Consider the following 226672-nt stretch of genomic DNA (forward strand, 5'->3'; position numbering starts at 1 on the left):
CGCGTTTCCTTAAGGCGTTGACTGGAACGCCTTGCGGCCTTCTGCGTCCAGCGCCGCGAAGTCTTCATCGGACAGTGTGATGTCGGCAGCCGCGACATTCTGTTCCAGATGGGCGACCTTGGACGTGCCAGGGATCGGAAGCATCGCCTTGCTGCGCATCAGGACCCAGGCAAGAGCAATCTGGCTTGGATGCGAGCCGTATTTCTTCGCCATCGTGTCCAATATGGATCCCGGCCTGGCGAGGTCGCCGGCGGCGAGAGGGAACCACGGGATGAACCCGATGTTCTGCTGCGTGCAGTAGTCGAGTACGTCCTCGCTGGTGCGATCGACGAGATTGTAGCGGTTCTGGACGGTCGCGACCTCGAAGAATTTCGATGCTGTTTTGATGTTGTCGACAGAGACCTCGCTCAGTCCTGCATGACGGATCAGTTTCTGATCAATGAAGGAGCGGACCGCGTCGAACTGTTCGTCTGCCGGGACTCTGGGATCGATCCGGTGGAGTTGCCACAGATCAATCTGCTCGACGCCGAGGTTGCGCAGGCTTTTGTGCACCTGCTGCAATAGATATTCTGGGCGTCCGACCGGTTTCCAGATGTCGGGGCCGGAGCGGGTGAGGCCGCCTTTCGTCGCGATGACCAATCCTTTGGGATAGGGATGCAGAGCTTCCCTGATCAGCCATTCGGAGACGTCCGGACCATAGGAATCCGCCGTGTCGATGAAATTGACGCCGAGTTCTGGGAGGCGCTTCAGTGTGCGGATGGCCTCGTCGTGATCGGCGGGCGGTCCCCATATACCCTGGCCAGTGATGCGCATCGCACCGAAACCAAGCCGGTTGATGCCGAGATCGCCGCCAATCCTGAATGTGCCTGATCGGGAAGCGTTAGAGGGGGACTGGATCATGGGTTTAGGTTCCTTCATGACAATGTCGTCTCTGAGGCCAGTATCTCGGCCAGTCTGTCGAAAGCTGGCTGGTAGATCTGTGTCGGCATCCGGGCCTCCATACTGGCGGCATGTTCGGCTGGGGCCTCGAACTGCCCCCGCCATTGGATGAACGTGTGGTCGCTCTTCGTTATGGGAAGAAGGCTGATGGTAGAGCGATAGTTCCGGACCGGCAGGGCTGATTCAACGATCGAGAACGTGACCGCGTGATCCACGTCGGAGAGTGCCAGAAGCTGTTCGCGGATGAGTCCGACATCCCCCATCTCAACCAAGCGGATTGCGCCGACGCGGTCACCGGACTCATTGCCTTCGATCGCGCAGCTTCTGACGCCCGGCAACCAGCGTCCAAGGGCGCCAAAATTACGGACCAGCCGCCAGACAGAGGGAAGGGATGCAGGAATGATACTACTGGCCATAACGTGGATCATGAGGCTGGCTTCGCTTGGAATTGTGTGGCCCTCATAGCGACTGCCCTCCCGTCACCTCGATGCGTTGGCCATTCATCCAGCGCATGTCGTCCGACAGAAGGGCACGGACCGCAGCTCCGATATCGTCGGGCTGTCCGACACGCCCGAGGGGTGTGATGTCTGCAAGGCTTTTATTGATCGTGGCATCGTCACGGACCAGACCACCACCGAAGTCCGAGGCGATCGCACCAGGGGCGACGGCGTTGACGGTAATGCCTCGCTCTCCCAGTTCTTTTGCCATGTAGAGTGAGATGACTTCGGTAGCGGCTTTCATGGCTGAATAAGGTCCATGATCCGTTAGGTAGAAACGGGTCGCGGCAGAGGTAATGTTGAGAATACGACCGCCGTCCCGAATCAGGGGCAGGAGGGCCACCGTCAGAAGATAGGGGCCTTTGAAATGGATGTTGTACTGGTTATCGAGCTGTTCGGATGTCGCAGCATCGAAGCGAGTGTGAATGATATTGCCTGCGTTCTGAACGACATAACTCAGTGCACTGTGCTCGAACTCATGTGAGAGAAGTGCTCTGACCTGTCCGGAAAAATCCGCGAACGATTCATGGTCCACGATATCCAGCTTCAGCATGCGCAGTTTTGCATTTTGGCCGACGAGGGCTGCTTCGGCAGCGTTCGCCTCGTCTTCGTTGGAGTGATAGGTCCCGATCACGTTGATGCCCGAGGCAATCAGATGTTTCGCGATACTGTATCCGATGCCGCGATTGGCACCCGTGACGAATGCGATGTCCTGTTTGCTCATAACTGGATTCCTTGGCCGAGACACGGCGATTTGTTCCGGAATTTAATTCCGTACTGGATGGTCCATAATATGTGCGTAAAACAGGGTCAAGGAATTATGGAGTGGTTGATATAGAATTAACGGCTTAAGGCTTGGCCTGTTGCAGGCTCATCAATGTCTGGCAGACCGTTTCACGGCGTGGTGAGCAGCGCGTTGGCATCCCATAAGGTCAGAAGCGAGGTGATGGCAGCATCCAGATGTGTTGACGTCATCCCGTCCCGCGCTTCGCATGTCATGCCATGGAAAAATGTCGCGAAAATATCGGGCAGGGCCGCTGTTGTTGCACAATCGCGCAGTTCGCCGCGGGCAAGCGCGCGTTCCACACAGACCCGGATCCCGGCCCGCGTCCGCTGGCGCTCTGCAGCGAGAAGGGCCTGAACGGCTTCGTTTTCGGGCGAACAGTTACTGGCGCCCGATACGACCAGACAACCACAGGGATGCGTCCGGGAAGCCTGCATGCGCGCCGAACCGCGCAAAGCCCGTTCAATCGCATCCCGCGGTGTCAGGTTTTCGTCCCATAAGGGCGCCATCACCTGCCCATAGGTCGCCAGATAATGCTGCACCACTTCGCGAAACAGGGCTTCCTTCGAGCCGAACGCGGCATAGAAACTTGCAGGCGAAATATTGCCCATGCAGGATTTGAGCTGTGTCAGGGAGGTCGGTTCGTAGCCTTGCGCCCAGAAAAGCGTCATGGCGGCATCGAGTGCTTTGTCCCTGTCAAACTCCCGGGGACGCCCTGTTCGCGCCATGGTGCTGCTCCTTTTGAAAGACTTTCATATTAAGTGATCCAGAAGTGATTGCCAAGGTTTTGAGGTCCTCATATATATACCGATCGTTCCATATATGAGAGCCGTATGACCCCCAATACGACATCACCCGCGCAGAGCACTGATGACAGGTTGCCTGTAGCCGGTCTGCTCGCACTGGCCATGACCGGTTTCATCTGCATCATGACCGAAACGCTGCCCGCCGGTCTGCTGCCTCAGATCGGGGTGAGCCTGCACATTTCCCCGGCATTGGCAGGACAGATGGTGACATCTTATGCTCTGGGCTCCCTGAGTGCCGCGATCCCACTGACACTCGCCACACAGCGCTGGCGGCGGAGGCGGGTGCTGCTGCTGGCGATCATCGGTTTTGTGATCTTCAATTCGATCACGGCGGTTTCGACACATTACGGCCTCATCCTTATGGCCCGTTATGGTGCGGGTGCCGCTGCGGGCCTCGCCTGGGCATTGCTGGCGGGTTATGCGCGCAAAATGGTGACACGCTCCCAGCAGGGGCGTGCACTGGCCATTGCCATGGTGGGCACGCCAGTCGCGCTATCGCTGGGTGTTCCGACCGGAACCTGGCTGGGAGCTCTGATGGGCTGGAGGCTGGCCTTCGGAATCATGTCGGCCTCGACCCTGCTGCTGATTGTCTGGGTTCTGAAGAGCGTCCCTGATTTCCCGGGAGTTGCGCAGCATGAGCGTCTGCCGATCGGGCGCGTTCTGCGGACTCCGGGCGTGCGGCCTGTTCTGGGCGTGGTGGTGGTCTGGATGCTCGCCCACAATGTTCTCTACACCTATATCGTGCCCTTTATCTCACCTGCCGGGCTGGCAGGGCAGGCAGACCGGGTCCTTCTGCTTTTTGGTCTCGCGGCTCTTGTTGGTATCTGGCTGACCAGTCGTACGGTCGATCGTGCCCTGCGCCTTTCCGTTCTGGCCAGTCTGGCGACTTTTGCTGTTGTTGCAGGTGTCTTTGTAATTGGGTCTGCGTCGCCAGTGGTGATCGTGATTGGAGTTACGATATGGGGGCTGACTTTTGGAGGAGCCGCGACGTTGCTCCAGACGGCACTTGCCGATGCGGCCGGTGATGGCGTGGACGTCGCGTTGTCAATGAATGTTGTTGTCTGGAACAGCGCCATAGCCGGTGGTGGAGTTCTGGGGGGTGTGCTGCTTCAGACCTGGGGGGCAACGTCGTTTCCCTGGGCTGTGCTGGGGCTTGCCGGTGTTGGCTTTCTGATCACATGGCAGGCCCGGTCCTACGGGTTTCGATCTGGACATCGGCTTGGGCGTCCACATTCGTAGTGTGAAACACACTGACCAAACTCTCAAACCGGTTTCTGTTCTTGCAAATCCGGTGAAGGAGCTTCCTTTGCACACATGCTCCGCAACACACCGTCACGTCGGATGAGGCCATGGAACAGGGCCGCCCCGATATGCGCCAGAACCAGCCCGAAGAGCGCGAATGCCAGAATTGTGTGAGCGGAACGCAGCCAGGACCAGAGGGCAGGATTATGCGGCAGGATAGGGGGGAGAAGGAGGGACTGTCCCCATAATGGAATGGGAAACCCGCCTGCGGATAGCATTCCCCAGCCCACAAACGGCAGAACAATCATCAGCCCGTACAGCAGAATATGTGAAGTCGTAGCGATGCGCCTTAAAAGTCGTGGCAAATCCTCCGGAAGTGTCGGAACGGAGGATCGAAGGCGATTTGCCACGCGCAGGATTGCCAGCATCAGGATCGCGATGCCCAGAGGGCGATGCAGCGTCACCAGTCGATGATAATCGGGGCCGACTGAAGACGCCATAAAAAGGCCGATAAACAGCATAGCCAAAATCATGACGGCCATGAGCCAGTGCAAGACGCGCGACAGAAGCGGGAAGGTAGCCATGCCGTTCATGATTTTTTGCTTTCAGGGGGCTGAATCAGGGTAGGCGTCACAGCGCTTGAACTGCGGTTTTCACCAGCTCGGAGAGAGAAAGACCGCATGTAAGCGGCAGAGCGGACCTGAAGGATCGGGTCATCCGATGGCTGAATGCCTGGCGGCAAAACGAGAGGGTCAAAGGTGATGCCTGTGCAGGGGCCGCCATCCTCACTTTCAATGGAATTGAGGGTCAGGGTTCCGGCGTCAAGCGTCTGGTCATCCTGCGCCCAGATCTGGCTTGGATCGTTGATGGCATCATGTGGACCTGCCACGGTCATCATCAGATGCCAGTGCAGGGCATGGGTATGAATGTCGCTGATCAGTTCGCGGAACAGATACTCACGATCGCCCGCTTTGGCATCACTGGGGGTCACCGGCTGCGTTGGTATCATGGTCCAGCGAACCGCTGTTGTCGTGCCGTCTGCGGCGCTCAGGACGAAGCTATCGAGACTGTGAAACGTATCGTCTGCGAACCCTGATGAAATGAACCGGTGGGCGTTTACATCGGCCGCGGATCTGAGCCAGGGATGGGTTGCGCCGAACGCTTTTACGCGGGCCGGATCAGGCTTTCCGGTTGCCGGATCACTCTGCTGCGCTGTAAAAAAATCCGAAACATCATGCGCATCGCGTAGCGGCAGAACCGGCGGGTCATTCATACCGGTCCGCCATTCAGGGGCATCGGGCGGCATGAAGCGTAGCGCCATACTTCGCACGGTGGCTGCGTTGTCCGACGCATAAGGCTGCCCCACGGCGAGAGCGAACCGCCCGATAACTGGCACATGCTGCTCATGGAAAACTGCTGCGCGTGACAGATGCGAAGCGTCACCACTCGCGTCAAACCATCCGCTGACACAGACCCCCTTGGCGTGAGCTCTTCGAAAACCATGTCCGTAGCTTCCGGCATTGTGCAGTTCGCCCATCAGGCGGTTCTGTGTCACACGGCCGGGAGAAAAACAGCCACCAGCCCAGAGGAAGGCCAGCGCAAGTGCCGCAGGTACGGCGCCAACGCCGAGCCAGCGGAGGGCCAGTATGGGTGGGGGGGCAGGTTTCTGTGCCATGGGTTTTGATCCGATGCGGTTATCGTCCGCAAAGACGTCAGGCAGGCTGGCTTTATTCCCGGGAAAACGCGTTACTGGAAAATATTTTCGCATCCTGCGCTTTGGTGCGGAATAAACTTCCTCCCAGAACGTCTCTGTCTGTGAGAATGACCCTGCGAAAGGCAAAGACGGAGTTGACTGATGATGCGCATATCAGGTTGCAGGCTGCCATTCCGGCGTTGAGACGATACGCTCGTGTCCTGACCCGTGATCCGTCTCAGGCGGACGATCTCGTACAGGATTGTCTGGAACGCGCGCTTACGCGACTGCATCAGGTGCGTGGACAGTCTGATCTGCGTGCGTGGCTGTTCACGATCGCGCATCGTCTCAATGTTAATCACTGGCGGCGTTTCCGGCGGGTCGTGTCATGGGGCGAAACCACGCCGCCTGAACCATTGCAGGAAGCCGGACAGATCCCTCATCTGGAGTGGCAGGAAGTTGTGCATGCGTTTGGACGTCTGTCTGACGATCATCGACAGATCATGATGCTCGTTGGTGTTGAAGGGCTTCAATATGGCGTTGTCGCAGAAATTCTGGATCTGCCGATCGGGACCGTTATGTCGCGTCTGTCCCGGGCGCGTGCGGCCCTCCACAGTCTTGTTGAGCATGAGGAACGCCCTACGCTCCGGAGAGTGAAATGACCCAGCCTGATCGCCCCGTGACCGAAGATGATCTGCAGGCCTGGGTTGATGGATTTCTGTCTCCCGAACGTTTGCGCACAGTGGAAAACTGGCTCGACAGCCATCCCGAAACACTGCGGCGCGTCATGGCGTGGAGAAACGAGCGTGAGGCCCTCCGCACAGGGTTGGAGCCGGAACTCCGGGAGCCTGTGCCAGCGCGCTTCAATATTTCAAACCTGCGGCAACGCAGAGGTATGCATTCCAACATGCCGCGAATGGCGGCCTCTATTGCCCTTGCGCTGTCGGTAGGGTTTGGCAGTGGATGGTTTCTGCGGGATCGACGTGTGCCCGTCGGGTTGGCTGCTGTTGAGCAGGAAGCGACCATCGTGCGTGAGGCCAGCAAAGGGAGCACGATGACGGAAAGCAATGTTGCGCAACTCGCAGCATGGGGCGGCAAAGCACTGGGGCGCCCGGTACAGCCGCCGGATCTGTCCGCAGCGGGCTACCACCTGGTGGGAGGACAACTGGTGACGACGGATCATGGGCCGGCCTGTGTCTTTTTCTATAATGATGACAGCGGTGCCCGGATCTCCCTGTTCGTGCGTCCCATGTACGGCGTGGACGTTACCGCCCCCATGCGCCCGATGCGGCATCTGCCGGGTTATCTCTGGGCCCAGAACGGGCTGGGGGTCAGTATGGTCGCGGATACGTCCATGAGCAGTTTGCACGCTTTGGCCGACCATGCCCGTGATCTGATGGCGAAGGCCAGTTGAGGATCAGGGCGCCCTTGCAGACGGTTCGAGTGTGATGCATGAGCCCGCGAAGGCACTCTGAAAGTCCGGAATTTCGAGCTTGTCGCATCTTCTATGATTGAGCAGCGGAAGATTTAAGAGTGTAAGAGAAAAAGTTGGCTTTTTGTGAGTGGAGACGAAATTTCCGTTTTAAAAGAACCCTCAAGGCGTTTCCTGCCGTTCATTCAACGGCATAGAGGGCCATTCACGATTGCAGAAATAGCCGGTCATCGGAAAGAGATTGTGAGCTGGCCTCTTCCTTATCCGGCCCGCAGATGAAACCGCGTGATTTCGGCTGGCACGCCCAGGCGGAGCGCAAAGCCGGGCCATAGACCAGTCCCATTGCTGACATAGAGCGTCATGCCGCCAACCTGGTAGCGTCCGGAGACAAAGCCGTTATTGCCTCGTGCCACGAGCATGTCGAGGCCGCGGATCATCCCACCATGCGTGTGACCCGAGAGCTGAAGCGCCACACCCCGAGCCGCGGCGGTCCGGGCGTCCCCAGGCTGATGATCGAGCAGAACAACCGGAGCATGAGCCGGACAGTCCGTCAAAGCCGCCTCAAGATCCGGGCCAATCTGGCTGTGCCCGCGCGCCGAACGATCCGTTACGCCCGCGATTACCAGATGGGCCATTCCGCGCGTGATGACCCTGTGCTGGTTTTCCAGCACATCGAAACCCAGTGCCGACAGATGGCGCATCCAGGCGGCATAATCGAAGAAATATTCATGGTTGCCCGGAGCGGCCAGGACGCCATCGGGCGCACGCAGATCTGCGAGCGGTGCGACGTCGGCACGGCGCATATCCACCGATCCGTCGATGAAATCTCCCGTCACGACAATCAGATCAGCAGCGGCTGCATTGGCGCGCGCTACGACACGAGCGGCCCACCTCGCAGAGAAAAGCCGCGTGATGTGCAGATCACTCAGCTGGAGCAGTCGGTACCCATCAAATAGCGGCGATAATCCGCGTATGGTGACGGTGACATCCCTGACAGGGGGCACCCGCAGAGCATTGGCAACGCCGATGGCCGCGAGCAGCCCGGCCAGTCCAGCTACTGCGACGCGGGCTTCGGTACAAATACGAACCGGTTGCCACGTAATCAGTGCAACCAACAGCGCACCGAGATCAACCGCGAGCTGAAACAGTGTGAGAAACAGGATCGTCCCGACCGCCCAGTTGAACAGGATGATAAGCGGTTTCGGGAACTCCGGCGCAAAGATCGATCCGGAGGAGAGCCTGCTCCAGAACTGGTATTGCGATGCCAAGATGACGGAGACGGCCACCAGGAGTTTCACGGCGACCGGAAGAGGAAGTGGCCATAACCAGTTCAGGATCACGATCGATAAAAGCAGGCCGAATACAATAATGCGCACGCGTGTGGACATCCTCATGGATAGGGGAAGCCGACGGCTTGCGATGGCCATCGGCGTCCCGGGCACAGCCGTGAGCTTGTGCCATACCGAAGTATTGTTCGCGCGAAGGCTTTAGGCGAAGCGTTCTCCGACCATCTCTTCGCTCTTTGTCCACAGGGCTTCGGCGCGTGTCGCATCGAGAGCATAGGCGCGGACTCCCGGATTGGCCAGACTGATCGGCTGGTCGTCCGGGATCACATCGCTGACGCGGCAGTCCTCACAGTAATGCGCCCCTACTGCAGCGGCATCCGCCACGCCGCCGGCCCAGACCGAGGTTGCGGCACCCTGCGGGATGGTCTTGAACTGGAACGGCTCATGGCCATCGGCGATGGCCTGTTCGTTGACCTGACTCACCATGGCTTCGATCTCGCCAGGCGCCATATGCCGCACCAGTTCCGTCATGATTGCACCGGGGTGAACAGCTGTTGCCCGCACGCCCCGTGAGCGATGCCGCGCATCAAAGGCGACGGCAAAGAGAATATTGGCGGTCTTGGAGCGTCCATAGGCCACAAACGGCACGTAAGGCGTATGGTCGAAATTCGGGTCGTCCAGATCGACGTCGGCGAAGCGATGTCCGGCCGAGGACACATTGACCACACGTGCACCATCGCGCAGCAGGCCGGCGATCCGGTTGATCAGAACGAAATGTCCTAGATGGTTGGTGCCGAACTGCGTCTCGAACCCGTCTTTCGTATGTCCGAACGGCGTCGCCATGACGCCCGCATTGGCGATGATCAGATCGAACGGCGCGCCTTGTGCGTTCAGACGGTCGGCGCAGGCGCGGACGCTCGCCAGATCCGCAAGGTCCAGCGCGGTAAGTTCGAATGCGCCGCCTCCCTGCGCCGCAGCCTCGCGGACCTGATCGGTTGCGCGCTTCGCTTTTGCAAGATCGCGTACCGCGCCTACGACATGCGCGCCATGAGCCGCCAGCGCCCGGGCTGTTTCGACACCCAGTCCAGCGGAAACGCCGGTCACGAGAACGCGCTTGTTCTTCAGGGACACGCCGGAGAGAACATCATCAGTCGTTGAGGTTGCGCCAAAAACCTGAGTCATGGGTGGAACTCCCTGAAATGGTGCATCCATTCCTTGCCGAAATGGCATGGAATGTCTTATGTGGAGCATCGCTCCGTTTGTATATACGGAGTAATACTCCGTTTAACAAGAGGAGGACAGGTGACCGACGTGAAAAAATCTCGTCGCCGACCGCGCAGCGACGGACAGCGCAACCGGGAACAGCTCCTGGACGTGGCCAAAACTGCGTTTACGATGGGCGAAGTGGACATTCCTCTGGATGAAGTCGCGCGGCGTGCGGGCGTTGGCATCGGCACGCTCTACCGCCACTTTCCTAATCGCGACGCTCTTATCGAGGCGGTTTATCGCGCTGAACTGGATCGCCTCGCTGAAGCGGCCCCCGTGCTGGCCGCGCAGCATCCACCCGTGGAGGCGCTGCGCGCATGGATGCGACTGTTCGTGGATTACATCGCCGCCAAGCAGGTCATCGCTCCCGCGCTCAACGGGTTGGTCGGGGGAACAGGGGCGCTCTATGCGCATTCCGGCGATGTTCTGAAAGCCGCAGTCAACAGCCTTGTCTCCGCTGCCATCGCAGCCGGTGAGTTTCGCGCGGACATCGAGCCTCTGGATCTGCTCCGCGCGCTGGCGGGCGTTTCAAATTTTTCGGCCGGTCCCGGCTGGGAGAGCAGTGCAAAACGCCTCGTCGATATTCTCATCGCGGGTTCGCGGTCTTTGGCATCGTAAAGTCGCATCCTGTCTACCTGCTACACTTTCGGCTGACAGATCGTCCGGGTTGAGGGCGAGGTCCAGCCTCTCATCGCGGCCGGCCATCTTGTTCCTCTGCTGACAGAGTATTGGGTATTCTTGTGAACAATGCCGGCATTATCATCAACAAACTGATGGTGGACATGACGCTTGAGGACTGGGCCGCATCTTCGCCGTCAATATCCAGGGCGTGTTCCTGCACTCGCGTGAGGCGATGCGTGAGGCGATGCGTGCGATGATCCCGAACGGTACCGGCGCTATCGTCAATGCAGGATACTGGCAGTGGAAGCAATCGGTCGTGGGATCCGGGTCAATGCAGTGGGTTCGGGAGATACCGCGACCAATATTCTCAACCATATTGATGCGGACGGCCCATCGGACGTGCGGCTCAGCCAGAGGAGATCGCTAAAGTAATTGCTTTTCTCGCATCAGACGAGGCCAGCTTCATGGTCGGATCGAGCTGAGGACGGGATGAAAGCGACAACTCCCTGCAAGCTTCCTCTTGCCTGTCATAAGAAGCCTACAACTCCGTCTCCCAGCATTGACACCTCATCTCGACGCAAGGTCAGGATCTCCACACCGTTTTTTGTAACAGCGACCGTATGTTCGAACTGGGCGGAAAGCTTTCGGTCCTTGGTTACGACTGTCCATCCGTCGTTTTCAGTCATAACCAGCCGCGTACCCTGATTGACCATGGGTTCTATGGTAAAAACCATCCCTTCTTTTAATTCCAGGCCTGCTCCTCGCTTTCCGAAATTAAGCACCTGAGGTTCTTCGTGCATCTCACGACCGATCCCGTGCCCACAATACTCCCGTACAACGGAACAGCCCTTCCTTTTGGCGTACCGTTCGATTGCAAAACCGATATCTCCCAAATGCGCGCCTGGACGCACCTGCTTTATGCCTTGCCACATCGCCTCTTGGGCGATCCGGACAAGGTGGTGTGCGGCTGGCGGCACACGACCCACAAGATAGGTTTTGCTCGAATCTGCTATGAAACCATTTTTCTCGAGCGTGATGTCGAGATTGATGATGTTACCGTCCCGGATGATTTCGTCCGGAGCAGGCACTCCATGACAGACAACATGATTGATTGAGCAGTTCAGGACATATTTGAAGCCATATTGCCCCTTACTGGCCGGGCGAGCTCTAAGATCAACCGTGATGAAGCGCTCAACCAAATCATTAACGGTCAGCGTTGACATGCCAACGAGGTCTAGTTCGTCCAGCATTTCAAAAACGGATGCCAACAGTCTCCCCGAAACCCTCATATGAGCCAGTTCATCAGAGTTTTTCAGCATGTCATGCGACAGTCAGGTTCGCGACACGGACATCGCCCATGGCAAGCTGCTGTTTCACAATGTCGTTAAAGGAGAGGGTCGGGTTAGCTTCAGCCAACATTCCGATCTTCATCCAGAACTCAGCTTGAGCATTGATGGAGCGGCACATTACGGCGCTGGCCCGACGTGCTTCCTCATGAAGATCTTCGTCGATTTTGACAATACCCATCGCTATTTCTTTCGAAAAATAATATACGCAACATATATGAATCATATGCTTTAATCGTCAATAGCATATCTGAACCGCTCCGGGATTGGCCGAGACCTATGCTCCTGAGAAGAGGGGCTGATGAGGGTTTGAGATTCCAGTCGCGCCCTCTCTGGTTTGAGACGGTTTGCCACTTTCTGCTTGGTACATACCGCAGCACACCCCACCTGTATGGGAAAACGGTGACAGGGCGTTGCACATGATTCCACTTTCAGTTCTCGATCTCGCGTTCATCACCGAAGGCAGTTCGGCCGCCGAGGCGCTTCATCGAAGTGCGGATCTTGCGCAGCATGCGGAAAGTCTCGGCTTCCAGCGCTTCTGGCTGGCCGAACATCATTCGATGCCAGGCATTGCTTCCGCCGCGACTGCGGTCGTGATTGGCTATGTCGCAGGAGCTACGAAAACCATCCGGGTAGGCGCAGGCGGGATCATGCTGCCGAACCATGCCCCGCTTGCTGTTGCCGAAGCGTTCGGAACGCTGGAAAGCCTTTATCCAGGCCGGATCGATCTCGGGCTTGGACGTGCGCCCGGCTCCGATCAGGCGACAATGCGCGCACTGCGCCGTGACCCGACCTCTGCTGACCGCTTCCCACAGGATGTCGTCGAACTGCTGCGTTATTTTGAAAAGCCGCAACCAGGGCAGACAGTCTTTGCTGTTCCAGGCGCGGGGCTGACTTTGCCGGTCTGGCTGCTGGGATCGTCCCTGTTCTCAGCTCATCTGGCCGCTATCATGGGGCTGCCGTTCGCATTCGCCAGTCACTTTGCCCCTGACCTGATGGAAGATGCCTTGGCGCTCTATCGGGAGCGGTTTGAGCCTTCGGAGCGGCTGCAATCACCTTACGCCATGCTGGGCGTCAACGCAGTGATCGGAGAGACGAACGCCAAGGCGCAGCAAGCGGCCACATCCCTGCAACAGCATTTCATTGCTTTGCGTCAGGGACGTCCGACGACTTTTCCTGCACCCCATCCAGTGTCCTGGAATGGCCAGGAGCAACGTCTTCTTGATAGTACACTGCGTCATACTTTTGTGGGAACGGCAGAAACCGTTGCGCAAAACATTTCCGCCTTCGTGGAGCGATACAGGCCTGATGAACTCCTGATCGGTGCACCGTTATTTTCTCAGGAAGAAAGGCGACGCACCCTCAGTGGGATCGCCCATTATCTGATGGGAGCATGACCGAGTACAGGCCGCGGCACAGCATATGCTGCCAGTCATCAGTCAGTCTCAAGTCTATCGGGGTTTGCAGCAGGGCATCCCAGACACCCTTTCAGCCCAGCGCCGGAACCGGACATAGACCGAGTTCCACTGGCCATAACACTCATGCATATCTCGCCGGGGACAACCGACGCGCAGGACATGCAGCATACCATTGAGAAAACGGACGTTTATCTCCGGACGGACGCGAAAGCCTCGAACTGCTGGAGCCGTCAGGCGAGAGAGCTTCAGGTCTGCGATGGGGTCGCGAAGAGGTGCGGGGATATGGCCTGTCCGGTCAGCGTCGCGGTGCGCCATGCATTCGTCACGGTAGCGCTCAATCAGGGTTTGGAGCACGAGGCCGTCCAAGGCCTGGACGTCGATATGACGCTCTTCACGCGTTTTGACCGAGGTTTCCTCGAGTCAGGCGTGGGCAAGACGAGCGATATCAAATGTTCTGATAATCCGCTGGCCTTTGAGCAGCTTGGGGGCCCGGTATTGCTGGCGCCCCGGCAACTTACGCCGTCAGGTTGCCGGTCGTCCTGTCGCAGGATCGTTGGCATTCTTGGCCGATTTTGTGCGGGCCACGCGATAAACTCCGAAATTAGACGGAATCATCATTGGTCCAAAACCGCTACTTAATTTTTTTAATTTTGGCGCCCGATACAGCTCTAATACGCTGATATCATTACCAAAAATTGGTGTCCCGTACGGGATTCGAACCCGTGTTGCCGCCGTGAAAGGGCAGTGTCCTAGGCCTCTAGACGAACGGGACTGGAGGCGTGAGCGGGTGTATAGAAGGGGTTTCGGAGGGCGTCAAGCGGCTGTTGCGTCGGAAATGAAAAAAGATAGATTTTTTCGCTCCTGCCATGTTTCGGCGCGCAATGTGCCTGCGACATGGACCAGCGGCATGGCGCGGTCCTCCAGCAGGGGGGCGAAGGGTTTGTCGCCTGCACGGAAGACCAGACCCCGCAGACGGGTGTTTCCGTCCTCGCCCTGAAGAATGACGCGGAGCGTATTGCCATCCTTGCCGATGCGTTCGCTTTTGACGCAGCGGACATTGCTGATGGCAAGAACGGGCTCTTCATTGCCGGGGCCAAAGGGCTCCAGTCGGGAGAGCTGATCGGCCACGGCAATGGAGGCTCCGGCCAGTGTCATGATGCCGTCGAGTTTCAGTGCGTCCTGTTTGGGGAGCGCGAGTGCTGTGGAGAGCTGTGTGTTCAGGGCGGCGTGGAAGTCTTCCGCGCGGTCTGCGGCAAGGGAGAACCCGGCGGCCATGGCGTGTCCGCCACCCGTGAGGAGGAGGCCGTTCTGGCGGGCGGCGATGATGGCTGTTCCGAGGTCCAGTCCGGGAACTGAGCGGGCTGAGCCCTTGATAATGCCATCAGTCAGTGCGGCGACCAGGGCAGGACGGTTGTAGCGCTCTTTCAGGCGGCCAGCGACAATGCCGACGACGCCCGGATGCCAGTTTTCTCCATGCAGGAAGATGACGGCGTGGCCTGCATCGAGTTGCTGCTGGGCCTGTTCCATTGCGGAATCGAGAATTGTGGATTCGACGGTCTGGCGCTGGCGGTTGACGCGGTCGAGCTGTTCGGCGAGGGCGCGGGCTTCCACGACATCTTCGGAGAGCAGAAGTTTCAGGCCAAGATCGGCCTGTGCGATGCGGCCTCCGGCATTGATACGAGGGCCGAGGGCAAAGCCGCAGGCCATGGCGCTGGCTTCTTCCTTCACGCCCGCAACGGAGGAGAGTGTGGCCAGTCCGAGGCGCTCCCCACGCGACATAACGCGCAGGCCCTGCATGACCAGTGCACGGTTCAGGCCGGTCAGGGGCATGACGTCGCAGATGGTGGCGAGGGCCGTGAGGTCGAGGCGCTGGAGCAGATCGGGGATGGCCTGTCCGCCGTCGAACCAGTTGGTGCGGCGCAGGAGGCGGATCGTGGCGACCATGGTGAGAAAGGCGACGGCGGTGGCACAGATGTTGTTCAGGCCCGATGTGCAGTCCAGCCGGTTCGGGTTGACCACGATTCCCTTGGGCAGGGCTGCGCCATCGGGTTTGTGATGATCGAGGACGATGATGTCGGCACGGTCTGTCAGGCCGTTGAGGATGTCGATCGCAGCGGTGCCGCAGTCGATGCAGACAAGCAGGGTGGCACCTTCCGACAGCAGGTTTTCGAGGGCTGCGGTGTTGGGGCCGTAGCCTTCGGTCAGACGGTCGGGAATATGGGTGCTGACGGTACAGCCGAGTTCGCGCAGCGTGTCACAGACGAGGGCCGTGCCGCAGGCGCCGTCCACGTCATAGTCGCCGAACAGGCCGACATGCTCGTGGTTGCGGACGGCCTGTGCGAGGCGTTCAGCGGCCCGGTCCATATCCTGCAGGCAGGAAGGGTCGGGCATGGCGTCGCGCAGGCGGGGATTCAGGAACGAGGAAGCGTCGTGGGGTGCGACGCCCCGTGCCGAGAGGATACGGGCCAGAAGTTCAGGGATGTTGGCCTGCTGGGCGAGAGCGAGGGCCAGGCGGTTGTCTGCTTCCGCCAGCCTGGGATCGCGCCAGATCCAGCGGCGGTTTCCTGCACTTCGGGTTACGCCGAGGACGGCGCCCGTATCGTCTGCGAGCATGGTTCTCCGTTCAGGACGCGGGTTCTGCCTGTGGTTTGAAGCTGTGATGGCTCTCTATATAGCGCACCGTGCGGGATTTTGAACGCATCACGATGGAATGCGTGCGCGCGCGGGTCGCGCTCGGACGTTCCACGCCCTTCAGGAGCGGGCCGGATGTGACGCCCGTTGCGGAGAACAGAACGTTGCCGGAGGCCATGTCGTGCAGGTAGAGCTTGCGGGCCGGGTCGAGGCCATTCGCCATTTCGCGCGCCCGCTGGCGCTGGGTGTCGTCCTCGAACAGGAGGCGGCCCTGCATCTGGCCTTCCATGCAGCGGATGGCTGCTGCGGCCAGAACGCCCTCGGGCGCACCGCCGGAACCGGCGTACAGATCCACGCCGCCGCCGTCCACGCAGGTTGCGATGGCGGCCGCGACGTCGCCATCGCTGAGAAGCATCACGCGGGCGCCGGCTTCGCGGGCGTAGGCGATCAGCTCTTCATGTCTTTCACGGTCAAGCGCGCACAGGACCATGTCCGACACGTTGCGCTTCTTGGCCTTGGCCAGCGAGCGGAGATTGTTGCCGATCGAAGCGTCCAGATCCACGACGCCTTCGGGAAGATCCGGGCCGACGACGATCTTTTCCATGTAGATGTCGGGGGCGTGGAGGAACTTGCCGCGTTCGGCCAGCGCCACGACCGTCAGGGCGTTGGGCAGGCTCTTGGCGCACAGATTCGTGCCTTCGAGCGGATCGACCGCGATGTCCATCGCCGGTCCGCCGGAGCCGACTTTCTCGCCGATGTAGAGCATCGGGGCTTCGTCCATCTCACCTTCGCCGATGGTGACGATGCCGTCGATGGCGACGGTGTCGAAGGCTGCGCGCATGGCCTGTACGGCTGCGCCGTCGGCCTCGTTCTTCTGGCCGCGACCGGTCCAGTGCGCGGAAGCGATTGCGGCCGCCTCCGTGACGCGGACAAGCTCAAGGGCCAGGTTGCGGTCAGTGACGCGATAGGGGGGGATGTTCTGAGGGTCGATCACGCAAGGGGATCCTCGATTTTGAGCACAAGCGGCTTTCCGGTCACGACAGGAAGGACGGCGAGTGCTGTTGCGGCTGCATGAATGGCTTTTTCAGGAACCTGATGGGTGATGATTGTCAGGTCGGCGCATCCGGTTGCAGCATCATGCTGGGAAACAAAGTGAACGGAGACATCATGGTCCCGGAGAACCGATGTCAGCTCTGCCATTACGCCCGGACGGTCCTGAACGTTCAGACGTAAATAGAAAGCGCTGTTCAAATCAGCGAGACTGGCGCAGTCGGCGGCGGCTGGCACGGTGGTTGTGCCCCACACCGGAATGGCGGTTCCCCGCGCCAGATCTATCAGATCGGCGACGACGGCGCTGGCGGTCGGGCCTTCGCCCGCACCACGACCGGAGATGGTCATCGGACCGCTGAAGACGCCCTGTGTGGTGACGGCGTTGAAGACGCCCTCGACGGCGGCAATGGGGGCTTTGGCGGGGACGAGGCAGGGGCGGACCCAGGCTGCGACGCTGCCGTTTTCAGCCTGGCGGGCCATGCCGAGGAGCTTGATGCGGTATCCGAGTTCGTCGGCGAATTTCAGGTCGGTCGCGGTGATGTCGCGGATGCCCTGAACGGAGAGGGTGCTGAAGGCGATAGGGCGGAAGGCCAGACCGGCCAGAATGGCGAGCTTGTGGGCCGTATCCCAGCCATCCACGTCCGTGGAGGGTTCGGCTTCGGCATAACCCTTGGCCTGCGCTTCGGTCAGAACGTCCGTGAAATCCCGGCCCGTAGCGCGCATTTCGGTCAGGATGTAGTTGCAGGTCCCGTTCAGGATGCCGCCCACGCTGAGAAGACGGTCAGCAGCCAGCCCTTCACGCACAAGCTTGATGGCAGGGATGCCACCCGCAACGGCTGCTTCGAACAGGAGGGGGGCGTTCTTTTCCGAAGACAGGCGGCTGAGCCTGTCTCCATGCAGGGCGACAAGCGCCTTGTTGGCGGTCACGACCGGAAGGCCGCGTTCGAGCGCGGTGCGGACCATGTCATGCGCCGGGCCTTCGGATCCGCCGATGAGTTCGACGGCCACGTCGATCTCCGGGTCCTGTGCCACGGCGATGGCACTGTCGTGCCAGCGCATGGCGGACAGGTCGGCGCCGCGGTCGCGCGTGCGATCACGGGCCGTGATGGCCACGACTTCGATCGGCCGGCCGGCCCGGGCGGTAATCAGGTCAGCATTCTCACGCAGGAGACGAATGACACCGATTCCGACAGTTCCAAGTCCAGCCAGTCCGATCCGCAGTGGTTTCACGATGATGCAGCTCCAAGAAGGTCAGCGGTTCCGGCCCCGGCGCCGTGCCGGGTCATGAAGCTCTTGATGGCCCGCGTCGCCTGACGCAGCCGCTGGGTGTTTTCGACAAGTCCGATCCGGACAAAGCCCTCGCCGTATTCCCCGAATCCGAGGCCGGGTGCAACTGCAACCCCTGCTTCCTTGAGCAGGAGTTTGGAGAAGGCGACGCTGCCCATTTCGGCGAAGGCGGGGGGAATGGGGGCCCAGGCGAACATCGAGCCCGCGGGAACGGGCACGTCCCATCCGGCGGTCTGAAGGCCGCGCAGGAGAACGTCCCGGCGGTCTTTGTACATGGCGCGGATTTCGGACACGTAGTCCTGCGGACCGTTCAGCGCGGCGACCGAAGCGACCTGAATGGGCGTGAAGGCGCCATAGTCCAGATAGGATTTGATGCGTGTGAGGGCCTGGATCAGCTTCGGATTGCCGACCGCAAAGCCCATGCGCCAGCCCGCCATGGAATAGGTCTTGGACATGGACGTGAACTCGACAGCCACGTCCTTGGCACCGGGAACGGCGAGAATGGACGGGGGCGGCTCGTTCTCGTTGAAATAGATTTCCGCGTAAGCCAGATCGGAGAGGATCCAGATGTTTTCCCGTCGCGCGAAGGCCACAAGTTCCTTGTAGAAATCGAGGTTCGCGACAAAAGCCGTCGGGTTGGACGGGAAGTTGACGATCAGAGCCGTCGGCTTGGGCACGGAATGGCGGACGGCACGGTCCAGAGCGCGGAGCATGTCCTCGTCCGGCGTGGCCGGGATCGAGCGGACGGAGGCTCCGGCGATGATGAAGCCGAACTGGTGGATGGGGTAGGACGGGTTCGGGACCAGGATCGTGTCGCCGGGGCTCGTGATGGCGGCGGAGAGGTTCGCCAGCCCTTCTTTGGAGCCCAGTGTTGCGATGACCTCGGTTTCCGGGTCCAGCGAGACGTTGAAGCGGCGCTCGTAATAGTTCGCCATGGCCTTGCGCAGGCCCGGAATGCCGCGGCTGACGGAGTAGCCGTGCGCGCGCGGATTTCCTACCGTCTCGATCAGCTTCTGCACGACATGCGCCGGTGGTGCGCTGTCGGGATTGCCCATGCCCAGGTCGATGATGTCGTCACCGGCGGCTCGCGCGGCGGCCTTGGCCTTGTTCACTTCAGCGAACACGTAGGGCGGCAGGCGGCGGATGCGGTGGAACTCTTCGGTCATGACCAGCTCTGGGGCAGAGGGTGAAAGGGAGACGCGACGATAGACAGGTTTTTCCAGGAGTGGAACAGTCTGACTGTGACAGATCTCACAATGTGTCTTTCGGCCTCTCGGCTAAGCCTTCTGTCAGCCTCCCGTGGTGACGCGCACGCCGTCGCCGATGGCTTCGGCCTTGAGAATGATGGCCGAGGCCGGGACGCCGCGTTCGATCAGGGCGCGGGCAACCACGCGGGCGCGGAGCAGGCCGAGAGCGATTTCCCGGTTCTGGTCCGCAGGGGCAAGAGCGGCGTCCGCGCTCATGAAGGCGCCGAAGCCCCGGATGGTCAGGGGGTGGTTGCCGCGCTGTGAGACGATATGCTGGTAATCGCCCTGCGGGTTGCCCATGACGTGGTCGGTGGCGGGCTGAAAGCGGATCAGGGTGCCTTCGGGTGTTGAGGTGTCGATATCGGGCTGGACAGGATCGCTCAGCATGGCGTCACGCGGGAGGTCGAACCCCGGAAACTGCGGCGGTGGGGGCGGGAGGTCTCCGATTTTCGGAAACTGGCCCGGAGGGGTCGGCGGGATGGATTTGGCCACCACGGGAGGGAGTTCGGCTTCAGGGGCCGGTGACTGTGCCTGAACGGGGGGCTTCTTTGCCGGAGCCTGAGCGGGAGATGCCGTGGCGGGTGTGTCGGGTGCCGGATTGATGGCCGACGGGCTTTCGGGCTCCGGCTGGCCAACGGTTGTCATGGTCATGCCGCTCTGCTCGGCGTTGGCGGTCGTTACGGCGGCCGGTGTGGGTTTGGGCGGCGGCGGGATGGTCGGGAGGGCGCCCTGGGCGGCACTTTCGCGCTGGGCGAGGTTCCGTTGCGCCTCAAGGCGGGTCGTCAGCGACAGGCGGGCTTCCGGGGTCGGGAGGTTCGGTGCCTGCGTGGGCGTGCGGCCGACATGGGGGTAGGGCAGGTTTTCCCCCGGCGGAGGGGCGCGCAGTTTTGCGATTTCGCCGCCTTCGAAGCCATGCCACCAGCCGGTGACGGTATCGGTCATGTCCCGATGCTGGCAGGCCGTCAGAAGTGGCGCGGTCATCAGCAGGAGAAACGGGATTTTTCCCGCAGTTCTGCGTGTTGCCGCTGTCATGGGCTGCCTGCTGATCCCTGGGGCCACTGTGCCGTTCCTGCTGTCTTTGGAATGTCGAAATACGGCGGACACTAGCCGTTCGGGACCGGGATGGCGAGTGTTCCTGTCCCCTTCACATGGAAGGAGGACTTGGCACCGACGAAAACGAAGCGCAGGATAGGGGGTATGAAGATGCATGCTGGATCTGGAAACGATATGGATATCACCAGAATGAACCCGACCCGCCTGGACGACGAGCCGGATGCTCCGGAGCGCGAAACCCGCGAGGAAGACAACAAGACGCTGAACAGCCCGATCAGCGAGCTTGAAGGCCGTCTGTTCGATCAGCGGAAAGTTCTGATTTTCGGCGGTATCAACGACAAGATCGCCCGTGATGTGACGGGGCGCCTGCTGGCACTCGCCGGGACGTCCGACAAGCCGATCGACGTCTATGTGAACTCGCCGGGCGGTCATGTGGAGAGTGGCGACACCATCCATGACATGATCCGCTTTGTGGATTCGATTGCGCCGATCAACATGATCGGGACCGGCTGGGTCGCCTCCGCCGGGGCGTTGATTTATGCGGCTGGCCGTCCCGAGCGGCGCGTCTGTCTGCCGAACACGCGCTTTCTGCTGCACCAGCCGATGGGTGGAGTGCGCGGTCCGGCAACGGATATCGACATCGAGGCCCGCGAGATCATCAAGATGCGCGAGCGTCTGAACCGTCTTTTCGCCAGGGAAACCGGACAGACCTACGAGAAGGTCGCCAAGGATACGGACCGCAACTACTGGATGTCGGCGCAGGAAGCGATCGAATACGGGCTTGTGAACCGCATCATCAATTCTGCGACCGACCTGAAGTAAAACTACAAGCTCCAAGGGGCACGGCGTGTCTTCGGGCACGCCGCGAAGACCATCATGAAAAGTCTGGCCGAAATCTATTCCCATCTTCCCGACGCACCGTCGGAGAAGACGCTAGAGCGCGTTGATTACGAAGCGCGCCACTGGAGCAGCCCGATCCAGGGCCCGCTCAAGCCCGGTACGGAAGAGCACAAACGGGCCGTCGCCGCGATGTTCCGCGATACGTTCAATCCGTACAAGCCCTCCGTGATCGACTGGCCGACGCTGGATCCCGAGACGCTGCATCGCATCACGTCCCTGCCGATCTGGGATATTGCGGTCCAGACCGAGGGCAAGGCGCGTCTGCGCATGGCCGCCTATGCCGACATGATCACCGATCCGGACATGAAGGACGCGCTCTCGCGGAATGCGTGGGAAGAGAACCGGCACAAAGAGGTCCTGTCCAAGCTGGTCGAGGCCTACAAGATTCCGATGGCGCCGGAGCCTCCGTACATCACGCCGAAAGACACGGAATGGGCCTATCTGGTTACGGGTTTTTCGGAATGTGTGGACAGTTTCTTTGCATTCGGTCTGTTTGCGCTGGCCGAGCGGGCGGGTCTGTTTCCGCAGGAACTGATCGAGACGTTCGAGCCGGTGATGCAGGAAGAATGCCGCCATATCCTGCTGTTCGCGAACTGGCTGGCCTGGCATCGCGCAACCATGCCGTTCTGGAAGCGGCCCTGGTTTGAGCTGCGTGTGATCGGCGTGTGGCTGTTCCTCGCCTATGAGCGCATGGGGCTGGCCCGTTCGATTGACGAGAATGGCGAAGAGCACACCCAGGACAACAATTTCACCGTTACGGGCGCCAAGGACATGACGGCCATGGACGTCAAGGTCCCGGACCTCATGCAGCTCTGTCTGGATGAAAACGACCGTCGGTTTGCGGGGTATGATCCGCGGCTGCTGCGGCCCACGACCACACCGGCGATTGCGCGGGCGATGATCAAAGGTGCGAAGCTGTGGGATCGGGTTCGCAATCGGGTTGCGGCCTGAACGGTTCTCTTCCCAGGAGAGACAGGTCATAAAAAAGGGCTCCGTTGCGGGAGCCCTTTTTCGTTTCAGTCTTCCGAAGCGCCGTCTGCGTCGGGTTCGGGGTCCGTCATCAGGGCGTCGGCGAGGACGCCGGCTTCGGCCCGGATGCGTCGTTCGATTTCGGACGCCATGTCCGGATGGTCACGCAGGAACTGCTTGGCGTTCTCACGTCCCTGACCGATCCGCTGGCTGTCGAAAGAGAACCATGCGCCGGATTTCTCGACGATGTTGCCCTTCACGCCCAGATCGAGCAGTTCGCCCATCTTGCTGATGCCTTCGCCATACATGATGTCGAACTCAACCTGGCGGAACGGCGGGGCCATCTTGTTCTTGACGACCTTGACGCGGGTCTGGTTGCCGACGACCTCATCCTTGTCCTTGATGGACCCGATGCGGCGGATGTCGAGGCGGATGGAGGAGTAGAACTTCAGGGCGTTGCCGCCCGTGGTCGTCTCGGGATTGCCAAACATCACGCCGATTTTCATACGGATCTGGTTGAGGAAGATCACGAGCGTGTTGGACCGCGAGACCGTTCCCGTCAGTTTGCGCAGGGCCTGGCTCATGAGGCGGGCATGCAGACCGACATGACTGTCGCCCATGTCGCCCTCAAGCTCGGCGCGCGGGACGAGGGCTGCCACGGAATCCACGACCAGCACGTCAACGGCGCCGGACCGGACGAGCGTATCGGCGATTTCCAGAGCCTGTTCGCCGGCATCTGGCTGGCTCAGAAGAAGATCGTCGATATTGACGCCGAGTTTACGGGCGTAGCCGGGGTCGAGCGCATGTTCGGCGTCGATGAATGCGACGGTGCCGCCCTTCTTCTGGGCTTCGGCCAGAACATGCAGGGCGAGCGTGGTTTTGCCCGAGCTTTCCGGTCCGTAGATTTCAACGATACGGCCGCGCGGCATGCCGCCGATTCCAAGCGCAATGTCCAGTCCGATGGAGCCGGTTGAAATCACATTGGCTTCCACTTTTGGCCGTTGGCCCATGCGCATGATCGAGCCCTTGCCGAAAGCACGCTCAATCTGGCTGAGTGCGCCTTCAAGCGCCTTGGTCTTGTCCATTCAATCCTCGCAATAGGTTTGGGCTGGCGTGTGCAGGGTACGATAGACCGGGCAGCCATTCTCGCAAAGCACTGCATCAGTCACGGTTATCGCCTTCCCGTGTTCGCAAAATGTTCTTCTGAGAGGCATATCATGTTTGCCCCCCGCGACGCCAAGGGGAAGACAGGCTTTGGCGGAAGATTTTTTCCGTGGGCGAGGGGCTGGCTTACCTCAGTGGGGCGGAAAGGCCTGCGGGGCGTTTAAGTTTCCAGACATAGGCGATGATGGCCGCCACAACCTTGAAATGTTCGGCCGGGATCTCGCTTTCCAGCGGGAGGGTGAAGAGGGCGCGGGCCAGAGGCGGGTTGGCAACAATCGGGACACGGTTGTCCTGTGCGATTTCCCTGATTCTGGCGGCCACGTCATCCATGCCTTTGGCAACGATTCTTGGGGCGCCGCCTGTGCCCTTTTCATAGACAAGGGCGACCGCGTAGTGCGTAGGGTTGGTGACGACAACGGTGGCTGTTTTGACGGCTGCCATCATGCGTTGTTTGGCAGCCTTGGCGCGCAGGGCTTTCTGGCGACCTTTCACATGGGGGTCGCCCTCCGCATTCCGATATTCGTCCTTGAGGTCTTCCCGACTCATTTTCAGCTTGGACGTATGGCGGAAGCGCATCCAGAAAATATCGAAGCCCGCGATCACCAGCTGTGCGCCGATCATCGCGGCGGCGGCGCTGAATCCGAGGTCTGTCATCATTTTCAGGAGCGGGCCGGGTTCCAGCCCGACCATCCGGGACGCGGTTGGAATGGCATTTCTGGTGATGTGCCAGAGCACGGCGGCGAAGATGACAAATTTTGCGAGAGCCTTGAACGTGTCCGGCAGGGTTCCGCCGCCCGCAATGCGCTTGAAGCCGGCGAGTGGAGAGACCCGTTCGAACTTTGGCAGCAATGACTCGGGGTGGATGAGGAAGCCCGTTTGCAGAAATCCCGCGCCGAGGCAGAAGGCCGCCACGGTGGCCGCCATGGGAACGGCCAGAGAGAGCCCCGCCTCAATGGCGTGATTGGTACTGCTCAGCAAACCGCCCTGCGCCATCGGGACCGTGCCTGCATTGGCCATGAGGGCCTTCATGCTGTGGACAAAATCTGTCACGAGGTGGGGCAGGATCATGAAAATTCCTGCGAACCCTCCCAGAAGGGCCACAAAGCTCATGGCCTCGCGGGACATGACGATCTGGCCGTCCTCGCGCGCTTTCTGGAGGCGGTGGGCTGATGGGGCTTCTGTTTTGTCGTCGGAGTCAGACATCGTTCAGAGACCCGGAAGTGCTCGGAGGACGTCGAAGGCTTGTCCCTGCCAGATGGCGATCATGGTGCTGAGGGTGAGGCCGAGAAGGGCGATGCCGCCCAGAAGTTGCAGGGGGCTGGCGGCGTTGTAGATCTGTAGCGTCGGAAGCAGGCGTGTCATGATGCCCAGCATGCCCTGCCAGACGAGTGACAGGATCAGAAAGGGTGCGCTGAGTTCCAGTCCCAGAGCGAAGCTGTGTTCCGTAAGCTGGATGACGCCCTGCGCGGAATCGCCCAGCAAATTCCAGTGGGCATGTGTCGTGGCAAGGAGGAGCGCACCGCCTGGGGGGATGATGGTGTAGCTGCCGAGGATCGCGCGGATGGGCAGAATATAGGCACCCGTCACGAGCAGCACGAGCGGCGCCAGCAGATTGAGGAAACGGGCGGGAGCAGAGCTGCCGGAGCCCAGATCCGGATCGGGCTGAAGGACGCTGGAAATTCCCATACAGACTGCGATGATCTGACCGGCAATCGGCAGAGCCATACAGATCAGGCGGGCCATCCAGCCGATCAGAACCCCCGCGAAAAGCTCAACGGCAATCATGCCGCACAGGGCGAGGGGGGCGAGGGCGTCCAGATGCGTCTGCATCAGAAGGGGGGCGACGAGCGGAAGGAGCAGGACCGTCAGCGTGAGGGCGCATCCGGCGCGGACCATCATGGGCATGGACTGTTCGCCGATGCCCGGCATGAGCATGACGACCCCGCCGGTCCGGGAGAGAACCAGAACGAAAGCAAGCGCCCAGACGCTCAGAACCGGGCCGCTGAGGTCAAGCCCCTGGAGCGCTGTGGGGACTGCCGTATTGGTAAGACCCGTGTTCACAGAACGGTTGCTTTGGGCACGCACATGTCAGTCAAATCCGGATCTGAAAGGCAGCAGGCTCAGGTCGTGCCGACGAGAATGAGCTGATCGAAGAGGTGTCGGGCGAAACTGATGAGCGTTGCGGTCATGAAGGACCCTGCCATCACCATGACGGCCCCAATGGCCAGAACCTTCGGGACAAAGGACAGTGTGGCTTCGTTGAGCTGGGTCACGGCCTGTACGAGGGAGACCAGAAGGCCGACCCCGAGTGCGGTCAGCAGGGCTGGGGCGCTCAGTTTGAGAGCAACAATGAATGTCTGCTCCAGAATGGCACCGAGATCGATGGCCTGCATGGTCAGATCGTCATTTTCATCACATCCTGATACGCCTGCACCATTCGGTCGCGGATCACGGTCGTGGTCTGGAGGGCGAGCTGTGCATTGGAAATGGCGGTGACGATCTGGGTCATGTCGCCACCGCCCTTGAGGCCCTGAGCGGCCTTGGCCTCGGCATCATGACCGCTGTCGATGACGCTGCTGACGGACTGGGACAGGATGGAGCCGAAATCCGTTCCGGAACTGCTGCTGCCCGTTGCGGACGAGTTCTGAATGCCGTCCGCGATATCGTCCGTAACGCCCTCCAGGCGGCTCTGGAGGCTCTGGACGGCGTAGGCGTTATGGGCATGGGAGAGGGAGGTGAGCATGTGGGTTACTTCAGCAGGTCGAGCGTGCGGGACAGCATGGTCCGGCTGCTCTGCATGGCGTTCAGGTTGGCTTCATAGGAGCGCTCGGCTTCACGCATATCCATCATTTCAGTCATGGAATCCACGTTGGAAACTTTGACGTAACCGCGCTCGTCGGCGGCGGGATGAGACGGGTCGTAGCGGGTGTCGAAATCCGACATGTCCTGACCAATGTTCTGGACACCGACGGTCGAGGTGCCGCTTTCGTTGTCCACCTGTTCGGCAAAGGTGATGGTCTTGCGGCGATAGGGATCAGCGCCCGGCTGGGAGCCGGTCGTATCCTGATTGGCGAGGTTTTCCGCAACGATGCGCAGGCGCTGGGCCTGTGCGTCCATGCCGCTTGCGGAAATGCCGATGGTGGTGGACAGGTTCATCCGTCAGCGTCCTTTATTTTCCGAGCGCCGTCTGGAACATGCTCAGATATTTGGAATAGACGTTTACAGCGAGGTGCTGCTGGTCGTTGACATCCGCGACCTGTTCCATCTGCTGGTCCAGTGAGATCTGGTTTCCGTCCAGGGACTGTTCCGACGACGTCTCGATGACGTGCGCGCCGGAGGCGGTGTATCCGATATGATCGGGCTGCGTGATGGTCGGGGTGATGTCGAACTCGCCCAGGGCGGCTTCGAACGGGGAGACGTCTCTGGCCTGATAGTCCGGCGTGTCCGAGTTGGCGATATTGCCAGCCAGCACCTGTTGACGGGCCTGAAGCCAGTTCATGCGGTCACGGCCCAGGGAAAAGAGGTCGGTGCCGCCTGTGCTGGTTGAGTCGATATTCCGCATCGCGACAGTCTCCGTCATGCAGGAGCCGGGAAAATGCCGGCGAGGGACATGATGGCGTGAAATCTTTAATAAATGGTTGCCTGAGCCGCAGATTCGGGGGTGGTCGCTCGATATGCACTGCGTGTTTCCAAGGCTGTTGTCAGCCTCTCGCGTGAAATCCGTCATCAATTAAGCGGTCATTAACCGATCTTGGGCATCATGCCGGGGAATGAGGATGACTGACCTATGACCCTGCATGAATGCGTGAATGCGATTGCCGCGCTGATTTTCATTGTCGTACTGATTTTCTGTGCCCGCCCCCTGTTGCGTTTTCTGGAGCAGAAAAAGAGCGGTGCGCGGGGTGGACAGGCGGGGCTGTCGCTTGTGGGGCAGATGGCGCTCGACCGGACGCGGCGTCTTTCGGTTGTGCGGTATGGCGCGCGGGAGGTTCTGGTCCTCACGGGGGGCAATCAGGACATTCTGATGGACTGGACAGAGCGGGAGACTTTTGCCTCGGCGCTGGATGAGTCCGCTGCGGAGGACGTGGCGTGAGGCAGGCTCTGATGCGGCTTGGGGCGCTTTTTCCGCTTATGATCCTGCTGGCGTGTGTGTGTGTGCCGCATCTGGCGCATGCACAGGCCGTGAGCATTGATCTGGGGCAGAACGGGGCTGCGGGCGGGGCTGGGACGACCAGTCGCCTGGTGCAGCTTACGGCGCTGATTACGGTTCTGTCTCTGGCGCCGAGCCTGCTGGTGATGATTACGGCGTTTACGCGGATCGTGATCGTGCTGTCGCTGCTTCGCAGTGCGCTTGGCGCGCAGGGGACGCCTCCCAATACGGTTCTGATCGGGCTGTCGCTGTTTCTGACCCTATTCGTGATGCAGCCGACACTTCAGAAGTCGTGGGATGCGGGGATCGAGCCGATGATGGCGGGGCGTGTCGGGGAAATGGAGGGGCTGACGGCGGCGGCCCAGCCGTTTCACGACTTCATGGCGGTGACGGCGCGGCCTGCGGATGTGGCGACGTTCCTCAATATTGCGCATGAAAAGCCGCCTGCGAAGATCGGCGACACGCCCTGGCGTGTGCTGGTTCCAGCGTTCATGATCGGGGAACTGCGCCGCGGTTTCGAGATGGGATTTCTGCTCTATCTGCCGTTTCTGGTCATCGATCTGGTGGTGTCCAGCGTATTGATGAGCCTTGGCATGATGATGCTGCCGCCAAGTACCGTGTCGCTTCCGTTCAAGCTGATCTTTTTCGTGGTCGTTGACGGATGGTCACTGGTGGCGGGAAGTCTGGTGCGAAGTTTTACCGGATAGGATCCGGATATGAAAAAGCCCCGCCGGTTCAGAAACCGGCGGGGCTTTTTTGTTAGTGGGCGCTGTCGTTTGTGGTGCCGGCCGCGAGGCCTGCGGCGCGGGGGTCCGTCACGCCGTGGCACGAATCGTCGCCGTGGCAGACAATTGCGTTGATGCGACCGGCTCCTTCATGAGGGATCGGGGCGTCATGGGCGGCAGCACGGGCGGCGTCTCCGACGGCATCCGCGGCTTCGTTCTGCCCCGAAGCGGCGATGACGGCACGCAGACTGCGCTGGTCACGCAGGATTGCAGCGGAAAGCAGCGGCTGTGGCGTCCGGGCCGGGGAGGCGCTGAGGACAACACCGGTGCTGCCAGCGATGCGGCCTGTTCCAAACAGGTTGTTTTCGCTCAGGGCGCAGGCGACGGCCATGCCCGAATGGTCGGTCACGACGAAGGATGTCGAAGCCGGAAGGGACGGCAGGCTGCCGCTACCGGAACGGCCGCTGTCGAGGGCTGCCTGAGCGGCGGCGAGGGTCGTGTTGCCGGAGGCGCGCCATGCGGCGACCGCGCCCTGTGCGGAAGCGCCCGTCGTGTATCGGATGGCCGCGCCGAGGCCGCCATCGGCGGGCGGGGCGAGGAACGAGGCGGTCATGCCACCCTGATGGGTCATCAGCGCATCCGTCTGGACGGGAAGGGTCTGTCGCATGTCGTCGTCGTTCAGGCCGCCACCCGCTTTCTGGGCGGCGGTGACGTAAACGTCGGCGAGGGCGCCGTTATAGAGGTCGCCGACGCCTGCGACGCGGATGCGTTCGAGGAAGCCTGCGAGCCGGGGCTGGGCCAGGCTGTCGCCTGCGGCGAGCGTGGAGGCTTCGCCGCGTCCGAAAATGGTGCGCGCACTTTCATCCGCGAGAAGTGCGGTGTGGACGGCGGCCAGATCGGTTGCCAGAGCACGGCTGACGGTGATGCCCGTGCTGGCGAGGTTCAGGGCCGGGGCGATCAGATCGTTGAACTCGACTGTGCCGTAATGGAGTTGCATCAGATACAGACCACGGAAGCTGGCAGGCGTGCCGGCCGGGCGGTCGGCGCCCTTGCTGGTGCCGGGGCGGGGCAGGAAGGAAATGGACTGCGCCGCTTCGCCGGGTCGGCTGATCAGGCACGCGCCGCCGCCGCCATAGGAGGCGCGGGAGGGCAGGGTAACGCCAAGGGCGAGGGCCGTGGCGGTTGCGGCATCGGCAGCGTTGCCGCCGCGGGCCAGCACGTCATGGCCGACCAGCGCGGCCTGGGGCTCGTCGGCAACGACCGTGCCGATGCTGCCGCCTGCGGGCGCGGCTGTTTCGCTGATGCCCACGAGGTGGGAGCCCGGGATCCATGAGCAGGCGCCCAAAAGCAGGCCCGAAGCCACCGAGGCCATTAGTGAGGCCGGGAGACGGGACGCGATGCGACGGGTCTGTGTGGCGTCCGGGGTGGAAATCTGGTGCTGACGATGCGCCACCTGGCGTTTCTCCAATGTCTGGTCACGACTGTCCGGCCTCGTGGCCTTGGCGGAGTACGGGCGCGGGCAGACAGGTCTGCGCCGTGGGTCCGGTTCCGGCTCTTGTTCCCTCATAACGGTAATCTGCTGTTTGTGGGAGGGGCGAGTTGGTGTCTTCTCTTTGCGGTGGACGTTCTTTATGGCGTATGGATCAGACGTTCTGTCTTTCTTTCAGCTGATCCGGAGCTTTCCATTGAAACACCATCTGCTTGCCACGGCGTCTGCTGTTGTTGCCGGAATGGCCTTTCTTGCGGGCAGTCAGGCTCTGGCGGCTCCGGCCACGTCGTTCACGCCAGCCCAGCGCGCCGAGATTGTCGGCATCATGCGCGATGCGTTGCAGAATGACCCGAGCATTCTCACGGATGCCATCCGTTCGATCCGTGAAAAGGCCGAGGAGCAGAAGCAGGATTCGACGCTGGCGGCCGTGAAGGCGCATCAGTCCGAGCTTCAGACCGCGCCTGACTTTGCCATCCGGGGCAATCCGCACGGGAAGATCACGGTTGTGGAATTCTATGATCCGCGCTGTTCGTACTGCCGTTCCATGATGGGGCAGGTGGACAGTTTCCTCAGCCGCCATCCGGATGTGCGGCTTGTCGAGAAGGTTGTGCCGGTTCTGGGGAGTAACAGTGTTCTGGACACGCGGGCCATTTTCGCGGCCAGTGCGCAGGGTAAATATGACGTTATGCGCAAGGCGCTGATGGAAGACACCACCAAGCCCAGCATGGAGCGGATCGTCGCCCTGGCACAGGCCAATGGGCTGGATGCGAAGAAGCTGACGGCGGATATGAGTTCGCCCCAGACGGTGGCGTTGATCACGACCAATCTGGATCAGGGACGTGCTGTTGGTCTGGACGGGACGCCGACGTTCATTTTCGGGACGGCCGCCGTGGCTCCGGGCGCGCTTGAAGCGGATCAGATGGATGCTTTTCTGGAGCGCGCCCGGAAGGCCTGATGGATCGGGCCATGGAGGCCGTTCTGGAAAGTTCAAAACCGGTGGTGTCGCCGGGGTTCGCCGAAGGAAACTTCGTGAACGTTAAAGGAACGCATGAAGAACCGCTTTTCCGGGGTTTGGGGAAGTGCGTTTTTGCCGTTATGGTTTCCCGGTTTTCGTGAAACGGCATTCTTCTGATCCGGGGGGCCGTTTCGGACTTTTGACGTGCTCCACTGGTATGATGGTGTATGACAGACGACAGACGGTCCGGCGCGGGGAGCAGTGCTGGGGGGGAACGGGGATCCGAGGCTTCCGGCGCGGCTGAGTGTCAGGATGGATCCCACGCTGAAGAACCTGACCGGCAGGGTTCCGGGGGAAAGCGCCTGAAAAGGTGGTTCCGGCGATCGCTGTTTGTGCGATGGGCCTTATTTCGGGTTTTCAATCGCATCCGTGCCTCCGGTCTGGGGAAAGACCTGTTCTTCCGGGCGACACAGGTTCCGGCGTATTTTCAGACCGCATTCAACCGGGGCCAGTTGCGGACCCTGAGGCTTCTTCTCCCCCTTCATCTTTTGGCTCAGGCCGTCAGCGCGCCGGTGGTGGCGCTCGGGGTGTGGTCGTCGAGCCCCTGGCTGGCCCTCCTGCTGCTTGCGGGGATCGAAGGTGTTCTGCTGCTCTGGTTTTCCAGGGTTCAGCCAAATGTCAGAACCATGAGGAGCCTTGCGGATTACGCGGCGCTCCGATGGGCGCTCCGGGCACTGAACGGGGTTCTTGGGTCTGTCTGGTTCGTTTTCATCATTCTGGTCTTCCGGCTGCGCTGTGAAGACATCCATCTTCTGACGCTCGGCGTGTGTTTCGGATTTATGGCGCCGCTTCTGCTCTGTGCTCCGGTAAACGGGGCGGTCGAAGCCATGGTGGTGCCGATCATCGCAGGGGCGTATGGTGCTCTGCTGGAGGGCCGTTTTTACCGGTCCGTTCTGTTTACGACGTCGTTTTTTCTGATGACCACGGTCTGCGGGCTTTTTGTCGTTGGGATCAGCCGGCTGGTGGGCGTTCTGCGTAACCCATCGGCGGGACTTTGCCGCCTTCTGGGGCGCGATGAGACGCAGATCGCGGGCAGGACATTGGGAAGTCTGCTGGATATTCCCGTGCCTGGTGCCGAGCTGTCCGGTCCGATCTCTCCGGAACGGCATCTGGCGTATTGTCTGACGAACCGACTGGCATTTCGGGAACTGGTTGTTCGCGCTGTGGCCGTGCCGGAGGCACGCTGGTGGATGCTGACGGGAGAACCTGTCTTCCGGGACGGGGTGTTCCGGGGGTATCTGGGGGTCGGCGCAGATGTGACGGCCCTACAGATGATCAGGGAGCGGCATTTTTATCGCGTGCGGCATGATGTCCTGACCGGGCTGCCGAACCGGCTGGCCTGTCAGGAGCATCTTCAGAAAAGTCTGCTGGAGACAATGCGCGGCGCGCAGGCGTTCGTGGTCATTCTTATTTCGCTGGAGGTCTCCAGCCTCGGGCGTCGGCGTGTGATGACGCCGGATGAGGTGGCGGCGGTTCTGCAGATAAGCCTGTCGCGTCTGAATGCCTGTCTTGCCCGGCATGTGCCTGCAGATCTGAACGGAGCGGGGGGCTGTTTTGTAGCGCGGTATGGCGCGATGGATCTGGCGGTCGTGACGGGGATTCCGGGCGAAGGAAAGCGTCATTTCCTGGAGGCCCTGGCTCTGGAACTCCTGTTGACGCTGAGTGGCCCCGTCAGTGTGGTCGAGGATGGGGCTGCGGAAGTGGCTGGGGACGTGATTGACGTTGAGCCTGCGATTGGCATGGCGGTCTCGACGACCGGAGACGGCGAGGTTCTGGTGGAAGCCGTCGAGACGGCGCTACGCGATGCCCAGGGCGAGCGGGTCGGGCGCTATAGCATTTTCGATCCTTGTGAGGAAATGGCGGGAAGCCGCCAGCAGACCCTGTTTCGTGATGTGCGGCAGGCTCTGCGGCAGAAAGCCTTTGCTCTGGTGTACCAGCCTATCGTGAATGCCCAGACCGGGATGGTGATCGGATTTGAGGCGCTGTCACGGTGGAAAGGGTCGGCGCACAGGCATCTGTCGATCGGGAAGGTCATCGACACGATTGCCGAGACCGGGAGCGGGCTGGAATTCGACTTCTGGGTTCTGGAAAACGCGTGCCGGGTGGCGCGACGCTGGCCTGTTCCCTTATGGGTTTCGGTCAATATGACGGCGACGCATTTTTCCCTCCCTGATATTGCGGTGCGTATTTTTCGGGTTCTGGAGCAGGTTGGGCTGGAGCCGTATCGGTTGCAGATCGAAGTGACGGAAACGCAGGCGCTGGAGGTCGGACCGCTTGTGCACCATGCCTTCCGCGAGCTTGAAAGCAGGGGGGTGGGGATTGCGCTGGACGATTTCGGCAAAGGATTTTCGACGCTGATGTATCTGCGGCAGTTTCCGTTTTCCAAGATCAAGCTGGATGCAGCCTTCATTCAGGACATGTTGCAGGATGCGCGCAGTGCGGCGGTGGTGCGGAACGTGATCGCGCTGGGGCGGGATCTCGGTGTTGCGGTGACGGCGGAGGGCGTGTCGTCGCCGGAGCATTGCCGCCATCTTCAGGAGCAGGGCTGCACGGAAGTGCAGGGGTTCTATCTGGGGCGCCCGGTGCCGGAGGAAGATGTTCCGCTCTTCTGGGGGCGGCGTGTGGCTGATCTGTCCTGAAAAAATGGGGAAACGCGGATGGGGGAAAGCTGGATGAGCCGGTTTGGAAACGGGCCTGTGGCAGTGATGGGGATCGTGAATATCACGCCGGATTCCTTCTCCGACGGCGGGCGTTTTCTGCGGCCTGAGGCTGCTCTGGCGCATGGTCGGACGCTTGTGGCGGACGGGGCGGATCTTTTGGATGTGGGTGCTGAATCCACGCGGCCGGGCTTTATACCGGTTCCGGCAGAAGAGGAATGGGCGCGCCTTGCACCGGTCGTTGGGCAGTTTGTGGGCGACGGAGTGACCGTTTCGGTGGACACGACCAAGGCTTTCGTCGCCAGACGGGCGCTTGAGGCCGGTGTGGCGGTCATCAACGATGTCTGGGGTTTGCAGGCGGACCCGGACATGGCGTCCGTAGTAGCGGATTCGGAGGCGACGGCTATCGTGATGCACAACCGTCATGACGTGGACGAGGCTCTGGATCTGCGGGCGGACTGGCGGCGCTTCTTTGATCGGTCTCTGGAACTGGCGGAACACGCCGGACTTGCGCGTGATCGGATTGTGCTGGATCCGGGTGTCGGGTTCGGCAAGACGCAGGCGCAGAATGTTGAGGCCGTGGCGCGGCTGGGCGATCTGCGGGCCGACTATGGGCTGCCGGTTCTGCTGGGGGTGTCGCGCAAGTCCATGTTCGGGCATTTTCTGGGGCGTGCGGCGTCCGAGCGGCTGGCGGGGACGCTGGCGACCCATCTGTACGGGGTGGAGCAGGGCGCTGCGATGTTGCGGGTGCATGACGTGCGCGAGCATGTGGATGCGTTGAAAATCCGCCAGATTCTGAAGGATGTCCGATGATCGTACCTGCCCTCACTTCCGTTTTCGTGCGGGATCTGTGTCTGTTTGGCTTTCATGGCGTGTTGCCCGAAGAGACGCGGATCGGGCAGCGTTTTGTAGTGGATATCGAGATCCGTGCAGATCTGTCGGGTGCGATTGCGGGCGATGATTACGAACAGGCCGTCTGTTACGGGACCCTGTGCGATATCGCTTCGGACATCGTGACCGGAAAGCCACTTCAGCTCATCGAGACGGTAGCGGGACGGATTGCCGAAGCCATTCTGGCGCGGCTGGAGCGTGTGGAGTGGGTTCGGATTGAAGTGCGCAAACCGTCCGCGCCAGTGCCGTATGTGGTGTCGGGAACGGCGGTGGGTGTGGAACAGGCCCGGGTTCATGACGTGGCGTTCTCGCTGGGCAGCAATCTGGGCGAGCGGGAGGCTGTTCTGGCGGCGGCGGTGGATCGGCTGTCGGGCGTGGACGGGCTGGAGATCGTGCAGGTGTCGTCGCTGTATGACAGTGCGCCCTGGGGCGGGGTGGAGCAGCCGGCATTCGTCAATATTTGTGCGACCGGGCGGACGACGCTGGAGCCTCATACGCTTCTGCGGATGTGCAAGGCGATCGAGGCGGAGCTGGGACGTGTGCCGGGCGTACGCTGGGGCGCGCGGGCCGTCGATATTGATGTTCTTTATTATGGCACGCGGGAGGTTCGGGACCGGGTTCTGACGCTGCCGCATGCCTGTCTGTTCGAGCGGGCTTTCGTGCTGGAGCCGCTGGCGGAAATTGATCCAGATCATGTCATTGGTGGACGTCACGTGCGGGACGCGCTAGCAGTCCTGCCGCGGAGCCCGGGGGATGTGACCCGGCGCGTCCCTGACGGCACGGGTCGTCGGGGCATAGAGGAGCCTGAACCCGCATGACCAACCTGAACGCCACGACCGTAGCCACCGCATCGGCCTATCAGTCGGACAGTCAGGAGAGCCTCTCGTCCGAGGAGCGTCGCCCGATGGGAGCGTTGCCGCTGCCTGCGGATGCGGAAGTGCGGATTGCGGGGGCCGTGCGCCAGATTCTTGAGGCGCTGGGTGAAAACCCGGATCGCGAGGGTCTGCTGGATACGCCGCAGCGTGTTGCGAAGATGTATCTGGAAGTGTTCAGCGGCCTGCATCAGGACCCGCGGGACCATCTGAAGACGCAGTTCTCTGCGGACCGGCATCATGGCGCGGTGATCGTCAAGGATATCCGCTTCCATTCGATGTGCGAGCATCATCTGCTGCCGGTTTATGGCAAGGCGCATGTGGCCTATCTGCCAGCGGGTGGGCGTCTGACGGGATTGAGCAAGATTGCGCGGCTGGTTGAAGGCTTTGCCCGTCGGCCGCAGCTTCAGGAGCGTCTGACGGATCAGATCGCGCAGGGCATGGAAGATGTTCTGGCGCCGGAAGCCGTTCTGGTTGTCATTGAAGCCGAGCACATGTGCATGAGCATGCGCGGCGTGCGCTCGCCTGGTTCCACGACCGTGACGTCCATCGCGCGTGGAAGCTGGCTGCGCGACAGTGCGGCGCGGATGGAGATCATGTCGCTCCTGCGGAGCTAATCCGCAGCGGGCGTCCCGTAAAATTTTGGAAAAACGGATGATGTTTCAGCGCTTCTGACGCTCGCGTTTCTGCGCGTTGATGTCTTGCGAATCAAAACGCGGACTTATATGGTATGCGTATGGCACTTTATGGCGCAAGCACCGAATACGTTCTGCACAGTCTGTTGTGGCTCGTGGATCATCCCGGGCCGGTCAGCAGTCTGGATCTGGCGGAACTTCAGGGTATTCCCGCGGCATTTATGGCCAAGCAGCTTCCGAAACTGGAGAAAGCCGGGATTCTTGCGGCCTCCGAAGGGCTGAGGGGCGGTTACAGGCTGGCCCGCCCTCCGGCGCAGATCAGCGTGCTGGACGTCGTGGACTCGGCGGAAGGCCGCAAAAGCCTTTTTAACTGTCAGGAAATTCGCGGGCGTTGCGTCCTGTTCGACGACACGCCGCCGCAATGGGCCACGAAGGGTGTGTGCAGCATTCATGCGGCCATGCTGCGGGCCGAGCAGACCATGCGCGAGGAACTGGCGCGGACGTCTTTGGCTGATCTGGCGGCATCTGTCCGGGACAAGGCGGCGCCTGCGTTTCTGGGGGAGGCGCAGGGATGGCTTGAGAACCGGGTCCAGACACGCCGGACCAGCAGGGTCAGGCAGCGGCGAAACCCGGACACGGTCTGAATTTTTCTTTCACATCCAATATCAGGAAACAGAATTATGCGCCGTTTTATTGCGCTTGGCGCCTTGGCTTTGTGCGTCTGCACGCCTTCCCTTCATGCCGCGACGAAGGTCACGCCGCTTCTGGCGCACGACCTGCCGGGCATTCCCGGAAAAGAGGGCGCCATGCTGACGGTGGACTATCCCCCCGGCGGTTCCGACCCGATCCATCGGCATAATGCCTCGGTGTTTGTATATGTGCTGAAGGGCAGTGTTGTCATGCAGGTCCGGGGTGGAGAGGCCGTGACCCTGCATCCGGGACAGACCTTCTTTGAAGGGCCGGACGATGTTCATCTGGTCGGGCGCAATGCCAGCCAGACCGAGCCTGCGCAGTTTCTGGCGGTTTTCGTCAAGGACAAGGCTGCGCCGTTTGTCTTCCCTGCAAAGTAATGGCTGAAGGACAGAAGGCATGAAAATTCTGCTGGCCGGGGCAAGTGGCGCTGTCGGGCGTCCGCTGATCGCGCGTTTGCTGAGAGAGGGGCATGAGGTCTGGGGCATGGTGCGGCGTGCCGAAAATCTGCCCGTCATTCAGGCGCTGGGCGCGTCTCCGGTTGAGGGCGATGCGCTGGACCGGGCCGGGATGTTCGCTCTGCTGGATCGGGTGCGGCCGGATGTCGTGATTGATCAGCTGACGTCCCTCCCGTCCAGTCCGTTCGATCTGGCGCAGAGGCTGCCTGCGGATCGGGTGCTGCGTCTGGAGGGCGGGGGTAATCTCCATGATGCCGCCCGGGCTGTGGGGGTGCGGCGTTATATCCAGCAGTCCTGCGGGTTTTACCTGAATGGTGAGGGAGGACTTGCGACCGAGGAGTCCCCGTTGAGAACGGATGCTCCCGGCGGGATCGGGGAGAGCGCGCGGATGTATGAAGCGCTGGAAAAGCGCGTTCTGAGCGACGGCGTCATGGAAGGCGTGGCGCTGCGGTATGGGTTTTTCTACGGTCCGCGTACCTGGTACTGGCCGGATGGTGCGTTCAGCCTGCATGTCCGTAAAGGTGAGGTCCCCGTCATTGGCGCAGGGCGGGGCATGTTTTCGTTCATTCATGTGGATGATGCGGCGCAGGCAACGGTTGCAGCGCTGCTGGCGCCTGCGGGGAGCTACACTGTGGTCGATGATGAGCCGACGGAATTCTCCCGATGGCTGCCCGCCTATGCAAGGTGGGTCGGGGCGGCGCCTCCAGGGCATCTTGCAGAAGACGACGCGGTCCTGCGTCTGGGCGAAGAGGCTGTCTATTATCAGAATGATCTGAGCGGGGCGTCCAATCAGCGGGCCAGAAGTTTTCTGGGTCTTGAGCCTAAAAACACACCCTGGCTGGAAGAAATATGAAACGGGGATGTAATGTTATGAATTATTAAATAATTATTGCATGTTACAAATCTTAAATTCTTATCTCATTGATAATATTTCGCTCCTGTATTATTGAGATAGATAAAATAATTTATGGAATATCATGACAGGTTTCGGGGAAAATAAACTGGAAACGTCAGGATGTTCCGACGAGACAGCGCGATCGGTCCGGACATATCAGGGCTCGCATTTCTGGACCAGCCTGTTTCAGGTCCTGTCAACCATCAGTCTGCTTCTGCTGTGTTATGTGCTGATCTATGCGGGGTTGATGCGGGGCTGGTGGTGGTCTCTGGTACTCACACCACTGGCATCGGGCCTGTCCATCCGGACGTTTGTCCTTCAGCATGACTGCGGGCACGGATCGCTGTTCAAAAAGCGCTGGACCAATGACGTGACGGGCTGGCTTTGCTCCCTGTTGACCTTGACGCCCTATGACCACTGGAAAAAGCATCACGGGCTGCATCACGGGTCCTGGAACAACATGGATACGCGCGGGCGGCTGTCTGATCTGTATTCCGACTGTATTACCGTTGCCGAATACCGGAAAATGACGCGCCTGAAGAAGTTTCTGTACCGGATGAGCAAGAACCCGCTCCTGACGGTCTTTCTGATGCCACCGGTGATTTTCTTTATTGTCTACCGGTTTGCTTTCGATACGCCCCGACACTGGATCCGCGAGCGGGCTGGCGTGTACGCAACCAATCTGTGTCTGGTGGCGATGTTCGGCGGGCTGTCCTGGCTGGTTGGATGGAAGCTCGTTCTGCTGGTCAGCTTCATGGTGATCTATCCGGCCGCCGTGACGGGCGTGTGGCTCTTTCTTGTCCAGCACAAGTTTGAGGGTGTGCAGTGGGCCGAGCATCCGCAATGGAACAATTATGATGCCGTGGTAACGGGGTGTTCGTTCCTGCGCTTCTCGCGGATCATGCGCTGGTTCACGGGGGATATCGGAACGCATCATGTCCATCACATGGCGCCGGGAATACCGAACTACAGGCTGCTGGCATGTCATGACGCCCATCCGGCCTTTCAGAACGTGAAGATCCTGACCTGGCGCGATGGAATTCGTGAAGCCCGGAGCAACGTCCTTTGGGATGAGGACATGCAGGCTATGGTGGATCTCCGCTCGGTGACATGATGCCGGGGGGCGGACTCGGGTTCGTCCAGTCTGGCAGCAGAAGCTGGGAGTATTCCGCATGGCATTCGGAAATCGCGCATTTCAGGCCCTGACGCAGTATGCGCTTGCGTATCAGATTGATGAATGGGGCTGGCGGATCGGTCCTCATACCTATGGCGCCCCTGCTGTTCTTGAAGTAGGCGAGGCGGGGTTGATCATCGGCGATTACTGTTCGATCGGGCCAAATGTCACGATCATCCTTGGCAATCACCGCGCCGATCTGGTGAGCACCTATCCCTTCAAAACGCTATCGCATTTCTGGCCATCCGCGGAAGAGGGGCAGGCCGATCATTCCAGCAAGGGGGACGTCGTGATTGGCAATGACGTCTGGATCGGGGCGCATGCGACCCTGATGTCCGGAGTGACGATTGGCGATGGCGCCGTGATCGCAGCGCAGGCGCTTGTTACGAAATCGGTGCCTCCATATGCGATTGTGGGAGGTAATCCGGCAAAAGTGATCCGCTACCGTTTTCCCGAAAGCATCATTGCGCGACTGCTGGCGCTGGCCTGGTGGGAATGGCCGGAAACGCTTGTGAAAGAGCGCTGCGGAGCGCTGATGAGCGACGATATCGAGGCGTTTCTTGAGCTTTATGAAAATGCCCCGAACGGCTCTGAAGACGGCTGATCCTGATTTGGTGAGCGGGGAGCCGCTTCATCGGGTGTCGGGGCTGCGCTATGGTTTTCCGAACTGGTCGGGCAGGAACCATTCCGGGCATCGGCGCGATTGGACTGTGTCGGGAAACGTACTGCGAGGGGGTGATCCGTGAGGTCCTTCGAAAGCGGTGACGGTTCTTCCTGTATCGAAGGGAATCTTGATGAGCACCGCAGATAAGATGATGTCACAGATGGCGGATAAGGGCGGGTTTATTGCTGCCCTGGACCAGAGTGGCGGCTCCACGCCAGGCGCGCTGAAGCAGTACGGTATTGCCGAGAGCGAATATTCTGATGAAAGCCAGATGTTTGCGCTGATGCACGACATGCGGGTTCGGATCATCACGGCGCCTTCCTTTACCGGCGATAAGGTGATCGGGGCCATTCTGTTCGAGCGCACGATGGATGGGGATGTGAACGGTGAGCCCGTTCCGGCCTATCTGTGGCGCGAACGGGGCGTTGTGCCGTTTGTGAAGATCGACAAGGGTCTGGAGGCGGAAGCGGACGGCGTTCAGCTCATGAAGCCGATGCCCGATCTGGATGCCCTGCTGGCGCGGGCGGCCAAGCTGGGCGTTTACGGGACGAAAGAACGTTCCACGATCCGTCTGCCATCCGAAAGCGGCATCCGGGCCATTGTCCGGCAGCAGTTCGCAGTGGCCGAACAGGTCCGCAAACATGGGCTGGTGCCCATTCTGGAGCCGGAAGTGCTCATCAAGAGCCCGGACAAGGCAGCGTGTGAGCAGCTTCTGCATGATTATGTTCTCGAAGAGCTGCAAAAGCTGCCCGAAGACGCACGGATCATGCTGAAGGTGACGATCCCGGACGTTGCGGACCTGTATGACGATATCGCGCGTGATCCGCGGATGGTGCGGGTCGTGGCGCTGTCAGGGGGTTATCCGCTGGCTCAGGCCTGCGAAAAGCTGCGGCACAATCAGCGGATGATTGCGAGTTTCTCCCGCGCGCTGATCGGGGATCTGCGTCATCAGATGGATGATGCGCAGTTCGATGCAGCGCTGGGAGAGGTGATTGAAGAAATCTACGACGCTTCGGTCCACAAGGTCTGAGGCGTCGTCCGGACGTCAGGAAATACTGGCGTCCGCTTTATTCCACCAGCACTGTTCCGGGGGCCTTGAAACGGCGGGCAGGTAACGCTGCGGATTGCCGCCGAGGCGCACGGTGTTGGTGGGTGTTTCTTCCAGTTCGATCTCGTGAACGCGCAGGATGTCGCCCTGATCCGCGAGGATGGCGGTCAGTTTGGCGAGCATGAGGGCCGCCATCAGCTCCGTTGTCGGATCGCCGGGCGTCACAACAATCCGGCTGGCGCGGTCGGGTTCGTTGGCGCGGAACCACGCAAGTAGCGGGTCCGTTTCCGAAAGCTGGAGCGCGTGATCAAGGCTGTTGTCCACGAAATGGTGCCAGCGCGTCTTGGCTTCGGCGAAAGGCAGGATCATGTTCGCGTGCCCGTCCAGCCGGGTCTGTTTGGCCGGGCGCAGCTTCACGCGGACATATTCGTTATGACCATGCGGGATAGCGCAGCGTTCGCTGGCGCCCGTAATGAGCCTATGACCCATGCAGAAACGCCGGGTGAAGACGAGTTCGGCGGTCATGCGGCGCCTCCGTGGTGGCGGTTTTGCTGGTAGCGGCGCCATCCATCGGCACGCAGGTTGCAGGCCGGGCAGGTGCCGCAGCCATAGCCCCAGTCATGCTGATGGGTGCGGTCGCCCATATAGCACGAATGGCTGTCCCGGTTGATGACGTCCACGAGCGTCTGGCCGCCGAGCTGCTCGGTCAGGTCCCATGTTTGGGCTTTGTCGATCCACATCAGGGGCGTGTGGAGGACGAAGCGCTGGTCCATGCCGAGGTTCAGCGCGACCTGAAGAGCTTTGATCGTGTCATCGCGGCAGTCGGGATAGCCGGAATAGTCGGTTTCGCAGACGCCGGTGACGATGTGGCGTGCATTGCGGCGGACGGCGAGAGCGGCTGCGAAGGTCAGGAAGATGATGTTGCGGCCCGGCACGAACGTGTTGGGCAGGCCGTTTTCGCTCAGCCCGATCTCGGCTTCGCGGGTCAGCGCCGTTTCGGACAGGGCACCAAGGGAGGCGAGGTCGATCGTGTGATCGTCGCCAAGGCGTGCTTTGCAGTCTGGCGAAAACGCGGCCATCTGTTCGCGTAGCGTGTCGCGGCATTCGAGCTCGATGGCGTGGCGCTGTCCGTAAGCATAACCGACCGTCTCGACGCGATCAAAGCGGGAGAGGGCCCAGGCGAGGCAGGTTGCGGAATCCTGGCCACCGGAGAACAGGACAAGAGCGGTGTTGCTGCTGATGGTCGTGCTCATGGTCAGGGGATTCCGATCAGCTTGTGTGTCTGAAGCGACAGGCGCCAGCGCGGGTGGCGCAGGCAGTAGGCAACGGCGGCCTGTGTGTTGGCGATGCGGTCGGGACCGTCCATTGGCTGGAGCCAGAAATGACGGAAGGACAGTTTCTCGAACAGTTCGGGCGGCAGGTCGGGCTGGGGGTAGATCAGCTTGAGTTCCGCGCCGTCGGTCTGGACGAGCGTGCTGCTGGGTTTGGGGCTGACGCAGACCCAGTCGATTCCCGCAGGGGCTGCGATCGTACCGTTGGTTTCCACGGCAATCTCGAAGCCCTGCGCCTTTACGGCGGCAATCAGGGCATCATCAAGCTGAAGTAGAGGTTCGCCGCCCGTGAAGACGACGTAGCGGCGGCCGCTCTCATCGGCGATGCCGGTCCAGCAGGCCGCGATGGTGGCAGCAAGTGCCTCGGCGGTCTCAAAGCGGCCGCCGCCTTCACCGTTCGTGCCGATGAAATCGGTGTCGCAGAACGTACAGGCGGCCATGGCGCGATCCTGTTCGCGGCCCGACCACAGGTTGCAGCCCGCGAACCGGCAGAACACCGAGGCACGGCCTGTCTGTGCACCCTCGCCCTGGAGGGTCACGAACATTTCCTTCACAGCATATGACATGATCGCAGCATGTCGGCGAGGTTGGCGCAGGATGCAAGGGAAATCATCATCCCGGCCTGATGGTGTCATGCGAAGAGGGATGTTTCGCAGGCAAGGGGGATGGGCAGGGCCTGCTTTCATGGTAGGGAAGGCGCATGGAAGACATGAATGCCCGTTCTCCTGTTCTGACCCTTCAGCCCCTGCGGGGATGGGGGCTTGTCCGCGCCGCCTGGAGCGATCTGCGGGCGGGTCTGCGGCTGTTGCCGCTGGCGGTGACGCTCGGCTGGCTGGATATCAAGATGCGGTATCGCGGCTCCATTCTGGGGCCGCTGTGGCTGACGCTCTCCACGGCTGTCATGATCGGCGCGATGGGCGTTGTGTATGGCTTTCTCTTTCATATGGACCTGAAAGCCTATCTGCCGTTCCTGTCACTTTCGATCGTGTTGTGGGGATATGGCGGTACCGTCATCAACGACGCGGGAACGGTCTTTACGCAGAGCACGTCGCTGTTTCATGCGATGCGGATTCCGGTCAGCTTGCCAGTGGTGCAGGTGATCGTCAGGAATCTGCTGATCCTGCTTCATAATATGGTGGTGGTCGTTGCCGTGTTTGCGGTCTTCCATGTCTGGCCACAGCAGGTCTGGAGCCTGTTGTTCAGCCTGCCGCTGTGGATTATGGACAGCTTCTGCATCATTCTGCTGATCGGGATGCTGGGCGCGCGGTTTCGGGACATTGCGCCCATCGTGGCGTCGCTGATGCAGATCTTCTTTTTCGTGACGCCGGTGATCTGGAAACCGGAACTGATTACGACCGGACGGCAGTATCTGCTGCTGGATCCGTTTTATCCGCTGCTTGAAATCGTACGTGCGCCCCTTCTGGGGCAGACGGTGGCTCCCGTCGTATGGGAAGCGGCCATCGCGCACAGTGTACTTCTGTGGCTTCTGGCGGCCGTCCTGTTCTGCCGGATGCGGTCGCGCATTCCTTACTGGATCTGATCTGATGCCCGGGATTGTTGTTGATCGCCTCTGTATTGATTTTCCGCTGTATCATGGGCAGAGCCGCTCCCTGAAGCGCCAGGTCGGCAAGACGCTGGCCCGGTTTGCGCCGTCGTCGCCCTCGGCCCATCTGATGCAGGATCTGCGGGAGCGCACGATCGTGAGCGTGCTGCGGGAGATCAGCTTTACGCTGAATTCCGGCGAGCGGCTGGGGTTGATCGGTAGTAATGGCGCTGGCAAGACCACGCTTCTGCGTGCACTGGCAGGCATTTACGAACCTGTTTCGGGGCGCGTGCGGCTCGAGGGAACGATGCGGACGCTGCTGGACAGCGGTCTGGGAATGAATCCCGATCTGACGGGGCGTGAGAATATTCGCCTCAAGGGGCGATATGAGGGGCTTTCACGTCAGCAGATCGCTCGGATCGAGCAAGACGTACAGGATTTCGCTGAGCTCGGTCCTTATATGGACATGCCCATGAAGGCCTATAGTGCGGGCATGAGTGTTCGTCTGGCGTTTGGCCTGGCGACGGCGTCTGCTCCGGAAATCCTGCTGATGGATGAGTGGTTTCTAGCGGGGGACGGGGTTTTCATGAACAAGGCCAAGGCGCGCCTCGAAGAACTCGTCCGACAAGCGGAAATCCTCGTGCTGTCCACCCATCAGCCCAAGGTCATGCGACAGTGGTGTACGCGCGTCATCTGGCTTGAGAACGGGCATATCCGAATGGACGGAACACCGGACGAGGTTCTGGACGTTTATCTGCAAGAGGCTGGCTAAGAGGTCAGTCTCAGCCGCCTGTACCGAAACGGGCGAGCGCCCATGTCGTGCAGAGATACAGAACAATCGTAAGGGCGCATCCTGCCGACAGGGCGAGCCAGAACGGCACGCCTGCCCGAAGCAGTCGCGGGATCAGCAGAAACATGGGCAGCGAAGGAAGCACATACCAGAATGTCGCTTCCGCATGACGGCTCATGACAACGCGGTCAGGCTTTTCCAGCCAAAGCCAGATCATGCCCAGCACCGACACGAGGGGCAGGGAGGCAATCAGCGCGCCAAAGCCCGGATAGCGGCGTGCAATGCCTGAGGCTGCGGCGATCAGGAGTCCTGAAATCAGGCATTTCAGAATAAAGAAAATCATACTCTTCCCTGAAGCCGGGGAGCATTTTCTTCAAGAATTTTTTTGGAAAGAATGTGGCCAACTCCATGAGAGGAGTGGCGCGAGTGACGGGGCTCGAACCCGCGACCTCCGGCGTGACAGGCCGGCGCTCTAACCAACTGAGCTACACCCGCAGAGGCACTTTTCAGTACCTTGGGACCTTCCGTCTGGAAGCTGTTTGGCTTCCTCTTGGTCGGTGGCGGTGATTTAACAGTCTGCCCTTGGGGTGACAAGAGGGTTTTTTCAAAAAAAAAGCCTTTTGGATCAAAAAACTGCCTTGCCCGGCAGGAAGGGGGCGTGTCCTGTGTAACGGAACGATACAGGCGGGAGGGCCTCATGAGGTTGGGACGACTGGCTGCACTGCTGTTGCTGGGGGCGGGTCTTGCCGGATGCGAGACGGGTCCGCATCAGTGCAAGCTGATCACGAGCGGGAACATGCTGGTGCTGAATGACTGGGGCAGCCCGATCGTGCGGGCCGCGATCAACGGACATCCTGTTGCGCTTATTGTCGATACGGGCGCTTTCTCCACGACGGTTGGACAGAGTTTTGTCGAGCCTCTCGGCCTGAATGATACCGGGGCAACGGTGCTGATCCATGGTGTCGGAGGGCAGGACTATGGACGTGTCGTGACGATCGACACTCTGGACATGGGCAGCTCCAAAGCGACCAACATCGCCGTTGCCGGGGCGGGCAAGTTTGTTGGAAAAATTGCAGGTCTTCCAATTGTGGGGCTGTTCGGGCGCGATTTTCTCGGACGGTACGATACGGTCGTGGACATGCCTTCACATCGTGTCAGGCTGGTCGAGACGGAAGACTGTGAAACTCCCACTCCGGGATGGGAGGGGCCTGTCCATACGGTGCGGATCAGTCATATCTACAACGAAGGGCACAAGACCACTCTGGAAATACGCCTCAACGGCCATCCGACGGATGCGACGCTGGATACGGGGGCGGGAACGACCATGATCAGTCTGGACGCGGCGCGGGCGGCGGGTGTCACGCGTGTCATGCTGGAAAAAGACCCTGTTTCAATCGGATATGGTCTCACAAGGGACCCGGTAAAAAATTATCTTCATCACTTTGATACTCTTCAGGTGGGTGACATCGTTTTCCGCGATGTTTCTCTGAGGGTGGGGGAAGGGCTGTCCGATACGGATGCGCTTCTGGGTGCGGATGTTCTGAAGCATTACCGGATCTGGATCCCCCGCTACGGCAACCGGATGTTCGTGCAGCATGATGTCGATATTCCAGCGTCTCCTCGCTGAGCCAGCCTTCTTCCCCTGCGATTGTCTGAAGAGGCATTAACGGAGTTTCAATCAACTGTTCTCTAGGAAGGAAAGCATCTGGCCGGCTGCCTGTGGCCGGCGTGGTGTGATCTGTGTTTCTGGAGACGGCCTGGCATGTCCGACATACACTTTGTTCCCATGCAAGGGAGTGTCCTGCTTCGTCGGCGGCTGCTCCTGGCATTTGCCGTTCCTGTGGTCGTCGGGATCAGTGGACTGGTCTGGGAACTGCAGGGGACCGGGGGCGCTGCCTTTCTCAGGCAGTCGCTTTTTCTTGAGATCACGCTGCTTGGACTGTTTGCAGTTTCTGGAATTTTTGCATTTGTTCAGGTGGCGGCTCGCGGAGATGCGTTGACGGATGCGGTCAGGCAGTTGGCCGCACAGGGCACCCTGCCAAAAGATACGCAGGAAGGCAGTCTGGTCCGCTTACAGGTCATGCTGGGTGAGGCGCGTACGAATTCCGAGAGAAGCGAAGTTCTGGCATCGCAGGCACAGTCCGCGCTTGCCGCTGTTCGGATCGAAGCTGAAGACGCGCGTCAGTCGGCCAAGGAAGAAGCTGCCGAGCATGAGCGGGTGATTGAGGTTCTGGGGAATGCCATGGCGAATCTGCGCGATGGCGAACTGGGATTCCGTCTCGAAGAGGCTTTGCCTGCCCGCTATGAGCGGCTGCGACAGGATTTCAACGAAACGGCAGTAACCCTTCAGAAAGTAATGGTTTCGCTGAACGACAGTATTTCGACCATTTCATCGGGGTCTGCTGAAATTGCTTCAGCGGCTGATGATCTGGCCCGTCGCACAGAGCTTCAGGTCGCACGTCTTGAAGAGACGACGATTTCCGTCGGGAATGTGACAGAAACCGTCCGCAAGACGGCTGCGGCATCGGTTCATGCGAGCGAAGTCGCCAGCCAGACGCGTGATCGCGCCGAAAGGTCAGGAGAAGTGATGACGGCTGCCACGGCGGCCATGCAGGACATCCAGAAGTCTTCCATCCACATCGCACAGATTCTCGGACTGATCGACGATATCGCTTTTCAGACCAATCTGCTGGCGCTGAATGCGGGCGTTGAGGCCGCCAGAGCCGGGGATGCGGGCAAGGGATTTGCGGTCGTCGCGGCTGAGGTGCGTGCGCTGGCCCAGCGGTCAGCGGATGCAGCCAAGGAAATCAAAGGACTGATTACCTCCAGCGCACAACAGGTCAGTCGCGGCAGTTCTCTGGTTGAAGAGACGGGTGTTGCGATGAAATCCATCGTGGAAAACGTCAGTGAGATCAGTGTCCTGATCGGTGAAATCGCTACGGCGGCACGGAGTCAGGCGAATGACCTGTCGGAAATCAGTGTCGCCGTCAGCCAGATGGATCAGAACACCCAGCAGAACGCCGCCATGGTCGAAGAAGCGACGGCAGCCAGTCATAATCTGAGTGCTGAAGCCCGAGAGCTCGTTGGAAGTCTTCAGCGGTTCCATTTGCAGGATCATGGAGATGACGATCTCGGTTTCGAGAAAAAGGACACCATTCTGGCGCCGTCATCCTCGCAGTGGGGAGAGAATTCTTTTCAGACGTCGGATGAAGGCTGGGAGGAGTTCCGGTAATGGAGGCGCTCATTCTTCCTGAATTACTGGACACCAGATATTCGGTGGCGTTTTCGGACCTCCTGAAAAAGCAGGAAGACGGTTTTCTTCTGGATGGGGGGAGCGTGGCGCGTGTGGGAGGGCTCTGCTTTCAGCTGCTCGTTTCAGCATTTACGACCGCGCAGGCGTTGAACGTCCCTTTTGAAATCAGAAATGTTTCCGAGGGAATGAAAGAAAACCTTTTGCTTCTGGGTGGGGATTTTCTTCTGCAAGGGGCAGGTGAGGCATGAATATTCTGGTTGTTGATGATTCCAGAACCATGCGGGACCTTGTCAGCCGGGAACTTCGCAACGGCGGATATGAGGTCGAAACGGCCGAAGACGGCATAGACGCACTAGGAAAAATAAAAGGTTTTTCCCCCGCCGTTATCATAACGGATCTCAACATGCCGCGCATGAACGGGCTGGAGCTGACCCAGGCTCTGCGCGCCCAGGCCGAGACGAAGTTTGTCCCCATCATCTTTCTGACGACGGAATCCGGAGACGAACTGCGCCGCGCAGCACGTGAAGCCGGGGCGACAGGATGGATCGTCAAGCCGTTTGACGGCCCTAAACTGCTCGCTGCAGTAAGGCGGGTCAGCTCATGAGTACTGAAGAATTTACGGATGACATGGATGCGATCCGGCAGATTTTCTTTGATGAGTGTGACGAACAACTTGCGCTTCTTGAAGAAGAACTGACGACGCTCGGTGAAGAGTTAGAGAACGGAGAAAAGATCAATACGATCTTTCGGTGCGTTCATTCCATCAAAGGCGGAGCAGCGGCCTTTGGAATGGAGGAACTGGTCAAGTTCTCCCATCTTTTTGAGAGCGTGCTTGACCTGTTTCGGTCGGGAATTCACTCCGTCACAAACGATAGTGTTTCCACATTTCTGAAATGTAAGGATGCGCTGTTCGACATTGTTGCGGCTTTTAAAAATGGCGGCGGAGACTGTGAGGTCGCTCCTGATACTATTTCTGAACTTGAGAGTTATCTTCACTCCGAAACATCTGAGCCAGAACAGGCGCCTGAAGATGCCGAGATGGATGATATTTTCGGGATGGCCTTTGCGCCGGTTAAAATTGAAATCGATGCTCCGATGGAGCAGAATTTTTCAATTACCCTGACAGTAACTCCGGAATTTTACGAACGCGGCGATGATGTCCGGAATATTCTGATCGCGCTGGAGGAACTGGGACAGCTTCAGGTTAAGGTTGATACTGACCGCGTTCCATTGATTGGCGATATCTTCCCTGAACAGAGTTATCTGACGTGGAAACTCCTGCTGGTAACTCAGAAGTCACAAGTCGATATCGAGGAAATTTTCGAATGGTCCGGGGACGATCTGCAGGCGACGATTACGCTTGCCTCTGAAAATGTTGATGATGCCCCTGCACCTCTGCCCGTGGCAGTTGAAGAAAAAACAGATCCTCAGGTCAGAAAATCCGTTGACCGCAAGGATTCTGCGACTGTTCGTGTCGACATCCAGAGGATCGACAAACTCGTCGACCTGATTGGGGAACTGGTGATCAATCAGGGCGCCATCCAGTCACAGATGCGGCGTAACAAGGTTCATGGAGATTCTGTTCTGGGGAATGTCGTGACGGCGCAGGAGCAGCTTATTCACGAGCTTCAGGAAAACGTCATCACCATGCGGGCCTATCCTATCAAAACCGTTTTCCAGAAGCTGGGCCGGGTCGTGCGTGAAACGGCAAGACTAACGGAAAAGCAGGTTCGGCTTGTGCTGGAGGGAGAAGACACGGAGGTGGACCGGTCCATCCTCGAAAAGCTGTCTGATCCTCTGACGCATATGGTCCGTAATGCAATCGATCATGGCATCGAAAGTCCGCAGGTGAGGGCACAGGCTGGCAAGGATCCGGAAGGTCTGCTCAGGCTCAGGGCTTTTCAGCGTTCGGGACGGATCATCGTGGAAATTCAGGATGACGGTGCTGGTCTGGACCCTGACAGGATTTACGAGAAAGCCATTGAAAAGAAAATTATTGAAAGAGGGCAGAGGCTTGATCGGGACGAAATCTATTCCCTGATTTTTGAGCCGGGGTTTTCGACCGTTGCCGAGGTCACGGATGTGTCAGGGCGCGGTGTGGGAATGGACGTGGTCAAACAGAGCCTTCAGCAGATTAACGGCAGGATTTTCATCAGCTCTGCAAAAGGAAAGGGAACGACCTTTTCGATATCGCTGCCATTTACGCTGTCGGTTATTGAAGGAATTATTTTCAAGGCGGAAGGTCAGGATTTTGTTATTCCGGTAAATAACGTTCTTGAAACAATAATATTCGATTCCAGAAAATCTTTTCATATAGGAGAAGGAAAATACGGATATCCTTATCGGGATGGTTATTTATCTGTAATTTACGCTTCTGATATTATCGGAGCTTCATCTGATGGGTTAAATCAGAAAATTTGTTTTGTTATCGAAAATGAAAATGAAGAAAAATTGGCATTTATTGTTGATAAAATCATTGATCATTCAAGGTTTGTAGTAAAAAACCTTGAGGACAACTATAGAAAAATCGCCTGTTTTTCGACTGCAACCATTCTTGGGGACGGGAATGTGGCATTTATTCTGGATGTTGAATTTCTGTTTGGTGAGCTTCTGAAAAAAAGAGAAAGTTCGTTGGAGGAAAGAGTATGATCATGGAAAAAGCTCTGGTCTTTTCTCTGGGAAACCAGGAATTTTCTGTTCAGATTTCTGCCGTGAAGGAAATCAAGGGATGGGCGAAGGCCACCCCGTTTCCCGCGGCTCCGGCTTTTGTGGAAGGGGTGGTCAATGTTCGCGGCTCGGTGATCCCGCTCGTGAACATGGCGCAGATGATGGGAGTTTCTGACAATAATGACGAGAAAAAAGCCATTATTTTTTTGAAAGACGACAAAAAGATCATTGGTTTTTCGGTTTCGAATGTCACTGACATCTCGGATATTGATGAGGAAGACTTCAGACCTCTTCCAGAGCTCTCCAGTGATAATCTCAAATATTATTCAAACGGGATTTTGTCTTTGGGAGGGCGTCTGGTTTTTTCTGTGAATGTTTCGTCGCTGTTTGAAGGAAGTCTGCAATGACAGTGATGGAACTACCGGACGCGCAGGAAATATCAGATGAAAATTTTCGGATTATTGCGGGGATCGCAAAAAAATCTGCTGGGATTTCCCTGTCCGAAAAGAAAAAAAGTCTTGTCTATTCGCGGATTTCACGTCGCGTCAGACAGGAAGGATTTGGGTCCTTTGACGATTATTGCAATTTTCTCGTAAGCGGTGCGGGAGTTGATGAAAGAAATCATCTTGTTTCGGCACTGACGACGAACGTCACAAGCTTCTATCGTGAAAAGCATCATTTTGCGTATCTGGAGCAGTTATTGCGCCAGAAATTATACTCTCGCGTTGAACGTGGTGAAGAACTCAGGATCTGGTCGGCCGCATGTTCGAGCGGCGAAGAAGCGTATTCGATCGCCATGACGGTCATGAAGTGTCTGTCGGCAGTTCCGGGGCTGAAGGCGAAAATTCTGGCGACAGATATTGATTCCGACATCCTCAGCCAGGCCAAACTGGGCAGTTATGATTCCGTGGAAGCTGAAGCTCTGTTTGAAGCTGGTGTTTTGTCATTCTGCCGACTTGAAAGAAACCGGGTCGTCATGTCTGAGAAAATTCGGGACATGATCCGGTTCCGGCGCCTCAATCTGGTGGAGCCCTGGCCGTTTTCATCGCGGTTTCACGCCATTTTCTGCCGGAATGTCGCGATTTATTTCGATCGGGAAACTCAGGATAGGCTCTGGGGCAACCTTTCGGCGCGAATTTTTCCGGGGGGCGAGCTTTATCTGGGACACTCGGAGCGTATCGCCCATCCTGAGCGTTTCGGAATGGAAAGCATCGGATATAATGCCTATCGCAGGGTCTCGTCCGCGGAGGTGTCTTCGTGAGTGGCTCAAAACCTTTGACGGTTGTTGTTGTCGATGATTCCCTGACGACACGCGCACTGATTGCAGCAGCGCTCAAGCGTGATCTCCGCGTTAAGGTTGTTGGAACGGCTGGAACGCCTTTTGAGGCACGCGACCTGATCGTGCGGCTGAATCCCGATGTGCTGACGCTTGATTACGAAATGCCGTCCATGAATGGATTGCAGTTTCTTGAAAAGATCATGCGCCTGCGTCCGATGCCTGTGGTGATGGTGTCGGGGCGTCTTTCCAGTCATCAGGGGCTGGTGGAGCAGGCGCTCCGGATGGGCGCTGCCGAATGGTATTCGAAAATGGCGCTCGGAAGCGGAGAGGAGCCCTTTGCCGGTCTGGGAGACGCGATTGTTCGGGCCGCCACCACAAAAGAGCAACCTGCCGTATCGGCAGGGGGCAGTCTGGGGGCCAGAGTTCTGGCGGCCACGAAAACCGGAGTTGTTGTTGGCATCGGTGCCTCGACCGGCGGTGTAGAGGCGCTGACGGATGTGCTCGAGCATTTTCCAAAGGATTGCCCCGCGACAGTCATCGTGCAGCACATGCCAAAGCAGTTTTCCGAAAGCTTCGCGCGCCGTCTGGACAGGATTGTGAAGCCTGACGTCAGACTGGCGGAAGAGGGCGACGTGCTGAGGCCGGGTCTCGTTTATGTCGCGTCCGGTGGAGAGCGTCATCTGCGTATTAGAGGTGGTGCACGGCCCGGGGAGTATGTCTGTCAGCTGGTGACGGCGCCACCCGTTAATGGGCATCGACCGTCTGTGGATGAGTTGTTTTATTCTCTTGCCGCCACAGTGGGAAAAAACGCTGTGGGCGTCATCCTGACCGGGATGGAATGCGATGGCGCGCAGGGTTTGCTGGCCATGCGCAATGCCGGCGCCTGTACGATCGGGCAGGACCGGGCAAGTTCTGTCATCTATGGCATGCCACGTGCTGCCTTTGAACTGGGCGCGGTGGACACCCAGCTTCCGCTGTCCGCCATTGGCCCTGCTATTCTCAACCTTTGTGAACGCCGTTCTCTGGAGACGTATCCATGATTTCCGCATCTTCCATGTCCGTGCTCCTCGTGGACGACCAGACTTCCATCCGCTCGATCCTGCGCAATACGCTTGCCCAGATCGGTTTTGTTCAGATTGCTGGTGTCCGGAATGGAGTGGAGGCTCTGGAGCATCTGAAGGGCAATTCGGTTCATCTGATCATTTCGGACTTCAACATGCCTGACATGGACGGGCTTGAATTGCTGAAGGCTGTCAGAAGCAATGCCCGCACTGCGAAAACGGGTTTCATCATGTTGACCGGGCAGGCGAGCAAGGAACTGGTGCAGCAGGCCATTGCGGAGGGCGTGAACAATTTTCTGGCCAAACCGTTCACGGCCAGCTCTCTCAAATCCCGTATCGAAGCCGTGTTCGGGCCAATCTGCGGTGCTTGAGGATTCAAAAAAGCTTCCGTTGCCGCAGGTTCTTGAAGGGCTTGGGGTACAGCTTGCCGTCAGTCTTCAGGAACTGCGGAGACTGGAGGCCGTCTGTCTGAAGGCTCTTCTGGGAGAAAATCCTTTGGAGTTGCAGGATTTCGACAGGATCGCCCAGGTTCTGGATCAGTTGGCGACGTGCTGTGACGGGCTTAGCCGGGAGCCGGGCGTAGAAGCTGTGCAGGTCCAGCGGTCGGTTGTGGATCGTTTGACGATGGGAGAGATCCGTCAGCGTCTGCTGGCGGAAGCCCCTCAGCCGTCAGTAGGTTCAGGAGAGGTTGAGCTGTTCTGAGGGATCAGCTTGGTGTGCTGGCATCCTGGGGGTTGGAGCGGATCATGGTGCGCTGTTTTTGCAGGCCGCGAATGATCTGTTCGACGTCCTGGGGGCCAAAGACAACGCCGACCGGACCGTAGGCCGGATGCTGGAATGCCAGCATTGATCCTTCGGTCAGGGCGTCGATCTGCAGGGCCCAGTTCGTGGTGTAGACGGGGGTAAAGCGCGCGCCTGCAATCGGTGCCGGCGGGCGTTTTTCAATCAGGGCGGCATGGGCCAGACCCAGGCTTGTGATCAGTTGGGACAACTGGGCTTCGTCAAGGGAAAGACTGCCTGAAACGCCGCTGCCTTCAAGAAAGGACAGGATGGCCGTCTTGCCGTCTTCGGAACGTGTGACCTGCATGCGTGGGGCTGTCATGATGTTCGGCTCCCTGCCCGGTTGTAATGTGATCAGGTTGAAGACCCAGTGTGGTGGAAGCCTCCCGCCCATGTCCACCAATTCAGGCGTGCACTTTGTTCGTTCAGGACACGGGCGGCGTTCATGGCGCTGTCGGGACTGGGGAAAATGCCGAAGCAGGTAGCGCCTGAACCGCTCATGCGCGCGAGGAGGCACTCGGGAAGGCTGGCGATGGACGCCAGAACCGTGCCGATCACCGGACACTGAGACAGGGCCGGGGCCTGAAGGTCATTGGCTGTGGCGTTCAGGTCGGCAACCATGGCTGCTGCGCTGTCCCAGCGGGTTGGAAGGAGCGCTTCAGGCCGTTCCGTGATCCCGCCGCCTGCGGCAAAGGCCCGGAAGACCTCGGGTGTCGAAACGCCGACGCCGGGATTGACGAGCAGAAGACCCGCATCAGGCAGGATCGGGGCCGGGGCGAGGATTTCTCCGATCCCCTGCATCCGGGCCGGACGCTGCGCGATGCAGACGGGAACGTCCGCTCCCAGTGTCTCCGCAATCGGAAAAAGTGTGGCCTGTTCCACGTCCCATTCCTGGGCCAGCAGGCGCAGCGTTGCTGCGGCGTCGGCAGAGCCTCCGCCGATCCCCGAAGAGACCGGCAGGTTCTTTTCCAGTTTCAGACGAAAGGATTCGGTCAGGCCGTTGGCTGTCGTGCCGGCCTTGGCCTGGAGGGCGCGGGCGGCGCGCAGGACGAGATTCTGGCTGTCAGCTTCCAGCCCCTGACCGAACGGGCCGTCGATTGTAAGCGACATCGCATCGGCGGGGCCTTCAAGCGTGATGCGGTCTGCGGCGCCTGCGAAAACCGCGAGGCTGTCGAGCAGGTGGTATCCGTCTTCGCGTCGGCCGGTGATGTGCAGGAACAGGTTGATTTTGGCGTGTGCCGTGCTCTGGGGTGCGTCTGGGAAGGTCATGGTTTCTGTTCGAAAGCTGCGAGATGGGGGCCGCCGTTCTGGAGCGCCTGAATCAGAAGGGCGCGATCCTGCGGCTGGGGGTTATCGTCGAGGGACTGGTTCCACTGGTCCTGCGCCTCGGTGTGCCGTCCGAGATACCAGTAGGCGACGCCGAGATGATAGCCGATTTCGGCATCCCCGGGTGCGTGTTCGGCGGCCTGCACCAGTATGGGAAGCGCGGTTTTGAGGTCCGCGCGGTATTTGAGAAGGGCCCAGGCGTAGCTGTCCTGAATGGAAGCGTCCGCGGGCTGGAGATCGACGGCTTTTTTCAGCATGGCGAGAGACTGCGCCTGATCGGCATCATGCTCGATATTGGCATAGCCGACGAAGTTCAGGACTTCGGGCTGGTCGGGGGCGAGTTCCAGCGCATGTTTCATGTCATCCTGCACTATGGGCCAGTTCCCGCTTTCCTGAGCGGCCATCGCGCGGCCCAGCAGGATGGGCCAGAGGATTTCCTTGCGGGGCGGCGAGGCCTTGAGGGCGCGGGTGTAGAGTGCGACGGCGTCTGTATGATGACCCCGCTGGTCTTCAACTTCAGCAAGCTGGATCAGGAATTCCGGGTTTTCGGGGCGCAGGGCCAGCGCGCGGTGCAGGGCGTCAGCTTCCTGTTCGAGGTCTCCCGAACGCAGGGCAAGGTTGATGCGCTCCTGTGCAGCTAGGGCGGCAAGGGGATCGGAGGGTGAAATACTGTTCAGTTCGGCCAAGCCGCTGGTGATCTGGTTGGCCTCTCGGAAAGTATCGGCCAGAAAGATGCGCGCGATTGTCAGGCCGGGATCAAGGAAAATGGCCTGTTGCAGGGCGATGATGGCCGGATCGCGCGGAATACCGTCCTGCTGGATGGCATCCGTGATCATGAGGGCCATCTGAAGGTTGAGCACCGCTCCGCCAAGGGCCGGGGTCGGGCTTTTCAGGCTCGGGAGGCTCTGCTGGAGCGGGCCGATGACGAGGGCGGCCAGCGGCGAGGTCACGCCCAGAGCGGCGATGGCGTCACTGGCCTCCTTGTGACGGCCGTGTCGTTCGAGCCAGCCGCCATAGAGCCGCGCATAAAGGATCTGGAGCGTCAGTGGGTCTCCGGATGCGCTTCCTGTGCGGTGATAGAGCTGTCCGGCGAGCAGAGGAGTGGGCAGGTGTTCCGCAACCATGGCCGCATGCAGGAGATAGAGCCTGCGGGTCGCGGGCTGACCTGCGGCTTCCGCCAGCAGGTTCAGGGCCTTGTCGGGGTGGCCTTCGGCAGCGAGGCTCCAGCCCATGAGGACGGGTGCTGCGATCGTGACGAGTGGACCGTGATGGGGGCTGCGGGTGAGGATGCGGCGCATCGCGGCCCAGTCCTGACGGCCAAAGGCGTCCTGCGCGAGAATGAGTGTGCCGATATCGCTGCCGGCGCCCTGATCTGGAAGGGCATTGGCCAGTTTGACGGCTTCGGTCTGATGACCCGCCATGGCCGCATAGCGCAGCGCATCGTGTTGTAGCTGAAGGTTATGTGGTGCGAGCGGCAGGGCGTGGGAGAGGGCAAGATTGGCGGCGGGAACGTCTCCACGTTCCATCATGACCGTTGCCGCCAGCATCCAGCCGGTCAGGGAATTCTCCGGATTAACGGTGGGTTTTACGGCCGGAGGAAGGGCGGCTTGCGCGCTCCCTGTCAGGCAGCCGCCCAGCGCCAGGGCGGGAAGCACCAGACGGAGCTGGCGGGAAAATTCCTCGAATGATCTGGGCCAGCCGCGTGTGATCTGCATAATGGAAGAAACTCTAGCCCTCTTGAGGCTCCACGCCAACCGGCATCCCTTCGGGGGCTGTTTGGCGTGGAGTGGGAGGCCATCAGGACGGATCAATCATGACGCCCCCAGTCAGTAGTGTATCGGCCGTGCCGAGCCGTGCCGATCTGCTGGCCGCGCTTCAACTCCAGTATGACTGGAGTGTGGACGAGGCCTTGTGCGAAATGCCGGTGGATCGCCTGTCCGAGGCGACGCCACAGTTGCCGCCGCGTGTGAGTGCGGAGCGGCAGGACGCTGAACAACGTTTGCCAGATGCTTTTCCGGGAGGCGATGGAGCGCGCCTGAGGCCTGCGAAGGCGGTCGGAGCGTCGGCGAACGGGCTTTCCGGGCGGGCGGTGGAAGAAGCGCCGGATCTGCCGACGCTGATGCGTCTGACCGAAGCGCCGGACGACCTGTTTCTGGCCCGGACCGCCACGCATCGGCTGGAGCCGGTGTTCGTGGAAGGGGCGCCGTTCATGCTGATCGGCGAGGCGCCTGATGCGGATGAGGACCGTTCCGGAACGCTGTTTGCAGGTGAGGGCGGGGCATTGCTGGAGAAAATGCTGCGGTCTGCGGGGTTGGAGCGCGGACGGATTTCGATGGCGCCCGCCCTGCCGTGGCGTCCGCCTGGCGGGCGAACGCCGAGCGATGCGGAAATGCAGGCCTGTCTTCCGCTTCTGTTGCGGACAATCGCTCTGTGTCGGCCAGGGTTTCTGGTGACGATGGGTGTGACGCCGCTGCGGATGCTGGTGGGGCCGGATGCTGCTGTCGGACGGATGCGGGGTCGGTGGACAGACGTATCGGTTCCGGGGCTTGCGACTCCGTTGCCCCTTCTGCCGATGCGACACCCCCTGCAACTGCGGGCAAGTGCGGCTGCACGGCGGAATGCCTGGCAGGATCTGCTGATTCTGATGGAGAAACTCTCTCCGGAAGAATGAGGACTAATTGGGTACAAATACTACCGTTAAAAAACTTCGGAAAAACATAAAAAAACGCGCGATGACAGGTGTTTGCCACTGGATTGTTTTAGGGTTGGGTTATATCATTGCCCAGTCCAAGGATGTGTAGAACTTAACAAGTTCTTGCCAAGGACCTGCAAAGCAGGTAGCAACCCGCTGCTATGCGAAGGACACCCCCTTTCATTTCAGGCAGTAGCGCCCGGGCTTTGCTCGTCAGCGTACTGATTCTGGCCGGCGGCTCACTGTCTCCGGCGCGTGCGGACAGCACACGCAACCTCCCTCCCCAGCCGGAACCGGTCGGGGATGAGACTGCGTTTGCCGAAGCCCGGCCGTCTTTGGGCGGGGATGGTGTTGTCTCGCTGCCTCATCCCCTGACGGCGGCCATGGCCAGCCGCTACCGGCTGATCTTTCAGGCCCAGCGCGAAGGCAATGCCCGGATCGTTCAGGAGCAGATGCGTCTGCTGACGGATCAGGTGCTGTTGCCGGATGTTCTGGCCGAACGCTATCTGGCGCCGGGGGCGCATCCTGCGGCCGAGCAGCTTCGCGAATGGCTTCATGACTATGGCTCCCAGCCCGATGCGTCGAACATTCAGGCGCTCCTTCTGAAAATTGCGCTGCCCGGAACGGTTCAGGTGCAGTCTTTCCTTCGTCCGCTGGCGGCGGATGCGCGGTCTGACGATGCGAAGGGCACGATTACCCCTGTCGATCCGCTGATGCATGCGTTCGCCCGGAATCCGCTGCTGGATCGCACGGTGCAGGAGCGGGCGCTGACGGGGCTGCGTGGTGCGGAAAGCGCGCTGCATCTGGTGGATATCACGCCGGGGATGACAGCGCCCTATGCCGCCCAGCTTTACGGTGAGGTTGCGCTTGGTCTGCTGTCCCAGGGGGAAACTCTTGCGGCGTTGCGGAATGCAAGTGCGGGGTTTGGGCGTGGAAACAGTCAGGTCGGACTGCCCGCCTATGTTGCCGGGCTTGCTGCCTGGCGCGAAGGGCATGTCGAGGCGGCCTATGACCTGTTCCAGTCTGCGGCCAATGCGCCCGTTACGGCGCTGGAAATCCGTGCAGCTGCGGCGTTCTGGGCGGCGCGGGCCGAGGGGCGGCGTCACGACATGGCGGGCTATGTGAAGTGGCTGCATCGTGCGGCCACCCATCACGAAACCTTCTATGGCATGCTGGCCTCCCAGACGCTGGAGCTTGGGCGCCATGGTCATGCGCGTCTGCCCGGCGGCCGGATCGAGGTCACGCTGCATGATCCGGTGCCTGTGCTTGCCGAAATCGACGTCGAGGCTGTAGGCGCCCTGTCGCAGGGGCGCCAGCTTTTTGCGCTCCTTCAGGTTGGTGAGCGCACACGGGCAGAGAACCTGATCCGACGGATGTGGGTGGATGTCGCCTCGGACAGCGCGCGCTCGCGCTCGCTTCAGCTTGTGGCTCAGGCCGCGGGTTACGAGGACCTGTCCGAGCAGCTTGCATCTCTTATCATGCATCGGGAATCGCAGGTGACGCCGCCGACGCCGCTGCCTCTGCCCGCCCTGAAGCCAAGCCATGGTTTCCGGATGAATCCGGCGCTGGTCTATGCGCTGACGCGGGTTGAATCCAACTTCGATCCATCGGCGACGTCAGGGGCAGGGGCGCACGGGCTGATGCAGATCCGCCCGGTGACGGCGAGTTTCGTGACCGCGTCGCACATGACGTATGACTCGCATGGCGTGGCGGTGATACCGGTGGCGCCCGATATGGTCAGCCGCCTGCACAATCCGTCTTCCAATCTGGAGATCGGACAGCTTTACGTGCTGTATCTGGCGAATCAGTCGAACCGGGTTGCAACGGTGACTCCGCCTGAGGGCGGCGATCTGGTCCGGGTTCTGGCGTCCTATAACGCCGGGCCGGGGGCGATTGCCCGCTGGGAAGGCGCGCAGAAGGCGGATATGCATGATCCGCTGTTCTTCATGGAAACGTTGCCCAGTGGTGAGACGCGCGATTATGTCCATCGCGCCCTGACCTATACCTGGCTGTATGCGCACCGCATGGGTCTGCCGTCTCCGTCGCTGAAGGCGCTGACGCGGTCTGAATGGCCGTCTTTTGGGGAAGAGCAGGCCATGGCGCATGAGCGCATGGCCCTCAACTGAGGTCCTGAACTAAGGCCTGGAACTAGGATTCGAGTGCCTTAAAGAAATTCGACTAGGGCGATGCCGCCTGCGATCAGGATCAGGGCCCCGAACAGGACGAGCGCCAGACGCTTTTCGATGAAATCGCGAATGGGCTCTCCAAAAGCGCGGAGCAGGGCGGCTTCGAGAAAGAAGCGTGCGCCCCGGGTGACGACGCTGGCGGCAATGAAGGGCAGGAGCGGGAAATGCGCCGCACCCGCCGCCAGTGTGACGAATTTGTAGGGCAGCGGGGTCAGGCCTTTGGCGAGGATGATCCAGACGCCGTAGCGGCGGAACATGGCTTCCAGATTCAGGATGCGCTGGTCGGCATGATAGAAATGCGCGATCGGCATGCCGACATGTTCCATCAGGAACGCCCCCAGCACCCAGCCGATCAGTCCGCCCACGACGCTGGCTGCCGTGCAGACGGAGGCCAGGAACCACGCCCGTTCGCGATTGGCGAGCAGCATGGGTACGAGCATCAGGTCCACCGGAAGTGGGAATACGGAAGATTCTGCCACGGCGACGACGATCAGCCACCAGACAGCGCGCGGAGAGGCGGCCAGTTCGGTGATGCGGGTGTAGAGCAGTGTCAGCATGGTGGTCTGATCTTCCAGTAAAAACGTCCGTACTGTCCTACCCGGCCTGCGGGAGCTTGCAAATCCGTAACTCTGTGCAACATGTGTTTCGGTAAGCGAACGGCTATAGCAAGCGAAATCGTTCTTCCGGAGTGCTGCCGTTTCATGGACAAGACCCTCGCGCCGTTTCAGCGTTATTCCCCTGTGGCCAGACTGCTACACTGGGGTATGGCGGCGATCATCATTCCGCTGTGGCTGCTGGGGTTTTATGTGGGGCGGATCATGCCGCATGCGGCAACCCCGCAGAAGGCGCTTCTGCTGCTGATCCACAAGGAAATCGGACCGTTCATCATTATCCTGACGGTTTTGCGGCTTGTATGGCGGGCGACGCATCGGCCGCCAGCGGTGTCATCGGATATTCCCGAAGAAGAGCGTCTGGCGGTACAGGTCGGGCATTTCGGGCTGTATGCGATGATGCTGGTCGTGCCGTTGACGGGGTGGGTGCGGAGCTCGGTGCATGGACTGCCGATCCCCATGATGTGGGTCGTCGATCTGCCACCACTGGCCCACAAGGCGCCTGTGTTCGTGCCACTGGTGAATGTGCTGCACCAGTTTTCGTCATGGATTCTGGGTGTGCTGATTGCGGGGCATGGCATTGCGGCGCTGCTGCATCGTTATGGTCGCAGGGATACGGTCATGGATCGGATGCTCTGAAAACCGGCAACTCATGAAAAAGCCCTCTGTCCGAGTCATCGGGCAGGGGGCTTTTTTGTGGAGAGACGCTCCGGTTTACTTCGGGGCAGCGGGTTGCTGGACCGGGAAGGGAGCTGGTTTCAGGGCCGGACGCGGATGGTCGGCCATGTCCTTGCCCAGCCATGTGAGGGCGGCGTCAAGCTGCTGGTCCTGTCCATTGAAGGTGGCGACCGGCATGTTTTCGACCTCGATGTCCGGAGCGACGCCCCTGTTCTCGACCAGCCACTGTCCGTTCAGGTCGAAATAGGGATTTTCGGCCGTCCGGGCATTGCCGTTGTCGATCAGGCGGTCTCCGTCCGAGAGCCAGACGCCCGCGCCTGCGGTACGCTCGCCCAGCAGCGGGGCGATATGCAGGGACTTGATACCCTGCGAAAAAGTCTCGCCGTCCGAGTAGGTCATTTCATCGGACAGGACGATCAGGCGACCCTGAAAGGACTGCTGCATATCCACCGAAGGGGCATTGCCGTAGCGGCCCCAGAACATCCACGGGCGACGCATGAGCTGTGTGAGGACCCAGCTGTCGATATTGCCGCCCGTGTTGCCGCGGACGTCGACGATCAGGCCGTCCTTGTCGATATTGGCATAGAATTCGCGGGCGAAGGCTTCCATGTCGTCGCCGACCATGGATTGCAGATGCAGGTAGCCGATGCGGCCATGGCTGGCGCGGTCGACGATATCCGCGCGACTGACTTCCCAGTCCCGCGCGCGCAGGTCACGCTCCTTCATATAAGACACGGGCGTCACGATGATCTTGTGGTCTTTCCCGCTGCGCGCGAGTGTCAGGAGAACCTGCTTTCCGGCCTGATCGGCAAGAAGCGAGCCGAGATCGGGCTGGCCTGCGGTCGGCTGGCCGTTGATTGCGGTGATGAGATCGCCGTTCCGGGCGTCCACGCCGGGAGCGGCCAGCGGGGACTGTTGATCGGGGAGGTCGCGGTCGCCCTGATAGATGTGGTCTATCCGGAAGCCTTTGTCCTCATGCGTTAGATGCGCGCCGAGGCCTGCAATGAGGCTGGAAGCGGGCTGGTCGAATGTCGTGGGCGCATGGAGCTGCGAGTGCATCGCGCCGATTTCCGCAACCATCTGGCCGAGCAGATCGTCGAGATCTGCACGGTCTCCAAGACGGTCCACGAATGGTGCGAAATGGGCGCGTACGGCTTTCCAGTCCACGCCGTGCAGGTCGCGGTCATAGTAGTGGTCGCGGTGCAGGCGCCAGGCGTCCACGAATTCGTCCGACCATTCCTGTCCGGGGTCGATCCGCAGGCGCAGATGGTCGAGTTCGATCTTCTTGCCGGCCAGTTCCTTGGGCTGCTTCTCGCCAGAGGGCGTCAGGAGCAGTTCGGGGGCGTTTTTGCCGCGGCGGCTGAGGGTCAGAAGGGTCTTACCGTCCGGGGTGATGTCGAAGCCCGAGATCCTTGCCGCGTAGGTTTCGATCTTGTGTTCGTTATTGTCGATATGGATCGACTTCAGATCGCCCGGACCGTCGCCTGAGCCGGAATTGTCGATCGTGAAGAGATAGTCGTCAGAGACGCCAAGGCCTTCATAGTCGCCGGCCGGGATGGGCGCCTGATAAAGGCGTGTGGTGATCCCGGCCCATTCGATGGCGGGAAGGGATTTTTTCTTGTCGCCGTCTTTCTTCTTGTCGTCCTTTTTATCGGCGTCGGGCTTCTTGTCTGTCGGGTCCAGTTCGGTCGCGGGCTGGAACGGGAAGCGTTCGCCGGACTGAAGGGCAAGGGCGTAGAGTCCGGTGCGCTTGGGGAAGGCCGGTCCGATATTGCGGTCTCCCCAGGGCGAGCCATTGGCGAGCGAGAACGTGCGGTCCGACAGGAACCACAGCCATTTGCCATCCGGGGAGAAGCTGGGCGTATAGGATTCATAGCGCCCGTCCGTTACCCAGTTCGACTGGCCGGTGGCGGGGACGTAAAGGGCAATCTGGCGACGCAGGTTCGTGCCGCGTGTGCGGACGTAGGCCAGAACATGTCCATCCGGGGACCATGATACTGAGTCAAAGACGTTGGTGCCGTCCAGCGTGGCGTTATCGACCAGTTTATCGGCTTTTGTGGACAGGTCCGTCAGCCAGAGGCGGCCCAGAAGGTCGGTATGGGCGGCGTATTTGCCATCCGGGGAAAGAGACAGCGCCACGGGTTCGGTGGAGGAGGGCTGGGTGATGGCCTCGCCCTTGCCGCTGCCGTCGGCTGCAAAGCGCCACAGGGCGGAATCGCCGCCTGCATCGCTGAAGGCAATGACGGATTTGCCGTCCGGCGTGATCTGGGCGAGACGCAGGCGGACGTTATCGGGGGTGGCGAGCACGACGACCCGGCGTGGTGAAGCGCCGGCAACCACAACATGACCGCGCATGGTGAAGGCGGCGGCGTCCCCTTTAGGAGAAATGGTCGAGGACGTCAGGAAGCGCGTCGGCTTTTCCAGCCAGTACGGGCTGCGGGGCAGGTTGTCGGAGGTCAGATCGACTTTGACGGGCGTGGTCTCACCGCTGGCCAGATTGAAATCGAATAGGTCCGCGCCTTTGCGCAGGACGATGTGATCGCCGGAGATGGAGGCTTCGAGAACGCTGTAATCCGTAAAATGGGTGAACTGTTTTGCGTCCGAGCCGTCGGTGGCGAGGCTCCACAGATTATAACGTCCATCTTCGTCGGAAATGACGATCAGGCGGTCGCGCCAGGGCATCGGGCGGATCAGGTTGGCGTCATGCGTGCCGATGCGCTCGGCTTCCTTGCCGTTCTGAAGATCGAAGCGCCAGAGCTGGGACAGCGCGCCGCCGCGATAGGCGCGCATGTGATCGCCGGTCGTGGCGAGGCCAAAGCGGACCGCATAAAGCCAGTGTCCGTCCGGGCTGAGGGCGGCATCGTTCACGCCGGAAAGCGGGAAGATGCGTGTTACGCCGTTTCTCGGATCAATGGCGGAGACGGTCTGGGTGTAATAGGGGCCGGTTGCGGCGGGGCTGGCATAGAGCACCCCGGCATGCGCGTCCCAGCCAATGATCTTCAGACGCGCGACGTTCTCGAACGTCAGGCGGTGCGGCGTGCCACCGCTGCGGGGCATGACGTAGATTTCGGTCGGGCCGTCGAAATTGGCGGCGAATGCGATCTGGGTGCCGTCCGGAGAAATGACGGGATGCGGGTCGATGGCGTTGGCGCCCTGCGGCACGGTCGTCAGGCGCTGGGCCTGACCGCCTGCGAGGGGAACGCTCCAGACGGACTGTTCGGCGTTGAACAGGACGGTCTGGCCGGAAATCGAGGGCTCACGCAGATAGCCCGGCTCGGCCTGGGCAACGCCGAGACTGAAGCCCATCAGGGCTGCGCAGGACAGGAGGGAGTTTCTGAGCGAGGAGCGTTGGAGCATGGCGATGATCTCGATATGAAACGAATATGGTCCAGTCGTTTCATAAAGGTGTCATCGCGTCAAAGGCCCCCGGATGACATCCTGTTAAGATATAACACTTCGTTCAGCCCACGGCGGCCTTGAGGCCCTGTCCGGCGGCGAGGGGGCATAGCGGCAGGCAGGCGAAAAGGCATGCTCCCAGCAGATCAAGGCTTGCGGCAGGAGAAGTTGCGAGCTGCCCGGCATAGGACGAGGCCGCGCCAAAAATCAGGACGGGTGTTGCCAGTGGCAGAACGAGCAGCGGGAGCAGCACGCCGCCACGCCGAGCGCCAAGCACGATCGAGGCTGCCATGCCGCCCAGAAGTGAGAGGGACATCGTGCCCATCGCAAGACCGGCCAGCAGGAGGGGAAGTTCGGAGCCCTTGACGCCCAGCATGATGCCGAGCGGGATGCTGGCAATCAATAGTGGAAGGCCGGTTGTCAGCCAGTGCGCAGCTATTTTGGCGAAGGCCACGGCGGCGGGGGCCGGACCGGTCAGCATCAGCAGATCGAGAGAGCCGTCTTCGAGTTCGGCTCCGAACAGACGGTCCAGCGGCAGGAGACAGGCCAGCAGCGCGCAGACCCAGATGATGCCCGGCCCCATATGTCGCAGAAGGTCGGGCGAGGGGCCGAGGGCGAGCGGGAACAGGCTGCCACACAGTATAAAGAAGAGCAGCGAGGCGAGCGTGTCGGCGCCGAAGCGGAACGCCAGACGGAGGTCACGGTCGATCAGGGCGAGAAAAGCGGTCATGACAGCCAGAAGGATTCCACATGCGCGAGCGAGGGCAGTTCGTGCGAGCGGGTGTTGTCGAGGGGAAGCGGCACATGTGTTGTGACGATCATCGCACCGCCCTTTGCGCGATGGGCGGCCATGACGGCCCCGAGGCGCTCTATGCTGGCGACGTCCAGCCCGACCGTGGGTTCATCGAGCAGCCAGAGCGGCGCGCCGGACAGCATGACGCGGGCGAAAGCGGCGCGGCGCTTCTGCCCCGAGGACAGCAGGCGCGCGGGAAGATCGGTCAGATGTGTGAGATCAAGGGCGTCAAGCGCGTCGGGCAGGCTGGTTGTCCCGAGTTTTTCGGCCAGAGCGAGGTTCTGCGCCAGCGTCAGGCCTGGCTTGAGGGCATCCTGATGGCCGAGCCAGGCGAGGGCGCCATAACGCACGACGTCGCCTGAATCGGGGCGCCGCAGGCCGGAGATCGTGCGGAGGAGGGTGGATTTCCCGGCCCCGTTCGGACCCGTGAGGATCATGGCGTCCCCGGCGTCCAGCGCCAGGGACACCCCGTCGAGCACCAGCCGGTCTCCACGGAACACCGTGACGTCCTCGACATCAAGGAGGCGTCCGGGCGTGGGAGGTGGTGGAAAATCAGACGGGGTGGTCATCGGAAGGTCTCATGCGCGGGGTTCGGTTCTGTCCCGGTGTGTGTCTTTCTGTTTTAGAGACCCTGCAGGCGTCCTTCGCAAGGGCTGGCGTGGCGCAGGTGGCCGGGAGGGGCGAAAGAAATATGATGATCGTATGAATCGTGACATGAGCTGCATTAAGGTCTCGATACCCGTGCTCAGGTCCGTTATGAGGGCTGCACGGTCGTGTGATCGTGCGTCTTTTTTCAAGGGTTTCCGGAACTGGCTGATCTGGTGCTGCAGGCGAGTGGTATCGCCAAATCTTTTGGTGGGAACGAGGTTCTGAAGGGCCTGTCGCTCGATGTGGAGCGTGGCGAACTGATCTCGATGATCGGGCCTTCGGGATGTGGAAAATCCACGTTCCTGCGTTGCCTCAACTTTCTGGAGCATCCGGATGCGGGGTCTGTCCGGATCGAGGATGTGACGGTTGCGTGTACGGGCAAGCACTGGAGCCGCGCCAACGAGGCCGAGGCCCATAAACTGCGTGCGCATGTCGGGATGGTGTTTCAGGCCTTCAATCTGTTTCCCCATCGTACGGTGCTCGATAACGTCATGATGGCGCCGATCCAGGTCAAGAAGATGTCCCGTGACGAGGCGCAGTCCATTGCCTGCGAGCTGCTGGAAAAGGTCGGCCTTGCCGCGACCAAGGACCGCTATCCGGACAGTCTTTCGGGCGGGCAGAAACAGCGCGCCGCCATTGCGCGGGCGCTCGCGATGAAGCCGTCTGTCATGCTGTATGACGAGCCGACGTCCGCGCTGGACCCCGAGCTTTCCGAAGAAGTCCTGTCCGTGATGCGGGCGCTGGATGATGATGGCATGACACAGCTTGTGGTGACGCATGACATGCGTTTTGCGCGTGCGGCTTCGGACCGTGTTCTGTTTGTCGAAGGCGGGGAAATCGTTGAGAGCGGTGATCCGGACCTGATGTTCGCCAACCCCAGGGAGGGACGGACACGCCAGTTCCTGCGGACGCTTCTGTGATGAAGAAAATTCTTGCGCTTGTGCTGGCTCTTGCGGCCAGCCCCGTGTCTGTCGCGCTGGCCGATACACCGGCTGCTGCCCCTCAGGAACTGCTCTGGGCGTCGGACGGTGAGGCGAATGTGCCTTACGTCTTTCATGATCCGGCCCATGAATCGCGAATGACCGGCTTCGAATACGAACTGGCGGACGCGATTGCCGAGCGGCTGCATCGTAAGGCGACCTTTATCCAGAACGACTGGGACGGTCTGATTCCCGGCCTGTCACGCGGGCTGTACGGGATGGTGCTGGACGGCATCGAGATGACGCCGGAGCATAAAGCGGCCGTCCTGTTTTCGCGTCCGTATTATGTGACGAGTGAGCGGATCATTGTCCGGCATGACCAGACTGGACTGGACACGATGGAAGCCCTCAAGGGCCATACCGTCGGGACGATCAAGGACACGACGGCGGAGCGGATGCTGCGTCGGCAAGGTGGCTCGAACGTGCGGTCCTATGAAGAAGAGACGAATGCGTTCTCGGATCTGCGGAACGGGCGGCTGGATGCGATCCTACTCGATGCGCCGATCGCACTTTATTATGGCAGCATCTCGCCGGATATGAAGCTCGTTGGCGACCCGATCGGGAGCATGGAATACGGGATTGCGTTCTCGCCCGAAAACCGGGAGTTGCGCGATCAGGTGGATGCGGCGCTCGGCGAAATCATCAAGGATGGAACGCTGCATCGCATTCTGGCGCGCTGGAACCTGTGGACGCCACTGATGGCTAACTACACGGGCGACAACAGCCAGCCGGATATCGCGCCGACGGAATGGAACCGTTATCAGGAGGCCATGGCAAACACGACCGGCAGCGGCTGGCGTGTTCTGATGCGGCGTTATGTCAGTTTCCTGCCGCTGATCGGGCAGGCGGCGCTGATGACGCTGGCAGTTTCGGCGCTGGCCATGGTTCTGGCTGTGGCGCTCGGCCTTCTGCTCGCGCTCGCGCGGCATTATGGCGCGGCTCCGCTGCGTTTTGTTGCGGGGATCTATGTCGAGGTCGTCCGCGGAACGCCGCTTCTGATTCAGGTGCTGTTCATTTTCTATGGGCTGCCGGCATTCGGGATCCGGCTGTCGCCTTTCGTGGCGGGTGTGATTTCGCTGGGTCTGAACTATGCAGCCTATGAAGCGGAAAACTATCGCGCTGGGCTTCTGTCCGTCCCGCGTGGGCAGATGGAAGCGGCGATTGCGCTGAACATGACGCACTGGCAGGCGCTGCGGCTCGTGATCGTGCCGCAGGCGTTCCGCACTGTCGTGCCGGTCATGACCAACGACTTCATTTCACTGCTCAAGGACAGTTCGCTCGTCTCCGTTATTACGTTAACGGAACTGAGCCAGACCTATGTGCGGCTGTCGTCCACCTATTACGATTATTTCGGAACGGGGATCATGGTGGGCATGGCGTATCTGCTGCTCGGACTGCCGTTCGTGCGGCTGGCGCGCATGGCCGAGCGACGGCTGGGACGCGGTTTCTCGGGAGCCGGGCACCACTAAAACCGGGTGTCCGGTCCCTGTTCAGGACGGCTGAGGGGCGGATGGATCGTTGATGAGCGGGGAAACAAGAGTCGCCGTATTCAGCGTTCCGTCAAAGCCCTGACGCAGAACACGCGACCACCCGATCATCCATCGGTCCAGAGCGTCAATGAACTGGGAGGCCTCCGGGTTTTTGTGAACCGAGGCCTTGTTCCAGTATTGCGGCGGCGCCAGAAGCTGGCGCGATCCGCGCTCGATGGGGGCGACGAGCGTCTCGACCGTTTCGATATGAGCGGTGCCCTTGCCAGCCGCTGCGGCATAATACCAGCCGACATTGATCATCAGGCTCGGGATTGGAAAGCCCAGGGTGCGCATTCGTGAAAACGCTGCCGTGATGAACGGGTCCGTGCTGACGCTCTGGTTTTCGAGCACAGCGTTGCTGGTATAGCTGCATTCCTGCGAGATGCCGGGCCTGTCTGAAATATGCGCGGCGTAATCGCGGTCGTCATGACAGGGGGTTTCGAGCTGTTCGGCCAGATCGGCCGGGACGGGCTGCTGCGTGGCGCGCACGACGATGACCCCGGAGACGACGCCGCGATCGGTCCGGGCCAGAACCTGCTGGGAGAGTTCTCCATGCGCCCCGCTGCGGGCGGTCAGGATCGGATGCCAGTCTCCGGCCGGAAGCGGGAGGATGCGTCCGGCAATGGTCAGGCTGCCGTGTTCGGTGATGCCAGGATCGGGAACGCCGATCTGGTCACCGAGGCCGGGCGCACCATTGGGCTGTGCCCCCTGCGCGTCCGGCTGTGAAGCGCCGGAACCGGCATTACCCGGTGGTGCCGCGCCCGGCAGATGCCCCGGAAGCCAGGGCATGGCCTTCTTGAGCGCGGGGGTGGGATAGAAGGCGGCCATGCCGAGCGCGCCGACTGTTACAATCACGCTCGTGCGCCACAGGGGCGCGCGTCGCCAGAGCCGTCCGAATGCCGTCATGGATCAGTGACTCACCCGACCGAGCTGGGCTTCGGAATCGCTGGCGATTTCCGTGATGACGGTGCCGTCGTCCTGCGTGACGAGGCGCACGCGCTTGGCGCCCTGCTGACGCGCAACGATCAGGCTTTCGCTGACCATGTCCTCGATGGAGCGGACGAGATCGCGCGCGCTGGCGCCGGTGCCAAGGTTCTTCTGCTTGACCATGACCTGGAACAGGACACCGGCGTCGATGCCGCCGGTTTCGACATGCAGGCCATAACCTTCGATCATGGCTTCGATTTCAAGTGCCGCGACGCGGGCAAGGTCCAGCCCACGCAGGGCGCGGAAAATGAAAATCCGGTCCAGACGGTTGAGGACTTCCGGAGCAAAGCCGGATTTGCGCAGGGCTTCGACCGACTCGGCACGCATCTTTTCGGGTTCGTTGGCGAGACGATCGGCGATTTCGGTCAGGGCTTCGGTGGCGATGTTGGACGTCAGCATGAAAATCGCGCGCGTGGTCGAGACCTGCTCGCCGGTGGAGGCTTCCGTGACGTGGCCATCGTTCCAGGCGGTGAGGAACTTCTTGAAGACGTCCGGGTGGGCCTTTTCGATTTCGTCGAGCAGGACCACGGCGTCCGGATGATCCTTGAGGCCTCCTGTGAGCTTGCCGAACGTGTCGGAGCCGACATAGCCTTTGGGCGAGCCGAAGAGCTGTGTTGCGGCATGGGCGCTGGACATCTGCGTCATGTCGAAATGCAGCAGGGGGCGTTCCATCTGCTTGGCCATCTGTTTGGCGAGGTAGGTCTTGCCGGTGCCCGGAGGGCCTGCGAGCAGGAAAATGCCCACAGGCTTGCCGCGGACCTGAAGGGCTAAGCGGCGGCGCATCTGCTGGGCGATATCCTCGCAGACCTGATCCTGTCCGATGACGCGGGCGCGGAGGGACGCGGCCAGTTCGTCGGCGTCGAGAACGGTTTCGCGCTGTTCGCGGGCCATGAGCTCTTCAAGGGCTCCGCGGTTCGTCAGACGGCTGAGAACATCCATGATGAGACCTTTCCTGCGGCGCAGTCCGCGACGCGCCAGTTTTTCGGCTGACGTTTCATACGCCAGCCCCGTGACTGCCAGAAGGGCGCTGATGCCTGCCAGCGGAAGATAGAAACGCCGTCCCCATTCGATGGCGGCCCACAGCCCGTTCAGCGACAGGTGTAGCATGACCGCGACCTGAATGACCGCCAGAATGAGAAAGGCGGCCATCATCAGCGGCATGGCCCGGTTGAGCATGGGCACGAGAGACTTGAACACCGGGCGGTTCCTTACTGGACGATCACATTGAGCAGGACGCGCTGGTCGAGCGTCGTCAGGGCAGGCAGGGCTTCGGGGCCGAGGGCCGTGAGGGCGCCGACGATGAGGGCAGGTGCATGCGGGATGCTGATAGGAGCAATGAGAATCTGTCCGGCTTCGACAATGGGGATGACGAGATGCTGGAACTTGCCCGTCAGGACAATACGCTGTGTCAGGCCGGAGACCGTGACGTCAATGCTCTGGCCGACGGCGCCCGACGCATCCAGCACAGGCATTTCCACGAGGCGCATCTTGCCGTCCTTCACAGCGGCTAGAATGCGGGCGCGGTCCGCCGGACTGAAGCCGCTTCTGGCAAGGGCGGCCGGAGCCTTGGCAGGTGGCAGCATCGAAAGCTGAACCGCGGCTGTCTGGGCAGCGGGAATGGCCGGAACGTTCTGGGATGGCGGCGCCATCGCAGGCGCGGGGGGTGTGGCCGTGTTGTGGGTGTAGAAAAAAGCACCCGCACCGACGGTCAGGGCCGCGATCAGGCCACCTCCACCCCACAGAGCCCGGCTCCGGGAAGCGGGATCGGCGGGCAGAGGTTGCGGGCGCGGTTCGGGGCGCAGTTCCGGTCGGGGCTCGGGCTGGACAGTCATTTCAGAACCATCTCACTCCCGACAGCGTCCGAAGACAAGGGCTTTCGGGGCATCGGAATGTAAACAAATCTTTCGACTCGCCCAATGGACAAGGCCTTCAGGAATAAAGGGATTTGCGTTCCTCTTGCGTCTTGAGAGGAGGTGACTTACATAAGGCACATTCCATTCATCTTCCGCTCATTTGGGGGGTGGCCCTGACGGGCCGCCTTTTTTGTCTTGTCTCAGCAGCACGCCTCTTCCGACATCGAACTGCCTCACCTTACGGGGCTGGAAGCCCGTATCGCGGAACGGATCGCGCCGACCTTGGCCGATCTGGGCTACGAACTCGTGCGTCTTTCGGTGCTGGGGCGCGATACCCCGACGATCCAGATCATGGCAGACCGTGCGAACGGTTCCCTGATTTCAGTGGAAGACTGCGAACAGATCAGTCACGCCGTGGGCGCCATTCTGGACGTTGACGATCCTATCCCCGGTGCATGGATGCTGGAAGTGTCGTCCTCCGGGATCGACCGCCCGCTGACGCGCGCCAAGGACTGGGAACGATTCGCAGGCCATCTGGCGAAGGCGGAACTGGACGTGCCGCTCAATGGCCGTCGCCGTTTTTCGGGGACCGTCATGGGCGCGCGGGACGGCAATGCCCTCATCCGCCTGGATGACGGAACCGAGGCGGTGCTGCCGTTGGTAGATATCCGCAAGGCCCGTCTGGTCCTGACCGATGCGCTGATCGAGGCGAGCGCTGCTCTTGCAGGGCTCGATCCTGAAGGGGAAGATGGCGGCGAAGCGCGCCAGGCGCCCAAACTGAATCCGAAAAAGCCGGGAAAGAAGTGATGACCCGTCTCATGCTGGCTGGAGGTCCGATCTGATGGACACGTCTGTTACACGTCCCGAACTGCTGCTGGTTGCCGATGCAGTCTCCCGCGAGAAGAATATTGACCGCGAGGAAGTGCTCGAAGCGATGGAGCAGGCCATCCAGAAGGCTGGCCGCGCAAAGTACGGGCATGAAAAGGACATCCGCGCGACGATTGATCGCAAGAGCGGTGAAGTCCGTCTGAGCCGCTGGACCGAGGCGGTCGAGCAGGTCGAGAACGAAGACACGCAGATCCCGCTGCATATCGCCCGGAAGTTCCAGCCGGAAATCAAGGCTGGCGAGCATCTGGTCGATCCGCTGCCTCCGATTGATTTCGGCCGTATCGCCGCGCAGACCGCCAAGCAGGTCATCGTGCAGCGCGTGCGCGAATATGAGCGCAAGCGCCAGTACAACGAGTTCAAGGACCGCGTGGGCGAGATCGTCAACGGGACCGTTAAGCGGACTGAGTACGGCAACCTTATGGTGGAGATCGGCCATACCGAAGCTCTGCTGCGTCGTGATGAGCTGATCCCCCGCGAATCCTTCCGCAATTCCGATCGTATCCGCGCCTATATCTATGATGTGCGTGATGAGCCGCGCGGTCCGCAGATTTTTCTGTCCCGCACGCATCCGGCCTTCCTCGCCAAGTTGTTTGCGCAGGAAGTTCCGGAAATCTACGACGGAATCATTGAAATCAAGGCTGTGTCCCGTGATCCGGGATCGCGCGCCAAAATGGCCGTGATTTCGCGCGATGCCGCGATTGATCCGGTCGGTGCGTGCGTTGGTATGCGTGGCTCCCGCGTTCAGGCTGTCGTGGCCGAACTGCAGGGCGAAAAGATCGACATCATTCCCTGGAGCCCGCAGGCCGCGACGTTTGTCGTCAATGCTCTGGCTCCTGCTGAAGTCAGCAAGGTCGTGATGGATGAAGAAGCAGGGCGTGTCGAAGTCGTGGTTCCAGATGAGCAGCTTTCGCTCGCCATCGGTCGCCGTGGACAGAACGTGCGTCTCGCCAGCCAGCTGACCCGCTGGGACATCGACATCCTCACGGAAGCCGAGGAATCGGAGCGCCGTCAGGAAGAGTTCCGCAAGCGCTCCTCGCAGTTTGTCGAAGCGCTGGACGTCGATGACGTGATCGCGGGCCTGCTGGTGACGGAAGGCTTCCACACCATCGAGGAACTGGCCTACACCGAGCCGGGCGAGCTGAACGATATCGAAGGCTTTGACGAGAGCGTGGCTGAAGAGCTCATGCATCGTGCCAATGATTATCTGGCCAGCAAGGAGCAGGCTCTGGACGACCAGCGCAAGGCGCTGGGTGTTACGGACGATGTGGCCGAGCTGGGAACCTTTACGAACCAGATGCTGGTCACGCTGGGTGAGAAGGGCGTGAAGACGCTCGATGATCTGGCCGATCTCGCAGGTGACGAACTGGTGGAGATCCTCGGTGACGAGGCCATCGACGAGGATGCCGCCAATGAGATTATCATGGCAGCCCGTGCACACTGGTTCGATGGTGAAGAAGCCGACTCGGTAAAAACGGAAAACGATGACGGGGAGTCGACCGACGTCTGATCTTTCTGATACTGATAATGGTCCCGTTCGTGGTGCTCTAGGGCGTCGCGGCTCGGAGCGGCGATGCATCGTAACGCGAGAGCAGAAGCCGCCCGAACGCATGATCCGCTTCGTGGTCAGCCCCGATAACCGGGTTGTCCCCGACCTCGCCGGAAAACTTCCGGGTCGGGGAATGTGGTTGAGTGCCAGCCGGGATGTGTTAGATAGCGCCCGAACACGACAGGCTTTCGCTAGAGCGGCAAAAGCCCAGGTGACCGTACCGGAAAACCTTGCCGATCTTGTCGGTGGGGCTCTGGTGCAGCGGATGCTGGATGCAGTCAGTCTGGCCCGGAGAGCCGGTCAGACGGTCTGCGGGTTTCAGAAATGCCGGGAGTGGCTTACCTCCGGCAGGGTAGGGGTGGTGATCCGTTCGGAAAGTGCAAGTCCGGACGAATTTTCCAGACTGGTGTCGGGCCGGCGTTCTCTGCCGGTTGTGACAGTTCCCGATCGGGTCCTGGAATCGGCGTTCAGCCGGGACCGGGCGGTCTATGCGGTGATGGCGCCTGGTGCGCTGGCACAGCGCCTGATCGCCGAACATGAGAGATTTTCGGGAGTGGCAGGACGTCCGCTCCCAGACCCCGAAGGGGTCAGTAAGGAACAGGCGGAACTATGAGCGACGGCAACGAGCGCAACCAGGACGGAAACAACACCCCATCGCAGGGCGGCGAACAGACCAGAAGCAGCCGCCTGTCGCTTCGCCCCGCTGGACGGCCGGAGGTCGGGCGTACTGTGGATGCTGGCTCCGTGCGTCAGAGCTTCAGTCACGGCCGTTCCAAGGTCGTGCAGGTTGAAGTGCGCAAACCCAAACGCAATGCCACTGGCCCGGGCGCCGGTGCGGCGGCACGCGGTGGCCGGCCGGGTGGGCGTGCCCTGACGGCAGCCGAGCTGGCAGCCCGTCAGCGCGCTCTGGAAGGGCAGCGTCAGGCTGCGGCTGAAGAAGCGGCGCGGCGCGAAGAAGAAAAGATCCAGATCATGTCTGCTGCCGAGGCCGCGCGTCGCGCCGCCGAGGAAGAGCGTCTGATCGCCGAACAGAAGGCAGCGGAAATCGCTGCGTTGAAGGAAAGCGAGCAGCAGGCTGCACGGGAACAGGCTGCGGCCGAAGCCGCAGCACGTGCTGCGGAACAGGCGGCTGTTGAAGCTGCTGCCCGTGAAGCCGAGGAAGCTGCGCGTTCGGCTCCTCTGGACCCGCGCACGCATTCGACCGGTGGTGTGCAGCTTGCTGCCCCGGTTCAGCGTCTGCGTCCGCTCGCCGAGCGTGCCATCATGCCGCCGCGTCCGGTTCAGCCGTCGCGTCCGGCGCCTTCTGCCGCTCCTGCCCGTAATAACGAGACCCTGCATCTGCGCTCGGGTGCAGCGGCTGCTGGTGAAGAGGAGCGTCGTCCCGCGCCGCGCCGCAGTGGCCCGGGGGCGCCTCCGGCACCGCCGCGTCGTCCGTCGGCACCGTCCCGCAAGGCCGGTGGCAGCGACCGCCGCTCGGGACGTATCGACGTCCGTGCTGCGATCGAAGGGGATGACGACAAGACCCGTTCGCTGGCCTCGGTTCGCCGCCAGCGCGACCGTGAGCGTCGTCAGGCCGAGCTGGAGCGTCTGCGTTCCGATCAGGTCCGCGTCGTGCGTGATGTCATCGTGCCGGAAACCATCACGGTTGCCGAGCTGGCCAACCGTATGGCGTCCCGTCAGGGTGAAGTCATCAAGGCGCTCATGAAGATGGGTGTCATGGCAACGGCTGCCCAGAGCATCGACGGCGATACCGCCGAGCTGGTGGTCGAGGAATTCGGTCATCGCATCAAGCGTGTGTCCGAAAGCGACGTTGAAATCGGCATTGAAGGCGTTGAAGACAGCGCCGAGGAACTGCTGCCGCGTGCTCCGGTCGTGACGGTTATGGGGCATGTCGATCACGGCAAGACCTCCCTGCTCGACGCCCTGCGCACCACGGATGTGGCGGCAAGCGAAGCCGGTGGCATTACGCAGCATATCGGCGCGTATCAGATCACGGCCCCGTCGGGGAAGAAGATCACCTTCATCGACACGCCGGGTCATGAGGCCTTCACCTCCATGCGTGCCCGCGGTGCGTCCGTCACCGATATCGTGGTGCTGGTCGTGGCAGCCGATGACGGTGTGATGCCGCAGACGATCGAAGCCATCAAGCATGCCAAGGCTGCCAATGCTCCGATCATCGTGGCGATCAACAAGATCGACAAGCCGGGTGCCAATCCGAACCGTGTCCGCCAGGAACTCCTGAGCCACGAGATCGTGGTCGAGGAAATGGGTGGCGACACCCAGGACGTCGAGGTTTCCGCTCTCAAGCGGACCGGGCTGGATAAGCTGGAAGAGTGCATCCTGCTTCAGTCCGAAATGCTGGACCTGCGCGCCAATCCGGACCGTGTTGCCGAAGGTGTGGTGATCGAAAGCCGTCTGGATCGTGGACGTGGCCCTGTTGCCGCTGTTCTCGTCCAGAAGGGAACGCTGCGTCGCGGCGATATCCTGGTTGCCGGTTCCGAATGGGGCCGTGTCCGCGCCGTGCTCGACGATCGTGGTCGCCAGCTCAAGGATGCCGGTCCGTCCATGCCGGTCGAGGTTCTCGGCCTGACGGGTGTGCCGGGTGCGGGTGAGCCGTTCGTCGTTGTTGAAAATGATGCCCGGGCCCGTGAGATCAGCGAGTTCCGTCAGCGGAAGATCAAGGACAAGGAAGCGGCTTCGCAGGTTGCGGCCCGCGGAACCCTCGATCAGATGCTGGCCCGGATCCAGGCTGGTGTGCAGAAGGAAGTTGCCCTTCTCATCAAGGCGGACGTTCAGGGTTCGGCGGAAGCAATCTCCGCTACCGTGCAGAAGCTGGCCCATGAAGAAGTTGCGGTTCGCGTTCTGAACGCCAGTGTCGGTCAGATCACGGAAAGCGACATCCAGCTTGCCAAGGCTTCGAATGCCATCATCGTGGCGTTCAATGTCCGTGCAACCACGCAGGCCCGTGAACTGGCCCAGCGTGAGGGTGTGGATATCCGCTATTATTCGATCATCTATCAGGTGGCGGATGATGTGGAGCAGCTGGTCAAGGGCAAGGTCGCGCCGAAGCATCGTGAGAAGTTCCTGGGCTATGCCGAGATCCGTCAGGTCTTCAACATCACCAAGACCGGCAAGGTCGCGGGTTGCTATGTCACCGAAGGTCTCGTCAAGCGCGGCTGTGGCGTGCGTCTGCTGCGTGACAACGTGGTCATTCATGAGGGCGAGCTGAGCCAGCTCAAGCGCTTCAAGGATGACGTCAAGGAAGTGGCCCGCGGCTATGAGTGTGGTCTGTCGTTTGCGGGTTATAACGACCTGCGCGAAGGCGACATGGTCGAGTGCTATGAAATGGAAGTGATCCCGGCTTGAGTTCGCGTTCGAGACATGACCTGAAGGGCCCTGCCGGCGTCACCGCCCAGGGGCCAAGCACCCGCCAGCTCCGGGTGGCTGAAGAGGTCCGCCGTGTTCTGGCGGAGCTGTTCGCCCGGACGGAGTTCCGTGACCCGGAACTTCTGGATGTGCGGATCACGGTAACGGAAGTCCGCATCTCGCCGGATTTCAGGCATGCCACGGCTTTCGTGACGCGTCTGGGACGGAGCGACGTGGAGGTTCTTCTGCCCGCCCTCAAGCGGGTGGCACCGTTCCTGAGAACGGGACTTTCCAAGTCCCTTAATCTCCGGACGGTTCCGGAGATCCACTTCCAGCCCGATACGGCTCTGGATAACGCCATGGAACTCGACGAGATCATGCGGTCTCCGGAAGTCCGGCGGGATCTGGAAAAAGATCCGGAATAATTTTCAGAAACGCCCCTCCCGTTCGGTGAGGGGCGTTTTTTTTGCATTCCGTCCCTGTGCTGGTCTATCAGCGGCCTTCACAAGCAAGGACGGGATGTATGGGCAGGAAACGTGGACGCGATATCGACGGGTGGCTGATTCTGGACAAGCCGCTGGGTCCGACCTCCACGGATATGGTCAACAAGCTGCGATGGGCATTTGACGCGAAGAAGGCCGGGCATGGTGGAACGCTTGATCCACTGGCGTCCGGTGTGCTGCCGATTGCGTTTGGCAAGGCGACGCGGACCATTCCCTACATCATGGATGCGACAAAACGTTATCGCTTCACTCTGACCTTCGGGGAAAGCCGTACGACGGATGACCTTGAAGGCGAGGTTCTGGCGACATCGCCGAACCGTCCGACCGATGACCAGATCCTGGCCGTCCTGCCTGCGCTGACGGGCAATGTCATGCAGGTGCCTCCCGTGTTTTCGGCACTTCGGGTCGGGGGAGAGCGGGCTTATGACATGGCGCGCGCGGGTCGTCCGCCCGAGCTTCCGCCCCGTCCGGCACGGATCGATTCGATAACGCTTGTGGAACGTCCGGATGTGGATACGGCCGTTTTTGACGTGCAGTCGGGTAAGGGGGTCTATATGCGCTCGCTGGCGCGGGACATTGCGCTGGCCTGTGGAACGGTCGGGCATATTTCGGTGCTGCGGCGAACGAAGTGTGGGCCGTTCGATCTGGGTCACGCCCTGACGATCGATCAGATATCACTGGACAAATCGACTCAAACTGTGGACAACGCCGATGCTCTTCCGGCTCCTCTGCTGGATGCGGCGACCGCGCTGGTCGACATCCCGGCGCTGGCCGTCACCGATGCGGAGGGAAGGATGCTTGTCTGGGGGCAGTCGATAGACCCTTCGGACCTCGTGCATCCTCTGCCGGCATCGTCGCAGGGGGAGGACCACCTGTGGCGCGCGATGATCGGAGAGCACGTGCTGGGTCTGTGTCATGTCCGTCATGGGCGGCTCAGGGCAGCGCGTATGCTGGAAAACCACGAGTTTTTTGGAGAACACGATGTCGATTACCGCAGAACGCCGCACGGCACTGATTTCTGAGTACAAGCAGAGCGAGACGGATACGGGTTCGCCGGAAGTACAGGTTGCAATCCTGTCCGAGCGTATCGTCAACCTGACCGAGCACCTCAAGACCCACAAGAAGGACTTCCACTCCCGCCGTGGTCTTCTGATGATGGTCGGTCAGCGTCGTAGCCTGCTGGACTATCTGAAGCGCAAGGACCAGGCTCGTTACCAGAGCCTGATCGAGCGTCTCGGCCTGCGTCGCTGAGCTGATCTGTCCGGGAGCACGCTCCCGGACACCCCCGCCATCGCCTGTCCGGCGGTGCGGGTGCGCGACCGGCGTTTCAGGCCACATGGTGTCATGCCGGGGACTTCCCGCCATCACCGCCATGCCGTCCGAAACGCTGCTCCGCCACCTGCCGGACGCCCGGAGATGGTTTGCCCGGGGGATGGTTCCATCCTTAATTTGGGAAAACATGCATGTTTGATTATTTCCGCAAGGAAATCGAATGGGCCGGACGCCCTCTGATCCTGGAGACCGGCAAGGTCGCACGCCAGGCAGACGGCGCCGTCATGATCACATACGGCGACACGGTTGTGCTTTGCACCGCCGTTGGCGCCAAGAACGTCAAGCCGGGACAGGACTTTTTCCCGCTGACGGTCAACTACCAGGAAAAGGCTTACGCCGCCGGCAAGATCCCGGGTGGGTTCTTCAAGCGTGAAGGCCGTCCGTCCGAAGCCGAAGTCCTGAACGCCCGTCTGATCGATCGTCCGATCCGTCCGCTGTTCCCGGAGAACTTCCGCAACGAAGTCCAAATCACCGCAACGGTTCTGAGCTACGACAACGAGAACGATCCGGCACTTGTGTCGCTGATCGGCTGCTCGGCTGCGCTGACGCTCTCCGGCATTCCGTTCTTCGGCCCCGTTGCCTGCGCCCGTATCGGCCGCATCGACGGCAAGCTGGTCGTGAACCCTGTTCATGACGAACTCAAGGACAGCACGCTCGACCTGATGGTCGCCGGTACGGCCGAAGGCGTGCTGATGGTCGAATCCGAAGCCAGCGAGCTTTCGGAAGAGACGATGCTTGAAGCTGTCACGCTGGGTCACACCTCCTTCCAGCCCGTTATCGACGCCATTATCGCACTGGCCGAGCACGCTGCGAAGGCTCCGTGGGATCTGCCGTCGCTGACGAAGGAAGAAATCGCCCTTCGCAAGCGCGTCGAGAAGGTCGGCAACAAGCTGATGGCGGACGCCTACAAGGAACGTCAGAAGCAGGCCCGTTACAAGAAGGTTGCCGAAGCCAAGGACCGGATCAACGAGATTCTGGCCGAGGAAGGTCTGGACCTTGAACTTGCCAAGCCGATGCTCAAGGAGCTTGAGGCACAGGTCGTTCGTGGTTCCATCCTCAAGACGGGTATCCGGATTGATGGCCGTGATCTGAAGACGGTCCGCCCGATCCTGGCTGAAGTCGGCATCCTGCCGCGCGCTCATGGGTCGTCCCTGTTCACGCGTGGCGAGACGCAGGCCCTCGTGGTTGCAACGCTCGGCACAGGTCAGGACGAACAGATCATCGACGCGCTGGAAGGGGAATACCGTTCCAACTTCCTGCTGCACTACAATTTCCCGCCGTATTCGGTTGGCGAGTGTGGTCGCATGGGATCCCCGGGCCGTCGCGAGATCGGTCATGGCAAGCTGGCATGGCGCGCGATCCATCCGCTGCTGCCGACCAAGGAAGCCTTCCCGTACACGATGCGTGTGGTTTCCGAGATCACGGAAAGCAATGGCTCGTCTTCCATGGCGACCGTCTGCGGCTCGTCGCTCGCGCTGATGGATGCCGGCGTTCCGCTTCCGCGTCCGGTGGCTGGCATTGCCATGGGCCTGATCAAGGAAGATCGTGGCTACGCTGTGCTGTCCGACATCCTCGGTGATGAAGATCACCTCGGCGACATGGACTTCAAGGTGGCTGGTACGGCTGACGGCGTGACCGCGCTTCAGATGGACATCAAGATCACGTCCATCACGCCGGAAATCATGAAGATCGCGCTGGAACAGGCCCGCGAAGGCCGGATCCACATCCTTGGCGAAATGTCCAAGGCGCTGACGGAAGGCCGTTCTGACGTTTCGGGCAATGCTCCGAAGATCACGACGATTTCCGTGCCGAAGGAAAAGATCCGCGACGTGATCGGCTCCGGTGGCAAGGTGATCCGCGAGATCGTCGAATATTCGGGCGCGAAGGTCGATATCGGCGATGATGGCACCGTGACCATTGCTGCTGCGAACGACGAACAGGCCCAGAAGGCCATCTCCCGGATCGAAGGCATTGTCGCCGAGCCGGAAATCGGCCGCATCTATGACGGCAAGGTCGTCAAGACCGCCGATTTCGGCGCGTTCGTGAACTTCCTTGGTCCGCGTGACGGCCTCGTTCACATTTCCGAACTGGCTGAAGGCCGCGTTGCAAAGACGTCCGATGTCGTCAAGCAGGGTGATGCCGTGAAGGTCAAGGTCATCGGGTTTGATGATCGCGGCAAGGTCAAGCTCTCCATGAGGGTTGTCGATCAGGCTACGGGTGCCGATATTACGGAAAGCGTGGGGGCCAGACCTGGCCGTCCGCCCCGTCGCGACGCCGAGTGAGTGTTGGGGCGGGGCTCACAAGGCCCCGCCCTTTTTTTTCTGAGTTTCGGAGACAGCCAGTCCCCATGAAATCTATTGATACCCTCCGTTTTGGTGGTCAGGATGTGCTGCCTCTGATCGAAGGGGGCAAAGGTGTCTCCGTCTCTACGGGCGTCTCGGCCGGACACTGGGCCGCTGCGGGCGGGATCGGGACCATTTCTGCCGTCAATGCGGACAGCTACGATCAGGATGGTCATCCGGTTCCGCAGGTCTACCATGGCCGTACGCGCCGTGAGCGCCAGCAGGAACTGATCCGTTATGCGATTGACGGCGGTATTGCGCAGGCGAAGATCGCCCATGATATTTCAGGCGGCAAAGGCCGGATTAACGTAAATATCCTGTGGGAAATGGGTGGGGCCGAAGAGGTCATCATCGGGATTCTCGAAGGTGCTCCGGGGCTGGTGCATGGCGTGACGTGCGGTGCGGGGATGCCGTATCGCCTGTCCGACATCGCGGTTCGTTTCGGGCTTCCCTACTATCCGATCGTGTCTTCGGGACGCGCATTCAACGCCCTGTGGCGCCGTGCGTACGGCAAGGCGCCGGAACTGCTGGGTGGCGTGGTTTATGAGGATCCGTGGCGTGCGGGTGGTCATAATGGCCTGTCCAACACGGAAAATCCGCTCTCTCCGGAAGATCCCTATCCGCGCGTTCTCGAACTGCGCCGCGTCATGCGGAACTACGGTCTGGACGAGACCCCGATCATCATGGCGGGTGGCGTCTGGCATCTTGAGGACTGGCAGGACTGGATTGGCAACCCGGAACTCGGGCCGATTGCGTTCCAGTTCGGGACCCGTCCGCTTCTGACGCAGGAAAGCCCGATCCCCGATGCGTGGAAGCGCCGCCTTCTGACGCTGAAGAAGGGGGATGTGTATCTCAACCGCTTCTCCCCGACCGGGTTCTATTCCTCGGCCGTCCGCAACAGCTTCCTGCAGGATCTGTGCGACCGCTCCGAGCGTCAGGTGCCGTACAGCCAGGAAACCGGTGATGGCTACGAGGCGTCCTATGGCGTCGGTGCCCGCAAGCGCGAAGTGTTCGTGCCGGCGGCCGATCGTCCCCGGATTGCCGAATGGGAAGCCGCAGGCTTTACGGAAGCTCTGCGGACGCCGGATGATACGCTGGTATTCGTGACGCCGGAAAGTGCCCGCGAGATCCTTGCCGACCAGACGGCCTGCATGGGATGTCTCTCGCAATGCCGGTTCTCCAACTGGATGCAGCGCGAGCCCTATACCAACGGCCAGAAGGCTGATCCGCGCTCTTTCTGCATCCAGAAGACGCTCCAGACCATTTCCCATATTCCGACTGGTGCGGATGAGGATGATGTGGTGGATCACAATCTCATGTTCGGCGGCACGAATGCGTGGCGTTTCGGAACGGACCCGTTCTACGCGAATGGCTTTGTCCCGACGGTCGGCCAGCTCGTGGAGCGTATCCTGACCGGTCGCTGATGGCCTCCGACCCGCCGCTTTCCCGCCAGACGTCAGCATCCCGGGCTCCTCAGGGCCGGGAGAGACCGCTTGAGTTCCTGAAGCAGTTTCTGGCGCGTCATTCGGTTCCTGTTAGTCCGGAGCAGATTGCTCCGGCGGAAGGGAGCCGGGCGGCGGTGGCGACGGTCGTGGCGCTTCTCCCCGCGATTTATGAACATCAGGCCGTTCTGGCCTGGGCTGGCTTTGCCGCCTTCTGGAGCTGCCTGATCGAGCCGGGCGGGACAGCGCGCGAACAGTTTCGCATTCTTGGACTTTTTACAGTCTGCGGCGCGATCCTCGGGGGCGTGACCTCCCTGATTGCGGTGTACCCGCTCTGGGGGGTGCTGCCCTGGCTGGTTGTAACCGGCCTGATGGTGGGAATGTCCCGGGCGCTGACACCGTCCCTGGCGCTGCTCTGTGCGTTGCTGGGCTGTGTCATGCTTGCGGGCACGGGCTTTCCGGCACAGACCCTTCAGGACGCTGGCGTGATCGCCTTGGCGTTTGGAGGAGGCGGCCTCTGGGCTGCATTCCTGTGTCTCGTTGTCTGGCCGCAGCATCCCTATGCTCCCGCACGTCGGGCCGTAGGAGCCTGTTACCGGCTGCTTTCGGTCATGGCAGGGGAAATTGCGGCCGGACGGCTTCAGGAAACCGTTCATCGGCAGAATGTGCGTGCGGCGATTGAGCGTGCCCGTGGGATGGCGCTTCAGATTGATGCCGGGCATGCGAGTTATGGCATGCGCGGGCGCCTGATTGCCTCGCTCGCCGGGGCTGAACGCCTGTTTACGGCGATGCTGGCCGTGGAGCACCTTGTCGAGACACGGGGGCTGGATTTCGAGGCGCGGGGTACGCTGGCCGCCTTTTCCTCTCTCTGCCAGCACGCGAGCGATGCGGCCCTTGAGCCCATGCCGGATCTTGAACATCTCGCCGCAGAAGGGCTGGCACTTGCGGGGAGTATTCCTGCAACGGCCGGGCCGGTTGGCGAGCTCGTGGCGACCAGTGCCCGGACGCTGGGAACGCTGGCCGAGGGGCTGGCTCAGAAGGCGCGTCTGCCGTTCGATGGAGATCTGCCACGTCATGTGGCGCGCCTGACACCGACGATCTGGCAACATGCGCTGCGCCTCGTGGTCGGGCTTTTGGCCACCTATATGACGAGCTGGTGGCTGGAGCTGGATTTCGGCTTCTGGGCGCTGGTGGCGCTGTTGCTGGTGGTCCAGCCTTCCGGGCAGACGACGCTGGTGCGGGCCCTTGAGCGTGTGCTCGGGACGCTCGGTGGTGGTGTCCTTGCACTGTTGTTGACGCCGTTCCTGCCGGGATCGGCGCAAATGCTGGTTGCCGTGGCGGCCTTCGTGATTGGCGCGATTGCCATGCGTGCGGTCAATTACACGATGCTGGTGGTGTTCATCAGCGCTCAGTTCATCGTTGTGACCGAAATGCTCATGCCCTCGCAGGGCGTGGCCTGGATGCGGATGCTCGACAATACGCTCGGTAGTGTCATCGGGCTCCTGTGTGCTTTCACGGTCTGTCCGCAGCGGCGGGGGCAGGACATGGACGACCTGTTGCAGACGGCCGTGGTCGGCAATCTGCGCTATGTGGCGGCTGTGCTCAAACGGGAAGATCCCGTTATGACTGATCGCGTCCAGCGTCAGGCCGGAATTGATACGACACGGGCGGAATTCGCCAGAGGCTCATTGCCTGTTCTGGGTGGAGTTTCGGCTGTGGGGGAACGCGCGACGCAGGCTCATGCGCTGCTGCGGGCGCTGCGCCGTCTGAGCGGAGAGGCAACACTGCTGCGGTTTGATATTTCAGCAGGGCTATGCGAAGGCGATGTGCAGGCCGGGGAGCGCTGGAGCGCTACGGCGAAGGCTCTGGAGGCAGGCGCTCCCTTCGACGATATTGCCCGGAAGGTCGAAAACGGCGATGTCATGGCCGAGATCGCAGCTCTGGAGCGTGCAGGCCGCAAAGCTGACTGATGCCGGAGGCGGTTGTACGCCTCCGGTTTTTTGTGCCCGTGAAGGGAGACGCTCAGCGACGTCCACCGGGGCCATGACCGTGACCGCCCGGACCGCCGCCATGGTTGCCGCCGCCCATGCCTCCGCCTCCCGGCCCTCCGCCTCCCGGCCCTCCGCCTCCCGGCCTTCCTGGTCCCGAACCGCCCCCGGGCCTTCCGCCGCCGGGTCCATTTCCGGGTCTACCCTGTCCGCCCGGACCATGACCGGGGCCTCCAGGTCCGGGACGGAAACCGGGAGGCCGCCGCCCTGGTCCACGTCCGGGATAGGGGCCGACGCCATAACCCGGTCCCCATCCCCATCCGGGGCCCCACGTGCTGCCCCAGCCGCGGTTATAGGTGCTGCTGTAATAGCCCCCGCCGCCATAGTAGCTGCCGTATTGGCCGGGGCCGCCGTATTCATAGTCACTGCAGCCCGACAGAACTCCCAGAAGGCAGAGCGCTCCACCGAGGCGGAGGAGGGATTTTGTTGTCCAACGGGTCATTTCGCATCTCCTGCCGCGCTGGGATCATGCCATTCCATAACGCCGAAGACGGCGCCGCTCGGGTCGGCGAGGACGGCGATCATGCTGTTCTGATGATCGGGATGGGGCTGCACGAGAACACGTCCTCCGAGCTGCACGGCTTTTTCGGCGGTACTCCCGACGCTGTCTACCTGTACGAAGCCGATCCAGCGCGCGCTGGCATCCGGCGGCAGGCGGGCTGGCAGGGGGTTGACGGTCGCACGGGCGATGGACTGTGAATCCAGAATGTAGCGCTGGTGTGTGTCGGGAGGGGGCGCGTCTTCAACCTGATAACCGAAGAGCTTCTGGTAAAATCCGGCGCTGGTTGCGGGGGCGGGAGTCAGGATTGCATTCCAGATCCAGTCCCCCTGAACCGTGGCGTCCGTATCGTCACGGTCACCATGAGGGGCATGCAGAGCGGCAAAAAGTCCGCCCTGCGGGTCGGCAATGATGGCCTGTTCGCCGCGGCCCGGAACGATGGTCGGACGATATAGCACTTTGCCTCCCCACTGTAGCGAGGCTTTGGCCACTGTTGGAACGTCGAGTGCCGAAATGAACGGAAGCCAGAGTGGCTGGGGCGGGTTTTCCGTGTCGGGCAGGGGGCGCTCGACCAGTCCGGCTACGACATGGCCGTTGACCAGCGCCTCGGCGTAATGGCCGCGCGAGACGGGGCGGTCCTGAAAGGTCCAGCCCAGCAGTGCGCCATAAAAAGCCTTGGCTTTGGCCAGGTCGGGCGTTGTGAGCTGTGTGTAGACGATCTTGCCGGGCAAGGTTTTTGAAATGGCTGCTGGCGTCTCAGCGGTGTCTGCCGTCTGGGCAAGCGCATCGGAAGCGAAGACTGTCAGGCCTAAGCCAAGGGTGAGGGCTGCCGACAGCGTGACGGCGGCCGTGCCGGCTCGGAAAGGGTGGGAAAAGGGCGGCAAAGGCGGCACTCCTTCTGTTCGGATCTGCACGGAGCGCCTTCGGGACGATCGGCAGGTCGGAAGGGGAACGTCCTGTGGCTCCCCGTAATAAGGGCATGACGTTTCATGTCCCATTCCGTTCCCGGAATGCAGCAAAAATGTGGCGCGGCCCTGGGGGGCAGATCCTGAGGGGTCAGATCAGGGCGAGTTCGGCCAGCTCCTTGCGGAGCCGGGGTGGGAGACCGGCAATGCCGTCCTGACCGAGGCTGCTGCCAAGATCGGGCGGGGCGTCCTTGGGTTCCAGATAGCGCCAGCCCTGAAAGGGGCGCATTGGCCGCGGCTGCACAGGGATGATCTCGTCGGACACGACGATCAGCGTGCCCGTGCTGCCATCCGCGCGCTGGGCACTCTCCAGCCCGATGATGGGCTGGCGGCACAGGACCATGCCGTCCATCACGCGATACAGTGAACCGCCGTCCAGAACCTCCTCGGCCCGTTTGGGCATGGTGCGGGTCTGGACGGTGGCGTGGCCGTTGATGCGGTAGTGGTTCAGCCGTTCGCGCAGGACTTCGATGCTCGGGCAGCCGACGGCCAGTTTGATGATGTTCAGCATAGGTGTCGGATGCCCTCCTGCAAGCTCTTAGTGCGTGCCCATGGCGTTCTGGGACTGCGAGACGAACTCGTTGATGAAGCGCGCCTTGTCGATGGACTGCACGATCTTCACCTTCCGCAGGCCCATGCCCTTCGGCGCCGTGGAATCCGGCCAGATATGGGCGTGACCGTAATCCATCCCGTGGTCGATATTGACGTCCATGATGGCCGTGACGGATGTCGTGATCAGTGTCGGATCAACGGCGATGGCCGACGTCAGTTCATCCCACAGCGGCAGGGGCGCCTGATACTTTTTCAGATAGTCCGTGACGGTGGTGTGCTTCGCGTCGATCCGGTCTGCGAGTTCGGGCGTCATCATGATGTCGTTCGAGACGTTGCCGACGCAGGTGATGGCGGCCCATGGTGCGGTCAGGGCAATGCGGGCAGCTTCGGGGTCCATGATCAGGTTGAAATCGGATGCAAAGTCGGCGTTGCCGGTGACGGACATCATGCTGGCATCGAGCAGGCCGCCCATGAAGACGAGCTGTTTGGCTGTCTCGGCGAAGGTCGGGTCAATCCGGATGGCGAGGGCGAGATTCGTCAGCGGGCCTGCTGCAATGACCGTGACCTGATGCGGATGGGCGTGGACCTCGCGGATCAGGAACATGGCGGCCGGCAACGCATCGGCGGCGGTATGGGGCGCGCCTTCGGGCAGTTTGCCGACGGGAGGCTGTGTGGCCGGGACGTGTTCGATGGAGCCGAGGCCACCCCATGCACCCTTCCAGGGAATGATTCCGAACTGCTGTTCGCGCAGTTTCGTCTCCGCGACCGTGTTGACCAGCGGCGTGGTGGCGCCATCGGCGACCGGGATCTGTGTCTGGCGGGCGATTTCCAGAAAGCGCAGGGCATGCGCCGTGCCCGCGTTCTCCCAGTCATCGCCGACGACGGAGGTCAGGCCGAGCAGCGTCACGCCCGGGCGGTTGAGCAGGGGAATGATGGACTGGATGTTGGAGCCGCCCGGACCGAGGAAGTCGTTGTCGAGCACGACGTAATTCGGAGCAGGAGCAGCCGTCGCAACGGAAAGCGGGGCGAGTACGGTGCAGGCAGCCAGAAGGGCAGAGAGAATGGATCGGCGCATGGTCTCTTCCAGATGGATTAAGACCGGATCATGCCCTCAAGTGACGAGGCGCGCCAGTATCGCTTCAAGACGAAGCCGTCCTTCGCCGGTTGCGCGCAGGATACCGCTGTCCCGTTCGAGGTAGTTTTCCTCGATGCAGGCTTCAAGCAGGGCAGGGTCCACACAATCCATAAGTGCGCGGCCCGTGCGGGCGGCGAAGGCCGCTTCGTCGATGCCTTCAGACAGGCGCAGGCCCATCAGCAGGGCTTCGCGGCCTTTTTCTTCCGGCGTGAGCAGGGTTTCCTCGGTACTGCCGGAGCCGGTCTTTTCAACCCGGTCGGCCCAGGGTTCGGGCGCACGGTGACGGCGGGTGGCGTACAGTTCGCCGTCCAGAGTCAGGCGTCCATGAGCGCCGGGGCCGATGCCGATATAATCCGCATAGCGCCAGTAGGTCAGGTTATGGCGGCTTTCGGCGCCGGGGCGGGCGTAGTTCGAGACTTCATAGGGCAGCAGGCCGTGACGGGCGGCGATGTCGCCGGTCAGGTCATAGAGGCGGGCGGCGGTGTCTTCGTCGGGCAGGGTCAGTTCGCCGCGACGGTGCATGGCTTCGAACTTCGTGCCGGGCTCGATGGTGAGCTGGTACAGCGACAGGTGGTCGGCCACGAGCTCAAGCGCCGTATTGAGCTCGTCCGTCCAGTCGGCATCGCTCTGGCCCGGGCGAGCGTAGATCAGGTCGAAGGAAATGCGCGGGAACAGGGTGCGGGCGGTTTCGAGCGCTCGAATGGCCTGAGTGGCGGAGTGTTCGCGGCCGAGCTTGTGCAGCGCATCGTCCCGCAGGCTCTGCACGCCGAGTGAGACGCGGTTGACCCCGGCCTGACGGAACGCCGCGAATTTTTCGGCCTCGACGCTGGTCGGATTGGCTTCGAGCGTGATTTCCAGATCGTCCTGTGCGTCGAACAGGCGGTGTGCGTCTTCGATCAGGGCCGCGACGGTTTCGGGAGCCATGAGCGAGGGGGTGCCACCGCCGAAAAAGATCGAACGCAGGGGGCGTCTGACGCCATCGCGGGTCAGGCGGGCGGCGTCATGGGCTAGTTCACGACGCAGGGCTGCGGCGAAGCGCTGCTGCGGGATCACGTCCCGGACATGGGAGTTGAAATCGCAGTAGGGGCACTTCGCCAGACAGAACGGCCAGTGAATGTAGAGGGAAAGCGGCTCGGCCAAAGGACGGGAGGTCAAATGGCGATCCGGACGCCGAATTCCACCACGCGGTCAGGCGGGATGCGCAGGAACTCGGTCGTGGAGGCCGCATTGCGCTGGAGCAGGAGGAAGATCCACATGCGCCAGAGCTGCATCTTCGGCACGCGGGAGCGGACGACGAGTTCATGGGACGTGAAATAGGAGGCCTGAATGGCGTCGAACGCCACGCCGAGCGCGTTCAGTTCCAGCAGGGCGCGGGGCAGGTTGGGCATCTCCATGAAGCCGTAGCGGACGATGACGCGGTGAATGTTGGGGGCCAGTTCCTGAACGATGGCGCGGTGGCCGCGCTCGGCTTCCGGCTGGTCGAGGTTCTGGACCGTCACGAACAGGATGTGATCGTGCAGGACCTTGTTGTGTTTGAGGTTATGCAGCAGCGAATTCGGCACGATGTCAGGGTTGGCGGTCAGGAAGACGGCCAGACCGGGAACACGGATCGTGCGGGACTGCGGCAGGCGCGCAAGGAAGGAGCCCATCGGCATGGAATCCGCCTGCTGGCGGGCGGCGATGAGGCTGCGGCCGCGCTTCCAGGTGGTCATGATGATGGTGCTGATGATGCCGATCGCGAGTGGGACCCAGCCGCCATCGGGGATCTTGAGCACGTTCGCAGAGAAGAAAATGCTGTCCACGATGAAGAAGAAGCCAAAGACGATCGCGACCGTGGCGGTCTTCCATTTGAAGACGCGGCGGAATACCACCATGGCCAGCACGCAGGTGCACAGGAATGTTCCCGTTACGGCGATGCCATAGGCTGCGGCGAGGGCCGACGACGTACGGAACGACAGCACCAGAACCAGCGCGCCGAAGGCCAGGATCCAGTTCAGAGAGGGCAGATAGATCTGCGCTTCTTCCGATGCGTTGGTGTGCATGATGCGGGTGCGGGGCAGGTAGCCGAGCTGGATGAGCTGGCGGCACAGCGAGAAGCTGCCCGAGATGCCGGCCTGCGAGGCAATCACGGTTGCGAAGGTCGCAAGGATCAGCATCGGGATCTGTGCCCAGTGCGGCACCAGCAGATAGAACGGGTTGGACAGGGCATGCGGATTATGGATCAGCAGGGCGGCCTGTCCAAAATAGTTCAGTGTCAGCGACGGCAGGACGAAGAACAGCCAGGCCTTGCGGATCGGGGCGCGCCCGAAATGACCCATATCGGCATAAAGCGCTTCCGCACCTGTGACGGACAGGACGACCGAACCGAGTGCGATGAACGACAGGTAGCCGTGCATGATGATGAATTCGAGCGCGAAGGTCGGCGACAGGGCGAGCAGGATATGGGGGTAGAGCAAGATCCCCTTGACGCCGAGAATGGCGAGAACCGCAAACCATGCGACCATGATCGGCCCAAAAGCCTTGCCGATCTTGCCGGTTCCTAGCACCTGAACCGAGAACAGGCCCACCAGCACGATCATCGCCAGCGGGATGATGATGTGGCTTGCCGAGGGCACGGCGGTTTCAATGCCTTCCACGGCCGAGAGCACCGAAATGGCCGGGGTGATGATGCTGTCGCCGAAGAACAGGCAGGTGCCCGCGATGCCCACGAGGCCGAACAGCCATCGGAAATGCTGCGACTTGCAGACGCGCTGGGCGAGGGACATGAGGGCGATGATGCCGCCTTCGCCATCATGATCGGCCCGCATGATGAGGATGACATATTTGATGGTGACGATGAGCATCAGCGCCCAGAACGTCAGGCTGGCAAGGCCCATGATCTCCCAGGGCTGTGCGGGTGCCTTGGGGGAGCTGACAATGCTGACGGAGGATTGCAGCGCATAGAGCGGGCTTGTGCCGATATCGCCGTAAACCACGCCCAGAACCGTGAGCAGCGCGCCCATGCCTGCGGGGCGCTTGTGGCTGGAGCCGTCGTTTTCGCCGCCGATTTCGTGGGTATGGCCGTCCGAACGGGCCTGCTCGATCGTCTGGACGATGTCGCCGGAGTCGTTGGGAATCCCTACGCCATGAGGAGAATTGGAGGCGCGGTCACCGTCATGTTCAGGCATTGCTGGTTCCATTTACGGGCGTCAGTAGAGTGCCGTCATCTCCTGTCGCAGCACTCGTCAAGCGCGCTCCACATCACGGCAACTTCCCCTCATGACAAGATTTCTGCGACGGACGCAAGCCGTGCGTCAGGATTGTGGCACGGGACGGCTCCCGAAAATGGCGCTTCCCACCCGGACGAGCGTCGCGTTTTCGGCAATGGCGGTTTCAAAATCGGCGGACATGCCCATCGAGAGCACCGGAAGTCCGTGGCGTTCGCCCGTTCTGCGCAGGAAGCGGAAATGGGGTGCGGGATCTTCGTCCTCGGGGGGGATGCACATCAGGCCACGGATTTTCGGGCCGAATTTTTTAAGACAGGCTTCGATGAATGCATCGGCTTCTTCGCGGGGAATACCGGATTTCTGCGGTTCGTCGCCGGTGTTGACCTGAATGAGAAGCTCGGGGAGGCGCCCGGCTTTCTGCGCGGCTTTTTCAATGGCGTCTGACAGGGACGGGCGGTCGAGGCTCTCGATCATGTCGGCGATCTGGCAGGCTTCGAGTGCCTTGTTGGTCTGAAGGCCGCCGATGATGTGCAGGCGCAGGTCCGGAAAATGGTCGCGGAGCTGCGGAAACTTGGAGGCGGCTTCCTGCACGCGGTTTTCGCCGAAAAGGCGCTGACCGGCTTTCAGTGCCGCTTCGACGCTCTCGATCGGGTGGAATTTGCTGACGGCCACGAGAGAAACGTCCGCCTCCGGGCGCCCGGCTTTTTCGCAGGCCTGAGCAATACGATGACGGATGGCGGCGAGGTTTTGGGCAATAAGATCGGACATGCCTGAACAAGACGCCATTGCGTCCGTGGCCGCAAGATGCGATTTCGGCAGGATGCGAGAGATCGATAGCCTGTCATGACCCAGCCCCCATCCAACAAGCCTCCCCGTAATCCGGCCTCCGGAACCCGGAACGGTGCGCCACGCCGTCCCCAGGGCCCGTCACAGGGGAGCAGGACGCCGCAGCGCCGTCCTGCGCCGGACCCGACGCGCGACCTTGCGTTCGATATCGTGTGCGGCGTGGTCGAACATCGCCGGATGCTGGAGACGACGCTGGATCGCGCGGGGCAGGGACTGGACCCGCGGGATCGCGCGTCAGCCCATCGTCTGGCGGCGACAACCCTGCGTCATCTCGGCAGCATGACCGAACTGCTGCAGCCGCTGCTGCGTCGCGAGCCGCCCGAGCCTGTGCGGTGCGCGCTGCTGATGGGCGTGGCGCAGTTGCTGCATCTTGAAACGCCGCCTCATGCAGCAGTCGGCACGATTGTGGATCTGCTGCGCCGTCGCGGGCTGGCACCTTTCGCGGGGCTGGCCAATGCCGTGCTGCGACGTGTTTCGCGGGAAGGGCAGGAGCTTCTGGATGGTCTGGACGTGGACCGGCTGGATGTGCCGCCCTGGCTGTGGAGTGCCTGGGGCAAGCGGGCACGGGCGATTTCGCGCGGCCTGCATCGTGAGGCCCCGCTGGATCTGACGCTGCGTCCGGGAGCAGTCGCACCGGAGGGGGGCGAATTGTTGCCGACAGGGTCCGTCCGCTATCCGGCCGGGACGCGGATCATGGCGCTGGAAGGGTTCGAGGACGGCGCGTTCTGGGCGCAGGACGTCGCGGCGACGATGCCGGTGAAGCTGATGGGAGACGTGGCAGGCAAAACCGTTGTGGATCTCTGCGCGGCTCCGGGCGGCAAGGCGGCGCAGCTTGCGACGGCGGGTGCGCAGGTTGTGGCGGTTGAGCGTGAGGAAGCGCGGGCGAAGCGGCTTGAGGAAAATATCGCGCGGCTGAAGCTCTCGGCGAAGACGGTTATTGCGGATGCCGCGACATGGCGCCCGGACGCTCCGGTGGACATGGTTCTTCTGGATGCGCCCTGTTCCGCGACGGGCACGCTGCGTCGTCATCCTGATGTGTTGTGGATTAAACGCCCGCGGGACGTGACGGCGCTGGCGGAAGGTCAGGATGCGCTGATCGACGCCGCGCATCAGATGCTCAAACCGGGTGGCGTGCTGCTTTATGCCGTCTGCTCGCTTCAGGACGAAGAAGGTCCGGAGCGGATCAAGGCGGCGATTGCGCGCGGTGGCTGGAAGTTCGATCCGTTCTCGGAAGCGGAACTGGCCGATATGGCCGTTGCCCGGACATGGGACGGGATGTTCCGCACCCATCCGGGCCTTTGGAGCGAACTTGGCGGCATGGACGGTTTCTTTGCCGCGCGTCTGATCAAGGTCTGAGTCCGGTCGGCATCGGGAATGTTTCCCGATGCCTGATCTGCTGCCTTCAGGGGGCAGGGTTGGAATGGACCTGATGGATGGCGTTGATCTTTTCTTCCAGCTCGGGCGTGATGATGACATCCGTCGCGCCGAGAAGGGTGCGGAGCTGATCGATGCTGGTGGCGCCAATGATGTTGGACGTCACGAACGGGCGTGAGGTCACGAACGCAATCGCGAGCTGAACAGGGTCGATCCCTTCCTCGCGGGCCAGGGCGTGATAGGCCGTGATGGCATCGTCAACGCCGGGCTTCTGGTAGCGCTGGCCACGGTCAAACAGCGTGGTGCGGGCCCCGGCGGGGCGGGCGCCGTTCAGATACTTCCCCGTCAGGTAGCCCTGTGCGAGCGGGGAATACGCCAGCAGTCCGACCTTCTCGTGCAGTGCCATTTCGGCAAGACCGATTTCGAAGGTCCGGTTAATCAGGTTATAGGCGTTCTGGATGGAGGCGACGCGCGGCAGGCCCGTACGGGAGGCTTCCAGGAATTTCGAAACGCCCCATGCGGTCTCGTTGGAGAGGCCGACGTGGCGGATCTTGCCTTCGTTTACAAGATCGCCGAGCACGCCGAGTGTATCTTCGAATGGAACGGCAGAGTCTTCTGGCAGGTCGCGGAAGGTCGTGCCACCTTCGCCGAACAGACCCACCTTCCGGTCGGGCCAGTGGAGCTGGTAAAGGTCGATGTAATCGGTGCCGAGGCGGCGCAGGGAGCCTTCGAGCGCATAGCGGATCTGGCGCGGGGTGAGGCGTGCTTCTTCGCCATCGGGGCGGAACCACGGCATGGCCGTCCGTCCGACGACCTTGCTGGCGATGACGAGGCGGTCACGGCCGCCGCGTGCCTTCAGCCAGCTTCCGATAATGGTTTCGGTTGATCCCTGCGTCTCTGCGCGCGGCGGGATGGAATAAAGTTCGGCGGTGTCGATGAAATTGATGCCGTGGTCCAGCGCCATATCGAGCTGGGCGTGGCCCTCGGTTTCGGTGTTCTGCTGACCGAAGGTCATGGTGCCGAGGCAGATTTCGCTGACGGCAATGCCGGTGCGGCCAAGTTCACGCTGTTTCATGGAAAAGACCTGATCAGAAAAATGGGGAAGCCCCTAGCATGGACAGAGCCGGGCCATTGATCAAGGCGGGGCCGTCTCCACCCCCCGCTTATGGGGCCAGCGTGACGATGACGCGCAAGCCACCGGCGGTCCGGTTTTCAAGGCGGACATCCCCACCCTGACCGTGCAGGATGGTGCGGGCAATGGCGAGACCAAGGCCGGTTCCGCCCGTCTCCCGGTTGCGGCTGCTCTCGATGCGGACAAAGGGTTCGAACACGCGGTCCAGCTCGTTTTCAGGCAGACCAGGACCATTGTCCTCGATCAGGATGCGGACCGCATTGCCTTTCTCGCCGGGGCGGGTGGCCGGAATGAGCGTGACATGCGCGTTCCCGCCATATTTCATGGCATTGAGGATCAGATTGTTCAGGGCGCGTTTCAGCGCGACCGAACGGGCCTTGATGCGGACGGGTACGTTAGGCGGTTCGTAAAACAGGTCGTCCGCCTTGTCCGGCAGGCTTTCGGCAGCTTCGTCCATGATGGTCTGGAGCAGGGCGCGCAGGTCCAGTGTGACGATGGGCTCGGCAGAGGCGCTGTCGCGTCCGAAGGCCAGCGTGGCGGAGACCATGGCTTCCATCTCGTCCAGATCGGCGAGCACCTTGTTGCGCAGTTCGTCGTCGTCGATGAATTCGGCGCGCAGCTTCAGGCGCGTGATGGGGGTACGCAGATCATGGCCGATGGCGGTCAGCATGAGTGTGCGGTCCGTCACGAAACGGCGGATGCGCGTGGCCATCGTGTTGAAGGCAATGGCCGCGCGCCGGATTTCGGAGGGACCGTTTTCGGGCAAGGCCGCTGTGTTGACGTCCCGGCCCAGTGCTTCGGCGGCATTGGCGAGTGTGGTGACGGGTGCGATCAGGCGCCGTGTGGCCCAGACGATCATCGCACTGCCGGCAATGGACATGACGAGGAACGCGATCAGAAAGGTCGGCGATCCGAACGGGTTGGGTAGAGGGGTGACGAACCGGACGACGATCCAGCAGTCCCGGTCCGGCAGGAGGATCGAAGTGGAGTGGGTTCGCAGTTTCTGGCCGATCAGGACCTTGCGCGGATAAAGCGATGACGGCAGCAGCGCCCACCGTACGAAGGGCGGCATGTCGCGATGGTGCACGCTCCCTGGGAAGCGGGGGCCTCCTTCCATCGGGGGAGGCATATGGCTGTCCATCGGGCTCCCCATTGGACCTGCCATGGGGCCACCCGGAGGCGTACCGAGAGAGCCGGGGGGCATGTGGAAATCCGGCCCGTTCATGCCGGGTTCGGGAAAACCCGGTGGTCCCATGTGTGGGGGCATGCCCGCACCGGGATGGGGGCCGTTTTCGTCCATCATGCCGGGCTGGGGAAAGCCGTCGCGCGGATGGTGCAGGAAAGGGGAGGATACTTTCGGCGGGAGGGGAATTTCATGCCCCTCAATCAACGGGTCCGGCTGCTTGAGAAGCAGGACCGTGACGTTGGAGGGGATGTGCAGGTCTTCGATCGCATCGTGACGGTCAGCGGGGCTGGCTTCCGCGACCGTGCGGTAGATCGAAAAGACCTGCACCTGTTCTTCATGGACCTGGCTGCGCTCTTCCAGATCGAAGCGGTCCAGCGCGTGGATGGCCAGTCCGGCGGCTTCCACGATGGCAAGCCCCACGATCAGCAGAAGGCTGGTGCGGGTGACGAGAGATCGCGGAAGGATGTGCATTACGGTCAGAGACGCTCGACTTCCGCGGCGAGGACATAGCCCCCGCCGCGCACCGTCTTGATGACCTGAGCGTTGCGGCCGTCATCTTCGAGCTTGCGACGCAGGCGGCTGACCGCGACGTCGATGGCGCGGTCAAACGGTCCGGCCTGACGGCCCCGCAGGAGTTCCAGCAGCATGTCGCGCGTTAGAACGCGGTTGGCGCGCTCAAGCAGGGCCATCAGCAGGTCGTACTCGCCACCCGTGAGGGAGACTTCCGCGCCGTCCGGGTTCAGCAGGCGACGGCGGACGGGATCGAGGCACCAGCCTGCGAAATGGATCTTGCGGGTATCGGCAACCTGCCGCTTGTCTTCGACATCGCTCGTCCGGCGCAGGACCGCGCGGATCCGGGCCAGAAGTTCGCGCGGGTTGAAGGGCTTGGCGACGTAATCATCCGCGCCGAATTCGAGGCCGATGATCCGGTCGGTCTCGTCGCTCATGGCGGTGAGCATGATGATGGGGACATTGTCCTGCGTGCGCAGCCAGCGCGCGACTTCAAGGCCGCTTTCGCCGGGCAGCATCAGGTCCAGCACCACGAGCTGGTAATGGCCGTTCGCCCAGGCCTTGCGGGCTTCGCGGGCGTCACGGGCAGCCGTCACGCGGAAATGATTGCGCTCGAGGAACTGGCTCAGCAGTTCGCGGATTTCGCGGTCATCATCCACGACCAGAAGATGGGGCAGTGTTTCCGTGCTCATGACCAGAGGCCTTTCAGGAATGCTGTGACCGCGTTCGGACTGCTGGTGTCGCCCCGGACGAGGGGCGACACGGAGGCGAGGTCAGGCCAGCCAGGGCGGGACAGGCAGGTTTTTCGCACGCAGGAACTCCGGGTTGAACAGCTTGGACTGATATCGGGCACCACCGTCGCACAGAATTGTAACAATCGTATGTCCGGGTCCAAGGCGACGTGCGGTCCGGATTGCGGCAGCAACATTGATGCCGGACGAGCCGCCAACCGAGAGACCTTCGTTCGATGTCAGCGAGAAAATCTGCTCCAGTGCCTCGGCGTCAGGAATGCGTTCTGCGTCATCGGGGGCCGAGCCTTCCAGATTGGCGGTCACACGGCCCTGACCGATTCCTTCGGTGATCGAATTTCCGGTGGCGGTAAGGTCGTTGGACTTCACCCAGCCGTAAAGGGCCGAGCCTTCCGGATCGGCGAGAACGACGCGCGGTGCGGCCTTTCCGGCTGCTGCAGCCTGATCGCGCAGGCCCAGCGCGATTCCGGCCAGCGTGCCACCCGTGCCGCAGGCACAGGTGAAGGCGTCAATTTTTCCGTCCGTCTGTTCCCAGATTTCGCGGGCCGTGGTGGCGCGGTGGCCTTCACGGTTGGCGGTGTTGTCAAACTGGTTGGCCCAGAACCCGCCGATTTCTTCAGCGAGACGGCGCGAAACATGGACGTAATTGCCCGGATCGCGATAAGGCTTGGCGGGCACGAGCCGCAGATCCGCGCCGATCATGCGCAGGAAGTCCAGCTTCTCACGGCTCTGTGTTTCCGGCACGACGATCACGGCCTTGCAGCCCACCGCATGGGCGACCAGCGTCAGGCCGATTCCCGTATTGCCGGCCGTTCCCTCAACGACCGTGCCGCCGGGTTTCAGGGCGCCGCTTTTCAGGGCATCATTGATGATCGCAAGAGCGGCGCGGTCCTTCACGGAGCCGCCGGGGTTCATGAACTCGGCCTTGCCGTAGATATTGCAGCCGGTTTCCTGGGAAGCGCGTTCAAGGCGGATGAGGGGCGTGCCCCCGATCGCGGCGGTCATACCCGGGGAGACAGTCTGCCATCCGATCGTGGCAGCCTGGCGGTTCGGAGAGAGGTCGGTCATACGGTAACTCCTGTGCTGGCCCGTGCTGGATGAATTATAGAACGCGTTTTGGAAGGATGAGAAAGAGCATGAAGGTTCTGACAGCAAGGCAGGCGTGGGACATGCTTGAAAAAAAGCATGGAACGGCCTCTGAAAATGATGCGCAGCCTGTTCTGGTAGATGTGCGTACCCCGCCGGAGTGGATGCATGTGGGACTGCCCGATGCGGATGCGATGACCGCGCCGCTTGTGTGTGTGACCTGGCAGCCGGACCTTCAGCGTGAATTCCTTGAGGCTCTGGTCGAAGCTGTTCCCGACCAGCAGACGCCGCTTTTGTTCCTGTGCCGGTCGGGCGTACGCTCCCATCATGCCGCACTGCTGGCGGAAAATGCCGGTTATGCGGATGTCAGCAATATCGTGGACGGATTCGAAGACCAGCACGGACCCGGCAAGGGCTGGCGTTCCAGCGGCCTGCCGTCGGCTTACATGCCGCTGTCGGGTTCCTGATCCGCGTCGTAATGCACTTCCAGCACGGCGCACCAGGGATAGCGGCTGTCGTAGCTGTGCCCTGAACTGTCGGCGATCATGCCGTTGGCGTCCGTGGGAACATGGGTAAGGGCCACAGCATCATCCACGTTGCCACCGACAATGCTCAGCTCGTGTCCGAAAGGCTGAGCATTCTGGTTGGTGGTCGACACGATGCCGCAATGGGCTGGAAAGCCGTAGCTGGTCGGCAGCATGGAAAAGGTGACGGTCTTGCTCTTGCCGCGCCCGACGCAGATCAGATCGCCGAGTCTGGGGGCATAGGTTCCGGGATCATGGGCCGTCACGCCGCTGGACTGCCCGCTGGCGGCGGCGTTGATATAGGTCGAGTGATTGGGAGAGTATGGAAAACGCCCATTGGCGCCCGCGATGCGCATCACATATGAGATGAATGCAGCGGACCAGGCATAATGGCCGTCATGCTCGATTTCGAAGCGGGTCCCTTGGGAATCCGTCTTACCCGTCCAGCCGACTTCCGTCTCATACGGGTCCTGTCCGATCCACCAGTACTCGCCGATCCGCTGCCAAAGGCCGGGGAGCCGTTCGGGCTTCAGCGCCGCATCTGTGGGTTCGGGACGATCTTCGGGGTTGTCGTCCGAGACAGGGGAGCCGAACATCCGCCATTCGCGCAGAGCGATGGCTGCAACGTCCTGCCGGTTGAACGGCTCGAAATTGCGGGTGGCGAAGTCCGGAACATGGACGTCGTAACCTGCCGGACCAGTGGTTCCGTTCGCATACTGGGCGTTCGGCGTGCGGGCCGGATACGGGCTGACACTCTGCTGGCTGGAACATGCAGCCAGTGCGAGCAGGGCGGCCGTAGCGGCTGCTCGCCTGAAAAGATGCGAATCTGGCACTGTTATCCTCGTGTACCCATCATGACTTCAACTTGAACGGCATGTGACACAGAGCGTCAAGGACGGGTGCTGGCTGATGGAGAGGCCACGGCCTGCAAGGAACGCCCGAACGATCCGAAACCATAGCGGAGCGCAGGCCTTGCAGGGGTGTGCAGACTTCACGGACTGTCTGGAAATAGCGACCGCAGTCCGATTTCGCTGGCCTCACAGCGGCCGCGCTCTGTGATGAGACCTGTCACGAGGCGGGCTGGCGTGACGTCGAAGGCCGGGTTTGCGGCCGGACTGCCGAGGGGCGCGATGCGGACGCGGCTGGCGTCTCCCCGGCTGTCGAGGCCTGTCATGAACAGTACTTCGTCGGCGCTACGCTCTTCGATCGGGATTTCCTTCACGCCGTCACGCACGCGCCAGTCGATCGTCGAGGACGGCAGCGCCACCCAGAACGGCACGTTGTTGTCATGCGCGGCAAGGGCCTTGAGATAGGTGCCGATCTTGTTGGCCACGTCGCCCTGCGCCGTGACGCGGTCCGTGCCGACGATGACCATATCTACCCGTCCGGCCTGCATGTAATGGCCGCCGGCGTTGTCTGCGATGACGGTATGCGGCACGCCGTGGCTGCCAAGTTCCCATGCCGTCAGGAGGCTGCCCTGATTGCGGGGGCGCGTTTCGTCCACCCACACATGGACCGGAATACCTTCGTCATGCGCCATATAGATCGGGGCGAGGGCCGTGCCCCAGTCCACGGTGGCGATCCATCCGGCATTGCAGTGCGTCAGAAGATTGACCTGTCCCTGACGGCCCTTGCGCTCCCAGATCTCGCGGATCAGCTCCAGTCCGTGACGGCCGATGGATTCATTGACCTGCACGTCTTCGTTGCAGATTGCATCGGCTTCGGCATAGCCCGCGGTGACACGCGCGGCTTCCGGAACAGCCTTGAGGTGCTTGACCATACGCTCGATGGCCCAGCGCAGGTTGATGGCGGTCGGGCGTGTAGCGACGAGGAAAGCTGCGGCCTTGTCCAGAGCATCGTCGGAAGCATCATCCTGAAGGGCGAACACCAGACCATAGGCTGCAACAGCCCCGATCAGCGGCGCTCCGCGGACCTGCATGGTGGTGATGGCTTCAGCCACGCCGCCGACGTCCCGGAGTTCCAGAAGCTCTACGTTCCAGGGAAAGCGGGTCTGATCGAAGATCCGGATGCTGCTGGCATCATCGGAAGGGCGCCAGAGGCTGCGATAGGAAATGCCGTTGATTTTCAAGGGAGCGCTCCTCGGAATGCCGGAAAGACGGGGCTGCAGCCGGGGTGCGGGACGCCCCCATGCTGATGGAACCTGTGGTTCCTGCATGTGCGTGATCTGCGGGTCTGACTCAAGCCCCTGCGCGTGAAACTTTCATGCACAGGGGGCGGGAGGGCTGAAGACGCAGGATTTTCAACGCTGGACGGCGTCGAGAATGACTTTTGCGCCAGTGGTCCACGGAACAGGTTTGAACTCGCTCCGCACCTTCTGGGTCCACGCAGCCAGATCTTCCGGATTGTCGATAACCTGACGGATCAGGGCATAGGCCTCGCTGAGGTTTCGGGGATTGAAGTAGCGCCCCAGTGCTCCGCCTGCTTCAGGGATGGAGGTCGTGTTGGAGGCGATGCAGGGGCGGCCCATGGCCAGACCTTCCGTCACCGGAAGGCCCCAGCCCTCGAAGAAGGACGGGAAGACCGAGAAGCTGCAATCGGAATAGAGGCGTCGCAGTTCGGCATCGGACGGATTCTGGATGAAGCGGATTTTGCCATCCAGCCATTTCGTATTCTCAAGCTGCTGCATGAGATCGGAAACCAGCCAGCCCGGACGTCCGGCGAACACGAGGGTCGGCACCTGCTCGGTGGGCATGTCTTCCAGCATCTGCCGCCAGATGCGGAAGAGAAGCATGTGGTTCTTGCGCGCCTCGATCGTGGAGACGAACAGGACATAGGGCTCACTCACCAGGCGTTCGACAGGCATGGCGGTTTCCGCCAGTCCGAACTCAGTTCCCATGGGAACGTGCTGGACCGTGATGCCCGTTCCGATGCCTTCTTCCGCGAGATAGGACTGGACGTCCTGAGCCGTAGCGCGGCTGTTGGCGAAGATCATGTCCGCCAGAGGCAGCACGGCATGATGCCAGGCCCGGAATGTCGTGATGACGCCAAGGTCGCACCACTCCGGACAACGTATGGGAACAAGATCGTGCATCAGGAGCCCGAAAGACACGCGCAGTTCATCGCGCAGCCACCGGACCGTCTGTACATAATTCCCGTGATGCCACGGAGAACCCAGCGTTAGGAAAACGTCACCGGCCGCGATGGCTTCCCCCAGAGGCGTTCCTTCGGCGTGCTGTGCGATGTTGGTGCTCGACTGCCGACGTCGCCGGTGCAGAGCCGTCCGGCCTTCGTTGACTGCCAATCTTCCCAGCCCGGCCCACAGGCTGGCCAGGCCTCCAAGGACCTGCCCTTCCGTTTGCAGGATACGGATCAATGTCTGGCGTGGCGTTTCATTTTCGGCATGCTGCATGGCAGATAGCAGCGGAGCCGATGTTTTCGCGGCTTTGGCGCCGCTGTCTTTCATGACCTGCCGCAACAGCGTGTCGACCACAGCCCAGTCAATGGTTCGGAAATCCCGTGGATCGTGCTTGTTCGCTCCACGACGGACAAACTGTACGTCATGTCCATGCAATGTTCGCAGGGCCGCGCAGAGTTCGAACACGACACGCTGGATGCCGCTCGGTCGTCCATGATGGACGAGATGGAACAGCAGATCGTCAACGTCGATCCAGAGGGTCATGACGTCCTCCCATCCACGTGAGCCGCATGACAGGCGTCCAGGATGGCATCAGCCGTATCCTCCCAGGGCGTGGGTTTGAACTGTGTCCGGACCTGTTCCTGCCATTTCGTCAGGTCTTCGCGGTCTTCGATCGTCTCGCGAACGACGCGATAGGCATCGTCGATGTTCTCCGGATCGAAATAGCGCGACAGCGGGCCGCCCGCTTCTGGAATGGAGGTTGCGTTTGACGCCACGCAGGGGCGCCCGTTGATCAGGCTTTCCGTAACCGGAAGGCCCCAACCTTCAAACAGGGACGGGAACAGCGTGAACATGCAGCCATCATACAGATGCGCCAGTTCATCATCTGATGGATCCCGAAGGAGGCGGATCTTGCCGCGCAGCCAGTCGGTGTTTTCAAGCTGCTGCATGAGGTCGGAGACGAGCCAGCCGACCCGCCCCGCGAAAACGAGCGTCGGCACCTGTTCGGGGGGCAGGTCAGCGACCAGACGACGCCAGACGCGGAATGCCAGCATGTGGTTCTTGCGCGCCTCGATTGTGGAGACGAACAGGACATAGCTTTCCGGCGCAGGCAGCCCTTTTGGCCGCTCCCCTGTTACCTTGCGAGGTGGCCCGAAGCCGCTGCCGATTGGAACGGTCTGTACGGGCGCCAGCAGCTTCAGGCGGTGCTTACGGGTGTAGTCATCAATGGTTTTCGCTGTGGCGTGGCTGATAGCAAGAAGGCGTCCGCACTGTGGCAGAGTCGTATCCAGCCAGTGTCGGAAATCACGGATCAGGGACAGTGCGCACCATTCCGGCCGGATGGCGGGAATGAGATCGGACAACAGCAGGACAGGCTGGATGCCGTAAGCCTTGCGCATCCGGGCCAGCCGCTCGCCGAAGTCGGGTTCCGACCATGCCGCGCCGAGGATCAGGAAGATATCGCCGGGCTTTGGCTGGTGGGCCGTAGAGGATACTGCCTGAGGCTGCACCACAGTTGACGTTCGCGCCGTTGCTGTTTCCGAACTGCGGTTCAGCTGCTTTTGTACGAAACGGCGCAGCAGACGCAGGACGCGCAACTGGTTGACAGCTATCGTCAGCAGTGGGCGTGCCAGCTCGGGTGGCAGGCTCTCGATGCGCCTGATGACGGTATGACGCAGTTTCCGAACAAAGGCCCGGGGTGTCGTCCGTGATTGGGGTGTCGGGCGGCTGATCTGTTCGACTTTTTCATCGGCGCGGACGGCAAAAAGGTTTTCCAGATCATCAAAAGAGACCGTGGAGAAAAGCTGCGTTTTATCCTGCCCGCGTCGGATCAGTGAAATGTTGCCGATGCCTGGTTTGGTCGCGGCCTGTTTGCGGATGACATGCAGGATTTCGTAGACAAGCCGCTGAATTCCGCTGGGGCGCGAGTTGTTTTCGAAATACTGGAAAATGTCTTCGACGTCGATCCAGATGGTATAATCTGCTTGCATATGTCCGGACTAGCTTTGTGGCGGCCGACAAGGACGCCGGTCTGTCAAACGATATTCGTGTTAAAGTTTAGGTAAGCCCCGGTGGATGGGCAAGGGCATTGGGAAAAGGCAGAGGCTTTGTCCCGCAGGATTGATTGGGTCATGGGAGAGTTCTGCTGTGCACAGCGTTACGGTTCATCAGTGCGTCATTCTGCTTGAAGACCCTGTATCAGGTGCGCTGCCCCTTTCGCTCACTCTCTGTGGAGACAGGCCGTTTCTCGCCTGGGTCATGCGGGAAATGCAGCGCTTCGGTGTCGAGGAGTTTGTGGTCCTGACCGCGCATGGATCTGTGGACATTCTGACCTCCATTGAGAATCTCGGATCTTTTCTCCCCAAACCTGCAACAACGGTCACAAGCGTTATACCGCCCGGAATGGGAACCGGAGGGGCTCTCCGTCATGTCCGGTCATGTCTGCATGAGAGGTTTTTTCTCTGCCCTGCGAACACGCTGTTCTCCTGCAATCTGGCACACTTTCTGAGAGTCGCCCGGAATGGACACTGGATGCTGTTGCGTTCTGCTGCTTTGCGGGATCAACAGACAGAAATCCTTTTGGGCGAAGAAGGATCTGTGTCGTTTCGCCAGAGCCCTGAAGCTGCGGGCCAGTCTGTACAGTTCAGCACTGGACTGTGTCTTTTCGATGCCGCGATTTGTGAAATCCTGACGGAAACCTGCTCTCTTGAGCGGGATGTGCTTCCGAAACTGGCGAAAAACGGGACTCTCCGGGGGGTGTCACTGGCAGGAGATTTCTATAGCTCTGCCAGTGACAGCGGATTGGAAAAAATCCTGGAGGAGATGTCGCTGCGGTTGCGTCGTGCTGCTGTTTTCCTTGATCGCGACGGTGTCATTAACCAGGACTTCGGGTGGGTAGGAACGCGAGAGCGCTTCGAATGGGAACCGGGTGCCCGCGAAGCCGTGGCCCGGATGACTGATAACGGTCATCACGTTTTTATCGTGACCAATCAATCCGGGATTGCGCGCGGATTTTATTCCGAAAGCGACCTGGAGACACTTATGGACTGGGTCATCGATAGTATTCGCGAATACGGCGGTACCGTGGATGACTGGCGGTACTGTCCCATGCATCCTGATGCCCGGATCGCGCGATATCGCGGACACAGCGCCGACCGTAAACCGGGGGCCGGCATGCTTCTCGACCTGTTACAACGATGGGAACTGGATCCTGCGCGCTGCGTCCTGTTTGGAGACCAGCCGACTGACATGCAGGCTGCACAAGCAGCAGGAGTGCGGGGGATCATGGTTGGCCCTGACAGTCTGGCCGTTCTTGTCCCGGAAGAGGGCGTGTCATTGTATGAAAGCGGGGGTCTGGAAAGCGCTCGACAGGCTGCGATATGATAGTTACAATTTGTATCAAATAGTCTGAATGGAAAGATGATGGCGTCTTACAGGAACACGGAGACATCCCTGCCTCGCATTTCCTCTAAGCTTCAGCAGTCCGGAGGATGCGATCTTGCGGAAAAAAGTTCTCTGAGCGCAGTTGAGAAATATCGTCTGTTACGTGAGACACGTCGTATCGTCAGACGGGAGCGTCTGGCTGAGACACGCAAACCTGAAAGAGGTCAGGACAGATGATCTCTGGAAATTCTGGCGCTTTGCCGGGGTAGGGCCGTCGTATCGGTCATGCCCGGACAGGCTGATAGATCTGCCAGAGGGGCAGGGCGCCCCATCAGGAAGCCCTGTGCCGTCGTGCAGGACGTATGGCGCAGCATGTCGAGTTGTGCAGCCGTTTCCACGCCTTCGGCGATCACTTCCATCGACATGGCATGTCCCAGTGTCATGATGGCGCTGACGATGCTCTGGGCCTGTGGATCGTTCAACATGTCCCGGATAAAGGAGCGGTCAATCTTGATCCGGTCAAAGGGAAAGCTGCGCAAATAGTTGAGGCTTGAGAACCCGATACCGAAGTCGTCCATGACGATCTTGACGCCCAGAGCGCGGATCTTGCCCATGGTTTCCAGATTACGCTGTACGGCGTCCAGAAATATGCTCTCCGTCAGTTCGAGTTCGAGCCTTTCAGCAGCGAGCCCTGTCTGAAAAAGGGTCTGGATGACCGCGGCATACATGTCGTCATGCGCGAACTGGACGGCAGAAATGTTGACTGCGATCCTGATATGCGGCGGCAGTCTGCTCGCCTGGGCACAGGCTTCCAAAAGCACCCAGCGGCCGATCGGGACAATCAGATTGCAGTCTTCAGCAACCGGGATGAACTCGTTCGGCGCGATCACGCCTCTTACGGGATGCTGCCAGCGCAACAGGGCTTCAACACATTCGACCCTGTTCGTCTTCAGGCAGATCAGGGGCTGGAATTCTAGAAAAAATTCGTTTGATTCAAGAGCCCGGTGCAGGTCGTGTTCCATCTCGCAGCGATGCTGGACATCGGCCTGCATAACCGGATTGAAGCTGATCCAGTCCGGAGACTGAAGGCGCCGGGCTTCACTCAGGGCGAGTTCGGCATAATGACACGCTGTCTCGAAGCGGTAGGTATCGAACGGCAGAAGGCAGCAGCCGATACTGGCTGTTATGTGAATTCTGTGTCCATCCACCGGAAGGGTGGTGTGAAAGACATCCCGCATAATCTGTGCCCAGCGTGTGGCCTGAGCCGGATGTTCGTAGGGAAAAGGGCAGAAAATCCCGAACTCGTCTCCGCCGAACCGGGAGACGATGCAGTCCTCGGTCAGAAATGTCTGAAGCCGTTGCCCGATCGCGCTGAGAAGGTCATTGGCAATTCTGGTGCCGTAACGCTCGTTGATAGTGCGGAAGCGGTTGATGTTGACGTGCAGAAGAATGCCTGCAGGTTGCGGCACCGTATTGTTGGTGAAGAAGCCTTCCAGCTGCTTTTCAAATTCCTGCTTGCTGCACAGATCCGTAGCGGATTCAGGAGGCGGAAAGGCGGTGGCAGCGGAGATGGGCGTGAGGAATGTGACGGCCAGCGCCAGGCAGTCCTTGTCGTTCCGGCGAAGGGGAGCCAGTCGGAACTGGACGGGAACGGCTCCGTCCTGCAGGGTCATGAGTTGTCCGGAATGATACTGATTGTCCGGCGCGACTTTCAGGGCTGCGGGAAGAAGATTTTCGAGTAAGAGGGAATTCTGGAGATCGGTCCCGAGGCAGGAAAGGAGAGGCCTGTTGGCCTCAATGATCCGGTCCTGATACAGAATGGCCAGTCCTTCGCTGGAGGCGTCGGCGAGATGGTGAATGGGAAAGAGTGTCGCGATGTTTTCCCGGGACGCAGTCTTCGAAAGGCATATGTCCGCGCACGGGCGTTCTCCTTCCTGACCTGTTCTCTGGGAAATACGCACAATCATTTCCATCCTTTAATCTCGAGGTAAGATGCCTCGGCTTCTGTTAAGAAACTGGAAATGTCGAACAGTCAGGAATCGCTCAAACTGCAACAAAATGTTGCTGAGAACGAATATGACACGATTCATGCGCGGATTCTGACCATCCTGCCGCCCCGCGAGCGTTACGAAGCGGGCCATGCGGGGGCAATCTCCCTGTTGGTCAGCCGGCTCGCCAGCGCCGGGGACCATGTGGCGGGCAACGGAGCGGTAGGCGTGCCTCTGTCTGGCGGGCAATATCGGCCGTTAGTCCTGCCGCGGGTTCCTCTGCCGCACGCCTGGCGTCTGCGGCTGGCGTGCGTGGCCATGATGCGGTCGTACCAGCCGGCTTTGACGGAAATTCATAATCGGCCCGATCTGGCACGTTTTCTGGCACGGTTCGGGCCGGTCCGTCTGGTTCTGCATAATGATCCCTGCGGGATGCGAGGTGCACGGTCGGTCCGACAGCGTGAGGCTCTGGCGCGGCATGTACTGGTTTGTGGCGTTTCGGACTGGGTCATCCAGCGTTTCAGGGAAGGCTGCGGTCCGATCCGGATTGAAGTGCAGCCTAACTGCCTTGATCTGTCCGCACTCCCGGTTTCGCGAGACCGGGAGAAGACAGTCCTGTTTGCCGGGCGGGTTGTGGCGGACAAGGGCGTGGATGCGTTCGTGCGCGCCTGGGGGCATATCCGGGCGTCTCATCCGGAATGGCAGGCTGTTATCATGGGGGCGGATCGGTTCGGGCCAGACTCTCCGGAAACGCCTTATCTGAAGCAGCTTCGGCCGCTGGCGGCAGCTGCCGGGGTCATGATGACAGGATACCGGCCCCATGACGTGGTTTTGGACGCAATGGCGGAGGCCGCGATTGTTGTGGTGCCGAGCCGCTGGCAGGAGCCTTTCGGCATGACCGCGCTGGAAGCCATGGGGTGTGGCGCCGCGGTTGTGGCGTCGCCTGTGGGCGCGTTGTCTGATCTGGTCGGGGACGCGGCGCTTCTGGCGGCACCGGATGATCCAGGGGCGCTGGAGCAGGCCCTGAGCCGTCTGATGGACGATGACGGTCTAAGGGTAAGGCTGGGCGCAAAAGGGCGTGAGCGGGCTACCCTGTTTGACGTCGGGGCGGCCCGTCTTCGCGTGGAAGAACTGCGGCAGGCGGCGATTGTATTTGCCGGGCGCCTGCCGCGATCCTAAGAGCCTCAGTCCCGCTGGGGCGGAGCCATGAAGGTCGGGTCGATGGCTTTCGGCACGTGGCGTGCCAGAATGTCGTCCACGGCTTTCTTATCCTCGTCCGTCAGGGTCCAGCCGAAGACATCCTTCACCCCTGAGACCTGTTCGGGCTTGCGGGCACCCCACAGGGCGATGACCGGACCCTGATCGAGAACCCAGCGGACGGCGAAGGCCATGGTGGATTTGCCACGCTTCTCGGCGAGCTTTTTGAACTCTTCGACGGCTGCGAGATAGCTCTCGAAGTTCGGCTTCTGGAACTTCGGATCGTTCGAGCGCAGATCGTCCTTGGGGAAGGTCGTGTCCTGGCTCATCTTGCCGGTCAGCAGGCCGCGACACAGGGCGCCGTAGGCCAGAATGACGGCGTTATTCTTTTCGGCGTAGGGCAGGATGTCCTTTTCGATCGTACGTTCGAACAGATTCAGCGGCGGCTGGATCGTGGCGATCGGGGCGACTTCGCGGAAAATGTCCATCTGTTCGGGCGAGAAATTACTGACGCCGAGGGCGCGGATCTTGCCTTCCTGATGGAGCTTCTGGAGTTCGCGGGCGCTCTCGTCGATGGGGGTCTTGTCATCGGGCCAGTGGATCTGTTCGAGGTCGATCGTTTCCACACGCAGGCGACGCAGCGAGTCTTCGACTTCCTTGCGGATACGGGCCGGGCGGGAGTCCCGGAAAACCTTCATGTTCTTTTCGTCTTCGCCGACCCAGTGCAGTCCGAGTTTGGTGGCGACATGGGCTTTGTTGGGCTTCTCAGCCAGCGCGCGACCTACGACTTCCTCGGAATGCCCGAAGCCATAAACCGGGGCCGTGTCGATCAGGTTGATGCCTTCGTCGAGGGCCGCGTGAATGGTGCGGACGCCATTGTCATCGTCGGGGCCGCCCCACATCCAGCCGCCGATGGCCCAGGTGCCAAGGGCCACGCGGGAAAGGGGCGTGTCGATGCCGGGGATGAGGATGGTGTCGGATGCCATGATTGTCTCCACTGGAAATAGACAGTAACGAAAAAGCGCTTCGGACTGTAAGTGGTTGCATGCGAAGCGGAAACCTTCCATCCACTGGAGATGTGCTTCTCTCCTTCCGCCGTGACCCGGATTGGCCGATGGGCCGCCCTGGTCCTGCCTCTGGCCCTGACGCATGTGCGCGTGGCAGGTGAGGCCGATCTTGATCTTCTGGCAGTTCTTCTGCTGCTCCATTCGTCCCTGACCGGGCGGCGGCAGGGCGGATGGGACTGGTTCCGCGAGCCCTGGGTTGTCGCGACGTTCTGCTGGTGGGGCTGGCAGGTTCTGTGCACGCTGTGGGTGTCGCCGGGACATGGGGCGCTGGTTCAGGCGCTGCTGGCGATCCGTTTTCCACTTGCGGCGGCCGCACTGGGTTGTTGGCTGCTCCGGGATGTGGTCTGGCGCAGGCGTGTGCTGTGGCTGACCTGTGCCTGTGGCGTTTATATTGCGGTGCAGATGCTGGTTCAGGCCGTGTTTGGGCGCAATCTGTTCGGGATTCCGCGCTTTCATGATGGAACGCTGACGGGCCCTTACGCACATCCCCGAGCTGCGGCGCCGCTGTCCCGGCTGGTTCTGCCGCTGCTGATGGTGGGCTGTGCGGTGGCGGAGGGGGCGCGGAGTCGTCTGAGGCGGACGCTCGGGCTGTGTGCCGCCACAATTCTGGCTGTCGGGATCATGGTACTGGCGGGGCAGCGGATGCCGCTTGTGCTCTCGCTTCTGGGGATCGGCGTGTGTGCGGTGCTGTACCGACCCATGCGTCCTGCGGCGCTGGCGGCGGCGGCGATGTTGCCGGTCCTGGTACTGCTGGCGCGGCTGTTTTCGCCGGGCAGCTTCTTTCATCTCGTGACACTGGCGCACGAGCAACTCACGCATTTCGGCCAGTCGCCTTATGGGGAAATTTATACCCATGCGGTTGTCATGGCACAGGCGCATCCCTGGATCGGTCAGGGTTATGATGCGTATCGACATTTCTGCGCGGATCCAGCCACGTTCCACGGACTGTTCTGGCTTTCCAATGCCGTACCGGCGAGGGGCTGGATGGTTTTGTGTGTGCAGCACCCTCACAACCATTATCTTCAGGCTCTGGTCAATGCCGGCGTGCCGGGACTTCTGTTGTTCGTGCTGATGATCGCGACATGGCTGAAGGCGATCTGGCCGGGTAGGGACGGGCACGCGATCGCAATCGGTCTGTTTGCGGCGGTGCTGATTCAGGAATGGCCGATCGCCTCCACGTCGGATTTCCTGAACCTGCCGCTGAGTGGCTGGGGGTTCCTGCTTCTGGGGCTGGCCCTGGCCTATCGGCCGTCCCCGATACGGAACGGGTTTCAAGCGGGCGGGGTCCGGCCTATATCGTAAGGCAGATTACGGAGGCCTTATGTCCAGCACCCCTGATACTACCCGCGAGACTGCAGCGTCTGACCGGAGTGGCACCGTTCCCGTAACGGTCCTGACCGGCTTTCTTGGCGCCGGCAAGACGACGCTTCTCAATCATATCCTGACGGCCGAGCATGGCCGCAAATATGCGGTTGTCGTGAATGAGTTCGGTGAACTCGGGATTGATAACGACCTCGTCGTGGATGCTGACGAGGAAGTGTTTGAAATGAACAACGGCTGTATCTGCTGCACGGTGCGCGGGGATCTGATCCGCATTCTGGGCAGTCTGCTGCGGCGTCGGAACCGGTTTGACGGCATCATCGTCGAGACGACCGGACTGGCCGATCCGGCCCCGGTCGCGCAGACCTTCTTCGTGGACGAGAACCTTCGCGAAAAGGCGCGTCTGGACGCGGTTGTGACGGTTGTGGACGCGTTCAATGTCATGGAGACGCTGGACGAAAGCCCTGAGTCCGTAAACCAGATCGCGTTTGCCGATGTGATTGTGCTGAACAAGGTCGATCTGGCAGACGAGGAACGTCGCCGCGACATCGTGGCGCGTCTGCGCAAGATCAATGCCGTGGCGCAGATCCACGAGGCGCAGCATGGCGGCGTGAAGCTGACGGATATCCTTGATCGTGGCGGCTTCGACCTGGCGCGCGCGCTCAAGACGATGCCCGACTTTCTGGAAAACGAGCATCACTCCCACGAGGAAGGCATTACCAGCATTTCCCTGAGCATCAGGGAACCGATCGACCAGCCGCGTTTTCAGGCCTGGATTGGCGCGATTCTCCAGGAGCAGGGGGCGGACATTCTGCGGGCCAAGGGCATCCTGCACTTCAAGGGCGAGCAGAACCGCTTCGCGTTCCAAGCCGTGCATATGATGGCGGACGGAGACTTCATCGGTCCGTTCCGTGAGGGCGAGAGCCGGGATTCCCGTCTGGTGTTTATCGGGCGCAATCTGAACCGTCCGCAGCTTCGGCGCGGCTTTGAAAGCTGCATTGCAGGATGATGAGTGATCTTCTGGCGGACCGGGGTGCGGAGCGCCGGTTCGAGAGCCCGATTGTGCATGTGGTGTCCTCGCGCGATGGGCACAGCTTTGCGGCGCTGACGGTGGATGGAGAGCTTGTTCTCATTCCGCGGGGCCGTCTGCGGGATGCGGAAAGCTGGACGGTCGTGACCGTGCATGATGGCGGGCTGTGTCTGGCGCAGGACTGTGCGCCGGATGCGTTTCTGACGGGCGGGGAGGACGGGAAACTCGTCCGGACCTTTGCCGATGGACGAAGCGAAATTCTGCATGAGGGCCGTCGCTGGATCGACTGCGTGGCCAGCACGACGGACCATCTGGCGTTCTCGTCCGGCAAGCAGATCGAGGTCCGTGCGGCGGAAGGGCGGCAGACGCTCAAGGTTCTGGAACATCCCTCGACCGTGACCGGCATCGTGTTCGATACGAAGGGCAAGCGGATTGCGGCGTCACATTATAATGGTGTGTCGATGTGGTTCGTGCAGGCCAGGGTCGACAGCGTGCGGCCGTTTGAGTGGAAGGGCAGCCATATCGCGATTGCCATCCATCCGGGCGGGGAGGCGCTTGTGACGTCCATGCAGGAAAACGACCTGCATGGCTGGCGCCTGTCGGACGGGCACAACATGCGCATGAGCGGCTATCCGAAGCAGGTGAAGTCCATGGGCTTCACGCGTAACGGGCGCTGGCTGGCAACGGCCGGGGCGGATGCGATCGTATTGTGGCCGTTCACGGGCGGTGGCCCGATGGGCAAAGCGCCGGCTGAACTGGCGCGACTGCCAGGGCTTTTCGTCAGTGCGGTCTGTCCGAACCCGAAGGAAGATATCATCGCGGCGGGTTATGAGGACGGCACGGTCGTTCTGGCGGAAATCGGCGGCGGCGATCAACGCGTATTGCCGCTGTGTTCGGGACAGGACACCAAGCGCGGCAAGGTGACATCGCTGGGCTTTACGCCTCAGGGGGGCGCGCTGGCTTTCGGGACCGAAGACGGGGTTCTGGCTGCGATCGACCTCTCCAGCGGTAATTGAGCCACAGCTTGCTCCAGATGCAGGCCGATGCGGCGGGTCAATTGTTGCAGCGGCGAAAACACGCTATATCTGTCTGATGCAGGACAGGGATCCTGTTCAGGAGGCGTATCTGGAGACTGTGTCATCGTCTGCTGCGCCGCCGGGCAGAGCTGCCGGACCGGGCGCTTATGGAGATCTGGAAGCCTTTTCGGATCTCGATCTGGACGATCTTGCCATTGCTGCGGCGGCCTTGTGCCGCACCCCCATTGCGCTGGTCAGCATTCTGGACGGAGATCAGCTCTGGTTTTCCGCACGTGTCGGAACGGACCAGACGTATGGAGCGCTGGCGAATTCCGGATGTGCGGCCGTCATCGCACGAGGGGCTCCGGTGGTGATCCCCGATATGATGGCCGATCCCGAAACGCGAAAGAACAGTCTTGTCTGCGGAGGGCCGGGGCTCCGGTTCTATGCCGGGTATCCGCTGTTTACAGCCGAAAACGAGACTTTTGGAACACTATGTGTCGTGGATCTGTACAGCCGTCCGCAGGGGTTGTCTGAGCGGGAAAATGACGGTCTGGCCGCTCTGGCCCGCCAGGCCATGCGCCTGATGGAACTGCGTCGGGAGACGATCGCCCAGGAGCGGCGTCTGGCCGCACAGCAGCTCCGCCGCAAGCGTGTCGCCCGAGAGGCCCGGCAGGCGGATGCGGAACGGCGGCACGCCCGCGAAAAATATGCTCTCCAGCAGGCTGCGGGTGCGGCAGGTGGCGTGGGTATTTATGAATACGATCTGGTCAGCGGGGATATCACGGTCTCTCCGGAAGTCTGTCGCATTATCGGCATGCCCGTCACCGAGATTGTGACGGCGCCGCAATGGGCCCAGCGTGTGCATCAGGACGACAGGGTACATATTCCCCTTCTGTCAGAACTTCTGGACGGTTCGGCGCCGCTGAAACTCGACTACCGCATCATCCGGGATGATAACCGGCAGGAACGCTGGGTCCGGCGACAGGGCGTTCTGGACAGGGACGGGGCCGGACGTCCGATCCGGCTGATTGGAACGCTTCAGGATATCACCCCCGAAAAAAACGCGACCAGTCGTCTGACCACCCTGCTGGCGGTTGAGGACGCCCTGCGTGCCGCCACGACGCGCAGGCAGGCGCTGGCAGAGGCATGCGGCCTTCTGGGGCGCAGGCTTGAAGTCCAGCGTGTCGGGTTTGCGACCATTACGGTGCGTGATGAACTTTTCACCATTGATCATGGCTGGTGCAGCCCGGATGTGTCGCCGATTTCGGGTGATTTTCTGTTCCAGACGTTTCGCCGCACGTCCGATTTCCTGCGCAGTGGAGCCGTTCTCATCCTGGACGATCTCTCCAGCCCGTCCTGGATGCAGGAAGAGCAGGATGCCTGCCGTGCGTTGGAAGTGGAGGCACAGATCGTCGTGCCGAAAATGGATCATGGCGAGCTGACGGGATGTCTGTTCGTCCACAGTGCCACGCCGCGCGGCTGGACGCTGGATGAAGCGTCTTTCATCCGCACGACTGCCGACCGGATTTTTACGGCGCTGGACGAATGGGATACCGAAGCGCAGCAGGAAATCGTCAATCACGAGATCCTGCATCGCCTCAAGAACACGCTCAGCATCGTCCAGAGCCTTGCACATCAGGGGTTTCGGAACGTGGACGATCAGGGGCCGCTCAGGACGTTTACGTCCCGTCTGGTGGCCCTCAGCGCCGCGCATGATCTGCTGATGCGCCGGAACTGGCAGTCTACTGATCTGGCCAGTCTGGTGTGTGGTGTGCTGACGCCGCTGGGCGTTGAAGACCGGGTCGAGGTATCGGGACCGTTTCTCAAACTTGGTCCCGATACGGCGACATCTTTTTCAATGGTGCTGCACGAACTGGCGACAAACGCCATGAAATATGGTGCGCTCAGCGTTCCGCAGGGGAAGGTGTCCCTGAACTGGACGATTACGGGCGCCGAGGCCGTTATGACGCTCACGTGGCGGGAGGCTGGCGGGCCGTCGGTTACACCGCCGGAGCGGACCGGATTTGGTGTGCGTCTTCTCAAGGCCGGACTGGGTCGGCACGGAAAAACGGAACTTCATTATGCGTCAACGGGTTTATGTGCGGACCTGACCGCCCCGACGCTGTCGCTCGCAACACTCTGAGACTGACCGGAGACCCGTGATTTTCATGCCCCAGGACCCTGACCCACGGCCCACGATCCTGATTGTCGAAGATATCGTCTTCATTCGCATGATGACGGAAGACTACTTCGAGACGGCCGGTTTCAGGACCCTGAGCGCGCGCTCGACGTCGGAGGCCATTGCGTTTCTGGAGACGGATCCGACGATCGGTTACCTGTTTGCCGACATTCATCTGCCTGATGGTGAGGACGGTCAGATACTGGCGGAAATCGCACGCAGGCGCTGGCCGCCCGTGAAAATCATCCTCACCTCCGCGGATATTCCCGCCGATCAGGTTCGGTTGCCGGTGCGCGGTCTGTTTGTTCCCAAACCCTACAGTCTCGACAAGGTGCGGAAGGCTTTCGAGAAGATGGCCTGATCAGGACTGCTGGCCGGAGGGGCGGTCCGTGTGCCCGAGGTCGCGTTCAGGGGCAATGATGTCCCGCACGCGCTGTTTCAGTTCCTTGGGACCGGGAAAGCCTCCGTCGCGCTTGCGCTCCCAGACCAGCGTTTCGTTGACATGAATTTCAAAGCGGCCACCGCTGTCCGGGATCAATGCGACTTCTCCCAGATCCTGACCGAATGTCGAAAGCAGTTCCTGGGCCATCCAGCCGGAACGGAGCAGCCAGTTGCACTGTGTGCAGTAGCGGATGGAGACGCGGGGAGCAGTGGACGTCATGAGGCGATCCTGTCGGGCTCTGGGATTTCAGGCAGTGACACTGTCATGAAGGCGTCACGCGGAAAAGTCTTCGCGTCAGGGTCGCCCGACGTTAAGGGTACGGAGTGTTATTCTGTTCCAATGCTCTGACGGGATTTTCCGGCCCATGCGTTCTGCCCCTCGTTTGCCTGTTGCCCTGCTTGTATGTGCGACTGTCCTTTCGGCCTGTGCGCCCTCAGCGCGGCACAACGGAGCGTTGCCTGAAAGCGCAGCACCGGACGAGCGGCTCGTTCTGGCACCTCCGCCCGTGGCAGGGAGCGCAGCGCAGCTTGACGATGACCGGGTCTTTCGTGCCACGCGCGCCCTGAAGGATACAGCGCGCTGGCAATTGGCCCAGAGCGATGCGGATCTGGACCCGACGCATCTGGTCCGGGATTTCTCCTGTGCCGCAGGTTTTGATCTCGACCTTGCCCGGGCACCGCATCTCAGGCGCGTTCTGGAGCGCATCCGCCATGCTGTTGGACACCGGACATCCGAAGCCAAGACATACTGGCATCGCACGCGCCCCTTCGTGGGCACGAATCTGCCGATCTGCACGTCCCCTGATGGGCTCGGGCTGCATTCGTCCTATCCCTCAGGGCATACGACGGCGGGATATGGTATGGCGCTGCTTCTGGCGCATCTGATGCCGGAGCATGCTACGGCGCTTCTCCAGCGCGGCCGCGTCTTCGGGGAGAGCCGGATTGTCTGTGGCGCACATTGGAAATCTGACGTTCAGGCGGGCTATCTGAATGCGTCGTCCCTGATGGATGCGCTTCTGGCGAACCCGGAGCTTCAGGATGATCTGGCAGCGGCGCGTCGTGAACTGCTGGCGATGCAGGCGCATCCTGTGGCGCCCGATGCGGCGCGCTGCGCCATGGAACAAGAGGCTGCGACGCACTCCCTTTTGAGCGAGCCGTAAGAGAGGAAAAATTGGCGCTTCTGAAAAATCAGGGCGCCGGTTTTTCCTTGTCAGAGGTGGGCTGCCTATGATGGGCACCGCGATCATTGGCCTCCATGAAGCGGTCGGCGAGGCAACTGTAGAGCGAATGCGGGCAGATCATTTTTGATACGCCGAAGGCCAGAAAGGACGTGGCCAGCAGCGCAAGTGTAACCTGCTGGTTGTCGCACATTTCCATGACGATGATGGTTGCGGTCAGGGGAGACTGCGACATGCCGCAGAAATAGGCCACCGTGCCAAGCAGGACGACCGCGCCGGGCGTGGTATGCGGCAGGAACTGCTCCACCCAGCCGCCAATTCCCGCGCCGATGGCAAGAGAGGGGGCGAACATGCCGCCCGGTATGCCGGAGCAGTATGAGACGATCATCGCCAGATATTTGAGGATGAAGAACGAAGCGGGATAATGCTCGGTGCCGTTGAAAATGGCGCGGGCCTGATCGTAGCCTGTGCCATAGGTCGCGCCTTTGGAGAGAAGGCCGATCAGGGCCAGTACGAAGCCGCAGGATGCCGCAAAGGCGATGGGGCGCGTGGCGGCGAAGTGGCCCACGCGGCCGGGAATGCCGCGTGAGGCTTTAATGAGGATGGCCGAGAAGCTGCCTCCCGCAAGGCCACCCAGAATGCCGCAGGTCAGAACCGCGATCCAGGCAGTGCCAACCGGAACGTCCACATCCGCATGACCGAAATACGTGTAGTTCCCGATCAGCGCGATGGCGGTGACGCCGGACAGGACGACAACCGTGAGTGTGCGGCCTGATGTCTTCTGTTCGAAAGAGTGCGAAAGTTCCTCGATGGCGAACATGATTCCGGCGAGGGGCGTGTTGAAGGCGGCAGCCATGCCTGCTGCGCCGCCCGCAAGAATCATGCTGCGCCGCGCCGCAATGTTCGACTGTCCCAGCAGCCGCGAGAAGGCGTGCATGATGGACGCCCCGACCTGTACGCTCGGGCCTTCGCGGCCGATGGACGCGCCGCAGATCAGGCCAAAGGACGTCAGCAGGATCTTGCCAAGGGAGGTCTTGAGAGACAGCACGCGATCCACGACCGCGACATTCTCGATATGCAGGGTTGCGATCGTCTGGGGGATGCCCGAACCCTGCGCGCCCTTGAAGACGGTCCGTGTGGCCCAGGTGATGAGTGCCAGTCCGACGGGAGCGACGATCAGCATGGCCGCGGGATGCCAGGCGATGATCTGGTGACGGATGCCTGCCGCCCAGTCGCCCAGTCGTGCGAAAAGCACGGCCACGGTACCGACCAGAACCGCACCCAGCCAGTAGACCGCCGTACGGCGCCACTGGTTCGTTGTTACTTTCGCTGAACGCCTCAGATGCAGGATGCGGTCCTTGCGGCGCATGGCGTGTGGCGAGGAGCGCACGTCCGGGGCCGGAGGCTCTGAGGAAACAGCAGCAACGGGAGAAGGAGGCGGTGTATCGGCCAATATTCGGACGTCCGGGAAGGAGGGTCAGGCTGTGGAGGATACGCCCGGTTTTAAGGCCCGTGCGCTGATGATGTGCACCTGCCACCAACGCGGGAGGAGGGTCAAGGGTTCTCATCTGATGGCGTGCGGGGGGCTGAATCCGTTCCGGGCTGTGTCATAAACCGCACAGTAGCGGCCGCTTTCCCCATGAAGTGAGTATGTGGCTTCAGCTCAGGACAAGGGCGCCGGAATGTTTGGCCTTGTCTTCAGGCTCGACATGGATGTGGATGGAGGCACGGCCCAGTTCGGATCGGATGGCGGCCTCGATCTGGTCGCAGATTTCATGGGCGTCATGGACGGTCAGGGCGCTCGGCACCACGAGATGGAATTCCACGAAGGACAGGGCGCCGACCTTGCGGATGCGGAGGTCGTGGGCCTCCAGCGCACCAGTGGCGCTGGCGGAAATCACGGCCTTGACCGCCTCCATCTGCTCGGGCGACGGCGCTTCGTCCATCAGGCCGGACAGGGAATGCTTCATCATGGAAAAACCGGCGCGCATGACGTTCAGCGCAACCAGTCCGGACAGAACGGCGTCGAGGCGGTCCCATTTGAGCAGCGGGATCAGGGAGACGCCGATCACGAGTGCCACGGTCGCCCACACATCCGAAACGACGTGTTCGCCCGCCGCCTGAAGGGCCTGTGAGGACTGTTTGCGGCCGACCGCGATCAGGATGCGGCCCCAGACGAGATTGACCAGCCCGGCCAGTGCGTTGAGGGCCACGCCGGAGAAGGGCGCGCGGATGGGTTCGGGATGGCGCCAGTCATGAACGGCGATGACCAGAATTCCGATGGCCGTCAGGACGACCAGAACGCCTTCGAGGACGGCGGACAGATATTCCGCCTTGCCGTGGCCGTAGGGGTGGTTGTCGTCGGCTGGAAGGGCCGCGACGGACATGGCCCAGAGCGTTCCGACAGCCGCCACCACGTTCAGGATGGTCTCGATCGCGTCCGAAAGCAGGGCGCTGGAGCCCGAGACCGCATAGGCCGCGTATTTGATGGCAAGGACCACCACGCTCAGTGCGATGGAGGCCCGGGCGACCTTGATGCGGGTTGATGTCATGACGCGTCCTCAGCAGCAGGGCTGGTGCGTGTCGCAGACAGAGGGCTGTGTTTCAAGCTGGAAAGTGGGGTGGGCGATGTCAAACTGCGTCCGCAGCAGCGCGGCGGCGCTCGCGATGATCCGGTCCGGAGAGACGGGATGTGCAGGATCGCAGAGGAGATGAACGGTCAGGGCAGTCTCGGTCGTGCTCATGGCCCAGATATGCAGATGATGCAGACCGGACACGCCTTCGACGGACAGGAGGGCTGTCTGAACCGCCCCGGGGTCGATCCCCGCCGGGACCGCATCCAGCGCCAGATCCAGCGAATGGCGCAGCAGGGACCATGTGCCGGCGACGATGGACGCAGAGACGATCAGGCTCATGATCGGGTCGATGATCGTATAACCCGTAAACGAAATGAGCAGTCCGGCGATGACGACCGAAAACGCCATGACGGCATCCGCTGCCATGTGCAGGAAGGCGCCACGGATGTTGAGATCGTTCGAGGCGCCTTTCATGAACAGCATGGCCGTGACGGTGTTGACGGCGATCCCGACCAGCGCGACCCAGCTGATGATCTCGCCCTGCACCATCTCGTGGGAGAACAGGCGCAGGACGGATTCCCAGACGATTCCGCCGGTCACCAGCAGCAGGATCGTGGCGTTTGCAAGGGCCGAGAGGATCGTGGAGCGGCGCAGTCCATAGGTGAAGCGTGCGCTGGAGGGACGGGTCGCCAGAACCTGCGCCAGCCATGCCCCCGCGAGACCCAATACGTCGGACAGGTTGTGTCCCGCATCGGCCAGCAGGGACATCGAATGGGCCCAGACGCCCCAGAGCGCTTCGCCTGTGACATAGGCCGCGTTCAGGGCGATGCCAATGGCGAAGGCCGCACCGAAACTTGCCGGAGCATGGACGTGCTGGTGGCCGAATCCGAAGCCATGACTGTGCCCGTCGCAATCCCCGTGGTCATGATCGTGGGGGCCATGGTCCGCGTGGTCGTGTCCTGCATGGTCATGCGGGGCGGCGTCATGATGGGCGTGATCGCAGGCGTGGTGGGGATCTGAAGTCATGGAGGCCAGTGCTGCAAGAATGAAGGCATGACCTTACCGCATGTGACGCGACCGTCCCATCTCTATATCCCCATGCGTGACGATATTGCCGAACGGCATGGGGCGTGGTGTCGTTACAGGGTGAAGACTGGCCGCAGCCCCTGGGACTGCGCCTATGAAGAAGGACAGGAAACGATGGCCGAAAAACGTATTCTCATCATCGCAGGTGATTTCGTTGAGGATTACGAAATCATGGTGCCGTTCCAGATGCTGCTTCTGGTCGGGCACAAGGTCGATGTGGTCTCGCCGGGCAAAAAGGCCGGGGAGCAGATCGCCACGGCGATCCATGACTTCGAAGGCCATCAGACCTACACCGAAAAGCGCGGCCATAATTTCACGCTGAACGCGACCTATGCCGGCGTGACGGCAGATTCTTACGACGCGCTGGTCATTCCGGGTGGACGTGCGCCGGAGCAGCTCGGCACCGATGAGAGTGTGCTGGATCTGATCCGGGCGTTCGTCGAGAGCGGCAAGCCGGTGGCGGCCGTGTGTCACGGTCCGCAGCTTCTGGCGGCGGCAGGCGTCATCAAAGGCAAAAAGATTTCGGCCTATCCGGCCTGTCGTGCGGAAGTGCTGCTCGCCGGGGCCGAATATCAGGCCCTTCCAATGGATGGCGCCGTGACGGACGGGCAGTTTGTCACCGGTCCGGCATGGCCCGCGCATCCGGCCTGGATCGGGCAGTTACTCAAGGTTCTGGGCACGCAGATCACACCGTAAGGAATGGGCAGCGGATCGCTCACGCCCCCATGCTCACAACATGGTGGCGAAACGTCCCCTGAAATCGTAGAGAGGAAGCATGACGACTTCCTCTCCTTCTCCCGATCCGCAGTCCACCCGACGTACCGGCAGTTTCGGCCGTGCCGAGGGCATGATGGAGCGCGCCTTCTTCGCGACCCGCTGGATCGCCGCACCGCTTTATTTCGGCCTGACGATCGGGCTGCTGCTGGTGGCGTTCAAGTTCTTCCAGCAGCTGATTGGACTGGTGCTGAAGGCAACGGGGCTGGATTTCGACGATGTGTTCGTCGGTGTGCTGGATCTGATTGATCTGGTCCTGCTGGCCAATCTTCTGCTGATCGTGATGTTCTCGGGCTACGAGAACTTCGTCTCGCGGCTCGATATCCGCAGTCATGAGGATTATCCGAGCTGGATCGGGCATGTCACGTTCGGGGACATCAAGATCAAGCTGATGGCGTCGATCGTGGCGATGTCCGCGATCCATGTGCTGGCGGATTTCATCCGCGTGGACGAGACCTCGACACGCGCTCTGGAATGGAGCGTCGGCATACATCTGGCCTTCGTCGTCTCCGGTGTGCTGATGGCCATCATGGACCGCATCATGGAGGGCTCACCGGATACGCATCATGCCGATCCCGCGCCGCCGGTTGCGGGAAAGGCCGGGAATGATTCGGGGAACGGGCACCACTGATGATCCGCATAACCGAACTGCGCCTCCCGCTCGATCATGCGGCGGAGGCGCTGCGCGAAGCCGTGCTTGCGCGTCTGAACATTGCTTCTGAAGATCTGAACAGCCTGACCGTGGCGCGCCGCGGATATGATGCCCGCAAGCGTGGCCATATCGTGCTGGTCTATAATGTGGACTGTGATGTTGCGAACGAGGCCGCAGTTCTGGCCGCGCATGCAAACGATCAGCATATCCGCCCCACACCAGACACGACCTATCATTTGCCCAAAGCGACGTTGCTGGAAGGGATGCCGCGCCCTGTCGTGATCGGGGCGGGGCCGTGCGGAATCATGGCGGCGCTGACACTGGCGCAGGCCGGTCTGAAGCCCATCATTATCGAGCGCGGCAAGGACGTGAAGGCGCGGACGGTCGATACGTTCGCCCTGTGGCGCAAATCCGTCCTGACGCCTGAGAGCAACGTTCAATTTGGCGAAGGTGGAGCCGGGACGTTCTCGGACGGCAAGCTCTATTCCGGCGTGTCAGACGCGCGGCATCTGGGGCGGCATGTTCTGGAAGAATTCGTCCGTGCGGGGGCCCCGGAAGAAATCCTGACCATTTCCAAGCCCCATATCGGTACGTTCCGTCTGGTCACAATGGTCATGTTCATCCGCACTGAAATCGAGCGTCTGGGCGGCGAATACCGTTTCGAGACCCGCGTTGAGGGGTTTGAGATGGACGGCGAAGGTGCGGAGCGTCGTCTGCGCGGCTTGCATCTTTCGAATGGTGAAAACCTTCCGGCGGAGCGGGTCATTCTGGCGGTCGGGCATTCGGCGCGCGATACGTTTGAAATGCTGCGTCAGGCCCATGTGGAGATGGACCCCAAGCCGTTCTCCATCGGCGTACGGATCGAACACCCCCAGTCCGTGATTGATGTCGCCCGTTTCGGCGCCAGTGCCGGACACGACATGCTAGGGGCTGCGGATTACAAGCTCGTCCATCATGCGTCGAATGGCCGTGCGGTCTATTCGTTCTGCATGTGCCCGGGCGGGCAGGTTGTGGCAGCGACCTCCGAGGAAGGGCAGGTCGTCACCAACGGGATGAGCCAGTATTCCCGGGCCGAGCGCAATGCCAATAGCGGTATCGTCGTTGAGGTGAAGCCCGAGCTGGATTTCCCGGACGACGTTCTGGGCGGCATGGCGTTTCAGCGCCAGTGGGAAAAGGCGGCGTTCATCGCTGGGGGGAGCAACTACAATGCCCCCGCCCAGCGGGTTGGAGATTTTCTGGCCGGGTGTCCGTCCACGTCACTGGGGGATGTCGTGCCGTCCTATCAGCCCGGTGTAACGCCGACGGATCTGACGCTGTGCCTGCCGGCTTTCGTGACGGACGCCATCCGTGAAGCCCTGCCGCAGTTCGAGCGCAAGCTGCGCGGCTTTTCCATGGATGATGCCGTCATGACAGGCGTGGAGACGCGGACATCATCGCCGATCCGCCTGCGGCGTGACCGTGACGGTCAAAGCCCGACCCTGCGCGGGCTGTTTCCGGCGGGCGAGGGGGCGGGCTATGCCGGTGGCATCCTTTCCGCCGGGATTGATGGCATCCGGGCGGCGGAGTGGCTTGCGGCCTCTCTTTAAGAGGCCACTGCACACCCTTCACATATGCTTGCCGGGAAGTTCCTTCGGACGGATCAGGGCGATGGCGCCTGTCACGACACTGGTGCCCAGTACGAAAAGCTCGGCTGAGAGCGGCAGGGTCAGGATGGTCGGGCCGAACATGGGCACCAGTTTCTGGGCCATGCCCTGTCCGATGGAGCCGAGCGCATAGCCCAGCCCCATGCCGAAGCTGCGGGTATCGGACGGGAAACGCTGCGCCAGATAATGCGGGACAAGGGCGAAAATCCCCGAAGCCGCAGCTCCCATGACGAAGGCCGCAACCAGCAGCATGTTCCAGGTTGGGGCGCTCAGGAACGGCCAGATCGCGAGCATCACGACGACAAGCGCGCTGATCATGACGCGGACCTCGCCGAACAGTTCAGCAAGCCAGCCGCACAGGACCTTTCCGCCAAACGATCCAAGACAATAGAGTGTCACAGGCCAGAAAACCGCCTGTTGCGTGAGATGGTGGCTGCCACGCAGGATGGTCGGGTAATAGGTGTAGATCGCGGCCTTCTGGAATTCGAGAAAGCTCATGAAAGCGATGGCTTGAAGGGCCGCGCCCGTCAGGCGGAATTTGGGGCGCGGTGGCGGGGCTGCATGGTGCTGCTTGCCAGCCAGACGTTCTTCGCGATTGCGCAGCCAGACCGGGCTTTCCGGTACGCCGATCCGGATAAACAGTGCCAGCGCGGCAGGGGCGAGGCCGATGAAGAACAGTACGCGCCATCCATAATGCGGCAGGATCAGGGCCTGTACGCCAGCCGCGACGAAATAGCCGACTTCATAGCCGGACATCATGAGTGCGGAGGCCATGGGGCGCGTCCAGGCTGGGACACTTTCCATCAGGAGGGCGGCAGAGGCCGTCCATTCGCCGCCAAAGCCGATTCCGAACATGAACTGCACGGCCATCAGCACATAAAAGTGATGCGAGAGGCCGGTCATGGCCGAAAAGACCGCAAACCAGACCACGCCGAGCATGAAAGCCGGCTTGCGACCGTAGCGGTCAGCCAGCCATCCCCAGCCGGTATTGCCGACGGCCCGACCGATGGACTGCCCCATCAGCACAGCTCCCAGATCAGCGATCGTGCATCCGAAATCATGGGCGATGTCGGGGAGCGTGAACATGAGCGTCGTCTGGTCGAAGGCATCCAGAAACCAGCCCAGAAACGAGGCAAAAGTGACCTGCCAGTAGGGCAGGAGCGCAACAAGGGAGCCTTGGGAAGATGAAGATACGGCGGAGCGGGTTGTGGCATCCGTCATGCAGAATGGTCCTGTCTCGGAGGGGAAAAGACCCCACGCCCAAGGGTGTCACAGGCCCGGAAGAAGGTCCGGGCACGAAACCGTAGCAGCTTTGTCCGGATTGATCGAACGAAGAGTTTCGGCATGCCGGGGGCGATAGGCCGGGCGGGTATAGGCCGGTAATCCGGGTTCAAACGACATCAGAAAAGCCTGCACCATTAAGGAAAAATTAGGGTGTTGAGCGGCAATGTCCCGACATGAAGAACGGAGGTGTCCGCATTGGATGATCTAGGACGGGGAGCGACTTCGGTGGCGGCAACTCCTCAGGACCTGTATGTCGGTCAGACAGGCAGGGTGGATGGGCTGTCCGAACCGCCCGAAGGTAAACCGGACTATGCAGCCTCCATGGCTGAGTCCAGTGCGGGAATGTTTGCCACGACGCTGCGGAGTCGCAGGGCCCGGCAGAAAAGTGCCCTGCCTCCCCTGCGATGGCTGCCACGCTTCGTGCTGGGACGCAGCGGAACAGACAAGGTGCTCGGGGCGCAGGTAGACATGAGCCAGCTCTGGCTCTCGGTCCCACGTCGGACCCTTCGCAAGAGCAGGCGCAAGAGTCTGGGCCAGCAGCAGAGGGAGTTTGACTCGGATCTGCTGGGGAATGCGTGTTCACAGGCCGCGACATGGCCGGATGGGATGCGTCTGATGGTCTCTCTGGAGGACGATCAGGCTCCTGACGGAGACTTTAACGGTCGCCTGAATGCGGTTCTTCAGAGTAGCGACTTTCCTGTCAGCCGTCTGGATCTGGTTTTTCAGGAGAGCGGTCTGGCACAGGAGGACAAGGAGACCTGTTACACGCTCTCCGCCCTGCGCGATCAGGGATGCCAGATTTTTCTTGGTGGGTTTGGAAGTGCCCCCTCCAGCCTGAGCCTTTTGCGTGAGCGTGCTGTCGGGGGGTTGTTGGACGGCGTTCAGTTCGACGCGTCTCTGCTGGCACCCTCGGACATGACATGGCGGCAGTCGGGGCAGGCTCCGCTGTTGGATGAAAGCGCTATGCTTTTCTACCGGGCGGCCCTTGAAGCCGTGAAAGCGCTCGGCCTGAAGGTGCGGGGTGTGGGAGTGGACTTTCCGGATCTTCTTGCATTCGTACAGAAAGTCGGATGTGTCGAAGCATCCGGGGCTGTTCTGGCTGCGCCGGAAACGACCGCCCAGATCAGTGAACGATTTGAAGAAAACGCAGGGCGGCCGCGTCGTCGACGTATGGCGAGAACGGCGGAAGGTCTCTGACGAGACCTCCGCCGTTCAAAAACCTGCAATTCCCGGTCTCTGCAATTTCTGATCAGTGACCGAAGGAAGGATTCAGTTGATCTTGCATTGGTAACTGAAGAGGCGTTCCGGGTTTTCCCGAAGCATGGACGCCAGCATGGGAAGCACTTCGGTGAGGGCTGTCTCAACAGCTTCCGGCGACTGGCCTGTCTGCTCGCAGATGTGGTTTATCCTTTTTTCCCCCATGAGATCCTCGACCTGCTCCGGTGAAAGCGGGGTCGAGGGGGGAACGCGGACTTCACTGATCGTCGTGGCAAACTGACAGTCTTCCTTCATCATCCTGATCGTGACTTCAGTCAGACCCGAGCGATCGGTACTGGCTCCACTCAGCCAGTCACCAAAACGGGTAAAAACGGATGTTGAGGCCTGGGCTTCGGTCTGGCCCTTGCCGGACTTCGTTGTGTATGTGCTCTGGATGGTCATTGTCAGGCTCCTTCTGTCAGAAGAAAACGGGCCTTTTCCGGGCTGGTGGCCCTCTCACAACAACGTCTGTTCCCTGATCGGGATGCGAGGAGGAAGAAACACCTTTCTGTGTTGTTTGTCACAGAAATTCCTCCTCTTGTCACAAAGCCTGACTGTCCTTCCTGTCAGCGCAAGCCCGCGCTTTCCACGAGGACGATTTCCGCATCTTCCCGCGCGGTGATCGTGATGCTTTCCACATCATGAAGGGCTGCACCGTCCCGGTGTCCAACGATCTGTCCGTCGATTTCAACGCTGCCTGTAGCCGGAACGAGGTAGGTAAACATGGTGCGGTCCGTCTGGAAGGTCAGGGTTTCTCCTGCCATGAGTGTGGCGCCGCAGACCCGCCCGCGTGTGCGGATGGGGAGGGCGTTATCTTCCGGAAAACCCGAAGCGAGGGGGACGAGGCGCCCGTTGCGCTCATGACGTGGAAACGGACGGGTGCCCCATGATGGTTTGCCACCCGTCCCATCCGGGATCAGCCAGATCTGAAAGAGCGTTGTGGCTTCGTCTTCTCGGTTGAACTCGGAATGCGTGATCCCGCTTCCTGCCGACATGACCTGCACATCCCCCGCTTCGGTCCGGCCGCGATTGCCGAGGCTGTCTTCATGTGTGATCGCGCCTGTGCGGACATAAGTAATGATTTCCATGTCGCGGTGCGGGTGTGCGCCGAAGCCGTTATGGGGCGCGATGCGATCGTCGTTCCATACGCGCAGCCGCCCCCAGTGCATCCGGTTACGATCCTGATAGTCGGAAAAGGAAAAATGATAATGGGCGTCGAGCCAGCCGTGATCGGCATGACCAAGAGTGGCGAAGGGTCTGATGTCCAGCATGGCGTCATGCTCCTGATTGATGTCTTGCTGAAGATAATGGGGTGGGGTGGTCATGGAGAAAATGGAAAGTATGGAAATGCACAGTTTCCAGGAACGACATGGTAGATCCGTCACGTCATGCAGGTCGGTTGACTTCCAGGGTTGGGAAATAAACGGCTGCGGTTACGGTCTTATCCGGTGGGAGATCTTGGCGAGACCGTGTCACAGGATTACAGTGCCGGGCAGGAGAAAACGCGATGAACTATGATGCGATGTTTCAGTCCGCTCTCGACGGTCTGCATGCGGATGGCAGTTACCGTTACTTTGCGGATCTGGAACGCCGGGCAGGTCATTTTCCCAAGGCTTTCCATCATGGCCTGGGCCGTGATGTAACGGTCTGGTGCTCGAACGACTATCTCGGCATGGGCCAGCACCCCGAAGTCCTGACGGCCATGCACGACGCACTGGACGAAACGGGCGCCGGAGCTGGTGGAACCCGCAATATTTCGGGAACCAACCACTATCATGTGGAGCTGGAAAAAGAGCTCGCTTCCCTGCATGGCAAGGAAAGCGCACTGCTTTTCAACTCCGGTTATCTGTCAAACTGGGTGACGCTCGGGACCATTGCAGGACGTCTTCGCAACTGTGTCGTGTTGTCCGACGAGCTCAATCATGCCTCCATGATCGAAGGCATCCGTCACTCGCGGGCCGAGAAACAGATCTTCCGTCATAATGATGTTGCGGATCTGGAGCGTCGGCTGAAGGAACTTCCTGCGGACGTTCCCAAGATCATCGCGTTCGAGTCCGTCTATTCGATGGACGGCGATATCGCTCCGATCGAGGCATTCTGTGATCTGGCCGACAAATATGGCGCCATGACCTATCTCGACGAAGTTCATGCGGTTGGCATGTATGGCGACCATGGTGCGGGTGTGGCCGAGAAGCTGGGCCTGTCCCACCGTCTGACGGTGATCGAGGGAACGCTGGGTAAGGGCTATGGCGTCGTGGGCGGCTATATTGCTGCCTCTGCTGCGCTTTGCGACTTTGTCCGCTCGTTCGGGTCCGGGTTCATTTTTTCCACGGCCCTTCCGCCGATGATCGCGGCTGGCGCTCTGGCCAGCGTGCGGTATCTGCGCAACAGCAGTGCCGAGCGTGAAGGCCAGCAGCGGGCCGTGGCCTATCTGCGTCAGGCTCTGGACAAGGCGGGCCTGCCCCATGTCATGAACCCGAGCCATATCGTGCCGGTCATGGTAGGTGAAGCCGAACTGTGCCGCAGCCTGTCGGATGAGTTGCTGAACCGTTTCGGCAACTACATCCAACCCATCAATTTCCCGACTGTCCCGCGTGGCACGGAACGTCTGCGGATTACGCCGACGCCGCTTCATACGAACGAGATGATCGACGAACTGGTGGAGGCGCTGGCCACGCTGTGGCAGGAGCGCCAGCTCAAGACGTCCAAATCCGCAGCAGCCTGAATGAGGAAAGGGCGGATTTTTCTGCTCTCTTTTCTCAGGTCCTAGAAAAGGCAGACCCTTTGTAAAGGGTCTGCCTTTTTTGTTTCGTTCAGGCTTGGGAGGATTTCAGGCCGCAGCGGCTGTCTGAGCTCCATGCGACAGAATATGGAGGCTCAGGATTCCTCCCGACGTCTTCAGCACGTTCCCAAGATCCAGTCGTGCATTGCCTGCGGTCCAGCGAACGTGGCTGCTTTCGACGCCCCACCAGCCGTCAGCATAAGGGTCTGACAGATGGCGGGATAGATGCTGTGTCTGTTCATCGCTCCAGACGGTCACGTCTCCCACCAAAACGCCCAGCATCCGGCGATCGTCCACGAAAGGTCCGATCCGGTCAGCCGGACGGGCTGCGGCGCTCAGGATGCGGACACTCTGGCAGCCTTCGGGCAGCATGAAAACGAACTGTTCGCCGTTAGTGCGAATGGGATATAGAACCGTTCCGTCTTCCAGAACGAGACGGGTTTCATCCGCGCTTTCCGTCAATGGAAGAGTTTGAGGGTCGGTGTAGCCAAGAGCCTGCGCACGCAGTGCGAGTGCTGCGAAAATCGGTTCGACATGCGAGCGGTCGGTGACCAGCGGTGCGGCTGCGTCTTTTTCCCAGCTCAGGGCATGCAAACGCTCGATCTGATATCCCTGCATGAGGGCATCTGGACGATGGCCGACATCCATGAAGCTTTCTGACAGCGCGCCGTTTGCCGTTAGGATGGCGTGCTTTTCGGTTTCGAGGTGATAATAGTCATATTCGGTGATGGAGTAATCATAGGCGATGGTCATGCCGTTGACGAGCATCCGCACGGGAATGAAGGTGCCTTCGAGCATCATGCAGTGCTCCGGCGTCACCAGAAGATCGCGGCTCGGAATGCCGTCGGCCAGAGCGTCCGCGCGGATGCGGACGGGCACAGCGTCCATGTCTGCCAGACCGGTGGTGCCGACTGTCGTATGGGCATGCCCGACGCGCAGTATCGTCTGGCTGTGAAGCGCTCCGTTTTCGCAAACCGTAACCTGATCTCCGGCCTGCAGGGTCTCGATTGCGCGTTCGCCGTCGGGGGTGAGAATCATGGATCCAGCCAGATAGCAGATCTGTCCATTATACCCGGTCGCCCCACCGACGACGCTCCAGCTTCCGTTCGTGTTCTGAACGATTTTCGGTGTGCCGGGGGTGGAGTTGGGGCCGAAAGAGACGTTCGAGAGCGTGATGCCGTTATTGTATTGGTCGAAGGCAATTTTCAGCGTGTAGGTGCCGTTGCTGTTGGCAACGAATGTCGCGCTGATGGGAGGCGATCCGCCGTGGCCGACAGTGATGACCGAAGCGGCATCGTAGCCCGTGATCGGGGTCGAGACTGTCTGGTTGTAGTCCGCCAGAAGCAGCTGGTTCGGAGAACCGTCCACGGCGTCGCGGCCAAACACGATCCTTCCGCCAGCCGTGGCGTTGTTGACGTACAGGGACGCGCCATTCTGAAGAACCGTTGTCAGGGAGGACCCCATCTGGAACTGGGCATTGGTGCTGCCCAGAGTTGTATGATCCAGAATCAGCATTCCGGTGCCGCCGACACTGTTGCTGCTGATTGAAATGGACGGGTTGCCCGAAATCTGGAGGGTGCCATTGATGGTCGGATTGCTACCGAGATTGACGGCACTTGGGGTGTCAACAATCATCGTTCCGTCCTGCGCAACGGTCAGGCTGTTGGCATAAAATGCCGTAGCGCTGGGCGTGGCGGACGTTGCGGTGACGTTGAGTGTGGCATTGCTGCCGACCTTTAAGGTGGTGATCTGTGTTGCGTTGGCCTGCGCGACATTGATTGTCACCGCGCTTCCGTCGGGCTTTCCGGCCAGGACGTCCACCCATCCTTTATTGGGAGGAGCCACACCTTCGCTCCAGTTTGCCGCTGCGAACCAGTCGCCGTTTACACCGCCAATCCAGTAGTTCGTCATCTCATGATGTCCTGATGGTGTCAGGAGCGAGAGGAAGGAGTTCCACACCTGACCTGTTGAGCGTTTTCTCATGAAAAGAGTTAATTATTGGATGATGCGGGTTCAAGATCACGCATATTTCAAAAAAGAAAACATCAATGACAAATCATCACGGCAATATTTGTTCTGAAATGTGTTCCTGTGCCGGAATAAATATTTTTTCAGGAAAACCGTCCGCAGTATGCCCCGGAAAAGCGCAGCGACGGCTTGCCTGACATCGGTCTTCCGCTCATCATGTCGTGATGACACCACAGGAAAAATCAGTTCCATTCCGTAAGAATCGAAAAGTAACGAAGCTTTCGCAGCGTCTGGGAGTTTCGAGTGCGGCCTGTGTTCTTGATGTCATGATCAACGACCGGCCCGCTCTGGTACGCGACAGCGCAGCGTTTATTGTGTTGCTGGAGAAAATCTGGAAAGCGCGGGACGTCGAGGCCGGATTGGTCTGGGCGGAGATCGAGGAGCGCATCCGCCTGGCGGACGAGTTGCGCGTTGGTGGAATACGTCCCTACAAGGGGGGCCGTTTTCGTTCGACGAAGCTGCCGTGACATGCCGCCCCTGCCAGACCTTTCCCATATCACGCCTGCCGATCTGACCCGTCTCGATCTCGTCGCTCTGGGCATCATGGCGCTTTCGGCCCTCTGGGGGCTGACGCGTGGTTTTGCAACCGAACTGGCCGGACTGCTGGCATGGGTCGGGGCGATCGTTCTGACCTACCGGTTTCATGGACTGCTTGAACCCTATCTGGTGCCCTACCTCCATCAGGCTACGCTGGCCGGAAGTGCGAGTACAGCAATTCTGTTCGTTGTCGTGCTGCTGGTTTTCACCATGATCGGTGCCAGGGTGGGGGCTGCAGCGCGGGGTGTTCTGTTCGGGGGCGTGGACCGCATTCTGGGGGCCGTGTTCGGTGTGGCGCGGGGTTATGTGGCCCTGATCGTCCTTTATCTGCTGGCAGGCTCTTTTTTTGGCTCGTGGATGTCCTATGTGATGCAGGGAAGCCTCATCGGCCCTTACATTGCCGCCGGGGCGACCCATCTGACAGGTTATCTGCCTCATTTCCTGCAACCGCATCTTGCGTCTGAGGTCACAAGCGGCCATGAGGCGTCCTTGTGAAACCAGTCCGGAAAGGCCGCGCCGCATGACCCAGTCCGACAGTCTCAACCGCCCCTATGAAGAATGCGGGGTTTTTGGCGTCTGGGGTGTGCCTGATGCATCGGCCCTGACAGCCCTGGGCCTGCACGCCCTCCAGCATCGTGGACAGGAAGCTGCGGGTATCGTCAGTTTCGATGGCGAACGATTCCACCAGCACAAGGGTCTGGGTCTGGTGGGCGATGTGTTCGGAGACAGCCGCGTCATGGCGACGTTGCCCGGCACGGTCGCCATCGGCCACAACCGTTACGCCACGACGGGCGGAACGCATGTTCGCAACGTTCAGCCGCTTTATGCCGATTATGAGTTCGGTGGTCTGGCGGTTGCGCATAATGGCAATCTGACGAATTCTGCGACGCTCAAGCAGGCGCTGGTCAAGCGGGGATGCATTTTCCATTCCTCGACGGATACGGAAGTCTTCATCCATCTGATCGCCATTTCGCTCTATACGACCGTGCTCGACCGCTTCATTGATGCGGTCAAACAGGTCAAGGGCGCCTATTCGCTGATTACGCTGACCCCCGATGACGGTCTGATTGGCATGCGCGATCCGCTCGGCGTGCGTCCGCTCGTTCTGGGCCGGATGCCGGGTCATGAGCAGGGCAATGGCGGCTGGGTTCTGGCCAGCGAGACCTGTGCGCTGGACATCATCGGGGCGGATTATGTCCGCGACATCGAACCGGGCGAGATTGTCGTCATCAACAATGACGGTCTGCGCTCGCTGCGTCCTTTCGGGGATCAGGGCGGCCGGTTCTGTGTGTTCGAATACATCTACTTTGCGCGGCCTGATTCCGTGCTTGAAGGCCAGCCGGTCTATGAAGCACGTCGCCAGATCGGTTGCGAACTGGCACGGGAAAGCGCAGTCGAGGCCGATGTCGTGGTGCCAGTGCCGGATTCCGGTGTGCCGTCCGCGATTGGCTATGCAGCGGAAAGTGGTATTCCGTTCGAGCTCGGTATCATCCGAAACCACTATGTGGGTCGGACCTTCATTGAACCGACTGACCAGATCCGCAATCTCGGCGTGAAGATGAAGCACTCGGCCAACCGGCCGGTTCTGGCCGGCAAGCGCGTCATTCTGGTGGATGACTCGATCGTCCGTGGCACGACGTCGCGCAAGATTGTGGACATGGTCCGTGCCGCGGGGGCGACGGAAGTGCATATGCGTATCACATCTCCGCCGACGAAACATGCCTGCTTCTATGGCATTGATACGCCTGAAGAGAGCAAGCTGATGGCTGCGACCCATACGCTTGAGGAAATGGCGCGGGCGATCGGTGTGGATAGTCTGGCGTTTGTCAGCTTCGACGGGCTCTACCGTGCGCTGGGCCATGCGAACCGCGCCGAGGGTGCGCGCCGTTATTGCGACGCCTGCTTCACCGGGGATTATCCGATCCAGCTGGTGGACAAGGAAGGCAATCTCGTCGCGTAACCCGCTGACGGCGACGTGTTGTGAGAAAGGCGCCCGACCTGCTGGTCTGGCGCCTTTTTTGTTGGGTGGTGTTCAGGGATATGGATAGGGCGTCTGTGAGGACGTGTCCCTGGGACGGGGCTGCGTTTCCGTAGGGAGCAGGGAGTCCAGAGGCAGGGTCATGACGGCTTCCAGCCCTGGATTCAGCGTCGTGTAGGTCAGGGTGCCGGCAAGGCTGCTGACGACGGCATTCATCATGCGTGTCCCGAACCCCGTTCCCTTGAGCTGGGGGGTGCATTCACCCTGATCCGAGACCGTCAGAACCAGTCGGGTGCCCGCCTGGGCCAGTCCGACATACAGCGGCCCGGCATGGCCGCTATAGGCGTATTTGCTGGTGTTGATGATCAGTTCCGTCAGGATCAGGCCGATATTGATGGCGCGGTCTGCGGCAATCATGATCGGGAAGAGAGAGAGATGCATCTGGTCGTGCCAGCCCTCACCCAGTGACGTGCACAGTTCCTCCATTAACTCTTCGATATACCGGCCCAGATCCACGACGCCGACATGTTCGTCACGATACAGGCGACGGTGCACGAGCCCGATGGCGGCGATCCGGTGCTGGGCTTCCTTCAGGGCGGTGGTGGTGTCGTCATTTGATGCGCTGCGGGCCTGAAGTTTGAGGAAGGATGCGACCATCTGAAGCGAGTTCTGGACGCGGTGATTGACCTCACGGATCAGGAAGTCCTTCTGGCGCAGCAGGTCTTCGCGTTCCTCCAGCGTGGCGGCGAGGGTCGCGTTGAGTTCGCGGAGCTGCTGGGTCTGGTCGTCCGCAATCAGGACGCGACGCAGGCGGCGGGCGGCCTGTTTCTGCTCGCCGGTCCAGCGGGTGCTGTGCCCGCGGATGGTCTGCTCCCATGTTCTGAAAGACGTGCGCGGGCGCAGGATGCCGTCGCTGTCTGCATCGTCTTTGTGGGGATTTCCGACCCATTCGATCGTCTGGATGATTTCGACCCGGCTCCAGAGGAGACAGATGGGCGTGCGGAGCGGGAGTGTGATGGCCAGGAGCCCGGCGCAGCGTTCAGGCCAGTCGGCTGCCGGGGGATAATCCCGGCCCAGCAGGGCGCTGCTGAAGATGCCGCCATGGTTGCCCGCTCTCAGCCAGTCATGCAGTTGGTGGAGGCTTTTCGTGTCGGGAAGTATGCCGGTTGCACTGATGGTTTCGTCACTGATGACCGCAAAGCCGTTGCAGGGAAAGAGGGCCTGCAACTCGTTGATGCAACTGCGAAGATTGTTTTCTAGCGGACGGCGCACGTCGAAATGGGACGTGACGGATTCCATCGCGTTGCGCAGGCGCAGACGCTCCTGATAGGTGACCAGCTCTTCCTTGTTCCGCAACTGGCGGGACATGACGCCGGCCAGCGTCCGGCAGGCGGCTCGGATGTCTTCGGGCAGAGGTTTCGGAGACGAATTATGGCAGGCGATCAGCCCCCACAGCACGCCATCGACGACCAGCGAGACGGAGGCCGAGGCCCGGACGCCCATATTGGCCATGTACTGAAGGTGGATCGGCGAGACGCTGCGGAGCTGGACGTCGCTGAGATTGAGGCCCGCAAGTCCGGCGTCAGATGGACGGATGGGGGCGGCTTCGTAGGTGATGTCCGGGATAACGCGGATGCGGTTGCGGACATAGAGAGCCCGGGCCTGCGTGGGGATATCGCTGGCCGGGAAATGGTGGTTCATCAGGGACGGGAAGGTGTCGTTACGACTTTCGCCTACAACGCGGCCCGTGCCGTCTTCCATGAAGCGATAGACCAGAACGCGGTCAAAGCCGGTGACGCGCTGAAAGATCGTCGCACCATGACGACAGACGGACGCGATATCCGGGCAGCGTTCAAAACGGTCTGCCGTCCTGTCGATCTCGCCGAAAATATCCCAGGTGAGCAGAGTGTGGGACTCGATGGGTTCAAGTTCGACGAGAAAATGGGTGTCCTGAGCGTGACAGATGACGCTGAAGGTCTCGCCTGCGAGCCCTGAAATCCGAAGATCGGACAGGGAGACATGTCTTGCGTCTTCAAAGCGCCCGGTCGGGACGTCCAGGATGCTCGCGAGATTACGTCCAAGCCAGTCGGGGGTCAGGCGGCCTTCGATGTCTCCCGCGCCGCCAAGCACGGTGAGGCTCGCGATGTCGGCAATCAGCAGAAGGCCATGCGGCTGAATGGCATCCGGCCGCTGAATGGGCTCCCGGTCACAGGAGGTTGTGACGGCATGTTCCAGCGAATAGCCCGGCTCCGAGCCCGCCTGACGCTGAACCGTCAAGCGGCGGTCCGCCTGAGGGAGGAAGAGACTGCCTGCCGGGCAGACGGTCTCCAGTGCGCCGAGGCAGTTTGAAAAGCGTCTGACATGAAAGGCTCCCTGTTAGAGGCGGCCTTCTCAGTAGGGAGAGGCCCGGTCAGGTGAGGTCCAGAAGTTACTCTGTGCATTATCTGTTCCTCACCGTCGGCTGTCAATTTATGACATTGTATTTCAGTTCTGGCGACTGTCAGCCTGGATCCAGGATGCCACATCGGCCGAGAGGGCATGGCGGCTGGCCGGGCGCGTGTAGAGCATATGACCACCCTGATAGAGATGCAGCGACACGCGGTCGGCGCCGACCGTCAGGTGATCCTTCATCCAGCGCGCGGTCGCGAACGGGCAGGCGACGTCATAATAGCCATTCGCCACGAAGACGCGCAGTCCCGGATCGAGGGCCAGAAGGCGGTTCAGAACCGGGATCTGGTGGATCGGCGACGGGCCGCCTGCGCTCCACTTCCAGCTTCCGTTCACCTTGAAAGACAGCAGATCGTAGGTCAGGGGTGTCTTGAATCCCAAATCGTTCGCGGCATAGCCCGAGAAGGCGTTGCCATAGGCGCGGCCAAAGCCGAACAGCGTCGGATCGGGGCTTTCGTCGAGACCATCGGCCGAGGGGTCGGCGATGGACTGCGTGAAGTCATACAGTCCGTACAGGCGGCCATTGCGGGACATGATATCATGCGAGCCAATGGCCGGGATGCCGTGCTGACGGGCTATCACGTCCTGCGGGAGGCCGGTGCGCTGGGCGATCTCGGTATAAAGGGCCTGACCTTCGCTTCCGGAGGGCAGTTTGCCGGCGATCTTCGGCAGGTAGGTGCTCAGGGACCACTGATAGGCGTCTTCAGCCGTTTTTTCCGTCACGTTCGGGCTCTGATGCGCGGCGATGAGGCTCGGCATCATGAGAGCGGCGGAAAGCGGATTTTCGTCCGAATCCAGCAGGGGCATCTCGATGGCCGGGGAGATCATCACGATGCCGTTGAGCAGGATGCCCTGTTCCATCTGAAGCGCATTCGCGACCTGGATGGAGCGGATGCCGCCATAGCTTTCGCCTACGAGATAATGCGGCGAGGCTTCACGACCATTCGCTGCCGTCCACAGGCCGATGGCCTTGGCAAAGGTGCTGGCATCCTGTTTGACGCCATAGAACTGGTCTCCGGCCTTGGCCGTATCGGTGGGGCGGGAATAGCCCGTGCCCACGGCGTCGATGAAGACCATGTCGGTGACGGGGAGCCAGCTGTCGGGGTTGTCACCGAGCTGGGCGTGGGTGCCGTCCGTCGGGTCCTTGGCGGGCATGGTCAGGGCCTTGGGGCCAGCCGCGCCGAGGTTCAGATAGGCCGTGGCCGCGCCCGGTCCGCCGTTGAAGAAATACGAGACCGGACGGGTGCCAGCCGGGACGCCATCCTTCGTGTAGGACACGTAGAACATGCGGGCCGTGGGTTTGCCGTCAGGGCCGCGCAGGATGAGCGTGCCGGCATGGGCAGTGTAGGCGATGCCGTTCAGATGATGCTGCGTGACGGAATCCGCCGGGAGCAGGGCGGGTTCGCCCGTGAAGGCGTCGGTTGCCTTGCCGGCTTCGAGCTTGCTGGCGTCGGTCTTGGGGGCATCGGCCGCCGCAGCCGTACAGACGGGAGAGAGGAGCGTTAAAGCGAGCAGGGCTGCGCGGCGGGTCATCATCTGACGGGCATCTCCGGGAAAAAAGCAGAAGAGTCCGCCGTATCAGTCCTGAGACGTAACGGCCATCGCTTCCGCATGAAGTTTTCGTCATGCGGAAGCAGTTTGAAGCTGGCGTTCAATCAGGTTCCGGGGGGCGTGATGTTGGGGCGCAGCATCAGGCGCGGATCGGCGACGCGGTCATACTCTTCGGATGTCATGAAACCCAGTTCCAGTGCGGCTTCACGCGGGCTCAGATCCTTTTCCATGGCGTGATGGGCGACTTGTGCGGCGCGGTCGTAACCGATGGCTGGCGAAAGGGCCGTGACGAGGACCAGAGAGCGTTCCAGATCCTGTTTCAGCTTGTCCGTATTGGCTTTCGTGCCTTCGACGAGGAAGCGGCGGAAGTTTTCCGAGCCGTCATGCAGAAGGGTGATGCCCTGCATGATGTTATGGATCATGAGCGGCTTGTAGACATTCATGTCCAGCATGCCCGCAGCCCCGCCCAGGCCCACCGCAACATCATTGCTCATGACCTGAAGGGCGAGCATGGCCAGCGCCTCGGCCTGCGTCGGGTTGATCTTGCCCGGCATGATCGACGATCCCGGCTCATTCTCCGGCAGGTGCAGTTCGCCCAGACCGGCGCGTGGTCCGCAGGCGAGCAGGCGGACGTCATTGGCGATTTTGAAGAGGCTGCCCGCCGTCGTGCGCAGCGCACCCGACAGATGCACCAGCGCGTCATGCGCGCCCTGAAGTGCGAACTTGTTCTCGCCAGCCGTGAAGCCGAGGCCCGTCAGGCGAGCGATTTCAGCACAGGCGCGGCGGTCGAAGCCTTCATCCGTGCTCACACCCGTGCCGAGTGCCGTGCCGCCGAGGGCGAGGGGGAACAGACCGTCGCGGGCCTGTTCCAGACGGGCGATATTGTCCGTCAGCATCCCAGCATAGCCGTGCCATTCCTGACCCAGTGTGATGGGCACGGCATCCTGAAGATGCGTGCGGCCGACCTTGACCAGATCGCGCCACTCCTCTGCCTTGGCGGCCATGGCGTCACGCAGGCGCGTCAGGGCCGGGATCAGGCGGCGATGCGTGCCGAGGACGGCCGCGATATGCATGGCGGTCGGGAAGTTGCAGTTGGTGGACTGCGACATGTTGACGTGATCGTTGGGGTGCAGCGGCGTCTTGCTGCCGAGCGGATTGCCGGTGATCTGGCAGCCGCGGTTTGCGATGACCTCGTTGACGTTCATGTTGAACTGCGTGCCCGAACCCGTCATCCAGACACGGAGCGGGAACATCCGGTCATGTTCGCCCTTGATGATCTCGTCGCAGACGGTCCGGATTAGATCCGCGCGGTCCTGCGACAGACGACCGCTGGCGGCGTTGGCCGTGGCGCAGGCGCGTTTCATGATCGCATAGGCTTCGATCATTTCATGCGGCATCAGTTCGCGGCCGATACTGAAATATTTCAGGGAGCGCTGGGTCTGGGCCCCCCACAGCACATCGTCAGCGACTTCGATCGGGCCCATGCCATCGGTTTCGGTACGGCTCATTGTCTGTTTTCGGCTTTCCTGCGGGTGATCCGGCTCATTTCACGGGGGAAATTATCGCACAATCGCCGCAGGACAAAGGAACCCAGCCATAGAAAATCCGGATGCCGTCACAGCGAGGAAACGGCTTCAGGATTCCACGATCTGGGCGACCGGGTGGCGGCCATAGGTATTGGTCAGGATCACGCCGGCCATGACGATCGCGCCGCCGATCAGGGTGCGCAGGGACGGGATTTCGCCAGTGAGGAAATAGGCCAGAACCATCGTCACGGGTGGCAGCAGGTAAAGCAGGGCTGCACCGCGTGAGGCGCCGAGATGCCCGATGACGAAACCCCAGGCGGCATAGCCGAACGCCGCTGGGAAAATCCCGAGTTCCAGCACTGCCGCCTGTCCCTGCCATGAGGCATGGGAAAAATTCGTGAGGCCCTGCGGCAGCCAGGGAGTAAGGAAAATCGCACCGGAAATCAGGACATAGGCGATGGTCGGGAGTGCGCCGTAGCGGCGGATCAGGCCCTTCTGGAGGATCGTGTAAAACGCCGCGCAGACTGCCGCGCCAAACACCAGTGTGGCGCCGGAGCCAAAGGAAAGACCGCCGCTCTGTCCTTTGGCGATCATGGCGACGCCACTGAAGCTCAGGATCGACCCGGCCCAGCCCCAGCGGGACATGCGCTCGCCAAGGAATGCCATGGCCAGAAGCCCGGCCATCAGGGGCGCTGCGCTGATGAGAAGGCTGGCCGCTCCGGACGAGACGGTCACTTCCCCGCAGTTGAACAGGATGTTGTAGAGCATGATCCCGATCATGCCGCAGGCGAGGATCTGCGGGATATCGGATGTCAGGGGGCGGGCGGGGCGTTTCCAGAAAAGCCAGAGAGCCGCCATGACAGCCGCGACGGCGTAGCGTAATGCGGCCAGAGGTACGGGCGCGAAATCATGCAGGGCAATCCGGACGACGGGATAGGCGCTCGCCCAGGACAGGATGGCCACGGCGACGAAAAAGGGCAGGGAACGTCCGGAAGATTGGGTCATTCCTGCCCATTAGCAGGAATGTTCCGGATCCGGGAAGAGTGTCGGAAGCGGGATGGCCGGATCGTACCGCGCCGGGCATCCCGAGCCCTTATTTCAGCCAGCGATCGCCGCTGAAACGGTTGTGGGAAAAGAGAAAACCAGCAACCAGCCCGATGGCGGCGAACATGATGGTCCAGAGCGAAATCGGCAGGAGCAGGGTGGAAACCGCCGAAAGCAGGACCATTCCGGCAAAGGCGCAGACGGCGGATTCGAGGAGCCGTGGGCCGTAATGACGTTCAGCACCGCAATGTGGGCATTTCTCCGATGTCGGACGCATGGGTTTGCGACAGACGGGGCACAGCGCGATGGCGTTGGCTTCGGGTTTTCTCACTGACCGTTATTCTCCTGATGTTCGCCAACCGCGATACGGGCTTCCACGGCCATACGCCAGGGCGCATCGGCTGGTGCCGCGGCCAGGGCGCGGCGATAGAGGTCGAGGCTTTCGGCAGAAATATGGCTGCCGTTACGACTTTCAAGCTCGGCGAGACGAATGGCAAGCTCGGGCTCGAAATGGGCGTCGAGGGCAGCTTTCCAGTCCCGGATCGCATCTTCCGTCAGACCGGACTTGGCCTCGACCTCTCCTAACATGAAGTGTCCGGTCGCATAAGTCGATGACGTGGCAGGAATCATAGCGACTTCGGTCTGAAGTTTATGGATTGTTTCCAGACCCTTCGCGTCTGGTCCCGTCTGACGCCCGCTCAGCGGCTGGGGCGGGAGGGACGGGTGTCCATTAACGATATAGAGCGCAAAAGCCAGTACCGGGATACCAAGTCCGACCGCCAGAACAGGAAGAATCCGGCTGCGCTTTGCGGGTTCAGCCGAAAGATCCTCAACCGCGGCTTCTCCGTCAGTGGCCAGAAGGCGTCGCTGAACTTCAAGGCGGGCGGCCTGGTATTCTTCATTATTGATGAGTGCGAGGGCGTGATCGCGCTCCAGATCACCAAGCTGTCCACGATACAGCGTCAGGGCAGAGTCGCGGGCGTTCACGCGGCGACGCAGGGTCCGCAGGCCCAGAAATGCGGGGCACAGGGCCACCGCGGCGATAATCAGGATTCCCAACCAGAACAACAAGACTACTCCCGGCCCGAAAGGGCATCCAGACGCGCGCGCTCGTCATCCGTGAGCGGCGCAGGCGTGGCGATGACGCGGCGTCTGGCCGTACGCCATGCAATGACAAGTCCGGCCACCAGCGCGAGCGCCGGCATCAGCCAGAGCAGGGCGGTGGACCATGAAAACTGTGGGGCCAGACGGATGAATTCGCCGTAGCGTTCGGTCATCCAGTCCATGATCTGCTGATCGCTTTTGCCTGCCGCGACCTGTTCGCGGACAACCTTGCGCAGATCGCGGGCGAGGGGAGCGCTGCTGTCCTCGATGCTCTCGTTCTGACAGACCAGACAGCGCAGATGGGCGCCGATGGCTTCGGCGCGTTTTTCCTGCGCCGGGTTGGACAGCATTTCGGCGGGATCGTCCACGGCAAGGGCTACGCCGCCGCCGATCAGGCCAACCGCAAGCAGCAGGGCCGGAAAACGTCTGGAGGCCTTCATAATCCGGCCAGCCTTGGGCGGATTTCCGCCTCGTAGATCTGCGGGTCGAGGGCAGCGCTGCCGTGCCAGATGATGCGGCCGCCTGGGGCAACCAGAAAGCTCTCGGGCACGCCGGTTACGCCCCAGTCGATGGCCACGCGGCCATGCCGGTCTGAGGCGACGCGGGCGTAAGGCGAGCCGTCGCGCTGGATGAAGGCACTGGCGTTTTCGGGCTTGTCCTCATAGGCGATGCCCCAGATCGGCATGTTGCGCGAAATGGCGCGCAGGCCGGGCATTTCCGCCACGCAGGGAATGCACCATGAGGCGAAGAAATTGACCAGAACCGGGCGGTGCTGGGCTTTGAGTTCGGCATCCGTGAAGCCGTCCCCAAGGCCGGGGAGGCCCGGCATGGCGAAGCTCGGGATTGGTTTGCCAACATTGGGGTTCTTGATCGCGCGCGGGTCGAAGGCGCCGCTGCGCATGTCGCTCAGCATCCGCCAGAACCCGACGCCCAGAACGCCTGCGCCGATAATGGGCACGGCCGTGAGGATGCCCCGTCGTGTTACGCTCATGTCCGTTTCTCCTCAGGCGCGGGCCATGTTGCGGGCAGCGGCACGCTTGGGGGCGCCGATCCGCATCCGGCGGTCGGAGAGCGAGAATGCGCCGCCGATGGCCATGACCAGTCCGCCCAGCCACATCCAGGGCGCGAGCGGATTGCGGTGCAGGCGCAGGACATAGGTCGTGTCCTTGCCCGTACCGTGCCGGTCACCGACCACGCCGTACAGGTCGGTGATGAAATTGGTGTGGATGGCGACTTCGGTCGTGGTCTGGCTCTGCGTCGTGAAGTCGCGTTTTTCAGGATGCAGGATGGTCACGAGTTTGCCGTTGTGACGGATGGCGATGTCGGCCTGCATGGCCTTGTAGTTCGGGCCGATATAGTCGTGCACGTCGAGAAGCGTCCAGTCGTCCCCGGCCAGAGAGCGCGTTTCGCCGATATGGACTTCGACAATGGCGTGCTCGGCCTGAGACATGCCGCACAGCCCAAGGATGGTGATGCCTGCGCCGATATGGGCGAGTGCTGCCCCCCAGCTTGAACGCGGCAGGTTTTTCATGCGCTCCCACACGCCCTGGGCGGACGTATGGCCGATGCCAATCCGGCGCAGCACGTCCGACACGGAAGCCGCGATGACCCAGACGGCCAGCGCCCCGCAGGCGATGGGCAGGATGCCGGAAAGCTTCCAGAAGCACAGGGCCAGCCCGATCGCCGCGATGCCAGCCGCGGAATAGAGATGCGAAAACGTCCGGGCGAGTTGCGCGCGTTTCCAGGGCAGGGCGGTGCCGATGCCCATGGCAAGCAGAAGCGGCAGGGTCAGCGGGATCGTGGCGGCGTCAAAGAACGGCTTGCCGACGGAAATGGTGCGCCCGGCCAGAAGCTGCATGAAGGGCGGGTACATCGTGCCCGTCACGACGACGGCGCAGATCGAGCACAGCAGGATGTTGTTCAGGACCAGCGAGCCTTCACGCGAGACCGGCGAGAACAGGCCGGTCGAGGTGAGGGAGGGCGCGCGCCACGCAAACAGAGCGAGCGAGCCGCCGATGACGATGGCGAGCAGGGCGAGGATGAACACGCCGCGGGCGGGATCGTTGGCAAAGGCATGGACCGAGTTCAGGATGCCAGAGCGGACAAGGAACGTGCCGGACAGGGAGAACGAGAAGGTCGCGATGGCGAGCAGGACTGTCCAGATTTTCAGGCCTTCGCGCTTCTCCACGACGATGGCGGAATGCACGAGGGCCGTGCCTGTCAGCCAGGGAATGAGGGAGGCGTTTTCCACCGGGTCCCAGAACCAGTAGCCGCCCCAGCCCAGCACATAATAGGACCACCACGAACCGAGTGCGATGCCACAGGTCAGGAAGCACCAGGCGGCCACGGCCCAGGGACGGACCCAGCGGCCCCATGCGGCATCGACACGGCCTTCGATCAGGGCGGCGACGGCGAAGGCGAAGGGAACGGCGAAACCGACATAGCCGGTGTAGAGAATGGGTGGATGGAAGGCGAGGCCCGGGTCCTGAAGGAGCGGGTTCATGCCCTGACCGTCCATCGGAGCGGGGAAGACGCGCTCAAATGGATCTGACGTCAGGAGGCAGAACATCTGGAATCCGGCGGAGACGCCTCCGAGAATGGCCAGAACGCGCCCGCGCAGAATGTCCGGCAGGTTGCGGCCGAACAGGGACACCGCACCGCCGCAGACGGCGAGGATCAACGTCCAGAGCAGCACGGAGCCTTCATGGTTTCCCCAGACGCCCGTGATTTTATACAGCAGTGGCTTGGAGACGGCGGAGTTTGCCGCGACGTTCTGGACCGAGAAATCGTCACTGACGGCGCACATCACGAGGCACAGGAACGAATAGCCCAGCGCAATCAACTGCGAGACCGCGAGATAAGGTGCGAGCCCCACGAGACGGGCATCACGGCGGCTGGCGCCCCAGAGCGGGACAGCGAACTGCACAAGAGCGAGCACGCAGGCGAGGGCAAGGGCGAAATGGCCCTGTTCAGGTCCGAACATCAGGCGATCAGCCCCCTGCTTTCTTTGCGGTCATGGTGTCCCAGCTCGACGCGTCCGGCGCTTTGCCGAAGCGCGGGTCCCATTTGCCGGTACGCTTGAGTTCGTCCGCGACTTCCTTGGGCATGTAGGTCTCGTCATGCTTGGCGAGGACTTCGCTGGCGGTGAAACCACCGTCTTTCTGGACGGTGCCGAGGGCGACAACGCTCTGTCCTTCGCGGAACAGGTCGGGGAGAATTCCGGTGTAATGAACCTCGACCGCGGCCTGTCCGTCCGTCACCTGAAAGGCGTTCACGGGGGTGCCGTTTTCGTTGATGCGATGCAGGCTGCCGGCCATGACCATGCCGCCGAGGCGGATGGTGCGATCGGGTGAGGGCGGACTGGCCTTCACCTGCGACGGCGCCATGAAAAAGACGATGTTGGACGAAAAGGCCCGCAGCGTCAGGGCGGCGGCGGAGCCGACACAGGCCAGACAGGCAATGACGATCCAGAGACGACGGGTCTTGCGGGTCATGAGGCTGACCTTTCACGGCGGCGGGCATGGCCTTCGACGGCGGCCAGACGGGCCTTGGACTTCCGAAGGCGCAGGGCGGCACCAACACCGAGGACAAGGGAGCAGCCCAGCGTCAGGGCATAGGAGGCCGCGATATACGGCCAGTGGTTCGGGAGATGCATCATGCTGCTTGACTGTCCCTGCGGTCGAGACGCGAACGGGCCATCATCTGGCGTGCGCGGCTTTCATGGATGGCGGCGCTGAGCCGGGTGAAAATGACGGCCGCAACACCGAGTGTGAAGCCGATCGTGCAGATCAGCAGCGGCCAGAGCATCATCATGGACATGGTGGGTGCGCCGGTCAGGGTGATGCTGTCGGGCTGGTGCAGGGTGTTCCACCACTGGACGCTGAACTTGATGATCGGAAGGTCGATGACGCCCGCCAGAGCGAGGATCGCGGCGGCGCGCTGGCCGCGGGCAGGCTCATCGAAGGCGCGGATCAGGGCGATATGGCCGAGATACAGGAAGAACAGCACCAGCATAGATGTCAGGCGCGCGTCCCAGACCCACCAGGTACCCCACATCGGCTCACCCCACAGCGAGCCCGTAATCAGGCACAAAGCGGCGGCGCAGGCGCCGACGGGTCCGATTTCAATGGCGGCCAGATCGGCCAGCGGGTGTCGCCAGACCAGCGAAAGCACGCCGCAGGCTGCAAGCCCGAGGTAGCAGGACGATGCCAGCCAGGCCATTGGGACATGTACATACATGATGCGCACGGTGTCGCCCTGCTGCCAGTCGGCCGGGGCGATGAACAGCCCCCAGATGACGCCGACCACGAGAAACACGATCGCGCCCCCCGTCAGCCAGGGCAGCAGCGTGCGCGCCAGACGCAGGAACTGCCCCGGATTGGCATAGCGATGGAGCAGGTTGGGGGTAGGGCGCACTGGGACACGGACCTCGGCAGAGTGGCAACGCGGCGATGGGTTTCCCGCGACAGGTTCCCCATTGAAATAGTCCGAAGCAATCATATTCGGAAGAGGCGCGTTGTCCCATTGTTCCGATCACTGTTATCACGTTTCACGGAATTGAGCGCTAAATGCCCCAGGGCGGCCCCGAGGTGGCTCTTGGGATGGCCTTTGTGGCGGGAGTGAGAGATGGCTTTCTGGCTGGTGAAATCGGAACCCGAGGCGTTCTCGTGGGCGCAGCAGGTCCAGAACGGCGTCGAGCCGTGGACGGGGGTGCGCAACTATCAGGCGCGCAACAACCTCTCGGCCATGAAAAACGGCGATCTGGCGTTTTTCTATCATTCCGTCAGCGAAAAACGGATTGTGGGCGTGGTGGAAGTCGTGCGGGAGGCCTATCCGGACCCGACTGCGGATGATCCGCGCTGGGTCTGTGTGGATGTGAAGGCAATGGGGGCTTTAACCCGTCCCGTGAGCCTCGCCGAAATCAAGGCTGACCCGGCTCTGGCGGACATGGCGCTGCTCAAACAGTCCCGACTGTCCGTAGCACCGGTGACGGAGGAGGAGTTCCGTCACCTGACGCAGATCGGGGGATGGGTGCGTCTTTCTTAATGAATGGGAGAGGCGTCGCCGTTCACGAGGATATTCGTCTGGCCATTGACCGGATGACCGGCATAGCTCGTCGGTGAATCTTCATCTTCATAGGGGGACTGCACGGGCGCGTTGAACTTCACCGGCATGCCGAACAGGGAAAAATGGGACGGCAGGTTGTTGGGGCCGTTGGTCTTCTGCTGCGCGTTCGGGCCTGGCATGCCAACCGGAAGATGCGTCCGCACCCGGTCGCTGTAGCTGGCGAGGGCGGTTTCCGAGTCTTCCACTTCCGTATAGCCATGCGGGGGAGGCGGGGCGCCTTCATCGGGGAGCGCAGCCTGCTGGGCCGGGGTCAGCGGCTTTGCCGGTGCGCCGACGATCTGTCCGGCAGTCGGCCCCATCTGCGGCAGGTTGGCGGTCCCGTGAGAGGCGTGATGGCGGGGGTGGGCCTGGGCGGCAAAAGCCGTGGAACCGGCCGGAACGAGGAGGCTGACGGCCAGCGGAGCAGACAGGATCCAGCGCGATAATGCGGTCATTGGTATAATTCTCCTCACCCCGACGGTGCTCGTCCGGATAGTTGGCCCGGGTAGTCTTATGGCGCCAATATCCCCATGATGGTGCCATGTTAGGATATGAAACCTGCTATCCGGTAAACGGTTTCGGGTCTTACGAACAGGAGTTTTGATCGTCATGACCTCAGTGAATGACACGCAGCTTCCGACCAGCAAATTCGCCTCGGCGGCGCTGGACGGGGATTCCCTGGCACAGCTTCAGTCGGTCCTTGAAAAGGTGGAGCAGGGCCGTGGGGTTCTCGTGCGGCTGGCCGACCTGATGGGCGGCGCGGTCGGACAGGCCACGCGACTCGGCATGCAGGGACTCGGACTGGCCCCGGCGGTGCAGGAAAAATTCCACAAGACGGCGGAAATGGCCATTGAACGTGCGTTCCGCGTGGCTGTTCTGGGTATCGACAACGATGCGCCCGCCCCGCGTGATCCCATGCGTGAGAACCTGGGGCAGGCCGCGGTTGCCGTCTCAGGTGCGCTGGGCGGTTTCGGGGGGATTTTTGGTCTTGCGCCGGATGTCGGCTTCACGACGCTGGCCATCATGCGCGAAATCGCCCGCATCGCCCGCGAGGAAGGCGAGGATCTGCGCAACGAGGATACGCGCCGGGCGTGTCTGGAAGTCTTTGCGCTGCGTAGTTTCCCGGCGCGTCAGAGCGACGAGGAAGGTGAACTGGGTTTCTTCTCGTCGCGTGCGCTGCTGAGGGGACGCCCCATCGTGATGCTGATGGCGGAAGTGGCGTCGCATTACGGAATCGGCCTGTCGCGCAAGTTCGCGTTGCAGATGGTGCCGGTGGCGGGGGCTTTGTGCGGGGCGTCGCTCAACACGGCATTTCTGGCGCATTACCGGGCGCTGGCGCGCGCCCATTTCACGATCCGTCGTCTGGAACGCACCCATGGGCTGGCCGTTAAGGAAGCTGCTGCCGACCTGCGTGCAGGGGGAATGGGCACATCTGAAACATTTTCCTGATTTTCAGGATTTCCCGGAGAAACGCCCATGCCGATCGGTCTTGTCTGGCTTGGATGGACACTGGTGCTGGCGTTCGTTCAGCTCTTCCTGACCGCTGCCGCCTGCCGCCAGCAGGACGGGCTGCAATGGGCGAGCAGCAACCGCGACGGGGAACCTCCCCGTTACACCGGGATGGCGGCTCGGCTGAAACGTGCGCAGGCCAATCTGGCGGAGACGCTACCGATTTTCATCGGCGCTGTCCTGCTGTCCTGGGTCTCGGGCCGTTACAGCCCGCTGACGGGCTGGGGAGCCGGGATCTATTTTCTGATGCGGGCGATCTATATCCCGGCCTATGCCTTGGGATGGGGTGCGATCCGTAGTCTGATCTGGGGCATTTCAATGGCTGGTTTGATGCTTGTGCTGATCAGTCTGCTGTGAAGGAGGCCTCGGTCAGGGACGGGGGAGGCTTGCCCTCACGCATCATCCACAGGTCTATGAGGGCCGAGATGACCAGACAGGTCGCGCTGACTTTGGCCAGAACCATCATCAGGCCGTGTGTTTCGGGCATCAGCAGGCGCAGGACGCCGAGTATGACGAGAATGATGGCGTAAATGAAGGCAAGCGGCACTGGCGGTCTCCCTATGGCATGCCACCCTTATCATGGTCGCTGGCCGTACGGCCATGATTTCGCGCGGCAGGCTCCAAGGCGGCGGGCTTCACGCACGTGGTCTGCGACGCCGCGGTTCAGGAAACGGGTAAAGACTGTGTCATCATGGACGAGATAACGCCGGACCTGCTGCTTCAGGCCTATGCCTCGGGAATTTTTCCCATGGCCCCGGACGCGGAAAGCGCGGAACTGACATGGTATCTGCCTGAAGAACGCGGGATCATGCCGCTGGACGGGATGCATGTTCCGAAAAAGCTCATGCGTCTCGTGATGTCGGGCAGGATGACGGTGACGGCGGACCGGGCGTTCGATGACGTCATGCTCGCCTGTGCCGAAGCTGCTCCGGGGCGCGAGACGACATGGATCAGCGCGCGCATCCGACATCTTTATGGTGTCCTGCACCGTCAGGGAAACGCCCATTCCATTGAAGTCTGGGACGGTGAGGCGCTGGTGGGTGGCCTGTATGGTGTGTCGCTGCGGGGGGCTTTTTTCGGCGAGAGCATGTTTTCGCGGGAACGTGATGCTTCTAAGGTGGCGCTGGTCCATCTTGTCGCAGGGCTGCGACAGGGGCGATACACGCTGCTGGATACGCAATACACCACGCCCCATCTGACGGGGCTGGGTGGGATCGGGATTCCTGCGGAGGATTATCAGTCCCTGCTTCATCAGGCGCTGACCGTGCGTGCGGTCTGGCCTGACGATTTCAGCCTTCAGGCCCTGCGTGAATCCATCGCGTCCCTGCGTTCGCTTCCCGGGCGCGCGCCTGCCGGAGATCCGCCATGACTGTTTTCACGCGCTCCCTCCTCATGTCTGTCGCGCCGCTCGGGCTGCTGGCGGCCGGGTTGTCTCTGGCGGGCCCGGCCCGTGCAGACGACCATCCGCGTCTGACGCCGACGCGGGATGTCACGGTCGTGTATGAGCTTTCCACGCCCTCGAGCACGGCGAAAGGCCATCCCGATACCGTCCGGGTGGCGTTCTCGGGCGCGGGAGACCTGTTGCGGATCGATTCGCAGGATGGCAACGGGGTGACGATTCTTGATCGTCCGGCGCAGCAGGTCACGCTCGTAATGATGAAGCAGCAGGTCTATACGCGCCTTTATCCGAGCCACGGTCTGCACAATCCGTTCATGCTCGACCTGGACATGCAGTATAAGGCCGCCGGTCATGACACCGTGGCGGGCGTGGCGTGCGACCGCTGGACCATCCAGAGCAGCCACGGCAAGGCCAGCGCCTGCGTGACGCAGGATGGCGTCATCCTGGCGGAAAACGGCGTGGATGCGGACGGGGTGGAAGGCTCCATAAAGGCGCTTTCGGTGTCCTATCAGGACATTCCGTCCTCCACGTTCGAGCCTCCGGCAGGGTTTCATGTACTGGAGCCGAAAATGCGTCCGGCCCATCAGAGCCAGGCGGGCAGTGCGACGCCGTCTCCGGTGCCTGAGGCCTCGGGCGCTGATGCCGGCTCGGAGATGAAGACGACCACGCATGAGACCGCGGCCCCCGATGTGTCGGATTCCGATACCCCCGTGATCGGAGACAGGGATACGCCCGCCCCGGCCACGACAACACCGGGTGCGCATACGACATTGCTGCCGGGGCAGAGTGCTCAGCCCGATACGACGCAGCCGTCCGTTTCCAATGATTCTTCAGGGGATGGTTCCGTGTCCGCGCCGGATCAACCGCCGAGTGGCCCGGCCAATGGAAATCGCAAATGAGACTGACGGTGTTGCGTGCAGCGGGAACGGCGGTCTGTGTGCTGATGGGGGCTGTGGTCGGATTTTCAGCAAAGGCGGACGTTTCAGGCTCCGCTCCGCTTCAGGCGCAGGCCCCGCTCGTGACGCCGCTGCATGATGCCGATATCGACTATGTTCTGACGGGTCCTGCCGGACAGCATCTGCATCAACGGATGCGCTGGACGTCCACGTCGTGGCGGCAGCGGATCGAGCCCGAAGGGTCGGCCACGGTCATGCTGACGGATTATCACACCCATATTCTGATGGTGCTGGATGGGACGAAGCGCACGGCCACGGTCATGCCCGCGCCGGGCGGGAGCTTTGCGGTCCCCGGAACCCCTGCCGCCGGATCATGGCGCAGAATGGGGCAGGGCCGGATCGCCGGGGAAGCCTGCACGATCTGGGAAAGTACGGACACCGACCGCCATCCGACCACCTTCTGTTACACGGAGGACGGGTTGATGCTGGGGGCGGTTCATGACGGAAAGCCGGTCGTGGAAGCGGTTTCGGTCAGTCGTTCTCCGCAGCCGCTGGAGGTTTTCGACCCGCCGCCGGGTTATCGCCGGGTCGAGTCGCCGCGCTGAGCCGGAGGCTCCGGGATGGGGCCGGTGTCTGTTACAATTTGTCCGGCTCCTGCCATGATTGGCGCCTCTTGCTGCCATTTTCAGCGGGCATGATCTTTCTCATGGACGGAAAAGCCTGTTTTTGACCGGCTCTTCCGGACCACGTGTTTCGAGGAGAAAGATGCCATGCGTCGCATCACACGTGCAGTTCTTATGGCCGCTCCGCTGCTGATCGGTTCCGCAATCGTCCCGAATGCTGTCGTGCCGCAGGCACAGGCTCACTGGCATGGGGGCGGGCCGGGATATGGTCCGGGCTACGGTCGCGGTTATGGATATGGTGGCCCTCCCGGCGGTGGGCGCGGTGGCTGGCATGGCGGGTATCACAACCATTCCGGCGCCATTGTTGGCGGCATTCTGGGTGGTCTGGCTCTGGGCGCTGTAGGCGGTGCCCTTCTGGCCCAGCCCTATGCTCCGCCGCCTCCGCCGCCACAGGTGGTCTATGCTCCGCCGCCGGTCGTCTATGCGCCTCCGCCACGGGTGGTTTACGGGCCGCCCCCTGTTGTGATGTATCCGGGATACTGATCCCGGAATACTGAACGGTTTTCGTCCGGTTTGCCTTGATCGGATCGGACGGGTCGGGCAATCATGCCGCTTATGACCGTTTCTTCACAGAATACAGACCTGCAACCGGGCGACCGGGCGCCAGATTTTACGCTTCCCGCTTCCGCCGGGCGGACTGTCAGCAGTGCCGCACTGAGCGGGAAGCCTTATCTGCTGTATTTCTATCCGAAAGCCGACACCCCCGGCTGTACGACACAGGCCTGTGGCCTTCAGGACGTTCTGCCCGAATTTGATGCCGAGGGTCTGACGATCATCGGTGTGAGCCCGGACCCTGTGGCGAAAATTGAGAAATTCGCCACGAAATATGGTCTGAAGTTCCCGCTGGCCTCGGACGAGGACCATGCTGTCGCAGAGGCTTACGGAACCTGGGTTGAGAAATCCATGTATGGCCGGACCTATATGGGGATGGAGCGCAGTTCCTTTCTGGTGGATGGCCAGGGCGTCATCCGTAACGTGTGGCGGAAGGTGAAACCTGCTGCACATGCCACTCTGGTGGCGGAGGCTTTCCGGAACCTTCCGGAAGCCTGAGGGCTTATACCCCCAACTCTCACGAGGGAGACAGGCCGGAAACGCGCCGATGACCGTCTATGGCCGTCCACGACTTCCCGCGTCCTCCTCGCAGGCGTCTGCACCCGTTCTGCCCGGGGCCGCATATGCCGCGACACTGGCATGTTGCGCGCTGGGCCGCGCTGATCTGCGTGACGCCGGTCGCGCTCGCGGCTGCGGCAGGCAGTGTGTTCCTGTGGAAACTGGCCCATGGCCCCGTGGATATCACGCGCGTCTCTCATCTCGTGGAGCCGGTCTCGATTGCGGCGGGCAAACGTCCCGGACATCCGGCTGGCCGCCTGAGCTGGGACAGGCTCTGGATCCAGTGGCAGCCGAGCGCGGGCGGTGTTCCGGCCGGGCTGGTGCTGATGGCGCGTGGACTGAAAGTCACCCGGTTTGACAATCTGGTGGCAGAACGCGCGACTGAGGCCGATGCTGTTCTCTCGCTGAGTGCGCTTTTTGAAGGCGTGATTGCGCCTCGGACCCTGCGTCTTGAAGGCGCCACTCTGGCCCTGCGCCGTTTGCCGGACGGCGATGTGGACATGGATCTGCCGGAGCAGAAACGGGGTGGCCGGGGCGTGCCGACACGGCTCGACCGTCTGCGGGCCGTAGATGTCCATAATGTCTCCATCACCTTAGCCGGGCTTCCAAAGGACCGGACCGCTGTGATCGGAGACGTGGACATGAAAGCGCGCCGGATCCGGGTGGCGCCGCACTCACGGGATTTCGTCTGGGTCGGGTCCGGGCATACCACGATTGCGCTCGACGGTTTCCGCACCACCCTGACGGCGCAGGCGCGCCAGGTCGGGCATAACGGTGTGCTGCATCTGGAGGCGACGCCATTTGAGCCGGCACAGCTCGGGATTTTCAACCCCGTGGCTGCGGACTGGCACGTTCCCGTGTCCATCGGGGCGGATGCGGTCTTTGTGCCGCAGGGCATGGATGCGTTGCCGTCGGAACTGACGCTGAACCTGTCTCTCGGGGAGGGGAAGGTTTTTCAGAAAACCGCCGATCCGCTCCACCTTCATGCGGGACTGGCGCGTGTGCATCTGCAGATGGACCGTCCGGGGCTGAAGGGTGGCGCGCGGCTCGACGTGCCGTCAGCAACGCTGGACGTGGCGGATACCAACGGTGAGCTGACCCATCTGCAGGCTTCAGCCGGTGTCAGGCTGGACAATCTACTCAGGCCGAACGTTCTGGATGGCGACGCGGAGGCCGGGCTGGATACGATCCGTTTTGCAACGCTGGGGTCCATCTGGCCCGCAACGATCGTCAAGGGTGGCCGCCGCTGGGTTTCAAAGAACATTACGGATGGGAACGGGCGGGATCTTCACGTCAAAGCCCATCTGCACAGCGATCATGGCCTGGACAGGATCCTGCCGACTTCCGTCGAGGGAAAGCTGACGGGACATGGCCTGACAGTCCACTGGCTGCGTCCTGTTCCTCCGGCCACAGGGCTTGATGCGTCCCTGCATTTTGATGGTCCGGAAACGCTCGTTATTGATCTGAGCCATGGTGTCCAGCCCACAGATGTGAAGCAGAACGTGCTGCTGCCCGAGGGGGAAATTCGGATTGGCAAGCTCTACGCCAAGGACCAGACGGGCGATATTTCCACGCATCTGACGGGGTCTCTGGCGGCGTTCATGTCCGCTCTGGCGCATCCGAGGCTGCATCTGCTGTCGCGGCATCCGCTGCCGTTCACACAGCCCGCGGGCATGGTGGACGCGCATGTCCGCATGACGCTGCCGCTTGTGGCGCATATTCCGGACGGAGCGCTGCATGTCTGGACGCAGGCTGCGTTCTCGGGCGTGCATCTGGGTAATGTCCTGATGGGGCGTGCGGTGGATGGCGCTGCGGGCAGGATGTCCGCCACCGAGGACGCGCTGGACCTCACGGGAGATGGCCAGCTTGCGGGGATTCCCACGCATGTGGTCCTGCACGAGAATTTCCGGGGCGGGGCGCCGTCGCGCGTGTTGCAGACGATTGATGCGCGCTCGGTTCTGGACCCACAGTCTGTGGCCAAGGCGCGGATCGCGCCGGTGGGGCTGTTTGATGGCCATGCAGTCCTGAATGCGCATTTCGTGCAGCAGGCCAACGAGGCGTCCGATCTGAAACTGTCGCTGGACATGGCCCAGGCCGCTCTGAGCGTGCCGATCTGGGCCAAGCCCTTCGGTGAGCCTGCGACGGCCATGGTGCATATCGCGTTTCAGAACGGGAAAATGTCGGCTCTGGACGGCTTGCAGGCGCACGGGACTGATCTTTCCGTGGCGGGCAGGGGCGTCACACGTGCAGGCAAGCTGACCGGGATCGTGCTGGAAGGTTTCCGTATCGGGCGGACGCAGGGAGATGCACGCATTGCCCTGCCGCAGAGCGCGGAACAGCCGGTCGGCGTGACGGTCGATGCCGATCCGCTGGATCTGGCGCCGATGTTCGCGCCGCATCCAGCGGTGGCGGATACCGGATCGCAGGGCGGACCGGGCGGGAAAAGCGCGTCCATGGGCGACAGCTGGTCCATCGCGCTGAACGCGCCGCATGTCTATTATGGTCCGAAGGCGCAGGTGGGGGGTGTCGTCTCGCAGATCGAACTGCGCAACGGACATCTGACATCGGGGCGGTTTGCGCTGGATGCGCCGACCCGGGTGCGGGCGGTTCTGGACGATACGGGGCGTGAGCATCCGTTCGTGCTGGATATCGACAATCTGGGCCTGCTGCTGAAAAATCTGGGGCTGTATGATCGTATCCAGGGCGGAAAGACGCATCTGGAAGGGGTCTTTACGCCGGACGAAACCAGCGTGCGGAAGGTTCCGGAAGGGCGGAGTGCGAAGTCGGCGGGGCTGTGGGGAGGCCTGCCGCCGTTCCGGGGGCATGTGGACATGGGACCGTCGGAGTTCCTGCGGCCGCCGCTGACGCTGACGGCAGTCTCCGATCTCTCGCCGCTGCACTGGCTGACCAACCATCTGGACCGTTTCGAGATCCGCCATCTCTCCACGCGGCTCAGTCTGGCGGGGAACATGCTGGTGCTGCATGACGGGGTGATCGGCAATCAGGCGCTGGGCGCCACGATGGAAGGGCCGATTGATCTGAAGACGTCCGGACTGAACCTCAACGGGACGATCGTGCCGGTTTTCGGGCTGAATGCGCTTCCGGGAAAGCTGCCGGTTCTGGGGCATCTGATGGCCCCCGAAAAGGGCGGCGGACTGCTTGCGGCGACGTTCGAGCTGCACGGAACGGTTGAAAAGCCCGATCTGTCGGTCAATCCGCTGTCGATGCTGTTGCCGGGCGTTCTGCGGCGTATTCTGCATTAAGAGGGCGGTCAGGGATTATCCTGACGGGCCGGACGTCCCATATCTGGGGAAGAATTCGAAGGACATTCGCGGAGCGGGGGACGCCAGTGACGGACATGACAGATCTTTTCGGCGGCGCTCCCGGGGGGAAGCGTCCGTCCAGCCATGCTCCGGAGCCTGCGCGGCGAGAGCGTTCGGTCGAAGCGCCGCAGGTGCAGCGCCGCCCGCCCTCGCGCACGCAGCCTCTGGCGGACCGTTTGCGACCCCGGCGGTTGGAAGACGTGCGGGGGCAGGATCATCTGCTCGGGCCTGAAGGGACACTGACGCGGATGCTGGCGCGCGGGACGCTGTCCAGTCTGATCCTGTGGGGCGGTCCGGGATGTGGCAAGACGACGATTGCGCGGCTGCTCGCAGGACGGGCCGGGCTGTTTTATTCCCAGATTTCGGCAGTCTTTTCGGGCGTGGCGGATCTGCGTCGGGCGTTCGAGGAAGCGGATCAGAAACAGGCGGCGACCGGCAAGGGTACGCTGCTGTTCGTGGACGAGATCCATCGCTTCAACCGCGCGCAGCAGGACGGGTTTCTGCCTTATGTGGAGCGCGGAACGGTGGTTCTGGTGGGAGCGACCACCGAGAATCCGTCCTTTGCGCTGAATGCGGCGCTGCTGTCCCGGTGTCAGGTTCTGGTGCTGAACCGGCTGGATGATGCGAGCCTTGAGAGCCTGCTGGAACATGCGGAAGAGGAAGTCGGCCGTCCTCTCCCGCTCGATCCGGAAGCACGGGCCAGTTTGCGGGCCATGGCGGACGGGGATGGGCGGTATCTGCTGAACATGGTCGAGCAGCTTGTGGCGCTTGATCCCTCGAAAGTGCTGACGCCGCGCGATCTGGCGGCGATCCTCTCCCGCCGGGCGATCCTGTATGACCGGGACCGCGAAGAGCATTACAACCTTATTTCCGCCCTGCACAAATCGCTGCGGGGCAGCGATCCGGATGCGGCTTTGTACTGGTTCGCGCGGATGCTGGAGGGCGGGGAGGACCCGCGCTACATCGCCCGGCGTCTGACGCGGTTTGCGGCCGAGGATGTGGGGCAGGCCGATCCCTCCGCGCTGCCGATGGCCGTGGCGGGATGGCAGACCTATGAGCGGCTGGGCTCTCCGGAAGGGGAACTGGCGCTGGCGCAGGTCGTGGTGCATCTGGCGACTGCGCCGAAATCCAATGCGGTTTATGCGGCCTATAAGGCGGCCCGGGCTCTGGCGCGGGATACCGGCAGCCTGATGCCTCCGTCGCATATTCTGAATGCGCCGACGTCCCTGATGAAGGATATCGGGTACGGCAAGGGCTATGAATACGACCACGACAGCGAAGACGCATTTTCGGGTCAGAACTACTTTCCGGAAGGGATGCCCAGAGCGTCCCTTTATCATCCCACGGACCGCGGACATGAGGGGCGTATCAGAAAACTTCTGGACATGCGGGCCGCCAAGAGGGCATCCCGCGAACCATGACAGTTACCAACCGCATCGTGACCGAGGATGAGGCCGATATTCGCCTCGACCGCTGGTTCAGACGTCACTACCCCAATCTGACGCAGGGCGCGCTCCAGAAGCTGTGCCGCAAGGGACAGATCCGCGTGGAGGGAGGCCGTGTGCAGACCAATACACGTCTGATCCCCGGACAGAGCGTTCGCATCCCGCCGCTGCCGGATGTGGACAAGCCCGCTCCGCTGCCCCCACCGGACCCGATGCTGGAGCGCGAGATCCGCAAGATGGTGATTTACGAGGACGAGCATCTGCTGGTTCTCGACAAGCCGTCCGGTCTTGCGACGCAGGGCGGTCCGGGCATTACGAAGCACGTGGACATGATGCTGGACGGCCTGCGGCCCGAGGGCGGGGATCGTCCGCGTCTGGTGCACCGCATCGACCGTGATACGTCCGGCATCCTGCTGATTGCGCGCACGCCAGGTGTGGCGGCGAAGCTTGCGGCGGCGTTCCGCGGTCGCGATGTGGAGAAGACGTACTGGGCTGTGGTTGTCGGGCGGCCTTCGCCGGAATCCGGCATCATCGACCAGCCTCTGGCCAAGATCGGTGCGGGTGGCGCGGCTCTGGTGATCGCGGCCTCACGCGATGAGGAAGACGCGGCGTCGGCCAAGACGGACTATGCGACGCTGGACGCGGCCGGAAAGAAGCTGAGCTGGCTGAAGCTGTCTCCGCTGACCGGGCGGACGCATCAGCTTCGTGTGCATACCGAATCCATCGGCACACCGATCCTTGGCGATCCGCGCTATGGCGGGAAGGCCGCGCATCCGGAAGGGTTCATCGACCGGCTGCATCTGCATGCGCGCCAGCTTGATATTCCCCATCCTGCCGGTGGGCGCCTGATCGTGACGGCCCCTCTGCCGCCGCATATGCGCGAGACGTTCCGGACGCTGGGCTTCGTGCCGGGTGAAACGCCCGCGCCCAAGCGCGTTCGGGGCAGCGGGAGCAGCAGCAAGGGCCGGGGGCCTGCGAAATGAAGAAGCTCACCGGCGGTCTGATTGCCGTCATCGTTGCTTTTGTCGGTGTGAGCGTGGCCACCCATGTCCTGATTGATCAGGATGCGCTCCGCGAGCGTGTGGCCGTGGCGCTTAGGCACCAGACCGGGCTTTCGATGCAGGTCCGTCATTCGTCGGTGCAGCTTCTGCCCTGGCCAGCCTTCGAGGCCTCCGATGTCGTTCTGACGCGCGATGGACAGACGCCGGTTCTCAAGGCCCATACGATCCATGCGGGGATTGCCATTTTCGCCCTGCTGCACCGTGAGGTGCGGTTTCAGGACGTTGTGATCGAGAAGGCGACGGTCAATCTGGTGCGCGGTTCGGATGGACAGGCCAACTGGTCCCTGACGCCGGATCGTGAGGACGAGGATGCCTCCCTGCCGGTGAAGACACGGAGCGGCCAGCGGATTCATGCGCATTGGGACCTGTCGCTGGATGGGCTGCATGTCACGCAGACCGCTGTTCTCTGGAATGACCGTCTGACCCGCACCAGCGGATCGTTCGGTCTGGATGTGCTGGATCTGGCGGGGCTGCGCAGTCCCAGTCCGTGGATCAGCCTTCAGGGAAATCATGCCGGGACGTCCTTTACGCTGCAGGGGCATATCGGCAATTTGTCGCAAATTCAGGGAACTCAACCCTGGGCGTTCAGCATCGGCACGACGCTGGGTGAGGGCGACAGGCGGGACTGGCTCAATCTGGACGGGCGGATCGGCAATCCCTCCCGGATGGAAAACGTGCTGCTGACGGCTCAGGGCGAGTGGCCCAACCTTCAGGATGCGCATCGTCTGTTCCCGCATGCCAATCTGCCGGATGTTCCGTCTCTGGGCGGAGATGTCGCGCTTAAGGGCAGCCCCGGTTCGCTGGCCGGTCTGGACGGGAGCGCGCTGCTGCACCGGCTTGTGGAGACGATGACGCCCACGCGCGTTCATCTGCATGCCGGTTCTGTCGGGCTGAGACAGGGTGCGGTCCAGAATCTCCATCTTGATGCTGCGGCTCCGGATGCGGCGCTGACGGTCACGGCGGATACGCAGTGGCGCGATACGGCGTGGCATGTGGAAGCCGGTGCCGGAACGATGCAGCAGGCGCTTACGGCCTGGCGGAATGGCCTGCAGACTGCGGTGACGCTGACGGCGGAACTGCGCAGTCAGACCACGCTCCTCTCCGGTGCGCCATCCCTCAATGCGCAGGACAAGGCCCGTGTCGCCGTTTCGGGAACGGTTGGTGCGGAGAGTGGGCATCTGGTGGCGGAAGGGAGCGGCAAAACACTCCATTTGCCGGGTGCGCTTCTGCATGATGTGAGCCTGCATGGCACGCTGGAGACACATGACCGCGAAAGCCTTTCGCTTGATGGCCTGACATTCGGCAGTCAGGAACTGTCTGTGGATGGGGCTCTGAAGGTGGTTCTGGGGCAGGGCGTGCCGCCGGTTGTGAGCGGAAACATTCATGCCGCGAACATGGATCTGGACGTGCTCAAGGGGCTCTGGCTTGAGCCGGCCCCCAAAGCTGCTGCTGCGCCGGTTGCGGCCGCTCCGAATGCGACGGAAAGCCCGTCGCAGGACGTGAAGAGCGTTCCGGCCCAGGCGGAGGAACATCCGTCCGCCGGGATCCAGAGCGCTCCGGATCCCACGCCAGTCTGGGTCAGGCGTCTGCGGGCGCAGGATCTGAACCTGCGTCTGGCGGCTGATCACGTCGTGTTTGCGGGGCGGGAGTATACCGGTCTGGCGACGCGCCTGACGCTTTCGGGCGGCCATCTGCGTCTGGACCCGATTTCCGGGCAGGCGCAGGGGCTGACGCTTTCAGGGATGGCGGAGCTGGATGCCGGTGCGCTTCCGGTTACGGGGAACGTGACGTTCCAGCCGCTTATTCTGCCGGCCGGTCTGCTGGAGACGCGGCTTGGAATGCCCCTTCTGCTTCAGGGGCCTGTGCAGGTTGTGGGGTATCTCTCGGCTCGGGGCAACAGCACTGACGAAATGCGGCAGTCGCTGGAGGGACATCTGGGCCTCTCGATGGTGGACGGCCAGGTGCAGAGCGCGCTGCTCGGGCAGATGGCAGGGTCTGCGGCCAGTGTGGTCATTGGGAAAGGGGACCGGTCGCTGCGTTGTCTGGGGCTGCATATGAGCATCGCAAACGATATGGCGCATATCGACACGCTGGGGCTCCAGTCCGGGCGCTTTTCCGTCTCCGGGAGTGGGACGGTCGGTCTTGGGACGCAGGTTCTGGATCTGCGCCTTCTGCCGGTGGTGGATTTTGAAGGCGCGGGGGCGTCCACACCCGTGGTTCTGACGGGCACGCTGGATGCGCCGCATGTCGCGCAGGACCGGGATGCGGGCGGCAATTTCCATGTAACGATCGGCGGGGATGGCAATGCTGCCGATCCATGCACGGCCGCCCTCGCTGCGTCGCGCGAGGGACAGCCGGGCCCGGCCCCCGAGGCGATCAAGGTCCATCATTCGAAAGCCGGGGACATCCTGCGGGCTCTGGGAGTTCTGCATTGAGCGGGCACAAGCGTTTCTGGAAAGTGGTTTCGGTAGTATCCGAGAACGGCCTGTTCGAACCGCGTCTGGATGGACGGCCGATCCGTCTGCCGCAGGGACGGGTTCTGGCCGTCCGGTCGTCTGCTCTGGCCGAGGCTATTGCCGGGGAGTGGGGAGGGATTGCGGAAAATGCGTCCTTCACGCCTGATGCGCTGCCCCTGACCCGGATCGCCGGGACGATGATCGAGAGGATCGTGCCGGATCCGCGGGCAGCACGGGACATGCTCCTCGGACTCGCGGTGGATGACGGACTCTGTTATTGCGAAGACGGGATCGGGCCGGTTGCGAAGCAGGTTTTTGCCTGGCTTTCGGGTTACGGGATCCACCCGAGTGTAACCGATGGTCTCATGCCGGTCGTACAGCAGGAGGGATATCTGGACGCTTTGGCCCAGTTGCTGGCAGGGCGGGACGATCTGGAGCTTGCGGTTCTGGGCGTTCTGGCACAGGCGACGGGCAGCCTGCTTCTGGCGCTTGGGGTCGTGGGAGGGGCTGTCAGCCTCGTGGATACGGTTCTCTGGGCCAATCACGACGAAAAGTCCCAGCTTGCGACATGGGGGCAAGATGAGGAACTCGTCCGCACGATGGAAAATCGCGAGAAGGATATTCTCGATGCGGGACTGTTCCTGACACTGGGGCGCAAGGTTTCGATCTGAGAGGAAAATGCCCTGAATGGGGCATGATCTTGCCATATTCGGGGATCATTGAAGGCCCTGTCATGTGACAGAACGAGATGATTGGTGACTCGCCCCCGCCGGGGCCCGGGCGCTATTTCCGGTTCTGTCGAATACTGTCAGAGTCGAGGAAATTATGTCTGTATCCGTTCGTAAGCCCCTGCTGCGTCACATGGGTACCCGTATCGTGAAAACCTGCTCCATAGGAGCTTGGCTTTTTCTGGCTGCGACACCGCTGATCGTAGTGGTGTGCGCCATTCACGGCTGATTTTCCGGTTATTAAGGCAATAAAAAAGCCCGGTTTCCGTGAGGAAAGCCGGGCTTTTTCGTAACCGGAACTGCCGGTCAGGCTTCTCCGTTATCCGGGACCATGATGCTGACGGTCGCGGTGGCGGCAATCCCCTCTTCACGGCCCGTAAAGCCCAGGCGCTCGGAGGTCGTGGCTTTGACCGAGATGCGGCTGATGCTAACTTTCAGCAGATCGGCAAGACGCTGACGCATGGTTTCGGCATGGGGGCCGATCTTGGGGCGTTCGCAGATCAGCGTGACGTCGGCGTTCACGAGAAATCCGCCGCGCTCGCGGATGCGTTCGCCAGCGTGGATCAGGAAGCGTGCCGAGTCCATGTCCTTCCATTCATTGTCGGAAGGCGGGAAATGGCGGCCGATATCGCCTTCAGCCAGTGCACCGTAAATGGCATCGCACAGCGTGTGGATGCCGACATCGGCGTCGGAATGCCCGGCGAGGCCCTTCGTATGGGGCACCTCGATACCACACAGGATCAGCTTGCGGCCTTCCTCGAAGGCATGGACGTCATAGCCCAGTCCGACGCGGGGCAGCAGGTTCCGGTCAATCACACCTTCAAGACGCATCAGGTCCTCCGCAACAGTCAGTTTGATATTGTCTTCCGACCCCTGAACGATCGCCACCGGATGGCCTGCCTGTTCGAGCAGGGCGGCGTCGTCGGTGCGGGCATCGCGCAGGGTACGGTGAAGTTCGAGCAGGGTGCCGAAGCGGAAGCCCTGCGGGGTCTGGGCACGCCACAGTCCGTCCCGCGGGACGGTGTCGACGATGATGCCGTCGGTGGCCTTCTTGATCGTGTCGATGACGGCGACGGCCGGGATCACGCCCTCATGGGTTTTCAGCGCGTTGATGACGTTTTGTACGACGTCTGCCGGGACGCAGGGGCGGGCGCCGTCATGAACCAGCACCAGATCGGGCGGCTCGGGGAGGGCAGCAAGGGCTTCGAGGCCGTTGCGCACGCTGTCATGGCGTTCCGTACCGCCGCTGACGGGCGGCAAAACGTCCAGCCCTTTCAGGCTGTCGGCCAGCAGGGGATCGTCCCCAACCGGCAGCAGCACGTCCACATGCGGCAGGAGGGCTTCGGCGGCTCTGCGGATGACGGGTTTGCCCCGCAGCATCCGGAACTGCTTGGAAGAAGTGTCCCCGTTCGGCGAGGACGCATCGAAGCGCCGGCCACGACCGGCAGCGAGAAGAAGGGCAGCGATACGCATGGGGGAGGAATGGGCCGGGACGGCAGGGACGTCAAGGTCGCGCTGCTGTCCGCGCCGTTCTGCGCAGGTTCCCGGCACGGCCTGTCAGTGGATCAGCGTGCTGTCGTGGGGGCTGTCGAGGCTGAACACGGGGATGCTGACGTCGAAGCGATGGCCCGAACGCGGCTCCAGCATATGATAGGTGCCGTGCATGAATCCCGAGGGCGTGGTCAGCATTGCGCCGGATGTGTAGTCGAACTGTTCCTGCGGGGCGATCACCGGCTGTTCGCCGACGACGCCATCGCCATGGACATGCTCCTTGCGGCCCAGTCCATCCACGATTTCCCAACTCCGGGACAGGAGCTGGAAGGTGTCTTTCCGCTCGTTCTCGATGCTGATGTGATAGGCCCAGGCGTACTGGTGGTCTTCAGGATGGGACTGGTCGTCCAGCCAGAAGGTCCGGACCGTGACTGTCACGTCGTCCGTTGTTTTGCTGAAGCATGGTGCAGTTTCCATGGCTTCGGCGAGTGCCGTTTCGGGGTCGGCATGGAGAAGGGGGTGGGATGACTTGTCAGGCATAATGCCATTGTAAAGCCATCCCGCCCTTTTGTCAGGAAAACTTATGCAAGGGCCGCAACTGCTGCGGCACCGCGCTTCAGATCGTCGATCAGGTCTGCAGGATCTTCGAGGCCGACGGAGAGGCGAATGGCTCCGTCTGTGATGCCCAGACGCGCGCGTTCATCTTCGCTGACGCGCATATGGGTCGTCGTGGCGGGATGCGTTGCAAGGCTGCGGGCGTCGCCGAGATTGTTGGAAATCGCGATGACCTTGAAGGCATTCATGAAGGCGAATGCGCCTTCACGGCCCTTGTCCACCACGAACGCCACCATGGAGCCGCCATTGCTCATCTGTGCTTTGGCAAGTTCATACTGCGGATGGTCGGCGCGGCCCGGATAGCGGACCTGAACGACGCCCGGTAGTTCGGCCAGCGCATCGGCGACGGCAGCGGCATTGCGGGCCATGGCGTCCGTCCGGAGCTGGAGCGTTTCCAGACCCTTGAGCAGAACCCAGGCGTTGAACGGCGAGAGGGCATTGCCGGTATTGCGGGTGTAGGGCTGAAGCGTCTCGTTGATCCATGCGCTGGACCCGAGCACTGCGCCGCCAAGAACACGGCCCTGACCGTCGATATGTTTCGTACAGGAATAGACGATCACATCGGCGCCCAGCTTGAGCGGGGATTGTCCAAGCGGTGTTGCGAACACGTTATCCACGATCAGCAGGCCGCCAGCCTTGTGCGTCAGTTCGGCCACGCGCGCGATGTCGAGGACGTCGAGCATCGGGTTGGACGGGCTTTCGATCAGAACCGCAGCCGTCGGCTTGGAAAGAGCGCGCTCCCAGGCGTCGTAATCCGTGCCGTCCACCAGTTCGGTCTCGATGCCGTAGCGGGGCAGGAGGTTGGTGACGATCCAGTAGCAGGAGCCGAAAATGGCGCGGGAGGCCACGACGCGGTCTCCGGCTTTTACATGCGACAGGATAGCCGAGGAGACGGCGCCCATGCCGGTTGCGGTGGCAACGCAGGCTTCAGCACCCTCGAGGAGTGCGAGGCGCTCCTGAAGTGTATCGACGGTTGGGTTGCCGAAGCGGGAATACTGGAAATGCTGGACGTCGCCCGTGAAGGTTGCGGCGGCCTGTTCAGCACTGTCATAGACGAAGCCGGAGGTCAGGAAGAGGGCTTCCGAGGTCTCGCCGAATTCTGTGCGGTTCGGGGCTTCGTGCAGGAGGCGCGTGGCGGTGCGCCAGTTTTCTGTAGACATGATGTGTCCCTCCATAAAACGCCCTGCTGAACAGGACGCATGTGGCGGGCCGTGGAAGTCCTGGGAATCGTTCGATAACGACGCAGGGCCTCTTTAGCGCAATTCTTTAACCTCGCCGCAAGCCGGCCGCTCAAATCACGAGGGTCAGTTACGTCGGAGCGTTTCTGACAGCCGGACTATGGGCTGTATTTCGGTTTTGCGTCAACACCCTGAAGTTCGGGTAGGGTGGATTGCGGAAGAAAGGCAGAGCAGCTATGCTCGACGCCGAGTGCGGGCGTAGTTCAATGGTAGAACGGCAGCTTCCCAAGCTGCATACGGGGGTTCGATTCCCCTCGCCCGCTCCAGACCTTCCAGAAAAAACAGCAGTTATTTGGGCATCGGCGGGGCGCTGAGCGTGTCCTGATATTCCTTGCCGTTCCAGATCCAGCGGTCGTTCGGGCTGACCAGAAGGTCGTGCATGCCTTTATGGCGTGTGGGCAGGACGGAAATATCGCCGTTCACCGAGTCCAGAACCGTGTTCCAGGTATCGTTGTGCTTCAGATAGACCGAGGTGGTACAGCCTGCGGAGCCGCAGAGGCGGGCAGATTGGAGCTGTACGAACAGGGCTTCGTCATTCTTGCCGGACGAGAGCGATGCGGAACCGACGAGCACAACCGGCTGATCGTGATGCTTGGCCGCGTCCTGCAGGTCGTCTTCGTTCAGTTTGCGGGCATCTTCATCCAACTTCGTTCCCGGATGCGCCGTGAGAATGACGGGGGCTGCACCGGCATTGGCAGGCTGCGCGGCGTGACGCGTATGGTGATGGTTTTTGCCGGTGGCGGCATCCGCACAGGACAACGCTGCGGGGAGCATGACGGACAGGGCCAGAACTGCCACTCGGCGGGAAAGAATCTGCTGGATCGACATAAGACCTATCATAACACGAAATTGAAGACGGGCATCTGTGAAGGTTCTGATGTCATTCATGACGCAGCGTGACCACGAGCACGTCCCGATAAGCCGGCTGAGATGGATCGACAGGCTGCACCGCTGTAACGCCGTGATAGACGCGGTGATCGTCCACGATGGCGGCATCGAGCGGATTGATGAGGGTAAAGGACCCCAGCGGTTCCTTTCGCATGTCGTGGATGGTGGTGACGCCCTGTTCCACGTTGTGACGGGCAACCATGAGGACCAGAACCCAGTCCACACCGTCGCGGTGCAGGCCCTCAGGTGTGGGGCGTCCTTCATTGCCGGGACGGGCCTCAATGCGGAACTGATGCACCTCGACATGCCAGGACGGGGGCTTTTCCGTCGGTGGCGTCAGGGCATCCGCGATCGTGCTGATGGTGCGGATTGCGGCTGTCATGGCGGGATGGGATGCTGTCGAATCCGCCACGGCCGGAAACCAGCGCTCAACGCCGCCATTGAGCAGGTTGTAGTCCCGGCTCTGGTAATGGGGCTGATGTTTTTTGCGTGTGATGGTCTCGCCCGAGACGGCAAAGGTCGCATAGCGGCGACGGCGGTAACGGCCGCCATCCGCCATGTAACGGTCAAGGCCCAGATGGTTCCAGCTCTCGGCGAAGCCCTGCCAGTCGGTCAGGCCTTCATGTTCGAGCAGCGGGCGTGTGGTCTGGGCCTGAAGGAAGGCGAACCCTTTTTCCAGCAGGGTGTCTTCGATGCCGGTCAGAACCCTGTCAAAGGGCGGGGAGAGATCGGTGGGGCTCATGAATCCTCGGAACAGGGGACGCAGGGTCTGGGGACACTACGTTCCACATTCCCCCTTTGACAGGGTTCTGAAAAGGGTTTTCAGCCCCCCAGATCAGGTTTGACCGGAGAAAGATGCTCGCGGAGCGTGCTGCAGGCCGTCGGTGTGACGCCCAGAATGCCCGCGAGATGCTGACGGTACAGGCCTTCGTGGATCAGGCGCGCGGCCAGACCCGAGAGCAGACCGCCCCCGAAACTGCGCTTGGCGTCCAGCATACCCCAGCCGTTATAGTCCCCGAGGGCCACGACAGCGCCACGATCGTTATAAGCGAACGGGGCAGGGGTCTTGCCGGCGATGATGTCCGGCAGGGCGCGTCCGATATACTGACCCTGCTGGCGTGCGGCCTGTGCCGTGGGTGCAATCGGCGCGGCGTCGATGCGGGAGCAGTCACCGATCGCGAAGACGGACGGGTCCTGCGTGGTCTGAAGCGTCGTGGTGACGCCAAGCTGGCCTGAGCGACCGCGTTCCAGACCTTCGAGAAGGTTCGTGGCATCCGAAGCGCGCACGCCAGCTGCCCAGACGCGGAGGCTGGCGGGGATATGTTCGCCGGATTTGAGGCTGAAACCCGTTTCGTCCGCACCGACGACCATGGCTTCGGTTCGCACGGAAATCCCGAGCTTTTCGAGCTGGCGTGCGGCGGCCGAGGAGACGGCTTCAGGGAAGGCCGGAAGGATGCGTGGTCCGGTTTCGATCAGCACGGCGTTCAGCAGGGATTTGCGAACGGCAGGACCCAGACCGCGGGCGTCGTCAATGGACTTGCACAGCTCGGCAATGAGCTGGACGCCCGTTGCACCGCCGCCGACGATGCCGACGGAGAGCTTTTCGCCAGCCGTCCGGGCCTTCTGGACCGCTTCGCGGAAGGTTGCGAACAGGGCATCGGCATCGTTCAGGCTGTCAATGAACATGCAGTGATCGACAATGCCGGGAATGCCGAAATCATTCGCGCGCGAGCCGAGGGCCACCACCAGATAGTCGTAGGGCAGCGTGGCGCCGGTATCGAGCGAGACTGTCTTGCTGTCGCGGTTGACCGTCGTGGGGCTGCCCTGGACGAAGGTGAAGCCGAATTTGGCTGCTGTTTCAGTAAAGGGGATGCAGTTGCCCTGATGCTGCATGGTACCTGCAGCGAATTCGTGAAGGGCCGGTTTCCAGTAATGGACGGGGCTGCGATCAACGAGTGTCAGGGAAATATTCTGGTGACGGCCCAGAGCCGCAGCGGCTTCAAGCCCACCGACGCCACCGCCAAGAACAAGCACGCGAGCTGCAGCAGACATGGACATTTTCCTTATATCAGGTGCGAAACGGCACCCGGTTTTGCGAGCGCCTGAAGTGTATCAACAACAGATTTTGCTATCGACAGAGGCGGGGACGCACAAGCCCCGCTCTCGCTGACGTGTTGGATGCGTTTAGCTGCGGTAGGAGCCATTGATGTCGATGTAGCCATGCGTCAGATCGCAGGTCCAGACACGGGCCTCGCCGTCACCGAGGCCGAGATCGACGACGATTTCGATTTCCTGACCCTTCATGTGGGCAACCACCGGGGCTTCGTCATAATTCTCGACGACGCCACCTTCTCTGGCGATCCACGTGCCACCGATGGCGACGGAAAGCCGGTCGCGATCTGCTGGTTCGCCGCTTTTTCCAACGGCCATGACCACACGGCCCCAGTTGGCGTCCTCGCCCGCGATGGCGGTTTTTACGAGGGGGGAATTGGCGATGCAGAGCGCGATACGGTGGGCGGAAAGGTTGCTTTCAGCGCCCGTGACGCCGATGCGGACGAGCTTTGTTGCCCCTTCGCCGTCGCGGACCACCATGAGCGCGAGCTCCAGCAGGAGGTCGTTCAGCGCAAGGGTAAACTCGGCGAGAGCGGGGTCGTTGATGTCGTCGATCTCGGGATTGTCAGCCAGTCCGGTGGCGAACAGCATCAGCATGTCCGATGTGGACGTGTCCGAATCGACGGTGATGGCGTTGAAACTCTGGGAACAGCCCGAGGCCAGCAGGGACTGAAGGATGTTCTGCGGCAGTTTCGCGTCGGTTGCGACATAGGCCAGCATCGTGGCCATGTCGGGAGCGACCATCCCCGAACCCTTGGCGATGCCCTGAATGCGGACGGGCGTTCCGGCAATCGTCACGTCACGGCGTGCGGCCTTGGGGAAGGTGTCCGTCGTCATGATGGCGCGGGCGGCATCGGCCCAGCCGTTTTCGTCCAGCCCGGCCTTGGCGGCGGGGAGGGCCCCGATGATGCGGTCCTGGGGGAGTTTTTCGCCGATCACGCCCGTGGACGCGAGAAAGACGTCCTGCGGGGGGCAGTCCAGAAGCCGTGCGGTGGCGTCAGCGCAATCTGCGCAGGCCTGAATTCCGGCGCGACCGGTAAAGACGTTCGCGTTGCCTGCATTGACGAGCAGGGCGCGGGCATAGGGGGTTGTCAGCGCGGTCCGGCACCAGAGCACCGGGGCGCCGGGGCAGGCGTTTTTGGTGTAGACGCCTGCCGCGACCGTGCCGGGGACGAATTCCGCCAGCATCAGGTCCGTACGACCCTGATAGCGGATGCCCGCGGCGACGGCGGAAAGCCGCACGCCCGCAATCGTTGCAAGGTCCGGCAGCGGACGAGCGAGCGGAGAGACGGGGAGCGGCTTTGCCATGGTCTTACTTCTTTGCAGGTGCGGCAGCCGGCGCTGCGTCCGGAATGACCTTGCCCTGTGCGTCGTAGTGAACGACCTTCACTTGGGATTCGGCGTTCTGTACGATGTCACGCACCTTGTCGCGGATCAGTTCCTGACGGACCTGGTCGTGGACCTGATCGAATGTCGGAATCGGGGCCGTGCGGGTCGCGAGAACCTGGATCACGTGCCAGCCGTACTGGGTGTGAACAGGGGTCTGGGAGATCGTGTTCGGCTTCATGGCGAAGGCGGCAGCAGAGAAAGCAGGCAGCATGTCGGCCTTCTTGAACCAGCCGAGATCGCCACCATTTGCGCCAGCCGAACCCTTGTCCTTGGAAAGCTGTGCGGCGAGCTTGCCGAAATCAGCACCCTTGTTGAGCTGGGCGATGATGTCCTTGGCCTGCGCTTCGCTGTCCACGAGGATGTGGCGGGCGTGGATCTCTTCTTCCGGCTTCTTGTTCGCATAATGCGTCTGGTAGAAGTCGTGCAGTGTGGAATCGGTGACCAGCGGGCCGACCTTTTCTTCGAGATAGGCGTTCTGCAGGGCGTTCGCGGCAGCGGCGTCCATGGCAGCCTTCACGTCCGGCTTGCGGCTCAGGCCTTCCTTGTCGGCGGCGATCTGAACGGCCTTCTGGTCAACGAGCTGGTTGACGATCAGCGGGATCAGAACGGACGGCTGGATCTGCCGGGCCTGGGGCGGGAGGTTGCCGGCAGCGCGCTGCACGTCACCGAGTGTGATCTTCGAGCCGTTGACGGTCGCGATCAGCATGTCCGGGTTGGCTGCAGGAGCAGGAGCTGCCGCAGGAGCCGTTGCGACCGGAGCGGGAGCAGGGGCGGCGAAAGCCGTCGATGCAGCAACCGATGTGCCGGCCAGGAGGGCTGCGAGAGCGAAAGTGGAGCGGGAAAGCCGCATGTGGGACTACCTCGGATATGACCTGAGAATAAGGATGGCCTGCACCATGACAAAGGCTGGTCCGCCCTGCAAGGGTGCGGTCCGTTACCATTCCTTCACGAGGGTGTCGTATGGGGCACGGGCTGCGGGCTGGATGTGACACTGCGATGACAATGCGGACATTTCCTCAAGGTTCTCTGCGGCCTCTCCATTGACCCTACGCGGCCCCGGTCCTATTTCCAGCAGACGTGAAAATCCTGACGGCACGGTGTGCGGGTCTTTCCGCTTCTGGAAAGATCTGGCGTTCCGGGCCATCGGCATCTCAAGGTTCAGCATGTTCGCACGCCTCGCCCGCGCCCTTTTCGGTTCTGCCAACGATCGCACGCTCAAGGCGTATCAGCGCCGTGTGCCCGAGATCAATGCACTGGAGCCTGCGGTCCAGGCTCTCTCTGACGAGCAGCTCCGACAGAAAACGGTCGAGTTCAGGGAGCGGCTTGAGAAAGGCGAAACCCTTGATGGCCTGCTGGCGGAAGCCTTTGCGGTCTGCCGTGAGGCGTCGCGCCGGGTTCTGGGCAAGCGTCATTTTGATGTGCAGCTCATTGGCGGCATGGTCCTGCATGGCGGTCGGATCGCGGAAATGCGGACGGGCGAGGGCAAGACCCTTGTGGCAACGCTTGCGGTCTATCTGAACGCGCTGAGCGGCAAGGGTGTGCATGTCGTTACGGTCAATGATTATCTTGCACGCCGTGACGCCGAGGAAATGTCTGTTCTGTACAGCTTCCTCGGGCTGACGACGGGTGTGATCATCCCAAACCTGTCCGACGGTGAGCGTCGCGAGGCCTATGCGGCGGACATCACCTACGGCACGAACAACGAGTTCGGCTTCGACTATCTGCGCGACAATATGAAATATTCGCTCGCGGATATGGTGCAGCGTCCGTTCAACCACGCGATCGTGGACGAGGTGGACAGCATCCTGATCGACGAGGCGCGGACCCCGCTCATCATTTCCGGTCCGGCGGATGACAGCTCCGACCTGTATCGCTCTGTCGATGATGTGGTCGTGAAGCTCGTTGAAGAGCCTGACGTCTACGACAAGGACGAGAAGCTGCGTTCGGTCACGCTGACCGAAGAAGGGTCGCACCGTGTCGAAGAGCTTCTGGCGCAGGCCGGGGTGCTTCAGGAAGGCGGCCTTTACGACATTCACAACGTGGCGGTGGTTCATCACGTCCAGCAGTCCCTGCGGGCGCATACGCTGTTCACGCGGGATGTGGATTACATCGTCCGTGAGGGCAAGGTCGTCATCATCGACGAGTTCACCGGTCGTATGATGGACGGGCGCCGCTATTCGGATGGTCTGCATCAGGCGCTGGAAGCCAAGGAGCATGTGGAGATCCAGCAGGAGAACCAGACGCTCGCCTCCATCACGTTCCAGAACTATTTCCGCCTCTATCCGAAGCTGTCGGGCATGACCGGTACGGCCATGACCGAGGCTGACGAGTTCGCGGAAATCTATCATCTCGACGTGGTGGAAATCCCGACGAACCTGCCGGTGCAGCGGATCGACACGGATGACGAGGTCTATCTGACGGCAGCGGAAAAATTCAATGCCGTGGCCGATCTGATCCGCGATATCCACAAGACGGGCCAGCCCATTCTCGTGGGCACGACGTCCATCGAGAAGAGCGAATACCTCTCCCATATCCTCACGCAGCGCGGCATTCCGCATAACGTGCTCAATGCCCGGCAGCATGAGAAGGAAGCCATCATCGTTGCCCAGGCGGGTGCGCCGGGTGCGATCACGATTGCGACCAACATGGCCGGTCGCGGAACCGACATCAAACTGGGTGGCAATATCGAGATGCTGGTGAAGGCCAGTATCGAGCATGTTGAAGACGAAGCACAGCGTACGGCTGTCGAGCAGGATATCCGGGAGAGCATCGAGGAGCATCACGAAGAGGTTCACAAGGCGGGTGGTCTGTATGTGATCGGCACCGAACGCCATGAGAGCCGCCGTGTGGACAACCAGCTTCGAGGCCGTTCGGGCCGTCAGGGCGATCCGGGCAACTCGCGCTTCTTCCTGTCGCTTGAAGATGACCTGATCCGCATTTTCGCCAGCGACCGGATGGGCGCGATGATGCAGAAGATGGGCCTCAAGGAAGGCGAGGCGATTGTTCATCCCTGGCTGAACAAGGCTCTGGAAAAGGCGCAGAAGCGGGTTGAAGCGCGCAATTTCGACATGCGCAAGAACACGCTCAAATATGATGACGTCATGAATGACCAGCGCAAGGAGGTTTATGCCCAGCGCCGCGAATACATGGCGACGGAAGATCTGTCGGGTGTGATCGCCGAACTGCGCGAGCACACGATCGAGGATCTGGTCCACGCCCATATTCCCGAAAAATCTTTTGCCGAGGCCTGGGATACGGAAGGGCTGGCGAAAGACGTCTCCCGCATTCTGAACCTGGATCTGCCGATCGCGGACTGGGCGAAGGAAGACGGTATGGATTCCGAAGGCGTGATCGAGCGCATTCAGGCCGAAGCCGCGAAGGCGCAGGCAGCGCGGACGGCTAATATGGGCCCCGAGCTAATGCGCCTGATCGAAAAACAGGTCGTGCTCACGACATTCGATGCGGTCTGGAAAGAGCATCTGCATGGGCTGGACCAGCTCCGTCAGGGCATTGGTCTGCGGGCTTACGGGCAGCGTGATCCGCTGAACGAGTACAAGCAGGAAGCCTTCCAGATGTTCACGGCGATGCTTGACGACATGCGGGTCCGCGTAACGGAGACGATGTGCCGCATTCAGGCCGTATCCGAGCCGCCGCCGTTCCCGGTCATCAACACCGAGACGTCCGGCCCGTCCGAAGAACCTGCTGGTCTGTTCGCGCAGGGCACTACGGGTTCGGAAATTCCGGCATCCCTGCCTGTCCGGGAGCCGATGACGGTCTTTCCGTCCGCGGCGCCGATGTCACGTCCGCAGCCCGTGCCGGTTGGGGAAGAGCCTGATGCGGCGACGCTTCAGCGCTGGTATGCGGAGACGCCGCGAAACGCCCTTTGCCCGTGTGGATCGGGTCTGAAGTTCAAACACTGTCATGGCAGGCTCGCCTGAGCCTCTGACGCGACGATAGAGGAAGGAGCGACCGATGGCCGGTCATTCACAGTTCAAGAACATCATGCACCGCAAGGGTGCGCAGGATGCCAAGCGGGCCAAGCAGTTCGCCAAGGTGCTGCGTGAAATTACGGTTGCGGTGCGCTCGGGTCTGCCCGAAGCCGCCTCCAACCCCCGTCTGCGTGCGGCGCTGTCCATGGCGCGTGAAGTCAACATGCCCAAGGACAATGTCGAGCGCGCCATCAAGAAGGCGTCTGGCACCGCAGGTGGCGATGATTACGTCGAAGTCCGTTACGAGGGCTACGGCCCCGCGGGTGTTGCGATCATCGTTGAAGGGCTGACGGACAACCGCAACCGGACGGCGGGCGAAGTGCGTGCGGCGTTTTCCAAGCATGGCGGTTCGATGGGTGAGACGAACTCGGTGTCGTTCATGTTCCAGCGCCTGGGCGTCATCAGCTATCCGCTGGATGTGGCCTCGGAAGACGAAATGCTGGAAGCTGCGATCGAAGCCGGTGCGGATAATGCCGTCACCACGGAAGACGGTCATGAAGTCACCTGCGAGATGGAAAATTTCTTCGCTGTCCGCGATGCGCTTGAAAGCCGCTTTGGTGAACCGAAGTCTTCCAAGCTCGACTGGCGTCCGGAAAACAGCGTGACGCTGGATGAGGACAAGGCGCGTTCGGTCATGAAGCTGATCGACGTGCTGGAAGACAATGACGACGTTCAGGCCGTCTACGCCAATTTCGACATTCCTGACGACGTGGCCGAGGCGCTGGCTGCTTGATCCGCCTGATGGGCATTGACCCCGGCCTGCGCTTCATGGGCTGGGGCATCATCGACGTGGACGGCAATCACCTGAAGCATGTGGCATCCGGGGTGATCGGGACCGATGGGTCCGAATCCGTGCCGCTGCGTCTGTGCGAGCTGCATGGCGCGCTTAAAAAGCTGATCCGCGAATACGCACCCGCCGAGGCGGCTGTTGAGGAGACCTATGTGAACCGTAACGGCTCCTCAACGCTCAAGCTCGGCTACGCGCGTGGGGTAGCTCTGCTGACGCCAGCCTATGAAGGGCTTCCGGTTGCGGAATACGGGGCGATGACGGTCAAGAAGTCCGTGGTCGGAACCGGGTCTGCAACCAAGGAGCAGGTGACGATGATGGTGAAGCGGCTTCTGCCGGGTGCCGAGATCCGCAAGGCCGATGCGTCCGATGCGCTGGCCGTTGCGATCTGTCATGCGCATCACCGGGCCAGCGCGGCGCATGTGGTGGCAGGGAAGCGCATGGCATGATCGGGCAACTGACCGGACTTGTCGGACAGATCGAGGGCGAGCGCTGCATCGTTGACGTCAATGGCGTGGGATATGTGGTTTCGGCCTCGACCCGCACACTGGCGGCACTGCCTCAGCCACCTTCCGTGGCACGCGTGCTGATCGAGACGATCGTGCGCGAGGATGCCATCCAGCTTTTTGGCTTTGCGACCACGGATGAGCGGGACTGGTTCCGTCTGCTGACGACCGTGCAGGGCGTGGGCGCGAAAGTGGCGCTGGCGATCCTCTCGGCGAACAGTCCGGGCGAATTGTTGCTGGCGATCAATGCTGGAGACAAAGGCTCACTGACGCGGGCTGCGGGCGTGGGGCCGCGTCTGGCGGATCGTATTCTGAGCGAATTGCGCAACAAGGTTGCGAAAATGCCGGGCGGGGGCGGGACCGTATCCGCACCCGGGATTGTCTCTGGGCCGAGTGTCGAGAACGATGCGCTGCTGGCGCTGGCGGGGCTCGGGTTCCGCCGGGCCGAGGCGTGGCCTGTTCTGAGCAAGGTACTGGCCGAGAACGAGAATGCGACGCTTGATCTGGCAATCCGTCTGAGCCTGAAGGATCTCGCGCGATGAGTGACACCTACCGCGAAACCGATCCGGCCCGTCAGCCTGAGGATACGGGCGAGGGCAGTCTGCGGCCTGAAACGCTTGCGGACTTTACGGGCCAGAAAGCCAGCCGCGAAAATCTTGCCATCTTCATCGAGGCCGCACGGGCACGTGGAGAGGCGCTGGATCATGTATTGCTGCACGGACCGCCGGGCCTGGGCAAGACGACGCTGGCGCAGATCGTTGCGCGGGAACTGGGTGTGGGATTCCGGGCAACATCCGGGCCGGTCATCCAGCGGGCGGGCGATCTGGCGGCGATCCTGACGAATCTCCAGCCACGTGACGTGCTGTTCATTGACGAAATCCATCGTCTTCAGCCGGCGATCGAGGAAGTCCTCTATCCGGCGATGGAAGATTTCCAGCTCGATCTGATTATCGGCGAAGGCCCGGCTGCGCGGTCCGTACGGATTGATCTGGCGCCGTTCACGCTTGTGGCCGCGACCACACGGGCGGGATTGCTGGCGACACCTCTGCGGGACCGGTTCGGGATTCCTCTGAGGCTGGTATTCTATACGCCGGAAGAACTGCGGGCGATCGTCTCGCGCGGGGCTCTGAAGCTCGGGATGCGTCTGACGGACGATGGGGCGGAAGAAATCGCCCGTCGTTCGCGCGGCACGCCTCGGATTGCGGGGCGTCTGCTGCGCCGCGTGCGGGATTTTGCGCTGGTCTCGAAGCATGCGGTCGTGGACCGTGCGCTGGCCGATGCGGCTCTGGGGCGGCTTGAAGTTGACGAGCGAGGCCTGGATGCAATGGACCGGCGCTATCTGAAGCGGATTGCCGAACATCATCATGGCGGCCCGGTGGGGGTGGAAACGCTGGCGGCAGGGCTTGCCGAAGCGCGCGATACGCTGGAAGACGTGATCGAGCCTTACCTGATCCAGGAAGGGCTTGTTCTCAGAACGGCGCGTGGGCGGATGCTGGGTGAGGCCGGATGGCGTCATCTGGGTCTGAACCCGCCCGCGAGCCAGGTGGACCTGCTTTCCACGCTGGAGCAGGACGATTCCGCGCCCTGAAAGTCCCTGAACACGGTTCGCGGGATGGGCGCACCATGACTGGAGAGACAGTATGGCCACGCACAAGATCAGGTTCCGGGTTTACTACGAAGACACCGATGCGGGGGGTATCGTTTATCACGCACGCTATCTGGGCTTTGCCGAGCGTGCGCGGAGCGAGGCGATGCGGGATGCGGACGCGTCCGTGACGGAGCTTCTGAACGATTTCGGCTTGGTCTTCGTCGTGCGTCAGGCGGCGATCCGGTATCGCTCGCCACTCCGACTCGATGACGAGATGGAAATCGAGACGGCCTTGGACGCCATGACGCCGACGCGGCTGAAACTTTGTCAGACTGTCCGGAATTATTCCGGAGGTGGCGAAACGGCTACGGTTATCGACGTGGAACTGGCCTGTCTGAGTGCCGTTGACATGAAACCTGCCAAAATTCCGCCTCGCTGGCGTGATGCAGTGAGAAAACTGGAGGCAGGAGAGGTCTGACCCACTTTCCTGTTTCCGCGTGAAGTGCAATGGAGAGTCCTGACCCGCAAGGGACAGGATCTGTACAGGAGAGAACAGTGGATCATGAGGTAAGTTCGAGTGCGCTTGGGGCGGTCGGTGCGACCGGTCTTTCGCCTCTGGACCTGTTCCTGCACGCCTCCATCGTTGTAAAGCTGGTGATGCTGGGTCTGCTGCTGTGCAGCGCCGGCGTATGGGCGATCATTGCGGAAAAAATCATTCTCATCCGTCGCGTCAACCGCGAGGCGACGGAATTCGAGGACCGTTTCTGGTCGGGCGGATCGCTCGACGATCTCTACGAATCCGACGGTGCGCGCCCGACACATCCGATGGCGGCCGTATTCGGCGCAGCCATGGGCGAATGGCGCCGTTCCGCCCGGATCGGCGGCATCGACCTGTCGCGGGGCGGCGTGCGCGAGCGCGTGGACCGCGCCATCGACATCACCGTCATGCGTGAGAACGACCGCCTGACGCGCCGCCTGATCTTCCTGGCGACGATCGGCCCGGTGGCACCGTTTGTCGGCCTTTTCGGAACGGTCTGGGGCATCATGCATTCCTTCGCGTCCATCGCGCAGATGCACAACACGAACCTTTCCGTCGTGGCGCCGGGTATTTCCGAAGCCCTGTTCGCAACGGCCATTGGTCTCGTGACCGCCATTCCGGCCTATATCGCCTATAACGGCCTGAGCAACTCGTTCGAGAAGTTCACGGACCGCATGGAAGCCTTCGGCACCGAGTTCGCGGCCATCCTGTCGCGTCAGTCCGAGGAACGTGCGGACGATACGACCGGCGGGAAGGCCTGAACCATGGGGATGTCTGCGGGAGGACGGGCTGGAGGAGGCGGACGCCGCAAGCGTCGGCCCGCCTCGGAAATCAACGTCACGCCACTGGTGGACGTCATGCTGGTGCTGCTCATCATTTTCATGGTGACGGCGCCGATGCTGACCAGTGGCGTCAATGTGGATCTGCCGAAAACGGATGCCAGCCCGGTCAATTCGGATTCCAAGCCGATTACCGTGTCTCTACGGACGGATGGCTCGCTTTATCTGGGCGACCAGCAGGTCACGTCCGATCAATTGATTGACCAGCTCAAGGCGCAGTCGCAGAACGATCCGACCCACCGCATCTTTGTTCGCGCCGATGCCCATATCGACTATGGACAGGTGATGCAGGTCATGGGGCAGATCACGTCGGGCGGCTTCACGCATGTTGCGCTTCTCGCGCAGCAGCCCCAGAGCGGCCAGTAAGAGGCGCCTGCCGTGGTCCGTCCACGCCGCTCTGACAACAGGCGCTTTCGTCATGCGCTTTACGGATCAGCCGCCATTCATCTGGGGCTGATCGCGTATCTGATTGTTCAAATTCCGCCGCCGCCCCCCCCCGAACCGCCTGAGCCACCGACGGTGCAGATGGAATTCGAGCAGGCTGGTCCGCCGACTCACCCGGTCAAGGCCGATCATCCGGCCCCTGCGCCCGCTCCGGCCCCTGCACCCGTGAAGAACGAGGCCCCTCCGTCTCCGACGCCGCCTCTGAAGGCGCCGACGGAAGAGCCGCCTCCGCCGCCTCCGCCACCCCAGCCTGTGCCGCCTCCGCCGGAGACGCCGCCCCAGAAGCTGCCGGACATCAAGCTTCCGCCGAAAATGACGGATGAGTCCCCGCAGCCTGTGCCGGCATCACCGCCCACGCCGTCACCGCCGTCGAAATCGACGATGGTCGCGCCGCCGAGTCCGCAGACCCAGAAGGCCGACAAGCTGCCCGATATGCCGAAGTTCTCGCATATGACGCAGCCGAACGCGGCAAAGAAGACGGAAGCGGACAGTCATTCGCTGCTGGCGACGCTGGATAATTTCCGCGCCGACCAGAAGCAGACCCATGCGCCGACCGCAAAGGCCAATCCGCCCCAGGGTGGTGCGCCGAACGGGGGTGGTGTGCCGAATGGTGACATCACCAAGTCGCTGTCCATGGCGGATCAGAAAGCCATCGGCGGTTCTGTGCGCCGTTGCTACACCGAAGATACCGAGGCACGGAACTATGCGAGCTTTGTTGCGCATATGGTCGTGACCGTCGATGCGACCGGTGAGGCGCGGATTGTCAAATTTGCGCCTGATACGGCTGCGAAAATGGCTTCCGACCCGTCTTACCGCGTTCTGGCGGAGCGGGCGCGGGATGCGGTGCTGAGCCCCACCTGTGCCCATCTGCCCATTCCCTCCAAGATGCTTGGTCAGACGCATGAGTTGCGTTTTGTCTTCAGGCCGTAATCCACGAGGAAGTCTCATGTCCTTCATTCCCGATACCGACGCCGAGGCCCTGAGCGCGCTGTTTTCGCGCCGCTCCGTTCTGGGAGCCACTGCTGCTGGTGGTCTCCTGGCAACGCCTCTGGCGGCTTTTGCGCAGTCTGCTGGGGCTTCTGGCCCAGGCGAAGCTGAAATTACCGTCGATCAGGCCCGTCAGGAGCCGATCCCCATCGTCATCCCGAATTTCGGGGCGGGTCTGGGTGAGCAGATTTCCGGTGTCATCACGTCCGATCTGAACGGCACCGGCCTGTTCAAGGTCATGAGCGGCAACGTGCCGCCGGGCTCTACACCGGATTTCAGCGCGCTCAAGGCACAGGGTGCCCGTGCGGCCGTGGCCGGTCAGGCGATCGGTTCAGGCAGCGTGCGCGTTGAGATGCGTCTGTGGGATGTGCTTTCCGGCCAGCAGCTTCAGGGCACGGCCTATACGGCTTCGACGTCCAACTGGCGCCGCATCGCGCACATCATTGCTGATGTGATCTATGAGCGGATGCTGGGCGAGAAGGGCTATTTCGATACTCGCATCGCCTATATCGCCCGCACCGGCCCGCGCCATCACCAGATCACGCGTCTGGCCCTGATGGATCAGGATGGCGCCAACGAGCGGATGCTGACGAATGGTGAGTGGCTGACGCTGACGCCGCGCTTCAACCCGGTGCGCGACCAGATTGCGTTCATGTCCTACGCCAACAACCGTCCGCGCGTGTATCTGTTCGATCTGGCGTCCGGTCGTCAGCAGATTCTGGGTGAGTTCGCGGGCATTTCTTTTGCGCCGCGCTTTTCGCCGACCGGTGGCTCTGTCGTGCTGTCCGCCACGCGTGGCAGCGGCTCGGACATTTTCGTGGTCGATCTGGCCTCGCGTGCGAAGCGGCAGATCACCAATTCCAATGGCGCAATCGACACCAGCCCGTGCTTCAGCCCGGATGGTAGCCAGATCGTGTTCAACTCGGACCGGGGTGGCAGCCCGCAGCTCTACATCATGAGTGCGTCGGGTGGTCCGGCGAAGCGGATTTCCTATGGCACCGGCCAGTATGGTTCGCCGGTCTGGTCCCCGCGTGGAGATCTGATCGCCTTTACCCGTATCGGCGGCGGAGGCTTTTCGCTCGGTGTGATGAACCCGGATGGTAGCGGTGAACGCATCCTGACGCAGGGCTTTACGGTTGATAGCGCGACGTTCTGCCCCAATGGCCGCGTGCTGGCGTTCTGCCGTCAGAGTGCGGCAGGTGCGGGTGGCGCGGGCTTTGCATCGGGGATCGGGACGATCGACATTACGGGCTTTAACGAGCGTCCGATCCGGACCTCGACGGGTGCGTCTGATCCGGCCTGGTCGCCGCGCAACGGCTAAGGTTACTGTTCCGTGCTTCCGGTCCGGGAGCACGGATTTGCAAAAGGGCGGGGAACCCTTTTTCCTGTGAGGCGTCGCAAGGACTGCTTGAACAGGAGAATTCCCCATGTCCCTTCAGGAGACACGGCAGTGGCGTCCGCTGCTGCATTATGCCCCGGCCCGGAACTGGATGAATGATCCGAACGGGCCGATCCTGATTGATGGTGTGTATCACCTCTTTTACCAGCACAATCCGGTCGAGCCCGTTATGGGCTATATTTCCTGGGGCCATGCCACCAGCCGTGATCTGCTGCACTGGCAGGAAGAACCAATTGCGCTGCCGTCCACACCGCAGGAGCAGATATATTCCGGCACGGTCATTTATGACCGGGACAATCGGAGCGGGCTTGGGACGGCCGAAAATCCTCCGTTTCTGGCACTTTACACCAGCGTGTTCCGCGACATGCCGGGCGAGCAGGAAGACGGCACCCAGGCGGTTTCGGTTGCGGTCAGTCTGGATCGGGGAGCGAACTGGACCCGCTACGCTCACAATCCGGTTCTGACGCTCGATCCGGTGTCCCGGAATTTCCGGGACCCGGCACTGTGCTGGTATGAAGAGGGCGGATACTGGGTGTTGACGGCGGTCGAGGCCGAACAGCAGGTGGTCAAGCTCTTCCGCTCCACCGATTTTCTGCACTGGGAATTCCTCAGTGACTTTCGCCCGCCCGGCTATCATACGCCGGAAATGCTGTGGGAAGTGCCGGTTCTGGCGCGGCTCCCGATTGAGGGCGAGGCAGGGCGCTCTGGATGGGTGATGATCGTCAGCGTCAATCCTGGTGGTCTGACTGGCGGATCGGGGACGTTCTATTACGTGGGAGATTTCGACGGCACCGTCTTTACGCCCGAAGAGCATCCGGCCGCCACAGATGATCCGTGGCAGTATCGCTGGATGGATTATGGACCGGACAATTATGCGATTGTCTGCTTCGCCGGAACCGCCACGCCCGTCAGCATCGGTTGGATGGGCAACTGGAACTACGCCAACCAGACTCCGACGGCTCCCTGGCGCGGGCAGATGACGCTTCCGGCGCATCTGTCTCTTGCGCGGCAGGGGGATGGCTCGCTTTTGATGAAGCAGAAGCCCGTCAGTCTTGGCGCTCCGATCGAAGTCTTTGCTGCCAGTGAAATCCGTCCGGAAGTGGGAACGCCCTGGAGGCTTCCGGACAGCGTTGCGGACTGTACGGATTTCGCGGATGCGGTTCTTGATCTCCAACTGGCTATTGATCCTGCAGGGGACGTGGTGGTGCTGACCGTGGCGGCGACGGAGGATGGCAGGTTCGGAACCGAGATCCTCTACGATCCTGCGCGGCAGGAACTGGTCGTGGATCGCAGTCGGTCAGGCGTTGCCGTGCCGAATGCGGCCTTCACGACACGGCATGTGGCGCCTCTCTCCCCGCAGGACGGATCTGTTTGTCTGCGGGTCATTGTGGACCGGAGTTCGGTCGAGATTTTCGCTGCTGACGGACTCGTCAGGATGACGGAGGTGGTCTTTCCCCTTCCATATGCCACGACTGTAACGCTGGGCAGCTACGCAGGCAGCGCATGTTTCAGGAGCGTGAAAGCCCGCTGGTTTCGATGATGTGGCAGAATTCTGCCACATTTCTCAGAATAGCTGTGACATTTATGCCGAAATTTCTGGTTCCGAATATGAATCGAACTTTTCACATTTAACCGGCGTTAACACGACACTTGACCGGTGATTCGAGTCATGAGTATGGGCGCTTATGGCCACTGATTTTCAGGGTCGGCATGCAGGGATCGGAACCGATTCCTGTCTGTTCCGAACAGGAAAGAGGTGGTCCGGAATAACGCGGCATTTTCCGCATTCGGTTCCCGCTGTGGGGCCGTTCTCAGGATTGAGACACATGAAGTTCAAGGTATTTGGCGCGCTTGGTCTGGCGCTTGTTCTCGCAGCCTGTTCCAACGGCAACACCAACAAGGGTGACAGCAACGGCGCAGGCGCCGTCGCTCAGGAAGCTGGCCCGACGCCCGGCAGCGAAGCCGATCTGGTTGCCAATGTCGGCGACCGCGTCTTCTACGAGTTGAACCAGTCTCAGCTCTCTGAAGAAGCCCGCGCTACGCTGGACAAGCAGGCTGCATGGCTCGCCAAGTATCCGCAGGTCAGCATCCAGGTTGCTGGCAACTGCGATGACCGCGGCACGGAAGAGTACAACATTGCTCTCGGCCAGCGTCGTGCAAACGCAGCCCGTGACTATCTGGTCGCCAAGGGCGTGAGCGCTTCGCGCATCACCACGATCTCCTACGGCAAGGACCGTCCGACCGCCGATGGCGACGACGAGCAGGCCTGGGCACAGAACCGTAACGCCATCACGTCTGTTCGCTGAACCGACGTTTCAGGCCTGACGGACTGGGATGATGAGCGGCCGGGGGATTATCCCCCGGCCGTTTCTGTTTTATGACTGGGCCATGTTGCGCGCATGACCCGCCTGCGTGCCCGTGAGTGCGAGTTTGTCTCAGGAGATCCGTTATGGTGCTGTCCCGTTCCCTGCGTGCCGTCTTTCTGGGCACGGCTTTTTCCGTCCTGTCGCCCGTCCTTCCGGCTGTGGCGCAGGATGCGCCGGATAGCGGAGAAATTTCTTCACGCGAGGCGATTGCTTTGCAGGATCAGATTGCCTCCCTGCGCCAGCAACTCTCACAGGTTCAGAATGGCGGCGGCCTGAGTGCCCCCAGTGCGACGGCCGCGGCTCCGGTTTCGGTGGGTGACGGCAACCTGACGGCGCAGCTTCTGGAACGCGTTTCGGCTCTGGAAGAGCAGAACCGCCAGATGCGTGGCGAACTGGATCAGCTAAGCAACTCCGTCCGCGACAATCAGGCCAATGTGTCCAAGCAGATTTCGGATATGCAGTTTGCCTCCCAGAGCGGTGGGGCGGCGGCCTCTGCCCCTGCATCTGCAAAGGCTCCGGCCGCTGCCGAGGATAAGGCTTCTGCAGCTACTCCGGACGCTGCCGAGCAGCCAAAGACCGCTCTGGATGCGCTGAAGGTCGGCAATGCGTCCCTCAGATCCGGGAACTACACGGATGCGGAGAGCAATGCGCGTTTTGCTGTGAAAACTGCCCATAGCGTATCCGGCAAAGTGGATGCCCAGTTTCTTCTGGCGCAGTCTCTGGCAGGGCAGAAGCAGTATCGTCAGTCTGCGGTCGCGTATTATGACGCCTATACGAAGGCTCCGAAGTCCCAGAAAGCTCAGGATTCTCTTCTGGGCGTTGCGGCTTCGATGCTGGCGCTGGGTGACAAGAGTTCGGCGTGTCAGGCTCTGGACAAGCTGAAATCGGAATTCCCAACCCCTGCGCCGCGGGTAAAGACCGCCGAGACCACGTTCCGGAGCCGTGCGGCCTGTCACTGAACGTCGCGCCGCAGAAAATCGGGGTCGCCCATCCTGTTGGGGAATGTGAATTCCGTGACCTGATGTCTGGCCTCGGCTCCTGGCCTCCGGACACCGCAGACGCGCCGGTTGCTCTCGCCGTTTCGGGAGGCGCTGACTCCATGGCGCTCGCGTTTCTGGCGCGGCGCTGGCGACGTAATGTCGTGGCATTCGTGGTGGATCACGCCCTGCGGCCTGAGTCGGCTGACGAAGCCCGGCTGACGGTTGAACGGCTTGCCGTCATGAATGTGACAGCCCGCCTCCTGACGCTTGCACCCTTCCCGAAAGGCCGATTGCAGGAACGGGCGCGACACGCCCGGTTCGAGGCGCTGGAAGCCGCCTGCGTGGCAGCAGGGTGTCTGGATCTGCTTGTTGCGCATCATGCAGGCGATCAGGACGAAACCATCTGGATGCGAAGTCTGCGTGCGAGTGGACCTCTGGGGCTGGGTGGTATTCAGCCCAGTGCCGTGCGGGGGCGCATCAGGCTGCTGCGTCCGCTCCTGACCCTCGATCCCGCGCGTCTGAGGCTGACTTTGAAAGTCGCCGGTCTGCCATGGATCGAAGATCCATCGAACGCCAACCGGCGGTTCGAGCGGGTACGCTGGCGTCAGGACCTGACGCCTGAGCAGAGACTGGATGCCCACGCCCTGCATCTCACGGCCCGGCAGGCGCGCCAGAATCTGGAAGCAGAACTGGCCGAAAATCTTGCATCCCATGCAGTCTGGCATCCTGAGGGATGGGTTTTCCTGAAGAAGGCCGGGATGAACGAAGAGACCCTGTCGGTTCTGATCCGGCTGGTTTCGGGAAATGCCTACCGTCCGGCGAGGGAGGCTGTGCGCCTCTTGCTGAAAAATGGATGTGGCACTCTGTCCGGAGTGCATGTTCAGCCGGCTGGCCGGTTTGGCGAGGGGGTGATCCTGGTGCGGGAAGAGAGAGCTCTTGGTGCGCCGGTTGCGGCACGAAAGGGGTGTGTCTGGGACGGGCGTTGGCGTTTTCTGACGCAGGAGGTTCAGGAAGGCAGTGTAATCGGGCCACTTCAGGATGCCGTTCATGGACTGGATCTGCGGAGGCTGGGTCTTCCCTATGCCGCCGCCCGCTGTCTTCCGGGCGTGTGGTATGAAGGGCGGCTGATTTTGTCGCCGCAGATAGGGCAAATGCCGGGCACAGCCGATTTTGTCTGGGCCGCCACAGTCCCTGCGACGGGAGAAAATCATCTCATGACGTAAAAAGCGCCTCAAAAACGCAAGAAATGCGTTTTCCTGCCCTTGATGGGGTAGGATCGTGGACGCGGAGGCTTATGTTATGGAGTCAACGCAGAATGTGACCGGTCGGCCAGTTGTGACGGGTGATCCCCTACTGCATCTGACGGAACAGTCTGAAGGACGACAGAGAGCGAGATGAACAATTTAGGCCGTAACGTCGCGATCTGGGCGGTCATCATCGTGGTCGGAATGGCAGTGCTGACAGCCTTCCAGCCCGGTGGCGGACAGCATGCAGCCCAGCAGATCGCCTATTCCGATTTCATTCATGACGTGGACCAGCATCAGGTCCGTTCCGTTGTGATCCAGGAGCAGAATGTCTCCGGGACCCTGACGAACGGGACGTCTTTCGAGACCTATGCGCCACTTGATCCGAGCCTTCCGGGCCGCCTGACCTCTGCCGGCGTCGAAGTGACTGCCAAGCCGATGGACAGCGGAGAAAGCCCGATTCTGCGTTATGCGAGCGCCTATCTTCCGGTTCTGCTTCTGGTCGGACTTTGCTTCATGGTCTTCCGTCAGATGCAGGGCGGTGGTGGCCGGGCCATGGGTTTTGGCAAATCCCGCGCCAAGCTGCTGACCGAAAAGACTGGTCGTGTGACGTTTGAAGACGTTGCCGGCATCGACGAAGCGAAATCCGAGCTTCAGGAAATCGTCGAATTCCTTCGCGATCCGCAAAAATTCACCCGCCTGGGCGGCAAGATCCCCAAGGGTGCTCTTCTGGTCGGACCTCCGGGTACGGGTAAGACGCTTCTGGCGCGCGCTATTGCGGGCGAAGCCAACGTTCCGTTCTTCACGATTTCCGGTTCGGACTTTGTGGAAATGTTTGTCGGCGTCGGTGCGTCCCGTGTGCGTGACATGTTCGAACAGGGTAAGAAGTCTGCACCTTGCATCATCTTCATCGACGAAATCGACGCTGTGGGCCGCCATCGTGGTGCGGGCCTCGGGGGCGGTAACGACGAGCGTGAGCAGACCCTCAACCAGATGCTGGTCGAGATGGACGGTTTCGAGAGCAATGAAGGCGTGATCCTGATTGCAGCGACCAACCGTCCGGACGTTCTGGATCCGGCTCTGCTGCGTCCGGGTCGCTTCGACCGTCAGGTCGTGGTGCCGAACCCCGATGTGGCCGGTCGTGAAAAGATCCTGCGTGTTCACATGAAGAAAGTGCCCCTGTCTTCAGATGTGGACCCGAAGGTCATTGCGCGTGGAACACCGGGCTTTTCGGGTGCGGATCTGTCCAATCTCGTGAACGAAGGTGCGCTGATGGCGGCGCGTCAGGGTCGCCGAACAGTTGGTATGGCGCAGTTCGAGGAAGCTAAGGACAAGGTCATGATGGGGGCGGAGCGCCGTTCCATGGTTATGACCGAAGACGAAAAGCGCTCAACCGCCTATCACGAATCCGGACATGCCATCTGCGCGATCTTCACCCCTGGTAGTGATCCGATCCACAAGGCAACCATTGTGCCGCGTGGTCGGGCCCTGGGTCTGGTCATGACCCTGCCGGAGAAGGACAATATCTCTTACAGTCGCAAGTGGTGCCTGGCCCGTCTGGTTATCGCCATGGGTGGCCGTGTTGCTGAAGAAATCATTTTCGGACGTGAGGAAGTCAGCGCAGGCGCATCGGGCGACATCAAGAGTGCGACGGATCTCGCGCGCCGCATGGTCACCGAATGGGGCATGAGCGACACGCTTGGTATGATCGCCTATGGGGATAACGGACAGGAAGTGTTCCTGGGTCACTCCGTGACGCAGAACAAGAACATTTCTGAAGAAACCGCCCGTGAGATCGACAAGGAAGTCAAGGCTCTGATCGATACGGCCTATAAGCAGGCCCATGATCTGCTGACGACGCGCCTTGATGATCTGCATCGCCTGACCGCAGCTCTTCTGGAATATGAGACGCTGACGGGTGACGATGTCGGTCGCATCATGCGCGGTGAAGCCATCGAGCGGACGGCGGATGACGAACAGATGCCTGACAACCGTCGTGCTTCTGTTCCGACCACACGTCCCGGCGCGTTTGATCCGGCGCCTCAGGCGGGCTAATCAGGCAGCCAATCGCACCAACGGGCGCGTCATCGAGGAGATTATCCCCGGTGCCGCGCCTTTTTTATTTCTGGCAGACAGGCAGGATTTTTCATTATGGCCACCAAGAGGTCTCTGTTCGGTACTGACGGCATCCGTGGAACGGCCAATACCGCGCCCATGACGGTTGAGATCGCGCAGAGACTGGGGCAGGCGGCCGGCCTGTATTTCATGCGCAGCCAGAATCGCCGGCACAGCGTTGTTTTGGGCAAGGACACGCGTCTTTCCGGCTATATGCTGGAATGTGCTCTGGTTGCCGGTTTTCTCTCGGCCGGGATGGACGTCATTCTGGTCGGTCCGCTGCCCACTCCTGCCATTGCCATGCTGACACGTTCTCTCCGGGCCGATCTTGGGGTCATGGTCTCAGCGTCCCATAATCCCTTCACCGACAATGGCATCAAGCTGTTTGGGCCGGACGGTTTCAAGCTGTCGGACGAGGTTGAAGGCGAAATCGAGGACCTGATGGCTCAGGATCTTTCGGCCCGGTTGGCTTCGCCCGAACGGATTGGGCGCGCTTCACGTCTGACGGATGCGGCTGGTCGTTATATCGAGAATGCAAAGGCGTCTTTCCCGCGTGGATTGCGTCTGGACGGCCTGAAGATTGTCATTGATTGCGCCAACGGTTCAGCATATCGGGTAGCGCCCAAGGCGTTGTGGGAACTGGGTGCGGAAGTCATCAAGATCGGCTGTGAGCCGGACGGCCTGAATATTAATGATGGCGTGGGGTCCACCCATCCGGAAACGCTTTGTGCGGCGGTTCGGGAGCATGGTGCGGATTTCGGCATTGCTCTGGATGGCGATGCGGATCGCGTCCTGATTGCAGATGAAAACGGCGATCTTGTTGATGGTGACCAGATTATTGGTCTGATCGCTTCCTTCTGGAAGCAGCATGACCGGTTGCGTGGCAACACGGTGGTCACGACTGTCATGTCCAATATGGGGCTGGAGAAAGCTCTGGCAGAAAAGGGTCTTGAGCTTCAGCGGACATCGGTTGGTGACCGGTATGTTGTGGAGCGGATGCGCGAGATTGGGGCCAATCTTGGGGGGGAGCAGTCCGGACATATGGTGCTGTCGGATTATGCCACGACGGGAGATGGCCTGATCGCTGCGCTGCAGGTTCTAGCCGTATCTGTGGAAACCAAGCGATCGGCCAGTGCAATCTGCCGTTTTTTCACGCCGTATCCCCAGCTCCTGAAAAACGTCCGTTATTCAGGAGCCAGCCCGATGGGCAGCCCGGACCTTGCTGCGGCAAAGGCCTGGGCGGATGAACGCCTGGCCGGGAGTGGCCGTCTTGTTCTGCGGGCCAGCGGAACGGAACCGCTGATCCGCGTCATGGTCGAAGCGGAAGATGAAGCGCTCGTCCATGAAGTGGTGGATCATGTCTGCGATGTCATTCGCGCCATTGCCCATGCATGACTGTGCCTGACGCCGTCCTTCATATGCGTCAGGGGCTGACGTCCTGACCCTGGAGGGTCAGACGGCGGCTTCCACGATGGGGGCGGCGACCTGGGAGGGCAGGCTTGCGAGGGAAACCGTTTCGACAACATCGTCTTCCCGCAGGATGTAACCACGACCCCAGACCGTGGCAATCAGGTTGCCTGCGCCAACATTCTGCAGCTTCCGGCGCAGTTTGCAGATGAAGACGTCAATGATCTTCATTTCCGGCTCGTCGATGCCGCCATAAAGGTGATTGAGGAACGCGTCCTTGGTCAGGACGGACCCTTTACGGATCACCAGCAGTTCCAGAATGGCATATTCCTTGCCCGTCAGGTGCAGTGCGCCCCCATCGACAGTGACATTTTTGCCGTTCAGATCCAGCTCCAGATTACCTACCCGCAGCTTCGGTTCGGCAAAGCCCCGGGAGCGCCGCATGACGGCCTGAAGACGTGCGACCAGTTCGCCTGCGTCATAGGGTTTCGTCATGTAATCGTCGGCGCCCATGGAGAAGGCCCGGATCTTGGCCTGAGAGCGGAGCAGGGCCGACAGAACAAGGATCGGCGTCGTGATACGCGCAGCCCGGACACGCCGGATTACTTCATATCCTTCCAGATCGTTCAGCATCAGTTCGAGCACAACCACGTCATAGTCGTAGTGACGCAGCATCTCGATGGCCTCTTCGCCAGAGGGCGTATGATCAACGGTAAAGGACGCGTTACGCAGGGTCTGGGATAACGTGGCGGCGGCGGACTGATCGCTATCGACAAGAAGGATACGCATGTTTCAACTCCCGGCTTGGTGAACCAATGGTTACTACCCAAGGTTGTGCCTGTCGATAGATATGGATCAAAAATCGTAAAAATGTCATTATTATTCTCGTTAAAGGGGAACATTAAGCTCATCTTAACGATGGGGTTGTAGGGTTGGGAGATCGGAATAATCCGCAGAAAACGGTCAGAAACTGCCACTATGAGCGATTACGCCAAACTGCTTGAAAAGCTCACGAACTTCACGTGTGACTGGGTTGTAGGAAGCGTGAAGGACGTTGTGGGTCTCTGCATGACCGTTATTGGACTCGATGGATTCATCACGATCGGAGATCGAGTCGCGGTTAAGGCGCGTGATGGCCGCCTAGTACAATCAGAGGTTGTTGGATTTCAGGGGGATGTTGCGCGGCTGATGTCTTTTGGTGCGCTGGATGGAATTGGGCCGGGTTGCGAGGCCAGAATTCCTCTCAGTCGTCAAAGCGGCGGCCTGGGTATCAATTCGAGCTGGCTGGGACGCGTGGTGGATCCGCTGGGGCAGCCGATTGATGAAAAAGGGCCTCTGTGGCCGGCGAGCAAACGTCAGGCGATCCAGTGTCCGCCGCCCAACGCGGCAAGCCGGGCGCGGCTGGGAGAGAGAATTGATCTTGGGGTGCGGGCTCTTGATGCGTTTGCGACGTGTCGTCGTGGCCAGAGGCTTGGACTTTTCGCCGGGTCGGGTGTTGGAAAATCAACCCTGCTTTCCATGCTCGCACGCGGGGCGGAGTGTGACGTTGCCGTGATTTCTCTGGTGGGCGAGCGGGGACGTGAAGTCCGTGAATTCATTGAGGACGATCTGGGCCCTGAAGGATTGGCACGAAGTGTCCTGGTGATCGCAACATCGGACTCACCGCCGTTGATGCGTCGTGAAGCGGCCCTGTCTGCCATGGCGATTGCGGAATATTTCCGGGACCAGGGTAAGTCGGTTCTGCTTCTGATGGACAGCGTGACCCGGTTTTGTATGGCTCTGCGTGAAATCGGTCTGTCTGCGGGCGAACCTCCTGCAACCCGTGGTTATCCACCTTCCGTGTTTGCCGAACTACCTCGGCTTCTGGAACGGGCAGGGCCGGGATATCCCGATCAGGGGATGATTACGGCGCTCTTTACTGTTCTGGTGGAGGGTGACGATCAGAATGAGCCGGTTGCGGATGCGGTGCGCGGCATTCTGGATGGTCATATCATTCTGGACCGCAAGATCGGTGAGCAGGGACGTTATCCCGCGATTGACGTCCTTCGTTCACTGTCCCGTACGGTTCCGGGATGCAATTCCCCTGAGGAAAATGCCATGACGCAACGCGCGCGTGCGGCGATGGCGACCTATCAGCGTATGGCGGACATGATCCGGCTGGGGGCTTACAAGCCAGGCACGGATCGCGAGGTTGACGAGGCCATCGCATTGATGCCCAGACTGAACCAGTTCCTGTCTCAGGGGCGGAACGAGCGTTCTACGCGTGCGGAGGCTTTTGAACAGCTCGCACAGATCATGCAGACGGTTCCGCAAACTACTCCATTGAATGCGGCATGAAGGATCCATCAGAATGGAACAGTCACCCCTTGACACCCTCATTACCCTGCGTGAGCAGGAGCTTGATCTTGTCGAAAGACGCTTCGCGGAGGCCGTCGCACGTGAGACGGCTGCGGAAGAAAAGCTGTCAGCTGCTCAGGAAGAGATCCTGAACGAGCAGCGGATCGCATCCAGCCCCACCGCAGGAGATGGCGCCGTAGAAGCCTTTAGTCGCTGGCTTCCTGTTGGGCGACAGGCTGTTGCGCAGGCGCAGGAACGTTGCCGGGAGGCCGCGCTGGATCGGGAAACCGTGCGTTCCGCACTGATCATTGCCAGAGCTGCCATGGAAGCCGTCAAAACCCTTCGCGAAGAACAGAAGGAAGAAGAGCGGCTGGCGGAACTCAGAAAAGAGCAGAACACACTGGACGAACTTGCCGTTCGCCAGTTCAGTCAGTCCTGAGCGTCGTCCTGTCTGAGGAGTGCGGTCTCGATCTGAGGGGCTGTGCCGATCAGGGCGCAGGCCACGGGATGGGTGCTATCGCGGACAAAGGCCAGAACAAGGTCGGGATCGCTGGGAAAGAGGTCGCTTTGAAGCGTGGTAACAGGCGTCATTTCGCCTGTGTGTGACGCGTTGTGGGCTGCGTGGGCGAGAATACGGGACACGGCTTTTTCAAGAGCCGGAAGAAGCACTGTGTGAGGGGCATCATGGTTTGCGGCATGTGTCGCAGCGAGTTCATCCCAGCCTGCTCTGGTGACGAAGGCGGGAATACCATCGGATGGCGTCTCCCGCTCGGCACGCAGAAGGGTGCCGGACTGGGCCATGCCGAGGATATCCAGAGCAGGGAGTAGTGCGGGGTCGAGTTTAATGGGCATTCGGATCTTTTTCGGAGACTGAAGCGGCCATGTGATCCTGCGGAACACATGGCCGCTGTTTCGTATTAGTGTGGTGGATTGCCCATGGCCTGCATCAGGGCCGTAACCTGTTCGGGCTGGGCCTTGAAGAGCGCGACATTGGCGGGATTGGGGCTTGGCATTCCGGCAGGAAGCTGGCCATTGCTGGCGGCAAGAGTCATGCCGAAGGCTGTCATGCCCATCACAAAGCTTTCCGGCGTAAACCCATGGCTTTGCAGGACGGGCGCAAGCCCGGGGATCTGACTGATGCGGCTGATTGTGTCGGCCAGCCCTGTGCCGTGCGAATTGGGGGGCTGAATGTTTCGGGCCTGAAGTTCGGCGATCGTTGCTGCGGCACGGGTCATGAAGTCGGGCGGCAGAGGGTATTGCATGGCGCGCTCCGTATCGGCGCGGACCTGCGGTGGAATCTGTGGAGTCTGCTGCGGTGTTCCCTGAAGCGGTACGCTGCCGTCGATCTGGGTCTGGCTCGTGGTGCCACCCTGAACCGGATAGCCGGGTTGAGCGTAGGTCTGCGCCTGTGCGGCCAGAGGCAGCATTGCGACGGAGACGAAAAGGCCCGCAAGCCCTGTCATGCGGAAAAATGTCATGCCTGCACCCATTCTCCAGCGCGCATCAGCGGCACGCGATTGCCGTTCTTGAGCCCATCAAGATCGATTTTGTCCGAACCGATCATCCAGTCAATGTGGATGAGGGAATCGTTCACGCCCCGCTCCAGAAGTTCTTCCGGCGTCAGACCTTCGATATCGACCATGCACTTCGTGTAGGCTTGGCCGAGTGCGATATGGCTGGATGCATTCTCATCGAACAATGTATTGCGATACAGGATCTTGCTGGCCGAAATGGGCGATGAATGCGGCACGAGGGCAACTTCGCCAATCCGGGCAGCGCCTTCATCGGTATCGAGGATCCGCTTGAGCACGTCCTCACCCTGACTGGCTTTTGCTTCGACAATGCGGCCGTTTTCGAAACGCACCGAGATATCATCTATCAGAGTGCCCTGATGGAACAGCGGCTTGGTGCTGCTGACCTGGCCGTTGACCTTGCTGCGATGCGGGGTCGTGAAGATTTCCTCGGTCGGGATATTCGGGTTGCAGACGATGCCATTTCCGGATTTTTCCGAGCCACCCGCCCAAAGATGTCCGTCCGCGAGGCCGACGGTCAGATCCGTGCCTGGGCCGCTGAAATGCAGGGCATCGAAGCGGCTCTCGTTCATGAATTTCGCCCGGGCATGCAGCGCGGCGTTATGGACGTTCCATTCGGCGACAGGATCGGCCATGTCCACGCGAGACGCCTTGAAAATGCCGTCCCACAGAGCCGCGAGCGCCTCTTCAGGGGGCAGATCCGGGAAGACCTGTTCGGCCCAGGCCGGTGTGGCACAGGCAATAATGTTCCAGTTCACGGCGAACTGGGTAATGATTTCCATCGCCGGACGGTTGGCTTTGGAGCTGGCACGATTGGCGCGTGCGATGCGTTCGGGGTCCTGTCCTTTGAGTAGCGTCGGGTTGGCGCCGGTAATGGCCATGCGGGCGGCGCCTTCACGGAACGCACGCGCCATGCCATCGGCCAGCCATGTGGGGGCAACGTCGAAGGCGTCGTCCGGGGCGTGGATGAAACGTGCGAGTGTGGTTTCATCATCCGCGTACAGGGTCGTCACCAGTGAGGCACCGGCCTTGTAAGCATGTTCCGTGACGCGTCGGACCAGTGCAACGGCGGTAAGGGGCGCGGTGATGAGGAGCTGCTGGCCCGGTTTGATGTTCAGGCCAACGCGGACGGCGACCTCGCCCAGACGGTCGAGCAGTTGTTCGTGCGAAAAGGTGGAGGGAGCGGACACGTTGGACTCTTTCGCAGTGATCATTCTGACTTTCATGGTGTGCCCTGTCGCGTGGAAGTGCAAGAGAGCAGCGCGTGAGGTGACAGGGCTTTGAGGGCGCAGTATCGTGCCGGACATGAAACCCGGACTTCACATTTTCGCTGATCCTGGCATGCCTGACCAGCGGCCTTTCGATGTAGCCGTTGTCATGCCCAGCCTGCTGCGGCCTACTATTGTCCGGGCGGTCCAGTCCATTTTCCGACAGAGGGGGGATCTGCGGGTGCAGATCATGATCGGTCTGGACCGGGCACCGGAAGAGGGTGCGGACGATCTGTTTCAGCGCGCGATCGAAGGGCGGCCACCGGGCTGGGCCGTCGAAGTGCTCTGGCCCGGCTATTCGACGTCGCAACGGCATGACGGGTTTGGGCGCGCGAAGGACGGTGGCGTGTTGCGCAGCGTGCTCAGCCAGCTTTCGAATGCACCGCGTATTGCCTATCTCGACGACGACAACTGGTGGGCGCCCGATCATCTGTCCTCCCTCCTGTCGGCCATCGACGGTCATGACTGGGCGTGGGCGGGCCGTTGGTTTGTGCATCCGCAGACACAAAAACCCATTTGTGAGGATCAGTGGGAGTCGGTCGGGATCGGGGGCGGGATCTTCCGCGAACGTTATGGCGGGTTCGTGGATCCGAACTGCCTGATGCTCGACCGGACACGGGTGCCGAACGTCCTGGACGTTTGGAATCAGCCTCTGGCCGGGGATGAAACTCAGATGACGGCGGACCGCAGTGTTTTCAATGCGTTGATGGACCGACCGGGGAAGCCGACCAGGCAATATACCGCATATTACGTTCTGACCGAGACAGATGGCCTGCATCCGACGCGCTTACGCTTGATGGGGTCGACCTGGGACAAGGCTTCTGCTGAGGAAGATTACGGGGAAGCCGTTCAGGCTTCCTGATGCAGAAAAGCCGATGCGGGGACGAACCCTGCACCGGCTTTTCTGCGGCGTTCGTTACATGGAACGGATCGTATTGCGGCGCGGCGGACGGCGCTGGCGGTCGGACTGGGCGTCCGGATTGGCAGCTTTGGCGGCTTTTTCGCGCGCGATGGTACGCAGTTCGGTTTCCAGCTCGCGAATGCGGCGCTGAATGCTTTCCTTCAGCGTCGGAGACGTGTGGGACTTCATGGAAGCGATCGTTTCCTTGAGGTCCCGAAGCTGCTTTTCCTTTTCGGCCTGATTGCGGCGAATAGGCTGGTTGTCGGACATCTGTCCTTGAAATGCACGCATGTATTCGGTCTTTCCGCATGAAACATCCACAGGCCTCCCGTTCACCCGGAGGGTGGTGGGATGGAGCGCGCAGAAACGCGCCCGTCTGGCCCTGTCTGGCTCATGATTATGGGGGACGGAATATTACCGTCCGGTTAATTCAGGACCGGGGAGAGAGAATGTCCCGCAAAACGTCTGTCAGGCGGGTGCAGGCTTCGTCCGTTCCGATCGAGATACGCAGCCAGTCCTGGATGCGCGGGGTTGAGAGATGCCGGACAAGGATCGCACGCTCGCGCAGTGCTGCGGCGATGGCTCCGGCCTTGTGCTCCGGGTGGTGCACAAGAATGAAATTGGCACAGGACGGCAGGACTTGGAAGCCAAGATTTTGCAGGTCCGGGACCAGACGGTCACGGCTGGCAACTGTGCGCGTCGTGATGTCCGTAAGCCAGTCGGTATCCTGGATCGCGGCGATGGCCCCGGCCTGGGCCGGGCGGGAGAGGGGGTAGGAATTGAAACTGTCCTTGACGCGGATGAGACCCTCGATCAGTTCCGGGGAGCCAATCGCAAAACCCACACGCAGTCCTGCCAGAGCATAGGACTTTGACAGCGTCTGGACCACCAGAAGATTGTCATGACGATGTGTCAGTTCAATGGCAGATCGGGCACCGAAATCAACATAGGCTTCGTCAATGATGACGGTCCGGTCCGGAAAGCGGTTCAGGAGGGTTTCGATCTGCTCCAGCGGCAGGGCGATTCCCGTATTGGCATTCGGATTGGCAACGGCAATGCCGCCGCATTCGCCGGTATAGGCGTCGATGTCGATCGTGAAATCGTCATTGAGCGGGATGTGGCGGAACGGCTGTTCGAACAGGCCGCAATAAACCGGATAAAAGCCGTAGGTCACGTCCGAGAACAGGACCGGCGCGTCGTCATGGAACAGCGCGCGGAAAGCATGGGCCAGCACTTCGTCGGAACCGTTGCCGACGAAAACGCGGTCGGTGGTGGTTCCGAACCGGGTGGCGATGGTGTCCCGCAGGTCTGCTGCTGTCGGGTCCGGATAAAGGCGCAGGTCGTCAGAGGCCACGTCACGGATGGCATCGAGCACTTTCGGGCTCGGACCGTAGGGAGACTCGTTCGTGTTGAGCTTCAGCAGGTCCGCGAGTCTGGGCTGTTCGCCCGGCACATAGGGGTGCAGGCCCTGAACGCGGCGATTCCAGAAACGGCTCATGCGGACACTCCGGCGAACAGGCCGGTCATAAGCTGACGTTCGGCCAGATCGCGGGCGGAGACGCCATCCGCGTCCTTCAGGTCCGGGTTTGCGCCGGCGGCAAGAAGCTTTTTTGCCATGTCTTCGCGGTTGAACATGATGGAAAACATCAGCGGCGTGCGGCCGGCATGATTGGCATGATCCACCTCGGCGCCATGATCGAGCAGAAGTGTCGCGATGTCGCTCAGGCCCTTGAAGGCCACGCCCGAGAGCGCAGTAGCCCCTTTGAGATCGGTGGCTTCCGTGTCGGCGCTCCGGTCCAGCAGCAGGCGCGCGGCATCCGTGTGGCCGTTATAGGTGGCGACGATCAGGGCGGTGTAGCCACGGCTGTCGGGCGTATCAATGGCCATGCCGGCATCCAGAAACTGGGTCAGGAGGTCGGTATCGCCTTCACGGGCCGCGTCGATGAACAGGGCAGTGATCTGGTCTGACGTGAAAGTGACGTTCTGGGCGTTCATGACGGTTTCCACATGGCGGTGTCTCTCGACAGGAGGTGTCAGAGGAGAGTTTAGCTTTTTGTGTCAGTTGGCGGAAGAGTGAGGCTGTCACCGTTTTCGAGGGCTCGGAATGGGCGGCCTGCGGGACGGCAGGCGAACTCCAGACGGGTGGGCGGCTCCAGAATGGCCTCGTCCGTGAGCTGGAACGTCCCGAAATGGATGGGGAGGCCCTGTTTTGCTCCGAGCGTATCAAAAGCCATGAGCGCTTCTTCAGGAGACATGTGAACGCGGCGCATCAGGTTTCGCGGGTCGTAAGCTCCGATGGGGAGGATCGCGAGGTCGATGGTGGGCCAGCGGCGGTGGATCGCGTCGAAATGCTTGCCCCAAGCCGTGTCCCCCGCGAAAAACACGGTGTGGCCGTCCGCTTCGATCGTAAACCCGCCCCAGAGCGCACGGTTGGAATCGAACGGCGTGCGCGCGCTTCCGTGCAGGGCCGGCGTCGCCGTGATGTGGGCGCCGTCATCGGCCATGCCTTCCCACCAGTCCAGCTCGACGATGCGGGGAAGATCGGCCTTTTTCAGATGGCGGCGGTTGCCCGGGAGGGAAATGCAGAGCGGGTCGTCACGTTCGGCCAGCGCCCGCAGGCTCGGCAGGTCCATGTGGTCGTAATGGCAGTGCGAGACGAGGATGATGTCGATGCGCGGAAGGGCGTCCAGCGCGATGCCGGGAGGGCAGACGCGGCGGGGTCCGAAACTGCGGAAGGGGGAGCAGCGTTCGGAAAAAACCGGATCAGTGATGATCCGCAGAGGCGCGCGTCCTGTACGGCCGAACTGGAGCAGAACGGTCGCATGACCGACAAACGTGACACAGCATTCCCCCGCAGCAGGCGTGACCTGAGGGTAGGTTTTCTGCGGGGGAAGGGCGTCTGGCCAGCGTGGTCTGAGCCCCATCTGCCAGCGGAAGATGTTCCTGATCCGCTGCGAAGGGCTGCGGGCCGTCCGGGCCTCGTCCGGGCGCCAGTTTTCGGGGTTTCGGTAATGACGCCCGTCGAAATGCGGCAGGTTGTCATCAAGCACAAGAGCGTGTTTCACAATATGGTTTACCGATCAGCCATTGCGTCCGGCGCGACTTCGCGTCATGCCGTGGCAGCAGAAGGTATGGAAGATATCGTTGCGTTTCTTCCTGTCAGTCACAAGCCGGAGATCCCATTCCGATGAGTACGCTTCCTCAGCTCACCATCAATACGATCCGTACCCTTTCGATGGAAGGTGTCGAGCGCGCCAATTCCGGCCATCCCGGCACGGCCATGGCCCTCGCCCCCGCGATGTATGCGGTCTGGCAGCATGATCTGAAATATGATCCGGCCGATCCGTGCTGGCCCGCCCGTGACCGTTTCGTCCTTTCGGTCGGTCATGCGTCGATGCTGCTGTACTCCACCCTGTTCCTCACAGGCGTGAAGGATATCCAGGATGGCAAGGTCGTTGACGCGCCGTCCCTCACCGTCGAAGACCTGTCGCAGTTCCGTCAGCTGAACTCCAAGACGCCGGGTCACCCGGAATACCGCTTTACCGCTGGTGTGGAGACCACGACCGGCCCGCTCGGACAGGGTTGTGGCAATTCCGTCGGTATGGCGATCGCCCAAAAATGGATGTCCGCGCGTTATGACCGTCCGGGCTTCAAGCTGTTCGACTATCACGTGACGGTGTTTTGTGGCGATGGCGACATGATGGAAGGCGTGGCCTCTGAAGCCGCTTCCACCGCTGGCCATCTCGCACTTGGCAACCTGACTTGGATCTATGATTCGAACCAGATTTCCATCGAGGGGTCGACGGACCTGGCCTTCACGGAAAACGTGGGCAAGCGTTTCGAAGCCTATGGCTGGCATGTCCAGATCCTGACGGACGGCAACGACGTCGAGGCCATTCTCGCTGCTCTGAAGGCCGCCCGTGCCGTGACGGATCGTCCGAGCATGATCGTTCTCAAAACGGTCATCGGCTATGGCGCTCCCAAGAAGGCCGGTACGGCTTCGGCTCATGGCGAGCCGCTGGGTGCGGACGAAATCAAAGGCGCGAAGGCTGCCTATGGCTGGCCGGAAGATGCTCCGGACTTCTATGTCCCGGACGGCGTGAAGGAGCATTTCGCAGAAGGTCTCGGCAAGCGTGGCGCTGAAGCCCATGCGGAATGGCGCGAGCTGTTCTCGGCCTATCGCGAAGCGCATCCTGAACTCGCTGCTGAAATCGACTGCATCATCGAGCATCGTCTGCCCGAAGGCTGGGACAAGGACATCCCCACCTTCGAAGCCGATGCGAAGGGCGTTGCCTCGCGTGCCAGCTCGGGTCAGGTGCTGAATGCGGTTGCGAAGAACCTGCCCTGGATGATCGGCGGGTCCGCAGACCTCACGCCGTCCACCAAGACGGACATCAAGGGCGGCGGGTCTTTCCAGCCGGAAAAATGGAACGGCACCTATGGTGGCCGGAACCTGCATTTCGGTGTGCGCGAACATGCGATGGGCTCCATCTGTAACGGTATCGCACTGTCGGGTATCCGCTCCTACGGTTCGGGCTTCCTGATCTTCTCCGATTACATGAAAGCGCCGATCCGTCTGTCGGCCATCATGGAACTGCCGGTTCTGTATATCTTCACGCATGACTCCATCGGTGTGGGCGAAGACGGACCGACGCATCAGCCGATCGAGCAGCTTGCACAGCTTCGCGCCACGCCGGGCATCATGACGATCCGCCCGTCTGACGCCAACGAAGTGTCCGAAGCCTGGCGCACGCTGATCCCGATGACGCACAAGCCGGCCGTGCTCGCACTCAGCCGTCAGAACCTGCCGACGATCGACCGCACGAAATATGCCTCCGCCGCCGGTCTGGCGAAGGGTGGCTATGTACTGGCGAGCTGTGACGGCAAGCCTGACGTCATTCTGATCGCTTCGGGTTCGGAAGTCAGCCTCGTGGTCGGGGCTTACGAGAAGCTCACGGCGGAAGGCATCAACGCCCGGGTCGTCTCCATGCCGAGCTTTGACCTCTTCGAAGAGCAGAGCCAGGAATACCGCGATTCCGTTCTGCCGCCGGATGTCATCGGCCGCGTCGCGGTCGAGCAGGCCGCAGCGTTCGGATGGGACCGGTATGTCGGCATCGGCGGTGCGATTATTGCAATGAACACGTTCGGTGCGTCGGCCCCGGCCTCCGCACTTCTCACGAAATTCGGTTTCACGCCGGAAGCGGTTCTTGACGCGGCAAAGCGTCAGGCCCTGCGCGGCAAGTAAGGGAGAGATCCTGTGGCAGACACAATCTCCAATACCGGTCTGAACGAAGTCGGCAGCGTGCTGCGCGAGCTTGAGAAATACGGCCAGTCTCCCTGGCTGGATTTCATCCAGCGCAGCTTCACGGAGAATGGAAGTCTCCGCAAGCTGGTGGACGAAGACGGCCTGCGGGGCGTCACGTCCAACCCGGCCATCTTCGAGAAGGCCATCGGTCACGGCACCGAATACGATCCGCAAATCCGCAAGCTGCTGGAAGGCGAGGGCCTTCCCCCCGGTGATCTGTACGAGCATCTGGCGATTGACGACATCCGTTCCGCCTGCGCGGTTCTGTATCCGGTGTTCGAGAAGACCAAGGGGCTGGACGGCTATGTCAGTCTCGAAGTTTCGCCCTATCTGGCATTCGATGCGCACGGGACGATCACGGAAGCCCGCCGTCTGTGGAAAACCGTCGCGCGCGACAATCTGATGATCAAGATCCCCGGCACGTCAGAAGGCACGGGCGCCATCCGCGAAGCCATTGCGGACGGCATCAATGTCAACGTGACGCTGCTGTTCTCGCTGGAAGCCTACAAGGCGGTTCTGGAAGCCTATATTTCCGGACTTGAGGCCCGTGCCGCCCGCGGCGAAGACATTTCGCGCATTTCCAGCGTGGCTTCGTTCTTTGTCAGCCGTATCGACGCCAAGATTGATGGCGAAATCGACCGTCGCATCGCCGCTGGAGATGCAGACGCCGAAGCGCTGAAGGCCGTTCGCGGCAAGGTTGCGATCGCCAACGCCAAGATGGCGTATCAGTATTATCTGGATGTCCGTAACAGCCCGCGCTGGAAAGCACTCGCCGAGAAGGGCGCCAACCCGCAGCGCCTGCTCTGGGCCAGCACCGGCACCAAGGACAAGGCCTATTCCGATGTCCTGTATGTCGAGGAGCTGATTGGCCCCGAGACGGTCAACACCATCCCTCCCGCAACGTTTGATGCGTTCCGTGATCACGGCAAGGCCCGCGCCAGTCTAACGGAAAACGTCGAGGAGGCGCGGCATGTTCTGGCCGAGGCCGAACGCCTTGGTCTGGATCTGGATGGTGTGACGACAAAGCTCGTCAAGGAAGGCTGTGCGTCCTTCAGCGTGTCGTTCGACACGCTGCTGACGGCCGTGGCAACCAAGCGTGAAGCCGTCATTGGTAAACGCCTGCTGCGTGTCAGCGCGGACCTGCCGCCGGAACTGCGTGATGATGTCGCGGGGGCTGAAAAGGACTGGAGCCTGAGCGGCGGTCTTCGCCGGATCTGGCAGAAAGACCCGTCGGTCTGGACGAACGGCCCGGAAGCTGGCTGGCTGAACTGGCTGACGATCGTGCAGGATCGCCTCTGGAACGTTGAGGAGCTGGAAGTTCTGGCCCGCGATGTCCGTAGTCGCGGCTTCAAGGACATCCTGCTTCTGGGCATGGGTGGTTCGAGCCTCGGTCCTGAGGTTCTGGCCGAGACGTTCGGACAGCGCGAAGGTTGGCCGAAACTGCACGTCCTCGACAGCACGGACCCCCAGCAGGTCACGGCGTTCGAGAAAGCCATCGACCCCAAGAACACGCTGTTCATCGTGGCCAGCAAATCCGGCGGAACGCTGGAGCCGAACATCCTGTTCGCGCATTTCTGGCAGGTGGCCGGTCAGGCTCTGGGCAAGAAACCTGGTGACAGCTTCATCGCCATCACCGATCCCGGCTCGCACATGCAGAAAGTGGCCGAGGAAAACGGCTTCTGGCGCGTGTTCTACGGCGATCCAAAAATCGGCGGGCGTTATTCGGTCTTGTCCAACTTCGGTCTCGTTCCGGCGGCAGCAAGCGGCATTGACGTCCGCAAGCTGCTGACGGTCACGCGGCTGATGGTGGAATCCTGTGACGGAAGCGCGCCTCCTGCAGCCAATCCGGGCGCGGTGCTGGGCCTGATCCTGGGTCATGCTGCGCACTGCTTCGGCCGCGACAAGGTGACGATCCTCGCCTCTGACGGCATTGCCTCGCTGGGTGCATGGCTGGAACAGCTCATTGCAGAAAGCACCGGAAAGAAGGGCCTCGGCCTTATTCCCATTGACGAGGAAGAACTCGGCGCGCCGGATGTCTATGGGACGGACCGCATTTTCGTTGACCTTCTGCTGGGCGATGACGTTCCCGACAGCCGTCTTGGCGCTCTGCGCGAAGCTGGTGCGCCGGTCGTCACCATCCGTCTGGCCGATGCGTCCCAGATCGGACAGGCATTCTTCCTGTTCGAATTCGCGACGGCCGTGGCCGGCGCGGTGCTCGGCATCGACCCGTTCGATCAGCCGGATGTGGAATTCAGCAAGCTCGAGACGCGCAAGCTGACCTCCGCCTATGCCGAAACGGGATCACTGCCGCCGGAAACACCGTTCGCCAAGGACGGCCCGCTGTCCTTCTACGCGGATGCGAAGAACACGGAAGCCGCTGGAAGCAAAAGCGATGCGGTCTCCATTCTCAGGACGCTTTTCGATCGTGTGAAGCCCGGCGACTATGTTGGTCTTCTGGCCTATATCCGCCGCGACCAGCAGACGCGGGACTGGGCACAGTCCGTTCGTATGGAGCTCCGGGACACGCTGAAGGTGGCGACAGCCGCCGAATTCGGCCCCCGGTTCCTGCATTCGACAGGCCAGGCCTACAAGGGCGGCCCCGACAGCGGCGTGTTCCTTCAGGTCACGGCAACGGATGCGGCGGATGTGCCGGTTCCGGGTCATGGCTTCAGCTTCAGTGTCGTCAAGGCGGCGCAGGCAAGAGGCGATTTCGAGGTGCTGGCGGCCCGCGGCCGTCGTGCCCTTCGCGTTCATATTGATGGACCGCTGGAAGAGGGGCTGAAGGCTCTGGAAACGGCAATCCACGAAGCACTGGCAGGAGCATAAGTCATGCGGATCGGAATCATCGGACTGGGACGGATGGGCGGCAATATTGCCGTCCGTCTGACGCGCCACGGACATGATGTCGTCGTGCACGACCGTACGCCGGAAGTGACGGCCTCGGTCGTCGGCCGCTGCGAAGCGGGGCGCGCGACGCCCGCCAGTTCCGTGGCCGAGATGGCGAAGCTGCTCGAAGGTGACGAACACCGCGTGGTGTGGGTCATGCTTCCGGCGGGGGCCATCACCGAAGCCTGTGTTCAGGAACTCGGTGGCCTTCTGGGGCGCGGGGATGTCATCATCGACGGTGGTAACACCTATTACAAGGATGACGTCCGCCGTTCGGCCGAACTGGCCGAAAAGGGCATCTCCTACGTAGATGTTGGCACCTCGGGCGGCGTCTGGGGTCTGGAGCGTGGTTACTGCATGATGTTCGGCGGCACGAAAGATACCGCCGAATATATTGATCCGATCCTCAGCGCGCTGGCGCCGGGCATCGGGGACGTGCCGCGCACGCCTGGCCGTGACGCTGCGGGTCACGATCCGCGGGCCGAGCAGGGCTATCTGCACTGTGGTCCCGCTGGTTCGGGGCACTTCGTGAAGATGGTCCATAACGGCATCGAATACGGCATGATGCAGGCCTTCGCCGAAGGTTTCGACATCATGAAAAGCAAGAACTCCCCGGTTCTTGCGGAAAAAGACCGGTTCGAGCTCAACATGGGCGATATCGCCGAAGTCTGGCGCCGCGGCAGTGTCGTATCGTCCTGGCTGCTGGACCTGACGGCCGAGGCCCTGACCCGTTCGGAAACCCTCAACGAGTTCTCCGGCGAAGTCGCGGATTCTGGTGAAGGCCGCTGGACGATCGAGGCCGCCATCGAGGAAGACGTACCGGCTCCGGTCATGACGGCCGCGCTGTTTACGCGTTTCCGCTCTCGGTCCGGCAACAACTTTGCCGAGAAAGTGCTCTCGGCCCAGCGTTTCGGTTTCGGCGGCCACGTCGAAAAGAAATAAGACTGCGCCCCTCATGGGCAATGACTGGCTGGCAGGGTATGGTTTTTGCCATTGCTGACCAGCCAGCCCCCGCAAAGACTCTGACGGGGGTTTTTACAGGGGCTTTTATGTCCGTTGACCTCGACGCCATCCACGCGGACCTGCCGCCGCTGCCAAAGACCATCCGGATGGTCGTGTCCGACATGGATGGCACACTCCTGACGCCAGACAAGACCATCGCGCCATCTACCCTGGCGATGGTGAAAGCGCTTCAGGAACGGGGAATTCCCCTCTGTCTCGCCAGTGCGCGGCCTCCAGCCGCCATGGTACCCTATATCGAGCAGCTCGGTCTGACCGGTCAGAACGCCGGATTTAACGGCGGCATCATCTTCAAACCTGACGGCAGCACGACCGTCAGCCGCGTCCTTGCGCCGGATGTGCTGTCGATCGTGTATGACATGCTGCATCTGCACGGGATTGAAACATGGTTTCTGCGGCAGTCCTACTGGATGGTGCAGGATGCACATACGCCGTTCGTCCAGCATGAGCGGGGCATTACCGGCCTGACGCCAAATCAGGTTCCCGACCTGCGCAGGGAATTTGAGGGCATCGGCAAGGTGATGGGCGTGAGCAGCAATACCAGCCTGTTGCAGGACGTCGAGACCGAACTCGGCGCGATGCTTCAGGGGGATGCAAGCGTGCGCCGCTCTTCCGATATTCTTCTTGATGTGACGCCAGCGCTTGCCAACAAGGGCGAGGCGATCCGCGAACTGGCGCTTGCCCACGGCATTGCGCCGCATGAGGTGGCCTGCCTTGGCGATGCCCATAACGACCTGCCGATGTTTTCTGTCGCAGGGCTGGGAATTGCCATGGGACAGGCTGAAGAGGACGTGAAAGCCGCCGCGCAGGTTTTCACGGACACCAACGAGCGCGATGGCTGGGCCAAGGCTGTCGAGCGCTACATTCTGCCGAGGGTTCCCCATTCATGACGACCGACATTCGTACCGCCACTCTGGAAACCCTCCCTGATTCGGAAGCCGTAGCCCTGCGGATGGCCGATCTCTTCATCGAAGGCGTTCTCGCCAAAACGGATGGCCTGTTCCGGGTGGCGCTTTCTGGTGGCTCCACGCCCAAGCGCCTGTTCGAGATCCTCGCAACGCCTTCGCGGGCAAAGCTGGTTCCGTGGGAGCGGGTCGAGATTTTCTATGGTGACGAGCGCCATGTGCCGGAAGGCCATGCGGACAGCAACCACACGGTCGGCCAGTCCGTCCTGTTGTCGCATGTTCCAGTGCCCGCCAAGAACGTCCATGCCATCCCGACCGGGGATACGGTGGAGGCGGACGCACAGGCTTACGAGAAAACCCTTCAGACCTCTTATGGTGCTACGGAACTCGATCCGAAGCGCCCGCTGTTCGATCTGGTCATGCTGGGCCTCGGCACGGATGGTCATACGGCCTCGCTGTTTCCGGGACAGCCGGTCCTGAAGGAACGCAAAGCCTGGGTCGGAACAGCCGCACCGTCCACCGCGCCTTATGAACGCATCACGCTGACCTATCCCGCTATTCAGTCCAGCGCGCTGGTGGTGTTTCTCGTGACGGGAGCGTCCAAGGTCGAGATGCTGGAGCGTCTGGTCGAAGGCGACAGTTCCATCCCCTCCGCCCGCGTGACGAGCGAAGGCCGGATCGTCGTTCTTGCAGATCGCGCAGCGGTCGGAGAAGGGGCATGACAGTGTCCGATATGAGCGTTCACAAGCGCACCGCGGCGCGTGAAGCGGCTGATATGGTTAAGAGCGGCATGGTCGTGGGGCTCGGAACGGGCAGCACAGCCGCTTATATGATTGAGCGCCTGGGTGAGCGTGTTGCGGAAGGTCTGGAAATTTTTGGCATTCCGACCTCCGATGACAGCGAAGACAAGGCGATCAAGGCCGGAATTCCGCTGACGGATTTCAGCGCGCATCGCCGGATCGACATTGCGATTGACGGGGCGGACGAGGTCCAGCGCGGTTCGCTCAACCTGATCAAGGGTCTGGGCGGCGCGCTCCTTCGCGAAAAAATCGTGGCACAGGCTGCAAAGCGTTTCGTGGTGATCGTTGATGGCACCAAGCCTGTCGATCTGCTGGGAGAGCGCGCGCCTGTTCCCGTGGAAGTCATTTCCTTCGGCTGGGAATGCACGGCCGAACGTCTGGCGGCCTGTGGCGCTCGCGGTGTAAAGCCGAGAGCGGACCGTGCCGGATCGCTGTTCGTGACGGATACGGGCAACATGATTCTGGACTGCCATTTCGGACCGATCGAAAATCCCGAAGATCTGGCGGAGAAAATCGACCGGATCGTTGGTGTGGTGGAGCATGGCATGTTCCTCAACATGGCTTCGGACGTTCTGGTCGCCACCACAGAAGGTGTGGAGCGGTGGGAGCCATGACGGCTTCGGCAGCACGGGTGAAGATGGGTCTGGAGCCGCGTTTTCTCGTTGTCATGGGCGTCTCCGGGACAGGAAAAACGACGATCGCCACCGGACTGGCGACCCGGCTTGGCTGGCATTTTCAGGAAGGCGATGCCCTGCACCCTCCTGCGAATGTTGAAAAGATGAGCACCGGTCGTCCGTTGACTGATGCGGATCGCGCCCCCTGGCTCGCATTGTGCCATGACTGGCTGCGGGCACAGGTCGAGGCTGGCCATGGTGCGGTTCTGACCTGTTCCGCGCTCAAACGCGCCTATCGTGAACAGCTTCGCGCCAACGGGCTACCGATTGAATTCGTGCATATTGACACGTCTGCCACTGAACTTGCGGCGCGTCTGGAGCGACGGGAAGGGCACTTCATGCCCGCCAGCCTGCTGCCAAGCCAGCTCGCCACGCTTGAAGTGCCGGGTGACGATGAGCCGGTGATCCGCGTTTCAGGCGAAAAGCACCCCGACGTGGTGCTGGAGGATCTGATCCGTCATTTCCAGACGGAGGGCTGATCCATGGCAAATACCACCCGGATTCTGGTGGATGCCGATGCGTGCCCGGTCAAGGATGAAATCTATCGGGTCGGGGCGCGCTACGGCCTGAAAACGGTTATCGTCGCCAATAGCTGGATGAATATCCCGCAGTCTCCGCTCATCGAACGTGTTGTGGTCCCTGAAGGGCCAGACGTGGCGGATGACTGGATTGCGGAGCAGGTGACGGCTTCCGATATCGTCATTACCAGCGACATTCCGCTGGCCGTGCGCTGTCTTGCCAGGAAAGGCGCGGTCCTGCGTCCAAACGGCGAGGAAATCGACGAGCGCTCTGTCGGCATGGTATCGGCGATGCGGGATCTGATGCAGGGTCTGCGCGAGACGGGAGCGGTTACGACCTATAATCCGTCTTTCGGCAAAAACGACCGAAGCCGGTTTTTATCCGCACTCGATACACTCATCGTGCGACTCCGCAGGAAAGCTGCTCTGGCGCAATCGCTCCCCACTTCTTCAGAAACAATCCACAGGCCCTTCCCCGGAGATGTTCCCTGATTCTGGGGATATCTTCTCGCGCGGGATAAGCCGCTTCCGATGAAATATTTTCCCCATAAATTTCCTGAACTCTGTTTGCTAAGCAGTATCCTCTGAGGGATCGAAAGTCAGCGTCGGGACGGGGACGAATTTCCATCCTGGAGGCCATCGACGGGAGCATCTTCTACTTCATCTGGCGTGTTCGGAGACTGAATGTCCCGGATCAGAGATTTTCGCTTCATTCGTCGCCTGATGACAATTCAGGCGCAAAATAAACCGAAGACTCACAAGTTGCCGCTTTTGATTATGAAAGAATGTCGCTCTTTTGCAGTTGTTGAGTGAACTGCCGGCGTCCTGATGCGTCTGTTTCGTGACAGGCGCAAGTCGTCACACAGGAATGCAGGAAACTCCATGACTGAGAAAAGCACTCTTTTCATTAACGGCAGCTGGGTCTCACCGAAGGGTGGCGAATGGATCACGGTTGAAAATCCGGCCACGAAAGCGGTGATTGGCGAAGTTGCCAAAGGCGGACAGGCGGATGTGGATGCGGCTGTCGCGGCTGCGAAAGCAGCCTTTGCCGGCTGGAGCCACCGTACGGCGACTGAACGGGCCGATTACATTCACGCGCTGAAGAATCTGGTAAAGCGGGATCGGGAAAAACTGGCCGCTCTCATCACTTCTGAAATGGGCAAACCGCTGAAGGAAGCCCGGGTCGAGGTTGATTTTGCAATTGGCCTGCTGCGGTTTGCTGCGGAAAACGTTTTGCGCCTTCAGGGCGAGATCATTCCGGGAAGCTCGCCGAACGAGAAAATCCTGATCGACCGCGTGCCGCTGGGCGTTATTGGTGCCATCACGGCCTGGAACTTCCCGCTGGCGTTGTGTGCCAGAAAGATCGGGCCGGCCGTGGCGGCAGGAAATACCATCGTTCTCAAGCCGCATGAACTGACGCCACTGACCTGTCTGCATCTGGCAAAGCTGGTTGGCGAAGCGCGAATTCCACATGGCGTCATCAATATCGTGACGGGAGATGGCCAGGATGTCGGTGTGCCACTGGTGGCGCATAAAGATGTCCGGCTCATTACGATGACGGGCTCGACCCCGGCAGGCAAGAAGATTATGGCAGCCGCCTCCGAAACGTTGAAGGAAGTCCGGCTGGAACTGGGCGGCAAGGCGCCATTCATGGTCATGGAAGATGCCGATCTGGACAAGGCCGCCGATGCAGCGGTGGCTGCGCGTTTTGGCAATGGCGGGCAGGTCTGCACGTCCAACGAACGCACCTATATCCATGAGGCTATTTACGACCGCTTCGTCCAGAAAATCCGCGAGAAGATCGAGGCGCTGAAGGTCGGACTGCCGACGGACGACAGTACGGATATGGGGCCAAAGGTCAGTGAAGACGAGCTGAACAAGGTTCATGGCATGGTCGAAAACGCTATCAGGCAGGGCGCGCGTCTCGCCATCGGTGGCAAGCGGCTGAGGGGTGGCGTGTATGACAAGGGCTATTTCTATGCCCCGACGCTTTTGACCGATGTCACCCAGGACATGGACGTCGTTCATAACGAAGTGTTTGGCCCGGTCATGTCGCTGATCCGGGTGAAGGACTTCGATCAGGCCATCGCGTGGGCCAATGACTGCCGTTACGGCCTGTCAGCCTATCTCTTCACGAATGATCTGGGCCGGGTCCTGCGTATGACCCGCGAACTTGAATTCGGTGAAGTCTATGTGAACCGGCCAGGCGGAGAGGCCCCGCAGGGCTTCCATCATGGTTACAAAGAGAGTGGTCTGGGAGGCGAGGACGGGCAGCACGGTATGGAAGCCTACGTTCAGACCAAAACCATTTACCTCAACGCGTAACGGCCTGACGGACGGCTCTTGGCGGTCGCCCGTTTTTTCTGGAGGGGATCGGGATTATGGTAAAAGTTGCTGTCCTGGCTACGGATGGCCTTGAGGAAATAGAACTGGTCGCGCCTCGCTCTGCGCTTGAAAAAGCCGGTGCGACCGTTACGGTTATTTCCCTCCGGGCCGGTGAGTTTCAGGCCGTGAGCAAGGATATCTATCCCTCCCATAAAATCCGGGCCGATCTGGCGATCGCCGATGCAAATCCAAACGACTATCATGCCCTGCTGCTTCCCGGCGGGGTGGCGTCTCCAGATGCGTTGCGCATGAACCGGGACGTGGTGGCGTTTGCGAGAGCGTTCGTGAAGGCAAACAAGCCCATCGCGGCCATCTGTCATGGTGTGCAGACGCTGATTGAGGTCAATGAACTCAAGGGGCGGACCGTTACGTCCTGGCCAGCCATCCGCCGCGATCTGGAAAATGCCGGTGCGATCTGGGTGGACAACGCCGTTGTGGTTGACGGCCCTTATGTTTTTTCCCGTTGTCCGGCCGATATTCCAGCTTTCAACAAGGCCATGCTCAGGCATTTCAGGCTTGCCTGAAGTCCCTGACGGTCCCACAAAAAAGGAGGCGCCCCTTTTGGGAGAGCCTCCTTTTTTGTGGGGATCTGGCTGGCGTCAGATCGTTCCATCGACGGCTTTACGCCCCAGAGCGGGATCGTCGGTGAAGAAGCCGTCGATGCCCATGTCCAGATAGCGGCGCAGTTCCGCGATCATGCCCTCGGGATTGCGGGCCGCATCGCCTGCGGTGCTGCGAAGCTGTGCGGGGAGGAAATGGTTTTCCGGCCGTGCCGTATAGGAATGCACCAGAAGCCCGGCACGATGGGCATCCGTGACGAGGCTGGATGGCTCCATCCACGCGCCCTTGCTGTCACGCGGGATCAGGTCCGTGTTGGACGGTCCGATCACGTCGGCATAGCGCCGGACTTCCTTGAGGCCTTCCGGCGTCATGAGATCGCCAAAAGTCGTGGTCTTGCCGTCTGCCAGAAGATCGGGCGGGATGTCCTTGCGCTCACCCATCAGCAGCATGAGACGCGCCTGCGGATTTATGGAGAGGACATCAGCCCGGATGCGTCCCAGATTTCCGGTTTCGAAGGACTGGAGTTCCAGCGGTGCCTGCCGGGTGTAGTCGTGTGCCGCGATGGTCTGGAGAAACGCGGCTTCGGGATTGAGGCCAAGGCTGTTGAAATAGGTGGAGTGCTTGATTTCCGGCACCAGACCGAAAACCTTGCCCGTCGCCGCCGACTGGGCCGCGACCTGTTCGATGACCTCCTCGAAGGTCGGGATTTCGAAGTGGTCGTCATAGCGCGTGTTGTGGACGCGGATCGTGGACAGGCGCTCACGGGCACGGAGGGTTTTGAGTTCGGCCAGCGTGAAGTCCGTGGTGAACCAGCCGGTTTCGACCCGTCCGTCGATCTTGAGAGACCGGTGACGGGAGGCGAATTCCGGACGTTCCGAAACATCCGTGGTCTCGACAATGTTGCTTTCGTGGCGGACGACCAGATGGCCGTCACGCGTCATGACGAGATCCGGCTCGATGAAATCCGCGCCATCCATCATGGCGCGGGCATAGGAGGCCAGCGTGTGTTCGGGGCGCAGGGCCGAAGCCCCGCGATGGGCGAATACGAGTGGCTTCGGCGCCAGTGAGGGCGCGGCTTTCGCCCGCAGATGCAGGGCGGGAAGCCCTGCTGCGAGCAGGCCGAGGCTCTGGCGACGTGTCAGCATGGAGCAGTGTTCCTTACAGGGCGGCGCTCAGGCTCAGGAAGAACATGCGCGGCGCGATGGGAAAGGCCGAGAACTGACCCGCAGTCTGGGTGGCGTTGATCGTGGACCATCCCTTCGTGTTTGTCAGGTTGGTAATATTGCCCTGAACCTTCAGCGACGCCAGATGCGGAATATTGTGGAACGTATAACCTGCGTTCAAGTTGAACTGGGCGTAGGGTGCAGCCCACATGTCGTTGGTGTAGGTCGCATAACGCTTGCCGATGACATCACCGGTGAACTGGCCGTAGGCATTGCCCCAGTTGGTGGTGAAGACGAACTTCTCCGACCAGTCCGGCATGCCCACAACGTCCTTGCCTGCCGTGTGGATGATGCTCGAACCCGTGCTGTAGTTATCGTTGTAGGTGGACTTGTTGTAGGACAGCGCGTTGTACAGCGAGAAATGCGGACCGAAATGGGTGGTGAAGGAGAAATCCATACCATCCGTCGTAACCGAACCCACGTTCGCAAGCGTGGTGGCCGAGCCGATGATGGACGACAGGGTCTGCGTCGTTGCGACGGCCAGCAGGCGGTTTGAGAAGTGAACGTGATAGTATTCGACCTGACCTTCGATCGCCGTCAGCGGGCCGAGATGGATCTGGCGGTGCTCACGCAGACCGGTTTCGTAGGTCCATGAGGTTTCGGGCTTGCCGTTCTTCTTGAACTCTTCGAAAGCGGCCTGGCTGGTCGCGCCCCACGGGGTGGCGTTGCCATAGCCCGCATCCTGGAAGGAGCGCATATTCTCCTGGATGTTGGCAAACCACTGCTCGTGCTTCGTGATATCCCAGACTGCGCCAAAAGCGGGCAGGAACGGCTTGGCGGCGTCGATTTCGCCACCCGGTGCCGTCACGGCATAGGACGGGGAAAGCGAACCCGGCTTTGCGGCCACCGGAAGCGTGCCGTTGGTATAGACCAGTTCGGACTTGAAGCCCGCCATCAGCGAGAAATTCTTGGAGATCTGCCAGTTGTCCTGCAGATGCGTGACGAACGTGTTGGTGTAGAAATTGTTGGTGTACTGGTCGATCAGGGCGTTCTGCTGGCGCTCGTAAGGCGTGGTCGGGTTGTTGGCGTTCAGTGGATACCAGCGACGGGCCTGGGTGTTGTTGTTGCGCTCATACCAGCCGCCAAGCTCGATCGAGTGCTTGCCGAGATGGTAGCGCAGCGTGGACATCAGGCCACCGCGGTTGTCCCAGTATTCGGTCGTGCGGGTTGCATAGCCCGAACCGCCGAAGACGGTGTTCAGATCCTGACCCGGGAAATAGGCGGCGAACAGCGTCGGCAGACCGGCGGCCGAAATCGGACCGGCTACAACACCTTCACCCAGATCATGGTGATAATAGATGCTATTGTCCCAGTGCAGGTTTTCGCTGAAATCATGCGTCCACTTGGAATAGGCGAGGAAGTCCTCGCGCTGGGCCGCAGAGTAATAATTGCGATAGTTCAGGCCGACCGCATTGGCGTTGGCCTTGGCGTAATTGAAATTGGGATAGGTGAACGGGCGAACATAAATGCCATAACCCTGCGGCAGCGTAACGCTGTCTTCGTTGGGCTCGACCTTCTGGGACCAGTCGAAGAACGTCGAGAAATGGTCATGTTCGCTGTTGTGGACGAACTTCGCGTTGACCTGATAGCCGCCCTGATGGCCGGCGAAGTCCCAGGCGCGTGCGTCCTGACGTGCGAAAGAAACATAGGCTGAGTTGCCATTGCCGAACTCACCCGTATCGAGGCGGGCGAAGGTGCGGAACGTAGACCAGCTTCCGAAAACCTGCTCGATCTGCGCGCCGCGCTTCTTCAGCGGGTCCTGCGTGGTGAACTGGAGCGTTCCGCCAAGGTTGGACGTGGAGGCTGTGCCAAGCGCACCTGCACCGGACGAAACCGAAGCCGATCCGATGTTCTCGCTGATGGCTGCGCGCTGCGGAGAGAGACCGTTGTAGTTGCCGTAAGCCTGATCGCCGAGCGGAATGCCGTCGAGCGTGTAGCCGAGCTGGTTCTGGTTGAACCCGTGAACATAAAGCGAGGAGTTCTGCTCGTTGTTACCCCAGGGATCGGCGTTGTTGAACACGACGCCCGGCAGCATTTCCAGCGCCTTGACCGGGTTCACGCCCGGAAGGATCCGCTGGATCTGCACATGGCTCAGCCCCTGTTCGGAACGTGTGCGCCGTGCCGTGATGACAAGCTGTTCCGTCCCCCCGGCCACGGCATCCACCCTGGCCTTGTGTTTGGCGTCGTTTTTGGCAGCATGTTTGGCCGGTGTGGCTTTTTTCGTTCCAGTCGCAGCGGCACTGGCGGGGTGGGGAAGAGCGGCAGCCAACGCAAATGGCGAGCAGAAAACAGTCAGGAGCAGGCGGGAACGCAGCAGGTTGCGCGGCATCGAAGATCTTTCCGGAGCAAGAAGGGATCGGACGCGGCGGACCCTAATCTTTCCTTAAAGAACTGCGTGTGAAGCTCCTGTGAACGTGCAGTGACAGAATTATGACAGTCAGGCCGTTTGCCAGCCCAGCCCGACGATCGCGACCCGGCGCCCCAGAGGCGTATCCTGAAGAACGATGACCTCCCGCTCTTCCAGATAGTTGAGCTGACGGCGCGCACGGCCCAGAGAATGCGTTCCATAGGCGCGGGCCAGCGCATCATCGTCCGGGCAGATTTCCGCATCCAGCGCCGTGCGGGCGAGCAGCAGGAAAACGCCCTGCACGTCCTCCGGCAGGGTCGCGGCGACTGTCTGGGCCTGCTTCCACTCTTCGCTTTCGGAGCGTTCCCGGTCCATCCCGGCGCGGATCGTGGCCAGCATCCGGTTGAAAGACCCCAGTTCCAGCACATTGCGCGGCAGGCCCTGAATACGGGCCCTGAGCTGGAAGTCCTGATACAGGGTCGCCAGCGGTTTGTAGTCCGACCCGTCTCCGGCCACGACTTCGGTAACCAGCGACCACAGCTGGTCGGGGTCGGCCTCGACGCTGATGGCGGCGGGGGCGGGTTCCTCGGCCTCACGCTCGGCCCCGTAGGCATCGAGCTGGGCGAGAAGGTCCGGCGGAGGGGGGCGGGATTCCCGACGCGCGCGGGGCGTGAACTCATGGACCGGCTCGAGAATGATGTCCCGCAGGTCTTCGGCTGAAACCGGCTCAAGCGGCACGAGAACCGGACCGGTGGCATGGCTTGCGGTTGTGACAGGGCCGATGGCCACGAGTTTCGGACGTCGGCTCAGCGCCGGGCCAAGCGCCATGAACTGACCGCGCGCCAGATCGCGGAAGGATTCCGCCGCCCGTCGCTCCATGCCCAGAAGATCGGCCGCGCGCGCCATGTCGATATCGAGGAACGTCCGGCCCATCAGGAAGTTGGACGCTTCTGCCGCAACGTTCTTAGCCAGCTTCGCCAGACGCTGGGTGGCGATCACGCCTGCCAGACCGCGTTTTCGGCCACGGCACATCAGGTTCGTCATGGCGCCAAGCGACAGGCGGCGCGCTTCGTCCGATGTGTCGCCGCTGGTCACGGGGGCGAAAAGCTGCGCTTCGTCCACCACCACGAGGGCAGGATACCAGTGCGCACGTGGGGCTTCGAACATGCCGTTGAGGAACGCGCCGGCCGCCCGAAGCTGCATTTCGGCTTCAACCTGTTCGAGGTTCAGCACCACGGAGGCCCGATGCGCCCGCACGCGCTCACCTGCGGCGCGAAGGCTGGCTTCGGACTGGTCTTCGACGTCGATTACCAGATGGCCGTAATGGTCGGCGAGAGTGACGAAATCGCCTTCCGGATCAATCATCACCTGCTGGACGAGGGTTGCCGTCTGCTCCAGCAGGCGTCGCAGGAGATGCGATTTCCCAGAGCCGGAATTGCCCTGGACCAGCAGGCGCGTGGCCAGGAGTTCCGGCAGATCAATGCAGGTGTCGGAGCCGTCGCGGCCCTGTCCGAGAACGATGGATGTCATGGTGTCAGGCGATAGCCGAGTTGCGCGATTCTAGCCACCCAAGGACACCATTTGCCGCCGCATAAGCGGTGGAAAAACACCCCTGAAGCAGATAGCCGCCCGTCGGCGCTTCCCAGTCCAGCATTTCTCCGGCCACAAACACGCCGGGGCGGGACGTCAGCATGAAGCGTGCATCCATGGCGTCCCGCCGCACACCGCCTGCGGTCGAGATAGCGCGATCGAGCGTGTCCATGCCGATCAGCTGCAGGGGGAGGGCCTTGAGGGTGTGGGCAAGCTGAAGGGGCGTGGCGTCTTTGGGAGTAGCGAACTTCAGAAGCTCGCGGGACGGCGCATCCAGCGCGAGTGCTTTCCGCAGACGATTGCTCTGACTTTCACGTTCGCGCTGGGCCAGCAGGCGTTTTAGAACGTCCCCGGCCGACAGTGTGGGGCGGAGATCGAGCGTGAGAACTGCGCGCCCGTCGCGCCGGATTGCGTCCCGCAATGCAGCCGAGAGCGCATAAAGCGCCGATCCTTCAAGCCCGCGGGCCGTGATGGTCAGGTCGCCCCGGCTGTGTTGTTCGTTAAAAGACAGCCCTACCGAATGCAGGACGCTACCGTCGTGCCTTGCTGCGAAATCGGCTGGCCAGTCGGGCAGGAAGCCGCAGTTTGTAGGGGCGAAAGACGAAGTTTCATCCGGTAAAAGGTCTGCCCAGAGACCGTCCGATCCCAGACGGGACCAGCTTGCGCCTCCCATTGTCAGGAGGGTCGCGTCGGCCTGAACGGAAGTCCGGCCGTCAGGAGTATCGAAAACAGGGTCCGAACCCTCCCAACTGACAAAACGATGCCGGGTCCGGATCGTCACGCCCTTCTGCGCGAGACGCTCAAGCCATGCCCGCAGGAGCGGAGAGGCTTTCATGGCTTTGGGAAACACCCGCCCTGAAGAGCCGGAAAAACATGGCTGTCCGAGGCCTTCCGCCCATTGCCTCAGCGCCTCTGGCGGAAAGGCGCGAATAGTGGGTTCGAGCCAATCCTGCGCGTTGCCATAACGCTTCAGAAACCTGTCCAGCGGTTCCGAATGCGTCAGGTTCAGCCCGCTGCGTCCGGCCATGAGCAGCTTTCGCCCCACGCTTGGCATCCGGTCGAAGACCTGCACTCTGCATCCCCGTGCAGCCAGGATTTCGGCTGCGAACAGCCCTGCCGGACCGGCTCCTATAATGGCGATGGATGGGCCGATGGACGGGGAAGGGGACGCAGTAGTCATAGGCGTCTGATTGCCATGTGCGGCAGGGTTTGTCAGGTTCTGCGCGGCGGGTTCTGGCCGGAAAGGAAACACAGATGCAGGTTTTTGAGACAATCGCGGCGTTGCGGAGCGCCCGGAAAGGCTATGCGACGCTCGGCTTCGTTCCGACGATGGGGTTCCTGCATGAAGGCCATCTGGGCCTCGTCCGCAGAGCCAGGGCCGAAAATGGTGCGGTGGCCGTCAGCATTTTCGTGAACCCGACGCAGTTCGGCCCGAACGAAGACTATGCTTCCTATCCCCGCGATCCGGACCGTGATCTGGCGCTTCTGAAAGACGCCGGAGCCGATCTGGTCTTCCTGCCAACGCAGGACGTGCTTTATCCGCCGGGTTTCGCAACCCGCATTGAAGTCGGCGGCGTTGCGGACGAACTCGAAGGCCAGTCCCGCCCCGGACATTTCTCCGGTGTGGCAACGGTGGTGACGAAGCTGTTCAACATCGTCCAGCCGCAGCGGGTCTATTTCGGACAGAAGGATGCCCAGCAATGCGCGGTCGTCCGCCGTTTTGTGGCGGATCTGGATATCCCCGTCGAAATCGTGGTCTGTGATATCGCACGGGAAACAGACGGCCTCGCGCGGTCCAGCCGCAATGTGCGCCTGACGCCAGAAAACCGTCAGAAAGCCCCGGGGCTGTATGAGGCTTTGCAGGAAGCATCGCGACTGTTCCGCAGCGGTGAACGTAACGCGGACGTTCTGGAGGGAGCTCTGCGCGTCAGCCTGATAAAGGCCGGCGTGCCGGACATCGATTATGCCACGGTCGTAAATGCAGACACATTCCGCCGCGAAGACCCCTGTTCCGAAAACGCGCTGGCGCTTCTGGCTGTGCAGGCAGGGGCGGTCCGGCTGATCGACAACATGCCGCTTTGAGATCTGTCTCCTTCGTGCGGTATAAGCATGAACTGCTGACGGACGGAGGATTTCAGACATGCAGAAAACCATCATGCGCCGGGTGGCTCAGGGGCAGGGACGCGAACCCGCCGATCTGGTCATCCGCAATGTCCGGCTGTTCGATCTGGTTACGGGTGACCTTGTTCCCACCGATATCGCCATCTGTGACGACCGGATCGTCGGGACTTATGGTGACTATGACGGTGTGCAGACGATTGACGGTGCAGGCCGGATCGCCGTGCCGGGCTTCATCGACACGCATCTGCATGTTGAATCATCACTCGTCACGCCGTTTGAATTCGACCGTTGCGTCCTGCCGCATGGCGTAACGACCGCCATCTGTGATCCGCACGAAATGGCCAATGTGCTGGGCCGCGCCGCATTCGATTATTTTCTGGCCGCGGCCGAGCGGACCATCATGGATTTGCGGGTCAATCTCTCAAGCTGCGTACCGGCAACGGCTATGGAGACGTCGGGAGCGGTTCTGAATGTCGATGATCTGCTGCCCTATCGAAATCATCCCAAAGTGATCGGTCTGGCCGAATTCATGAATATTCCGGGCGTTCTGAACGGCGATCCGGGCTGCTTGGACAAACTCGCGGCCTTTGCGGACGGCCATATCGACGGCCATGCGCCTCTCATGCGCGGCAAGGCCCTCAACGGCTATCTGGCAGCCGGAATTTCGACCGATCACGAGGCGACAGCAGCCGAAGAAGCGCTGGAGAAAGTCCGGAAAGGCATGACAGTCCTGATCCGCGAAGGCTCTGTCTGCAAGGATCTTGAAGCCCTGGTCCCGCTGCTGAACGTCGCCACATCGCCGTTCTTTGCCTTCTGCACCGATGACCGCAATCCGCTCGAAATTGCTCATGAAGGCCATCTGGATTTCCTGATCCGCCGGGCGATCGAACTCGGTGTGGAGCCTCTGGCTGCATACCGGGCGGCTTCGCTCTCGGCCGCAACCGCCTTTGGCCTGAAAGATCGCGGACAGATCGCGCCCGGCAAACGCGCGGATATCGTCCTGCTCGACGATCTGGAGCGCTGTCAGGTGTCGGATGTCATTTCCGCCGGGCGTCTGGTGAACGATGCACTGTTTGCAGGGCGCGAGATCGTGGCGCCCGTCGGGCTGGACAGCGTGCAGCTGCCAAACCCGGTGAGCGCGCGGGATATGCGGATTGAAGGCAGCGGCACAGATCGTCCGGTCATGGGGATCATTCCGGGACAGATCATTACCGAATTCCTGCGTCTGGATCTTCCGGAAGACGATGGTGCCGTTCTGCCTGACCCCGCGCAGGATATCGCAAAGGTCTGCGTCGTGGCGCGGCACGGGCATAACGACAATATCGGGCGCGGTTTTGTTCGTGGCTTCGGCCTCGGACGTGGAGCACTGGCATCCTCAGTCGGACACGACAGCCATAATATCTGTGTCGTCGGAACCAGTGACGCCGATATGGCCTGCGCGGTGAACCATCTGGAAAAGACCGGCGGCGGTTTCGTGGCCGTCCGTGATGGACAGGTGCTGGCGGAACTGCGTCTTCCCGTCGCAGGGCTGATGAGCGATGCCCCCTATGAACAGGTGCGCGATGATCTGATCGTGTTGCGACAGGCCGCGAAAGAGATGGGCGTGGTTTTAGAGGAGCCGTTCCTGCAACTGGCGTTCCTGCCCCTCCCGGTCATCCCCCATCTCAAGATTACGGATTTCGGAATGATCGACGTCCGCAACATGAGTCTGGTGTGACATCAGTGCTGCTCCGCAGGGCAGCCATTGATATGATTACCTCTAATGCCAGATGGATGCAGGCAATGAATACTATGTCTGCAATCCGTTATTGTGAGATTATTTTTCCGTTATCCTGCAGAGCGATCGACAGGACAATGCCGAGAAAAATATTAACTAAACAGTTATAAAATAGTATGGCATCTTCAAAAGAAAATCTGACGGCGTTGTAACGAGAAGGGATCCTGTTTTGGGACATAAAACTGCAATTATCTTTGTCGCGGATAGGAATTTCCTGGTACCAAGCATCCTCGCGATGCTGCAGATCAGCCGACAGAAAGATACGATGAGTGTCGCGGATCTCTTCTTGTTCACAACGGATCTGAATGATGAAGATTTCCGTACGATCACGGATCTCGTCACAGATCACGGCATTACGACCATCAAGCTTGATCTTGATAAAGTATTGAGCGAACAGGAATCTCTTTCGTTCAGAGAAACACATATTTCGATTTCAACTTTGGGACGTTTTTTCACAGGTCCGTGTATAGATCCGAAATATGAGAACATCCTGTATATTGACGGGGACGTTCAGGTCGTCGGGTCAATTTTCGATCTGGCGAATGCCGACATTCCGGATGGCAAAATGTTGGGTGCTATTGATCGACATTTTCTTAAAGCAAAAGAACATGACAAATCCGGAGAAAAAACGCGCGAATACCTCAAAAAACTCGGGGTTTCGCATGAGTCGGATTATTTCAATGCAGGAGTTCTGGCTGCAAAGCGTGAGACATGGATCAATCTCTGCAAAGAAGCATTTGATTATTTCGTCAATCACTCCAAAGACTGCATGTTCCACGATCAGAGCGCTCTAAACGCCGTGTGTGTCGGCAGAAGACTGCCTATGTCACCCAAATACAATTTCACGACCATGTTCGCCGAAAATAATTTCGTGAACACTGTGCGGCCTTCAATCATTCATTTCACGGGCGCTGAAAAGCCATGGTTCTCAAAAGCACGTCCGTGGCAGGGGCGCTTCATTGCGTCCTATGTTGAGCTTCTGAAGCAGTTCCCACAGCTTGAGGCTTTTTATTCGCTCAAACAGTATTTCCATTCATCAGGACAAGCCGGTCTGAGCAGGATAGACCGCCATGCGAACAGAATGTGGCTCCTGACCCGTATTCTGACGCCCTGGCGCGTTATCCTGCGACGTCGGAGGCTCATGAACTACCTGAAAACAACACGATTTTTTATCTAAATGTCGTCCTGATGTAGCTCACGCTCTGGGTCTGGATACCAGAGCGGATTACACCGTTGTCACGAACAGAATGTTCTGACTCCCGCAGGCAATGAGATCAGCCAAAAGCATCTGAATTTCTTGAAGTCTGAGGAATTTGGTGGACCTGACGCGATTCGAACGCGTGACCTTTGCCTTCGGAGGGCAACGCTCTATCCAGCTGAGCTACAGGTCCATAGGGGTTCAGATAACTGCTTCGGCGAAAGATTGCCAGCCCTCTTTTTGAAAGTTTTGCTGTTCATTTGCGTGATCGGAAGGTGGTCATGGAAAACTTTCTGTCTGAGCCGTGGCCTGCCATGCGGCCGCGGCGATATCGCCGCCTGAGGGCAGCAGACGATCTGGTTGTGTCAACCATGAGACGGCATCCTGTGCGGCGCCTCTGCGATCGCGGCTGAGGAGATGGTGGGCGCCCGGCAGTTCGTCGGTCCGGGTGCCGGTGGGCAATCTGCGGAGCAGACGGGCCGTGAAGGGGGGCAGGACGAACTGGTCCCGGCCTCCGAAGATGATGAGCAGGGGTGTGCGTACTTTTGGAGCGGCCTCGTAGGCACTCCGCATCAGTAATGTCAGGCCGTAGAGCGGATGGATTGTCGAGCTGTGCAAGGTGAGGGGATCGAAATACATCCGGCGCAGGGCCTGAATATTGTCGCTCGCGACGCGGCGACCCGGCACCGCCGACCCATCCAGTTTCCAGTGCGGCGCCAAAACATCCATTCCCCCCAGAAGAATTTCCCACGGCTGGCCGATGTCCAGTGCGGCCGGGGCGAGCAGGATTGTGCTGCTGATCTGCGGCGTGTCGGTGGTCGCCAGTAGCAGGGCGATGGCGCCTCCCATGCTTTCTCCCATGACGTGAATGGGGACGTGCGGATACTGGGCGTGCAACCAGAGCACCTGTTCGCGGGCGTCCTGCACCAGCCTTGCCGTGCTGCTCCATCCGCCCCGGTTCGGAGCCTGTCCGAAGCCGCGGATGTCGGGGGCGGCAAGGGTAAAGCCTGCGGAGGTGAAGGTTGGAGCCGCGAATTCCCAGGCGTCCCGGCTGTCACCATATCCATGCAGTGCCAGAATAATGCCGCGTGGTTCCGGTGTGGCAGCGGGGTAGAGGCGCAGCGGGATCGAGGCGCCGTCCGACATGTCGAGCGTCACATCCGGAGGAATGAGGGCTGTCTCCTGTGCCGTTGGATGCAGGTCGGGCATAGGCGGTGCTGTGCACGCCTGTAACGCCAGCAGGCCAAGCAGCCCGCAGGAAAGACGTCTGAGGCGGTTTGAAACGGAAGGGAATGGGCCTATCATCGCACAGATTTTAGAACGTCCGCTCCTTCGGGGCGAGAAGGGAGACATTCGTGCCGCCAGAAAAGCCTGATTCGGGAAAGCCCCATCTGGTCCTGATCGACGGATCTGGTTTCATCTTCCGTGCGTTCCATGCCCTGCCGCCGATGAGCAGCCCGCAGGGTGTTCCGGTCAATGCGGTCTATGGCTTTACGAACATGCTGTCGCGTCTGCTGCGGGACCATGTGGGCACGCATTTGGCGGTGATTTTCGATGCTGGCCGCGTGACGTTCCGCAACGAGATTTACCCGCAGTACAAGGCGCACCGTCCGGAAGCCCCGGAAGACCTGCGCCCGCAGTTCGGTCTGATCCGTGATGCCACGGCCGCCTTCAATGTGCCGTCGATCGAGCTTGAAGGCTGGGAGGCGGATGACCTGCTCGCCGCCTATGCCAAGGCGGTCGTGGAGGAGGGCGGGTGCTGCACCATCATCTCATCCGACAAGGACCTGATGCAGCTTGTGCGTCCCGGTGTCGAACTGATGGACCCGATGAAGCAGAAGCCGATCCGCGAAGCCGAGGTCGAAGCCAAGTTCGGCGTACGCCCCGATCAGGTCGTAGATGTTCAGGCGCTGATGGGAGATTCGACGGATAATGTGCCGGGCGTTCCGGGTATTGGTCCGAAAGGAGCCGCGCAGCTCGTGAACGAATACGGCACGCTGGAGCAGATCCTCGCCGCAGCCCCCGGCATGAAGGCGTCCAAGCGGCGCGACAATCTGATCGAACATGCCGAGGCCGCGCGCATGTCCCGCAAGCTGGTCCTGCTGGACGACAATGCCCCGATGCCGCAGCCGATCAGCGAGCTGGGATGTCGCGAGCCGGTTCGCGAGACCTTGCGGGACTGGCTGGAGGACATGGGGTTCCATTCCACCATCCAGCGCATGGGGCTGGGTCTGGCCGCCAAGCCGCGTCCGTTCACGCGTCAGATTGTCCGGCCCGAAGACAAGGTTGCTGCACGGGACGAAGCTTCGGCTGTCACGGTCCCCGATGCGCCTTATGGCCCCTACGAAACCATCACGGATCTGGAGACGCTGGACCGCTGGATCGCAGAGGCCCGGACGGCGGGTGTGGTGGCCGTCGATACCGAGACGAACAGTCTCAATGCGCGTCAGGCCAATATGGTCGGGCTGTCGCTGTCGGTTGCGCCAGGGAAGGCCTGTTATGTGCCATTCCTGCATGAAACCGTACGAGATCTTCTGGAAGAAGATTCGACCGGTGAAGCTGCCGTCCGTCAGCTGGACCGTACCGAGGCACTGGAGCGTCTGAAGCCCCTGTTGCAGGATGCGTCCGTTCTCAAGGTATTTCAGAACGCGAAATATGATCTGACTGTCTTTCGGGGCGCTGGCATTCCCGAGATCACGCCCATCGACGATACGATGCTGATTTCCTACGCCCAGTCCGCCGGTGAGCACGGGCAGGGGATGGACGAGCTTTCCGAACTGCATCTGGGGCACACGCCTGTCCCCTATGATTCCGTGACGGGAACAGGCCGAAAGCGCATTCCGTTCGCACAGGTCGCGATTGACGCGGCGACCGCCTATGCCGCCGAAGACGCGGATGTCACGCTGCGTCTGTGGCAGGTGCTGCGTCCGCAGTTGCGGACCCGTCAGGCGCTGTCGCTGTATGAGGAAATCGAGCGTCCTCTCATCCAGATCCTGACGGATATGGAAGACGTAGGCATCAAGGTAGACGCCACCGAACTGCGTCGCATGTCCGTTGATTTTGCCGAACGCATGGGAATGATCGAGCAGGACATCCATGAGCAGGTGGGGCGGAGTTTCAATGTCGGCTCCCCCAAGCAGCTTGGCGAGATCCTGTTTGATGAAATGGGCCTGCCCGGCGGAAAACGGACGAAAAGTGGAAGCTGGGGTACCGATTCCGGGGTACTGGAATCGCTGGCCGAGCAGGGGCATGACCTGCCGCGCAAGATTTTGGACTGGCGGCAACTGGCCAAGCTGAAATCGACCTATGCCGATGCGCTGGTCCAGCAGATGGATCAGGACACGCAGCGGGTTCATACATCTTTTCAGATGGCCATCACCACGACGGGGCGCCTGTCATCGAACGAGCCGAACCTTCAGAATATCCCCATCCGCACCGAAGAAGGCGCACGCATCCGCAAGGCATTCGTCGCCGCTCCCGGCTGTGTTCTGCTGTCGGCGGATTACAGCCAGATCGAACTGCGCCTTCTGGCCCATGTTGCGAAGATCGAGCCGCTGCTTGAGGCGTTCCGTCTGGGGCAGGACATTCATGCCCGCACGGCGTCCGAAGTGTTCGGTATTCCGCTTGAGGGCATGGACCCGCTGACCCGTCGCCGGGCCAAGGCCATCAATTTCGGCATTATTTACGGCATTTCGGCTTTCGGTCTGGCGCAGCAGCTCCAGATTTCGCCGGGCGAGGCACGCTCCTATATCGACGCCTATTTCGCCCGCTATCCCGGCATCCGCGCCTATATGGAGCGGACCAAGGAAGAGGCGAAAAAGCACGGCTATGTCACGACGCCGTTCGGACGTCGCTGCTATGTGCCAGGCATCGCGGAGAAAAACGGTGCCCGTCGCGCCTATGCGGAGCGTCAGGCCATCAACGCCCCGCTTCAGGGCGGTGCTGCGGACATCATCAAACGCGCCATGGTCCATCTGGCACAACGCCTCCCCCAAACGGGGTTGAAGGCGAAAATGGTTCTTCAGGTACACGATGAACTGCTCTTCGAGGTCGAGGAGCAGGACGCGAAGGCTCTGGCGGAGTTCGTCCGCACGGAAATGGAAGGGGCCGCCAAACTTGACGTGGCCCTTGAAGTAGAAACCGGTATCGGCCCAAGCTGGGCTGACGCACATTAAAGACAGGAAGGTCATGCAGACCAATCACGAACGCCGCAAGCGGGTCGGCAATCGCATCATCTGGGGCGTTCTCGCCGTGGCGGCCGTTCTGGGGTATGTCGGCTTCCATCTGGCGTCCAATGGCGGGCCCGGCCTTCTGGTCCAGTCCAACGGCAACGAAATCGGTGGCAGCTTCCGTCTGGACTCGCTGGGCGAAAGCACGGTTACCGAAGGCGATTTTCACAATACCTGGATGCTGGTCTGGTTTTTTGATGCGAACTGTCCCGAGGACAAGTGCCAGCCCGTATTAAAAAGCATGGATCAGGCACTGGTGACGCTCCGGGCGCAAGGCATCCGCGTCTCGCCGCTCGCAGTGTCGCTCAATCCGTTTGATGAGGCGGACCCGCTTCGGGAATACGTTCTGCCCGTCGCCCCCCATGTCATGCCATTCACCGGGACCCCGAACATGATCAAGGCTATGACGGCCGAATATCATGCGCCGCTCCAGAAGGAGGGGGATCATTTTGTTCCTGCGCCGCAGATCGTCATCATGGACCCGAATGCGCGCTATGCCGGTACCGTCCCGGCTGACGGCAATGCAGATGCCCTGATTGCGCGTCTGCGCGAACTTGCGAAGCGCTGAATGAGGCGCGGGGCAGCGCTTCTCGCGGCAAGTCTGCTTCTGGGGCCTGGATTTTTTCAGGCCCACGCACAGGAGCAGACCCCGCCGGAGTGGAACGGCATTACGCTCGGCAGCCCCCATCGTGGCGGGACCCTGCATCTGACGGCGGACGGCCCCGGCGGTACGCTGGACCCGCAGATCAATTACGGCACGCAGTACATGCAGGTGTTCGTCAATATGTACGACCCCCTGCTGACGTTTCGTCTGGCGCGCGGAGCCGCCGGACTGGACGTGGTACCGGACCTCGCCGATGCCATGCCGGTCATCAGCCCCGATGGCCTCACGTGGCGGCTGCATTTACGCTCCGGTCTGCATTTTTCCAATGGTTCCCCCGTGCGTGTGGAAGATGTTGTGGCATCTTTCCGCCGGATCTACCGCGCCGGAAGCCCGACTGCGGGATCTTTCTATGGCGGTATCGAGGGGGCTGCGGACTGTCTGGCCAAGCCTGACCGCTGCACGCTTCCCGGCGTCGAAGGGCACCCGGAGACGGGCGAGATCGTCTTTCATCTGACGAAACCCGACGGCGAATTTCTCTACAAACTCGCATTTCCCCACGCTGTGATTGTGCCTGCCACCACCCCGGCTCATGACATGGGGGGAACCACGGTTCCTGGAACCGGGCCGTACCGCATCACGCAGTACGATCCCGGACACGGTATGGTTCTGGAGCGCAATCCGTATTTCCATGTCTGGAACCCGCAGGCCCAGACGGATGGCTTCGTGGACCGTATCGAATACGATTTCGGCCTGTCGGATGAAGCACAGGTCACGGCGGTCGAGCAGGGCCGGTATGACTGGATGCTGGACGCCAAGCCCGGAGACCGTCTGGGCGAACTCGGTGCACAATACACTGCCCAGGTTCATATCGAGCCCTTGCTGGGCCTGTATTATCTGGCGATGAACACGCATGAAAAACCCTTCACCGATGTGCGGGTGCGCCGGGCGGTCAGCATGGCCGTCAACCGCCATGCCATGACGATCCTGTTCGGGGGCAGCGCGATCTCCGTACCTTTGTGTCAGATGGTGCCGCATGGGATTTCCGGCGCGGATCTCGGGTTGGACTGCCCGCAGGATGTGGAAGGCGCGCGTCGCCTGATCCATGAAGCCGGGGCAGAAGGGGCGTCGGTGACACTGATCGTCCCCAACCGCGCCATGGAGCTCGGCATGGGCACTTATCTGCGCAACGCTCTGCAGGCCGTGGGCCTGAACGCGCAGCTTCGCCCTATCACGGCGGGCCTTGCGGAATCCTACGAACAGAACACCGCCAATCACGTCCAGATCGCGTTGTCCTACTGGTTTGCGGACTACCCGTCCGCCTCAACCTTTCTCGACGACCTGTTCGGCTGCGACAACTACCATCCGAATTCAGCCGTCTCCCCGAATGTCACCGGTTTTTGCGATCAGCACATCCAGTCCCTGTTCGATCAGGCGAAAGCCCAGACGGACCCGGCAAAAGCCGCCCCAATCTGGCAGGAGGCCGGCCACGCTGTCATGCAGCAGATGCCTGGCGCACCCATGATCCAGATGAAGACGGTCGATTTTGTTTCGAAACGGCTGGGGAATTACTTTTCAACATCTCTGAACCACATGCTGTTTTCACATGTGTGGGTGCAGTAAGGGTGCGTATTGTCGATGATGGCTTACGGTGCCGGAGAAGCCATCCATAACGTTTCATGTGGGTAATCGACGGTCACTCTGAAGCGTCCGTAAACATTCGCGCCCGCTGCTCCGACCACCGTCTGGCCCATCCAGAGACTCATGCGCTCGGGGCCGAAATTCATATCGGGCCTTTCACTGAACCATACGGGCCCGACATGAACGGCACCAATGGTGACATCCGGTACCCGGATCAGGCGTGTTCCGGGGATGAGGCGATCGCCGTTCAGGACGACGGGCCAATCCGGATGACGGGCATGCCATCGGTTGAAAATGCTCGTGATGATATAAGAGGTAACGCCGATCCCATTCACGGTTGCGATGTGCTGGGCCGCTGCGCCGGATGAGGTGGGCAGCGCGGTTGCTCCGGTATCGAGCAGCAAACTGAGTGCTTCACCATCAATAGTCAGCGTAACGGCAGGAAAGTCACTGAGCCATTCGCCCGCGGAATTCCGGGCAAAGAGTAATGGCGCGTGTGTCGCATGACCATCGGGTTGCCATGACGGGCTTTCAACGATGAGGCGCTGCGCAGGGTAATCGAATGTCCAGATGAAGTGCGAAAGATAGGCGGCTCCAAGGACGCCGTCATATCCAAGGTCGGGTAGAGTGTTCACGACCGCCGCCGCCGCGCCGCATGCCTCTGGTCCTGCCGGAGCAGGGAGACGCGTCGCGGCGGTGAAGGGAGGCATGCGGGCTCCATCAAAACTGAAGCCAGGCAGGCGGCATTGGATGGCCTGGCCACCAATCCGTTTCAAGGCGGACGCTTTCATGATGTAGAGGATGCCCATTCCTCCACCACCTGTGTCGACGAGAAGCCGGACCGTCTGTCCCTTCGAGGTTCTGGGCGTGGCATAAAAATGCCCGGCTTCGAACGCTGTAGGGATGACGCGTCCGTCTGATGCAGCATGTGCACTGCTCACGCTGCACAATGCCAGACAAACCAGCAGTTTCCACAGACGGGTCATCCGGGCTTCCCTCGGTTGGTGCTCAACGATTCTGAGCGTATTAAAGCCCGATATCGTTCCGGAAAATCTTGTCCTCCCACTGGATCGCAGACGCCCCTTCATAGGCCAGTTTTCTGGCGTCTTCCGGCGTTGCAGCTTTGGCGCAGACCGTCAGGACACGCCCGCCATCCGCCACCAGAACGCCATCTGCCAGTCTGGTTCCGGCATGGAAAATCGAAACGCCCGGAACGGCTTCCGCACGCTCGATCCCGCTGATCCGGCCCCCCTTTTTCGGAGCATCCGGATATCCGCTGGCGGCCAGAACCAGCGATATCGAATGTTCGTCCGAGAACTCGGCGGCTGCGTGTTCCAGATTGCCCTGTGCCAGTGCGGCAAGGATCGGCAGCAGGTCCGATTGCAGTCGGATCAGCAGGGCCTGCGCTTCGGGATCGCCAAAACGGACGTTATATTC

General features: G+C 61.2%; 215 protein-coding genes, 4 tRNA genes, 2 pseudogenes and 1 riboswitch (1 of these 222 only partly in view). Of the genes and pseudogenes, 117 read left to right on the forward strand and 104 right to left on the reverse strand.

Annotated elements, in window-relative coordinates:
• Positions 1-9: 9 nt before the first annotated feature.
• The 4 genes from A0U94_RS01665 to A0U94_RS01680 form a co-directional block, all read right to left on the reverse strand.
• Positions 10-900: an aldo/keto reductase gene (locus A0U94_RS01665; RefSeq protein WP_077802257.1), complete on the reverse strand. Its 891-nt coding sequence runs from the start codon at positions 898-900 to the stop codon at positions 10-12.
• Positions 901-914: 14 nt separating this feature from the next.
• Complete coding sequence (locus A0U94_RS01670) at positions 915-1367, reverse strand: SRPBCC family protein (RefSeq protein ID WP_063904061.1); 453 nt, start codon at positions 1365-1367, stop codon at positions 915-917.
• A gap of 31 nt (positions 1368-1398) precedes the next feature.
• Positions 1399-2160 carry an SDR family NAD(P)-dependent oxidoreductase gene (locus tag A0U94_RS01675; protein ID WP_063904060.1) on the reverse strand — a complete coding sequence of 254 codons (762 nt, stop codon included), beginning with the start codon at positions 2158-2160 and terminating at the stop codon, positions 1399-1401.
• A gap of 170 nt (positions 2161-2330) precedes the next feature.
• Entirely contained in the window at positions 2331-2948 is a 618-nt protein-coding gene (locus tag A0U94_RS01680) for a TetR/AcrR family transcriptional regulator (protein ID WP_077802258.1), read from the reverse strand.
• 105 nt (positions 2949-3053) lie between these two features.
• Between A0U94_RS01680 and A0U94_RS01685 the strand changes: the two genes are divergently transcribed.
• Positions 3054-4265 carry an MFS transporter gene (locus A0U94_RS01685; RefSeq protein WP_077802259.1) on the forward strand — a complete coding sequence of 404 codons (1212 nt, stop codon included), beginning with the start codon at positions 3054-3056 and terminating at the stop codon, positions 4263-4265.
• A 23-nt stretch (positions 4266-4288) separates the two neighbouring features.
• Here the strand turns inward: A0U94_RS01685 and A0U94_RS01690 are convergent, their stop codons facing one another.
• Positions 4289-4861, reverse strand: coding sequence for a cytochrome b (locus A0U94_RS01690; protein ID WP_077802260.1), 573 nt, complete (start codon positions 4859-4861; stop codon positions 4289-4291).
• A complete protein-coding gene (locus A0U94_RS01695; RefSeq protein WP_077803784.1) occupies positions 4858-5943 on the reverse strand; it encodes a catalase family peroxidase in 1086 nt (361 codons plus the stop codon). The genes A0U94_RS01690 and A0U94_RS01695 overlap by 4 nt, the downstream gene beginning before the upstream one ends.
• Positions 5944-6089: 146 nt before the next feature.
• Here A0U94_RS01695 and A0U94_RS01700 point away from each other — a divergent pair, with 146 nt between their 5' ends.
• Positions 6090-6623: an RNA polymerase sigma factor gene (locus A0U94_RS01700; RefSeq protein WP_231878113.1), complete on the forward strand. Its 534-nt coding sequence runs from the start codon at positions 6090-6092 to the stop codon at positions 6621-6623.
• Positions 6620-7375, forward strand: coding sequence for an anti-sigma factor family protein (locus A0U94_RS01705; protein ID WP_062109127.1), 756 nt, complete (start codon positions 6620-6622; stop codon positions 7373-7375). Before A0U94_RS01700 ends, A0U94_RS01705 begins: the two co-directional genes overlap by 4 nt.
• Positions 7376-7653: 278 nt before the next feature.
• On the opposite strand, the gene A0U94_RS01710 is transcribed toward A0U94_RS01705, so the two are convergent.
• Together A0U94_RS01710 and A0U94_RS01715 are read right to left on the reverse strand one after the other, a co-directional pair.
• Entirely contained in the window at positions 7654-8769 is a 1116-nt protein-coding gene (locus tag A0U94_RS01710; RefSeq protein ID WP_077803785.1) for a metallophosphoesterase, read from the reverse strand.
• A 111-nt stretch (positions 8770-8880) separates the two neighbouring features.
• Positions 8881-9861 (reverse strand): SDR family NAD(P)-dependent oxidoreductase, encoded by a 981-nt coding sequence (locus A0U94_RS01715; RefSeq protein WP_077802261.1) that lies wholly within the window; start codon positions 9859-9861, stop codon positions 8881-8883.
• 120 nt (positions 9862-9981) lie between these two features.
• Between A0U94_RS01715 and A0U94_RS01720 the strand changes: the two genes are divergently transcribed.
• A complete protein-coding gene (locus A0U94_RS01720; protein WP_062027534.1) occupies positions 9982-10563 on the forward strand; it encodes a TetR/AcrR family transcriptional regulator in 582 nt (193 codons plus the stop codon).
• A gap of 395 nt (positions 10564-10958) precedes the next feature.
• Complete coding sequence (locus tag A0U94_RS15990) at positions 10959-11048, forward strand: SDR family oxidoreductase (RefSeq protein ID WP_197458958.1); 90 nt, start codon at positions 10959-10961, stop codon at positions 11046-11048.
• Positions 11049-11093: 45 nt separating this feature from the next.
• Here A0U94_RS15990 and map read toward each other — a convergent pair whose 3' ends face one another.
• Both map and A0U94_RS01735 read right to left on the reverse strand, forming a co-directional pair.
• Positions 11094-11885: a type I methionyl aminopeptidase gene (map, locus tag A0U94_RS01730; protein ID WP_077802262.1), complete on the reverse strand. Its 792-nt coding sequence runs from the start codon at positions 11883-11885 to the stop codon at positions 11094-11096.
• A 1-nt stretch (position 11886) separates the two neighbouring features.
• Entirely contained in the window at positions 11887-12093 is a 207-nt protein-coding gene (locus tag A0U94_RS01735) for a ParD-like family protein (RefSeq protein ID WP_077802263.1), read from the reverse strand.
• Between the two features lie 238 nt (positions 12094-12331).
• Here A0U94_RS01735 and A0U94_RS01740 point away from each other — a divergent pair, with 238 nt between their 5' ends.
• A complete protein-coding gene (locus tag A0U94_RS01740) occupies positions 12332-13309 on the forward strand; it encodes an LLM class flavin-dependent oxidoreductase (RefSeq protein WP_077802264.1) in 978 nt (325 codons plus the stop codon).
• 54 nt (positions 13310-13363) lie between these two features.
• On the opposite strand, the gene A0U94_RS16310 is transcribed toward A0U94_RS01740, so the two are convergent.
• The 7 genes from A0U94_RS16310 to A0U94_RS01775 form a co-directional block, all read right to left on the reverse strand.
• The gene (locus A0U94_RS16310; protein WP_408735619.1) at positions 13364-13645 is read right to left on the reverse strand and encodes a transposase; all 282 of its coding nucleotides are present in this window, start codon (positions 13643-13645) and stop codon (positions 13364-13366) included.
• Between the two features lie 381 nt (positions 13646-14026).
• Positions 14027-14102: transfer RNA gene (locus A0U94_RS01750), tRNA-Glu, on the reverse strand.
• Positions 14103-14143: 41 nt separating this feature from the next.
• A complete protein-coding gene (gene recJ / locus A0U94_RS01755) occupies positions 14144-15943 on the reverse strand; it encodes a single-stranded-DNA-specific exonuclease RecJ (RefSeq protein ID WP_077802265.1) in 1800 nt (599 codons plus the stop codon).
• A 10-nt stretch (positions 15944-15953) separates the two neighbouring features.
• Positions 15954-16955 (reverse strand): class II fructose-bisphosphatase, encoded by a 1002-nt coding sequence (glpX, locus tag A0U94_RS01760; RefSeq protein ID WP_062027529.1) that lies wholly within the window; start codon positions 16953-16955, stop codon positions 15954-15956.
• On the reverse strand, positions 16952-18241 hold the full coding sequence (locus A0U94_RS01765; RefSeq protein WP_062027528.1) for a homoserine dehydrogenase: 1290 nt from the start codon (positions 18239-18241) through the stop codon (positions 16952-16954). Before A0U94_RS01765 ends, glpX begins: the two co-directional genes overlap by 4 nt.
• Positions 18238-19464 carry an LL-diaminopimelate aminotransferase gene (locus A0U94_RS01770; RefSeq protein WP_062027526.1) on the reverse strand — a complete coding sequence of 409 codons (1227 nt, stop codon included), beginning with the start codon at positions 19462-19464 and terminating at the stop codon, positions 18238-18240. Before A0U94_RS01770 ends, A0U94_RS01765 begins: the two co-directional genes overlap by 4 nt.
• A gap of 123 nt (positions 19465-19587) precedes the next feature.
• Positions 19588-20577: a hypothetical protein gene (locus A0U94_RS01775; RefSeq protein ID WP_077802266.1), complete on the reverse strand. Its 990-nt coding sequence runs from the start codon at positions 20575-20577 to the stop codon at positions 19588-19590.
• Positions 20578-20742: 165 nt separating this feature from the next.
• On the opposite strand from A0U94_RS01775, the gene A0U94_RS01780 reads away from it, so the two are divergent.
• Complete coding sequence (locus A0U94_RS01780; protein ID WP_062030456.1) at positions 20743-21420, forward strand: ATP-dependent Clp protease proteolytic subunit; 678 nt, start codon at positions 20743-20745, stop codon at positions 21418-21420.
• Between the two features lie 54 nt (positions 21421-21474).
• Positions 21475-22449, forward strand: coding sequence for a ferritin family protein (locus tag A0U94_RS01785; RefSeq protein WP_062030454.1), 975 nt, complete (start codon positions 21475-21477; stop codon positions 22447-22449).
• 65 nt (positions 22450-22514) lie between these two features.
• Here the strand turns inward: A0U94_RS01785 and recA are convergent, their stop codons facing one another.
• The 7 genes from recA to A0U94_RS01820 form a co-directional block, all read right to left on the reverse strand.
• On the reverse strand, positions 22515-23552 hold the full coding sequence (recA, locus tag A0U94_RS01790; protein ID WP_062108834.1) for a recombinase RecA: 1038 nt from the start codon (positions 23550-23552) through the stop codon (positions 22515-22517).
• 205 nt (positions 23553-23757) lie between these two features.
• Entirely contained in the window at positions 23758-24834 is a 1077-nt protein-coding gene (locus tag A0U94_RS01795) for an EscU/YscU/HrcU family type III secretion system export apparatus switch protein (RefSeq protein WP_077802267.1), read from the reverse strand.
• 3 nt (positions 24835-24837) lie between these two features.
• Positions 24838-25692 (reverse strand): flagellar biosynthetic protein FliR, encoded by an 855-nt coding sequence (locus A0U94_RS01800; protein ID WP_077803786.1) that lies wholly within the window; start codon positions 25690-25692, stop codon positions 24838-24840.
• A 59-nt stretch (positions 25693-25751) separates the two neighbouring features.
• A complete protein-coding gene (locus A0U94_RS01805) occupies positions 25752-26024 on the reverse strand; it encodes a flagellar biosynthetic protein FliQ (protein WP_062030448.1) in 273 nt (90 codons plus the stop codon).
• A 2-nt stretch (positions 26025-26026) separates the two neighbouring features.
• The gene (gene fliE / locus A0U94_RS01810) at positions 26027-26374 is read right to left on the reverse strand and encodes a flagellar hook-basal body complex protein FliE (protein ID WP_062030446.1); all 348 of its coding nucleotides are present in this window, start codon (positions 26372-26374) and stop codon (positions 26027-26029) included.
• A 5-nt stretch (positions 26375-26379) separates the two neighbouring features.
• On the reverse strand, positions 26380-26787 hold the full coding sequence (flgC, locus tag A0U94_RS01815) for a flagellar basal body rod protein FlgC (protein ID WP_062030443.1): 408 nt from the start codon (positions 26785-26787) through the stop codon (positions 26380-26382).
• Between the two features lie 13 nt (positions 26788-26800).
• A complete protein-coding gene (locus A0U94_RS01820) occupies positions 26801-27211 on the reverse strand; it encodes a flagellar basal body rod protein FlgB (RefSeq protein WP_244178042.1) in 411 nt (136 codons plus the stop codon).
• A 207-nt stretch (positions 27212-27418) separates the two neighbouring features.
• Here A0U94_RS01820 and A0U94_RS01825 point away from each other — a divergent pair, with 207 nt between their 5' ends.
• Both A0U94_RS01825 and fliP read left to right on the forward strand, forming a co-directional pair.
• A complete protein-coding gene (locus tag A0U94_RS01825; protein WP_062030439.1) occupies positions 27419-27724 on the forward strand; it encodes a flagellar biosynthetic protein FliO in 306 nt (101 codons plus the stop codon).
• Positions 27725-27762: 38 nt separating this feature from the next.
• A complete protein-coding gene (gene fliP, locus A0U94_RS01830) occupies positions 27763-28488 on the forward strand; it encodes a flagellar type III secretion system pore protein FliP (protein ID WP_331709171.1) in 726 nt (241 codons plus the stop codon).
• Between the two features lie 52 nt (positions 28489-28540).
• Here the strand turns inward: fliP and A0U94_RS01835 are convergent, their stop codons facing one another.
• A complete protein-coding gene (locus tag A0U94_RS01835) occupies positions 28541-29959 on the reverse strand; it encodes a gamma-glutamyltransferase (protein WP_077803787.1) in 1419 nt (472 codons plus the stop codon).
• 232 nt (positions 29960-30191) lie between these two features.
• Here A0U94_RS01835 and A0U94_RS01840 point away from each other — a divergent pair, with 232 nt between their 5' ends.
• The 11 genes from A0U94_RS01840 (at position 30192) to A0U94_RS01890 (ending at position 40976) form a co-directional block, all read left to right on the forward strand.
• Entirely contained in the window at positions 30192-30950 is a 759-nt protein-coding gene (locus A0U94_RS01840) for a DsbA family protein (protein ID WP_231865348.1), read from the forward strand.
• Positions 30951-31342: 392 nt separating this feature from the next.
• On the forward strand, positions 31343-33649 hold the full coding sequence (locus A0U94_RS01845) for a bifunctional diguanylate cyclase/phosphodiesterase (RefSeq protein WP_167369337.1): 2307 nt from the start codon (positions 31343-31345) through the stop codon (positions 33647-33649).
• A 33-nt stretch (positions 33650-33682) separates the two neighbouring features.
• Complete coding sequence (folP, locus tag A0U94_RS01850; protein ID WP_244178043.1) at positions 33683-34480, forward strand: dihydropteroate synthase; 798 nt, start codon at positions 33683-33685, stop codon at positions 34478-34480.
• Complete coding sequence (gene folK / locus A0U94_RS01855) at positions 34477-35376, forward strand: 2-amino-4-hydroxy-6-hydroxymethyldihydropteridine diphosphokinase (protein ID WP_077802271.1); 900 nt, start codon at positions 34477-34479, stop codon at positions 35374-35376. The genes folP and folK overlap by 4 nt, the downstream gene beginning before the upstream one ends.
• Positions 35373-36047, forward strand: a complete 675-nt coding sequence (gene folE / locus A0U94_RS01860) for a GTP cyclohydrolase I FolE (protein ID WP_244178044.1) — start codon at positions 35373-35375, stop codon at positions 36045-36047. Before folK ends, folE begins: the two co-directional genes overlap by 4 nt.
• 113 nt (positions 36048-36160) lie before the next feature.
• Positions 36161-36709 (forward strand): RrF2 family transcriptional regulator, encoded by a 549-nt coding sequence (locus tag A0U94_RS01865; protein WP_244178045.1) that lies wholly within the window; start codon positions 36161-36163, stop codon positions 36707-36709.
• Between the two features lie 36 nt (positions 36710-36745).
• Positions 36746-37135, forward strand: a complete 390-nt coding sequence (locus A0U94_RS01870) for a cupin domain-containing protein (RefSeq protein ID WP_077802272.1) — start codon at positions 36746-36748, stop codon at positions 37133-37135.
• Between the two features lie 19 nt (positions 37136-37154).
• The gene (locus A0U94_RS01875; RefSeq protein ID WP_077802273.1) at positions 37155-38066 is read left to right on the forward strand and encodes an NAD-dependent epimerase/dehydratase family protein; all 912 of its coding nucleotides are present in this window, start codon (positions 37155-37157) and stop codon (positions 38064-38066) included.
• 124 nt (positions 38067-38190) lie between these two features.
• Complete coding sequence (locus A0U94_RS01880; protein ID WP_077802274.1) at positions 38191-39222, forward strand: fatty acid desaturase family protein; 1032 nt, start codon at positions 38191-38193, stop codon at positions 39220-39222.
• A gap of 58 nt (positions 39223-39280) precedes the next feature.
• Positions 39281-39886, forward strand: a complete 606-nt coding sequence (locus A0U94_RS01885) for a CatB-related O-acetyltransferase (RefSeq protein WP_062108854.1) — start codon at positions 39281-39283, stop codon at positions 39884-39886.
• Between the two features lie 190 nt (positions 39887-40076).
• Complete coding sequence (locus tag A0U94_RS01890) at positions 40077-40976, forward strand: fructose bisphosphate aldolase (protein ID WP_062108855.1); 900 nt, start codon at positions 40077-40079, stop codon at positions 40974-40976.
• Between the two features lie 15 nt (positions 40977-40991).
• Here A0U94_RS01890 and A0U94_RS01895 read toward each other — a convergent pair whose 3' ends face one another.
• The 3 genes from A0U94_RS01895 to queE are packed head-to-tail and all read right to left on the reverse strand — an operon-like array spanning position 40992 to position 42891.
• Positions 40992-41519 carry a 6-carboxytetrahydropterin synthase gene (locus tag A0U94_RS01895; RefSeq protein WP_077802275.1) on the reverse strand — a complete coding sequence of 176 codons (528 nt, stop codon included), beginning with the start codon at positions 41517-41519 and terminating at the stop codon, positions 40992-40994.
• The gene (queC, locus tag A0U94_RS01900) at positions 41516-42247 is read right to left on the reverse strand and encodes a 7-cyano-7-deazaguanine synthase QueC (protein WP_077802276.1); all 732 of its coding nucleotides are present in this window, start codon (positions 42245-42247) and stop codon (positions 41516-41518) included. The genes A0U94_RS01895 and queC overlap by 4 nt, the downstream gene beginning before the upstream one ends.
• Before the next feature lie 2 nt (positions 42248-42249).
• On the reverse strand, positions 42250-42891 hold the full coding sequence (queE, locus tag A0U94_RS01905) for a 7-carboxy-7-deazaguanine synthase (protein WP_077802277.1): 642 nt from the start codon (positions 42889-42891) through the stop codon (positions 42250-42252).
• A 134-nt stretch (positions 42892-43025) separates the two neighbouring features.
• Here queE and A0U94_RS01910 point away from each other — a divergent pair, with 134 nt between their 5' ends.
• Complete coding sequence (locus A0U94_RS01910; RefSeq protein ID WP_062108863.1) at positions 43026-43865, forward strand: ABC transporter permease; 840 nt, start codon at positions 43026-43028, stop codon at positions 43863-43865.
• A gap of 4 nt (positions 43866-43869) precedes the next feature.
• A complete protein-coding gene (locus A0U94_RS01915) occupies positions 43870-44640 on the forward strand; it encodes an ABC transporter ATP-binding protein (protein ID WP_062030408.1) in 771 nt (256 codons plus the stop codon).
• A 10-nt stretch (positions 44641-44650) separates the two neighbouring features.
• On the opposite strand, the gene A0U94_RS01920 is transcribed toward A0U94_RS01915, so the two are convergent.
• The gene (locus A0U94_RS01920; protein ID WP_456303948.1) at positions 44651-44998 is read right to left on the reverse strand and encodes a DUF3147 family protein; all 348 of its coding nucleotides are present in this window, start codon (positions 44996-44998) and stop codon (positions 44651-44653) included.
• A 78-nt stretch (positions 44999-45076) separates the two neighbouring features.
• Positions 45077-45153: transfer RNA gene (locus A0U94_RS01925), tRNA-Asp, on the reverse strand.
• A gap of 202 nt (positions 45154-45355) precedes the next feature.
• On the opposite strand from A0U94_RS01925, the gene A0U94_RS01930 reads away from it, so the two are divergent.
• From A0U94_RS01930 to A0U94_RS01975, 10 genes are all read left to right on the forward strand, one after another.
• Positions 45356-46285: a retroviral-like aspartic protease family protein gene (locus A0U94_RS01930; RefSeq protein WP_077802279.1), complete on the forward strand. Its 930-nt coding sequence runs from the start codon at positions 45356-45358 to the stop codon at positions 46283-46285.
• Positions 46286-46420: 135 nt separating this feature from the next.
• Positions 46421-47890, forward strand: coding sequence for a methyl-accepting chemotaxis protein (locus A0U94_RS01935; protein WP_077802280.1), 1470 nt, complete (start codon positions 46421-46423; stop codon positions 47888-47890).
• Entirely contained in the window at positions 47890-48159 is a 270-nt protein-coding gene (locus A0U94_RS01940) for a hypothetical protein (RefSeq protein ID WP_062030400.1), read from the forward strand. Before A0U94_RS01935 ends, A0U94_RS01940 begins: the two co-directional genes overlap by 1 nt.
• The gene (locus A0U94_RS01945) at positions 48156-48515 is read left to right on the forward strand and encodes a response regulator (RefSeq protein WP_062030398.1); all 360 of its coding nucleotides are present in this window, start codon (positions 48156-48158) and stop codon (positions 48513-48515) included. Before A0U94_RS01940 ends, A0U94_RS01945 begins: the two co-directional genes overlap by 4 nt.
• The gene (locus A0U94_RS01950) at positions 48512-50560 is read left to right on the forward strand and encodes a chemotaxis protein CheA (protein WP_077802281.1); all 2049 of its coding nucleotides are present in this window, start codon (positions 48512-48514) and stop codon (positions 50558-50560) included. Before A0U94_RS01945 ends, A0U94_RS01950 begins: the two co-directional genes overlap by 4 nt.
• Positions 50561-50562: 2 nt before the next feature.
• Complete coding sequence (locus A0U94_RS01955) at positions 50563-50985, forward strand: chemotaxis protein CheW (protein ID WP_167369338.1); 423 nt, start codon at positions 50563-50565, stop codon at positions 50983-50985.
• Positions 50982-51839: a CheR family methyltransferase gene (locus A0U94_RS01960; protein ID WP_077802282.1), complete on the forward strand. Its 858-nt coding sequence runs from the start codon at positions 50982-50984 to the stop codon at positions 51837-51839. The genes A0U94_RS01955 and A0U94_RS01960 overlap by 4 nt, the downstream gene beginning before the upstream one ends.
• A complete protein-coding gene (locus A0U94_RS01965) occupies positions 51836-52897 on the forward strand; it encodes a protein-glutamate methylesterase/protein-glutamine glutaminase (protein ID WP_077802283.1) in 1062 nt (353 codons plus the stop codon). Before A0U94_RS01960 ends, A0U94_RS01965 begins: the two co-directional genes overlap by 4 nt.
• Positions 52894-53289, forward strand: a complete 396-nt coding sequence (locus A0U94_RS01970; protein WP_062030388.1) for a response regulator — start codon at positions 52894-52896, stop codon at positions 53287-53289. The genes A0U94_RS01965 and A0U94_RS01970 overlap by 4 nt, the downstream gene beginning before the upstream one ends.
• Positions 53290-53308: 19 nt before the next feature.
• The gene (locus A0U94_RS01975; RefSeq protein WP_062108880.1) at positions 53309-53620 is read left to right on the forward strand and encodes a hypothetical protein; all 312 of its coding nucleotides are present in this window, start codon (positions 53309-53311) and stop codon (positions 53618-53620) included.
• Positions 53621-53624: 4 nt separating this feature from the next.
• On the opposite strand, the gene A0U94_RS01980 is transcribed toward A0U94_RS01975, so the two are convergent.
• The 3 genes from A0U94_RS01980 to A0U94_RS01990 are packed head-to-tail and all read right to left on the reverse strand — an operon-like array spanning position 53625 to position 56739.
• The gene (locus tag A0U94_RS01980; RefSeq protein ID WP_077802284.1) at positions 53625-54005 is read right to left on the reverse strand and encodes a hypothetical protein; all 381 of its coding nucleotides are present in this window, start codon (positions 54003-54005) and stop codon (positions 53625-53627) included.
• A 47-nt stretch (positions 54006-54052) separates the two neighbouring features.
• Positions 54053-54967, reverse strand: a complete 915-nt coding sequence (locus tag A0U94_RS01985; protein ID WP_077802285.1) for a 4-(cytidine 5'-diphospho)-2-C-methyl-D-erythritol kinase — start codon at positions 54965-54967, stop codon at positions 54053-54055.
• The gene (locus tag A0U94_RS01990) at positions 54964-56739 is read right to left on the reverse strand and encodes a tetratricopeptide repeat protein (RefSeq protein WP_077802286.1); all 1776 of its coding nucleotides are present in this window, start codon (positions 56737-56739) and stop codon (positions 54964-54966) included. The genes A0U94_RS01985 and A0U94_RS01990 overlap by 4 nt, the downstream gene beginning before the upstream one ends.
• A 98-nt stretch (positions 56740-56837) precedes the next feature.
• On the opposite strand from A0U94_RS01990, the gene A0U94_RS01995 reads away from it, so the two are divergent.
• Positions 56838-57695, forward strand: coding sequence for a uracil-DNA glycosylase (locus tag A0U94_RS01995; RefSeq protein ID WP_077802287.1), 858 nt, complete (start codon positions 56838-56840; stop codon positions 57693-57695).
• 182 nt (positions 57696-57877) lie between these two features.
• Positions 57878-59842 carry a transglycosylase SLT domain-containing protein gene (locus A0U94_RS02000; protein WP_208611665.1) on the forward strand — a complete coding sequence of 655 codons (1965 nt, stop codon included), beginning with the start codon at positions 57878-57880 and terminating at the stop codon, positions 59840-59842.
• 38 nt (positions 59843-59880) lie between these two features.
• On the opposite strand, the gene A0U94_RS02005 is transcribed toward A0U94_RS02000, so the two are convergent.
• On the reverse strand, positions 59881-60459 hold the full coding sequence (locus tag A0U94_RS02005) for a YqaA family protein (RefSeq protein WP_077802289.1): 579 nt from the start codon (positions 60457-60459) through the stop codon (positions 59881-59883).
• Positions 60460-60603: 144 nt separating this feature from the next.
• On the opposite strand from A0U94_RS02005, the gene A0U94_RS02010 reads away from it, so the two are divergent.
• Positions 60604-61152, forward strand: coding sequence for a cytochrome b (locus tag A0U94_RS02010; RefSeq protein WP_077802290.1), 549 nt, complete (start codon positions 60604-60606; stop codon positions 61150-61152).
• Between the two features lie 75 nt (positions 61153-61227).
• Here the strand turns inward: A0U94_RS02010 and A0U94_RS02015 are convergent, their stop codons facing one another.
• The 3 genes from A0U94_RS02015 to ccmA form a co-directional block, all read right to left on the reverse strand.
• Complete coding sequence (locus A0U94_RS02015; protein ID WP_077802291.1) at positions 61228-64548, reverse strand: S41 family peptidase; 3321 nt, start codon at positions 64546-64548, stop codon at positions 61228-61230.
• Positions 64549-64651: 103 nt separating this feature from the next.
• Positions 64652-65317, reverse strand: coding sequence for a heme exporter protein CcmB (gene ccmB / locus A0U94_RS02020; RefSeq protein WP_077802292.1), 666 nt, complete (start codon positions 65315-65317; stop codon positions 64652-64654).
• Positions 65314-65949, reverse strand: a complete 636-nt coding sequence (ccmA, locus tag A0U94_RS02025; RefSeq protein ID WP_077802293.1) for a heme ABC exporter ATP-binding protein CcmA — start codon at positions 65947-65949, stop codon at positions 65314-65316. The genes ccmB and ccmA overlap by 4 nt, the downstream gene beginning before the upstream one ends.
• A gap of 252 nt (positions 65950-66201) precedes the next feature.
• Between ccmA and A0U94_RS02030 the strand changes: the two genes are divergently transcribed.
• Both A0U94_RS02030 and A0U94_RS02035 read left to right on the forward strand, forming a co-directional pair.
• Complete coding sequence (locus A0U94_RS02030) at positions 66202-66948, forward strand: amino acid ABC transporter ATP-binding protein (RefSeq protein ID WP_062030364.1); 747 nt, start codon at positions 66202-66204, stop codon at positions 66946-66948.
• Positions 66948-68477: an ABC transporter substrate-binding protein/permease gene (locus A0U94_RS02035; protein ID WP_077802294.1), complete on the forward strand. Its 1530-nt coding sequence runs from the start codon at positions 66948-66950 to the stop codon at positions 68475-68477. The genes A0U94_RS02030 and A0U94_RS02035 overlap by 1 nt, the downstream gene beginning before the upstream one ends.
• Before the next feature lie 21 nt (positions 68478-68498).
• Here A0U94_RS02035 and A0U94_RS02040 read toward each other — a convergent pair whose 3' ends face one another.
• From A0U94_RS02040 to A0U94_RS02050, 3 genes are read right to left on the reverse strand one after another with little or no spacing between them, the layout of a single operon-like run.
• Positions 68499-69443 carry a hypothetical protein gene (locus A0U94_RS02040; RefSeq protein ID WP_062030360.1) on the reverse strand — a complete coding sequence of 315 codons (945 nt, stop codon included), beginning with the start codon at positions 69441-69443 and terminating at the stop codon, positions 68499-68501.
• Positions 69444-69446: 3 nt separating this feature from the next.
• A complete protein-coding gene (locus A0U94_RS02045; protein WP_062030466.1) occupies positions 69447-70700 on the reverse strand; it encodes an AAA family ATPase in 1254 nt (417 codons plus the stop codon).
• 32 nt (positions 70701-70732) lie between these two features.
• Positions 70733-71356 (reverse strand): hypothetical protein, encoded by a 624-nt coding sequence (locus A0U94_RS02050; RefSeq protein ID WP_062108901.1) that lies wholly within the window; start codon positions 71354-71356, stop codon positions 70733-70735.
• A 216-nt stretch (positions 71357-71572) separates the two neighbouring features.
• Between A0U94_RS02050 and rimP the strand changes: the two genes are divergently transcribed.
• From rimP to A0U94_RS02100, 11 genes and pseudogenes are all read left to right on the forward strand, one after another.
• Positions 71573-72184, forward strand: coding sequence for a ribosome maturation factor RimP (gene rimP, locus A0U94_RS02055; RefSeq protein WP_062030356.1), 612 nt, complete (start codon positions 71573-71575; stop codon positions 72182-72184).
• Positions 72185-72218: 34 nt separating this feature from the next.
• Positions 72219-73772 carry a transcription termination factor NusA gene (nusA, locus tag A0U94_RS02060; protein WP_062030354.1) on the forward strand — a complete coding sequence of 518 codons (1554 nt, stop codon included), beginning with the start codon at positions 72219-72221 and terminating at the stop codon, positions 73770-73772.
• Entirely contained in the window at positions 73747-74424 is a 678-nt protein-coding gene (locus tag A0U94_RS02065) for an RNA-binding protein (RefSeq protein ID WP_077802295.1), read from the forward strand. The genes nusA and A0U94_RS02065 overlap by 26 nt, the downstream gene beginning before the upstream one ends.
• A pseudogene (locus A0U94_RS16315) lies at positions 74421-74841 on the forward strand (translation initiation factor IF-2 associated domain-containing protein); the annotation flags it as partial. The gene A0U94_RS02065 and the pseudogene A0U94_RS16315, both read left to right, overlap by 4 nt.
• A 173-nt stretch (positions 74842-75014) precedes the next feature.
• Positions 75015-77177: pseudogene (infB, locus tag A0U94_RS02070) on the forward strand (translation initiation factor IF-2); the annotation flags it as partial.
• The gene (rbfA, locus tag A0U94_RS02075; RefSeq protein ID WP_198945518.1) at positions 77174-77602 is read left to right on the forward strand and encodes a 30S ribosome-binding factor RbfA; all 429 of its coding nucleotides are present in this window, start codon (positions 77174-77176) and stop codon (positions 77600-77602) included. The pseudogene infB and the gene rbfA, both read left to right, overlap by 4 nt.
• Before the next feature lie 98 nt (positions 77603-77700).
• Entirely contained in the window at positions 77701-78702 is a 1002-nt protein-coding gene (truB, locus tag A0U94_RS02080; RefSeq protein ID WP_077802297.1) for a tRNA pseudouridine(55) synthase TruB, read from the forward strand.
• Complete coding sequence (gene rpsO, locus A0U94_RS02085; RefSeq protein ID WP_011253110.1) at positions 78662-78931, forward strand: 30S ribosomal protein S15; 270 nt, start codon at positions 78662-78664, stop codon at positions 78929-78931. The genes truB and rpsO overlap by 41 nt, the downstream gene beginning before the upstream one ends.
• A gap of 212 nt (positions 78932-79143) precedes the next feature.
• Complete coding sequence (pnp, locus tag A0U94_RS02090) at positions 79144-81294, forward strand: polyribonucleotide nucleotidyltransferase (protein ID WP_062030348.1); 2151 nt, start codon at positions 79144-79146, stop codon at positions 81292-81294.
• Between the two features lie 65 nt (positions 81295-81359).
• Complete coding sequence (locus A0U94_RS02095; protein WP_062030346.1) at positions 81360-82778, forward strand: NAD(P)H-dependent flavin oxidoreductase; 1419 nt, start codon at positions 81360-81362, stop codon at positions 82776-82778.
• Positions 82778-84766 carry an FUSC family protein gene (locus A0U94_RS02100; RefSeq protein WP_062108911.1) on the forward strand — a complete coding sequence of 663 codons (1989 nt, stop codon included), beginning with the start codon at positions 82778-82780 and terminating at the stop codon, positions 84764-84766. The genes A0U94_RS02095 and A0U94_RS02100 overlap by 1 nt, the downstream gene beginning before the upstream one ends.
• Positions 84767-84818: 52 nt before the next feature.
• Here the strand turns inward: A0U94_RS02100 and A0U94_RS15835 are convergent, their stop codons facing one another.
• From A0U94_RS15835 to A0U94_RS02135, 7 genes are all read right to left on the reverse strand, one after another.
• On the reverse strand, positions 84819-85286 hold the full coding sequence (locus A0U94_RS15835; protein WP_077802298.1) for a hypothetical protein: 468 nt from the start codon (positions 85284-85286) through the stop codon (positions 84819-84821).
• Positions 85283-86227 (reverse strand): VOC family protein, encoded by a 945-nt coding sequence (locus A0U94_RS02110; protein ID WP_233142517.1) that lies wholly within the window; start codon positions 86225-86227, stop codon positions 85283-85285. Before A0U94_RS02110 ends, A0U94_RS15835 begins: the two co-directional genes overlap by 4 nt.
• Positions 86228-86399: 172 nt before the next feature.
• Positions 86400-86819 carry a DUF1489 family protein gene (locus tag A0U94_RS02115; protein WP_077802299.1) on the reverse strand — a complete coding sequence of 140 codons (420 nt, stop codon included), beginning with the start codon at positions 86817-86819 and terminating at the stop codon, positions 86400-86402.
• Between the two features lie 27 nt (positions 86820-86846).
• Positions 86847-87935, reverse strand: a complete 1089-nt coding sequence (locus tag A0U94_RS02120) for a nucleoside hydrolase (RefSeq protein WP_077802300.1) — start codon at positions 87933-87935, stop codon at positions 86847-86849.
• A 36-nt stretch (positions 87936-87971) separates the two neighbouring features.
• Entirely contained in the window at positions 87972-89135 is a 1164-nt protein-coding gene (gene hemW / locus A0U94_RS02125) for a radical SAM family heme chaperone HemW (protein WP_077803791.1), read from the reverse strand.
• Between the two features lie 11 nt (positions 89136-89146).
• Positions 89147-91174 (reverse strand): potassium transporter Kup, encoded by a 2028-nt coding sequence (locus A0U94_RS02130; protein ID WP_062030337.1) that lies wholly within the window; start codon positions 91172-91174, stop codon positions 89147-89149.
• A gap of 114 nt (positions 91175-91288) precedes the next feature.
• Positions 91289-91969 (reverse strand): YggS family pyridoxal phosphate-dependent enzyme, encoded by a 681-nt coding sequence (locus A0U94_RS02135; RefSeq protein ID WP_408735613.1) that lies wholly within the window; start codon positions 91967-91969, stop codon positions 91289-91291.
• Positions 91970-92044: 75 nt separating this feature from the next.
• Between A0U94_RS02135 and A0U94_RS02140 the strand changes: the two genes are divergently transcribed.
• The gene (locus A0U94_RS02140) at positions 92045-93403 is read left to right on the forward strand and encodes an RsmB/NOP family class I SAM-dependent RNA methyltransferase (protein ID WP_077802302.1); all 1359 of its coding nucleotides are present in this window, start codon (positions 92045-92047) and stop codon (positions 93401-93403) included.
• A 46-nt stretch (positions 93404-93449) separates the two neighbouring features.
• Here the strand turns inward: A0U94_RS02140 and A0U94_RS02145 are convergent, their stop codons facing one another.
• The 4 genes from A0U94_RS02145 to A0U94_RS02160 form a co-directional block, all read right to left on the reverse strand.
• Positions 93450-94496, reverse strand: coding sequence for an aldo/keto reductase (locus A0U94_RS02145; protein ID WP_077802303.1), 1047 nt, complete (start codon positions 94494-94496; stop codon positions 93450-93452).
• Positions 94497-94584: 88 nt separating this feature from the next.
• Entirely contained in the window at positions 94585-96210 is a 1626-nt protein-coding gene (locus tag A0U94_RS02150) for an ATP-binding protein (protein ID WP_077802304.1), read from the reverse strand.
• A gap of 5 nt (positions 96211-96215) precedes the next feature.
• Positions 96216-96941, reverse strand: a complete 726-nt coding sequence (locus tag A0U94_RS02155) for a response regulator (RefSeq protein WP_062108919.1) — start codon at positions 96939-96941, stop codon at positions 96216-96218.
• A gap of 81 nt (positions 96942-97022) precedes the next feature.
• Complete coding sequence (locus tag A0U94_RS02160) at positions 97023-98066, reverse strand: cysteine synthase A (RefSeq protein ID WP_062030185.1); 1044 nt, start codon at positions 98064-98066, stop codon at positions 97023-97025.
• A gap of 68 nt (positions 98067-98134) precedes the next feature.
• Between A0U94_RS02160 and A0U94_RS02165 the strand changes: the two genes are divergently transcribed.
• Positions 98135-98551: a rhodanese-like domain-containing protein gene (locus A0U94_RS02165; protein WP_077802305.1), complete on the forward strand. Its 417-nt coding sequence runs from the start codon at positions 98135-98137 to the stop codon at positions 98549-98551.
• On the opposite strand, the gene A0U94_RS02170 is transcribed toward A0U94_RS02165, so the two are convergent.
• The 4 genes from A0U94_RS02170 to A0U94_RS02185 form a co-directional block, all read right to left on the reverse strand.
• Positions 98527-99447 carry a DUF2272 domain-containing protein gene (locus A0U94_RS02170; RefSeq protein WP_077802306.1) on the reverse strand — a complete coding sequence of 307 codons (921 nt, stop codon included), beginning with the start codon at positions 99445-99447 and terminating at the stop codon, positions 98527-98529. The genes A0U94_RS02165 and A0U94_RS02170 overlap by 25 nt on opposite strands.
• Positions 99448-99599: 152 nt before the next feature.
• Complete coding sequence (gene mtnA, locus A0U94_RS02175; protein ID WP_077802307.1) at positions 99600-100697, reverse strand: S-methyl-5-thioribose-1-phosphate isomerase; 1098 nt, start codon at positions 100695-100697, stop codon at positions 99600-99602.
• Positions 100698-100868: 171 nt separating this feature from the next.
• Positions 100869-102248, reverse strand: a complete 1380-nt coding sequence (locus A0U94_RS02180) for a glycosyltransferase family 4 protein (protein WP_077802308.1) — start codon at positions 102246-102248, stop codon at positions 100869-100871.
• Positions 102245-103696, reverse strand: a complete 1452-nt coding sequence (locus A0U94_RS02185) for a glycosyltransferase family 4 protein (RefSeq protein ID WP_077802309.1) — start codon at positions 103694-103696, stop codon at positions 102245-102247. The genes A0U94_RS02180 and A0U94_RS02185 overlap by 4 nt, the downstream gene beginning before the upstream one ends.
• Before the next feature lie 541 nt (positions 103697-104237).
• On the opposite strand from A0U94_RS02185, the gene A0U94_RS02190 reads away from it, so the two are divergent.
• Complete coding sequence (locus A0U94_RS02190; protein ID WP_167369339.1) at positions 104238-105089, forward strand: HAD family hydrolase; 852 nt, start codon at positions 104238-104240, stop codon at positions 105087-105089.
• Between the two features lie 224 nt (positions 105090-105313).
• Here A0U94_RS02190 and A0U94_RS02195 read toward each other — a convergent pair whose 3' ends face one another.
• Complete coding sequence (locus tag A0U94_RS02195; RefSeq protein ID WP_167369340.1) at positions 105314-107050, reverse strand: putative bifunctional diguanylate cyclase/phosphodiesterase; 1737 nt, start codon at positions 107048-107050, stop codon at positions 105314-105316.
• A 60-nt stretch (positions 107051-107110) separates the two neighbouring features.
• Here A0U94_RS02195 and A0U94_RS02200 point away from each other — a divergent pair, with 60 nt between their 5' ends.
• Entirely contained in the window at positions 107111-108256 is a 1146-nt protein-coding gene (locus A0U94_RS02200; protein ID WP_077802311.1) for a glycosyltransferase family 4 protein, read from the forward strand.
• 5 nt (positions 108257-108261) lie between these two features.
• Here the strand turns inward: A0U94_RS02200 and A0U94_RS02205 are convergent, their stop codons facing one another.
• Positions 108262-109260, reverse strand: a complete 999-nt coding sequence (locus A0U94_RS02205; protein ID WP_077802312.1) for an aldo/keto reductase — start codon at positions 109258-109260, stop codon at positions 108262-108264.
• A gap of 51 nt (positions 109261-109311) precedes the next feature.
• Between A0U94_RS02205 and A0U94_RS02210 the strand changes: the two genes are divergently transcribed.
• The 5 genes from A0U94_RS02210 to A0U94_RS02230 all read left to right on the forward strand — a co-directional run bounded on the left by A0U94_RS02210 (position 109312) and on the right by A0U94_RS02230 (position 115250).
• Complete coding sequence (locus A0U94_RS02210; protein WP_244178046.1) at positions 109312-110643, forward strand: O-antigen ligase family protein; 1332 nt, start codon at positions 109312-109314, stop codon at positions 110641-110643.
• Between the two features lie 19 nt (positions 110644-110662).
• Positions 110663-111670, forward strand: a complete 1008-nt coding sequence (locus A0U94_RS02215; RefSeq protein WP_077802313.1) for a CobW family GTP-binding protein — start codon at positions 110663-110665, stop codon at positions 111668-111670.
• A complete protein-coding gene (locus A0U94_RS02220) occupies positions 111667-112707 on the forward strand; it encodes a WD40 repeat domain-containing protein (RefSeq protein ID WP_062030166.1) in 1041 nt (346 codons plus the stop codon). The genes A0U94_RS02215 and A0U94_RS02220 overlap by 4 nt, the downstream gene beginning before the upstream one ends.
• 118 nt (positions 112708-112825) lie before the next feature.
• Positions 112826-114853, forward strand: a complete 2028-nt coding sequence (locus tag A0U94_RS02225; RefSeq protein ID WP_167369341.1) for a GAF domain-containing protein — start codon at positions 112826-112828, stop codon at positions 114851-114853.
• A gap of 25 nt (positions 114854-114878) precedes the next feature.
• Positions 114879-115250, forward strand: a complete 372-nt coding sequence (locus A0U94_RS02230; protein ID WP_149026643.1) for a response regulator — start codon at positions 114879-114881, stop codon at positions 115248-115250.
• Here A0U94_RS02230 and A0U94_RS02235 read toward each other — a convergent pair whose 3' ends face one another.
• Positions 115251-115550: an Rdx family protein gene (locus A0U94_RS02235; protein WP_077802315.1), complete on the reverse strand. Its 300-nt coding sequence runs from the start codon at positions 115548-115550 to the stop codon at positions 115251-115253. It abuts the gene before it with no gap.
• 145 nt (positions 115551-115695) lie between these two features.
• Between A0U94_RS02235 and A0U94_RS02240 the strand changes: the two genes are divergently transcribed.
• Positions 115696-116490, forward strand: coding sequence for an acid phosphatase (locus A0U94_RS02240; protein ID WP_077802316.1), 795 nt, complete (start codon positions 115696-115698; stop codon positions 116488-116490).
• 28 nt (positions 116491-116518) lie between these two features.
• Here A0U94_RS02240 and A0U94_RS02245 read toward each other — a convergent pair whose 3' ends face one another.
• From A0U94_RS02245 to A0U94_RS02255, 3 genes are all read right to left on the reverse strand, one after another.
• Entirely contained in the window at positions 116519-117877 is a 1359-nt protein-coding gene (locus tag A0U94_RS02245; RefSeq protein WP_208611689.1) for a chloride channel protein, read from the reverse strand.
• A 289-nt stretch (positions 117878-118166) separates the two neighbouring features.
• Positions 118167-119060: a cation diffusion facilitator family transporter gene (locus tag A0U94_RS02250; protein ID WP_062030155.1), complete on the reverse strand. Its 894-nt coding sequence runs from the start codon at positions 119058-119060 to the stop codon at positions 118167-118169.
• Between the two features lie 9 nt (positions 119061-119069).
• Positions 119070-120110 (reverse strand): cation diffusion facilitator family transporter, encoded by a 1041-nt coding sequence (locus A0U94_RS02255; protein WP_077802318.1) that lies wholly within the window; start codon positions 120108-120110, stop codon positions 119070-119072.
• A 174-nt stretch (positions 120111-120284) separates the two neighbouring features.
• Between A0U94_RS02255 and A0U94_RS02260 the strand changes: the two genes are divergently transcribed.
• The 3 genes from A0U94_RS02260 to A0U94_RS02270 all read left to right on the forward strand — a co-directional run bounded on the left by A0U94_RS02260 (position 120285) and on the right by A0U94_RS02270 (position 123182).
• Positions 120285-120866, forward strand: a complete 582-nt coding sequence (locus A0U94_RS02260; RefSeq protein ID WP_077803794.1) for a DJ-1/PfpI family protein — start codon at positions 120285-120287, stop codon at positions 120864-120866.
• A 79-nt stretch (positions 120867-120945) separates the two neighbouring features.
• Complete coding sequence (locus A0U94_RS02265) at positions 120946-121575, forward strand: TIGR00645 family protein (RefSeq protein ID WP_062030151.1); 630 nt, start codon at positions 120946-120948, stop codon at positions 121573-121575.
• On the forward strand, positions 121575-123182 hold the full coding sequence (locus A0U94_RS02270; RefSeq protein ID WP_077802319.1) for an NAD(P)/FAD-dependent oxidoreductase: 1608 nt from the start codon (positions 121575-121577) through the stop codon (positions 123180-123182). The genes A0U94_RS02265 and A0U94_RS02270 overlap by 1 nt, the downstream gene beginning before the upstream one ends.
• An 18-nt stretch (positions 123183-123200) precedes the next feature.
• Here A0U94_RS02270 and A0U94_RS02275 read toward each other — a convergent pair whose 3' ends face one another.
• Together A0U94_RS02275 and A0U94_RS16220 are read right to left on the reverse strand one after the other, a co-directional pair.
• Positions 123201-124460, reverse strand: a complete 1260-nt coding sequence (locus A0U94_RS02275) for an MFS transporter (RefSeq protein WP_077802320.1) — start codon at positions 124458-124460, stop codon at positions 123201-123203.
• Positions 124461-124508: 48 nt separating this feature from the next.
• Positions 124509-124640 carry a hypothetical protein gene (locus A0U94_RS16220; RefSeq protein ID WP_276329212.1) on the reverse strand — a complete coding sequence of 44 codons (132 nt, stop codon included), beginning with the start codon at positions 124638-124640 and terminating at the stop codon, positions 124509-124511.
• A gap of 108 nt (positions 124641-124748) precedes the next feature.
• Here A0U94_RS16220 and A0U94_RS02280 point away from each other — a divergent pair, with 108 nt between their 5' ends.
• Entirely contained in the window at positions 124749-125720 is a 972-nt protein-coding gene (locus tag A0U94_RS02280) for an EAL domain-containing protein (RefSeq protein WP_233142515.1), read from the forward strand.
• Between the two features lie 72 nt (positions 125721-125792).
• Here the strand turns inward: A0U94_RS02280 and A0U94_RS02285 are convergent, their stop codons facing one another.
• Together A0U94_RS02285 and A0U94_RS02290 are read right to left on the reverse strand one after the other, a co-directional pair.
• On the reverse strand, positions 125793-126182 hold the full coding sequence (locus A0U94_RS02285) for a YidB family protein (protein ID WP_062108956.1): 390 nt from the start codon (positions 126180-126182) through the stop codon (positions 125793-125795).
• Between the two features lie 164 nt (positions 126183-126346).
• A complete protein-coding gene (locus A0U94_RS02290; protein ID WP_077803795.1) occupies positions 126347-127051 on the reverse strand; it encodes a pirin family protein in 705 nt (234 codons plus the stop codon).
• 236 nt (positions 127052-127287) lie between these two features.
• Between A0U94_RS02290 and hemA the strand changes: the two genes are divergently transcribed.
• On the forward strand, positions 127288-128505 hold the full coding sequence (hemA, locus tag A0U94_RS02295) for a 5-aminolevulinate synthase (RefSeq protein ID WP_077802322.1): 1218 nt from the start codon (positions 127288-127290) through the stop codon (positions 128503-128505).
• A gap of 105 nt (positions 128506-128610) precedes the next feature.
• Here the strand turns inward: hemA and A0U94_RS02300 are convergent, their stop codons facing one another.
• Positions 128611-130473: a Hint domain-containing protein gene (locus A0U94_RS02300; protein WP_077802323.1), complete on the reverse strand. Its 1863-nt coding sequence runs from the start codon at positions 130471-130473 to the stop codon at positions 128611-128613.
• A 281-nt stretch (positions 130474-130754) separates the two neighbouring features.
• Here A0U94_RS02300 and A0U94_RS02305 point away from each other — a divergent pair, with 281 nt between their 5' ends.
• From A0U94_RS02305 to purF, 3 genes are read left to right on the forward strand one after another with little or no spacing between them, the layout of a single operon-like run.
• A complete protein-coding gene (locus A0U94_RS02305) occupies positions 130755-131057 on the forward strand; it encodes a hypothetical protein (RefSeq protein WP_062030136.1) in 303 nt (100 codons plus the stop codon).
• Position 131058: 1 nt separating this feature from the next.
• The gene (locus tag A0U94_RS02310) at positions 131059-131622 is read left to right on the forward strand and encodes a CvpA family protein (RefSeq protein WP_077802324.1); all 564 of its coding nucleotides are present in this window, start codon (positions 131059-131061) and stop codon (positions 131620-131622) included.
• Positions 131623-131647: 25 nt separating this feature from the next.
• Positions 131648-133087 carry an amidophosphoribosyltransferase gene (gene purF / locus A0U94_RS02315; RefSeq protein ID WP_077802325.1) on the forward strand — a complete coding sequence of 480 codons (1440 nt, stop codon included), beginning with the start codon at positions 131648-131650 and terminating at the stop codon, positions 133085-133087.
• Between the two features lie 72 nt (positions 133088-133159).
• Here the strand turns inward: purF and A0U94_RS02320 are convergent, their stop codons facing one another.
• The 12 genes from A0U94_RS02320 to A0U94_RS02370 all read right to left on the reverse strand — a co-directional run bounded on the left by A0U94_RS02320 (position 133160) and on the right by A0U94_RS02370 (position 145194).
• Positions 133160-135382, reverse strand: a complete 2223-nt coding sequence (locus A0U94_RS02320) for a histidine kinase dimerization/phosphoacceptor domain -containing protein (RefSeq protein ID WP_208611666.1) — start codon at positions 135380-135382, stop codon at positions 133160-133162.
• Between the two features lie 207 nt (positions 135383-135589).
• Entirely contained in the window at positions 135590-137089 is a 1500-nt protein-coding gene (locus A0U94_RS02325) for a S10 family peptidase (RefSeq protein ID WP_077802326.1), read from the reverse strand.
• A 119-nt stretch (positions 137090-137208) separates the two neighbouring features.
• Complete coding sequence (locus A0U94_RS02330) at positions 137209-138612, reverse strand: class II fumarate hydratase (RefSeq protein ID WP_077802327.1); 1404 nt, start codon at positions 138610-138612, stop codon at positions 137209-137211.
• 126 nt (positions 138613-138738) lie between these two features.
• Positions 138739-139635: a DMT family transporter gene (locus A0U94_RS02335; RefSeq protein ID WP_077802328.1), complete on the reverse strand. Its 897-nt coding sequence runs from the start codon at positions 139633-139635 to the stop codon at positions 138739-138741.
• An 88-nt stretch (positions 139636-139723) separates the two neighbouring features.
• Positions 139724-140005 carry a hypothetical protein gene (locus A0U94_RS02340; RefSeq protein ID WP_062030124.1) on the reverse strand — a complete coding sequence of 94 codons (282 nt, stop codon included), beginning with the start codon at positions 140003-140005 and terminating at the stop codon, positions 139724-139726.
• On the reverse strand, positions 140002-140745 hold the full coding sequence (gene ccmI, locus A0U94_RS02345) for a c-type cytochrome biogenesis protein CcmI (RefSeq protein ID WP_244178047.1): 744 nt from the start codon (positions 140743-140745) through the stop codon (positions 140002-140004). The genes A0U94_RS02340 and ccmI overlap by 4 nt, the downstream gene beginning before the upstream one ends.
• 2 nt (positions 140746-140747) lie before the next feature.
• Entirely contained in the window at positions 140748-141218 is a 471-nt protein-coding gene (locus tag A0U94_RS02350) for a cytochrome c-type biogenesis protein (RefSeq protein ID WP_077802329.1), read from the reverse strand.
• A complete protein-coding gene (locus A0U94_RS02355; protein WP_062030120.1) occupies positions 141215-141769 on the reverse strand; it encodes a DsbE family thiol:disulfide interchange protein in 555 nt (184 codons plus the stop codon). Before A0U94_RS02355 ends, A0U94_RS02350 begins: the two co-directional genes overlap by 4 nt.
• Positions 141770-141781: 12 nt before the next feature.
• A complete protein-coding gene (locus A0U94_RS02360; RefSeq protein ID WP_077802330.1) occupies positions 141782-143761 on the reverse strand; it encodes a heme lyase CcmF/NrfE family subunit in 1980 nt (659 codons plus the stop codon).
• A 7-nt stretch (positions 143762-143768) separates the two neighbouring features.
• Positions 143769-144272 carry a cytochrome c maturation protein CcmE gene (gene ccmE / locus A0U94_RS02365; RefSeq protein WP_062030116.1) on the reverse strand — a complete coding sequence of 168 codons (504 nt, stop codon included), beginning with the start codon at positions 144270-144272 and terminating at the stop codon, positions 143769-143771.
• Positions 144269-144436, reverse strand: coding sequence for a hypothetical protein (locus A0U94_RS15840; protein ID WP_167315815.1), 168 nt, complete (start codon positions 144434-144436; stop codon positions 144269-144271). The genes ccmE and A0U94_RS15840 overlap by 4 nt, the downstream gene beginning before the upstream one ends.
• Positions 144433-145194 carry a heme ABC transporter permease gene (locus A0U94_RS02370; RefSeq protein WP_077803798.1) on the reverse strand — a complete coding sequence of 254 codons (762 nt, stop codon included), beginning with the start codon at positions 145192-145194 and terminating at the stop codon, positions 144433-144435. The genes A0U94_RS15840 and A0U94_RS02370 overlap by 4 nt, the downstream gene beginning before the upstream one ends.
• A 210-nt stretch (positions 145195-145404) precedes the next feature.
• On the opposite strand from A0U94_RS02370, the gene A0U94_RS02375 reads away from it, so the two are divergent.
• Entirely contained in the window at positions 145405-145824 is a 420-nt protein-coding gene (locus tag A0U94_RS02375) for an EVE domain-containing protein (protein ID WP_077802331.1), read from the forward strand.
• Here the strand turns inward: A0U94_RS02375 and A0U94_RS02380 are convergent.
• A complete protein-coding gene (locus tag A0U94_RS02380; protein WP_077802332.1) occupies positions 145821-146339 on the reverse strand; it encodes a hypothetical protein in 519 nt (172 codons plus the stop codon). The genes A0U94_RS02375 and A0U94_RS02380 overlap by 4 nt on opposite strands.
• A 154-nt stretch (positions 146340-146493) precedes the next feature.
• On the opposite strand from A0U94_RS02380, the gene A0U94_RS02385 reads away from it, so the two are divergent.
• Positions 146494-147333: an EcsC family protein gene (locus tag A0U94_RS02385; RefSeq protein ID WP_077802333.1), complete on the forward strand. Its 840-nt coding sequence runs from the start codon at positions 146494-146496 to the stop codon at positions 147331-147333.
• 27 nt (positions 147334-147360) lie between these two features.
• Entirely contained in the window at positions 147361-147750 is a 390-nt protein-coding gene (locus A0U94_RS02390) for an MAPEG family protein (protein WP_062108996.1), read from the forward strand.
• Here A0U94_RS02390 and A0U94_RS02395 read toward each other — a convergent pair.
• Positions 147737-147940 (reverse strand): hypothetical protein, encoded by a 204-nt coding sequence (locus A0U94_RS02395; RefSeq protein ID WP_062108998.1) that lies wholly within the window; start codon positions 147938-147940, stop codon positions 147737-147739. The genes A0U94_RS02390 and A0U94_RS02395 overlap by 14 nt on opposite strands.
• A 144-nt stretch (positions 147941-148084) precedes the next feature.
• On the opposite strand from A0U94_RS02395, the gene aat reads away from it, so the two are divergent.
• From aat to A0U94_RS16225, 11 genes are all read left to right on the forward strand, one after another.
• Positions 148085-148762 carry a leucyl/phenylalanyl-tRNA--protein transferase gene (gene aat / locus A0U94_RS02400; protein WP_062030191.1) on the forward strand — a complete coding sequence of 226 codons (678 nt, stop codon included), beginning with the start codon at positions 148085-148087 and terminating at the stop codon, positions 148760-148762.
• The gene (locus A0U94_RS02405) at positions 148759-149691 is read left to right on the forward strand and encodes a hypothetical protein (RefSeq protein WP_077802334.1); all 933 of its coding nucleotides are present in this window, start codon (positions 148759-148761) and stop codon (positions 149689-149691) included. Before aat ends, A0U94_RS02405 begins: the two co-directional genes overlap by 4 nt.
• On the forward strand, positions 149688-150293 hold the full coding sequence (locus A0U94_RS02410) for a hypothetical protein (RefSeq protein WP_062030096.1): 606 nt from the start codon (positions 149688-149690) through the stop codon (positions 150291-150293). The genes A0U94_RS02405 and A0U94_RS02410 overlap by 4 nt, the downstream gene beginning before the upstream one ends.
• A 165-nt stretch (positions 150294-150458) precedes the next feature.
• Positions 150459-150854: a hypothetical protein gene (locus A0U94_RS02415; RefSeq protein WP_062109003.1), complete on the forward strand. Its 396-nt coding sequence runs from the start codon at positions 150459-150461 to the stop codon at positions 150852-150854.
• A gap of 63 nt (positions 150855-150917) precedes the next feature.
• On the forward strand, positions 150918-151421 hold the full coding sequence (bcp, locus tag A0U94_RS02420; protein WP_077802335.1) for a thioredoxin-dependent thiol peroxidase: 504 nt from the start codon (positions 150918-150920) through the stop codon (positions 151419-151421).
• Positions 151422-151480: 59 nt separating this feature from the next.
• Positions 151481-154744, forward strand: coding sequence for an AsmA-like C-terminal region-containing protein (locus tag A0U94_RS02425; RefSeq protein WP_077802336.1), 3264 nt, complete (start codon positions 151481-151483; stop codon positions 154742-154744).
• Positions 154745-154839: 95 nt separating this feature from the next.
• Positions 154840-156225, forward strand: coding sequence for a replication-associated recombination protein A (locus A0U94_RS02430; protein WP_167369342.1), 1386 nt, complete (start codon positions 154840-154842; stop codon positions 156223-156225).
• Complete coding sequence (locus tag A0U94_RS02435) at positions 156222-157232, forward strand: RluA family pseudouridine synthase (protein ID WP_062030088.1); 1011 nt, start codon at positions 156222-156224, stop codon at positions 157230-157232. Before A0U94_RS02430 ends, A0U94_RS02435 begins: the two co-directional genes overlap by 4 nt.
• Positions 157229-159745: an AsmA family protein gene (locus A0U94_RS02440; RefSeq protein ID WP_077802338.1), complete on the forward strand. Its 2517-nt coding sequence runs from the start codon at positions 157229-157231 to the stop codon at positions 159743-159745. The genes A0U94_RS02435 and A0U94_RS02440 overlap by 4 nt, the downstream gene beginning before the upstream one ends.
• On the forward strand, positions 159742-160437 hold the full coding sequence (locus A0U94_RS02445; RefSeq protein ID WP_077802339.1) for an ATP12 family protein: 696 nt from the start codon (positions 159742-159744) through the stop codon (positions 160435-160437). Before A0U94_RS02440 ends, A0U94_RS02445 begins: the two co-directional genes overlap by 4 nt.
• Positions 160438-160591: 154 nt before the next feature.
• Positions 160592-160723, forward strand: coding sequence for a hypothetical protein (locus tag A0U94_RS16225; protein ID WP_255308563.1), 132 nt, complete (start codon positions 160592-160594; stop codon positions 160721-160723).
• A gap of 77 nt (positions 160724-160800) precedes the next feature.
• Here the strand turns inward: A0U94_RS16225 and A0U94_RS02450 are convergent, their stop codons facing one another.
• The 3 genes from A0U94_RS02450 to metZ all read right to left on the reverse strand — a co-directional run bounded on the left by A0U94_RS02450 (position 160801) and on the right by metZ (position 163760).
• Positions 160801-161967: a bifunctional 2-C-methyl-D-erythritol 4-phosphate cytidylyltransferase/2-C-methyl-D-erythritol 2,4-cyclodiphosphate synthase gene (locus tag A0U94_RS02450; protein WP_077803799.1), complete on the reverse strand. Its 1167-nt coding sequence runs from the start codon at positions 161965-161967 to the stop codon at positions 160801-160803.
• An 84-nt stretch (positions 161968-162051) separates the two neighbouring features.
• Positions 162052-162525 carry a Co2+/Mg2+ efflux protein ApaG gene (apaG, locus tag A0U94_RS02455; RefSeq protein WP_062030082.1) on the reverse strand — a complete coding sequence of 158 codons (474 nt, stop codon included), beginning with the start codon at positions 162523-162525 and terminating at the stop codon, positions 162052-162054.
• Positions 162526-162566: 41 nt separating this feature from the next.
• Positions 162567-163760 carry an O-succinylhomoserine sulfhydrylase gene (gene metZ, locus A0U94_RS02460; RefSeq protein WP_174694423.1) on the reverse strand — a complete coding sequence of 398 codons (1194 nt, stop codon included), beginning with the start codon at positions 163758-163760 and terminating at the stop codon, positions 162567-162569.
• A 72-nt stretch (positions 163761-163832) separates the two neighbouring features.
• Positions 163833-163912: riboswitch (SAM riboswitch) on the reverse strand.
• Between the two features lie 118 nt (positions 163913-164030).
• On the opposite strand from metZ, the gene A0U94_RS02465 reads away from it, so the two are divergent.
• Positions 164031-164104, forward strand: a tRNA-Gly gene (locus A0U94_RS02465).
• A 22-nt stretch (positions 164105-164126) separates the two neighbouring features.
• On the opposite strand, the gene A0U94_RS02470 is transcribed toward A0U94_RS02465, so the two are convergent.
• The 5 genes from A0U94_RS02470 to A0U94_RS02490 form a co-directional block, all read right to left on the reverse strand.
• A complete protein-coding gene (locus A0U94_RS02470; protein ID WP_197460420.1) occupies positions 164127-164666 on the reverse strand; it encodes a hypothetical protein in 540 nt (179 codons plus the stop codon).
• A gap of 52 nt (positions 164667-164718) precedes the next feature.
• Complete coding sequence (locus A0U94_RS02475; RefSeq protein ID WP_062030075.1) at positions 164719-165468, reverse strand: 2OG-Fe dioxygenase family protein; 750 nt, start codon at positions 165466-165468, stop codon at positions 164719-164721.
• A gap of 80 nt (positions 165469-165548) precedes the next feature.
• Complete coding sequence (locus tag A0U94_RS02480) at positions 165549-166778, reverse strand: NAD(P)/FAD-dependent oxidoreductase (RefSeq protein WP_077802340.1); 1230 nt, start codon at positions 166776-166778, stop codon at positions 165549-165551.
• A 132-nt stretch (positions 166779-166910) separates the two neighbouring features.
• Positions 166911-168146 carry a bifunctional glutamate N-acetyltransferase/amino-acid acetyltransferase ArgJ gene (gene argJ / locus A0U94_RS02485; protein ID WP_077802341.1) on the reverse strand — a complete coding sequence of 412 codons (1236 nt, stop codon included), beginning with the start codon at positions 168144-168146 and terminating at the stop codon, positions 166911-166913.
• Between the two features lie 4 nt (positions 168147-168150).
• Positions 168151-169077 carry a peptidylprolyl isomerase gene (locus tag A0U94_RS02490; RefSeq protein ID WP_062029170.1) on the reverse strand — a complete coding sequence of 309 codons (927 nt, stop codon included), beginning with the start codon at positions 169075-169077 and terminating at the stop codon, positions 168151-168153.
• A 313-nt stretch (positions 169078-169390) separates the two neighbouring features.
• Between A0U94_RS02490 and secA the strand changes: the two genes are divergently transcribed.
• From secA to glmM, 16 genes are all read left to right on the forward strand, one after another.
• Positions 169391-172165: a preprotein translocase subunit SecA gene (secA, locus tag A0U94_RS02495; protein ID WP_077803800.1), complete on the forward strand. Its 2775-nt coding sequence runs from the start codon at positions 169391-169393 to the stop codon at positions 172163-172165.
• Positions 172166-172199: 34 nt separating this feature from the next.
• A complete protein-coding gene (locus A0U94_RS02500; protein ID WP_062029168.1) occupies positions 172200-172949 on the forward strand; it encodes a YebC/PmpR family DNA-binding transcriptional regulator in 750 nt (249 codons plus the stop codon).
• The gene (gene ruvC, locus A0U94_RS02505) at positions 172946-173452 is read left to right on the forward strand and encodes a crossover junction endodeoxyribonuclease RuvC (RefSeq protein ID WP_041111979.1); all 507 of its coding nucleotides are present in this window, start codon (positions 172946-172948) and stop codon (positions 173450-173452) included. The genes A0U94_RS02500 and ruvC overlap by 4 nt, the downstream gene beginning before the upstream one ends.
• The gene (gene ruvA / locus A0U94_RS02510) at positions 173449-174051 is read left to right on the forward strand and encodes a Holliday junction branch migration protein RuvA (RefSeq protein WP_077802342.1); all 603 of its coding nucleotides are present in this window, start codon (positions 173449-173451) and stop codon (positions 174049-174051) included. Before ruvC ends, ruvA begins: the two co-directional genes overlap by 4 nt.
• Complete coding sequence (gene ruvB, locus A0U94_RS02515) at positions 174048-175097, forward strand: Holliday junction branch migration DNA helicase RuvB (protein WP_062029165.1); 1050 nt, start codon at positions 174048-174050, stop codon at positions 175095-175097. Before ruvA ends, ruvB begins: the two co-directional genes overlap by 4 nt.
• A 52-nt stretch (positions 175098-175149) precedes the next feature.
• Entirely contained in the window at positions 175150-175575 is a 426-nt protein-coding gene (gene ybgC / locus A0U94_RS02520) for a tol-pal system-associated acyl-CoA thioesterase (protein WP_062029163.1), read from the forward strand.
• A gap of 29 nt (positions 175576-175604) precedes the next feature.
• Positions 175605-176396: a protein TolQ gene (gene tolQ, locus A0U94_RS02525; protein WP_174694421.1), complete on the forward strand. Its 792-nt coding sequence runs from the start codon at positions 175605-175607 to the stop codon at positions 176394-176396.
• Between the two features lie 3 nt (positions 176397-176399).
• Positions 176400-176840 (forward strand): protein TolR, encoded by a 441-nt coding sequence (tolR, locus tag A0U94_RS02530; RefSeq protein ID WP_062029159.1) that lies wholly within the window; start codon positions 176400-176402, stop codon positions 176838-176840.
• Positions 176841-176852: 12 nt separating this feature from the next.
• Positions 176853-177848 carry an energy transducer TonB gene (locus A0U94_RS02535; protein ID WP_077802343.1) on the forward strand — a complete coding sequence of 332 codons (996 nt, stop codon included), beginning with the start codon at positions 176853-176855 and terminating at the stop codon, positions 177846-177848.
• Positions 177849-177864: 16 nt separating this feature from the next.
• Entirely contained in the window at positions 177865-179226 is a 1362-nt protein-coding gene (gene tolB / locus A0U94_RS02540) for a Tol-Pal system beta propeller repeat protein TolB (protein WP_062109031.1), read from the forward strand.
• A 106-nt stretch (positions 179227-179332) separates the two neighbouring features.
• Positions 179333-180844 carry a glycoside hydrolase family 32 protein gene (locus tag A0U94_RS02545; RefSeq protein ID WP_077802344.1) on the forward strand — a complete coding sequence of 504 codons (1512 nt, stop codon included), beginning with the start codon at positions 179333-179335 and terminating at the stop codon, positions 180842-180844.
• A gap of 286 nt (positions 180845-181130) precedes the next feature.
• On the forward strand, positions 181131-181610 hold the full coding sequence (pal, locus tag A0U94_RS02550) for a peptidoglycan-associated lipoprotein Pal (protein WP_062029150.1): 480 nt from the start codon (positions 181131-181133) through the stop codon (positions 181608-181610).
• 143 nt (positions 181611-181753) lie between these two features.
• Positions 181754-182629, forward strand: coding sequence for a tetratricopeptide repeat protein (locus A0U94_RS02555; RefSeq protein WP_077802345.1), 876 nt, complete (start codon positions 181754-181756; stop codon positions 182627-182629).
• Positions 182630-182691: 62 nt separating this feature from the next.
• Positions 182692-183873, forward strand: a complete 1182-nt coding sequence (gene tilS / locus A0U94_RS02560) for a tRNA lysidine(34) synthetase TilS (RefSeq protein WP_077802346.1) — start codon at positions 182692-182694, stop codon at positions 183871-183873.
• 171 nt (positions 183874-184044) lie between these two features.
• Positions 184045-185949 carry an ATP-dependent zinc metalloprotease FtsH gene (gene ftsH, locus A0U94_RS02565; protein WP_062029144.1) on the forward strand — a complete coding sequence of 635 codons (1905 nt, stop codon included), beginning with the start codon at positions 184045-184047 and terminating at the stop codon, positions 185947-185949.
• Positions 185950-186045: 96 nt separating this feature from the next.
• On the forward strand, positions 186046-187404 hold the full coding sequence (glmM, locus tag A0U94_RS02570) for a phosphoglucosamine mutase (RefSeq protein WP_077802347.1): 1359 nt from the start codon (positions 186046-186048) through the stop codon (positions 187402-187404).
• A gap of 57 nt (positions 187405-187461) precedes the next feature.
• Here glmM and A0U94_RS02575 read toward each other — a convergent pair whose 3' ends face one another.
• Positions 187462-188205: a response regulator transcription factor gene (locus A0U94_RS02575; protein WP_077802348.1), complete on the reverse strand. Its 744-nt coding sequence runs from the start codon at positions 188203-188205 to the stop codon at positions 187462-187464.
• 189 nt (positions 188206-188394) lie between these two features.
• On the opposite strand from A0U94_RS02575, the gene fliI reads away from it, so the two are divergent.
• Both fliI and fliJ read left to right on the forward strand, forming a co-directional pair.
• Positions 188395-189753, forward strand: a complete 1359-nt coding sequence (fliI, locus tag A0U94_RS02580; protein ID WP_077802349.1) for a flagellar protein export ATPase FliI — start codon at positions 188395-188397, stop codon at positions 189751-189753.
• 13 nt (positions 189754-189766) lie between these two features.
• Positions 189767-190192, forward strand: a complete 426-nt coding sequence (gene fliJ / locus A0U94_RS02585) for a flagellar export protein FliJ (RefSeq protein ID WP_062029133.1) — start codon at positions 189767-189769, stop codon at positions 190190-190192.
• On the opposite strand, the gene A0U94_RS02590 is transcribed toward fliJ, so the two are convergent.
• From A0U94_RS02590 to A0U94_RS02600, 3 genes are all read right to left on the reverse strand, one after another.
• Entirely contained in the window at positions 190183-190605 is a 423-nt protein-coding gene (locus A0U94_RS02590; RefSeq protein ID WP_077802350.1) for a hypothetical protein, read from the reverse strand. The two genes, fliJ and A0U94_RS02590, sit on opposite strands and share 10 nt — an antisense overlap.
• Positions 190606-190670: 65 nt before the next feature.
• The gene (locus tag A0U94_RS02595) at positions 190671-191231 is read right to left on the reverse strand and encodes a hypothetical protein (RefSeq protein ID WP_077803801.1); all 561 of its coding nucleotides are present in this window, start codon (positions 191229-191231) and stop codon (positions 190671-190673) included.
• Positions 191228-192499, reverse strand: a complete 1272-nt coding sequence (locus tag A0U94_RS02600) for an aminopeptidase (protein WP_244178048.1) — start codon at positions 192497-192499, stop codon at positions 191228-191230. The genes A0U94_RS02595 and A0U94_RS02600 overlap by 4 nt, the downstream gene beginning before the upstream one ends.
• Before the next feature lie 127 nt (positions 192500-192626).
• Here A0U94_RS02600 and A0U94_RS02605 point away from each other — a divergent pair, with 127 nt between their 5' ends.
• Positions 192627-193415: a glycosyltransferase family 2 protein gene (locus tag A0U94_RS02605; RefSeq protein WP_244178049.1), complete on the forward strand. Its 789-nt coding sequence runs from the start codon at positions 192627-192629 to the stop codon at positions 193413-193415.
• Between the two features lie 54 nt (positions 193416-193469).
• Here A0U94_RS02605 and A0U94_RS02610 read toward each other — a convergent pair whose 3' ends face one another.
• The 4 genes from A0U94_RS02610 to A0U94_RS02625 all read right to left on the reverse strand — a co-directional run bounded on the left by A0U94_RS02610 (position 193470) and on the right by A0U94_RS02625 (position 196504).
• A complete protein-coding gene (locus A0U94_RS02610) occupies positions 193470-193745 on the reverse strand; it encodes a hypothetical protein (protein WP_062029124.1) in 276 nt (91 codons plus the stop codon).
• A 139-nt stretch (positions 193746-193884) separates the two neighbouring features.
• Positions 193885-194952, reverse strand: coding sequence for a histidinol-phosphate transaminase (gene hisC, locus A0U94_RS02615; RefSeq protein WP_077802353.1), 1068 nt, complete (start codon positions 194950-194952; stop codon positions 193885-193887).
• Entirely contained in the window at positions 194949-195449 is a 501-nt protein-coding gene (locus A0U94_RS02620) for an ankyrin repeat domain-containing protein (protein WP_062029121.1), read from the reverse strand. The genes hisC and A0U94_RS02620 overlap by 4 nt, the downstream gene beginning before the upstream one ends.
• A gap of 50 nt (positions 195450-195499) precedes the next feature.
• Entirely contained in the window at positions 195500-196504 is a 1005-nt protein-coding gene (locus tag A0U94_RS02625; protein ID WP_077803802.1) for an MBL fold metallo-hydrolase, read from the reverse strand.
• Positions 196505-196641: 137 nt separating this feature from the next.
• On the opposite strand from A0U94_RS02625, the gene tkt reads away from it, so the two are divergent.
• The 10 genes from tkt (at position 196642) to A0U94_RS02675 (ending at position 208471) form a co-directional block, all read left to right on the forward strand.
• Positions 196642-198699: a transketolase gene (gene tkt / locus A0U94_RS02630; protein WP_077802355.1), complete on the forward strand. Its 2058-nt coding sequence runs from the start codon at positions 196642-196644 to the stop codon at positions 198697-198699.
• A 12-nt stretch (positions 198700-198711) separates the two neighbouring features.
• Positions 198712-201585 (forward strand): bifunctional transaldolase/phosoglucose isomerase, encoded by a 2874-nt coding sequence (locus A0U94_RS02635; RefSeq protein WP_077802356.1) that lies wholly within the window; start codon positions 198712-198714, stop codon positions 201583-201585.
• Positions 201586-201588: 3 nt separating this feature from the next.
• Positions 201589-202587, forward strand: a complete 999-nt coding sequence (gnd, locus tag A0U94_RS02640) for a phosphogluconate dehydrogenase (NAD(+)-dependent, decarboxylating) (protein ID WP_077802357.1) — start codon at positions 201589-201591, stop codon at positions 202585-202587.
• Positions 202588-202694: 107 nt separating this feature from the next.
• Entirely contained in the window at positions 202695-203555 is an 861-nt protein-coding gene (locus tag A0U94_RS02645) for a Cof-type HAD-IIB family hydrolase (RefSeq protein ID WP_198945512.1), read from the forward strand.
• Complete coding sequence (pgl, locus tag A0U94_RS02650; RefSeq protein WP_077802358.1) at positions 203552-204292, forward strand: 6-phosphogluconolactonase; 741 nt, start codon at positions 203552-203554, stop codon at positions 204290-204292. Before A0U94_RS02645 ends, pgl begins: the two co-directional genes overlap by 4 nt.
• A complete protein-coding gene (rpiA, locus tag A0U94_RS02655; protein ID WP_174694419.1) occupies positions 204289-204984 on the forward strand; it encodes a ribose-5-phosphate isomerase RpiA in 696 nt (231 codons plus the stop codon). The genes pgl and rpiA overlap by 4 nt, the downstream gene beginning before the upstream one ends.
• A complete protein-coding gene (locus A0U94_RS02660; protein WP_062029110.1) occupies positions 204981-205523 on the forward strand; it encodes a gluconokinase in 543 nt (180 codons plus the stop codon). The genes rpiA and A0U94_RS02660 overlap by 4 nt, the downstream gene beginning before the upstream one ends.
• A gap of 3 nt (positions 205524-205526) precedes the next feature.
• Positions 205527-206054, forward strand: coding sequence for a YaiI/YqxD family protein (locus A0U94_RS02665; RefSeq protein ID WP_077802359.1), 528 nt, complete (start codon positions 205527-205529; stop codon positions 206052-206054).
• A 390-nt stretch (positions 206055-206444) separates the two neighbouring features.
• On the forward strand, positions 206445-207887 hold the full coding sequence (gene aldA / locus A0U94_RS02670) for an aldehyde dehydrogenase (RefSeq protein WP_077802360.1): 1443 nt from the start codon (positions 206445-206447) through the stop codon (positions 207885-207887).
• A gap of 56 nt (positions 207888-207943) precedes the next feature.
• A complete protein-coding gene (locus A0U94_RS02675) occupies positions 207944-208471 on the forward strand; it encodes a type 1 glutamine amidotransferase domain-containing protein (RefSeq protein WP_062029103.1) in 528 nt (175 codons plus the stop codon).
• 75 nt (positions 208472-208546) lie between these two features.
• On the opposite strand, the gene A0U94_RS02680 is transcribed toward A0U94_RS02675, so the two are convergent.
• From A0U94_RS02680 to A0U94_RS02695, 4 genes are all read right to left on the reverse strand, one after another.
• Positions 208547-209653: a glycerophosphodiester phosphodiesterase family protein gene (locus A0U94_RS02680; protein ID WP_077802361.1), complete on the reverse strand. Its 1107-nt coding sequence runs from the start codon at positions 209651-209653 to the stop codon at positions 208547-208549.
• 13 nt (positions 209654-209666) lie between these two features.
• On the reverse strand, positions 209667-212060 hold the full coding sequence (locus A0U94_RS02685) for a TonB-dependent receptor (protein WP_062029099.1): 2394 nt from the start codon (positions 212058-212060) through the stop codon (positions 209667-209669).
• Between the two features lie 108 nt (positions 212061-212168).
• Complete coding sequence (locus A0U94_RS02690) at positions 212169-213608, reverse strand: helicase HerA domain-containing protein (RefSeq protein ID WP_077802362.1); 1440 nt, start codon at positions 213606-213608, stop codon at positions 212169-212171.
• A 4-nt stretch (positions 213609-213612) separates the two neighbouring features.
• On the reverse strand, positions 213613-214848 hold the full coding sequence (locus A0U94_RS02695; RefSeq protein ID WP_244178051.1) for a TIGR03862 family flavoprotein: 1236 nt from the start codon (positions 214846-214848) through the stop codon (positions 213613-213615).
• Positions 214849-214922: 74 nt separating this feature from the next.
• Between A0U94_RS02695 and panC the strand changes: the two genes are divergently transcribed.
• The 3 genes from panC to A0U94_RS02710 all read left to right on the forward strand — a co-directional run bounded on the left by panC (position 214923) and on the right by A0U94_RS02710 (position 218743).
• Positions 214923-215750, forward strand: coding sequence for a pantoate--beta-alanine ligase (gene panC / locus A0U94_RS02700; RefSeq protein ID WP_077802363.1), 828 nt, complete (start codon positions 214923-214925; stop codon positions 215748-215750).
• 58 nt (positions 215751-215808) lie between these two features.
• Complete coding sequence (gene ade, locus A0U94_RS02705; protein ID WP_077802364.1) at positions 215809-217506, forward strand: adenine deaminase; 1698 nt, start codon at positions 215809-215811, stop codon at positions 217504-217506.
• 229 nt (positions 217507-217735) lie between these two features.
• Positions 217736-218743, forward strand: a complete 1008-nt coding sequence (locus A0U94_RS02710; RefSeq protein WP_167369343.1) for a glycosyltransferase family 8 protein — start codon at positions 217736-217738, stop codon at positions 218741-218743.
• Between the two features lie 137 nt (positions 218744-218880).
• Here the strand turns inward: A0U94_RS02710 and A0U94_RS02715 are convergent.
• Together A0U94_RS02715 and A0U94_RS02720 are read right to left on the reverse strand one after the other, a co-directional pair.
• Positions 218881-218957 (reverse strand) — tRNA-Arg (locus A0U94_RS02715).
• An 86-nt stretch (positions 218958-219043) separates the two neighbouring features.
• Positions 219044-219973: an alpha/beta hydrolase gene (locus A0U94_RS02720; protein ID WP_077802366.1), complete on the reverse strand. Its 930-nt coding sequence runs from the start codon at positions 219971-219973 to the stop codon at positions 219044-219046.
• Positions 219974-220119: 146 nt separating this feature from the next.
• On the opposite strand from A0U94_RS02720, the gene polA reads away from it, so the two are divergent.
• Genes polA through A0U94_RS02735 form a run of 3 tightly spaced genes read left to right on the forward strand, consistent with a single transcriptional unit; the run spans position 220120 to position 225217 of the window.
• Positions 220120-222939, forward strand: a complete 2820-nt coding sequence (gene polA / locus A0U94_RS02725; protein WP_077802367.1) for a DNA polymerase I — start codon at positions 220120-220122, stop codon at positions 222937-222939.
• A 13-nt stretch (positions 222940-222952) separates the two neighbouring features.
• Positions 222953-223561: an SCO family protein gene (locus tag A0U94_RS02730; RefSeq protein WP_062110727.1), complete on the forward strand. Its 609-nt coding sequence runs from the start codon at positions 222953-222955 to the stop codon at positions 223559-223561.
• Positions 223562-225217: an ABC transporter substrate-binding protein gene (locus A0U94_RS02735; protein ID WP_077802368.1), complete on the forward strand. Its 1656-nt coding sequence runs from the start codon at positions 223562-223564 to the stop codon at positions 225215-225217.
• A gap of 23 nt (positions 225218-225240) precedes the next feature.
• Here the strand turns inward: A0U94_RS02735 and A0U94_RS02740 are convergent, their stop codons facing one another.
• Both A0U94_RS02740 and purD read right to left on the reverse strand, forming a co-directional pair.
• Positions 225241-226221 carry a hypothetical protein gene (locus tag A0U94_RS02740; protein WP_077802369.1) on the reverse strand — a complete coding sequence of 327 codons (981 nt, stop codon included), beginning with the start codon at positions 226219-226221 and terminating at the stop codon, positions 225241-225243.
• 40 nt (positions 226222-226261) lie between these two features.
• Positions 226262-226672 carry the end of a phosphoribosylamine--glycine ligase gene (gene purD, locus A0U94_RS02745; protein WP_077802370.1) on the reverse strand. Its footprint extends 819 nt past the window's final position, so 411 of the gene's 1230 nt are visible here — the last part of the coding sequence; its start codon lies off the right edge, out of view; its stop codon occupies positions 226262-226264.

Source organism: Gluconobacter albidus, assembly GCF_002005485.1.
GTDB lineage: Bacteria > Pseudomonadota > Alphaproteobacteria > Acetobacterales > Acetobacteraceae > Gluconobacter > Gluconobacter albidus.

Bases quoted from the DNA above. Each gene is read 5' to 3' on its own strand.
- pnp (WP_062030348.1), top strand. From the start codon at position 79,144: ATGTTTGATTATTTCCGCAAGGAAATCGAATGGGCCGGACGCCCTCTG.
- hemA (WP_077802322.1), top strand. From the start codon at position 127,288: ATGAACTATGATGCGATGTTTCAGTCCGCTCTCGACGGTCTGCATGCG.
- bcp (WP_077802335.1), top strand. From the start codon at position 150,918: ATGCCGCTTATGACCGTTTCTTCACAGAATACAGACCTGCAACCGGGC.
- A0U94_RS01715 (WP_077802261.1), bottom strand. From the start codon at position 9,861: ATGACTCAGGTTTTTGGCGCAACCTCAACGACTGATGATGTTCTCTCC.
- A0U94_RS01865 (WP_244178045.1), top strand. From the start codon at position 36,161: ATGCGTATGGCACTTTATGGCGCAAGCACCGAATACGTTCTGCACAGT.
- A0U94_RS02215 (WP_077802313.1), top strand. From the start codon at position 110,663: ATGTCCAGCACCCCTGATACTACCCGCGAGACTGCAGCGTCTGACCGG.
- A0U94_RS02350 (WP_077802329.1), bottom strand. From the start codon at position 141,218: ATGAAGGCCTCCAGACGTTTTCCGGCCCTGCTGCTTGCGGTTGGCCTG.
- A0U94_RS01735 (WP_077802263.1), bottom strand. From the start codon at position 12,093: ATGGGTATTGTCAAAATCGACGAAGATCTTCATGAGGAAGCACGTCGG.
- A0U94_RS02165 (WP_077802305.1), top strand. From the start codon at position 98,135: ATGAAGGTTCTGACAGCAAGGCAGGCGTGGGACATGCTTGAAAAAAAG.
- A0U94_RS02305 (WP_062030136.1), top strand. From the start codon at position 130,755: ATGACACCACAGGAAAAATCAGTTCCATTCCGTAAGAATCGAAAAGTA.
- A0U94_RS02675 (WP_062029103.1), top strand. From the start codon at position 207,944: ATGGTAAAAGTTGCTGTCCTGGCTACGGATGGCCTTGAGGAAATAGAA.
- A0U94_RS02115 (WP_077802299.1), bottom strand. From the start codon at position 86,819: ATGCTGAACATCATCAAACTGGCCGTCGGCTGCCCGAGCATCGAAGTC.
- A0U94_RS02600 (WP_244178048.1), bottom strand. From the start codon at position 192,499: ATGATCACTGCGAAAGAGTCCAACGTGTCCGCTCCCTCCACCTTTTCG.
- A0U94_RS02730 (WP_062110727.1), top strand. From the start codon at position 222,953: ATGCAGACCAATCACGAACGCCGCAAGCGGGTCGGCAATCGCATCATC.
- A0U94_RS01795 (WP_077802267.1), bottom strand. From the start codon at position 24,834: ATGTCTGACTCCGACGACAAAACAGAAGCCCCATCAGCCCACCGCCTC.
- A0U94_RS02390 (WP_062108996.1), top strand. From the start codon at position 147,361: ATGCCGATCGGTCTTGTCTGGCTTGGATGGACACTGGTGCTGGCGTTC.
- A0U94_RS02595 (WP_077803801.1), bottom strand. From the start codon at position 191,231: ATGACATTTTTCCGCATGACAGGGCTTGCGGGCCTTTTCGTCTCCGTC.
- A0U94_RS02605 (WP_244178049.1), top strand. From the start codon at position 192,627: ATGCCTGACCAGCGGCCTTTCGATGTAGCCGTTGTCATGCCCAGCCTG.
- A0U94_RS01990 (WP_077802286.1), bottom strand. From the start codon at position 56,739: ATGCAGATCACACGCGGCTGGCCCAGATCATTCGAGGAATTTTCCCGC.
- A0U94_RS02180 (WP_077802308.1), bottom strand. From the start codon at position 102,248: ATGACCCTCTGGATCGACGTTGACGATCTGCTGTTCCATCTCGTCCAT.
- A0U94_RS01940 (WP_062030400.1), top strand. From the start codon at position 47,890: ATGGAGGCGCTCATTCTTCCTGAATTACTGGACACCAGATATTCGGTG.
- A0U94_RS15840 (WP_167315815.1), bottom strand. From the start codon at position 144,436: ATGATGCATCTCCCGAACCACTGGCCGTATATCGCGGCCTCCTATGCC.
- A0U94_RS02285 (WP_062108956.1), bottom strand. From the start codon at position 126,182: ATGACCATCCAGAGCACATACACAACGAAGTCCGGCAAGGGCCAGACC.
- A0U94_RS02375 (WP_077802331.1), top strand. From the start codon at position 145,405: ATGGCTTTCTGGCTGGTGAAATCGGAACCCGAGGCGTTCTCGTGGGCG.
- A0U94_RS02360 (WP_077802330.1), bottom strand. From the start codon at position 143,761: ATGTTCGGACCTGAACAGGGCCATTTCGCCCTTGCCCTCGCCTGCGTG.
- ccmE (WP_062030116.1), bottom strand. From the start codon at position 144,272: ATGACCCGCAAGACCCGTCGTCTCTGGATCGTCATTGCCTGTCTGGCC.
- tilS (WP_077802346.1), top strand. From the start codon at position 182,692: ATGTCTGGCCTCGGCTCCTGGCCTCCGGACACCGCAGACGCGCCGGTT.
- A0U94_RS02355 (WP_062030120.1), bottom strand. From the start codon at position 141,769: ATGAGCGTAACACGACGGGGCATCCTCACGGCCGTGCCCATTATCGGC.
- A0U94_RS01695 (WP_077803784.1), bottom strand. From the start codon at position 5,943: ATGGCACAGAAACCTGCCCCCCCACCCATACTGGCCCTCCGCTGGCTC.
- A0U94_RS02200 (WP_077802311.1), top strand. From the start codon at position 107,111: ATGTCGAACAGTCAGGAATCGCTCAAACTGCAACAAAATGTTGCTGAG.
- A0U94_RS02665 (WP_077802359.1), top strand. From the start codon at position 205,527: ATGGCAAATACCACCCGGATTCTGGTGGATGCCGATGCGTGCCCGGTC.
- A0U94_RS02735 (WP_077802368.1), top strand. From the start codon at position 223,562: ATGAGGCGCGGGGCAGCGCTTCTCGCGGCAAGTCTGCTTCTGGGGCCT.
- A0U94_RS02145 (WP_077802303.1), bottom strand. From the start codon at position 94,496: ATGAAACAGCGTGAACTTGGCCGCACCGGCATTGCCGTCAGCGAAATC.
- tolR (WP_062029159.1), top strand. From the start codon at position 176,400: ATGGGGATGTCTGCGGGAGGACGGGCTGGAGGAGGCGGACGCCGCAAG.
- A0U94_RS02330 (WP_077802327.1), bottom strand. From the start codon at position 138,612: ATGAGCCGTACCGAAACCGATGGCATGGGCCCGATCGAAGTCGCTGAC.
- apaG (WP_062030082.1), bottom strand. From the start codon at position 162,525: ATGCCTGACAAGTCATCCCACCCCCTTCTCCATGCCGACCCCGAAACG.
- A0U94_RS01875 (WP_077802273.1), top strand. From the start codon at position 37,155: ATGAAAATTCTGCTGGCCGGGGCAAGTGGCGCTGTCGGGCGTCCGCTG.
- A0U94_RS02135 (WP_408735613.1), bottom strand. From the start codon at position 91,969: ATGTCCGATCTTATTGCCCAAAACCTCGCCGCCATCCGTCATCGTATT.
- ccmA (WP_077802293.1), bottom strand. From the start codon at position 65,949: ATGACCACCCCGTCTGATTTTCCACCACCTCCCACGCCCGGACGCCTC.
- glmM (WP_077802347.1), top strand. From the start codon at position 186,046: ATGGCCACCAAGAGGTCTCTGTTCGGTACTGACGGCATCCGTGGAACG.
- A0U94_RS16310 (WP_408735619.1), bottom strand. From the start codon at position 13,645: ATGGCGCACCGCGACGCTGACCGGACAGGCCATATCCCCGCACCTCTT.
- fliE (WP_062030446.1), bottom strand. From the start codon at position 26,374: ATGCTCACCTCCCTCTCCCATGCCCATAACGCCTACGCCGTCCAGAGC.
- A0U94_RS02275 (WP_077802320.1), bottom strand. From the start codon at position 124,460: ATGACGGATGCCACAACCCGCTCCGCCGTATCTTCATCTTCCCAAGGC.
- A0U94_RS01895 (WP_077802275.1), bottom strand. From the start codon at position 41,519: ATGACCGCCGAACTCGTCTTCACCCGGCGTTTCTGCATGGGTCATAGG.
- queC (WP_077802276.1), bottom strand. From the start codon at position 42,247: ATGAGCACGACCATCAGCAGCAACACCGCTCTTGTCCTGTTCTCCGGT.
- A0U94_RS01880 (WP_077802274.1), top strand. From the start codon at position 38,191: ATGACAGGTTTCGGGGAAAATAAACTGGAAACGTCAGGATGTTCCGAC.
- A0U94_RS01705 (WP_062109127.1), top strand. From the start codon at position 6,620: ATGACCCAGCCTGATCGCCCCGTGACCGAAGATGATCTGCAGGCCTGG.
- A0U94_RS01970 (WP_062030388.1), top strand. From the start codon at position 52,894: ATGATTTCCGCATCTTCCATGTCCGTGCTCCTCGTGGACGACCAGACT.
- A0U94_RS16220 (WP_276329212.1), bottom strand. From the start codon at position 124,640: ATGTCGTTTGAACCCGGATTACCGGCCTATACCCGCCCGGCCTATCGC.
- A0U94_RS01950 (WP_077802281.1), top strand. From the start codon at position 48,512: ATGAGTACTGAAGAATTTACGGATGACATGGATGCGATCCGGCAGATT.
- A0U94_RS01825 (WP_062030439.1), top strand. From the start codon at position 27,419: ATGACCCTGCATGAATGCGTGAATGCGATTGCCGCGCTGATTTTCATT.
- A0U94_RS02410 (WP_062030096.1), top strand. From the start codon at position 149,688: ATGAGACTGACGGTGTTGCGTGCAGCGGGAACGGCGGTCTGTGTGCTG.
- purF (WP_077802325.1), top strand. From the start codon at position 131,648: ATGACCCAGTCCGACAGTCTCAACCGCCCCTATGAAGAATGCGGGGTT.
- A0U94_RS02385 (WP_077802333.1), top strand. From the start codon at position 146,494: ATGACCTCAGTGAATGACACGCAGCTTCCGACCAGCAAATTCGCCTCG.
- A0U94_RS02405 (WP_077802334.1), top strand. From the start codon at position 148,759: ATGACTGTTTTCACGCGCTCCCTCCTCATGTCTGTCGCGCCGCTCGGG.
- A0U94_RS01915 (WP_062030408.1), top strand. From the start codon at position 43,870: ATGCCCGGGATTGTTGTTGATCGCCTCTGTATTGATTTTCCGCTGTAT.
- A0U94_RS01675 (WP_063904060.1), bottom strand. From the start codon at position 2,160: ATGAGCAAACAGGACATCGCATTCGTCACGGGTGCCAATCGCGGCATC.
- A0U94_RS02260 (WP_077803794.1), top strand. From the start codon at position 120,285: ATGGCCGAAAAACGTATTCTCATCATCGCAGGTGATTTCGTTGAGGAT.
- A0U94_RS01890 (WP_062108855.1), top strand. From the start codon at position 40,077: ATGAGCACCGCAGATAAGATGATGTCACAGATGGCGGATAAGGGCGGG.
- A0U94_RS02440 (WP_077802338.1), top strand. From the start codon at position 157,229: ATGAAGAAGCTCACCGGCGGTCTGATTGCCGTCATCGTTGCTTTTGTC.
- A0U94_RS02555 (WP_077802345.1), top strand. From the start codon at position 181,754: ATGGTGCTGTCCCGTTCCCTGCGTGCCGTCTTTCTGGGCACGGCTTTT.
- A0U94_RS01935 (WP_077802280.1), top strand. From the start codon at position 46,421: ATGTCCGACATACACTTTGTTCCCATGCAAGGGAGTGTCCTGCTTCGT.
- truB (WP_077802297.1), top strand. From the start codon at position 77,701: ATGGGCAGGAAACGTGGACGCGATATCGACGGGTGGCTGATTCTGGAC.
- A0U94_RS01770 (WP_062027526.1), bottom strand. From the start codon at position 19,464: ATGACCGAAGAGTTCCACCGCATCCGCCGCCTGCCGCCCTACGTGTTC.
- A0U94_RS02190 (WP_167369339.1), top strand. From the start codon at position 104,238: ATGCTGTTGCGTTCTGCTGCTTTGCGGGATCAACAGACAGAAATCCTT.
- A0U94_RS01685 (WP_077802259.1), top strand. From the start codon at position 3,054: ATGACCCCCAATACGACATCACCCGCGCAGAGCACTGATGACAGGTTG.
- A0U94_RS02290 (WP_077803795.1), bottom strand. From the start codon at position 127,051: ATGCTGGACATCAGACCCTTCGCCACTCTTGGTCATGCCGATCACGGC.
- folE (WP_244178044.1), top strand. From the start codon at position 35,373: ATGACCAACCTGAACGCCACGACCGTAGCCACCGCATCGGCCTATCAG.
- A0U94_RS02680 (WP_077802361.1), bottom strand. From the start codon at position 209,653: ATGCTGACACGTCGCCAGAGCCTCGGCCTGCTCGCAGCAGGGCTTCCC.
- A0U94_RS02590 (WP_077802350.1), bottom strand. From the start codon at position 190,605: ATGCCCATTAAACTCGACCCCGCACTACTCCCTGCTCTGGATATCCTC.
- A0U94_RS02150 (WP_077802304.1), bottom strand. From the start codon at position 96,210: ATGCACATCCTTCCGCGATCTCTCGTCACCCGCACCAGCCTTCTGCTG.
- ccmB (WP_077802292.1), bottom strand. From the start codon at position 65,317: ATGACCGCTTTTCTCGCCCTGATCGACCGTGACCTCCGTCTGGCGTTC.
- A0U94_RS01775 (WP_077802266.1), bottom strand. From the start codon at position 20,577: ATGACAGCGGCAACACGCAGAACTGCGGGAAAAATCCCGTTTCTCCTG.
- A0U94_RS02300 (WP_077802323.1), bottom strand. From the start codon at position 130,473: ATGACGAACTACTGGATTGGCGGTGTAAACGGCGACTGGTTCGCAGCG.
- A0U94_RS02015 (WP_077802291.1), bottom strand. From the start codon at position 64,548: ATGCTCCAACGCTCCTCGCTCAGAAACTCCCTCCTGTCCTGCGCAGCC.
- A0U94_RS02645 (WP_198945512.1), top strand. From the start codon at position 202,695: ATGTCCGTTGACCTCGACGCCATCCACGCGGACCTGCCGCCGCTGCCA.
- A0U94_RS02155 (WP_062108919.1), bottom strand. From the start codon at position 96,941: ATGAGCACGGAAACACTGCCCCATCTTCTGGTCGTGGATGATGACCGC.
- A0U94_RS02040 (WP_062030360.1), bottom strand. From the start codon at position 69,443: ATGACGGCATTCGGACGGCTCTGGCGACGCGCGCCCCTGTGGCGCACG.
- A0U94_RS01910 (WP_062108863.1), top strand. From the start codon at position 43,026: ATGGAAGACATGAATGCCCGTTCTCCTGTTCTGACCCTTCAGCCCCTG.
- A0U94_RS02415 (WP_062109003.1), top strand. From the start codon at position 150,459: ATGCGTCGCATCACACGTGCAGTTCTTATGGCCGCTCCGCTGCTGATC.
- ade (WP_077802364.1), top strand. From the start codon at position 215,809: ATGCAGAAAACCATCATGCGCCGGGTGGCTCAGGGGCAGGGACGCGAA.
- A0U94_RS02120 (WP_077802300.1), bottom strand. From the start codon at position 87,935: ATGCGCCGATCCATTCTCTCTGCCCTTCTGGCTGCCTGCACCGTACTC.
- A0U94_RS02065 (WP_077802295.1), top strand. From the start codon at position 73,747: ATGACGGGGAGTCGACCGACGTCTGATCTTTCTGATACTGATAATGGT.
- ybgC (WP_062029163.1), top strand. From the start codon at position 175,150: ATGGCCACGCACAAGATCAGGTTCCGGGTTTACTACGAAGACACCGAT.
- A0U94_RS02610 (WP_062029124.1), bottom strand. From the start codon at position 193,745: ATGCGTGCATTTCAAGGACAGATGTCCGACAACCAGCCTATTCGCCGC.
- A0U94_RS01985 (WP_077802285.1), bottom strand. From the start codon at position 54,967: ATGACCTTCCCAGACGCACCCCAGAGCACGGCACACGCCAAAATCAAC.
- A0U94_RS02250 (WP_062030155.1), bottom strand. From the start codon at position 119,060: ATGACATCAACCCGCATCAAGGTCGCCCGGGCCTCCATCGCACTGAGC.
- A0U94_RS02235 (WP_077802315.1), bottom strand. From the start codon at position 115,550: ATGACGTCCACTGCTCCCCGCGTCTCCATCCGCTACTGCACACAGTGC.
- ruvB (WP_062029165.1), top strand. From the start codon at position 174,048: ATGAGTGACACCTACCGCGAAACCGATCCGGCCCGTCAGCCTGAGGAT.
- A0U94_RS02325 (WP_077802326.1), bottom strand. From the start codon at position 137,089: ATGATGACCCGCCGCGCAGCCCTGCTCGCTTTAACGCTCCTCTCTCCC.
- A0U94_RS02480 (WP_077802340.1), bottom strand. From the start codon at position 166,778: ATGTCTGCTGCAGCTCGCGTGCTTGTTCTTGGCGGTGGCGTCGGTGGG.
- fliI (WP_077802349.1), top strand. From the start codon at position 188,395: ATGAGCGATTACGCCAAACTGCTTGAAAAGCTCACGAACTTCACGTGT.
- A0U94_RS02720 (WP_077802366.1), bottom strand. From the start codon at position 219,973: ATGCCCGACCTGCATCCAACGGCACAGGAGACAGCCCTCATTCCTCCG.
- A0U94_RS02205 (WP_077802312.1), bottom strand. From the start codon at position 109,260: ATGGCATCCGACACCATCCTCATCCCCGGCATCGACACGCCCCTTTCC.
- A0U94_RS02435 (WP_062030088.1), top strand. From the start codon at position 156,222: ATGACAGTTACCAACCGCATCGTGACCGAGGATGAGGCCGATATTCGC.
- A0U94_RS02255 (WP_077802318.1), bottom strand. From the start codon at position 120,110: ATGACTTCAGATCCCCACCACGCCTGCGATCACGCCCATCATGACGCC.
- A0U94_RS01980 (WP_077802284.1), bottom strand. From the start codon at position 54,005: ATGCAGGTCACACGTTCCGAAGACGGCAAGACGGCCATCCTGTCCTTT.
- A0U94_RS02660 (WP_062029110.1), top strand. From the start codon at position 204,981: ATGACGGCTTCGGCAGCACGGGTGAAGATGGGTCTGGAGCCGCGTTTT.
- A0U94_RS02160 (WP_062030185.1), bottom strand. From the start codon at position 98,066: ATGACCGACCTCTCTCCGAACCGCCAGGCTGCCACGATCGGATGGCAG.
- A0U94_RS01885 (WP_062108854.1), top strand. From the start codon at position 39,281: ATGGCATTCGGAAATCGCGCATTTCAGGCCCTGACGCAGTATGCGCTT.
- fliP (WP_331709171.1), top strand. From the start codon at position 27,763: ATGATCCTGCTGGCGTGTGTGTGTGTGCCGCATCTGGCGCATGCACAG.
- queE (WP_077802277.1), bottom strand. From the start codon at position 42,891: ATGTCATATGCTGTGAAGGAAATGTTCGTGACCCTCCAGGGCGAGGGT.
- A0U94_RS02230 (WP_149026643.1), top strand. From the start codon at position 114,879: ATGCCCCAGGACCCTGACCCACGGCCCACGATCCTGATTGTCGAAGAT.
- A0U94_RS02575 (WP_077802348.1), bottom strand. From the start codon at position 188,205: ATGCGTATCCTTCTTGTCGATAGCGATCAGTCCGCCGCCGCCACGTTA.
- A0U94_RS01930 (WP_077802279.1), top strand. From the start codon at position 45,356: ATGAGGTTGGGACGACTGGCTGCACTGCTGTTGCTGGGGGCGGGTCTT.
- folK (WP_077802271.1), top strand. From the start codon at position 34,477: ATGATCGTACCTGCCCTCACTTCCGTTTTCGTGCGGGATCTGTGTCTG.
- A0U94_RS02430 (WP_167369342.1), top strand. From the start codon at position 154,840: ATGACAGATCTTTTCGGCGGCGCTCCCGGGGGGAAGCGTCCGTCCAGC.
- A0U94_RS01820 (WP_244178042.1), bottom strand. From the start codon at position 27,211: ATGACGGAGACTGTCGCGATGCGGAATATCGACTCAACCAGCACAGGC.
- A0U94_RS01870 (WP_077802272.1), top strand. From the start codon at position 36,746: ATGCGCCGTTTTATTGCGCTTGGCGCCTTGGCTTTGTGCGTCTGCACG.
- gnd (WP_077802357.1), top strand. From the start codon at position 201,589: ATGCGGATCGGAATCATCGGACTGGGACGGATGGGCGGCAATATTGCC.
- aat (WP_062030191.1), top strand. From the start codon at position 148,085: ATGGACGAGATAACGCCGGACCTGCTGCTTCAGGCCTATGCCTCGGGA.
- A0U94_RS02095 (WP_062030346.1), top strand. From the start codon at position 81,360: ATGAAATCTATTGATACCCTCCGTTTTGGTGGTCAGGATGTGCTGCCT.
- A0U94_RS02335 (WP_077802328.1), bottom strand. From the start codon at position 139,635: ATGACCCAATCTTCCGGACGTTCCCTGCCCTTTTTCGTCGCCGTGGCC.
- A0U94_RS01805 (WP_062030448.1), bottom strand. From the start codon at position 26,024: ATGCAGGCCATCGATCTCGGTGCCATTCTGGAGCAGACATTCATTGTT.
- A0U94_RS02690 (WP_077802362.1), bottom strand. From the start codon at position 213,608: ATGACATCCATCGTTCTCGGACAGGGCCGCGACGGCTCCGACACCTGC.
- tolQ (WP_174694421.1), top strand. From the start codon at position 175,605: ATGGAGAGTCCTGACCCGCAAGGGACAGGATCTGTACAGGAGAGAACA.
- A0U94_RS02310 (WP_077802324.1), top strand. From the start codon at position 131,059: ATGCCGCCCCTGCCAGACCTTTCCCATATCACGCCTGCCGATCTGACC.
- A0U94_RS01665 (WP_077802257.1), bottom strand. From the start codon at position 900: ATGATCCAGTCCCCCTCTAACGCTTCCCGATCAGGCACATTCAGGATT.
- A0U94_RS02050 (WP_062108901.1), bottom strand. From the start codon at position 71,356: ATGACTGTCCAGCCCGAGCCCCGACCGGAACTGCGCCCCGAACCGCGC.
- A0U94_RS02695 (WP_244178051.1), bottom strand. From the start codon at position 214,848: ATGACTACTGCGTCCCCTTCCCCGTCCATCGGCCCATCCATCGCCATT.
- tolB (WP_062109031.1), top strand. From the start codon at position 177,865: ATGTCCTTCATTCCCGATACCGACGCCGAGGCCCTGAGCGCGCTGTTT.
- folP (WP_244178043.1), top strand. From the start codon at position 33,683: ATGAGCCGGTTTGGAAACGGGCCTGTGGCAGTGATGGGGATCGTGAAT.
- A0U94_RS01955 (WP_167369338.1), top strand. From the start codon at position 50,563: ATGGAAAAAGCTCTGGTCTTTTCTCTGGGAAACCAGGAATTTTCTGTT.
- A0U94_RS02490 (WP_062029170.1), bottom strand. From the start codon at position 169,077: ATGCGGCTTTCCCGCTCCACTTTCGCTCTCGCAGCCCTCCTGGCCGGC.
- A0U94_RS01670 (WP_063904061.1), bottom strand. From the start codon at position 1,367: ATGATCCACGTTATGGCCAGTAGTATCATTCCTGCATCCCTTCCCTCT.
- A0U94_RS02265 (WP_062030151.1), top strand. From the start codon at position 120,946: ATGACGACTTCCTCTCCTTCTCCCGATCCGCAGTCCACCCGACGTACC.
- A0U94_RS02000 (WP_208611665.1), top strand. From the start codon at position 57,878: ATGCGAAGGACACCCCCTTTCATTTCAGGCAGTAGCGCCCGGGCTTTG.
- nusA (WP_062030354.1), top strand. From the start codon at position 72,219: ATGGACACGTCTGTTACACGTCCCGAACTGCTGCTGGTTGCCGATGCA.
- A0U94_RS01740 (WP_077802264.1), top strand. From the start codon at position 12,332: ATGATTCCACTTTCAGTTCTCGATCTCGCGTTCATCACCGAAGGCAGT.
- A0U94_RS01690 (WP_077802260.1), bottom strand. From the start codon at position 4,861: ATGAACGGCATGGCTACCTTCCCGCTTCTGTCGCGCGTCTTGCACTGG.
- A0U94_RS01700 (WP_231878113.1), top strand. From the start codon at position 6,090: ATGACCCTGCGAAAGGCAAAGACGGAGTTGACTGATGATGCGCATATC.
- map (WP_077802262.1), bottom strand. From the start codon at position 11,885: ATGCTGAAAAACTCTGATGAACTGGCTCATATGAGGGTTTCGGGGAGA.
- A0U94_RS02005 (WP_077802289.1), bottom strand. From the start codon at position 60,459: ATGCTGACACTGCTCTACACCCGCATCACCGAACTGGCCGCCTCTCCG.
- A0U94_RS02045 (WP_062030466.1), bottom strand. From the start codon at position 70,700: ATGCTCAACCGGGCCATGCCGCTGATGATGGCCGCCTTTCTCATTCTG.
- A0U94_RS02270 (WP_077802319.1), top strand. From the start codon at position 121,575: ATGATCCGCATAACCGAACTGCGCCTCCCGCTCGATCATGCGGCGGAG.
- argJ (WP_077802341.1), bottom strand. From the start codon at position 168,146: ATGGCAAAGCCGCTCCCCGTCTCTCCGCTCGCTCGTCCGCTGCCGGAC.
- A0U94_RS01945 (WP_062030398.1), top strand. From the start codon at position 48,156: ATGAATATTCTGGTTGTTGATGATTCCAGAACCATGCGGGACCTTGTC.
- A0U94_RS02545 (WP_077802344.1), top strand. From the start codon at position 179,333: ATGTCCCTTCAGGAGACACGGCAGTGGCGTCCGCTGCTGCATTATGCC.
- aldA (WP_077802360.1), top strand. From the start codon at position 206,445: ATGACTGAGAAAAGCACTCTTTTCATTAACGGCAGCTGGGTCTCACCG.
- A0U94_RS02475 (WP_062030075.1), bottom strand. From the start codon at position 165,468: ATGAGCCCCACCGATCTCTCCCCGCCCTTTGACAGGGTTCTGACCGGC.
- tkt (WP_077802355.1), top strand. From the start codon at position 196,642: ATGAGTACGCTTCCTCAGCTCACCATCAATACGATCCGTACCCTTTCG.
- A0U94_RS02140 (WP_077802302.1), top strand. From the start codon at position 92,045: ATGACCCAGCCCCCATCCAACAAGCCTCCCCGTAATCCGGCCTCCGGA.
- metZ (WP_174694423.1), bottom strand. From the start codon at position 163,760: ATGTCTACAGAAAACTGGCGCACCGCCACGCGCCTCCTGCACGAAGCC.
- A0U94_RS01995 (WP_077802287.1), top strand. From the start codon at position 56,838: ATGACGCCCCCAGTCAGTAGTGTATCGGCCGTGCCGAGCCGTGCCGAT.
- ftsH (WP_062029144.1), top strand. From the start codon at position 184,045: ATGAACAATTTAGGCCGTAACGTCGCGATCTGGGCGGTCATCATCGTG.
- A0U94_RS02740 (WP_077802369.1), bottom strand. From the start codon at position 226,221: ATGACCCGTCTGTGGAAACTGCTGGTTTGTCTGGCATTGTGCAGCGTG.
- pal (WP_062029150.1), top strand. From the start codon at position 181,131: ATGAAGTTCAAGGTATTTGGCGCGCTTGGTCTGGCGCTTGTTCTCGCA.
- A0U94_RS15835 (WP_077802298.1), bottom strand. From the start codon at position 85,286: ATGACCCGTTGGACAACAAAATCCCTCCTCCGCCTCGGTGGAGCGCTC.
- A0U94_RS02130 (WP_062030337.1), bottom strand. From the start codon at position 91,174: ATGGAACCAGCAATGCCTGAACATGACGGTGACCGCGCCTCCAATTCT.
- A0U94_RS02010 (WP_077802290.1), top strand. From the start codon at position 60,604: ATGGACAAGACCCTCGCGCCGTTTCAGCGTTATTCCCCTGTGGCCAGA.
- A0U94_RS02245 (WP_208611689.1), bottom strand. From the start codon at position 117,877: ATGCGCCGCAAGGACCGCATCCTGCATCTGAGGCGTTCAGCGAAAGTA.
- hisC (WP_077802353.1), bottom strand. From the start codon at position 194,952: ATGAGCCGTTTCTGGAATCGCCGCGTTCAGGGCCTGCACCCCTATGTG.
- recJ (WP_077802265.1), bottom strand. From the start codon at position 15,943: ATGCTCGCAGACGATACGGGCGCCGTCCTCGGCGTAACCCGAAGTGCA.
- A0U94_RS01785 (WP_062030454.1), top strand. From the start codon at position 21,475: ATGAAAAGTCTGGCCGAAATCTATTCCCATCTTCCCGACGCACCGTCG.
- A0U94_RS01960 (WP_077802282.1), top strand. From the start codon at position 50,982: ATGACAGTGATGGAACTACCGGACGCGCAGGAAATATCAGATGAAAAT.
- panC (WP_077802363.1), top strand. From the start codon at position 214,923: ATGCAGGTTTTTGAGACAATCGCGGCGTTGCGGAGCGCCCGGAAAGGC.
- recA (WP_062108834.1), bottom strand. From the start codon at position 23,552: ATGGACAAGACCAAGGCGCTTGAAGGCGCACTCAGCCAGATTGAGCGT.
- A0U94_RS01680 (WP_077802258.1), bottom strand. From the start codon at position 2,948: ATGGCGCGAACAGGGCGTCCCCGGGAGTTTGACAGGGACAAAGCACTC.
- rpsO (WP_011253110.1), top strand. From the start codon at position 78,662: ATGTCGATTACCGCAGAACGCCGCACGGCACTGATTTCTGAGTACAAG.
- fliJ (WP_062029133.1), top strand. From the start codon at position 189,767: ATGGAACAGTCACCCCTTGACACCCTCATTACCCTGCGTGAGCAGGAG.
- A0U94_RS02100 (WP_062108911.1), top strand. From the start codon at position 82,778: ATGGCCTCCGACCCGCCGCTTTCCCGCCAGACGTCAGCATCCCGGGCT.
- A0U94_RS02620 (WP_062029121.1), bottom strand. From the start codon at position 195,449: ATGAACGCCCAGAACGTCACTTTCACGTCAGACCAGATCACTGCCCTG.
- A0U94_RS02185 (WP_077802309.1), bottom strand. From the start codon at position 103,696: ATGCAAGCAGATTATACCATCTGGATCGACGTCGAAGACATTTTCCAG.
- A0U94_RS02380 (WP_077802332.1), bottom strand. From the start codon at position 146,339: ATGACCGCATTATCGCGCTGGATCCTGTCTGCTCCGCTGGCCGTCAGC.
- A0U94_RS02470 (WP_197460420.1), bottom strand. From the start codon at position 164,666: ATGTCGATCCAGCAGATTCTTTCCCGCCGAGTGGCAGTTCTGGCCCTG.
- A0U94_RS02240 (WP_077802316.1), top strand. From the start codon at position 115,696: ATGCGTTCTGCCCCTCGTTTGCCTGTTGCCCTGCTTGTATGTGCGACT.
- A0U94_RS02685 (WP_062029099.1), bottom strand. From the start codon at position 212,060: ATGCCGCGCAACCTGCTGCGTTCCCGCCTGCTCCTGACTGTTTTCTGC.
- ruvA (WP_077802342.1), top strand. From the start codon at position 173,449: ATGATCGGGCAACTGACCGGACTTGTCGGACAGATCGAGGGCGAGCGC.
- A0U94_RS02035 (WP_077802294.1), top strand. From the start codon at position 66,948: ATGAAGAAAATTCTTGCGCTTGTGCTGGCTCTTGCGGCCAGCCCCGTG.
- A0U94_RS01780 (WP_062030456.1), top strand. From the start codon at position 20,743: ATGAAGATGCATGCTGGATCTGGAAACGATATGGATATCACCAGAATG.
- A0U94_RS02220 (WP_062030166.1), top strand. From the start codon at position 111,667: ATGATGAGTGATCTTCTGGCGGACCGGGGTGCGGAGCGCCGGTTCGAG.
- A0U94_RS02425 (WP_077802336.1), top strand. From the start codon at position 151,481: ATGGCCGTCCACGACTTCCCGCGTCCTCCTCGCAGGCGTCTGCACCCG.
- rpiA (WP_174694419.1), top strand. From the start codon at position 204,289: ATGACAGTGTCCGATATGAGCGTTCACAAGCGCACCGCGGCGCGTGAA.
- secA (WP_077803800.1), top strand. From the start codon at position 169,391: ATGTTCGCACGCCTCGCCCGCGCCCTTTTCGGTTCTGCCAACGATCGC.
- pgl (WP_077802358.1), top strand. From the start codon at position 203,552: ATGACGACCGACATTCGTACCGCCACTCTGGAAACCCTCCCTGATTCG.
- A0U94_RS02450 (WP_077803799.1), bottom strand. From the start codon at position 161,967: ATGCGTATCGCTGCCCTTCTTCTCGCTGCCGGTCGTGGCCGGCGCTTC.
- flgC (WP_062030443.1), bottom strand. From the start codon at position 26,787: ATGAACCTGTCCACCACCATCGGCATTTCCGCAAGCGGCATGGACGCA.
- A0U94_RS02500 (WP_062029168.1), top strand. From the start codon at position 172,200: ATGGCCGGTCATTCACAGTTCAAGAACATCATGCACCGCAAGGGTGCG.
- A0U94_RS16225 (WP_255308563.1), top strand. From the start codon at position 160,592: ATGTCTGTATCCGTTCGTAAGCCCCTGCTGCGTCACATGGGTACCCGT.